A 172,146-nucleotide genomic window follows, 5' to 3' on the forward strand; every position below is an offset into this window, starting at 1 on the left:
CCGGTTCGGCTCGAAAGGCCGAGGTCAAGGGCTACTTCATCGGCGGCAAGACCGGTACGGCCGAAAAGGTCGTCGGTGGCCGCTATGCCAAGGATCTCAATCTGACATCCTTCATGGGCGTTGTGCCGGCAGATAACCCGCGCTACCTGCTGCTGACCATCCTGGACGAGCCCAAGGGCCTGCCGGAAACCCACGGCTTTCGCACCTCCGGCTGGAATGCGGCGCCGCTCGGCGGCGCGGTGTTCGAGCGCATTCTGCCGATGATGAACCTGATGCCGTCCTTCGAGGTTCGCGACGTTACGTTTCCGTCGATTGCGGCCCAGAATGCCTATGGCTCGGAGCTGTTCTCCGGCCCGAACCGGGGCGAACACTCAGACCCGGCAATGCCGCCGGGCACTCCTTTATAACGAGTGTAGATGGCCGGAGCGCCTAAAACGCAGAGACGCGAGCTGCGGCATGATATCCCGCGGTCGCGGCAATCGCGGTCAGGGCCGCGCCCCAGATCATGTCGACGATCGTCAGCGTCAGCGACCAATTGCGAAGCGTCGCCAGATTGCTGAGGTCATACGTGCCATAGGCGACGAGCCCGAGAATGGCCCCTGCCATCAGCGCAGTGGTCCAGCTCCCTGCTTGAAGTGCTGGAGATACGGCGAAGTAGACGATACCGGCCACGTAAATCACGTAGAAGGCGCCTGCGGCGCTCAAGTTGGGTTGATCAAGCAGCAGCCCGCCCAATCGCTCGCGATAGAACCCGGATGCGACACGCATGAGCCACAAAAAATCCAGAACCAGGAACACGAATGCGGTAGCGAGGTACGCGACGACATGCACCAGCATCAAGTCTGCTCCCTTCGGATGGGCCGATCGCTCATATTCCGAGCACCGGCTGGATGAGCCGGACCAACCAGCTCTTGAACTTCAAAGGCGCATCGGTGACTGCAAGGCATATGCAATCCTCACCTTCGCTTGCCAGAGGTTGATGCGTGAGGCCGGCATCCGCCTCCTCCAGATCGCCGCGCGCAAAGACATCGCTGCCATCGCGGAAACTTCCGGCGAGCACGAGGGTCAGTTCCTGCCCCGAGTGGCCATGCTCAGGAACGGGCTTGCCGGCCGGTATCCTCAGCAGCCTTGCAATGGTGCTGGTATCGGCCAAGCGGATCGGGATCTGGTAGGCCCCCATCCCGAGCGAGCGCCATTTGAGGCTGTCGATATCGCCGCCGAGATAAGAACGCAGCGGCTCCGGCAAGATTGGCTCGGCACGGGCCACCGACAGGCGGCCTTCCGTTGGATGCGAAACGCCCGTTGCCGCATTCTCGAGCCTGCTGCGCATGCGAGCCCAGGCATCATCGGGTGCCGTGCCAGTCGATATGTTTTCGAGAAGCGCTCCCCCGATCGTCTCCATCTTCGCCAGGCGTTGGCGACAGGACGGGCAAAGCGCAAGATGCGTGGCAACCGCAAGGCTCCAGCCTTCCGCCAGTTCGCCCGAAGCATAGCGCAACAGCAACTCGTCGCTGACGTGGTGGTTGATCGACATCATCGCTCCTCCAATGCTGCGCGCAGCTTGGCAAAGGCGAGACGGATACGCGACTTCACCGTGCCGAGCGGGATCGAGAGGGCCTCGGCAATGGCGCTGTGGGAGTCGTCCTCGTAGAAGGAACGCTTCAAAAGATCGAGCTGCTCGGCCGGCAATGTCGCCATCGCGCGGTGCAGCCGCTCGGCCTCCTGAAACGCCTCAAACGCCATGTCGGCAGGCGGCGCATCATCCTGAACGAAGGCGGGATCATTCAGGTCGAATTCTGGTCGCTTCGTCCGGCGGTAGACATCGATCCGCACGTTTCGAGCAATCGTATAGATCCAGGTCGAGACGGTGCCACGCGAAGGCTCAAACTGGGCTGCCTTGTTCCACACGACCATCATAGTTTCCTGCATCAGTTCTTCGGCGGCAGTCCCATCCCTGCAGAGACGCGCCATATAGGCCTTCACGCGCGGCGCGTAGTGGCGAAACAGCACCTCGAAGGCCTCGACATCCCGGTTCAACCCGACCGAAACAAGCAAGTCGGACATATCGTTCGTCGGTGGTTCCTGGTCGTTTTCATCCATGCGTACGCGCTTGCTCCCGCTTTTCGGCAAAACCCTGGCAAGACGATCCGGGCTTGGCTTCCGGTCGTTTTCGCATGGTGCCGCGAGGATGGGAACAGCGATTGTCATGGGGCTTGATACGGAACGCTGGAACGGGCGGATCACCGCGCCGAAAAATTATTCGGGCGATCGATCCAATCGCGACACGGCTTCGTACTGATGAGCAGGTAAAAACGTGAGAGGTTCGTGAATGGATGTCGGGGGCAGAGAAAAGCGGCAACAGCGGCGCGTTGCGGTCATCGGAACCGGCATTTCAGGCCTTTCCGCAGCGTGGCTGCTCAGCAAGAGCATGGATGTCGTTCTTTATGAAGAAGCCGACCGCCTCGGAGGGCATGCCAACACCGTGACCGCGCCTTCACCGATCGGCCCGGTGTCGGTCGATACCGGCTTTATCGTCTATAACGACCGTAACTATCCTAACCTCGTGGCGCTCTTCGACCACCTCGACGTCCCGACGCTTGCCTCCGACATGTCGTTCTCGGCATCGCTCGATGGCGGATCTTTCGAATACTCAGGCTCCGGATTGCGCGGACTTCTCGGCCAGAGGCGAAATGCGGTGCGTCCGCGCTTCTGGCGGATGCTGTCGGAAATCGTCCGGTTCTATCGCGAGGCGCCGCCCCTGCTTCGGCAACCGGAGTTCGAGGCGGTCTGCCTCGGCGACTATCTCGACCGCGGCGGCTACGCCCGCTCCTTCGTCGACGATCACCTGCTGCCGATGGGTGCAGCCATATGGTCGACAACGGCCAGCGAAATGCGCGCCTATCCGCTGCATGCCTTCATCCGCTTCTTCGAAAGCCATGGCCTGCTTTCCCTTTCGAACCGGCCGCGCTGGCGAACCGTGGACGGGGGCAGCCGCCAATATATTCAACGGCTGATGGCCGACTACTCGGGTTCCGTGAGGCTCGCGAGCGCCGTGCGCAGCGTCCGCCGTATCGGTGGTGAGGTCGAGGTCGTGGATCGGCGCGGTCATCTCGACCGTTTTTCGGATGTGGTCATCGCCACCCATGCGGACCAGGCACTTGCGATGCTGGACGATCCCGACGGCCAGGAGCGCCATCTGCTGTCGGCCTTCAAATACACGGCCAATGATGCGGTTCTCCATTGCGACGAGACCCTGATGCCCCGGCGCAAGCAAGTCTGGGCGAGCTGGAACTATATCGGCGACAGCGCGCACGAAGGCGTAAAGCCGCTCTGCGTGACATATTGGATGAACCGGCTGCAGGGCATCAATCCGTCGGCGCCCCTGTTCGTGACACTGAACCCCTGCCGCCCGGTTGCACCGGAGCGCACGCTTGGAACTTTCGCCTACACCCACCCACTCTTCGATCAGGCCGCCCTCGTGGCGCAACGTCAACTCTGGCAGTTGCAGGGACGCCGCAACACTTGGTTCTGTGGTGCCTATTTCGGCAGCGGCTTTCATGAGGACGGACTACAATCGGGCCTCGCCGTCGCGGAAGAACTCGGCGGCGTCGATCGACCCTGGGCGGTTCACGAGCCGTCAGGCAGAATTTTCCGCAGCGAAGCATTGTTGGCAGCCGAATGAGCTTGAAATCCGCGATATACACCGGGCACGTCGCCCATGCCCGCCATCGCCCCCGCTCACACCGGCTGCGTTACCGCGTGTTTTCGCTGCTGCTCGATCTCGACGAACTGCCCAGCCTCGGCACGCGCAGCCGATTGTTCGGCTACAACCGCGCGGCCATCTTCAGTTTTCGCGACGAGGATCACGGCGATGGCAGCAGAGGCGGTTTGAAAGGCTGGGTCGGCCGACAGCTGGAGGACGCCGGACTGCCGGCGGATGACCTGCGTGTGCGCGTGCTCTGCTATCCTCGAATTTTCGGTTACGTCTTCAACCCGCTGACCGTCTACTTCTGCTACCGGCCCGACGACAGCCTGTGCGCCGCGCTTTATGAAGTCTGCAACACCTTCCACGAGCGCCACACCTACGTCATTCCGGTCGGCGAACCATCCGGTGGCTCGATCAGGCAGCGTTGCGACAAGGCGCTCTACGTGTCGCCGTTCACCCCCATGGCAAGCCGCTACGACTTTCGCGTCGAGCCGCCAGTTGAGCGCGTTTTCGTGGGGATCAATCAGTCGGACAACGATGGTCCGCTTCTGGCGGCGAGCTTTGCCGGAAAACATGTCGCTTTCTCTGACAAGGCGCTGCTGAAGCTGCTTCTCGCCTATCCCCTGATGACCCTGAAGGTCATGGGCGCGATCCATGTGGAGGCGTTTCGGCTATGGCTGAAAGGCGTGCCCGTTCATCCGCATTCGGCAGCAAACCTGCCGCGCGCCACCACCATCGTCGTCGAGGAAAGCGTTTTGCGGCCGAGCGACGCGAAAGCACGGGCCAGTTAACAGCTCACCTCAATCGCGCAGCATTCGTCGCGTGATCGCAAATCTCAGGCGGGCGGGCATCAGCCTCAAGGCTTTCATTGCCACAGCCATCTGCCAGGGGAAGATGATCTCGTAGCGGCGCGCCTTCAGCCCGCGCGCTATTATTGCCGCCGCCTTGTCCGCCGGCACGAGGAACGGCATCGGAAAATCGTTCTTCTTCGTCAGAGGCGTATCGACGAAACCGGGATTGATCAGGCTGAGATCGATCCCCTGCTTGCGGAGGTCAGGATAGAGCGCCTCGCACATGGCAATCAGCGCCGCCTTGCTCGCGCCGTAGGCCGCCGCACCCGGCAAGCCGACGAGGCCGGCCGTGGAGGCGACGACGGCGATGTGCCCGCTGCCGCGCGCGAGCATCTGCGCCATGACCACTTCCAGGCAATGCACCGTGCCGAGAAGGTTCAGATTGACGATCGATGAGAAGCGGGCAGCATGGAAATCCCGCACACCATCGCGCGCGTATGTACCGGCCGAAAACACCGCGAGATCCACCGGCCCGAGGCGGTCCTCGATCAGGCCGAAGGTTTTGGCGACAGCCGCACCGTTGGTCACGTCGAGCGGAAATGTAAAGATCTGGCCGGGAACGGCATCCTCAAGCGCCAACAGATCCTCCTTGCTGCGCGCGCTGACGGCGACCTCCCAACCCTCGCGCGCCAGTTCCACCGCAAGCGCGCGCCCGATGCCGCTGCTGGCGCCAGTGATCCAGGCAATCCCGGCGGTTCCGGAAGTCTTGCGCCTCATTGTCTCAACAACCAATTTCATCACCCGAACGATATTTCGACATATGCAGATACGGTGTGCCACGGCAGATGGTTCACATCGCCTCGATCTTTTGCCTCAAGGCGCGCTGCTCGACCTCCCCGATCGGAAAACGCCACATCAGCGCAATCGCCGCGAGCTTGGCGGGGATCGGTAGCCAGGCGTAAAGCATCGAAAGCGCATTGAGCGCTTCGGCGGAATTGTTGCCCTCACCCGAAAACCCGGCAAGGGCAAGCAGCGGAAAGACGATACCGACTGCCGCGGCAAGCGACAGCTTGGTCGCAAGGCTCCAGGCCGCGAAATAGAGGCCGGACCGCTGTTCGCCCGAAGAGGCCGTATCCTGATCGATCACATCCGCCTGGATGGCAGGGGGCAGCACCAGATCGAAACCGAGCATCAAGCCCGTCGCGACGCAGATGGCAACGAACAGATAGACATCGCCCGGCCCAAGAAAGCCGGCCACGGCGAAGATGGCGCACGCCACGGCCATTGCGATGCACCAGGCCCGATGCTTGCCGAGGAAGCGGGCGGAGAAAAGCGCAAGCGGAACGCCCGCAAGTCCGCTGACGAAATAGGCAAGCAGCAACGGCCCGCTCCATTGCGGCGCCTCCAGCCGCTGGCCAACGAAATAAAGGAACAGCGTTGCCGGAACGGCATTTGCAAAACCGTTCAAGACAAAGGCAAGGATCAGCCGCCTGAAGGGCCTGTTGGCAGCAAGAAACCGCCCCGCATCTCCAAGCGAGAGACGATGCCTCGATCTGTCCTGTGGTTCGGGCACGCAAAGGAATGCGACGCAGGCCGCAAATGGCAGAAACACCGCGACAAAGACAGCGAGCGGTTGAAGGCCGACTGGGCTCGACAGTGCCCCATCGCCGACCGCGAATGGCAGACCAATAGCGCATACCGTGCCGATCAGCGTTGCGCCCTCTCTCCAGGCGGATACGCTCAGGCGACCCGAATAGTCGTTCGCCAGTTCCGCTCCCCAGGCGGAATAGGGCAGCAGCGTGCCCGTGTATCCGAGCGACAGAACGGTTCCCCAAAGAGCGAGATAGGCAAGCCCGGCATCGTCCGGCGGCCAAAACAGCATGAAGGCGCCAAGCGCGGTGGGGGCGGACGCGACCAGAAACAGCGTGCGCCGGCGGCCGGCCCTCGCGCTGATCCGGTCCGACAGCCAGCCGATGGCCGGATCGGCGATCGCATCGACAATTCGGATCGCGAGCAGCATAAAACCGACTGCGCCAAGCGGCAAACCGAGCGTGCTCACATAAAAGGTCGGAACGACGATGTAGAGTGGCAGGGCGAGCGCCGCCAGGACAACCGCGGGCAGCGCGTAGGCAAGCAACAAGCGGCTTGTCAGCGGGTGCTGGCCTGAGCGAAGCGTCATCGCCGGGACCGTCGGAATGTGACGTTCGTCCATGCAACGGGCAGGCCGTACTTCGTCACAAGCGCCGTGTTTCTGACCTCGCCGTCGTCGCCGAGCACCATGAGGTCGTGGAACCGGACTTTGTTCTTCCGGGCAGCGTCGAGATAGACGACATAGGAGAACCGCGCCTTGCGGCCTTCGATCCTGACTGGCACGCTGCCGACCACATCCTCACGCGAGCCGAGATATTCCCCCGGCCCCGTCTTGCGAAACCGCCAGGTCTTTGTATCCCGCGCACCATCATCGAATGTAAAGTCTTCGCGAAGCGTCAGCGTCTCTCCGTTCCAGCGCCCCAGCAAGGCGACCGAGAACCGTCGCGACACACCGTTGATCGCGGTGAAACTGCCGGTCGCCTGGGATTTGCCCACGAAGTAGCGTTCCAGCGAGAAGACGGGGTCTCGCGCCTGAGCAAAGATCGGGAATGCGAAGATTGAAACCAGGAAGGCAATGGCCACCATACGCATAAAGAACCTCCCGTGGTCGACGGTTGTCGCAAGAGTTGAAGTCGGTTTGGCTCGAACGGCGGTGCACCTTGTCATAGCGCCGGCCCGATGCGCGCGGTTCCCTTGTCGCCGTTGTTCTGGATCCAGCGGATGCGCGTTTCATCGAGGCGGTAAAGCTCGAAACAGAGCTGCGAACCGTCGTACCAGGTGCTGAACTTCTGGCAGAGCCGGTCACCGTCTATCCACCAAGTGCCGCTATCGCGTGGGCGGGTGAACTTTCCCAGCCCCAAAGCTTCGCCAGTACCATCGACGCGGCCGTCACGGCGGTAGTTCAACGGGAACTCTCCGCCGAACGGAACGGCAAGAAACACCGTCCTGCCGACGATCTGGTCGCGGATGTTTTCGGCCGACAGTCGGTCCGATGCCGCATGACTGGAATGGGCAACGAGCATGAACAACAATACGATCAGCAGACGCATACGCTCCTCCATATTGCATTGGGGGGACGGGTCAGGTTCTTCCCTGAGAGGTACGCGGCATCGCTCGCCTCGGATCACCGACGGCGGTCGAATTCCTGAATGATAGAAGGCATCGAAGTGCGGCTCCCGAGCGGAAACCAGAACAAGGGCGCGACAGCGGTGATCTCGCAATCATCTGCAGGGACGCAGAGTCGACCGAGCGCCCAGGCGCTGGAAATGTCGGTGATGAGGCGTGGTATTTGCCGCTTGCGGCGTTTCGGCCGGCTCGTCCGTTGCCACAGGCGAGCCGGCCGACTGACGTCAGGCCTGTTCGAACCGGCCTTCGGAAACGATCTCTGAGAGCGCCTTTCGCGGACTTGGGACTTCGCGCTCTCTCAGCCCTTCGGGCAATTGCGCCTTGTCGCCGATCCTGCCGATCGCGACCGCAGCCTCGACGCGGTAGTCGGAAGGAATTCTGAGCTCGGTCCGTGCCCGATCATAGTCCAGGCCTGCCATGCCATGCGCCTGCCAGCCGGAATAGGCGGCCTGCAGCGCCAGTGCGCCCCAGGCGGCGCCGGTATCGAACGAGTGCGTGTAGGAGGGCACTTCTTCGTTGGCGCCCGGCGCCAGCAGCGTTGTTTTCGACAACACGAAGATCAGCGCGGACGCGTCCTTCGCCCAGCTTTGGTTGAAGGCGTTGAGGATGCCGAACAGCTTGTCCCAATGCTCCGTGCCGCGGCGGGCATAAATGAAATGCCAGGGCTGGGCATTGTAGGCCGAAGGTGCCCAGCGCGCCGCCTCCAGAATGCCGAACAATTCGGCTTCAGCGATGTCCGCTCCGGCATAGGCGCGTGGCGACCAGCGTTCGAGAAAGAGCGGATTGATCGGGTGGCCGGCGATCCGCGAGTTGATTTCGATGGTCATGGTTTTCCTGTGTGTTGGCTTTGGTATCTGCTCTCAGCCGCAATCGCCGTCACCAGGCCTCGTAACGCTCCGGTCGGCGCTTGAGATTGGAAATCTCGTCCGAAAGTTCGGCGATGCGATCACGAAGGTCGTTCGTCGTTCCGTCCTCGAAATCGTCGATGCCGAAACAGTCCCTTGCTTCGTAGAGCTCAAGCTTGCCTTGCAAGACATCCCGGATCGCGCTCAAGCGTTCATATTGTCGCAGGACACTCATGACACACCTCGTCAAAAGCCACCGTTGTTTAGAAATGCCCAAACAACGAAAAAGGTTTCGTTCGATTGCTCGGCTTCAAGCATTCCGAAAATTATCGAGTTAAACAGTAGATTAAAGGAACCTCGGCCCAAAGATCGTGCCGGGTTTGGAAAAGTGATCCGGCGGCGTGCCGAGAGCATTCAATGCTAGCCTACGCCATAGCTACGGCCTTTCGCCTTTCAGGTGCTGCTCAAGGAACGGCAGGCTGTCCTGGCCCCAATAGATCTCGCCGTCGTAGCCGAAAGTCGGAAAGCCGAAGACGCCGCTCCGGACGGCTTGATCCCGATCGGAGGCCCATTTCCCGGCGACGTCTTCATCATTTTCCCGCGCGCGCAGGGCGCCGCCGTCGAAACCCGCTCGGATGGCCACCGCCTCGCGCACGTCAGGCTGGCCGATATCCTCCGCACCGACCCAGAAGGCTTCCTGCAGCACCTGCGTCAACGCGAGCCAGTCCTTGCCGTCGAGATAGGCGGCAATCACCAGCCGCGACGCAGGCGTCGGATCGGCGAGCTGTGGACGGCCATCGATAAGAAGGTCCTTCCCGCGGGCCCGGCTCCACCGCTTCAGGTCGCGCGTGCCGTATGCCCGGCGCGCCTCCGGCTTGTTGCGCGACAGGATGCCGCCATTCTCCTCGATCACGGTCGTAAGGTACGGCGTGATTTCCGCTTCGTGGCGGCGTGCGAGAGTGGCAAAGGCTTCGAGCCCGATGAACGACCAGGGGGAGCCGATCGAGAAGAAATAGTCGATGCTTTTCGTCACTGCGGAAATGCCTTCATGGAGTTGGGATCTGGGATTGCCCGCGAGGGCTTCAAGCCGCCGCCGGGTTCACGGATGGGGCTCGGGCGGCCTCGTCCTTCGTCTGCGACCAGCCAAGCGCCGGGGCGATGCGCGTGGCGACGTCATCGAGGATCTGGCGGTACTCCTCGTGTTCGAATTCGTAGGGCAGCTCGAGCCGGAGCTCGCGCACGTGCGGCAGGATCGGATCGGCGAGCAAGCCTTCGAGGATCTGTTCCGACGTACCCACGAGATCGCGGGCAAAGAGCGTGCGCCGCTCGCCCTGCGGCGTCAGCGTGCGCTCATGCCGACCGGCGGCGTAATCGAGATAGCGCCGCCTTGTGCTGGCGTCTGCGCCATCGAGCGGGACAATCACGCGGCCGAGTGCAACGCGTTTCCCCGCCCCGCCAGCCTGCCGGTAGGTTTCGAGCTGGCGTGCCTGGGCCTCGAAAAAATCATCCGTCTGCTCGCCCGTGGTGACGTTGCCGATCAGCAGATTGAAACCATTCTCGCCAGCCCATCGGGCCGAACGCAGGGAGCCGCCGCCGTACCAGAGACGGTCGGAAAGCCCCTTGGCATAGGGTTGCAACCGGGGCCGCTGCGGACCGAAAGGCGTCTTGATCACGGTGTGCGCATCGCCGAGGAAATCCGCACGCAGATTATCGGCAAAACGCAGAACGCGCTGATGCGAGAAATCGTACGCCGACCAGTCGCCGTCGAACGCCAATGGCCCGATCAGGTCGACATGCGGCGGGCGCCCCGCACTCAGGCCGATGTTCAGGCGGCCGCGCGACAACACGTCGACAGTCGAGAGGTCCTCGGCCAGCCGATAGGGATTTTCATATCCGATCGGGATCACCGCAGTGCCGAGCTGGATGCGGTCGGTCCGCTGCGTCGCCGCCGCCAGGAAAGCGGCCGCCGACGATATGCCAGGTTCCAGATGGCGCTGCCGCACCCAGGCGCTGGCGAAACCGAGCGTCTCACCATATTCGAGCAGGCGCAGCGTCTGCTCCAGCCCCGCCAAGGGATCATCGCCCGCATAGTTGCCGGGGGTCAGAAAGCCGAGATGATCGATCGCGATCTTGTAGTTCGTCATCGTTGCGCGTCCTCAGGATTTCGGCAGACCGGGAGGATTGGTCTCAGACTTAGGCAGTGCCTCTTCAGACAACTGCCAGCGATCTAGGATTTTGGCGTAGGTGCCACTTTCGATGAGGCCATTGGTGGCGACGGTCAGCGCATCGGCAAGGCCGCTGCCCTTGCGGGTGGTGATCGCCACATCGGAGCGCTCCGGCCACCCCGCGCTCAAGGTGCCGACGCGCTTGATGTTCTGGTCGCGGGCGGCGATGAAGACAAGCTGCGCATGCGGCTGCACGATAACGTCGGCGCGGCCCGAAGCCAGCGCCACAAGGCTCGTCGCCTCGTCGTCATAATATTGCAGCTCGAGTGGCTTCAGGCCGGCGGCGACGTTTTCGTCGTTCCATTTGAGAAGAATGCGCTCCTGATTGGTGCCGGCTCCAACGATGATCCGGAGGCCCGCCGCATTCTTCGGCTCCTTGATCGAGGTGACCGCACTGTCGGTCTTGACGAAGAAGCCGTGCAGACCCTGGCGGTAGCTCGAAAAATCGAACTTCTCCTTGCGTTGTTCCGTGACGCCGACATTGGAAATGACTGCATCGTATTTGCCCGACGTCAGCCCAAGCGGCCAATCGATCCAGGCGATCGGCACGAGTTCTAGCGTCAGCCCGAGACTGTCGGCGACCGCAAGCGCATAGTCCGGATCCGCACCGATCACGGTCTTCGCATCGGTCGCATAGGTCGCAAGCGGCGGTCCGCCGGGGCTGACGGCGACGGTGAATTTGCCCGGCGTCACGAACTTGAAGCCCGGCGATATCGCCGCGATGGCCGCATCGTTGCGCTCAGTACGGATGCGCCCCGGTTGTTCCGGGCTGAAATCGAAGCCGTCGGCTGCCTGAGCTGGACCGAGATGAAGAAGCGCCGTCGCAAAAGCGGCGAAAATTGCAAGGCGTAAAGCGGCTGGACCGAACATGTCTGTCGTCTCCGGATGGGAGGGGGAAGGAGCGGGCCGGCAACGAACCGACCCGCGATATCAGCGCGATTTATGAGCCGCTCTTCGGCAGGCCAGGAGGGTTGGTCTGCGACGCGTCGACGGCCTCGTCGGTCAGGCTCCAGCGCTTCAAGACCTCGCCGTATTTGCCGTTCTTGATCAGATCATTGATGGCAAGGGTGATCGCGTCGGCAAGCCCGCCACCCTTGCGGGTTGTCACGGCAATCTCGGCGGTCAGCGGCCAGCCGCCGCTGGCGATGCCGACGACCTTGGTATCGTTGCGGATCGAGGCGGCGTAGGCACGCGTCGCGTTCGGATTGAATTCGACATCGGCCCGGCCGGATTGCAGCGCCAGATCGCCGGCCGCGCGGTCGTCATAATACTGCACTTCGATCGGCTTCAGCCCGACGGCAACGTTCTGCCGGTCCCATTCCAGAATGATCTTTTCCTGGTTGGTGCCAGCGCCGGTGATCACCTTCAGGCCGGCCACGTCCTTGGGCTCCTTGATCGAGGTGATCGGGCTGTCGGACTTGACGAAGAAACCGAGCACGTCGCGTCGGTAGGTCGAGAAATCGAACTTCTCCTTGCGCTCCTCGGTGACGGTGACGTTGCTGATCACCGCGTCATACTTGCCCGAGGCAACGCCGAGCGGCCAGTCGGCCCAGGCAACCGCCACGAGATCCAGCTCAAGGCCGAGGGAATCGGCAATAAGCGAGGCGAGATCGGGATCGGCGCCAACGACGGTCTTCGAGTCAGACGCGTAGGTAGCGATCGGCGGATCCCACGGGTTGACGGCCACGGTAAACTTGCCGGGATTGACGAACTTGAAGTCGGGTGCGATCGCCTTGATCGCCGCTTCGTTGCGCTCAGTGCGCACGCGGTTGGACGTATCCGGGCTGAGATCGAACTTTTCCTGGGCCTGGACTGAGGCTGTACCGAGCGTCGCGATGGCGACCGCCCCTGCCAAAAGCAGCTTTGCTCTGTCGAAGAATGCCATGTGCTTAATCTCCATTTCACCTTAAGGTTGCAGTTGCTGTCGATCGGATCCGCGTGCCCATGCACGCGTGGAAATTTCAGAGGACCTTGGCGAGGAATTCGCGGGTGCGAGGATGTTCCGCGGCGGTGAAGATGCGGGACGGCGGCCCGGCTTCGAGGATACGTCCCGCCTCCATGAAGACGACGGTATCGGCGACCTCACGGGCGAAACCAACCTCGTGGGTGACGATCACCAGCGTCGTGCCGGTGCGGGCCAGCTCCTTGATGACATCGAGCACTTCGCCGACCAGTTCCGGATCGAGCGCCGAGGTCGGCTCGTCGAAGAGCAGTACCTTTGGCCGCAATGCCAGGGCACGGGCAATCGCCACGCGCTGCTGCTGGCCGCCCGAAAGCTGCCGGGGATAGGCGTTGATCTTGTCGCTCAAGCCCACTCGCGCCAAGAGATCCTGCGCCAGCCGCACGGCATCGTCGCGCTTCAGGCCGCGAACCTGGATCGGCGCCTCTATAAGGTTTTCCAGGACCGTCAGGTGTGGGAAGAGATTGAAGTTCTGGAACACCATGCCGATGTCGGCGCGGCGCTTCAAGATGTCTTTCTCCTTCAGTTCATAGAGCGTGCTGCCCTTCTGGCTGTAGCCGACGAGATCGCCGTCGATCGAGATGAAGCCGTCATCGACCCGCTCCAGATGATTGATGGCGCGCAGCAGCGTCGACTTGCCCGAGCCAGATGGCCCGAGGATCGCCGTAACGCTGCCTGCCGGCAGGCTTAGCTCGACATCATCAAGCACTTTCAGCGGACCAAAACTCTTGGAGATACCGTGGATGCGGACGGCACCGCCGGCGCGAAAGGCGGTTGCGTCATGAAAGCCGGCCTTGCGCACGACAGCGCCATTGCCCGCAATCTCGCTCAGCGGGCGACGGAAGCGCGCGAAGAAGGCCTGGAAGGGCAGCGGCACCGGATTGCGAACCGCACCCTTGGAAAAATGCCGCTCGATATAATACTGGGCGATCGACAGGCCGGTCATGATCACCAGGTACCAGACGGTCGCAACCATCAAGAGCGGGATGACTTCGAGATTGCGGCGGTAGATGACCTGAACGGTGTAGAAGAGTTCCGGCAGCGCCAGCACGTAGACCATCGACGTGCTCTTGGCGAGACCGATGATCTCGTTGAAGCCTGTCGGCAGGATCGACCGCATCGCCTGCGGCAGAACGATGCGAAAGGCCTGGCGATGACGCGGCAGGCCGAGTGCTGCGGCGGCCTCGTGCTGCCCGTGGTCGACCGAGAGAATGCCGCCGCGCACGATCTCGGCAAAGAAGGCCGACTGGTTGAGCGTGAGCCCGAGGAAGGCAGCCGCAAAAGGTGTCAGCAGCTGGGTGGTCGGATAGTTGAAGAACGTGGTGTCGGTGAAGGGAATGCCAACCGAGATCGTCTCGTAGAGATAGCCGAGATTGTTGAGGACGAGCAGCAGCACGATCAGCGGAATAGAGCGCAGCAGCCAGATGTAGCCGAAGGAAAGACCACCCAGCAGCGGCGACTTCGATACCCGGGCGAGTGCCAGCGCCGTTCCGAGCAGCGAGCCGGAAACCGTTGCCAGTGCCGTCAGCAGCAAGGTCCGTCCGAGGCCCGCGAGCACCGGCTCGGCGAAGAACCACTCGGCAAAGACCGGCCAGCCCCAGCGCGGATTGGTCAGCACCGAATAGAGGACGCCGGCAATCACGATTGCCGCAAACAGCGTGCCGAGCGCGCGGCCCGGATGGCGCGCAGGCACGACGCGATAGTGGGCATAAGCCGGATTGGGTTCGCTCGTTCGCGCGGCGCCGGCAACGCCGGCGTAATCGGTCAGAATGGCCATGATGCATCCTCTCTGGAAGTGGTTCGTGCGCCCGTGGGACGCTGGCGCTACGGGTGATGAGCTGCCTGCGGATGCGATGGATGCGGGTCTCCGAGAAGTGCCAGCGATGCGACGAGATGGGTGATGTCCTTCTCGAACGGCAGCGTCTTGTAGACTTCCGGATCGGCGTCGATGTCGAATAGCGCCGTGTAGCCGTTGACGAGATAGAGGCCGACGGCCTCCGGCTGCCGGAAACCGGTCGTCAGATAGATCCGGGAGTAACCCTGCCTTGCGGCCTGCGCTTCGAGCTCGAGCAGAACCTTGCGGGCCAGTCCCTGGCGGCGCAGGTCGGAGCGGGTCCAGATGCGTTTGAACTCGGCAGTGCGGTCGTCATAATGCTTGAAAGCGCCGCCGCCGATGGTCTCGCCGTTGCGCGTCAGCAGCACGAAGTTGCCGTGCGGCGGCGCAAATGCCTCCGGTGGGTAGCGGTTGAGTTCTGCCGCAGCACCCTCGTCGCTGAAGTAATTGCCGTAGCGGCTATCATATTCGAAGATCAATTCGTCGATCAGCGGCTTGGCACGCGGGTCGAGGGGGGTGGTGTAGAGAAACGTATCACTCATGGTTTCGCCAATCCCGTTGTCGTCATCATGCGAGGAAGGTTTCGACCAGCCGCACCCAGTAGCGGGCGGCAGGCGCAATGATTGCGTCGTTGAAGTCGTAGCTGGCGCTGTGGAGCGGCGCGCTGTCGCCATTGCCGACGAAGAGGTAGCTGCCGGCCTTCTCCTCGAGCATGAAGGCAAAGTCCTCGCTCGCCGTACGCGGCTTGAAGTCCGAGACGACCTGGCCCTCACCGAAGGCTTCCAGGGCGACGTTGCGGGCAAACTCCGTCTCGGCGCGATGATTGATCAGCGCAGGGAAGCCGCGGCGGTAATCCACCTGCGCGGTGGCTCCGAAGCTTTCCGCCTGCGCGCGAGCCAGTGCCGGAACGCGCTCGCCCAAAAGTCCACGGGTATTCTCGTTGAAGGCCCGCATGGTCAGCTTCAGCGCCACGCTTTCGGGAATGACGTTGGAGGCAGAACCGCCGTGTATGGAGCCGACGGTGACGACAGCCATTTCCTGCGGATCGACATTGCGCGACACCACGCTTTGCAGCGCCGTGATCAGCGAGGCCGTTGCCAGCACCGGGTCGACGGTCGATTGCGGTTCCGCACCATGGCCACCCTTGCCGACGATCTTGATATTGCACTGATCGACCGAAGCCATCGCAGGGCCGGCGACAAAGCCGAACTGCCCCGATGGAACGCCCGGCCAGTTGTGCAGGCCGAAGACGGCATCGACAGGAAAACGCTCGAACAACCCTTCCGACAGCATCTTGCGCGCGCCCGCGCCGATTTCCTCGGCCGGCTGGAAGATCAGGCTGAGCGTGCCGTCGAAACGGCCAGCCTCCGCCAGATAGCGAGCAGCGGCCAGCAGGATCGCCGTATGACCATCGTGACCGCAGGCATGCATGACGCCGCGATTGGTGCTGGCATGGGCAAGGCCCGTCGCCTCCTCGATCGGCAAGGCATCCATGTCGGCACGAATGCCGATGCGGCGCGCTCCCTCACCACGGCGCAAGGTCGCGACAACGCCGGTCCCGGCGATCCCGGTTTCCACCTCATACCCCCAGGACTTGAGCCGTGTGGCGACGATGTCGCTCGTGCGGTGTTCGTGAAACGACAGCTCCGGGTGGCGGTGCAGGTCATGCCTCAGCGCAACGATCTCATCGAGATAGGCGCCAATGCCTCGCTCGACTGCGTCCCTTGACTGTGCGTCCTTGACGATCATGTTCATGGGCGGCTCCCTCGACGCCTCAGGCGCCGACGGCCCTTCCCTGCTCGATGTCTTCGTCCTGCGCGGCATAGCGGCTTTCGCGGTAAGGCAGCCCCAGATGCTCACGCAGCGTCTCGCCCTTCAGGTGCGGGTCGAAGTAGCCGCGCTTTTCGAGGATTGGCAGCACGTGCGCGATAAAATCCTGAAGGCCTTCGGCAATAACGGGGAAACCGAGGATGAATCCGTCGGCCGCCTCGGTATCGACCCAGCGGATGATCTCGTCGGCAATGTGCTCGGCGGTGCCGATGAAGGCGGTTCGCGGCGTTGCGACATCGAGCGCGATCTCGCGCAGTGTCTGGCCGGTATCGCGCGCCGTCTTCTTGATGCGATCCGTCGTTGCGCGAAAGCTGTTCTTGCCGATATCGCCAATGTCGGGAAACGGTTCGTCCAGCGGGTAGACGCTGAAATCGTGGTGATCGAAGAACCGACCGAGATAGAGCAGCGCCTCCTCGACCGTGACCAGAGCACGGATCGCCTGGTATTTGGCTTCCGCCTCCTCGCTCGTCGCGCCGACGATCGGGGCGATACCGGGGAAGAGGCCGATATCGGCCGCCCTTCGCCCCTGCGCGATCGCGCTCTGCTTGATCTGCTTGTAGAAGGTTCGGGCGTCCTCGACCGGGCCGCCATTGGTAAAGACCGCATCGGCGTGCTTGCCGGCAAGACGAATGCCGGAATCGGAGGCTCCCGCCTGGAAAACGACCGGCTGTCCCTGGCGTGACCGGCTGATATTGAGCGGTCCTTCGATGCGGAAGAAGCGACCCTTGTGGTTCAACCGGTGCAATTTGGTCTTGTCGACGTAGACGCCCGCCTGGCGATCACGGACAAAGGCATCATCGTCCCAGGAGTCCCAAAGGCCCTTGGTCGCATCTAGATATTCGTCGGCGATCTCGTAGCGCAACTCGTGTTCTGGATGCTCGCGCCCGTAGTTGCGGCCGGAGCCCTCCAGCGGCGACGTCACCGCGTTCCACCCAGCCCGCCCGCCGCTGATGAGATCGAGCGAGGCGAACTGCCGGGCGATGGTGAAAGGGTCGCTGTAGGAGGTCGAAACGGTGCCGACCAACCCGATCTTCGAGGTCGACGCCGCAAGCGCCGACAGAATGGTCAGCGGCTCGAAGCGGTTGAGGAAATGCGGGATCGACTGTTCGTTGATATAGAGGCCGTCGGCGACGAAGGCGAAGGCGATACCGGCGGCTTCCGCCTTGCGCGCGGTGTCGACGAAGAAGCCGAAATTGACGCTGGCGTCGGCTGGACCGCTCGGATGCTTCCATGCATTCATGTGGCCGCCGGGGCCTTGCAGCATGATACCGAAGGTGACGCTTTTCTGGGGCATGGACGAGATCCTTCTGCGGATGTTCAGGCGACGAGCGAAAGCCGCTCTCTTGCGATGAGTTCGATCGATGCGAAGCGCTCGGCTGCGGGGAGCGCCGGCGTGTCGATCACGAATTCCTTGACGCCGTAGCGGCGATGAAGCGCATCGAGCTCCTGGCGGACCTGGCGCGGCGTTCCGTGCAGCACGCTCGGGCTCTTCTCTTCGACCCGGTAGTCGCTGACGCCGGCCTGGCGCGCGAATTCGGCCGCCTGCTCCTCGCTGCCGACATTGACGCTCTGACCGTTGCCGAGGAAAACCTTGAAAATACGAAGGCCTGCGACGCGCTCGCGTGCGCGCTCCTCGCTTTCGGCCGCCAGTGCTGCGACCGCCAGGATCGGCCGTCCGCCGCCCGTCGCACGCTCGTAAGCTGCAACCGTTCGCTCGAGGTTTTCCGGATCGCCGTTGAGATGCGCGGCAAACACCAGCTGCCAGCCTTTCGCTGCGGCAAGTTCGGCGCTTTCGACGCTCGCCCCAAGCAGAAACCGCTCCGGCGGATGCGTCGGCAAGGGCGTTGCCAGCAACGTAGCCTCGTCATTCTCGCCGGGCGCAAGGTAGCGGTTGATGTCACTCAGCTGTTCGGCAAAACCCGGTTTGTGCTCGGGATCGGTTCCGATCTGCAGCGCCCGCGTCGAGAGAGGAAAACCGCCGGGTGCCTTGCCGACGCCGAGATCGACCCGCCCTGGCGCTGGCGACGCCAGCAGGTTGAAAGTTTCGGCGACCTTGTAGGCGCTGTAGTGCTGCAGCATGACGCCGCCGGATCCGATGCGGATCTTGGATGTGCGCGCCAGGAGATAGGCGATCAGCGTTTCGGGGGCCGAGCTTGCGAGGCCGGTCATGTTGTGATGCTCGGCCAGCCAGAATCGGTGATAGCCCCACTCTTCGGCTTTCGTCGCCAGCCGGGCGGTCGCCTGCAGCGCGTCGGTGGCGGTATTGCCGGGGTCGATGGGGCTCTTGTCGAGAAGGCTGAGAAGATAGGACATGCCATGTGTTCCAGATTGTCTCGGCGCCGCCGTCGGTCGCCATTAATCTATAAAACACATAGACAATATGCATTATAAGAAATGCATTTCTATTTCGCACCGGTTTGAGAGAAAAACCCGCCCGCGCTTCAGACCGCGCCTTGCAATCGAAAACAACGAAACGCCACGCACGATCTGCGTCAACAAGCTCGAAGCTCGCGCGTAGTGCCGAGAGCGCGCAAATTGGGTAAGGGGGTGAGATGTCTTGGTATCCGGGAGGACCAGCGCTCAAGCACCGTCGCACGGGGGTGTTACCGTCAGACGCTTCAGCAGGGGACGCCGAACAAACATCGGCGCGCAGCAGAGCCGCGCGCCGATCAAAACAAGATCAGTTCACTGAGGTGAGCGTCATTGATGTGCCGGTGGCAGCAACATTGAGACCGAGCTGGCCCGTGACGCTGACCGTCTGCAGATGGATGGCACCGGCCGTGCCGCCGATGAGGATGTTGGCCCCGACGCCGGCGCCGAGCGTTGCTTCGGCCGTCGCCCCCTTGTAGATGCCGCTGAGCGCACCCTTGTGGTAGCCGGCCGTCGGCGCGAACACAGCCCAGATCAGCCGGCTACGGGTGGTGAAGCCGACATCCACGCCGAGCTTGCGGATCGCGCCAGCATACTGATCGGAAGCTTCGGCACCGACGGTCGAACGGAAGACGCACTCGACTTCCTTGGCAGATCCCAGCACATAGCCGGCACCGCCGGCTATGTTGCAATCGAGGTAACCGATCTTCACGCCGTTGCGGGCATCCGGCTCCCTGTAGGTTTCCTTGTAGGTCGGCAGGTCGGCAGCATTGACAGCCCACGCAACAGCAGACGCCAGGGAGGCGGCGGCAAGCGCCATCGCAAGAGTCTTTTTCATATGTTCGCTCCTTTTCGGGTCGTTATTGATCAACAGCACTCGCTCTTCCGGCAAACGAATCGAGCTGCAGAGACGCCACAGTTGGACGCCGATCGGACATTTCGAAGGCACCGCGCCGGACGCAGGGCCTAGCACGGAATTTTACAGTGGGCTGTTGCTCGGAGAGAACACCCGGCGCCGGTGGACACCTGCCCAAAGGAAGCCCGACAGAACAGACACAGGATTGCTGACGCAAAGGACCAGTGGGCCGAGTGGACCTCACCGCACGGTGGCCTGGAATTAGGAATCACCTGCTATTCTCCCCCGGTTCAAAAGCCCGGGCGCGAGGGCATCTTGCGGTCGAGGCCAGCCACCCACCCGATCGCCATCAACAGGACGATCGCGGCAAGGGCAACCAACCCGATGGCGTACATCATCAGGAGTTCGACGAGACGCGGCACGAACAGCACGGTCTTGGTCAATAGCGGCTGAGCGCCACCCCATGCGGACAACGCATCCCGATTGAAGGCCTCCAGTCGACGAACAAGGAAACGCATGCTCACCTCTTCCGGCCGACAGCAAGCCCATGCGGCGCGTCGGCAACTGTCGTTTGAACGTCGCACGCCAGTCGTTGCCGGCTGGCGGCCAATCCGTCGTGCCGCGCGGCATCAATGCAATGGCGTGGCGCTTTCCGGCTCACGCATCTGGAATCCGCCGATCGAAAGCTTTCCATCACCGAACGGCAGCGCACGGCGCAGGCGAAGCTCGTCGTCAATGACCGTCTGCATGCCGGCCTTGAATTTCCTGATGCTGAACTGCGCCGTGTGCGCCCTGATAACGTCGGGCCGGAACGCGTCTTCCCGCGCCTCGAAGGCGTAGATCGCCTTGATCAGCGCGTCGACGCTCTGCTGTTCGAAGAGCATGCCAGTCAGATTGGGCACGACGGTCTCGAGCGCGCCGCCAGCGCCAAAGGCGATGACCGGACGGCCGCTCGCCATGGCTTCGACCGGCACGATGCCGAAGTCTTCCTCGCCGGGAAAAACCAGGGCACGACAGCGGGCGAGCTTCTCCTTCAGCACCGCAAAGGGTGCGCGACCAAGGAACGTCACGGTCGGGCCGGCCATGCGCTTGAGCCTGGCGATATCCTGTTCCTTGCCGTCGCCTATCACGACCAGGTTCTTGCCCATTTTCGTGAAGGCTTCCACGGCCAGGTCGATCCGCTTGTAGGGAACGATCTGGCCGGCGCAGAGGTAAAAGTCCTCGATTTGGGTCGAAGGTGCGAAGTCCTCGGTGCTGACGGGGGGATAGACCACGGTTGCCGGGCGCCGATAGTATTTGCTGATGCGTGCTGCCACGTGATGCGAGTTGGCGACAAAGCGGTCCACCCGCATGCTGGTGTTGACGTCCCAGGTCCGCAGCATCGGCGCCAGCACCGGCATCATCATCCGCGACAGGAGGCCAGCACTCGACCGATAGGCGTGATAGTGATCCCAGAGGTAACGCATGGGCGAATGGCAATAGCAGATATGGGCCGCATGCGGCGGCGGAATGATCCCCTTCGCCGGTCCGGATTCGCTTGAGATGATCAGGTCGTAACCGCTGAGATCAAGACTTTCGAGCGCGAAGGGCATCAGCGGCAACAGCGACTGATAATGTCCGATGGCGCCGGGAATGCGCTGCAGGAACGACGAGGTGACCTTGTGCTTCTTGATCGTATCGGACACGCGGCCCGGATCATAAACCAAGGTGAAGATGTCGGCCTCGGGATAGAGATCGCATAGCGCCTCGATCACCTTCTCCCCACCCCGCATCGATACCAGCCAGTAATGAACGATTGCGACGCGCATGGCGCTCCCCTACTGCAACGATCCTGCCGCAGCATGGGACAGAGGGACCTCGCGTGCACAGCGCCAAGATCGGTCCGGCAGTGCATCCGAAGGAACGATCGTCCTACTCGAAAGGTTTAGGGGCCGGTGCCGGCCAACCGGGGTTTATCCATCGGCCGGGGCAATCCTATCCGATGGTGCCGCCGGTTTAGAAATTCTCCCCTAAAGGGATTAGCCGCGATTAGACCGCAGGGAATTTACCTCGAACGTTTTGGGCCGACAATCAATCCGACGCGCCACGCCAAGCTGAACTGTCCAGCACCGCGGCGCGCAGGAACATCTGCGAGGCCCCATGCCCCATGCCGATCACAGTCTTTCCTATCGCCTGTCGTGCCTTGGCCGTGCCTCGACCCTGTGTCTTGCGATCGGCCTGAGCGCGCTTGCTCCACTCCATCAGGCGCAAGCGGAGCCGGTGTTCCGCCTGCAGCCTCAAACGAGGGTCAAGGTCGCGATCGTCGAGTGGGTCGCCTCGACAGGAGAATACAAGGAGTGGACCGCGCTCAACGGCGAATATGTCGTCTCTCCCGCCGGCACGATCTCGGTTCCGCTGGTTGGCGAAGTCAAGGCCAGGGATAGAACGCCCGCGGAACTGGCGGCCACCATCGCCGATCTCCTGAAGGAGCGTACAGGACTCAGCAAGGCGCCGGAGACATCCGTCGAAGTTGTTCGTTACCCGATGATCTACGTCACGGGCCTGGTCGATCGGCCGAGCGAACTCGAATTCCGGCCCGGCATGACGGTGATGCAGGCGGTGGCGATGGCCGGCGGACGCGAACGCCGCACGAACCCTGCCGGCGGCTACTCGGACATGGAGCAGATTCGCTACACCGGCGAATTGAACCGGATGGAACTCGAGATGATGCAACTGGCCGCCCGTCGCGCCCGACTGAGGGCCGAGTTCACCGACAGCACCAAAATCGAATTTCCCCAGGCGCTCAAGGCGGCCACTGGCGCCGCCATACAGCAGATCGTGCGCGACGAGAGCACCCTCTTCGACGCCCGGGTCGAGGCCATGCGCCGCCAGCTTGATTCCCTTGCCGAACTCGGCACGCTTTTGAAGAACGAGATCGACGTGCTCGACGAAAAGACGGCGGTGCAGCAACGTCAGATCGAGATCGCCCAGGATGAGCTCAAGGGCATCTCGAAGCTGGTGAATGACCAGACCGTGACGAAGTCGCGGCAGACATCGCTGGAACGGATCGTCGCCGAACTGCAAAGCGATAAGCTCGACCTGCAGGTCGCCGCCATGCGCGCCAAGCAGAAGCTCAGCGAAACCGAACGCGATGCGGTGACCTTGCAGGGTCAGCGCCGCACAGAGGCCGGCCGCGATCTGCAGACGACGGAAGCCGCGATCGAGGATCTGAAGCTCAAGCGCAGCACGACGCTGCAACTGCTGCAGATCAACGGTGCGTCCCTCTCCCGCTTTGCCGACATGAAGGCGATGGACCTCGAGCCGCTTGAATACTGGATCACCCATGGCGGCGGCACCGAACCGGCCGTGAAGGTCACGGAGGCAACGTTGCTCGTGCCGGGCGACGTGCTCGACGTACGCTCGGCGCTGACGGCGGCGCTGGACAAAAAACTTCTGACGTCGGTCGGCATCGAACAGTCCCAGTAGCAGCGGCAAATCGGTTGAAGCGCAGTGAATTTCGTGGGGAACACAAATGGTCGTGCATGACATCTCAAAAATCGTGATGGATGAGAATTTCGAGGCCAAGCGTTCGGCCGGCCAGGAGAGCATATCCTTCCGCGATGTTTCCGACTTCCTGCGGCGCCATCTCGTTCGCATCGGGATCTGTGGCGTGATCGGGCTTGCGCTCGGCGCCTTCTACATCCTCAACACGGCACCGACCTTTACAGCGACCGTCCGTCTGGTGATCGACCCTGAACAGGGGCGCATCGCCTCGCAGGATGCCTCGACCGGAACAATCATCATCGAAGCGGCCGAGATCGCCAGCGAAGTCGAAATCGTCAAGTCCGAAGCGATCGCTCGTGCCGTCATCGAGCAGCTCGACCTGACCAATGACCCGGAGATTGTCGGCGGCGGCGTCTCGATCCGTGGCATGATCGGCTCGCTATTTTCCCCTGCCGCCAAGAACTCCGACAAAGATGCGGCCGACGACGAGTATCTGATGCGCCGCACCATGGCCGCGTTTCTCTCGCGCGTTACCGTGCGGCGCGTCGGCCAATCCTACGTGCTCGAGATCGGCTATTCTTCCACGGATCCCCAGAAAGCTGCGAAGACCGCCAACGCCATTGCCGGCGCCTACATCCGCACCGGCATGAACGAGAGATCCGACGCCGCAAGAAGCGGCGCCAAGTGGCTCGAAAGTCGCCTGATCGAAGTCGGCGCGCAGGCACGCGCAGCCGCCATGACCGTGGAAGAGTTTCGCGCCAAGAACGACATCACGACGGTCGGCACCGCGTCGACGCTCGACCAGCAGCAGCTTTCCGAACTCAGCAGCCAGATGCTCGCAGCGCGCGCTGCGACAGCGGCCGATACCGCTAAACTGATGACGCTGCAGCAGCTCATGTCGAACGACACGATGATCGGCAGTGTCAACGACAGCCTCGACAACCCGCAGATCCAGAAACTCAACGACGAAATGCGCCTGGCGAAAGCCAAGCTCGACAATCTCAAGACGCGATACGACAGCGGAAACCCTGCAATTGCCGCCGCCGAGGCCGACATCGCGCGGCTGGATGCTTCTCTTCGCAACGAATTCCTGCGCATCGAACAGTTCTACAAGTCCAATGTCGAGATCGCCAAGACCCGCGAAAAGTTGCTTGAGAGCGAGCTTGCCAATCTGACCGCGACGGGTGCCGGCAAGAACGTTGCGCGCGTCGAACTTTCCGAGATGGAAAGCCGCGCGACGACCTATCGCAACATGTACGAGGGTATTCTTCAGCAGCTCATCGGCGCGCTGCAAAAGCAATCCTTTCCTCTGGGCAAAGCACGCATCGTGACGGCGGCAACGGCGCCACTGGGAAAGACCTGGCCCAAACCTTCGACGATCTTGCCGTTCTCGCTGATGTTCGGATTGGCGACGGGGCTGATGCTCTCGGTGCTGCGTGACGGTCTCGACCGCCGCGTCAGCTCCAGCGAACGCCTGCGTGCCGAACTCGGCATTACCTCGCTCGGCCACGTGCCGATGTTCAGAAGCAGCCCCCGTCCCCATCAGCCTCCGATCGCCTCCACGATGCTGCCGCTCAGATCGGTCCTGGACATGCCCTATTCGCGGTTCTCCGAGGCGTTACGCGGCGTGAAGAACTCCGTCGATTCCGCGTTCCCCGCCAATGCATCGGCAGTGATCGGGGTGACCTCGGTCGGCCCGGGCGAAGGCAAGACCACGATCGCTGCCAATCTCGCCCAACTCTACATGAACGAAGGCACATCGGTCCTGCTCGTCGATGCGGATTTCATCGGCTCTCGCCTCAGCCGCGTCGCCACCGAGGACGGCGCGGGCTTCGGCATGGAGAGCCTGCGGATCCTGGGCATTCCCGGCCAATATTCGAGACGCAGGTCGAGTGAGGGACAACAGCATGTCGAGGAATTCGACGGCAAGGCGGTGCGCTGCGTTCCGGTTCTGACCGTCGAACAGACGCGCAAGGCCGCCGTCGGACATCAACGATACGGCCACCTGCCGGCGCTGAAATCGGAGCTGGAACTGCTGAGACAACGCTACAAGGTGATCATCGTTGACATGTCCGGCTTCGAAGATTCGGCCGACACGCGCGTGATCTGCACTTATCTCGACGGCATTGTCGTGGTTCTCGGACAATCCGACAAGATGACTGTCGAACGGCTCGGCGAGGCCCTGTCGACATTCGGCAAATCGCGTGTCGCGTTGCTCGGTGTGATTTCCAACAGAAGCGACGGCCCTCGCCGGACCAACATTCGCTGGGACCGAAAACAATGGCGCAAGTTCAAGAAATGATGCCGGCAACGGACAAGCATCCCGGCGGTCGCCCGGTAACGGTTGCCATCGGCATACCGAGTTGCGGGCGAAGAGACATTCTCTCCGCTGTCCTGCCGCTCATCGCCCGGCAGTCCCGGCAACCGGACGCGATCTATGTCTGCCTGTCGTCGCCCGAGGATATGGACCCTCGCTGTGTCGAGGGGCTCGCCTGCCCTGTCACCGTAATCCTGTCGGAACGTGGCCTGTGCCGCCAACGCAACCGGATACTGGCGGAAGTAAGCACCGATATCATTCTGTTCCTCGACGATGATTTCCTGATGGCGCCGTCCTATGTCGATGAACTCGTGGCGCTGTTCGTCAGCCAGCCCGACGTCGCCATGTGCACCGGCACCGTCATCGCCGACGGCATCATCGGTCCCGGCATCGCAATCGATGATGGGCTTGAGATGATAGAGGCCGGCTTGTCTCGGGCGGATCTTCCGACGACCTTCTCGCCGATTTACAGCGCCTACGGCTGCAACATGGCCGCAAGGACTGCCGCGATCCGGCGCTCAGGGTTACGCTTTGACGAAAATCTGCCGCTCTACGGCTGGCTCGAAGATGTCGATTTCAGCCGCCTGGTCGCCGAGCATGGGCGTGTCGTTCGGTCGAGCCGACTGCTGGGTGTCCACCTTGGAACGAAGAAGGCCCGCACCCCTGGCATCAAGTTCGGCTACTCGCAGATCGCCAACCCGATCTACCTGATGCGCAAACACACGATGAGCATCCGTCACGCCACCGTCCAGATGGCGCGAAACCTGATCGCGAACATGGTCAAGGTCTGGAACCCGGAGCCGTGGGTCGATCGGAAAGGGCGCCTGCGCGGCAATGCCCGCGCGGTGATGGATCTGCTGACCGGTCGGCTCGCACCGCAGAACGTCGAAAGGCTCGAGTAACATCATGGCTCCCCTGCCGCCCGACCGCGTCGTCGTCATAAACGATCGCTCCACCAAGGTCGGTGGCGCCACGAACCTCGCCATCCTGTCGGCAGAGCTGCTTCAGCAGCGCGGCATACCGGTGACGTTCTTTGCCGGCGACGGCGCGCCAACCAACAAACCGTCGGATGATACGATCAATCTCGACGCCGTTCCCCTGATGGAACGGCGGCGGAGCGACGCACTGCGTTTCGGCCTATACGATCCGCCCGTCTATGAGAGACTGAGCGGGTTGATCTCCAGTCGCGACACGCCGTCGACGATCTACCATGTCCATGGCTGGTCGAAGATCCTTTCGCCGGCGATCTTTCGGGCACTCGCGCCTGTGCGCGATCGCGTCGTTCTCCACGCTCACGATTACTTCCTCGCCTGCCCCAATGGTGGCTTCGTCAATTACCAGACCCATCGTGTCTGCGAGTTGAAGCCGATGTCGGGTCGTTGCCTCACAACGCAATGCGACAAACGCGGTCTGCACGAGAAGGCCTGGCGCACGGCGCGGCATATGCTGCGGGAGCAGCTCTTTCCAACCAAGCGAATGGCCGCAAACATCATCGTCGTGCACGAGAGGATGCGCGCTTACTTCGAGCGCGCCGGCATAGATGGCACCCAGATCGAAACGATCCGCAATCCAGTCCTTCCCTTTGTCGCCCCAGGGCTCCAGCCCTGGACAAACCGCAACTTCGTGTTCGTCGGCCGATTGGAACCCGAAAAGGGGTTCGAGGATGCGGCGAAGGCGGCCAAGCTTGCCGGGCTGCCCCTTCACTTCGTCGGCGACGGTGCCGGGCGCGCGCTCATCGAAACACGGTTTCCCGATGCCACGGTTCACGGTTGGAAGACCAAGGACGAGATGCGGGATATCATTCGCAGTGCACGCGCCGTCGTGGTTTCCTCGCGTGTGCCGGAACCGTTCGGGCTCGCCGCGCTCGAAGCCGTTTCATGCGGCATACCGGTCATCCTGCCTGACGCCGCCTTGCTCGCGGACGAAATCGTCGCCCTGGGCTGTGGGCTCAAGTTCCGGATTGCCGATGTCGAACATCTCGCAGCCGCGATGCGGTCCATCGCCGCAGACGACGCATGGGTGCATCGGATGAGCGACAACTGCCTGAGAGAGGCAGCCAGGCTTGCGCATTCGCCGGAAACCTGGGCGGACGAGTTGATCGCTCTCTATGGCCGCGTGCTGCAACGCGCCAACCGGGCCCCGAGCGATGTTGTGCCAACGCACATGGCCCCATCTGGGACCGCATACGATCTGCAAGATGGAGGTGTTCGATGAAACGGCATCGATCGCCGCTGCAAACCAACGGTGGGCAAGGGGCATGCCCACCTGGCGAAACCTGCGAGCAGACTGGCCCTTCGCGATTAGCAGGTTTACCCGGCTGCGCTTTAAACCTGCCTGGGGCGTACCTCCATTGGACTAGGCCCTGCCCATCAGGATCGATTGTAAATCCAGGCGCTCGCTGGCAGCCTGTTAAAGGCGAACGGTGTTGGGAGGGGTGAGAGATATGCTGTCTGTTTCTGATGGCGCTGCACGTCAAGGACACTCCGCGCGCGGAACCATCGCAGCACGACGCGGCAGCAGATCCAAGCGATTGGTCGACGTGACCGTATCCGTCATGGCGCTCGTCTTCCTTGCGCCGGCACTTGCGCTGATCGCGATAGCCCTTGTCATGGTCGATGGCGGACCGATCATCTTCCGACAAGCCCGCGTGGGTGCGCAGGGCAAGATGTTCGAGTGCCTCAAATTCAGGACCATGCGCCGCGATGCGGCGGAAAGGCTTGCCGAGCTTCTGGCCACCGACCCCGAGCGAAACCGGGAATGGATGGAAAAGCGCAAGCTCGTTGGCGACCCGCGCGTCCATTGGCTAGGCAAGATCCTCAGGATGACCTGTCTCGACGAGTTGCCGCAGTTCTACAACGTGCTGCGTGGCGACATGAGCCTTGTCGGGCCTCGCCCGATCTCGCTGGAAGAAACGGAAAAGTACGGCCCGAACCTGCACTACTACACGGCGCTGAAGCCCGGCATCACCGGCATGTGGCAGGTGCGAAGACGGCCGGAGACCACCTATGACGAGCGGGTTCAGTTCGACATCGACTACTATCAGTCCCGGTCGATCTACCTCGACATCGTGATCATCGTAAAAACGGTGGGCGTCGTCCTCTTTGCAACAAACGAGATCTGAAGGGTGGCGTTTTACCAGATGAAAAAGATCACGGCCGCCCAGAAGACAAGGCACAACACGACCACAAACCAGCGAATGGCCAGCTTCGTGTTCCATGAAGACCGATTGGTCACGGCGCCCTCTTTGTCCAACGAGATCCGTCTCAACATCGACTGCGAGTTCCCCTCTCCCGCGTGTATCCCCGACGTCTGCGTGTCAGCAACACGCCGTCGAATTATGGCGAACGGCGGGTACCAAAGTCCGTGCCATCGCGCACCCTACCGCAAGAACCGGGCAAGACCCGAATCACGGTTTCAACGCACACCATACCGTACGAGTTTCGAATTTTCAGCCGACCGGGGTTTTTTCCCGAAAGTCGGCAGGCAAACGTCCGCCGGCCCGATCGAACCGCTCCCGCCCCCGTCTCACCCTCAATGCCGCTTACCGCCAGTCGTGGTGCAATGATGCCCCACTGGTTCGAGACCGCAAAGCTCCCACTGCGACGGGTGTCTTCCGCCTTCCCCAGTTCATTGCGCTTACCGCATCTGATCGGTGACGGCTTTGCCGCTCTATCCGCCAAAGTCATCTCACAGGCCGCACAGCTGTCGATCTTCATCGTGGCGGCGCATGTGCTTGCGGCCGCCGAATTCGGCTTCTTTGCCTTCGCATCCTCCTTTGCCATTTTCGTTCTTGTCGTCGCCGAGGGGGGATGGGGCGAGTTCATCATGAAGGGCGGCGCCGACAAGACGGACGTCGATCAGCTTGCGACCCTGTCGATGCTATCAGGGCTTGTCGCCACGATCCTCGGCCTTTCCACCTCTGCAGCGATGTTCATGCTGGGGCACGGCTCGAACGCGCTGCTGGTCGCCCTCTTCAGTACCTGGTACCTGCCGGCCTCGCTATCGACCGTTTACGACGGTATTCTCATTTCGCAAGGGCGCTTGAAGAGCCAATCCTTCATCCGGATTGCGGCCGAAATCATCGGGCTGTTCGTGGCGATCGGCGGGCTTTGGCTGGGATGGAACATCGTGGCGCTCATCTGCGGACGATTAGCGCAACAACTGACGATCCTTGCCGCATCGATGATCATGCTGCGGTGGCTGCCACGCTTGCGTCTGCACCGCGCATATGCCTCACAAGTGCTGGAGTTTTCACGCCATATCGTCGCCAACCGGCTCGTGGTGTTCTTTCGTTCCTACGCCGGCACGCTGGTCGTCGGCAGCTTCCTCGGCCTGGCCGAGGCGGGCTACTACCGCGCCGCCGAACGGATCGTTGCCGCCTTCTCCGAGCTCATGGGCGAACCGGCCCGGATGCTCGCCTGGATCCTGTTTGGCCGCGCCGCGGGCAAAGACAAGGGCGATGTCGACCGGGCGGCGATCGGGGCGACAGCCACGACCTTCATGACGGTGCTGATGGCGATCTCGACGCCGATCTATCTCGGTCTCGCGCTGATCTCGGCAGAACTCATCGACGTCGTCCTGGGTGACAAATGGGCGCCTGCAGCGATCCTCGTTGCAATTCTCGCCGCAAAACAGACACTTCTGATCCCGGGCTATGTCACGGAGCCGTTGCTGTCGCTGAGCGGCAACATTCACAGGATGCCGAAAGCGGTGATGTTGAACGGCGCGATCTCCGTCGGGCTGATCATTCTGCTGACCCCGTTCGGCGCGGTTGCGACAGCGTTGGGTCAATGCGTCGCCGCGGTGTTCTCGTTCAACATTTCGATGCGGCTGCAGTCACGCGAGGGTGAACTTGCGTGGAACCGCGTCCTTCGCGACTGCGGCCTGGTGGCAATCGCCGTCTGCGCCATGGCGGCCGCCGTCTTTCTGTTCGGCCGGATAGCCGAAGCGTCGTCGCTGAGGCAGATGTCGACGATCGCCCTGCAGGTGGTCGCCGGCGCGGCGATCTATGTGGCGGCGCTCGCCATCCTGCAGCGATGGAGCGATGCCTTGCGGCCCATCTTCGCGTTCGGCCGTCACGGATGAGGGACAAACCAAACAACACAAGCGCGACAATCAGGGGAGATGCATCGTGCTGACCAGCGACATCAAGAACACTGCCTACCCGCTTTTGCGCAGCGCCGTGCGCGGCCTCAACCGTTCCCTGACGCCGTTGAAGGCGGCGAGCGGTCGGCTGCGCTACCTCTCGCCTTTCCCTCAACGCTTCACCGGCGCCTACGGGTCGTTCGAAGACGCCATCGCCGCTGCCCGCTCCAATGGCCTCGCCGGCTATGACCACGAGGAAATCGCTGAAGTCGCCTTCGACAAGATGTGCCAGGTGGCGCCCTGGGATTACCCCGTGCTCTTCTGGATGCGGCAGGTGATGGGTGAGGTTGACGGTCTCGTCGATGCCGGCGGACATATGGGCACGAAATACCGGGCATTCCGCGACCTTCTCTCCCTCGAAGGGTCCTTCCGCTGGGTGGTCTACGATCTGCCGGCCATCGTGCAAGCGGGCCGGCGCAGGGCCGAGCAGGACAAGCTCGACAATCTGCATTTCGTTGACCGTATCGCCGATGCCGGCCCTGTGCCGTTGTTTCTGGGCTCCGGACTGCTGCAATATCTCGATATTCAGTTGTCCGACCTGTTGGGGCGGATGCCCGCCCTGCCCCGCCACCTCCTGCTCAACAAGGTGGCGCTGCGAAAGGGCAGCCCCGTCGTGACGCTGGAGCGCATCGGCAAGGCGATCGTGCCCTACCAGATGCGCAACGAAGATGTCTTTTGCAGTGACGTCGAAAGACTCGGCTATCGCCTTGTCGACCGCTGGTCGATCCCGTCACTCGCACATGTGATCGAGACACATCCCGAGTTGGGGCCAAGCGAAAGCGCCGGCTTCTATTTCCGTCTGCCGTAAAGTTCCAGCGTCGACCGGCAATGGGACAGGGTGTCAAAGCCCGTCTACGGGTGCAGGCGCGGCTACCGCCTCCTGCGCCACCAGGCGAGGCGTCAGCGTCGCCACCGAACGCTTTTCCAGCAGCGTCTTCAGATGATCGGCGAGGCGTATCGCCAGGCCAAGCGTCATCAGCGTCGGATTGGCGTGACCGGGGGTAGGAAAGATCGAGCTGCCAGCGACAAAAAGCCCGTCCACCCCATGAACCATGGCATTCGCGTCGACTACGCTGGTCGCCGGATCGCTTCCCATTCGCGTCGTACAGGACGGGTGCGCCATGTCGGTGAACGCAGCCTTGCTATCATCATCCGCGGCGATCCAGTCGGCCAGATTCGGCCGTGGAAAGCCATTGCGCACGAACTCGGCGGACAGTGCCCGCGCCAGCCGCTTGACGCTCTGCACCTCTGTGGGGCCGATTCTCCAGGCGACGCGCGGCAGCGGCACGCCGTTCCGGTCTCTCTGATCCGACAGAGTGACACGGCTTTCCGCGTCGAGCTTCTGCTCGGCCATGACGTCGAAACGCAGCGTATCGGATCGATGCATCATTCCCCGCTTTTGGACCACCCTGCGAAAGGTGCCCTTCGCCAGGAACGCAGGCGATCCCACGGCGACAGCAAGATCGCTCGCAAGCCGCGTGCAATCTCCCCGCATCAGCCGCTTCAGCGCTGCCCAAGGATCGGCCGGCGAATGGATCTGCACGGGATAGGCGGCGCAGTTGACAAGCTCCTCGCGTCTCTGCACGTCCGGGCTGAGGCACAGGCCGTGCAGATAGAACCGCGTCACCCCCTCGTCGGACAGGCCGTAGAAATTGAAGTGCCTCGCCACGATGTCGATGTCCCTCCGATCAAACTGGAGAAGCGTCGAGCGCGGGTGATCGGCGAGGTAGCGACCAACGACATCTCTGCCATTGCCGATACCGCCCGTCATGACGGACGTCGAAGCCAGCAGCAGCCGTGCATTTTCGATGCCGCCCGCGCACAGAACGACTATCTCCGGCCGTACGCATGCACGGACCCCGTCAACGCTTCGCAGATCGAGCGACGCGACGCGCCTGCCGCTCTCGTCGAGATGGATCGCGGTAACGGTCGCATCGGTCAGAATATCGATGTTTGGGGCGACCAACTCGGCAGCCACACGGCCAAACCGCATGGGCTCGCCGCGCTGATCCCGTTCATGGCTGAACTGCCAGAAGAAGGGGCGAAGCAGATCACGGTCGAAGCCGAGTTCGTCCGGAGGCGAATGCAACCGGCCAAAGAGCCTCTCGTCGTAGAAATTGGGTCCGAGATTGAGCAGGCGTGCCGCGCGATCGAGCGCCGGCGTCAGGCTTTCGCGGGTCATCGGCCAACCGGACACCGGCAGCCAGGACCGGCGCTCAAAGTCGATTTCGTCGAAACTTGCGCATTTGCCGATCCAGGTATGCGTGCTGCCGCCGAGCCCGCGGTTGCGCAACTCGAAAGGCGCTATGTCATTCAGCCATGAGAGGCTGCCGTTATATCCCCGACCCGGACTTTCGACGCCATTACGGGCAATCGGCTCGCCGACATTCTCAACGGCATTCAAGCTCTGCTGCGCGGCCTCGAAGTCGGCACCGCCGCTTTCGATGATCAGCACCCGGCAACGGCTGTTGGCCAGCTCGCGCGCGATCGTCAGGCCGACGGGACCGCCGCCGACGATGGCCACATCAGGACGAAACTCGGTGCCTGTAGGGGCTGATCGGAGATCACGGATCGGCATGAAAAGGACTCCCGCGTGCTACATACCGGTCGTAGCATCAGCGCTTTCGCACCGAAATCTCCCAATATGCATAGGGGAGTAGGGCAACTACTGATTTCGGCTAGTTGCAGCCTGCACACTTTGTTCAGGCGCTGACCGGATGTCCATTTTGAAACGGTGCCGTGAGGCGACTAGGCTTGATCATTGGGGCCGGTACCCAGCAGGCGATTTGTCCTTATCCCTGGACGCCGATGGTCGGCGAACGCGGAGAGCCGGCAAAGATCGGAGACTAAGGCATGGCGCGTGTAGGTATCAGAGAATGGCTGGCACTTGCTCCTGTATTTGCGTCGGGAAAGCTGGCCCGCTTCAGCAGCGACGGCAACGGGCCTCTCACCCGTTTCGAAGCGGATTTCTCCGCCAAGTTCGGCGTCGAGCATGTCCTGACGGTCAGCAGTGGCACCGGCGCGCTGATAGCAGCCCTTGCGGCAGCCGGCGTCGGACCGGGCGATGAGGTGCTGGTGCCTGCCTACACCTGGATTGCAACGGCGGGCGCGGCACTTGCCGTCGGCGCGGTCCCCATCATCGTCGATATCGACGAGACCTTGACGATGGATCCGGCAGATATCCTGCGAAAGATAACCCCCTATACGCGCGCCATCGTTCCCGTGCACATGGCCAATATGGTGTGCGACATGGAGCGAATCATGCAGATCGCCCGCGACCACCGGCTCATCGTCGTCGAGGATGCCTGCCAGGCGGTCGGCCTGCCCTACAAGGGCGTGCGCGTCGGCACGATCGGCGATGCCGGCGCCTTCAGCTTCAACCAGTTCAAGAACATCAACATCGGCGAAGGCGGCGCAGTCGTGACCAACGATGCCAGGCTCTTCGCCAGGGCGCGCATGTACCACGATATCGGCGCGCTGTTTCGCGGCCACCTCGACAATGCCAACGAGCCGCCCATGCTCGGCATCAATCTCAAGGCCAGCCAGATCCAGGGCGCCATGCTCAACGTGCAGCTGAAGAAGCTGGATCCGATGATCCGCCGCTTGCGCCGTCGCTACGATGCGATCGCCGAAATCCTGTCGTCCAGCAACGCGATGCGCATCGGTCCGCACAACGATCCGGAGCATGCCGCCGGCCTGCATGTGATCTTCGATACGGCCGAGGAAGCGCAGGCCTTTGCCGCCGAAAACAAGCGCGGCGTCTACCGCCTCTACGATTCCAGCCGCCACGTCTACAGCAACTGGCTGCCGGTGCTCGAACAACGCACGGCAAATCCCAAGATGAACCCCTATGCCTGGACCTCCCGCAAGATCGAATACGCGCCGGACATGTGCCCGCGGTCGCTCGATATTCTCAAGAGGACATGCCGCATCGGGCTCGGCGAAAACTATCCGTTGCCGCTCATGACCTATTTCGCCCGACGCATGGCGCGCCAGCGACCCGCCCCCAAAGGGAACCTCGTCTATGCGACCTAGCCTCGACCGTATCGGTCCCAACTTCATCGATATCTGGCGCTGGAACCTCGACCAGGACGAACGCGAAATCGATCGCCTGTTCCCGTTATTGAGCGGCGAGGAAAGGGCGCGAGCCTCGCGTTTCGTCTATCCGGAACATCGACAACGCTTCATTGCCGGCCGCGCCGGCCTGCGCCTCGTGCTCGGCCACTACCTCCACCTTCCTCCGCACCGCATCGGTCTCGCCTGCAACGTCTTCGGCAAGCCGCGCATCGCCGGCGCGTCGGAGTTGCTGCAGTTCAATCTCAGCCACAGCGCCGACGTGGCGATGCTGGCGATTTCCGACCATTACCCCGTCGGCATCGACGTTGAAGCGATCAAGCCTCTGAAGGAGGATATTGCCGGGCATTTCTTCTCGAAGCGCGAGTGCGACGCTCTGGCCGCATTCGACGGCGATGACTACATGCGCGCGTTTTATCGCTGCTGGACGCGCAAGGAAGCCTTCGTGAAGGCTCATGGCGCCGGACTGTCGCTACCGCTCGCTTCCTTCGACGTCACCGTCGACGCGACATCCCGTCCGAAGCTCGAATCGCTGGATGGTGATCATGACGCGCCACTGAACTGGAGCCTGTTCGATCTCGCGACACCGCCTGGTTTCGCCGGCACGCTGGCGGCGCTCACCCTCGGCAACGCGGTGCATCTTCGTTATTGGAATGACGATGTGCTCGCGCTCAAAGCGTCAGTCGCGCATCCAGCACATAACGATCCCCGGCCGCGTCAAAGTGGTGGCAACCGAGCAAGCCCGGCTTGAAATCGGGCTTGATCGTCCTGATGCACCGTTCTCGGTAGTTCTCCAGGTCCAGTTGCTCGATCTCCATGATGTTCAGCCCATAGCCGTAGATCCCGTGCGCGTTGTGCTGCGACGGGCGGAAGACCCGTCCTTCCCGCGCGAAGATCCGGCCGGCATTGCGCGCAACCGTGCTGCCGAGAACCACCGGATTGCGTTTGTGCGGCGTGATGCGTGCCAGCCCCGGGCCATCGACTTCAAAGACATGAAGTTCGCTGCAATGATCCTCGTAGGCGTGAAACTCCGACAGGTTCGTAAACAGCCACCACCGCCCTTCGTGCCGTGTGAGTATGCTGTCGGCGGCGGACAAACCGTTCAGTGCCGTTGCATGCAGCTCCCACTTCAAGGGAAACTCGACGCAGCGCCAGATCTCGATGCGCTTGGATTGATGCGTCTCGGGCATCATGAAGATGTCGTCGCCGTCGCGAAAAACGAACGGATAGGACAGATGGTAGTCGCAGTTCAGCGCCACGCCCACCGGCTCGAGCCGGTCACCGTCAAAACGGCCGACCGCGATATGCGCCTTGCGGTCGCCATCCGCGTAGGCTTCGTAGAACAAATAGCATTCGTCCTCATGCTGGAGCAGAAACGGATCCGCCTTGATATCCGTCGCCGTCGGAGGGATCTCGACGGAGCCGCCCGGCTCGAAATCGTCGATCCGGCCGCTGCCGGTAAAGAGTGTCCAGACAGCAGCCCCTGTCCCGGCCTTGTGCTGCACGGCCTTCTTCACCCGTCCGACAAGGTGACCACTCAGGATGCCGAGATATCGAGTCAATTCGTCGATCGACGGCGGCGAGGCTTGGCTGCGCGCCGGAAGCGGCGTGGTGATCAGCTCGCCCGTATCGGCCAACCGCGAGAGTTCGCGCAAGAGAAGCGTGGCCGCCCGCTCCTTGACGAAGTTGATGTTCCTGACCGCGCTGAACTTGATGTTGAAGGACGACGAAGCAATCGCAACGGACGAGGCAGACACGCCGAGCCGAACATAGAGCGCCAGGTCCACGGACGGCGCGCCGGTTGCCACCTCGAGATAGCTGAACCACTCGCCTGCTCCGGATTTCTGATCGGAGAAGGACAGGGCCCATTCGCCATAGGACAGCTCGCGCACGGCGTCGTCAGGCAGGCCATTCGGCGTCATGCGGATCACCAGGTCGAGACCAAGCTCCGCCACTTGCGCCTGCGCCGCACCTGGTTCGGCCGATGCCAATGGCACGATGCGTTGCTTGTGCGCATCGAAGTTGCATGGATTGTACGGCGCCTGGCGGCCTAACGCCGTCTGCTCCAGCCGATGAGCAAGCTTGAAAAACACGGACCTTCGACCGGCCCCGTAGGGTGCCGGATGAACGAGCAAGGCAGTCAGGGCATATCTCGGATCCGCAACGATCCGGTCAAAGACCATCAGTTGCCAATTCTCGAAGCTCTCGTTCTGCTCGACCAGAATGCCGATGCGCAAGGGGAGGCTTGTGACACGCATGGATGTTGCCTTCGCACGCCGCGTTCAGCCCTCGTGATGAGAGCGGAATCTGTTGATGACAATCGTCGCCAGGGCCTGAATGCTGTTGCTGTTGAGGCTATCCTCATGCCAGCCCTCCAGGTCGAAGACCTCGGTGTCCGCCGCGATTGCTCCCCCCCAGCCGAAGAGCAGCTTGCGGGCGCGGCGATGGGTGGCTTCGCTTCGAAAAAGCAGAACGGACTTCTCGTTGGTCGCTGGAGGCCGGTAGCGACGCGCTGCGTTGACCAGCAGATCGGTAACATCGGCATTGACTTCTTCTTCCCGGGAATAGGTCCCAGCCCGCACGCCCAGGCGCTGGAGGAAGGCCAGCGTGAAGCTGAACTCTCTTAGATAGTCGACAAAACTGAGGCGGCCGGAAAAGAGCTTGCGGGTGAAGTAGCCGATGCGCTTCAGGCGGCGCTCACCGTTCCAACGCAGGCGCCGCAGCCGGGACTGCGACCTGACATAGCCCGGCGCCCAGGCATCGATGACCGCTGCGAACCGCAGATCTGCGCCGCGCTGGCGCAGCTGACGGGCAATTTCGACCGCCAGCACACCGTTGACGCAAAGCCCCATGACGCCAACCGGCCCTTTGAGAATGTCTGCGCCCATGCTGTCGACGGCATGCCCGGCGATCTCCTCAAGTGACATAGAGGCGAGATCGCCGGTGAGGTCCGCATGGAACATGTTGGCGTTGTAGACCGACACGGTATCACCGAGGTCGGTGGCAAGTTTGTAGTAGAGGAACGGATGGTTGAGGGTGTAGAGCGTATAGGGCGCATCGGTGCGCCCGCAAGCACTGACGGACCAGGGGCTTGCACTCGGGCCTTCCAGTTCCGTCCCTCTCGGTTCCGTTCCGCCGAACAGCGCCTTGGCAAAGCCGCCAAACGTCGGCTCCTTGAAGAGCAACTCCAGGTCGGCCTTCGCACCAAGCTTCGATCGGGCGCCGGAGAGCATGCGCAATGCCAGAAGCGAGTGGCCGCCCAGCGCGAAGAAGTTATCGTGCGGCGCGATCGTCGGGACACCGAGCACCTCTGCCCAGATCGCCGCAAGCGCCCTGGTCTGGTCGGGTTGCGCCGGGGCCGGCGCCGGAGTGTTCGCCGGCTCGAGGCGGTCGGCGACCACCTTGGCGACAGCGGTCGGCTGGACGGGAATGCGCAACGCGGTGCGATCGACGGTGCCGCTGGCATCGCGCGGCAAATTGAGGAGCACGCTGATGCCGCCGGGCATGGCGGATTGGGACAGTTGCCGGCCCAGATAGTCCATCAAATGCTCCGGCAGGCGATCGAGCGGTTCCGTGGTCGTCGGGGCCGGTGTGACGAAGGCATGGGCGCGTTTTCCATCTTCTTCGAGCAGGACCACAGCCGAACCGACGGATGGATGGGCGGCCAGCATCTGTTCGATCGCCGTCGCGCGCCCCGTCTCGACAGGCTGCGTCTTGATCTCCCGCGGTGGGATGGTCAATGCGGAGAGCGGAGCTGTGGGCTGCTCCAGCGCCATTTCGTAGGCTTCCTGCCAGAGCCGCAGCAGGGATTCGATCGTCGCCTTTTCGAACAGATCGGCATTGTATTCGATGGACATGCGCCATCCGCTCGGCCTGCCGATCATGATGAAGCTCAGATCGTAGATGACGCCAGGGGATTGCGACGGAGCGCTGAGCAACTCGAAACCACCGTACTGATGGTCTTCGAGGAAGGCCTTCTGAAGGTTGAAGTTCACTGAGATCAGCGGATTGCGCGAGGGGTCGCGGACCGGATTGACCAGTTCCACCAGCTTGTTGAACGGCATTCTGTGGTGATTGAGCGCAGCGGTCACCGTTGCGCTTGCCGAACGCACATGCTCGGCAAAGGTAATGTCGCGCCCCATGTCGAAGCGCAGAACGACATTGTTGATGAAGACCCCGATGAGGTTCTCCAGGTCCGTCTCGTCGCGCCCGGCGACCTGCGAGCCGAACATGACGGTATTCTTCCCGGTGTAGCGCTGCAGCAAGGCGCTAACGACGGCAGCTCCGAAACTGTAGAGCGACACCCGGTGAGCGCGTGCGGCAGCGTCGATCCGCTCGCTGAAATCGCCGGTATTGTTGACAGAGAGGATGTTGCCGCGGCTGGTTTTGACCGGCCCACGCGGTGTATCCGGAACAACCTCGAAATACGGTGCGCCGGTCAATTGCTCGCGCCAGAACGACTTCTCGGTCTCGAAGCCATAGCTGCCCAGATACTCCTGCTGCCACAGCGAAAAGTCACCGTATTGCAGCGGCAGTTCGGGTACGGCCGGCTGCCGCCCGGCATCCAGCGCCGAAGCGATCTCGCCGACCTCGCGGCCCAGCACGCGGATCGACCAGCCGTCAAAGCAGCTCTGGTGGGCCGTGATCAGCAGAAAGCCCCGTTCGTTCTCCACCATCAGCAGCGAGACGCGGAAGAGGTAGGGACTGCTGAGATCAAAAGGCGCGCGCGCAGTTTCCTCGCCGATCGACAGGATGCGCTGATCGCGCTGATCAGCGGGCACGTTGCGCAGGTCGATCACCGACATCCTGAAGTCGACCTGATCAACGACCTGCTGGCAGGGCCTGCCGCCCACCTCGACGAACCGGGTGCGCAGGATCTCATGGCGCTGGATCACCGTGCGAAACGCCGCCTCCAGCGTCGACGATCGGAAGGCGCCACGGATCTCCCAGCGGACCGCGACGTTGAGCGCCGGATTGCCCGGCTTCAATTGGTCGAGAATCCAGCAGCGCAACTGGGTCTGGGAACAGGGGAACTCCGCAATCACGGTGGCTTCGGCGGCAGGTGCAGTGTTGTTCGTCTCTTTCATGCTCGTGATACCTGCTCAAACCGGCGCCGCGCGCCATTGCGGAAATCTCTCAGCGAAGGAACTTGCGGCTGGGTGCCGCTCAGTTCGCCGTCGTCGCGGGTCTCGGCGAAGGTGGCGAGTTCAGCGATGGAGGGATGCATCATCAGGTGTTTGGCCTCCAGCTGCAGGCCACTGTCCAGCATGCGGGCAGCAATGCGGAAGATGATCAAAGAATCTGCACCAAGCGCGTAGAGATTGTCCTCGACGCCGATCTCCTGCGCGTTCAGCACGTCGCGCCAGATCTCGCAGAGCCGTGTTTCCATGGCAGTGCGCGGCGGCACCCGGATGGCCGCGACCTCCCGTTGCGGCAGGCCACGCTGTTCGAGGGTCTTGCGGTCCAGCTTGCCGTTGGCCGTCTGGGGAAGAGCCTCTTCCAGCACCCAGAAACTGGGGACCATATGCGCCGGCAGGTTGGCCTCAGCATGGGCCGCGAGCATGGATGTCGTCGGCTTGCTGTTCTCGTTTTCCGGGATCACGTAGCAGACGAGCTGTTTGTCGCCGTTGCTGTTTTCGGCAGCGACGACGGCACATTGGCGAACGCCTTCTGCGCTGGAGATCGCAGCCTCGATGTCGCCAAGCTCGATGCGGAAGCCACGCAGCTTGATCTGCTGATCGCGCCGGCCGAGCAATTGCAACGAACCATCCGCCAGCCGCCGGCCGACATCACCCGTCTTGTAGAGACGCTGAACAACTCCTGTGCCGATGTCGATATCGGTGAAGGCCTTCTCGGTAAGGTCGAGGCGGGCGAAGTAGCCGTTGGCGAGGCCCTCGCCACCGATATGCAATTCACCCGTGACGCCGATGGCGGCGACGCGGCCCGCCTTGTCGAGGATGAGAAGTTGCGTGTTGGCGATGGGATGGCCGATGGTGATCGGCTTTTCGCCATCCTCGATCCGCTGGACGGACGACCAGATCGTCGTCTCGGTCGGGCCGTACATGTTCCACAGCTCGCCCCCGAGGCCGAGCAACGAGGACGCGAGCGCCTTGGGAAGCGGCTCGCCACCGCACAGCATCTTGAGGCCCGGGCGGCTAAGACCTGCCTCAACCAACATCTGCCAGAGTGTCGGCGTCGCCTGAAGCACCGTCGCACCGCAGCTTTCGATGAGCCTGACGAGAGCGAAACCGTCGCGCACCGTGTGCCGGCCGGCAAGCACGACCTTCGCGCCTGTGACGAGCGGCAGGTAGAGTTCGAGGCCGGCGATGTCGAAGGAGATCGTCGTTACCGCGACGATGGTGTCGCGATCGGTGAGCCCCGGCTCCCGCGCCATCGACGTGAGGAAATTGACGAGCGCACGATGGGAAACCTCGACCCCCTTCGGTGCTCCGGTCGATCCCGAGGTGAAGATGATATAGGCGGGCGTCGCTGCGTCCGTCGGCAATTGCGGCAGCGCCGCGGCCGGGCTGGTCGCGCCTTGTTCACCGTCGACGCGGATGATCGCGATGTCCTTGCCGGCCAGAGCTTCTGCGCGGTCGCTGTCGCAGATCATTCCGGCAACACTCGCAACCGCCAGTGTCTGGGACAGACGCGTCTCCGGATGGGCTGGGTCGAGCGGCACGTAAGCGTGTCCCGATTTCATGATCGCCAGCAGCGCGACCACCATCTCAAGCGACCGTTCGACCAGAAGCGCGATGCGTTGCCCCGGCTTCGGCACGGCTTTCTGGATCCGGCAGGCCAATTGGTTGGATCGAGTTTCGAGCTCGGCATAGGTCATCGTCTGGCCGTCGAGTTCGACGGCGATGGCCGTCGGCCGCTCGGAAGCCTTGCGGGCAAACAGCGAGAAGACGAATGCGTCGCGATCGTAGGCGGCGGCGGTGTCGTTCAGCTCCTGTGCAAGCCAGGTCTGTTCGGCTTCAGACAGGAGCGGCAGGTCGGTGATCGGCCGGGCAATATCGACGGCCAACGCCGCAACCAGTGTCGCGAAGTGGCCAATCCAGCGTTCGATCGTGCTGCGTTCGAAGACCTCGGCATTGTAGTCGACGTCGATGCGAACGCCCCCGGGGCTTTCGGTCAGGTTGAAGAACATGTCGAAGTTTGAGAACGCCTTGGCGTTCGAGGAAATCTTGGTCTGCAGGCCGCCGAAATCCAGATTGTCCGGCACCCGCTCCAGGTTGAACTGGATCTCCGTCAGAGGCAGGCGATGCGTGTCGCGCTTGACGCCAAGTTTGCGCACCAGCGTGCCGTAGGTGTAGTCTTGGTGCTCGAACGCGCCGAGCACGAGCTGTTGTGTGGCTTTGAGATGTTCGTCGAAACGCCCGTCCGACATGACCGTCTGGCGAAGCGGCAGAAGATTGACGCAGTGGCCGACGAGCGTCTGGCCGTCGAGCAGGCTCTGCCCGGCCGAAGGTATGGCAACGACGATGTCCTCCTGGCCGGAGAGGCGGGATATCATGATCTGCAGCGCCGCCAGCAAGGTGGAGAACAGCGTCGCACCGGACTTTGCCCCCGCCTTCTTCAGCGCTTTGTGGGTTTCTGCCTCGATATGTCCGGTCACGGTCCCGCCGGCAAAGCTGCGGCGTTCCGACCGTGGCCGATCCAGCGGCATATCCGGCAGATCGGGAACGTTCTTGTACTGGTCGAGCCAGAACTGTTCGGTCGCGCCGGCTATCTCCGCATTGGGTGCCAGGTCAGTCGCGTAGGTGGCAAAGGACAGCGGCGGCGCAAGATCGGCTTCGGTGTTGTGGGCATAGGCCGAGTAGATCGCGGCGAGTTCTTCGATCACGACATTCACCGACCAGCCATCGCAGATGATGTGGTGCGCCGTGAAGACCAGGCGGTGACTGTCGGGAGCCATCCTGACGATGGAAGCCCTGACGAGCGGCCCGTTGGCAAGGTCGAAGGGGGTCCGGGCATCCTCATCGATCAGCTGCCGGAACAACACCTCGCCATCGCTCTCGCCAGCAAGGTCGATCTCGGCGACATCGAGCTCGAAATCGGGAATGAATTCGAAATGATCGCCCGCACGTGCGAACCGGATCTGCAGCGCGTCGTGCCTCGCAACGACGGCATCGAGTGCCCGGCCAAGGCGCTCCCGGTCGAGCGGCCCGTCCAAGACCATTGTGAAGGACTCGTTGAAGGAGCAGGAGGCTTCATCGCCGGCCTGGGCGGCAAGCCAGATTTCCTTTTGCGCTTCCGTCAGCGGCGCCGTCGACGGCCGGACAAATTTTACGCCGGCGGACGCTGGCACGATTTCCTCTGGCTGGCTTTGCGTGCCGAGAATTCCGACCGATTGAAGTGCATCGAGGCTGGTGCGGAAGGCGGCGGCGATCGCCTGGAAATCCGCTTCGCTGTGGGCGGTCGTCAGGAAGCAGGGATAGCCGTCCTGGATATGGATGCCTTGCATGCGCATCTTGGCATAGAGAAGCGAACCGAGCGGATCGTCGCTGCCAAACTCGGTGAAGAACCAGCTCTTGTAGCCGTTGACGGACCTGGCGATCCCGCGCCGGGCGAGATCCGCGTTGATCTCGGCGACCAGAGCCTGCGTGCGCTCGGCGACCGCACCATAGAGTGCCGCCCCCTCACCCTTGATGTGCTGGAGAACGGCGCGCGCCGCAGCCAGCACCAACGGATGGCGCACGAATGTCCCGGCAAAGAAGGTCGGCGCCGTCATCGGAACGCTGTCGTCGCCGTAGTTCCAGCAGCCGCCGTCGAGCGCATCCATGAAGCGGCTGTCGCCGACCAGGACGCCGATCGGCATGCCGCCGCCGATGACCTTGCCATAGGTGGCCATGTCGCCCTTGATGCCCCAGATCGCCTGCATACCGCCGGGATCGACACGAAAGCCTGTGACGACCTCGTCGAAGACCAGCGCGAACTCGGATTTCGTCGCGATATCGCGCAGTGCGCGCACGAACTCGACAGGCCGCAACTCCGGATGACGGCTCTGAACCGGCTCGATGATAACAGCGGCGATATCGCCGGCATTGGCTTTGATCCAGTCAAGGCTTTCGGGATCGCCGTAGCGAAGCACCGTCATGTTGGCGACGGAGGCGGCCGGGATACCGGCGGCGACCGGTATTGCGACCGGTGCGCCTGCCCGGTTCTTGCCCTTGACCAAAACTTCGTCGAACTGCCCGTGGTAGTCGTTGCCGAAAATCACGATCCGATCCCGGCCGGTGACCGTGCGCGCCACGCGCATAGCCGCCATCACCGCTTCCGAGCCGGTATTGCAGAAGGTCACGCGCTCGTGGCCGGTCATCTCCGCGATCATTTCCGCGACCTCGCCGGCAAGCGGCGTTTGCGGTCCGATGGCAAAGCCGGCGTCCGCCTGCGCCTTCACCGCCTCCACGACGAAGTCGGGCGCATGCCCGAAGGCCGTCTGGCCCATGCCATTGACGAGATCGATATACTCGTTGCCGTCGACATCCCAGATGCGCGACCCCTTCGACCGATCTGAGACGACAGGGAAGACGATCTCCTTCCAGTCCTGACGGAAGCCGGCAGCTGTGCGCGGATCGGCTAGCCACTTCCGGTTCTGGCCGGTGAAGCTCTTCGACTTTCCGTTCCGTGCCTCGTAGGCTGCAATCAGGTTGGCGACGAACGCCTGTTTTTCAGGGGTCATCTCTGGCGCGAGGCTCTTGGCACCCGGACGATAGAGCTTGATACGGCCCGCTCCGATTTCACCGTCGGCAGTGGGATCAACCAAATCCTTGGCCAGCGGCTGCGGCTCAGGCGTCGCAGCCGGATTGGCAATCGCTGCCGCCGCAACGGTCGCCGTCACCGGCGGGGCGGCGGCGGAGCCTGCTGCCTGTAGCACCTGGAGCTGCTGCGAAACGACCGCCTGCAACATCTGCAACTGCGACTGCAGGACGGCCTCGATGCCGGCAACTGGCGCAGCCATGGTGACAGGGGCAACCGGAAGAGGCGGGAGAACCGGTGCTGCGACTGGCGGGGCGGATGCGGCGGTAAGCGGCAGGGTGACTTCAGCTCCAGCGGCCACTGACGCCGGCGCCTGCTGCGGCTCGGGCGGCAGCTGCCGATCGAGATGCGCGGCCAGATCCTGGATGGTGGGAATGTTGCTCAACAGTTCCCGGAACGAGAGCTTGATCTTGTAATCCTTCTCGATCCTCTGGGCGAACTGGCCGATGAAGAGCGAGTCAAAACCGAGTTCAAGGAATGTCGCACCCGCTTCGCCGGGCCCAAGCGCCTCTCCCGACATGTCGCTGAGCAAAGTGATGAGCGAGGTTTGCAATGCAGGGATACGGCTTGCAACAACGGCCGGTGTAGCAACATTCATGATTTTCATCCCGTCAGACGATTGCACTTGAGTGTCGATGGAAGACGGCTCGGCGGCGAAGAGCTGCGCGACCGGTGATGCCGGCCGGCTTTCGCCGCGCCGCGTGGAGGCAGGCGCGTCGATCCAATGGCGCTGCCGCTGGAACGGATAGGTGGGTAGAATGAGGGGCGCGGTGCCGGCTGCCAGCGACGCCGGCCAGTTGAGGTCGCAGCCCGACATCCACAGCTTGCCATGGGCTTCGGCAAGCGTGTCGCCTGCGGCATGCGCACGATCATGCTCCGGCAGCGACTGGACGACGGCGCTGACCGCATCGCGGCCGAGCGTCTGTGCAGCGAAGACCGACAGGGTGCGACCCGGCCCAACCTCCAGCAAGACAGGTTTCCGCCCGTCGCAAAGGGTCGCCAGTCCGTCGGAAAACCGGACGGCGGCACGGCAATGTTTCGCCCAATAGTCGGGCGACATGCCTTGCTCGCCCGTCTGCCAGGCGCCGGTGACGCAGGAGATGTAAGGCGTAATCGCCGTGCCGTAGGTGACCTTTGCGGTCTCCTCGCGCAGGGCATCGGTGACGCCGTCCATCATTGCCGAATGAAATGCATGTGAGGTGTGAAGCCGGCTGAAGGCGACACCGGCGCGCTCCATCGCCGCGCACGCCGCATCGACCGCATCGAAAGTTCCGGAAATCACGCAGAGTTTCGGCGCGTTGACCGCGGCGACCTCGACCCCGTCGCCGAGATAGGCCGTGACCGTCTCCACATCGGCGCGCACGGAAACCATTGCGCCCTGAGGCTGCGACTGCATCAAGCGTCCGCGCGCAGCGACGAGCCGCACTCCGTCCTCGAAGGAGATGACATTGGCCAGTGTCGCGGCGACGAATTCGCCAACGCTGTGGCCGATCATCGCGTCGGGCTTCAAGCCGCGGCTCATCCAAAGGCGCGCCAGCGCGTATTCGACGAGATAGAGGCAAGGCTGGGCGATGCGGGTTTCGCGCTGCTCGTCGGCCATCGCCTGACTGACGGTGCCACTGTGGCAGATGAAATCGCGCAGGTCCGTCTTCAACGGCGCCCGGAGCAGATCGGCGCCCCGATCGATCCAACGGGTGAATTCCGGTTCGCGGCTGTAGAGTGCGGCTCCCATGCCGACATATTGCGAGCCCTGGCCGGGGAACATAAAAGCGAGCGGCGGACGGTCGGTCGCAACCGCGCTTGCCACCCTTTCATCGCCGAGGCGCTCGATCGCCTGCTCGATATCGTTGACGGCAATCGCGGTGCGATGGCTGAAGGCGCGCCGTCCGGTCTGCAGCGTGTTGGCAACCTGTGCCAGCGGCAATGCCGGGTTTGCCTGCAGATGATCGCGCAGGTTCGTCCGCATGGCTGCAAGCGCGGCCTCGTTGCGGGCGGACAACGGCAGGATAAACGGCCCCCGCGCCATAGCGTCGGTATCCCCCCGCGATGCCGGCGCCTGCTCCAGTACGAGGTGCACATTGGTACCTCCGACGCCGAACGAGCTGATGCCGGCGCGGCGCGGACCCTCGGTAACCGGCCAGTCGGTGGTGCTGGCGGGAATATAGAAGGGGGTCTCATCGAGATTGATGCGCGGGTTTGGCCTTTGATAGTTCGCCATTCCCGGGATCTTGGCGTGATAGAGCGCCAGCGTCGTCTTGATCAAGCCGCAGACACCGGCGGCGGCGTCGAGGTGACCGACATTGCCCTTGACGGAGCCCAATGCGCAATGCTGCCGCATGTCGCCAGCATCGGCGAAGGCGGCGCGCAATCCGCCGAACTCGATGGGGTCACCGAGCGGCGTCGCTGTGCCGTGGCATTCGACATAACCGATCGTCTGGGGATCGACACCGGCATTTGCCAGCGCCGACGAAATCGCATCCGCCTGCCCCTCGACGCTCGGTGCGGTAAACCCGATCTTGTCCGAACCGTCATTGTTGATGCCGTAGCCGCGAATGACCGCGAAGATCCGGTCTCCATCCTCAAGGGCGTCTTCCAACCGCTTCAAAAGCACGATGCCGGCGCCGCTGCCGAAAACCGTTCCGGCCGCCTGCGCGTCGAACGGCCGGCAGACGCCATCGGGAGAGACCATGCCGCCCTCCTGGTAGATGTAGCCACGCCGCTGTGGAATGGTGATCGACACCCCTCCGGCAAGCGCCATGTCGCAGCTATAGGTCAGAAGGTTCTGGCAGGCCTGGGACACCGCCAGAAGCGAGGTCGAGCAGGCCGACTGGATCGCGATTGCCGGCCCGCGCAGATTGAACTTATAGGCGATGCGGGTCGCCAGCACGTCCGTCAGCGAGCCGACGATCTGCTGAAAGCAGCCGATCTGATAGTTTGAGGTGAACTCCTCGGCCTTCGCCCGTTCGCCCAGCACATTGTTGATGAGATAGGTCGGCATCGACGCCCCGGCGAAAACGCCGATCAGACCGGGATAGCGATGGGGATCGTACCCGGCCCGCTCCAGCGCTTCCCAGCAGACTTCCAGGAAGACCCGGTGCTGCGGGTCGGTAACCGCGGCCTCGCGCGGGAACATGCCGAAGAACTCGGCGTCGAACATGTCGATATCAGGAAGCTGCGGTCGGGCCGGGACATAGTTCGCCGCAGCGCGTTCCTCGTCGGTAAAAGAGTCCTCGATCTCGTCCGGCCTCAGCTTCGAAAACGCGTGCCGCCCCTCGCAGACCAGGTCCCAGAGAGCCTCGACCGACGGAGCGCCCGGAAAGCGACCGGACATGCCGATGATCGCAATGCCAGTCACGTCCTGGTCGTTGCGATCGGAACCGCGCGCGTCGTCCGAACCATTGAAAACCGTCATGAGGCGCTCCTGCGGAAGTGGGACATGTTCTTTTTCTGGCGTGCCGCACGTTCGGCCGCCGTCATCGTGCGGGCACTGGCCGACGACTTTCCGTCAAGAAAACCAGCCAGTTCGCGAACGGTCGTATGCTTGAACAGCGCGACCACATCGATCGGTCGGGCGAGCTTTACCTCCAGCGCCGCATGCACCCGCATCAGCTGCAGCGATGTGCCGCCGAAATCGAAGAAGTTGCGATCGAGCTCTACGGCCTGAAGGCCGAGGACGCTGCACCAAAGTTCTTGCAAGACCGCCTCGGTTCGGCTGGCGACGGGCGCGTTTTCGGTGGGCAATGCGTCCACCGGCAGCGGTAGCCTGGCACGGTCGACCTTGCCCGACTGGTGCAGCGGCAACTGATCGAGCACGATCACTGCACTCGGGATCATGTAGGCGGGAAGACTGTTGCGCAGCCTTTCCATCACACCGCGGATCAGCTCTGCATCGTCTGTCCGCGTCCCCTCGTGCGGGCACAGATAGCCGACGATCCGCTTATGGGACTGGTCCAGATGCTGGCAGATAACGACGCCATCGGCGAGCCGCGGATCACGCCGCAAGGCGGCCTCGATCTCATCAAGCTCGATGCGTTTTCCGTTCAACTTGATCTGCCGGTCCCGCCGGCCCCGAAAGAGGAGGATGCCGTCGTTGCCGAGCACGGACAGATCGCCCGTCAGATAGCCGCGCACATCGCCCTCGTCGGTACGGATCGTGACGAACCGCTCCGCCGTCAGTTCGGGACGCCGGAAGTAACCGATGGCGACCCCTTCGCCGGTGAGAACCAGTTCCCCCTCCATGCCGCGCCCGACCGGGCGATGGTCCTCGTCGACAATCAGTATTCCGGTGTGACCGACGGCGCGGCCGATCGGCACATCCTTGCCGTCAAACCCGGCGGGGATGTCGAAGGCGGTGGCGATCACGGTGATTTCCGTCGGGCCGTAGCCGTTGGTCAGGCGGCACTCCGGATGCGCCTTCTGAAAACGTTTGACATGTTCGGCCGAGGCGACTTCGCCGCCGAACATCAGGTGTCGCAACGTCGGCAGTTCGCCGCAGGAGAAATCGGCGAGCAGATTGAACAGACCCGTAGTGATCAGGGAGACAGTGACGCCGTTGTCGCGGATGACGTCCCGCAGCCGGCCGATCGAGAAATTTCCGTCCGGCAAACCGGCGATGGTGCCGCCATTCGTCAACGTGCCCCAGACCTCGAAGGTGGCGATGTCGAACGCGATTGTGGCCGCGTGCAGCACGACGTCGCCGCTGCCGAGCTCGACATAGTTCTGATCGAGCGCGAGCCGGGTGATGCCGCGATGCGGAATGGCGACGCCCTTCGGGCGGCCGGTCGAACCCGACGTATACATGACGTAGGCCATATCGCCACCGGCGACAGCCACCTGTTCGAATGGCTTCGCCTGAGCGTGCGCGAGATCGCCAACGAGGGCGTGGAGGTTGGCGATCGTGCCCTTGACGCTCGGAACCTGGCGCATCGTAACAAGCGTGCAGGTATCGACAAAGACCACCTTCGGCTCGCAGTCGCCGATGACGTAGTCGAGGTGGTCGACGGGAAAGGTCGTGTCCAGGGGCAGATAGGCAGCGCCTGCCTTCAGGATGGCCAGCATGGCGACGATCGTCTCAAGGGACCGCGGAACGAAGAGGCAGACGATGTCGCCCTTTGTCACGCCCTGGTCCATCAGGTAGGCGGCGAGCGCATCGGAGAGCGTGTCAAGTTCGCCATAGGTGATCGAGTGATCGTCGAAGATGATTGCCGTCGCCTGCGGAGCCGCCTGAGCCTGCTGATGAACGATGGCATGAACCGAGCGCTCCGGATCGTAAGACACGGTTTCCTGCGAGCGACCCGTCGCGCGCGCCGGCATCACCGCCGAACCGTCCGCTCCGGAAAATCGGAACTCAGCCATACTTCGCCTCCTGTTCCTCTCGCTTCACTGCCTGGCGGAAAGACCCAGACGCCCTCCCGGCAACAGACGGCCGGCGAAATTTGCTGCAATGCCGTCGTCAGCCAGAATTCCATGGTGGCGAAAAATGAACAGCTGATCATTGGGATAGCCGCATCGATACCCGGCCATCAAAAGGGTTAGCTCCACTTAGTCCTTAGGGGGATGCGACCTGGGGAGATGCGCGGACAACCCCTCACGCCACGCAGGCAGAACCATTTGTTTTCGCTTTGTTTTCACGCGTTTCCAGATGTGCGCGCGGCAGTGGACCTTGAGGCGTGGGCGAGGCGAAAACGATCGACAGCGGCGCGCGTCCTGTCAGACGGACAAAGGCTGCTGCAGCACCGCGAATTGCGGGATGTTCTCACCCTTGAACTGGATGGACTTTGAGGAAACATGCAGTCCCCGCACGACCTATGGAAGGTCGTAGGCCCGGACATAATCGATGAACATGTGGGAGGGATCAGGCGCCTGGTCCGCCGTCTTTTCGACCAGAGCGAGGTTGAGCAGCACATACATCGGCTGCCGGTGCTCGGGCCGTGTCTCTGCCTTCCAGACGAGTTTCCGGTCGAAATACATCCGGATGAACTCGGAATCGATCTTCACCCCATAGGTGTGAAAGTCCTGGGGATCGGCATCGCGAAACACCTCGATCCGGCTGAATTGGGAATCGTTCTTGTCGTCTCGATGCCAGACATGGATGACCGAGGAGTAACCGTCCGGCTTGTCGCCGTAAAATTCCATCACGTCTATTTCCGCCGTCGACTTCGAGCGATCCTTGCCAATCAACCAGAAGGCGGGCCATACCCCGGGACCGACCGGCAGTTGGGCGCGCATTTCAAAATAGCCGTATTGCTGGGCAAAGCCGTTGCCCTTGGGATCGACCGACGCGAGCAGGCCGGACTGCCAGTCTCCCTCCGGATCACGCTTCGCCTCGATCCTCAGGATGCCGTTCTCGGTCTTGAAAGGCGTGCGTTCGCCGGGATTGGCGAAGCGGGCACCGCCGAAATCCCCGGACCACGGCGTGTGCGCGATCCAACGGGTGCCAGGCCCCCAGGCCGATACATCCAGCTCATCAAAGTTCTCATCGAAGGTCAGACGCATATCGTCGACCGGAAGCGCGTCGCCTGTGTCCCCGCCCGTGTATTCGTCAGCCGAGGCGCCGGACACGAGCATCAACATCCACAGACAACCGATGGCAGGTCGGACGAAGCGCCGAACTGACGGACGGCGGGTCAAGCAATGGCGCGGTTCGCGAACAGATGGGGTCATGGTGAGAAACTAACGCGGCAGCCCACCGGGGGTCCATTACCGATTCAGGCCGGGGCGCTATGCGAAAGGCTTAGCCGCAGGCGTAAATACGCGGCATGCCCCCTTTGATAGGATCGTTTCATGAACTGGAACGGGTGGCATGAGCTTTGAACTGATCGGCTTCGTTACCGTACTCGTGGGGTTGGGCGTGCTCATGGCGCCCATCCATTGGGCTTTGACGTTCATGGTCGTTTCCACCACGCTGGGCTCGGCGGCGGCGATCAACCTTCCAGCCCTTGGCGGCGCGTCCATCCTTGTTCCCAATGTCTTCCTGCTGTTTTTCGGTGTCAGGATCCTGATGGCTTATGGCGAAGGCCCGGTGCTGGCAGCCTTCGCGCCGGCCGGCTCCGGCTTCTGGCTGATGGTGCTCACGCTTTTTGGCGTGCTGACCGCGATCCTGTCGCCTCGCTTGTTCCAGGGGGCCGTCGATGTAATGACGGTCGAACGATCTGTCGGTGCGAGAAGTTTCATAGCGCTGTCGCCGCTCAGGTCTTCATCCAACAACATAACGCAGGCCGTCTACGCGCTTGGTGGGCTTGCCTGTTTCGGGTTCTGCCACGCCTATATGCGCCGCCCGGCGGCTCCCTCGCACCTCGTCAACGCCATCCTCATTACCGCAGCGGTCAATCTCGCCTTCGCGGCCGCCGACATCGTCACCTACTTCTCCGGCACAGAGTATCTGCTGAGCGTGGTGCGAACGGCCAACTACGCCCTTCTGACCGCGGCGGAAAAGGGCGGGCTGAAACGGATTTCCGGATCGTTCCCCGAGGCATCGGCCTTTGCCGACTACACTCTGGTGCTGTTTGCCGCGACAGCGAGCCTCTGGCTCGACCGGGTCCGCTCGCGGGTGACGGCAGCGTTGGCCCTTGCCTCGCTCGCGGGCCTTGTATTTTCGACGTCTGCGACCGCGCTGCTTGGGTTGGCCGTCGTCTTCCCGTTTCTCTGGATACGGTCGATCGTCACGGTCTTCCAAGGGAACAATTCCGGACGCCCCGTGTTTCTCGCCGCCCTTTTCCTCATCGTGCCGCTCGTCCTGCTCATGGTCGTCAACATGTTTCCGGAGATGGTGTCGACCGTTTACGACTTTCTCGATGAGATGCTCCTGTCAAAGGTCGACAGCCAGTCCGGCCGCGAGCGCGCCATGTGGAACGCGGCCGCCTATGAGGCGTTCGTCAACACTTTCGGCATGGGCGCGGGTCTGGGAAGCGCACGCGCCTCCAGCTATCTGCTGGTCCTCCTGTCGAATGTCGGTGTTCTCGGGCTGGTCATCTTCTGCATCTTCGTCGCAACCATCCTTTGCGCGCGCGTGCCGTCGGCGGCTCAGCGGCGTGTGGAAGGTCTTGCAGCGCTACGGGCAGCAAAAGCCGGAATTATCGCCGCTCTCAGCACGTCTCTCGTTTCCGGAACCGTCTATGACCTGGGCCTGCTGTTCTACATCCTCGCCGGCAGCGTGTCGGCGCTGACATGCCTGCAAATCGCCGAGACGGCAGCACCCCGACCACGACTGATCGCCGCGGCTGGCCCGCGCCGCATGGGAGGCTCCTGATGAAGGTGGTCGTCTTCAACGTCAAATACAGCGAAAACCTCGGTGACGGCGTTCTTGCTCAGTGCCTTGAGACCGCACTCGCTCGCGGCGCAAAAGGGCTGGAGGTCAAGACGATCGATCTCGCCGGCAGGACCGCTTTCGGCACCGGCGGTGGTGGGCGGCGCCGGCAATTGCTGAAGGTGCTGCAGGCACTGCCCGCATTTGCGCGCCGTCTGGTCGTCAGGCAGGCGCTTGCCCCGACACTGCGCCGATTGCAGGTCGAATGGCTCAAGGAGATCGAGGCTGCCGATGCCGTCGTGATCGGCGGGGGAAACCTGTTTCAGGACGATGACCTGAACTTCCCGCTGAAGGTGGGAGCGGCGCTCGACTGTGTCAAACGCAGCGGCAAGCCGCTCGCAATCTATGCCGTCGGCACCAGCCGGGATTGGTCGCCACAGGCAAGACAGCTCTTCGGCAGGATCGAGGAGAGCCAGCTGGTCCATGTCTCGGTCCGCGATACGATCGCCAGCCGCAACTGGTTCGGCCATTTTCCAGCCGGCCCGCACGCCCGGATACTGCCCGACCCCGGATTGCTCGTTCGGGAGATCGTCGCGAGCCACGCGCTCGAGCCGCTGAAGTCTGAGGACCGGGCGATCGGCATCTGCGTCACCGACCCGCTGATCCTGCGGCGTCACGCGGGCCACGGGTCGCACGGAATTCCGTTTAGGCATATCGAAGACTATCATCGGTTGCTGAGCATGCTACTCGAAGCCGGATATAGGATCTGTCTCTTCACCAATGGGGCGCAGGAAGACCAGATCTTTGCGCGGCGCATTCTCAGCGGTGACGGCCTCGCGGGGCAAATCGACAGCGGCAATCTCTATCTCGCCCCCCGCCCCAAAACGCCCGAGGAACTGGTCAACATTATCGCGTCGACGCAGGTTATCCTGGCGCATCGTCTGCACGCCTGCATCGCCGCCTATTCGCTCGGCGTGCCGCAGGTCGGTCTGGGTTGGGATCCGAAGGTCGACGGCTTCTTCCAGTTCGTCGGCCGGTCGGAGTATTTTGCCGGTGAAGCCGACGTCTCCGCACAACATGTCGCCGCCTTGCTTGAGGACGCAGCCCGCAGGGGCATCGATCCCGAGACCCACGCCTCCATCCTCAATCAGGCCCGCGACGGCATCTCGCTGCTGCGAGAATGCCTTGAGAAGCACCAGAACCGCGGCGCGAACCGGAAGACCCAGCCTGCGGTTGTGCCGAATGAACAAGGCTTGGCCGGCTACGCCTGGTCGAGCGGCCTCTGACCGTTGCGGGTTACCTGCTCCCCTCGTGAGGCGATTGGTACTACTCACAGCTAAAACCCAGGCGTTTCAGCTCCTTACCGCCCTGCCCACCCGGCCGGATTAAGCTGATATCGATGTGATTTCCCATCATTACTAACCATCTTGGGTAATATTCCTAACCACCGGTTGTTTGCTATATACTTAAGTACAATCGAGTAGACCGAAGAGAGAGTGCACCTTTATGGTGGGGCAACTTGGGGCATTTATAGGCTCGCAACAGCGCGGTGAAACGTCGAGTTTCGACACGAACCAACACAGGTCGGAACTCACTGTCGCGCGAAAGCGGGTGTTCCCGGCGGGCTCTATTCTGTTCGAGCCCGAGGGGAGGTCGTGCGTTCTGTTCTTCATCTCCGGCTGGAGTGTCAGTCGCAAGATTCTGGCGAACGGCACGCGGATCGTTGTCGAGTTCATGCTGCGCGGAGACATGGTTTGGACCTTGTCTTCCGAGCTGACGCAAGAGACCATCCAGGCCCTCTCGGACGTGACCGTCTATGAATTTGCCGTGCCACCCGGCACCGGTGGACCCAATCTTTCGACCAGGATCCAACAGAATTTCGTGCACGAGATGCTCAAACGTCAGGTGCGAATGACCGAGCGGCTGGCAAACATCGCGCGCCGCGACGCGCTGGAGCGCACCGGGCATCTGCTGCTCGAGCTGGCGGTGCGAGCCGGCAAGCCGAGCAGATCAGGCTTCGACGGTTTCGAATGCCCCCTGACGCAGTCCGACATCGGCGACGCTGTCGGGCTGTCGTCCGTACACATCAACCGCGTTTTGAAGGAGATGAGGTTGAAGGGGTTGTTATCTTTCAGGAATGGCATCGTCGAATTTCTCGATCGCCGACGACTGGCGGAATTGGTTGATTTCGACCCGGGCTATCTCCGCACGGACCTCGGTTGATTGATTGCGAATACGTTAACCTATGTTAATGCAGAGCAACAATATATGTGATCTGATTGGCAATATATAATAACAAAATCATGAGAGGAACCCGAAGGTATATTAGTACTTATACTTGTATCTAGAATTTTTACACCTGACAAAATAAGAATAAAAAGGAGAAATTTCAATGGATATTCGTACAGCGACAATTGCAAGAAATTCCACAACGCGACCGACATCCTTCCCAAGCGCACTGGAACAATCCCTCCCCCAAGGCTTGAGCGGTTCGGACATGACGGATCAGGAAGAGGATTTCGACTACATCCTGCTGATCGATCCTCGCGCCCTCGACCGGGAATGCCTGTCGAAAAGCCTGACTGGCTACGATCCGGGCCTAACGATCGTTACCGTCGGATCCTTTGACGAGTGGCGCACCCGAAAGTTGCAGACCGACCCCTCGGCGGTTCTTCTGATCGTCGGCGGCGGCAAAGTTGGCGACCTTGCCGTCTGCGAAAAAATCGAAGCACTGGTTGAAAAGTTCAAATACAGCCCGGTGATCGTGGTCGCCGAGACGGACGAACTCGGCCAGATTCTCAAAGCGCTGGAATGCGGTGCCCGTGGCTACATTCCAAGCAATGTCGGGATCAATGTCGCTGCCGAAGCGATCGCGCTTGCGCGCGCCGGCGGCGTCTTCGTTCCGGCGAGCAGCATCCTGACGATGAGGGAGGCAATCAACTCGGTCGTGAACGGCGCCCGATGCTCTGACAGCCTGTTCACGCCGCGGGAAATCGAGGTTGCCGAAGCCTTGCGCCGTGGAAAGGCCAACAAGATCATCGCCTACGAGATGGATCTGTGTGAAAGCACCGTGAAGGTCCACATCAGAAACATCATGAAAAAGCTAAACGCGACCAACCGTACCGAGGTCGCCTACAAGATCAGGGAGTTCATGAAGTAAGCCGGCCGAACAAACGAGCCGGAAGACGACGCGAACCACGAGAACCACGGCAGGCGCACCCGTTGACCACCGCCTGCTGACGGCGAATGCGAACGGCTGACATGTCACCTGTGCCCGGCAATGCTGCCGGCATGGGACGACATGTGGTTATCACCTTGCGCCTTTGCGGATGGCTTGTTTCAGCGCTTCTGTTGGCGATCAAATCGCCACGCCGATTGAACCGGAAATGCGAGGACAAGCATGCGCCTCTCAGCGGCTTCCGGTACCATTGACGAGAGCGAGGATCAGCCGGTGGATGTTGCCGCCGTCGCTCAGTTCGACCCGATCGAACTCCCGGCTTCTCTGACGCTGGGCAACAGATAGCTCTCCCAGACGTCTTGTCAGCTCCGTCCTGATTTTGCGGCAGTTGGGGTCAGCGTCTACCGAGAGCCCCACCGACGTACTCTCGATCGCCTTCACTAAATCCTTGATGAAGTCGCCGTGCACCAGTTCGTGGCTGCGAACGCCTGAGATGAAGGTTTCCCAATTCTGCGCCATGGCGCCCTGCAGCGGCTTTGACGGCTTGGGCAGCGTATAGGTGATGATGAGCTTCGGCTTTGCCGACACGAGCGTGCAGGCGTTGTTGCGTTGCGGCTCGTATTTCCTGGTCCAGGTCAGCTTGAAATCGGTGTGCGCGATGGCACGAACCAGCCCACCAACCTTTGGCCCACGCTCGCCGATCGACGCGTAAAGTTCAGCTCCGGTCTGACCCGAAATAGCATAGGTGTGGGTCTTTTCCACCGCCTGCCATTCCGCATGCGCCATCGACGGCACCCAGAGTTTGCAGACCATCATGCTGCAGAAGAGAACGCTTGGCTTCACCCGAATCCCCTGAAAGTCACCTGAACGCCGGCGACCCTACTGCATAATGCCCTGAGGAGCATCGGTTTGTGGCGAAAGCAGCGGCACCTTTTCACGGTCCCCCGCCCACCTCCGCCAACCACTCCTTCCGGGGCCGCCGCCGAGCTCGCAAGTAGCCATGACGGCGCCCCTTTCATGCAATCGTCCTTATCGCCTCCCGCCGGTATCGGATATCTGCCCGCCGGCTCAGCTATTCGGCTGCAACGGCTGGGGGATAGATGATCGCCGCTGCCGGTTCGGCATCGTCCGCTTCAATGGTTTCCGGCTCGGTTTCCTGCCGCTTCGGCTCTCGGCCGAAGAACAGCGCGTAGCCGGCCGGCAGCACCAGGATCGTCAGAACGGTGGCGACAAGGATGCCGCCCATCATCGCATAGGCCAAAGGCCCCCAGAAGACACCGCGCGAGATCGGGATCAGCGCCAGAACCGCGGTCAGCGCCGTCAGCATGATCGGACGGAACCGGCGCACGGCCGAGCCGATGATGGCTTCGGAGCGATCCATGCCAGCGGCAATGTCCTGGTCGATCTGGTCCACCAGGATGATCGAGTTGCGCATGATGATGCCGAGCAGCGCGATAACGCCGAGGATCGCGACGAAACCGAAGGGCGCCCCGCTGATCAACAGTGCTGCGGCAGCCCCGATAATCCCGAGCGGACCGGTTGCCAGAACCAGCATAGCCTTGCCGAAATGCTGGAGCTGGACCATCAGCAACACGACGATGACCGCCAGCATGATCGGCGCTTTGGCGGCGATCGAGCCCTGGCTTTCGGCCGCGTCTTCCGCCCCACCCTGGATGCTGACGCTATAGCCGGGGGCGAGGCTATCGCGCAGCGTCTGCATCTCGCCATACATCTTCAACGCCACGTCATTCGGCTGAACACCATCGGGCAAGGTGCCGCGAACGGTGATCGTCGGCAGGCGATCCCTGCGCCATTCGATGCCCTGCTCAAGCACGGGCACCACCTTGGCGACCTGCGAGAGCGGAACGAAGCTGCCGAAATCGGTCGGGATATAGATCGATTCCACCGATGACAGCAGCGCGCGGGTCGCATCTGGCTCGCGGGCGACGATCGAGACGGTTTCTTCGCCATCGCGGAAATTTTCGAGCGGCACCCCGGACATGGTCGCCTGCAGCATCTGCCGGACGCGTTGCGAGGTGACGCCGAGCGCGCGGGCGCGATCCTGGTCGATCACCAGCTTCATCGCCGTCACCGGCTCCAGCCAATCGTCATGCACCGCACCGAGTTGCGGGTTTTCCGCGAACTTCGCCTTCACCTGGTCGGCGATGCGGCGCACCTCCTGGCGATCCGGTCCCATGATGCGCATCTGCACAGGCCAGCCGGTCGGCGGGCCGAGGAAGAGACGATCGACCTTGGAGCGGATCGAGGGAAAATCCTCCGCAAGGATCTTGCGCAGTTTGACGATCAGCCGTTCGCGCGCCGGCTCGTCGTTGGCCATGATGAGAAGCTGGGCGAAGTTCGGATTGCGCAGCTGCTGGTCGAGCGGCAGGAAGAACCGCGGCGCACCTTCGCCGATGTAGGTCGCGATGAAACGCTTGTCCGCATCGTCCATCATCCGGGCTTCGAGCTCTTTTGCCTCACTCTCGACTTGCTTGATGCTGGTGCCTTCCGGCAGCCAGAGATCGACGAGGATTTCCGGGCGGGAGGACTGCGGGAAGAAGTTCTTCGGAATGAACTGGAACGCCCACAGGCTGACGAAGAAGGCGACGAGCGTCATCGACAGCACGATGACGCGGTGATGCACCGCCCAGGACACCGTCGAGCGCAGGCGGCGATAGAAGCGGGTATCGAAGACATCGTGATGGCCGCCGGCATGGGCGCGCTGCTTCAGGATCATGTTGCCGAGCCAGGGCGTGAAATAGACGGCGACGAACCACGACACCACCAGAGCGATACCGACCACATAAAACAGCGAGCGTACATATTCGCCCGCCGTCGAGGCGGCAAAGCCGACCGGAATGAACCCGGCGGTGGTGATGAGCGTGCCCGTCAGCATCGGGAAAGCCGTCGAGGTATAAGCAAAGCTGGCGGCCTCGACCTTGACGAGCCCTTCCTCCAGCTTGCGTTCCATCATCTCGACGACAATCATGGCGTCGTCGACCAGAAGCCCGAGCGCGATGATCAGCGCGCCAAGCGATATGCGCTGCAGGTCGATGCCAAGTTCGTACATGATGGCAAAAGTGGCAGCCAGCACCAGCGGGATGGTGATGGCGATCACCAGGCCCGAGCGCCAGCCGATCGACAGGAACGAAACGACGAGCACGATCACCAGCGCCTCGCCGAGCGCCTTCATGAATTCGCCAACGGCTTCGGTGACCACTTCCGGCTGGTTGGAGATCTGATCGACAACGACACCATAGGGCAGAGACGCCTCAAAACGCTTGTAGGTCTCCTCGACGGCGGCGCCGACATCGGTGACCTTGAAGCCCTTGGCCATCACCACGCCGATCTGCACGCTGTCCTGTCCGTTGAAACGGAACTTGCGCGAGTAGGGATCCTCCAGCCCTGAGGAGACTGTGGCGATATCGCCGAGACGGGTGACCTCCCCGCCGGCCCGCAGACTCAGGTTTCTGAGATCCTCGACCTTGTCGAGGCCACCCTCGACGGAAATGCGCACCGAGCGCGAGCTGGTGTCGACCGAACCTGCCGGATCGACATTGTTCTGACCGGCGATGGTGTTTCTGAGATCGTTGAGCGTCAGCCCACGCGCGGCCAGCACGTTCGAGGAGACGTCGATGTAGATCTTCTCGGGCTGGTCACCGAGAATGACCGCCTTCTCGACGCCGGGCGTCGTCAAGAGCATGTCGCGCGCCTGGATCGCGAACTTCTTCAGTTCGGGATAGCTGTAACCGTCGCCGCTCAGCGAATTGAGAGTTATGAAGGTGTCGCCGAACTCGTCGTTGAAATAGGGCCCAAGCAGCCCTTCCGGCAACTCGTTGGCGATATCGCCGACTTTCTTGCGGACCTGATAGAACGCGTCGGCCACCTCTTGGGCATTGGTGTCGCCCTCGACCTGCAGCGTGATGATCGCGCTTCCGGCGCGCGTGTAGGAGCGGACGAAATCAAGATGCGGGGTCTCCTGCAGCTTGCGCTCGATCTTGTTGACGACCTGGTCCTCCATCTCCTGAATCGAGGCGCCCGGCCAGAAAGCCTGCACCACCATGACGCGGAAGGTGAAGTCGGGGTCCTCCTTCTGACCCATGCGCATCAGACCGAGCGCACCGGTGATGATGATCAGGCCGAACAGGAACCGCGCGATGCTGGGATGGGCGATCGCCCAGCGCGAAAGATTGAAAGGCCGCTTTTCTTCGGTGGACTGGGACATCGGCATCATTCCGCGGTTGGGTTGGTTCAGCGCACGATTTCGGCGGCTGCAGTCTTGTCGGCGGCAGCAGACTGGCGGTCGACATCGCCCGAAATCGCGACCTTGAGGTTTTCGGTCATGAACTGCGTGCCGGCGGCCACCACCAGGTCGCCGTGCTTCAGCCCGTCGACCACGCGCACGCCCTCACCGGTAAAGTCGGCAACGGTGATCATCCGGCTCTTCACGGTCTGGCTGTCGCGATCGACAACCCATACCGTTGTCCCGCCGTCCTTTTGTGCCAGAGCGCTCAGGGGCACCGAGATGCGGCGTTCGGCGTTGTCAGCCGACGCCAGGATCGTTGCGGTCATGCCAAGCAGGACGCGGGGATCGTTGGGCAGGCTGACGCGCACCGCAAAGGTTCGCGACGGCTGTTCGGCACTGCCGGCCACCTCGCGCACCTTGCCATCGAGCATCAGTCCCTGATCCGACCAGAAGCCGGCCTTGACCGCCATGCCCGGCTTGAAATTGGCAACATCGACCTCCGGGACGGCGATCAGCACTTCCTTTTCGCCATCGACGGCGACGGTGGCGACAGGGGTGCCGGAGCCGACGACCTGACCGACATCGGCGGAGATTGCCGCGACGATGCCGCCGCGGTCGGCCACCAGCTGGGTGTAGGTCACCTGGTTTTTCGCCTGCGAGAGCGCCGAGCTTGCGGCGTCGCGCGTGGCAACCGCCTGGTTATGGCCGAGTGTCGCCTGATCCAGTTGTGCCTTGGAGGCGACTTTCCTGGCAAAGAGCTGTTCGGCGCGCGCGCGCACCAATGCAGTCGTCTCGACCTGACGCTCGGCGGCCTCGAGGTTTGCGGCCGCACTCTTGACCGATAGCTCATAGTCCGTCGCGTCAATGCGGGCGAGCGGATCACCTGATTTCACCCGATCGCCGACATTGACCAGCCGCTCGGTGATCTTGCCGTTGACGCGAAAGCCGAGATTCATCTCCGTACGAGCGCGCACAATGCCGGAGTAGCTCATCTGACGTGCTTGGCCGACATCGCCGATTTCGACCACCTTGACCGGACGCACGACCGGCTTGGCTTCCTCGGCTTCCTCGGAGCAGGCTGCAAGCACGAGAGAGATCGCGGCAAGAAAGACGATCCTTCCGCTCCGTGCGAAGCGAAGACGGGTTTGAACGGGCAAGGGCATTTCCGCACTCCTAGGGTGGCAGCAGCCATACGGCTCACATGAGGGCCGCAGTTTGGTCAGTTTTTCAGGGCCTTGATCGCAAACTCGATCAATTGCTCGGGTGTCGCCCGATTGGCCTTCGAGAGGCATTGCGCCACCATCTGCGGATGACAGAGGGTCACTGTGGCTGCCCCGAAACATCGGGAGGCGATGTCGACGTCCTGCTCGGGGAATTCCCCCGCTTCAATCCCCTCGCGGATCACGTCGGCGAAAAGGGCATGCAGACGGTCGATGTGCATGTCGATCACGTGCCAGTCCCGCTCCATGGCGATCACCACCATTTCATGGACCTTCTGGTCGTCGAGCATGACCTCGACGGTCAGTTGGTACTGTGCGTGCAAATATCGCCGCAAGCGCTCGACGGCGCTTACAGGAAGCCGACAGATCTCGGCCGCCTGCTGGTAGCTCGCATCCAGCAGGCGACCGCAGATCGCTTGATGGATCTCAGCCTTGGAGGCGAAGAAGCGGTAGATGTTGGCCGGCGACATGCCGAGATCGCGGGCGATATCGGCGACATTGGTCTTCGAATAGCCGAAATGTCGAAACAGTCGCTCGGCAGATTCCAGAATCCGAAAAACGTTTTCCTGATGCGCGGCATTCAGCTGGTCGATGCTGTCGTCCATAGAGTTTTGCCTTCGATTTACGACTGACGATTTTCGTATTTCATCAGTCGTAAATCGAAATTCGTCAAACGTCAATGAAGGAGATGCCCTTTTCGCCTCACGAAGTGGTGTTCGAAACCGCAGGTCTTGGCATGTCGTTGACTCGACACGCCACGGTGGTTACTGCCGAAGCCTTGAGGAGCAACCGCTCGAACCGAATTCCAGCACAAAGGCTTAGCGTTCAATGGCTACTGGTCTCATCGCCCTGCTCGACGATATCGCGGCCATCGCCAAAATGGCGGCTGCCTCGCTCGACGACGTCGCCGCGCAGACCGCAAAGGCTGGCGCCAAGGCGGCGGGTGTGGTCATCGACGACGCGGCTGTGACGCCGCGCTACGTCGTCGGCTTGACGCCTGAACGCGAACTGCCGATCATCGGCCGCATTGCGCTCGGCTCGCTGAAGAACAAGCTCCTGTTCCTTTTGCCCGGTGCGCTGCTGCTCGGCTATTTCGCCCCTTGGGCGATCACGCCCCTGTTGATGCTGGGCGGCATCTACCTGTGCTACGAGGGCGCCGAGAAGCTCTATGGGGTCTTCTTTCCGCACGCGGCCCACGAACACGAAACTGCCGTGCTCGGGCACAAGACCGACCCGGTCGCGCTTGAAAACGAGAAGGTCGCCGGCGCCGTGCGCACAGATTTCATCCTGTCGGCGGAGATCATGGCGCTCACCCTGTCAACCGTCGCCGATGCCAGCATCTACATGCAGGGTGCCGTGCTTGCCGCGGTCGGCATTGCCATCACGCTTGCCGTCTATGGCGTCGTCGGCCTGATCGTCAAAGCCGACGATGCCGGCGTCGCGCTGGCCAAAACCTCCGTTTCAGCGCTGCGGGCCATCGGTCGCGGTCTGGTCATCGGCATGCCGGTCTTTCTGAAATTTCTCGCGGCCATCGGCACTGCGGCAATGCTCTGGGTCGGGGGCAGCATTCTCGTCCATGGCCTTGCCCAGATGGGATATGCCGGCCCAGAACATATCATCCACGACATTTCCGAAGTCGTGACCCACGCGGTGGCTTTTGCCCCGGGCCTTGTCGGCTGGATCGCCACGTCCGCGCAACAGGCACTGCTCGCGATCGTCGTCGGTGCCGTGACCATTGCCGTCATGGGCAACATCGTCGGCCCGATCTGGAGCCGCCTGAGACCCGCAAGCCACTGATCGCGCCAGGTGCCAGCGCGTCCAAACTCTGGCCCCGAATGGGCCAGAGACGGTTAAGTTCGCCGGACGGTCGACCGTCGCTGGCGCGCCAAGCCGCAATCAGCTCTTGGCGAGATGCGCTTTCGACGGGTCGGGGATGACGACAATCGGGCTGCCGTCGCGGACCTGATCGTGCAGATAGACCACATCCTGATTGAGCATGCGAATACAGCCGGACGAGACGGCCTTGCCGATCGAGCGCGCTTCGGGGCTCCCATGGATACGGTAAAGCGTATCCTTGCCGTCCTTGTGGATATAGAGCGCCCGTGCGCCGAGCGGGTTCTTCAGGCCCGGCCCCATACCGCCGTTCTTGATGCTGTAGGGTTCGAGCTTCGGCTGCCGCGCCACCATTTCGTCCGGCGGCGTCCAGCGCGGCCACTTGCGTTTGTAAGCGACGACCGCCCGCCCGGACCAGGCGAAACCCTCTCGACCGACGCCGATGCCGTAGCGCATGGCGCGCTGCCCGGGCAGCACGTGGTAGAGATACTTCGCCGGCGTATCGACGATGATCGTGCCGGGGCGCTCCTGCGTCGGATAATCGACTTCCTGGCGCCAGAACTTCGGATCGACCTCGGAGACGTTGACCTCGGGAATGGGAAACGGCTCGTTCGGCATCGCTTGATACATTGCCGGAACGCTGCCCTTGACCGGAGGCGGCGGCTCGACCACCACTGGCTTCGGTGTTGGGCGCGCCGTTGCCGCGCAACCCGACAGCAGGATGGCGGTTGCGCCGACGAAAAGGCTGCGGCGCGTCAGCGTGCCGCCGACGCTCATATGGGTTGTCGCTGACGGCAATGGGTTCGGCTGGTCTTTATCGGACATTCATCGACTCGAAGGGGTTGTTACGATGACCCCCAAAGGAATGCGCTACCTTAAGGCTGCCTTAAGGGACGTGCTAAACAACCCTGGCCGATTATGTCGTGGAGATCTTGAGTGCGGGTACTGATTGTCGAAGACGATGACATTTTGCGGGATGGGCTGAAGGTCGGGCTGGCGCTTGCCGGTTTCACCACCGATGCCGTCGCCACCCGCGAGAGTGCCGAAGCAGCACTTGCGGCAGGCAGCTTCGACGCTGTCGTCCTTGATCTCATGCTGCCTGATGGTTCCGGCACCGACGTCCTGAAAAAGCTGCGCGATGCGCGCAACGACACGCCCGTGCTTTTGCTGACGGCCCGCGACACGGTCGCCGATCGCGTCAGCGGGCTCGACATGGGCGCAGACGACTATCTCGGCAAGCCCTTCGATCTCGATGAGGTGGCCGCACGGCTGCGCGCGCTCGCGCGCCGCTCCGCCGGCCGCTCGACCGCCCTTATCGAATGGGCGACGATCCGGCTTGATCCGGCCCGGCAATCGGTGGAGAAGGCCGGCACCCCGGTGCGGCTTTCGCGCCGGGAATACGCGGTCCTGCATGCGTTGATGTCGCAACCCGGCGCGATCTTTTCCAAGGCGACGCTGGAGGACAAGCTCTACGGCTGGCAGGAAGAGGTCGAAAGCAACGCCGTCGAGGTGCATATCCATCACCTGCGCAACAAGCTCGGCCCCGGCCTGATCGAAACCGTCAGAGGCATCGGCTACCGTCTCGGCGGCGACAGCTGATGCGATCGATCCGCGCCCGCCTCTTCTTCATCCTGCTCGTCACCACCGGGCTCATGTGGTTGTCAGCCACTCTCTGGATCTTCTTCAGCACCCGCGCCGAGGTCGAACAGGTGCTCGACGCCCGGCTGATGGAAGCGGCGAAGATGGTGAGTTCGCTCGTGGTCAACCAGGAAATCGACCCGGACAGGCCGGCGCAGACGAAGGCGAAGATACCGGTGCTCGACCATCCGCATTACGACCGCCAACTCTCCTGCCAGATCTGGTCGCTGGACGGCACACTGATCGGCAAGTCGGAAAGCGCACCGGACACGACCCTGTCGGCGCATGCGACCGGCCTTTCCGAAACGGTGATCAATGGCGAGACATGGCGGGTCTACGCGGTCGAAAACGCCGAGCTTGGTGTGCGCGTGCTCGTCGGCGACAACCTTCGTATTCGCGACAGGCTGGTCAACGACGTCGTAAAGGGCCTGCTCTTTCCGGCCCTCCTGATCATACCGCTGCTTGCGACGCTCATCTGGCTAAGCGTCGGGCGTGGACTGGCGCCGCTCAGAAAGCTGGCAGGCGATCTTTCCGCGCGCGATGCTTCGGACCTGCACCCCATCAAGGAAACAGCGACGCCGAGCGAGATCAGCCCGGTGCTTGGCGCACTCAACGGTCTCTTCGGCCGCGTCGCCGGCGCGCGTCAGCGCGAACAGAATTTTATCGCCTTTGCCGCCCATGAGCTCAGAACGCCGCTTGCCGGGCTGAAGACCCAGGCCCAGGTGGCGCTTGCCAGCAACGATGCCGAAATCCGCGAAAAGGCGCTTGGCCAAATCGTCGCCGGCGTCGACCGAACGGGACGGCTTGTCCGGCAATTGCTCGACATCGCCTCGGTCGAAGCGTCGGTAGCGACGCGAGCAACGGGCGACGTCAATCCGGGCGAGATGCTGATTTCGCTCCGGAACGAACTGCTCGGCCACACCGGCAGCGCGGCCACAGTCGCAATCGATCCCTGCCTCGTCCATCTGCGGGTGAGCATCAATGCGGATCTGCTGCGGCTTGCCGCGCGCAATCTGATGGAAAACGCACTGCATCATTCGCCGGCCGGCGGTGCGATCCATTGCTCGCTGGAAACCGATGAGGGCACCGTGGCGATCACGATCAATGATGACGGCCCCGGCATCCCGGCGGAAGAAATGCCGCACGTCACTGAGCGCTTCTTCCGCGGCCGCTTCAAGGCGGCAATCGGCAGCGGTCTCGGTCTCAGCATCGCCGAACTCGCACTCGATCACGCCGGCGCGACGTTGGAACTGCAAAATCGGGTTACAGGCGGGCTATCCGCCAGGATCGTCCTGCCCGTTGGCCTCATCGCATGAGCTGACGTGACGCCGAATCATTGCAACAGCGCTGGGCCGACGCCATCGCGCCGCGCGACCAGCCAGGTTCAGATACCTTTATATCCACCCTCTTAACGTGTATCGAAGCGCTGCGACCGCGGACGGCTTTCGCCGGGTTCCGGAGCGACGCGGTTGCCCCGCACTCGGCTGGTCACCCGGGCGAGAAGGTGGGAAAACTCTGACTTTGGCTTTCGAATGACGGCATCTCTTCGCTACACCGAACTCCCCGCACTTGCCGACCATGAGAGCGGGTTCGAGGCCGTCTGGGTTTCGACCAGCGATCGCAACGGGACGTACCGTGTCTTGCCGGACGGGCGTTGCGACATCATCCTGCGGTTTGACGCACGGCTGACGCCGCTCAAGGCCATCACGGTTGTGGTGACGGGACCGACGACACGGTTCTACGACGTTGCGCTGGAGCCGGGCATGGGATTTGTCGGTATTCGCATGCGCCCCGGCTTCTTCGAGAGAATTCTTGGATTTGCTCCTGCAACATTGGCTGATGACAACCTTGTTGGCGACGACGCGTTCGCTGCTCTGCCCGTTTTGAAGGACCTCTGCAGCCCAGCCCTCAACCATGCCGAACTGGCCGCACGTCTGACTGCCTTCGTCCGTCAGCGCAGCATTGGCAGCCGCCTCGAGCCCGCACCGATTAGTGCGAGCGTGATCAGCGCCTTCCATGCGGCCGGCGGTCGTCTCCGCGTCGGGGACGTCGCTGCCATGCACAAGATCAGCGAACGCACTGTCCAGCGTATCTTCCTCAAGGCGATCGGTTTGAAGCCGAAGGCTTTTGCGGCCATCCTGCAGTTCCACCGCGCCCTGCGCCTCCTTCGGGACCACCGGCTGAGCCCGACCGAGGCAGCGCTGGAGGCCGGCTACGCCGATCAGGCGCACATGAACCGCGCCTTTCGCCGAATGGGCGGCTTCTCACCGGCCCGTCTCCCCGACGTCACGCTCGTTACACTCGGCGAGTAATGTCCGATTTGTTCAAGATTGCGCCGCCGACAACAGCTATCTAGACCGACGAAAGCGCGCAGTAGACAACACGCGAAACCATGCAGAACAGGACGTGACGGCAACCCTTGGCTATTCCATTCTTTACGTTGCCGATGTGGTGGCGACCGTTTCCTTCTACGAGGCCGCCTTCGGTCTCAAGCGCAAGTTCGTCCACGAAAGCAATCTCTATGCCGAAATGGAGACGGGCCAGACGACGCTTGCCTTTGCCGGCGAAGCGATGGCCGAGATGAACGGCTTTGCCATCCGCGCCAACCGCAGGACCGATCTGGCGGCGGGATTCGAGCTGGTTCTGATCTTCGCCGATCCTCATGAGGCCTATCGCAATGCCGTCGCTGCGGGTGCGAGCCCCTTGAAGCCGCCAGAGGAAAAGCCCTGGGGCCAGATCGTCGGCTATGTCCGCGACATCAATGGCTGCCTGGTCGAGATCGCCTCGGTCATGCCCTCCTGAGCCGTTTGCTGAAATGCAGACGCTTCATGAGCCACGCCGAATTGGAGAAACGAATGCGACCCATGACCGCCTCCCCCTGCATCACCACGCAGCGGATCGACAAAACAAGAGACTTCTACACAAACCACCTCGGCGCAAAGGTTGTCTTTGATTGCGGCTGGTACATCAGTCTTGAATTCGAGGGCGGGCAATCGCTGCAGTTCATGGAGCCGCAGGCGGGGCAGGCTTTGTGCAACCCTGCCGGCCTGACCTACAATTTTTGCGTTTCCGATGTCGACGCGGACTACGCTCAGATCACCGCATCGAGCCTGGAACCGAGTGCTGCGATCGAAGATCATCCGTGGGGCGACCGCGGCTTTGCGATCAAGGATCCGAACGGCATCATCCTTTACATCTATTCCGACCGGGAACCGGCGCCGGAATTCAAGCCGTTTTTCAAGGCGTAAACCAAGCATGATGGAAAAGCGTGTCGAAGCGTTTCTGGCCGATATCCGCGACCGTGGCGATAATCAGTTCGCGATCGTTTCAGCGCTGCGCGAGATCGTGCTGGCATCCGGGTCCGATATTTCGGAAGAGATCAAATATGGCGGCCTGCTGTTTTCGGCCGCGCGGCCGTTCTGCGGCATCTTTCCCTATTCCGCGCATGTCACTCTGGAGTTCAGCGAAGGCGCCGCACTGCCCGACGCCCATCGCGTGCTGATCGGTAAAGGCAAGGGGCGTCGGCACATCAAGATGCAATCCGTCTCCGACATCGCAGAAAAGCAAGTCGCAACCTATGTCGACCTGGCTTTCGACGCCGCCCGCTGATTAGGATGGGGCGGCACGTCAGCGCCCCACCGCGCTCGGCATACTGACCTTCTCGACATAATAACGCGGGATGCCTGTGCGCTCGCGATCGCGATAAAAGTCGATGCAGAATTCGACGAAAGCCTTGAAGCGCTTCGACACGTGCCGCCGGCGCGAATAGATGAGGTTGATCGCCGTTTTCGGCGAGCGCCACTCCGCCAGCACCGGCTGAAGCAATCCCGCCTGTCGCTCCGTTTCCACGAAGAATTCCGGCAGGTAGGCGATCCCCTCACCGGCAACCGCGAAGTATTTGATCGTCCAGTAATCGTTGGTCGTGCAGGTGGCCGTCGGCAGCAGATCGATCTCTGTGTCGCCATCCCTTGTCAGATACCAGGACTGCAGCCGCGTCGGCTGGCGAAAGACGAGGCCGCGGTGACCGGCGAGCTCGTCGGGCGTCGACGGCTGGCCATGCCGGGCAATATAGTCGGCGCTGGCAAACAGGCCGTAGGACGAGACCGAGAGCCGCCGACTGATGTAGTCGACATCAGAAGGCTCGCCCCAGTGGAAAATGCCGTCGAGCGCCTGTTCGGTGACATCGGAGAACGGCTGCCGCGAGCTCAGGAAAACGACGTCGAGATTGACCTGCGGATATTGTTGCCGAAACGCATAGAGCAGTTCGGATGTGATCGTCGTGCCGAACTCGCCGGTCGAGCCGACGCGCAGGGTGCCCGCCACCTCCTGGCGCATCTCGGCCATTGCCGTCGCCGCATCCTCGCAGTTCGACTGGATCAGGCGGGCATAGCGCAGGAACTCGGCGCCAGCGTCGGTCACATGCAGTTGATGCCCCTCGCGCACGAAGAGTTCGATCCCGAACTCATCCTCCAACTGGCGGATCTTGTGGCTGAGGGTCGATTTCGGTAGTCGATGCAGGCGCGAAGCCGCTGAAATCGAACGGGAATCGGCAACTTTTACGAAGCAGTCGAGAAGCGAGAGATCCATGTTTCGTCCAAAATATTGGATGATATGTCCGAGAAATACGCCATTTCGGCCCATTGTACAAACGAAACCAAACTGGGAAACTTCATCAACGCTAAGGGAGTGGTTTCAGTGAGCAATATCAGAGAATTCATCCGGGCAGCCTCCGGCACCGGCAACAAGGCCACATTGGCGGTCCGCGGCGGCCGGCTGGTCAACGTCGTTTCAGAAGAGATCTATCAGGCCGATGTCGCGATCTATGGCGAGCGGATCATCGCCGTCGGCGACATCTCCGACTATGTCGGGCCGGAGACGAAGATCATCGACGCCACCGGCAAATACCTCGTCCCCGGGATGATCGACGGCCATCTGCATGTCGAATGCTCGAAGATGTCGCTGACGAGCTTTGCCAAGGCGGTCGTTCCGCTCGGTACCACGTCGATCGTCACCGGCCTCGACCAGATCATCGTCGTCGGCGGGCCGGCGGCTGCGCGCGAATTCCTCGACGAGGCCAGGGATACGCCGCTCAAGGTGTTCTGGGGCGCGCCGTGCAAGACCCCCTACACCATGCCGCGCTCGACCGTCGGCCATTACTTCAGCCCGGCCGATCACCAGGCGACCCACCACTGGCCGGAATGCGTCGGCATCTGGGAAACCGTGCGCGAATTCATCCAGGAGGAAGACCCCGACGTGCTGGCAGCACTGGAACTGGCGGAAAAGAGCCGGCTGCCGGTGCTCGGTTGCTGCCCGATGACGCGCGGCGCACGGCTGAACGGCTACCAACAGTCGGGCGTACGCGCCGACCACGAAAGCTATTCGCCGGAGGAAATGCTGGAGAAGCTCCGGGCCGGCATGCACGTCGTCGTGCGCGAATCCTCGATCTCCCACTTCCTCTCCGACAATCTGCGCATCGTCACAGAGATGGGCGTGAAGGCCCTGCGCCGCATCAGCTTCTGCACCGACGACGTCGTTGCCAGCGATATTCTGAAGCGCGGCCACCTCGACAACATGGTGCGCATGGCGATCGCCATGGGCATCTCGCCGATGGCGGCCATCCAGATGGCGACGATCAACGGCGCCGATGCCCTTCGCATCGACGACAAGGTCGGCTCGATTTCGCCGGGCCGCGCCGCGGACATCCTGCTCGTCAACGATCTGCGCGAGTTTCGCATCGACGCGGTCATCGCCAAGGGTGAGGAAGTCGCGCGTGACGGCCGCATGGCAGTCGACCTGGTGCCGCCGCCGCGCAGCGCCGAGCTGCTTACCTCGATGAAGGTCGCACCGCTCGAACTCGATGATTTGAAGCTGCGCTATGACGGCCAAGGCGACAGCGCTGCAGCGATGGCGATTGCCGTGACCCCCGAAAAGATCTTCGTGCGCACGCGCCGCGACGTCACCCTGCCGGTCAAGGACGGCTGCGTGCTCGCCGACCCGGCACAGGACATCCAGTATGTCACCGTGGTCGAGCGCTACGGCAAGACGAAGAACCGCCCGGTTGCCTTCACCTCAGGCTTCGGACTGCGCGAAGGTGCTATCGCCAGCTCGACCGCGCCCGACGACAACAACATCATCTGCATCGGCGCAAACCCGGAAGACATGCAGGTCGCCATCAACCACCTGATTGCCAACCACGGCGGCCAGGTCGTGGTCAGGGACGGCAAGGTCGTCTCCTTCCTGCATCTGCCGATCGGCGGCATCGTCTCCGATATCGAGCCATCGGAGATGGCGGCGCTGGAAGACGAGCTGGATGACGCAGCGCGAGCGCTCGGCTGCACCCTGCCCTGGCCGTTCATGTACATGTTCGTGCTTCAAATCACGGCGATCCCGGAATATGCCATCACCGATCTCGGGGTCGTCGATTGCGTCCAGCTGAAAGTCATCTCGCCGCTTCGTGGGAACGGTGGCGAGGGCGAACGCGCCGCAGCAGCGGAGTAAAGCCTTGGAAGGGGCCGGCATCGCCGGCCCCTTCCTCACTTCAAAAAAAGGGGAACAAAATGAACTACCAACCCAAGGCCGTGGAGCCGGTCTCTGGCAAGGCCCAAGCCTCCTGGCTCGCAAACTTGCTCGACCGCTACTTCCAGATTTCCAAATTCGGCTCGACCATCCGCACCGAAATCCTCGCCGGACTGACCACCTTCCTAGCCGCCTCCTATGTGATCGTCGTCAACCCATCGATCCTGTCCCATGCCGGCATTCCGTTTTCGGCGGGCGTCACGGCGACCGTGCTCGTCAGCTTCATCGGCAGTTGCGCCATGGGGCTTTATGCCCGAAGCCCGATCCTGGTCGCGCCGGGCATGGGCATCAATGCGCTCTTTGCCTACACGATGGTCGTCGGCGCAAACGTGCCGCTCGAAATTGCGCTCGGCTGCGTCTTCTGGGCCGGCGTGCTCTTCACCGTCATGGCCTTCTTCAACCTGCGCCAGACGATCATCGAGGCGATCCCGGTCGATCTGCGCTATGGCATTGCCTGCGGCATCGGCCTGTTCATCGCGCTGATCGGCTTTGAAAACGCCAAGTTCATCGTCGCCAATCCCGACACCATCGTCGGGCTGACGACGTTCAACCCGGTCACCCTCACCTTCATCGCCGGCTTTATCCTCACCGTCGCGCTCGTCGTGCGCAGGGTGCCGGGCGCCATGATGGCCGGCATGATCCTAACCACCATCCTCTCGATCCCGATCGGCCGCTGGTGGGGTGACGGCAGCGCGTTTTCGCCGGAGACGCCTGATGTGCATACGCTGGTCAACTGGAGCGGCTTTTCCGCGGCACCCGACTTCAGCTTCGTCGGCCAGATCGATCTTGTCGGCGCCCTGAGCCTAATCTACGTGCCGTTCATCTTCGTCTTCCTGTTCACCAACTTCATCGAGGCGCTTTCGACCTTCCTCGGCCTGGCCGAAGCGGCCGACCTCAAGGACGAACAGGGACTGCCGCGCAACATCAAGCAGTCCATGCATGTCGACGCCGTCGCCGCCTTGATCTCGGCACCGCTCGGCACCAGCCCCGCCACCGTCTACCTGGAATCGGGCGCCGGCATCGCCCAGGGTGGTCGAACCGGGCTCGTCGCCCTCGTCGCCGGGCTGCTGTTCGTGCCGTTCCTGTTCCTGTCGCCGCTCCTGTCGCTGGTGCCGGCCGTTGCCACCGCGCCGGTGCTGATCCTCACCGGCCTCTTCATGTCCGAGCCTATGAGCAAGATCCGTTGGACCGACCTAGACGAGGCGATCCCTGCCTTCCTCGCCATCGTGCTGATCCCGCTGACGTTCTCGATCACGCTCGGGCTGTCGCTGGCCATCATCGCCTATGTGCTGATCAAGCTGGTCTGCGGCCGGGCGGGTGATGTAAAGCCGGTCATGTGGTTCGTCGCCCTGCTTGCGGCAGCGCTCGTCGCTCAGACCCAGTAACGCCTCTCGGCGCCCTTTTTCTCCAGACGGAAAAAGGGCGCCGGCATCGTCTCCATTCGAAGGAACCTGTCATGCTTCAATCCTGGTCGAGGACCGCACCCGAGCTTGTCGACGTCGCCATGGGCCGGACGCCTGCCGACCTCGTGATCCGCAACGGCAAATGGGTCAACGTCTATTCCGGCGAGATCATTCCGCACACCGACATCGCCGTCAAAGCCGGTCGCTTCGCCTATGTCGGCGCCGACGCCAGCCATACGATCGGCGAAGGCACGAAGGTGGTCGATGCTGGCGGCCGCTATCTCGTGCCGGGGCTCTGCGACGCGCATATGCATGTCGAAAGCGGCCTCGTCACCGTCACCGAATTTGCCCGCGCCGTCATCCCGCACGGCACGACGACGATGTTCATCGACCCGCACGAGATCGCCAACGTGCTGGGCCTTGCCGGCGTCAAGCTGATGAACGACGAGGCGCAGAGCCTGCCGATCAACGTCTATGTCCAGGTGCCGAGTTGTGTGCCGAGCGCGCCCGGGCTCGAAACCGCCGGCGCCGAGCTTTCGGCCAAGGATGTGGCCGAAGCCCTGAGCTGGCCGAATATCATCGGCCTCGGCGAGATGATGAACTTCCCCGGTGTCGCCTTCAATGATGCGAAGATGGTGGCCGAGATCGCGGCCACCCAGGACGCGGGGCTGACTGTCGGCGGACACTACGCCTCGCCGCATCTCGGTCGCGAGTTTCACGCTTACGCCGCCGGCGGCCCGGCCGACGACCATGAGGGAACGACCGTCGAGGATGCAATCGCCCGCGTCCGCCAAGGCATGCGCGCCATGCTTCGGCTCGGTTCCGCCTGGTTCGATGTTGCAGCCCAGGTCAAGGCGATCACCGAGGCTGGCGTCGATCCGCGCAACTTCCTGCTCTGCACCGACGACAGCCACTCCGGCACGCTCGTGCATGACGGCCACATGAACCGTGTGGTGCGCCACGCCATCGCGCAAGGGCTGAAGCCGATCACCGCCATCCAGATGGCGACACTCAACACCGCCCAGCACTTCGGCGTCGAGCGCGAACTCGGCTCGATCGCGCCCGGAAGGCGCGCCGACTTGATCATCACATCGGACCTTGCAGCCCTGCCGATCGAGATGGTGTTTGCGCGCGGTGAATTGCTGGCGGATTCCGGCGCTTTGGTGCGCGACATCCCGCCCTTCATCTATCCCGCGAGTGCCCGCGATACGGTACATCTCGGCAAGACGCTGAAAACAGGCGACTTCGACATCGGCCTCAACTCCACCGAAAATCGCGCGCGCGTCCGGGTGATCGGCGTCGTCGAAAACCAGGCGCCGACGCGGGCGCTCGAGGCAGAGCTTTCGGCCGCAGGCGGCATCATCGAGATGGACCGTGCAAACGATGTCTGCCAGATCGCATTGGTGGAGCGCCATCGCGGCACCGGCGACGTCGTCAACGCCTTTGTTTCGGGCTTCGGCTACGACAGCGACTGCGCCGTTGCCAGCACCGTTGCCCATGACAGCCACCACATGATCGTCGTCGGCACCAACAAGGCAGACATGGCCAAGGCCGCCAACCGCCTGCACGAAGTCGGTGGCGGCATCGTCGTGATCAAGGACGGCGAGGAGCTTGCCCTGGTCGAGCTGCCGGTCGCAGGGTTGATGTCGGACCAGCGCGCCGAGATCGTGGCCGACAAGGCCGCGGCACTGGTCGAGGCGATGCGCGTCTGCGGCTGCCGCCTGAACAATGCCTACATGCAGCACTCGCTGCTGGCGCTCGTCGTCATCCCCGAACTGCGCATCTCCGACAAGGGCCTGATCGACGTCAGGACCTTCGAAAAGGTCGACGTCGTCATTTCGTAAACCTGCCCAAAGCAATCGACCGCCCTTATGGGGCGGTCGATATCTGATTTCGGCAGCGTCAGGGGATGTACGGCAGCCTAGCCGTCCAGGATGATGCCGATTGCCCGATCGAGCACCTGGTGCAGACCGCTCGCGTAGAAGGACATCCGGTAGCCCGAACCGACATTGCTGGTCATCGCGATCGTCAGGCCCGAATTCGGCTCGTGCTGCATGACGGTGACGTAGCCGGGAATGCTGCCCTGATGGCCATAGACGAGCCGATCCGCGTAGCTGCTCTGAAACAGCCCCGCCCCGGTCTCGCGCATCCGCGTGCCGGGAAAGCTGACGCTGACGCGGCTTTCGCTCATCTCCCGGAATATGTCGTCCGTCAACAATTGGCCGCCAAAGAGCGCGCGCATGAAGGCGACCATGTCGCTGGGCGTCGAAACCATGTCTCCACAGGCATAGGCGGCCGTGAACGGGAAGGAATCCGAGGAATCCTGCAGCGCGTCGGAATAGGGAAGCACGCCGTCCATGCGCCACATCTCGGCACCGGCCGCGATACCCGCCCCTGCTGCCGCCACAGGCGGCGGCCGGTGGTAGTAGCCGCGCACCATGCGTTCCCCAGGGAAGCTTTCGGTCGCGGGCGACCAGGTGTTTTCGAGCCCGAGCGGCTCGAGCACCTGTTGACGGACATAGGCGCCGAGCGACTGACCGGTGACCGCTTCGATCAGCATGCCGGCCAGCACGTAGCCGGTGTTGTTATAGACGGCCGGGCCGCCGGGCGCAGTCTGTCCGCCGACCTGAAAGGCGAGATCCACGAGTTCCGCCGGCGTCCAGATGCGATCCGGCGTCATCGGGATGTCGTACTCGAATTCCGGCAGCCCACCGCGATGGTTGACGAGTTGACGCACGGAAATCGTCGACGCCCCCGGCAGATCCGGAAACCAGCGCGAGATCGGGCTCCCAAGATCGACCGCACCGCTTTCGGCCAGCCGCATCAGGGCGGCAACGATGAACGTCTTCGTGCAACTGCCGATCTTGAACAGTTGTGTCGGCGAAACCGAAATGCCCCGCGCCCGATCGGAAAGCCCCGACGTCAAGGTCACGGTTTCGCCATCGCTCTTCGAGAAGGCCAGGGAAACCCCGACTGCACCCTCGTTGGTGTAGCCTCCAAGCAGTCGGCTCAGGTCAGCAAGCCTGGCGCTGTCACTGACTGTCATCTCGTCCATTCTACTTACTCCGTGATATCGACGTTGGCGAAATTCTGGCGGCCAAGGGCGTCGAGCGGGATTGCCGATGCGGCGCGGTGCGCGGCATCAGCCGGGCGGACGTCAGAGCAAACGCTCCTGCTCGCCCTGGTGTCGATGCCGCCGCGGGTGTCTCCTCACCGCATCGGCGACGTTTCTGGTCTCCTAATCTGCCTAGTCATTGCCCGACCGTGGAAAGCGTTGATGTGTGGGCCGCCTCGAGAAATCGACCGGGCGCCAGCGCGTCGAACACGACGCCGAGGGCAGCGATATCCTCAGGCATCGCGGCATCGCGAAGCAGCACAGAGGCGATCCGCGCGAGCGTGAGCGAAACTTGAAAACCATAACCGCCCTGACCGCCGAGCCAGAAAAACCCGGGAAGGCGCGGGTCGAAGCCGACGACAGGGGTGCGGTCCGGCGCGAAAGTGCGCAATCCGGCCCACGGCCTTTGCGGGCGACCTATGTGAAGGTCCGTCGCCTGCTCGATCCGGTCGACGGCAGTCGCAACGTCGATATCCTCAGGGTAGGCATCGCAGGGCGGCGTGTCCGTTTCGTCGGCCAGCGAGCCGATCAGCTTTCCGGCATCCGGCTTGAAGTAGAAACGCTCATGCAGGTCGACGGCCAAAGGCCATCGGCGCGCGTCGAGCCCCGGAGGCGGATCGAACATAAAGGCAGTGCGTCGCTTGGGCGCAAAGCCGAGCCCGGCCAGCCCCGCCCGCTCACCGATCACATCGACCCAGGCGCCGGCCGCGTTGACGACCATGTCGGCCTCATGGGAGCCAGCCGTGGTCACCACCTGAAAGCGGCCGGACGTGCGGGAAATCTCCAGCACTTCCTCTCCGGAGAGGACAGTTCCGCCACGTGTCTTCAACGACGCGGCACAGGCATACACCATCTTGCCGGTGTCGATATCGAGAGCACCGGGCTCATAGACGCCGCCGCAGGTCGTGTCGGTGCGGATGACCGGAATGAGGGCATTGACTTCCTCTCCCGAAATTCGGCGAACGCTCGGCACCAGCGCCCGGTACTTCTGCGCCAGTTCGTCGACGATCTCATCGTCATCGCGACCGCCGAAATGCACCGCGCCACGCACATGCTCGGCAAAGCCGCCATCGACGATGGCTGGTCGGCTGGCAACAGACAGCGCCCGCACGATCGCGTTGCCGTAGGTCTCGGTAAACAAAGCCGCTGAGCGACCGCTCGAATGATAGCCGAGATGGGCCTCGCGCTCGATCAGCGTCACCGATGCCCATTGCTGGACGGCAGCGGCGACCGAAAGCCCGGCGATACCGCCGCCAATGACAATCACTTTGGGAGAAGAGGATCCTGAACGCATAGGTGTTGGTAAAATCATTTTCTGATACGGTCAATATTTAGCGTATCGGAAAATTATTCGCACTTGTTGCGGGACGGCCCGCGAGGGCGCGGCAGACGTGCTGCACACCTGCTCGGGCGTCGACCCCACATTGGAAAGACGCTGCTCAACATCACCGAGCGCCGGGGCGGACCGGCCAGTTGCGCTCGGCGCTTCCTCCCTTTCCGTGCAGACATTGGCCGGAGAGCCCCGCATTCAGTTCGTGGCCGATTTGATGCGCAATCCGTCCTAAATCATCCTATAAGCACTATTCATGCCAAAACAGGTTTCCCTTATATTCTCCGGTAACGACACCCGAAGCGGAGAATGTCATGTCGAACACCGGAATACTCGACGACGCCCCGGTCACGCCCGCACGCCGTCACACGATTGCCAACCTGCCGATCAATCTCTTTGCCTCGGTCATGGGACTAACGGGCCTCAGCCTGGCTTGGCGCGAAGCCGTGAAAGTCATCGCCATTCCCGCCATTCCCGGAGAACTCATCGGCTGGTTCGCCGCAGTCACCTTCATCATGCTCGCCATCGGCTACGCCACGAAATGGGCTCGCCACCCCGATGTGGTTGCCACGGAATTCCACCATCCCGTCCAAGGCAACTTTTTCGCCACCGTCGCCGTCGGACTGTTGCTTCTGTCGGCTTTCTTCGACCGCTATAGCGCGGCAGTCAGCCAGGCCGTCTGGATCATCGGGCTCATCCTGACCTTTGCGCTCGCCTATCTGGTTGCCACGCGGTTTCTGATCTTACGTGAGAACGCCGAACACACGCTGCCACCACTGCTAATCCCGGGGGTTGCCACGCTCGACATCGCCGTAACCGGCAAGGCCATGCCCTTTGCCTGGGCCCATGAGATCAACCTGTTCGCCTTCGCCGTCGGCAGCGTCATCGCCGGCATCTTCGTCACTCTGATCTTTGCCCGGTTACGGCACCACGATCCCCTGCCGCTGGCTGCCCGGCCGTCGATGATGGTGCTCGTCGCTCCGTTTGCCGTCGGCTTCCTCGCCTATACCAATCTCACCGGCGCCGTGGACATGCTGGCCAGTGTGCTCTTCTATTTCGCCTTCTTCCTGATGCTGGTGTTGTCACCGATCGTGTTTCGTAGCCATGTTCCCTTCAGCGTCGCCTGGTGGGCTATCAGTTTTCCGCTCGCAGCCTTCTCGATCGCCTTTTTCCGCTATGCCGACGCCGCCGGAACGGAATTGCTTCGCGCCCTCGCCATCGCCATGTTCGCCTTTCTCACGGGGGCTATCGGTGTTGTTTTCGCGAGGACAGTGATCGAGGTTTTGTCGGGGAAGCTGTTTCGGGTGCCATGATGTCAAAGATCAATGTTGCGATTCTGGCGATGCCGGGCGTCCAGCTCTTGGATGTCGTCGGGCCATCGGATGTCTTTGCGGAGGCGAACCGCCAGAGCGGCACCGACTTCTATTCGGTGGCCGTCGTTGGGCTGGACGAACACCCGATCCGCGGTACGTCGGGCGTTCGGCTGTTGCCGGACCGCACGATCGACTGTTCACCCGATGATTTTCACACCCTGCTTGTCGCCGGTGATCCACTGATCCAGACACGCCCGATCCCCGAACGGGTACTCGCTTGGGTGAAGGCTGCATCGGAGGGGCCGGAGCGGCTTGGCTCCGTCTGCTCCGGTGCGTTTGTCCTCGGCGAAGCCGGACTGCTGAACGGGCGCCGGGCGACGACGCACTGGTCGCAGGCAGCCGAGTTTGCCCGGCGGTTTCCCGACGTGAAGCTGGAGCCCAACCGCATCTTTACCCGTGACGGCAACATCTGGACCTCAGCCGGAGTGACGGCTGGCATCGATCTCGCGCTTGCCATCGTCGAAAAGGATCTTGGCCCTGATATCGCACTGAAAGTGGCGCGCGAGCTCGTGGTCTTTCTCAAGAGGCCCGGCGGACAGTCGCAGTTCAGCACCCATTTGGCGACGCAGATCGCCCAGCGCACGCCGATCCGGTCCGCCCAGGAATACATCGCCGACAATCTGGCGGCCGACCTGTCGGTGGCATCGGTAGCAAGGCGGGCCGGCATGAGCGCACGCAACTTTGCCCGGCAGTTCAAGCAGGAAGTGGGCATCACGCCCGGCGACTACGTGGAATCGATGCGACTGGAGGCGGGCCGGCGCCTGGCCGAGGAAACTGAAACGCCGATGAAGAAGATCGCCCGCGATCTTGGTTTCAACGACGACGTGGCGTTCCGCCGAGCGTTCGCCCGCAAGTACGGCGTGTCGCCCGTCGCCTACCGCAGATCCTTCGGCGGCGGTATGGGGTGAGAAAAGCTGGCGCAATTGTGCAATACCGGGGGTGGTTGACGGCAGTGAATTACAAGCATATTGATCAAATCATCCGATGACTTGATGAGTTTATGATGCAACCCGTCAACCGTACCAATCTTGCAGACAGCGCCGCCGAAAACCTGCGCGCCGAAATCGTCAGTGGCCGCTGGGGCGTGGGCGACCGCATCCCGAACGAAACGGTGCTGACGGAGCTGTTGTCCGTCAGCCGTGGCACCGTACGCGAAGCCGTGCGCGTTCTGGTGTCCCAGGGTCTGCTCGACACCCGCCAGGGCTCCGGCACCTATGTTCGCTCGACGGTCGATCCGGCAGGCGCGCTCGACCGCGTCAAACGCGCCGGATTGCGCGACCAATGGGAGGCGCGCGCCGCCCTTGATGTCGAGGCGGCAAGACTTGCGGCTATCCGCCATACGCCGGCCGACCTCAAGCGCATGACCTTGTTACTTCAGGCGCGCGGTACAGTTGCCGATGGCGGCTACGAGGCTTTCGGCCAACGCGACATCGCCTTCCACAAGTCGATCGTCGAAGCTTCGGGCAACCGCGCCATTGTCGGCCTCTACGACTTTTTCACCGCGTCCATCCTCGAAACCATTCATTCGACGCTCCAGGGCGACGTGCCGGAGCCGGATGACGAGGCACACGCGGCCATCGTCACCGCAATCGCCACCGGCGACCCGGACCGAGCCGCAGCCGCGGTCCGCGCCTTCATGGCGCCGGTGCTGCGCGAACTCGACAGGCTTCTTTCGCAATGAACCAGACTTTCCGCGACCCTAATCCGCCTGCCCATCAGATCGCCGCCATCAATGCCCTCGAAGATCAGCTCATCGACGCTGAAGCCGATAGCGTTCCCGAGCCTCAGCCGCCAGTCATGCCTCGCGGTGTGGCGCGCTTCGTGCTCGGCGCCAGCCTCGTGCTGATCGCCTTCAACCTGCGCCCATTGTTTTCCAGCTTGTCGGTGTTGCTGCCGGAGGTGATGCGCGACACCGACCTTTCGACATCCGGCGCCAGCCTGCTGACAACACTGCCCGTGCTCTGCCTCGGCCTGTTTGCACCGCTCGCCCCAAAGCTGGCCCAACGCTTCGGCGCCGAACGCACCCTGCTCGGCGCCCTGGCTTTGCTCGTGCTCGGGACAGCCTTGCGCGGTTTCGGAGCTGTGCCGCTGCTCTTCCTGTCGACTTTCGCCGCTGGCGCCGCCATCGCGATCGGCAACGTCCTGCTTCCCGGCCTCGTCAAACGCGACTTTGCCGACAAGGCGGCGATCATGACCGGGCTTTACACCATGGCGCTTTGCGCAGGCGCTGCCGGTGCCGCCGGCCTGACCCTGCCGCTCGAACATGGGCTGACCGGCTCGTGGTCCGGTGCGCTCGCCATCTGGGCGCTTCCCGCCTTCATCGTCCTGTTGATCTGGACACCGCAGGCGCTCGGCAGCAAGGCGCAGGTCAGGCACACTGGCTTTCGTGTCACCGGCCTCTGGCGCGATCGTCTCGCCTGGCAGGTCACCCTTTTCATGGGTCTGCAGTCGGCGCTCGCCTATTGCATCTTCGGCTGGCTCGCACCCATTCTGAGGGAACGCGGCTTTGACCCCGCGACGGCAGGCGCCATTGTCTCGGTCTCGATCATGACACAGGTCGTCACCTGCCTGCTGGTTCCGTCCTTCGCCATCAGACGCAAGGACCAGCGCGGCATCAACGTCGCGCTCGTCCTTGCCGCAGTCATCGCGCTGCTCGGCATCCTCTTCGCGCCGCCATCGACGGTGATCTTCTGGGCCATTCTGCAGGGCTTTGGCCAGGGCGGGCTGATTGCGGTGGCGATGACGCTGATCGTGTTGCGCTCGCCGGATTCCCACGTCGCCGCCCATCTCTCGGGCATGGCGCAGGGGGTTGGGTATGTGCTCGCCGCCATCGGCCCGCTGCTCGTTGGGCTCATCCGCGACTGGACCGGTAGTTTCGATGCCGCCGCCATCCTGTTCGTGGCGCTCGGCCTCGGCGCTGCGACCATGGGCCTTGGCGCCGGGCGCGCGCTGCATGTCGGCGCGCGAACGATCAGGATCGACGGCTGAACCTCATCGTTCAGCCGTCGCTTCTGAAGTCTGTTCAGGAAGCTCGCTCCATTTCCGGCAGGGCTTCGAAGAGGTCGGCAACGAGGCCGTAGTCGGCGACCTGGAAGATCGGTGCCTCCTCGTCCTTGTTGATGGCGACGATGACCTTCGAATCCTTCATGCCCGCCAGGTGCTGGATCGCACCGGAGATGCCGCAGGCGATGTAGAGATCGGGCGCGACCACCTTGCCGGTCTGGCCGACCTGCCAGTCGTTCGGGGCGTAGCCGGCGTCGACCGCAGCGCGCGATGCGCCGACGGCAGCACCGAGCTTGTCGGCAACCGGCAGGATAACTTCCTTGAACTTTTCCGCCGAACCGAGCGCCCGACCACCAGAGATGATGATCTTGGCCGAGGTCAGTTCCGGGCGATCCGACGACGACAGCGCGTCGGCAACGAAGGTCGACAGACCCGGATTGGCAACAGCCGCAATCGTTTCGACCGAGGCAGAGCCGCCTTCGGAGGCCGAGGCGAACGAGGCGGTGCGCACGGTGATGACCTTCTTGGCTTCGCTCGTCTGCACCGTCTGGATGGCGTTGCCGGCATAGATCGGCCGTTTGAAGGTGTCGGAAGAGACAACTTCGGTGATTTCCGAGACCTGGACGACATCCAGAAGCGCTGCAACCCGCGGCAGCACGTTCTTGCCGACCGAGGTGGCGGCGGCAAGGATGGTGTCGTAGCTGCCGGCCAGCGAAACGATGAGGGCTGCCAAGGGCTCGGCCAGATTGTTGGCAAGGCTTGTGTCCTCGGCCACCAGCACCTTGGCAACGCCGGAAAGCTTGGCGGCCTGGTCGGCGGCCGCCTTGGCGCCGGCACCGGCGACCAGCACATGCACGTCGCCGCCAATCTTGGTGGCCGCCGTCAGCGTCTTTGCGGTCTGGTCGGAAAGGTGGCTGCCGTCGTGATCAGCCAGAAGCAGAATAGCCATGATGAAATCTCCCTTTCCTGAACTTACAATACGCCGGCTTCGACTTTGAGCTTCTCGACCAGCTCGGCCACCGACTTGACCTTGATGCCGGCCTTGCGGCCTTCCGGCTCCTCGGTCTTCAGCACCTTCAGCCGTGCCGTGGTGTCGACGCCGAAATCGGCCGGGCTCTTCTTGTCGAGCGGCTTCTTCTTCGCCTTCATGATGTTGGGCAGCGAGGCATAACGCGGCTCGTTGAGGCGCAGGTCGGTGGTGACCACGGCCGGCAGCTTGATGTCGATTGTCTGCAGGCCGCCATCGACCTCACGTGTCACCCTTGCTGTGCTTTCTGGCGCCTTGCCATCGCCGATCTCGACCTTGGAGGCAAAGGTGCCCTGGGCCCAGCCAAGCAAGGCCGACAACATCTGGCCGGTCTGGTTCGAATCGTCGTCGATCGCCTGCTTGCCGACGATGATCAGGCCGGGCTGTTCGACTTCTGCCACACCCTTGACGATCTTGGCGACAGCCAGCGGCTCGACCTGGTCTTCGGTCTCGACCAGGATCGCCCGGTCGGCGCCCATGGCAAGTGCGGTGCGCAACGTCTCTTCGGCCTTGGCCGGACCCACCGATACGACCACGACCTCGTCGGCCTTGCCGGCTTCCTTCAGCCGCAGCGCCTCTTCCACCGAGATCTCGTCGAACGGGTTCATCGACATCTTCACATTCGCCAGCTCGACGCCCGAGCCATCCGCCTTCACCCGGATCTTGACGTTGTAGTCAACCACCCGCTTAACCGTCACAAGTATTTTCATGACCAACCCTTTCCGGCAATTTTCGTTGTCTGCTGATAACCGTTACATGCGACCGCGCTTGGCTTCGGGATCGTAAGGCGATTCCTCGATGACGCGGGCCTTGCGCCGCTCGCCGAGGATCGGGACTTCCAGTTCCGTGCCCGGCACCCCAAGCTCGACCGGCAGCAGGGCGAAGGCGACATCGTGGCCGAGCGTATAGGCATAACCGCCCGAGGTGATGCGCCCGACCAACTTGCCCTGGTGATAGACGCCTTCATAAATCAGCGAGCTTGCGCCATCGGTGTCGATCGCAAGGGTGAAGGAGCGACGGGGAACGCCCTCCTCCTTTGCCTTGGCCAGCGCATCGCGGCCGATGAAATCGCCCTTGTCGAGACGCACGAAACGATCGAGGCTGCTCTCCCAGGCGTTCAGTTCCGGATTCATGTCGCGATACATCGCCCGGTAGGACTTTTCGAGACGCAGCGATTCCAGTGCCTGCAGACCGATCAATCGGAGGCCATGCGCCTCGCCGGCGGCAAGCAGCGCATCGAGCAAGTGGCGCTGGTAGCAGAGCGGGTGATAAAGCTCCCAGCCAAGCTCGCCTTCGTAATTGACCCGCAGAAGCCGGACGTCGCTGGCGAGCCCCACGGTGCCCGATTGCACGCCGAACCAGGGGAAAGCCTCGTTGGAGAGATCGATCTCGGTCAGCGATTGCAGCACGTCGCGCGCCTTCGGCCCGACGATAGTGAAGCAGCCGCGATCATTGGTGACGTTGCGAAGCTGCACGCTGCCGTCCTTTGGCAGAAGCTTCGATAGATCGTCGAAATTCCAGCGCTCCGCGCGCGGCGTCGAGATCAGGTAGAACAATCCGTCTTCCAGACGGGCGACGACATATTCGGCCTGCACGCCGCCCTTCTTCGTCAGATGATGGCTGAGGTTGACGCGGCCGGTCTTCGGCAAACGGTTGGCAAGGATGCCGTCGAGCCAAGCTTCCGCACCCGGGCCGCTCACTTCGAACTTGGTCATCGGCGTCATCTCGACGAGGCCGACGGCGTTTCGGACGGCGTGGACTTCTTCGCCGACATATTTGCCCTTTTCGGTCCAGCGCCAGCTGTACTGGTCCTTCGCCTCCACGCCCTCGGGCGCAAACCAATTAGGCATTTCCCAGCCGTTGAGAACGCTCCAGACGGCACCCTTCTGCGTCAGGCGGTCATAGGAGGGAGCCGTCTTCTGCGGCCGGGCGGCCGGCATGTCCTGGCCGGGATAGTGCTGCTCGGCATGGGTGCCCCAGGCCTCGAGCACCTTCTCACGCGTCCAGTTCTTGTTGGCGTAGTCTCCGAAGCGGCGCGGGTCGAGTTCGGAGGTGTCGAGGCTGTTGCCGCCTTCGACGATGCGTTCGGAAAGGTAGTAGCCGATGGCTCCGCCCCAGAGGATGCCGCCGGGCACGCCCTCGGCGATCCAGACATTGTCGAGCCCCCACGCCGGACCGACCAGCGGCAGCTCGTCCGCCGTCATCTGGAAAGGTCCGCGGACATTGGCCTTGATGCCGACGCGGCCGAGTGCCGGCACGAGATCCATCGCCCGCTCCCAGTTCCAGGAAACGGAATCGAAATCCTCTTCGAGCAGGTCGGCGCCGAACCATTCCGGCACGCCGTTTTCGGCAAACAGCTTCAGGTGCTCGGTCTTCTCGTAAGGGCCGAACATCAGGCCGTCGCCCTCTTCGCGCAGATAGCCCTCGAAACCTTCGTCGCGCAGGATCGGCATCTCGGGCAGGCCCTGGCGCTTGCGCTCGATCACCTCGGGAACGGCATCGGTGATCCAGTATTGGTGGACGATCGGGATCGCCGGGATGTCGAGGCCGAGCATGGCGCCGGTCTGGCGGGCATAGTTGCCGGTCGCCGAAATGATGTGCTCGCAGATGATCTCGCCCTGATTGGTCTTGATCTTCCACTCGCCGCTCGGCATGCGCTCGAAACCGTGCACCTCGGTATTGAGATAGATCTTGGCGCCGCGATCGCGGGCACCCTTTGCCATGGCCTGCGTCACGTCGGCCGGCGCGATGTGGCCGTCGTCGGGATGATAGAGAGCGCCCAGCATCTCCTTGTTGTTTTCAAGCAGCGGCCAAAGTTGACGGGCCTCGGCCGGCGATATCAGCTCGGCGCGGATGCCCTGAACCTCGGCGACGCTCATGTAGCTCTTGTACTCGTCGAAACGGTCGCGGGTATTGGCGATGCGCAGCTGGCCGCATTTGTGCCAGCCGACATGCTGGCCGGTTTCGGCCTCAAGACCCTCGTAGATCTCGATGGTCTTGGCGATCATCCGGCCGATATTGATCGAGCGGGCGTAGGACGGGATGAGGCCAGCGGCATGCCAGGTCGAGCCGGCCGTCAGTTGCGTACGCTCCAAGAGCGCGACGTCTATCCAGCCGCGCTTCGTCAGACCGTAGAGAATGGCTGCACCGACGCAACCGCCGCCGATGACAACGGCCCGAGCATGAGTTTGCATGAAGAGGTTCCCTTATGTGGAATTTTCAGCAACTTACAAACGGCCGGCGCGCTTGTAATCTTGCTAAAAACTATCCGGGGGCATAACCTCAGTTTATGCATAGGCTCCGCTCGCTCGTCCCATCCGCCAACTATCTCTTCGTCTTCGAGGCCGCCGCCCGGCGGCAGAGCTTTACCGGCGCGGCGGAGGAACTGAATGTCAGCCAGCCGGCCGTCAGCAAGACGATCCGGCTGTTGGAAGAGGCGACCGGCCTCAAGCTCTTCCGCCGCGAGCATGCCCGGCTGGAACTGACAGCCGAGGGCAAGCGGCTCTACAAGGAAACCCAGGAAGCCTTCGATCACCTGCACATGGTGATATCGTCGCTCAGGCAAAAGCACTCGCGCGACATTGTGCGCGTATCGTTCTCCGCATCCTTCGTGCAATTGTGGCTGCTGCCGCGGCTGAAAGCCTTCAAGGCGCAGCATCCGGATATCGCCCTGCGCATTGCCGAAAGCAGCCGCGACGACCAGGACCTGCTGGAGGAGGACATCGATCTTTCCGCCCGGCTCGGGACCGGCAAATGGCCGGGTATCCACGCCTGGCATTTCGTCACCGAGGAGGTTTGGCCGGTCTGCAGCCCCGCCTATCTGAAAGAGCACGGGCCGATCGATACCCCGGCCGACCTGCTCAATCACACACTCCTGCATTTCGAGGAGCGACATCGCTCACGCGTCGGCTGGCGGGAATATCTCGAGCGCAACGACGTCTCAGCCGCCAAGCTGACGCAGGATTTCGTCTTTACCGACGCGCTGAACTCGATCGAGGCGGCCGTGCTCGGCCAAGGGGTCGCGCTCGGCTGGAAGCATCTGGTGCACGACCACCTGAAGGCCGGCAAACTCGTCTGCCCGATCCGGGCGAGTTATCTCACCGGACAGAGCATCCACATCGTCATGCCAGCGCAGCGCCCGCCGAAGCGCGGCACCGAGATCTTCCGCGACTGGCTGATGGAGCAGAACGCTGACGCCGATATCTTCGCGGGCGCGGCTGGTTAGAAGCGCTCGCCGACGAAGTGGGCAACCTGGGCTCCGGCCTCGTAGTAAGCCTCCTTCAAACGCCGCATCGGCGGATCGCTGGGGTCGCTGAGCGGCAACGGCAGCTCGACCTCGGCAATCTCTCCGAGGATATGCCGCGCCAGCACCCGGCCGAACACCGTTCCCGGCGCGATGCCGCGACCGTTATAGCCGGAGAAGCCGACGACATTCGGTGCAAACCGATGGAAGCGTGGCAGCGCATTGGTGGTCATGCCGATCTGGCCATACCACTCACACTCGAAATCGACCTTGCCCAGCTGCGGGAAGAGCCGGGCAAGCGAGCGCCGCGCCCAGGCCTTGTGGACGGAGGCACCGCCGTTGCGCAGAGCGCCGACGCTGCCAAACACCAGCCGGCCGGCCTTGTCCATGCGGAAGGAGGAAAGGATCTCCTTGGTGTCCCAGACGCCCTCGCGTTTGGGCAGAATGGTCGCGAGCAGTTCCGGTGCGAGCGGCCTGGTCGCCAGATTGAAATAGGGCAGATAGACCTGTTCGGTCCGCACCTGCTCCCATGGGCCGGTACTGTAAGCATCGGTCGCGACGATGATCCAGTCCGCCGTCACGGATGCCCTGTCCGTCGCCACCTTCCAGCGGCTGCCGATACGCTCGGTCGAAACGACCCGGCTCGATGTATGCACGGTAACGCCGGCACGTGTCGCCGCGTGGGCCAGGCCGCGAACATAGGCGAGCGGCTGCAGGGTCCCTGCCCGCCTGTCGAGCAGTGCGCCGGCATAGGCCGTCGTGCCGACCCGAGCGGCCGTCTGGGCAGCCGTCAGAAGCTCGACGGGTGCTCCGCGCTTTTGCCATTGCGACGCGCGATCCTCGATCTCCTTCAGGCCGCTTTCGCCGACGGCGCAGTGCAGCGTGCCGTTGCGTTCGAGTTCGCAGGCGATGGCGTGTTTGTCGATCAGCTCCATCACCACGCGCGGCCCGTTGCCGAGCAGATCGAGAAGTCGTTCGCCATGCACTTCGCCGAGTTCGCCCGGCAGGTCGTCCGGCATCACCCACATGCCGGCATTGATCAGCCCGACATTGCGACCCGCGCCGCCAAAGCCGATCTCCGTGCCCTCAAGCAGAATGACCCTGCGGCCGGCTTCCGCCAGATGCAGCGCCGCCGAAATACCGGTGAAACCACCACCCACGACGACCACATCGGCGGATGTGTCCGTTGCAAGCGGGCCGGTGACCGGCGGCTGCGGGGCGGTTTTTTCCCAAAGGCCATGGGAGCAGGGGTCGTTCAGCATCGGTCCGGTCCTTCATGCGGGGTGTCGCTTCGTCTCTGCCCGCATTCTATCGTTCATGACAATGATAATGTCGCCGTCACTGTGTAAAGACCACCGTCCTGTGGCCGTTGAGCATGACGCGGTTTTCCAGATGCATCTTCACCGCACGGGCGAGAACACGGCTCTCGATATCGCGGCCGGTGGCGACGAAATCGTCGGCGCTCATCGCGTGCGTCACCCGCTCGGTCTCCTGCTCGATGATCGGACCCTCGTCGAGATCAGGCGTCACGTAGTGAGCCGTGGCTCCGATCAGCTTGACGCCGCGCGCATGTGCCTGGTGGTAAGGTTTGGCGCCTTTGAACGACGGCAGGAAGGAGTGGTGGATATTGATGATCCGGCCGTAGAGCCGCTTCGACAGTGTGTCCGAAAGCACCTGCATATAGCGGGCAAGGATGACGAGGTCGGCCCCAGTGTCGCGCACCAGATCGATCAGCCGCTGCTCCTGTTCGGCCTTGTTGTCCTTCATCACTTTCCAGTGGTGATAGTCAATACCTCCGAGTTCGGCGGTCCCCGCGCTGTCGTCGTGGTTGGAAACGATGGCGACCACCTCGGCATTCAGCCAGCCGACGCGGATCTGGTAGAGCAGATGCAACAGCGCATGGTCGAACCTTGAGACCATGACGATGATTTTCGGCCGTCTCGCAGCATCCGCAATCGCAGCCCTCATGCCGAAGCGATCGATCGCCGGCTTCAGCGCCCGCTCGACGCCGTCTCGCGCCATGCCGGCGGGTCCGGTAAAGGCGATGCGCATGAAAAAGCAGTTGGTCTCCACATCGCGAAACTGATTGCTTTCGACGATGTTGCTGCCGATCGCAGCAAGCTCGGTCGTCACGGCGGCAACGATGCCGGGCTGGTCGTCGCAGGCAAGCGTCAGAACGAAGGCGGCGGCGGTGCCTGTGGATGTCAGGTTGGCGGGCATCACGGTCATGCCTCTTCCTTTCGTGATCGCGGTGGCCGGAATGGCGCGCTGTTGCGGGTCAGTTCTTGGATTTCGGCTGGCCGAAGACATAGTCGGTGACCTTGGGCAAAAAGGTCCCGCTATAGTAGCCCGGCGGCTTTTCGCCGACCGCGACCCCGGCATTAAGGATGCCGGCCTGATAATCGTCGGCAAACAGCGAGTAGGGGTAAACCGGCTCGACCGCGCTTGCCGCTTGCAATTGCTGCCGCAATTCGGAAGGCATCGAAAAATCCAAGGCGGCGAGGTTGTCGTCGAGCTGCTCGATCCGGCTGGCGCCGATGATGGCGGCGCCGACCCCGGGCTGCGTCACCACCCAGTTCAAGGCGACCTGCGCCATGCTGCGGCCGGTCTCGGCGGCGACCGCCTCCAGTGCCGCTACAATGCGCATGTTGCGCTCGGTAAAGAGGCCGAGCCCGCTGCCGGATGTATCGAGCGAAAGCCGCCCCGAAGCCTGCTTGCCGGCGCGATACTTGCCGGAGAGCAACCCCATGGCGAGCGGGCTCCAGGCGGTGATGCCGAGACCAAGCGTCTGGGCGAGCGGCACGAATTCGTTCTCGATGCTGCGCTCGGCCAGCGAATAGGGAAGCTGCAGGCAGATCGGCGGCGTCAGGGCATGGGCTTCAGCCCACGTCTGGGCGCGTGCCGCATACCATCCCGGCACGTCGGAAAGTCCCGCATAGCGAATCTTGCCGGCGCGCACGAGATCGTCGAACGTCCGCATGACCTCCTCGACGGGTGTGATCCGATCCCAGGTGTGCAGCAGATAGAGGTCGATGTAGTCCGTCTTCAGCCGCCGCAGCGAGGCGTCGACGGCGCGCATCAGGTTCTTGCGGCCGTTGCCACCGGCATTCGGGTTGCCGGGCTCCAGGCTGTTGGAAAATTTGGTGGAGATCACCACTCGGTCACGGATGCCCGCCTCGGCGACGAATTTTCCGATCAGCTCCTCGCTGACCCCGACCGCATAGGAATCGGCAGTATCGATGAAATTGCCGCCGACCTCGATGTAGCGATTGAAAATCGCACGCGCCGCATCCTCGTCCGATCCCCAGGAGCCGCCGATACCGCGAATGCCGCCATTGCCGAAGGTCATCGTGCCGAGCGCAAGCCGACTGACCCTGAGGCCCGAGCGGCCGAGAAGGTAGTAGTGGTCCATGGACATGATTGGGTTCCTGTTTGCCGCCCGATTTAACCGTCGGCCGCCATCACATGTGGCCGCGATAGCTTCTGCGGGCGACGCTTTGCTGGACGTGGTTGATCATCGTGATGAAATCGAAGACCGGCCGGCCGGTCGCCGCCTGCACCGCGTGAGCATAAGGCGGCAGATCGCTGCATTCGAGCAGAATGGAGCGAACATCAGGGTTATCCTCGACGAGCTTGCGGGCGACCTCGGTAACCTCGCGCTCGATCTGAGCACTGTCCAGCGTGCCCTTTTCTTCCAGTATGGCCTCACGGAACTCCGTCTGCCCCTCCATGCCGGCGATGGCCAGCGGAATATGCCCCGGCACGTTGCTCGCCTCGAAGTGGCGCGGCGTCAGTCGGCTGGCATTGGCCGTGATGATGCCAACCGTGCCGCCGGCCGCCGCATGCATGAACGGGATCTGCATCAGGCTCGACAGGAACACCGGGATATCGACCGCGGCTGAAACCTCTTCCTGGAAATAGGCCATGAAACCACAGGCCCCGGTGATCGCCTTGACGCCACGGTTCTGCAGCTCGACCGCCGCTTCGATGAAGACGTCGCGAAGGGCCGGATCGCGCTGGTTGAGCAGCCGGTCGATCGAGGCGCCGCGCACTTCCTGGAAACGGACGGGATAATCATAGGTGGTGGCATTTCCGACATTGCCGGGCACGCAAGGATATGCCGCATCGAGGATGAGGATGCCGATCTGCTCCCCGTACCACGACTGCGTCCTCCGCGTGACTGTGTGGACAGTCATCGTCTTGTCTCCGATATCAGATTGTTGGCAAACCGGCCTAACCGCCGAGGGAAACGGGAGCCTATAGCGGCTCCCGCAGGTGATGTTACTGAACCAGGCGCGGCGCGCCGGTTTCGGCCGCCGTCCCATCAAGGCCGTAAGACTTCAGGACGTTGACGATGGTGCCGTCGGCGTGCATCGCTTCGATCTGGGCATCCAGTGCGACACCGAGTTCCTTGGCATTGAACGAATAGGGGAACGCTGCCTGAGCGGCCTCCTTGGTCGCCCTCACCCGATCGTCGGAGGCTGCGACCTTGACCTTGACGTCCTTGAGAGCGCCGCTCTTTTCAGCAACGACGCCCGTCGAATAGCCGTCCACCGCCACGTCGATACGGCCGGCGAAGAGGTCCTGCTGCATGTTGACCGAGTTCGGATAGAGCTTCAGCTTGGAACCGAGCATGGTCTTCAGGTCAGTCACCCAGAGATAGCCCTGAACCGTGCCGACCTGCTTGCCGTCGAGGTCGCCGACGGTGGCAAAACCATCCTTGGAATAGATCGCCATCTGGTCGGTGTAGAGCGGCGCCGAGAGGTTCATGACCTTGGCGCGCTCGGCCGTGCGGTACCAGTCGCCGGTCGCAATATCGGCCTGACCCGAAAGCACGTACTGGATGGCAGCGGCCGGATCGACGGCAACGGCCTTCACCTTCAGGCATTCGCGCTTGGCGAATTCAGCGGCGAGATCGCCGTCGATGCCTTTCATGTTGCCGGCGTCATCGAGATAGGAATGGGGGACGTAGGTTGTCACGGCAACCGTGAGCGTGCCCTCTTCGATGGTGGCGAAGGTGTGCTTCGGAGTGCAGTCCTGCGCGAACGCCAGCTGGCTCGATACGAGGACGCCGGCGATGCCGGTCAGCAGAAGGCGGGTTTTGGTCGCAAATGTGGTCATGCCTGAATGCCCTTTCGTGGTGTTGGTTCAGCGTTGCGCATAGGATCCGGCGCGTTTTTCGACATGGCTGACGAGCAGCGCGGCGGGGATGGAGATCGAGGCGTAGAGAACGCCGGCAGCAAGCAGCGCCGGGAAGTAACGGAAGGTGTTCGAGCCGATTTCATAGGCGCGGCTGACAAGTTCCGGCAGCGCGATGGTGAAGCAGAGCGACGTGCCCTGGAAGATCAGGATCGAGAAGGCGAGCAGCGCCGGGAGAGCAACGCGCAACCCCTGCGGCAAGAGGACATAACGCAAAGCATCCAGCCGGTTGAGACCGATCGCAACCGCTGCCTCGCGCTGGCCATGCGGGATCGACTGCAGGCTGGCGCGAATGATCTCGCTGGAATAGGCGCCGGTGTTCCAGGCGAGCGCGATGACGGCTGCCGTGAAAGACCCGAGCGTCAGGCCTGTGGTCGGCAGGCCGAAATAGATGAACTGCAACAGCACCAGCGCCGGAGCGCCACGGCCAACCTCGACCAGGAACAAGGCAAGTATCTTCGTCAACCGGCTCTTGGCAAGGACGCCAAGGGCCAGCAACAGACCGAACGGAATGCCGATCAAGAGGCTGAGCGCCGTCACCTGCAAGCTGATCGAGAGACCCGACAGCAGATCGGGCAGCCAGGCGGAGAGTTCTTCGTAGCTCGGCAACATCAGCGCGCCACCTTTGCTTGCAGATAACTGTCGGCGACGCGCGACAGCCAGGCGACCGGCAGGCTGAGCAGGATGTAGAACATGCCGACCAGTGCGAAGACTTCGAGACCGCGAAACGTCAACTGCGACAGCTGGTTTCCCTGGAAGGCGAGCTCGCTGACCCCGATGGTCGAGGCCACCGCCGTTTCCTTCATCAGGCCGATGAGGTAGCTCGCGGCCGATGGCAGAGCGACGCGAAACGCCTGCGGCGCGACAACGTCCGTCAGGGTGGACCAGCGGCCGAGGTTCAGCGCCAACGACGCCTCCCATTGCCCGAAGTGGATGGAGGCGAGTGCGCCGCGGTAGATTTCAGCCATGTTGGCTGCCGCGATCAGTCCCAGCCCGGCGATAGCCGCATTGAAGGGGCTGATCGGAAAGACGCTCATTCCAAGGCCGAAGAAGATGATGAACAGCCAGAGGATCGGCGGAATACCGCGTACGATCTGGATGAAGATCATGGCCACGAACCGCACCGGCAGGATGCGGCTTTGCCTGGCCGCCACCAGCGGCACCCCGAGCACGGCACCGGCGAGGAACGCGCCGAGCGTCAAGGCGACCGTCCAGGGGAGCCCGCGCAGGATGGCGAAGAGATCGGCTGTGCTCATCGGTCGTGCACCGCGCGAAGGAAGCGTTTGGTGCGTTCCTGCTGCGGATTGCGCATGACGTCCTGCGATGGGCCTTTCTCGATAATCTTGCCATCGGCCATGATCATCACCGTGTCGGAGACATTCTCGGCAAAGCTCATTTCATGGGTGACGACGATCATCGTCATGCCGGTTTCGGCCAGCTCCCGCATGACGGCGAGGACTTCGAGGCCGAGTTCCGGATCAAGGGCCGACGTGGGTTCGTCGAAGAGCATGACGTCAGGATCGAGCGCCAGCGCCCTGGCGATTGCGATGCGTTGCTGCTGGCCACCGGAACAGCGGCCGGGAAATTGCTCCGCCTTGTCGGCCAGGCCGACGCGGCTCAGCAGTTGCATCGACCGTTCGTCGGCATTTTTGCGGCTGCGGCCGAGGGCACGTTCCTGTGCCAGGCTGACATTGCGCAGCACCGTCATGTGCGGAAAGAGATTGAAGGACTGGAAGACCATGCCGACGCTGCGACGCAACGTCGAAAGCTCCGACCGGCCGGCGGCTGCGGCGGCATTCAGCGAGATGTCGCCGATGGTGACATGGCCGCCATCCGGCGGCTCCAGATAGTTGATGCAGCGCAGCAGCGTGCTCTTGCCCGAGCCGCTCGGACCGATGATCGCCAGCACCTCTCCCGGCATCACCTCCAGGTCGATACCGTCGAGCACCGTGTGGTTGCCGTAGTGTTTGCTCAGCTTGTCCAGCTTGATGAGGGGCTTTCGCGCCTGACCCTTTTCGGAAGGCGCTCCTTTGGCGGCCAGAGCATCGTCCTCAGTCATTGTCGGTTTGCCACTCCCCAAATGCAAGACAGCGCCATCCATGACGATTTCGCTCCATTGCAGGCACGGCACGGCTCGGCTCCACGCCGGGCAAGCCGCGTCCTGTCGCTGAATTTGTTTGATGTATGCCGTGCGCCCCAAGGCGAACGACTGTCGTTCCCGTTGTTTTGTTGTGGATCACCATAACGATTCGATGCGGCCTCGGCAGACGACAAAAATTGCAGGGCAGCATAACTTGGAGTTATGATCTCGACGGGTGGGTCCCGCCAATTGCCACGGAAGCCGGACGAATGTGTGAGGTTTGAAACACCTGCCGAATGCCACGGGTGATAAAGGCAACCCGTTCATGCAACCAAAAAAGGTTAATGCCGGCGGTCGGCGCTGTTGGCAAGATAACACTATTTTAGCCATGACCGATGAGCAAAGCCATGAGATCGCTAGATATCGCTATGCTTACCGAGTCGCTCAAAAATTGCCTGCCTCGCCGGCAAGTGATAGAAAGAGCTATAAAATTGCAACCGAACAGAGAAGGTGCCTGTGCTCGTACACTCGGTTCGAACTGTCGGCTTTGATGGTCGGCCGCACCACCTGCGGGCAGTATTGACGGTAACACTTTGTCCGATAGCCATGCGTGAGAACAGACTGAAATAGAGGGCGGTGCCATGCTTGCAGTTCAAGCGGTTCGGGCACAGCAATGTTCGCAAGCGGTCCGAACCAAACCGCAACGGAAAGGGAAAGGCTAGGATGTCAAGCACTGACTCGACGTTGTCTGCTGCATCTCCCGTGGACGATACCGTCCTTGGCAATACTGAAGAGGTCATCTCGGTTTACGACGAGGCCCTGCATCTGGTCGCTTCCTCGGTCGCTCTTCAACGGGCCTACGAGGTGGCTGGGCTGGTCGATGCAACACTCTGGCATGTCTATCCCGAACTGCTAGAGCCGGCCTCGAAGGCGATGGCCGAGTCCGTTCTTGCCAATGGCGTTCCCCGCAGCATCGAAATCTTCGACGCGCCCAACCGGTCACGGCGAACACTGCTGGTCTTTCGCGCCGGCCAGGGCGTCGGCGTTATCGAGACCGATGGAGCATCGGTGAGGCGGGAAGTTGCAAGTCAGGGCGAGAACGAACGCGCACTGCTGCTTCATCAGGCGACCCACGATGCCCTGACCGGATTGCCCAATCGTCGGCAATTCAGCGACGACCTGCGAAACGTGCTGCCGGCCGTTCATGAGAAGAAGCCGGCGCTGATGCAGATCGACCTCGACGATTTCAAGCCGATCAATGACACGCTTGGTCACGGGGCCGGAGACGCGGTGCTTCGCATGGCGGCCGAACGCATACGCGGCGTTTTGCAAGACGGCGAAGTTGCCTACCGGCTGGCGGGCGACGAATTCGCGATCATCCAGCGGGACGCCGAGCAGCCGGCCGAAGCCGAGCGGCTCGCCAATGCGGTGGTCAACGCCTTCAAGGAGCCGTTCACGGTCGATGGCATATCGGCATTCGTCGGCGCAAGCATCGGCATTGCCATCGCACCGCCGGACGGAAACGAGGGCGAGCAACTGATGAAGGCGGCCGACATCGCTCTTTATGCCGCCAAAAAAGAAGGCAGAGGCCGCGCCAAAACCTTCAGCCGATCTATGCTGATCGTGCTGGAACAACGGGAAATGCTGCGCCGAAGCCTGCGAACCGCGCTCAGGGAGAACCAGTTTTCCATCGAGTATCAGCCGCTGGTGAAGCCCCCCTTCACCATTGTCGGCTTCGAGGCACTGGTGCGCTGGCGTCATCCGCTGGTTGGCATCATTCCGCCCAATGTCTTCGTGCCGATGGCAGAATCCGATGGTCTGATGAGCGAGATCGGCCAATGGGTGCTGGAGCAGGCCTGCCGCCAGGCGACCACATGGCCCTCCCACTTCACCGTGGCCGTCAACCTGTCTCCGGCGCAGTTCCTTCACGACGGTTTCACCGACCGCGTATCACAGACGCTCGATATGGTCGGCTTGCGGGCAGACCGGCTCGAACTGGAAGTCACCGAATCGGTTCTGCTCGAGAAGACCACCAACAATCTCGACACGCTCAATACGCTGAACGTGCTCGGCATTCAGATCTCGCTCGACGATTTCGGCACCTACTATTCGTCGCTGAGTTATCTGAAGAACTTCCCGTTCGACACGATCAAGATCGACCGCTATTTCATCAAGGATCTCGAGAATGACGAGAAGAGCCAGGTGATCGTTCGCTCGATCATCGCGCTCGCGCACGGGCTGGGGATGGCGGTGACGGCGGAAGGCGTCGAGACGCGGGCCCAGGCCCTGTGGCTGGAACGCGAAGGCTGCGATCGCTTGCAGGGCTATTTCCTCGGCGTTCCGATGCCGCCCAACGCCATCGACGCCTATTTGCGTCAATCATCGTCAATGGAAGTTTCGTAAAAAAGCCGGAGTGAGGCTGTGGGGTCGGCCGCCGGGTCAAGGTGCGCCGGTCTCTGACCAGTTTGCGTGCCTGATAAATCAGCCTAGAAAGTGCCTGTGGGCCGTGGCAAAGTTCCACAGATGGAGGACGAAGCAAGTATGGACGTCGGTAACAGTGTGCCAGCGGAAGCGGCCTTCGAGCCCTTGCTCCAATTTGAAATGGAGATGGGGACGTTTCTTTCGGAGTGGCAGCATTGCGACCATGTCTCCACCTATCTCGCCCGCATGATCAGCCACAACAGGACTGATCCGGTCCGGCATTCGAATTTTTTCTCGTCGGCGCTCAACGAGCTGCTCGAAGTGTCCTTTCGCGGGGGAACCTCCAGCGGTCAAATCGGTCTTTCGATCTACCGCCATGGACCGATCGAGCGGGTTCAGATCACATTTCCATGCCCGGCCGAACAGGTACCGTTCTACCGCGAGGCCGTGCAGAAGATCGATCGCAGCGATGCGCATGCCCGCTATCTCGATTCCATCTCGACCGACATGGCACCCAGTCGCGAATCCGTCCTGCTCGACCTCGCCATCAATTTCGACGCGAGCATCCGTATCGAGGAAAGCACGTCGCCCGCGGTCACGCTGATCGTCGACTTGCCGCTGGAAGGGCTCGTGAGTTGAGCGTCGCAGGACTTTCCCCCAACTTCAAGGTGGCGTTCGACGCCAACAGCCAGGTGTTTTCGCTCGCCGGCGTCATCCGGCCGCGGTCCGTTGACGAGATCGCCGACAGCATCGCCATGCTCAGGCAGGCGATCGACGACGTTCGCGGCGTGCTTTACGTCGACGTGAAACGCCTGATCCAGATGAACAACACCGCATTCCATGCCTTCGTGCGGGTAGCCCTCGACGCCTGCCGGGCGCGCGCGGACCTGCGCATGGTGATCGTGACGTCGAGCGTCGTCGGCTGGACCACGCGGATGTTCGGACACCTCAACCAGATCGAACCGCAGATTACGGTCGAGGTCTACGATTCGACCTTCTATCCCGGGCAGAGCTTCGTCGAGGACACAAGCTTCATCCCGATACTGAGAACGCAGACGAAGATGACCTGGCGCCACGAGCGTTCGATCCTGCCGCGACACGGGCTGCGCCCGGGCATCGCAATGGCCGACGTCTGTTGCGGAATCGGCGACTTTGCCGTTCTCGTCCAGAAGGAGTTTCAGCCGGCGCGAATCGTCGCTCTCGATCATTCCAAGGCGAGCCTCGCCTATGCTCGGGAGGTGGCGACCAATTTCGGCATCACCGATATCGAGTACACCTACGGCGATGCGTCGGAAATGCTTTTGGAGGACAACCAGTTCGACTTTGTCAGCTGCCGCCACTCGCTGCAGATCTTCAACGAACGCGAGCTTCTCCTGAAGGAACTTTACCGGATCTGCAAACCGGGCGGACGTGTCTACATCACCAATGAAAAGAACTCGCACTGCCTCGGTGAGCCGCGCGCCCAGAGCATCCAGTGGACCTATAACGAGGTCGCCAAGCTGTTCAGCCATTTCGACATGGACGTCGAACTCGGGCCAAAAAGCCGACGCTACCTCGCAGACGCGGGTTTCGACGACATCCTGGTGGAATCCTTCATGGTGACGAACCTCGACGGCGACCCGCAGGACTTCGCCGATGTGATCACCGCCTGGGAAAACGTCTATGCCGGCGAAATGGCGGTGCGGCGCGGCGACACGCCCGAGTTCATCGAACGTTTCCGACAGGGCTTCCGAGACCATATATTTGCCGCCCTTCATCCGAAGGGCTACGCGGGCTGGCCGATCTGGGTCGCATCGGGGCGCAAGCCGACATGAATGAACCGAGTGCATCAAGCTCCCGTCTCGGGTTGAGGTCTTTCCGCGCCAAATTCGTGCTCGTTGTCGGCGGCGCCGTGCTGTTCGATCTGCTGGTCACAGGCGGCCTTGCGCTTTGGAATGTGCAAAGACTGTCGCGGGATGCCGCAACGGAAGTCGGCCAAGGCCTGCAGAAAGCCAACCAGGACTATATGCAGTCCTACGCAGAATCGACCGCCGCACGGGTCAACCTGCTTCTTGGCCAGGTCCACACCGACGTCGGAACGCTCGCAGGCGTTTTGCAGTCGCAGATTGATCGGCCGGTGCGCAAGTTCCAGGTCGGCGAGGCTCTTGCCCGCGGCGCGCCAGGTTCTGTCACTGTCGTCTACGATGAGAAAGGCGGATGGGCGCAGAACCTGCCCGGCCCGCCTTCGGTCGTCAGCGTCTGGGGATATCTTCTCGGACCGGACCGTCGCCCGCTTCCCGACGTCCAGACCGAGATCGAGAACAGCGCGGTGCTCGACCTCGTTGCCCCGAGCCTGCTGGAGAGTGGCCGGTCCAAGCTGCAGATGTATTACATCGGCCCCAAGGAGCGGCCGATTTTCAGGACCGCACCCTATACCGATCAGGCCCAGACCTTCGATCGGCTTTATCCCGGCCATAACGAGGCGGAATTCTGGACGTTCTTCTTCCCTGGCATCTACGAATCCTGGGAGCAATGGGCCAAAGACCCGAGCCTCAGGCCGGTGCCGAACGATGTGACGCAGACGGCGCCCTACACCGATGCGATCACCGGCAAGCTCATTGTCAGCTTCTTCCAGCCGCTGTGGTCGCGCGACCGAAAGGCCGTGGCAGGGGCTGCCGGCGCCGATATCACGCTCGACCAGCTGGCGGAGGTGGTACAGAACGTCAAGGTCGCCGAGAGCGGATTCGGTTTCCTGGCAATGTCCGATGGCAATGTGCTGGCCATCAACCCGGCCGGCGAAAAGACGATCGGTCTGCAGACATCAAGTGACACGAGCACGCAAGGCGTGACGGGTGCCGACCGTTCGCTGCGCAAGAGCGCCCAGGTCGCCATCGCGCAATTGCCGCTCGGGCAGGACGGGGTGATCCAGCGCGTCATGCTCGACGAGGCCGGGGAGAAGGTTCCCTATCTCGTTCTTCTGAAGCAGCTGCAGCCGGAGAATTTCTGGATGTCTGGCCCGGTGCGCAAGGAAACGATGTCGCTTGGTATCGTGGTTCCGGAACGCGAAATCTATGCGTCGCTGTTTGCCGCGCAAGCCGGCATCTCACAGGCGACGAACCGCATCCTCGCCTACCAGATCCTGGCCCTGCTTGCGTCGTTGCTGTTTGTGACAGCGGCGGTGTTCGGCATCTCCAAGCGCGTGACCGCCGGCATCAGTGCGCTTGCCGGCGCCGCCAAGCGCATCCAGGCCAAGGACTATTCGGTCCGCGTGCCGATCTCAACGCGCGACGAAGTGGGCGAAGCCGGCACGGCCTTCAACCGCATGGCCGAGGAGATCAGCTTCCACACAGAAAACCTCGAGCACCTCGTCGAAGAGCGCACCAAGCAGATCGAGGAAGCCAACCAGCAGATCTCTGCCCTCAACACGCAGCTGCGCAGCGAAAACCTGCGGCTCGGCGCCGAGCTGGCGGTCGCCCGGCAGATCCAGATGATGGTATTGCCGAAGGCTGGCGAGCTCGACGAGATCGCAAACCTGGAGATCGCCGCCTATATGAGGCCCGCCGACGAAGTGGGCGGGGACTACTACGATGTGCTGAGTGACGGCACGCGGTTGAAGATCGGAATCGGCGACGTCACCGGGCACGGCCTTGAGAGCGGCGTCCTGATGCTGATGGTGCAATCGGTCGCGCGCGCCTTGCAGGAAGCCGGCGACATGGATCCCAATCAGTTCCTCAACCGCCTCAACCGTGCAATCTACAAAAATATCGTGCGTACCAATACCGACAAGCACCTTTCCCTGGCATTTCTCGACTATGATGGCGGCCGCCTGACGCTTTCGGGGCAGCACGAGGAACTGATTGTCGTTCGCAACGCCCAAGAGGTGGAGCGCATCGACACGATGGATCTCGGTCTGCCGATCGGCCTGGAGCCCGATATCTCGCGGTTTGTCGCCACGCGCGAAGTCGCTTTTGCCCAGGGTGATATGATCATCCTACACACGGACGGGGTAACGGAAGCCGAGAACGCGGCTGGCGAACTGTTCGGCATCCAGCGGCTCTGCGACAGTGCGCGGCAGTTTTATGGACGCAGCGCCGAAGAAGCGAAATCAGGGATTCTCGAGGACCTGATGGCGCATATCGGCAAGCAGAAAATTCACGACGACATTACCCTCGTGGTCATGAGACACAGGTGAGCAGATGACGACTTTGTACGGACCGGCGGACCTGACCAGGGGCGCCAATGAAAGCGTGACGAGGCTCCGTCTTTACGACGGCCAGCTCAACCTCAGCTGGAAACATTGCGCTATCGCCTCGGACTTTGTCGCCGAGCTGATCGCCATGCGCTACCGCGGCTCGCGCAACGCCTACAAGGAAGTCCGGCACAATATCGGCTACCTGACCAACGAACTGGTCGAAAACGCGGTGAAGTTCCGCGCCGCCGGCGGCATCGTGGTCGAGGCTTCGATCGACGACAGCAATTTCCGTGCAAAGGTGTCGAACTTCGTCGATGGCGAGACGGCGGCACGCTTCCAGAATCTGCTGTCCGAGATCACCACGAGTGACCCGGGCGACCTTCTGATCGAACGCATCGAAGCCAATGCAATCGGCACCGGCAAAAGCGGATCGGGACTTGGTCTTTTAACACTGATGAGCGATTATGGCGTCCGTTTCGCATGGGTTTTCGGACCCAACAGCGACAGCGGAGACGTCGCGCTTGAGACTTATGCCTCGATCCCCGTCCCCGATATCTCGAACTGATGAGCAGGTGAATATGGAAATCAAGGACGAGGACTACCGCGTTTGGTCAGAGGGCAACGACATCCACTTTGAGGGAACCATGCGGCTTCCCGGCACGGAAGCCTATGCCCCGATCTTCACCCTGGCCATGGGCGTGCTTGAGGCCGAGCCCGACCGCATGACGATCGACCTGGGGGAACTGCAGTTCCTGAACTCGTCGGGGATCAACTTGCTCGCCAAGCTGACGATCGAGGCCCGCAACCGACCGAACGTGCAATTGACGGTGCGTGGAACCTCCGAGATTCCGTGGCAGTCAAAGTCGTTGCCCAACCTCAAGAAGCTCCATCCCGGCATTGACCTCAGGCTGAACTGAGGCGACATCGGCGACTGCAGCCGCGCAAAAGTCTTCGCCGGTTTTGCGCGCCATGCGCCAGACCGAGCGCTTGAAGCGCATCTGACAGATTGCGACACACCTTACACGTTTCATGCCTCGCGCGGCGCTACAGCATATTGAAACGCTTGCAAGATTTCGTCCCTGGACCGGAACCGGTTCAAGGACGAAATTGTATGGCGGCGCGCCTTTCGCCCCTCTTGCTTCAAGTCATCCGGACGATCGGCTCGACGCTTTCCGAACCCAACCACCTTCCTGAACCAGGCTTTCCGCGTCAACCGCTGAAGCCGACAACGTCGGAAGGTTTCACGCCGAACCTGCGACCGATGGCGAACGCGGCTTACCCGCGGATCACAAGATTTCGATTTTACTCCTGTTCGGGCTGCCCCTAGGCTTCAGCCGGTTCAAACCATACCGGGAGGAAATGCCATGAAACGCAGGCTTTTACTTGTCGCGGCCGCTCTGGCCTGCTCTGCTGTCGGGGCCTACGCCCAGGACACGTCGATGAGCTTCTTCGTCACCAGTGCAAATCCGGGCAAGGGCGGCGATCTTGGCGGCCTTGCTGGCGCCGACACCTACTGCACCACGCTGGCCTCGGCGAGCGGCTCCACGGGCAAGACCTGGAAGGCCTACCTCTCCACCGATACGGAAAACGCCAAGGACCGTATCGGGGCCGGCCCCTGGTACAATGCCAAGGGCGAGAAGATCGCCGACGATGTCGCCTCGCTGCACAGCGACAAGAACAACCTGACGAAGCAGACGGCACTCAACGAGAGGGGTGAGGTCATCAACGGCCGCGGCGATAAGCCGAACCGGCACGACATCCTCACCGGCTCCAAAGCCGACGGCACGGCCGCGCCGGAAACCTGCGGCAACTGGACGCTCAGCGGAACGGATGGTGCGGCGATCGTCGGCCACAGCGACCGAACCGGCCTCAACGACAGCGCCGAGGCCAAATCGTGGAACGCATCGCACGCGACACGCGGCGGCTGCACCCAGGAAGCCTTCAAGGGCACGGGTGGCGACGGGTTGTTTTATTGCTTCGCCGCGAATTGACGGCAACACCCAAAGCGAGCCGTCGCCTCTAGGTGGCCAGCGACAGTCTTGGCTGGCTCCGGGTGGGCCGCTCGCGCTTTCTCGCGAGCAGGAGCCGCAGGACATATAGCTGCTGCCCGGGCGGTCGTCAGGCCGGACGATCGCAGCATCTTGTGCGGCAGCCACATGGCCCCGTCCGCCGCGCCTGTTGGCTTGCCAAAGGCGGCAGCGCACGCCCGTTTGCTCGATCTCTCAAGCTTCAGCCATCCAGTGTCTCCCCCATCGGTTGAAACGTCTTGATAATGGAATGAATGTTTGATTAATTCCAAAATCAGAACATACGTTCTCCGAGCTGTACTGGGCTCGGATCATGGGAGAGGATTGAGATGAAAAGATTTCTGATTTCCGCAGCTGTTTGCGCCTTGGCGGCAACGACAGCGCATGCCGAAAACATCGGCATCGCGATTGCCCGTTCCGACAGCGCCTTTCTGACCATCCTGCGCAGCGGCATGGAGAGCCGCGCGGCCGAACTCGACAAGGTTACGGTGCAGGTCGAAGACGCCCAGAACGATCCGAGCCGGCAACTCGATCAGGTGCAGAACCTGATCTCCGCTGGCGTCGATGCCATCGTCGTCGTCGCGGTCGACGGCGACGGCACGCCGGCCATCACCAAGCTGGCAACCGAGGCCAAGATCCCGGTCGTCTATGCGAACCACCCGCCCGCCGATGTCGACAGCCTGCCGGAAACCGCCGCCTTCGTCGGCTCGAACGAACTGGACTCCGGCACGATCCAGACCAAGGAGGTCTGCAAGCTGCTCGGCGGCAAGGGCGACCTCTTCGTGCTGATGGGCCCGTTGAACAACCACTCCTCGCTGACCCGCACCAAAGACATCCACGACGTCATCGCCAGCGACGATTGCAAGGGCATGAAGGTCATCGAAGAACAGAGCGCCAACTGGGACCGCCTCGAGGCTACCAACATCATGACGAACTGGCTCTCGGCGGGCACCAAGTTCGACGCCGTCATCGCCAACAACGACGAGATGGCTATCGGCGCCATCCAGGCAATGAAGTCCACGGGCGTCGACATGTCGAAGGTCGTCGTCGCCGGAATCGATGCGACGCCGGATGGCCTTGCCTCGATGGCGCAGGGCGATCTCGACGTGACGGTGTTTCAGAATGCCGTCGCTCAAGGCGCGGCCGCCATGGATGCGGCGGTGGCGTTGGCACGCGGCGAAAAGACCGAGCGCCACATCTGGGTGCCCTTCGAACTGGTGACGCCTGAGAACATGCAGGAGTACGCCAAGGCCAATCAGTAAGCCTGCCGGGTTCGCCTGACGCGTTGAAAAAATCGAGGGCCATGGATGGCAACGTCCGTGGCCCTTCTGCGTTGGTCAATCCCGCAGCATCGTGCGCGCGGATCAGACTGCTTGTCCCGGCGCGGGGCGCCAACCGTGAGCGATATCAGCTTGGCGCGTCATCCTGTGCGTTCACCGCCACACGTCGCTCGTCACCGCCAAGCATCTGCATCAGCGCAAGCTCGCTGCGGACACCGCGCTGATAAATCTGGATAAGCGAGGCACCGAGCGTATCCGCCTCGTCGCTCTCCAGCTCCAAGTCATTGCTGGAGCAGGCGTGTCGGAACACGCGCTGGAGCATTTTCAGTTGGTCTTCATCGATTGCAAGGTCTCGAAAATACCGATCCATCTGCCTCTGATCCTCCAACATCAAAGCAGGTTGAGATGATTTTTCTGATATTGGGAAAGATCGTGAATTTTTCCAGAGGCGGGTGCATTTCACCTTCGCAAATGCCGCGCGATGCGAGAAAAATGGCGCACTCCTGAGGGCTTGGTGACAGGACGAGCGCGCCAGTTTCAGGTGCAATTCGCAGCGCGCATCCCTGCCCGATGCAGGTCGTTGCCGATATCCTGACCGGCTCAGCCAACACACTCCTTGACACTGACGTAATGTCCATTAATCTGGATATATGGATAATATACAAGCGATAGCGGCGCTCGCCGCCCTGGCCCAGTCGACCCGCCTCGATGTCTTTAGACTGCTGGTCAAAAACGAACCCAACGGCTTGCCAGCCGGTGAACTCGCCCAGGCGATCGACGTGCCGCAGAACACGATGTCGGCGCACCTGGCAACGCTCTTTCGCGCCGGCCTGGTCACCAGCGAACGCCAGAGCAGATCGATCATCTACCGCGCCAATCTCGACACATTGCGGGAGCTTACGGTGTTCCTGGTCAAGGATTGTTGCGGCGGCAACGCCGATCTCTGCGCACCGCTGATCGCCGATCTCGCGCCATGCTGCAGCAGCGGAGCCGCCCGATGATGCCGGCATTTTTCCTCGCCCGTCTCCAGGCGGATCTCAGCACCAGGGGCGCCTGACCATGTCCCTGTTCGAACGCACTCTGACCCTATGGGTCTTTGCCTGTATTGTCGTCGGCATAGCGCTCGGCCATCTCCTGCCGGACGTCTTCCAGGCGATCGGCGCGATGGAAATTGCCAAGGTCAACATCCCTGTCGCCCTGCTCATCTGGCTGATGGTCATCCCGATGCTGCTGAAGATCGACTTCCGCTCGCTTGCGAAGGTCGGCACCTATTGGCGCGGCATCGGCATTACCCTGTTCATCAACTGGGCAGTGAAACCATTTTCCATGGCGTTGCTCGGCTGGCTGTTCGTCGGATGGTGGTTCCGCCCGCTGCTCCCGGCCGATCAGATCGACGCCTATATTGCCGGCCTGATCATCCTTGCCGCTGCGCCCTGCACGGCCATGGTCTTTGTCTGGTCCAACCTGACGAAAGGCGAACCACACTTCACGCTGAGCCAGGTGGCACTCAACGATGCGATCATGATCGTTGCCTTTGCGCCTGTTGTCGCGCTGTTGCTCGGGCTCTCGGCAATCACCGTGCCCTGGGACACCTTGATGATCTCCGTTGCCCTCTATATCCTGATCCCTGTGGCCGTGGCCCAGATTCTGCGGCGGCGACTGACAGCCGGAGGAACGACAGAAAGACTCGACTGGCTGCAGAGCAAGCTCCAGCCGCTGTCACTGGTCGCGCTGCTTTCAACACTGGTCCTGCTGTTCGGCTTCCAGGGCGAACAGATCATTGCGCAACCTGCTATCATCGCGTTGCTGGCGGTACCGATCCTCATCCAGGTCTACTTCAATTCGGGGCTTGCCTACCTTCTGAACCGAGCGGTGGGGGAAAAGCATTGTATTGCCGGCCCCTCGGCGCTGATCGGTGCCTCCAATTTCTTCGAACTGGCGGTTGCGGCGGCCATCTCGCTCTTCGGCTTCCACTCCGGAGCGGCGCTCGCAACAGTGGTCGGTGTCCTCATCGAGGTTCCCGTCATGCTGTCGGTCGTCTGGATCGTCAACCGCAGCAAGGACTGGTACGAGGCAAGCCCAGCCGTCGCCCGAAACACCAACCCTGAAAGGGCCTGATCATGGATGTCACCATCTACCACAACCCCATGTGCGGCACGTCGCGCAATACACTGGCGATAATCCGCCACGCCGGCATCGAACCGACCGTCGTCGACTATTTGCAGACACCTCCGTCCAGGGAAACGCTCGAGCGGCTGATCGCCGCCGCCGGTCTATCCGTGCGAGAAGCGGTCCGCGAGAAGGGCACACCCTATGGCGAACTCGGGCTCGGCGATCTCTCACTGTCGGACGAGCAACTGATCGACGCAATGATCGCGCATCCTATCCTGATCAATCGCCCATTCGTTGTCAGCCCGAAGGGTACCCGCCTCTGCCGCCCCTCCGAAGCCGTGCTCGACATTCTGCCCAACACGTTCACGAGCGCCTTTGCCAAGGAGGACGGAGAGAAGGTGCTGGATGCGGAGGGAAGGCGAGTTGTCTGATCTGCCGGCCGCAAACCTCGACCATCTCCGCATGCCCGATATCGCAGCGCTCCGCCCGTCCCTTTCGACGCACAAGCCGCGCATCCTGATCCTCTACGGTTCACTGCGGCCGATCTCCTACAGCCGGCTGCTTGCGCACGAAGCCCGCCGCCTGCTCGAACATTTCGGCGCCGAGGTCCGCATCTTCGACCCAGAAGGACTTCCGCTTCCCGATGCCGCCCCGGTCAGCCACGAAAAGGTCCAGGAACTGCGCCGTCTGTCGGAATGGTCCGAAGGCCATGTCTGGGTCAGCCCGGAGCGGCATGGCGCCATGACCGGCATCCTGAAGGCACAGATCGATTGGATACCCCTGTCGCTCGGCTCGGTGCGGCCGACACAGGGCAAGACCCTTGCCGTCATGGAAGTCTCCGGCGGCAGCCAGTCCTTCAATGCCGTCAACCAGATGCGCATTCTCGGACGATGGATGCGCATGGTCACCATCCCGAACCAGTCTTCGGTCGCAAAAGCCTGGCAGGAATTCGACGCCGACGGCCGAATGAAACCCTCCTCCTATTACGACCGGGTCGTCGATGTCTGCGAAGAGCTTGTCAAGTTCACGCTTTTGACCCGCGACGCTTCGGCCTATCTGACGGACCGGTACAGCGAACGCAAGGAAGACGCCGACAAGCTGGAGCAAAGGGTCTCGCTCAAGGCGATTTGAGATCAAGCGTGCCGGACGGCTGAGCAGCGCTCTGAGCGTCTTGCTGAGATGCAGGCGCATTCCCATATTTTTTGGACCAATCATTCTGTTTGGTACAGGTGTTGGCCCTGATTGATCCGGGCCAACACCACCATCTTTTCCCGGCCCGGCCCGGGCCACCAACCGAGCCACGGCGCCATCCCATGACCAGCACGAGAACGACGACGCAACACGACAAGCCGGCCGACCCGACGGACGAGATCCGGGCTGCGCCACGACTGCTGGAGCGCTGGGGCCTTGCCGACCCGCAATTGCTGGCCGATACCTTTTCCAGCCGCTTATGGAAGGTTTGCCTGCCCGACGGCACGCCGGCGGTGATCAAGGACCTGAAGCCGATCGACGACATTGCCGACGAACTCAGAGGTGGCGATTACCTCGCCTGGCGGCAGGGTGTCGCGGCCGTTCGCCTGCTCGACCGGGATGGGTACAGCATGTTGCTCGAACACGCGGGGGAGCGGATGCTTGCGCACGAAGTTTCGGAAACCGGCGACGATCACGCGACACTGATCGCGGCCGAACTCATGGCAGAGCTCTATTCGCCTTCGGCGACGCCCTTCCCGTCCGAACTCCAGCCGATCAGGCAGCGTTTCGCGGCCCTCTTCGAACGCGCCGACAGCGACCGAGCGACCGGCATATGCAGTGCTTACGTCGAGGCCGCCGTCCTTGCCGATCGCCTCTTTGACGACACCAGGCGCATACGGGGGCTGCACGGTGACCTGCATCACGAAAACATCATGCTCTCGCCACGCGGCTGGCTCGTCATCGATCCTGTCGGAATTGTCGGCGATATCGGCTTCGGCGCGGCCAACATGTTCTACGACCCCGCAGACCGCGACGATCTCTGCCTTGATCCCCGGCGCACCGCTTTCATGGCCGAAGCTTTCAGGAAAACGCTTCAGGAGGATCCACGCAGGCTGCTGGACCAAGCCTACGCCTATGGCTGCCTTTCGGCAGCCTGGAATGCCGGCGCCGACGATCGCGAGGGGGAAGAGCGCGACCTGGCGATAGCGGCTGTCATAGGGCAGGTGCGTGACGACGACTTCTGAGGTCGTCGTTGCACGACGGTCTCCAGATGTGCACAGTCGCGTCATGTTGCCCATGACCGACATCAGTCTTCGTCTTCTTGAAGACCGCATCGATACGCTCTACCGCACCGACGGCAAAGGCAGGCTCGTTTCCACCAACGAATGGGATACCCGTCCGCCGCCTCGATTTCACCTCATGCGAACGCGCCAGGGAGCGATCTTTCGCTGGCGTGCCGATCTTCCGCAACAGATAGTCGAAGACCTCTCGCAGCTTGGCCGCGAGGAGAAGTGCGAGGCGTCATTCGACCGCTTGCCAGCGCTCGATGAGCTTTATCTGGAACTGCTGAGCCGGCACCAGCCGATCGAAAGGATCTGGTCCGGACCCGCCTACGCTGCCATTGACGTGGGCCCGCCGCCGGCAGAGTTGACGCCCATAACCGCGCGCAACGCCGAACTGCTTCATCCGCATTTTCAGGAGTGGGTACCCGACGTGCCGCACAGGCAACCGTTCTTCGCCAAGGTTCTGGACGGGGCGGCTGTTTCGGTCTGCTGCAGCGTTCGCAAATCAAAAACGGTGCATTGCGCTGGCGTCGAAACGCATCCGGATTTTCGTGGGCACGGCTACGCGCTTGAGGTCGTCCAGGGATGGGCGGCACACGTCCGGGCTCAGGGCGTCATGCCGTTCTACAGCACTCCATGGAGCAACATTGCATCCCAGGGGGTCGCCGCGCAGCTCGGATTTCGCTTGGTCGGAGCCGACTTTCACGTGACGTGAACGCGAAGCCCAGGCGTGTCGCGCTTTTTCGCAAAGGGCGACTTGCTGGCCATATCCGGAGCAAAACCTCGCAAATATCTCCGTCAATCGCCGCAAGTGAATCGACACAGGCCTGATTGAAGGCGCATACAGCAAATTGGTGACTGCCAGCAGGCCACCTTGTTTTCTCTCGCCGATGCGCACCGAAGGTGCGTGCCGGTGAAACCACGCCCCGTTTCGAAGCATCCGATGATTTCATACCCCATTGCAATCGAGCTTTCTTCTTTCCTTCCAGCTCACATCCGCGCTCCTGCCTGCAGGGGAGGCCGAGGGTGAGCGTATGACAGCCATCCCAACAGGTACACCGGCCGAAGACGCCTCTTCCACCCGCAATTCCCGTGTCGTCGCGCTGGTCGTTGCCATCGCCTTCTTCATGCAGATGCTCGACGGCACGATCGTCATTACATCCTTGCCGCAGATGGCCGCGTCCTTCGGTGTGCAGCCGGTCGCCATGAGTATCGGCATCACTGTCTACATGCTGACGATGGCGGCCTTCATTCCGCTCTCCGGCTGGCTCGGCGATCGTTTTGGCGCGCGCAACGTCTTCCTGGTGGCAATCGGCATCTTCACACTCGCCTCGCTGTTTTGCGGACTGTCAGGCAGCCTCGGCGAGTTCATCGCGGCACGCGCCGTGCAGGGCATCGGCGGCGCGCTGATGACGCCGGTCGGCCGGATCATCGTCCTGAAGAATGCCCGCAAATCGGAACTTGTCGGTGCGGTCGCACTCATCACCTGGCCGGCGCTGATCGCCCCGGTCGTCGGCCCGATCCTCGGCAGCATGATCACAACGTGGTTCAGTTGGCACTGGAACTTTCTCATCAACATCCCGATCGGCCTCGTCGGCCTGGCGCTCGTGCTGCGCTTCGTGCCCGATCAGCGCGAGGAAGAAGCGCGCCGTCTCGACATCAAGGGCTTCGTCCTATCGTCAACCAGCCTCACTTTGGTGCTCGCCGGGCTCGAAGCCTTCGTGCACGGAACAGTCAATGCACCTGCAATCGGCCTGTTGCTGGCAGCGGGCACGATCACCGGCATCATGGCCACGCATCACTTCAGGGTGACCGCCGATCCGCTTCTCGATCTCTCTGCTCTGAAAATCCAGACCTTTGCGATGTCGACGCTGTCGGCCGGCACCGCCTGCCGCATTGCCATCAACGCGACGCCGTTTCTGATCCCCCTCATGTTCCAGGTCGGCTTCGGCCTCGATCCGATCGAGACCGGGATTTATGTGCTCGCCTATTTCGCCGGAAATCTGGCGATGAAAACAGCGACCACGCCGTTGCTGCGCCGCTTCGGCTTCCGCACCATCCTCGTCGGCAACGGCCTGCTCGCCTCGCTGGCGATTGGTGCCTGTGCAGCGGTATCAACAGATACGCCGCAGTTGCTGACGCTCCTGCTGCTGTTTGCCGCCGGGCTGTTCCGCTCGATGCAGTTTACGGCACTCAACACGCTCGGCTTTGCCGACATCAATGCAAGCCAGCGCAGTTCAGCATCGACGCTGTCGAGCATGTTGCAGCAGGTGGCGATGCTGATGGGCGTCGCCGTTGCCGCAGCCGTTCTCAATCTGTCGCAGGCGCTTCGCGGCGCCGAAACCGCGGCGCTCACGGACTTTCGCTGGGCGTTCCTCGCGGTCGCGACGATCGGCATCCTCTCGGCCTTGCGTTTTCTGAGCCTGCGACGCGACGCAGGCGTCGAAGTTTCAGGACACAAATTCGAGCCGCGGAAATAACCGTTTCCAAGCGGCATCGGCAGCCGCGGGGGATGACCCCGTCGATGATTTCGGCAACGTCAAGCCGGACTGACGGGTGACGGCCCACTCGCCAGCCACCCAGCAATGCACCGCAAGCGTCGGCACGCCCGGATCAGTAGCCTCTCGCCGCGCCAGCGCCGATGCGGCTGTCGACGGCGCCGTTGTAGCGGGCGCCACCGCCTTCAGAAATTTCGGCGAGGCTTTCACCGCCGACGAGAATGCCGGTCGCCTGGCCCCAGATGCTCCAGCTCTTGTCGATCTGCACGTCATGGCCCATCGCCGAGAGAAGCTTGCGCGTATCGGGCGACAGTGCGTAGGGCTCCATGAACACCTTGTCGGGCAGCCATTGGTGGTGGATGCGCGGCGCGTCGACCGCTTCCTGAATGTTCATGCCGTGATCGATGACATTGAGGATCGCTTCCAGCGTGATCGTAATGATGCGTGCACCGCCGGGGCTGCCGATCACCATGAAGGGCTTGCCGTCCTTGGAGACGATGGTCGGGCTCATCGATGACAGCGGCGTCTTGCCGGGCGCGATCGCGTTCGCCTCCCCCTGGACGAGCCCGTAGAGATTGGGCGCGCCCGGCTTGGCGGTGAAATCGTCCATCTCGTTGTTGAGCAGAATGCCGGTTCCGGGTGCCACGACACCGGCACCGAAGGAGCCGTTCAGCGTATAGGTGACGGCGACCGCGTTGCCCTCGTCGTCGATGATCGAATAGTGGGTCGTCTCCTTGCTCTCGGCGAAACCCTCCGGCATCAGCGCCTGCGACACGCCGGCCTTGAACGGATCGATCTTGCCGCGGATTTCGGCCGCATAGGCCTTGTCGAGCAGCTTGGCGATCGGGTTCTCCACGAAGGAAGGATCGCCGAGCGTCGTGTTGCGGTCGACATAGGCATGGCGCATCGCCTCGATCATCGCATGCACGGTCTCGGCCGAGCCGTAACCGAGATAGGAGAGCGGATAGCCCTCGAGAACGTTGAGGATTTCGCAGATGATCACGCCGCCGGAAGACGGCGGCGGCGAGGAGACGATGTCATAGCCGCGATAGTTGCATTTGACCGGCTCCAGTTCGCGCACGGCGTACTTCTCGAAATCCGTCTTGGCGAGGATGCCGCCCTTGTCGGCGCTTGCCTTGACGATGGCGTCGGCAATCGGCCCCTTGTAGAAGGCATCCGTTCCCTTCTCGGAAATGCGCGAAAGCGAGGCGGCGAGATCCGCCTGCACCAGTGTCTCACCGACGGCGAAGGGTTTGCCGTCGGGCTTCAGGAAGATCGCGGCGGCTGCCGGGTCCTTGCCCAGCCTCTCGGTTTCGCCGTCGAAGGAATCGATATCGCCCTGTTCCAGCCGGAAACCGTCCTTGGCAAGCGCAATGGCCGGCGCGATCAGCTCTTGCAGCGGACGCGTGCCATAGCGGCTGCGCGCGACCTCGAAGCCGAGCACTGGGCCCGGCACGCCGACGGCAAGATAGCCCTCAGTGCTCAGGCCATCGACCAGTTGCCCCTTGTCGTCGAGATACATCGCCTTGGTCGCCGCAGCAGGCGCCCGCTCGCGAAAATCGAGGAAGGTGGTCTTGCCGTCCTTGAAGCGAATGGTCATGAAGCCGCCGCCGCCGATATTGCCGGCGGTCGGATAGACGACCGCAAGCGCATAACCGACCGCAACGGCGGCATCCACGGCATTGCCGCCCTTTTTCAGGACCTCGACGCCGATATCCGACGCCAGATGCTGAGCGGTGACGACCATGCCGTTCTCGGCCTTGACCGGCTCCGGCGACGCGGCCCTGACGGCCGATGACGATACCGAACTGAGTGCGGCCACCAGGGTGAAGGTGAGGACATTCAGGCAGGATGTGCGCATGCTTTTCTCCCGCGACAAGAGGTTTTGCTGGCAAACGACGCCCTCGGTCGACGACGGCGGCATCGGAGTTCGCGAAGGCACCTCGCACCAACGGGCGGGTAAGGGTCCAGCCATCGGGCGGGCGCAGGCTCGCTTAGAAATTGAAGCCTTGGGCGAAGTATAGGCACGCGCGACCGGCACGGGCAACCGCCACCTGACACTCTTGGGCAGCGAACAAGCCGAATACGAATACGGTGGCCGGGAAGGTGGCAGCAATGGTCACTGATCTGTTGTCGCTCGGCACCGGATCGCAGCGCCCTCTCGCCCCGCGCGATTTTTGCCATTGCCACGACCGGCCATCGCTGTGACAGTTTCGTCCGGAGCGTGGCAACATCCACTGCCTGATGTCCAACGCGGAATGCCAACGGGAGGAGTGGCGAATGATCGAAGGCCATTGCCACTGCAAGTCGGTTCGTCTTTCCGTCCGCGTGCGGCCGGAAACGCTCGGTAGCTGCAACTGTTCTCTATGCGCAAGATTGGGCGCGCTCTGGGGATATTACAGCGCCGAGGAGGTGTCGATCAGCGACCCACAAGGCAGGCTGGTCGGCTACGTACAAGGCGACGCCACCTTGACCACACACCATTGCAGCACCTGCGGCTGCACCACCCATTGGTCGCCGATCGCTGCCGACGCGACGCGCATGGCCGTGAACATGCGGCTGTTCGATCGCACCGTCTGGCAAGACATTCCCCATCGACTGATTGATGGCGCCAGCTGGTAGGCCGGCAGACACAGCTTTCCCAGATGACGCCTTGTTGCCGACGTCCTTCGGAGACGCCGGCTGCGCTTTGCTGAGTACTTCGGGTCACGGGTGGTCCCTGAGGCCAGCTTGTCTCGTGACCTGAAAAAGGCTATATTGAATGAACGTTCAGCAAAAATGGAGACATTGAATGAACGAAATGATCCGCGACATATCCGTCCCCAATGATTGGGACCGCCGTGGATTGCCCGGCTGGTGCTACCATAGCGACGCGCTGCTCGAACTGGAGCGCGAACACATTTTCCGTCGTCACTGGCAGATCGCCTGTCATATCTCCGACGTGCCGGAAGCGGGCGACTACATAACCATGGATGTGGTCGGCGAGCGTGCGCTTATCCTGCGCGACCAGCAGGGGACGATCCGCGGCTTTCACAACATCTGCCGCCATCGCGGCTCAAGGGTGGTTGTCGACGACAAGGGCAAGTGCCGCAACGCGCTCGTCTGTCCGTTTCACGGTTGGGTCTACAATCTCGACGGCACGCTCCGTGGGGCGGCGCGTCCGCGCTCGTTTCCGCCGCTCGACAAGCAGGAGTTCGGGCTCGTGCCGCTCGAACTGGAAGTCTGGATGGGCTTCGTCTTCATCCGCTTCCGGCCAGGGCCACAGCCTTCGGTCGCCGAGCTGATGCAACCCTTCGCCGAAGAGTTCGGCCACTACGGTTCGGAGCGCATGCTGCCGACCGAAGGTGTGTGGACGCAGGAAAGTGCGGTCAACTGGAAATCGGTGCGCGACGTCGACAACGAAGGCTATCATGTGGCCATGGCCCATCCGGCGCTGCAGGATCTCTATGGCTCGACCTACTACGACGAGCCTTTCGTCAATGGCCTCTGCCGATCCTTCGCGACCTATAACCCGCATGCGGGCCGCCGTTGGAGCGTCCGGCAATATGTCGGCATTGCACCCGAGGCGACCCATCTGCCCGAGCGCCTGCGCAAGGCCTGGATCTATTTCGGGCTGTTCCCCAACGCCGTCATTGCGGTGACGCCGGAGACTGTCCAGTTCTATCAGGAATTCCCGTTGTCGACCGGCAAGACGCTGTTGCGCGGTGCGATCTATCGCTACCCCGAGGAAACGCGCCAGCAACGGCTTGCCCGCTACCTCACCTTCCGCATCGACCGGGACACCCAGGCCGAGGATGTACAACTGACGATCTGGTCGAACGAATCCATGACATCAAAGGCATTTAACGGCTTCTATCTGTCGGATCTCGAATACGGTGTGCGCACGCATCACGATCACATTCGAGCCGTGCTGCCCGTCGTCACCCTCGACGTGGCCCCGCCGGAGGATCAGATGGCGGCAGTCAACGACGAACTCTCCAAACGATAGGCGCAAAAAGAGGGGCCGGCGTAAAACCGGCCCCTTCGAAAACGGCCCCGCCGGGGAATGCTGGCGGGGCCGAGGCGTTTTCAGGCTCGGTCACGTGATCAGGTCAGCCTTTCCACAGGCCCTCGCGCACGAGTTCGTCCATGGCGCGGCGGATGCTGGCGTCGAGAATTGCGACCATATCGCCGATCTGGGCGGTGCTGATCGTCAGCGGTGGCGACATCACGCACATGTTGATCAGCGGGCGCACGAGCAGGCCAAGCTCCTGGCAATGGCGGTCGATCCGCTTACCGACCTCCAGATCGAGCGTCAGCGGATTGTTGCTGACGCGGTCGGCGACGCATTCGATGCAGGCCATCAGGCCCATACCGCGCACTTCGCCAACCAATGGCAAGCTCTCCAGGCTCTTCAGCCTTTTCTGGAAATAGCCCGAGATCGCCTTCACGTGATCGAGCAGCCCATCCTCGAGAATGTCGAGATTGCGCAAAGCGACGGCGCAGCCGATCGGATGGCTGGAATAGGTCAGCCCATGGGCGAACATCGCATCGGAATGGTTGGATTGCCGCAGGCTCTCCAGCAGGCGTGACGAGATCATCACGCCGCCGAGCGGGAAATAGCCCGACGTCACCCCCTTGGCGAAGGTGATCATGTCGGGCTCCAGCCCGAACACCGCCTTCGATGCGAAGACCTCGCCGAGCCGCCCGAAGGCGGTTACCACCTCGTCGGCAATGAACAGGATGTCATGCTCGCTGCAGAGGGTCCGCATGCGGCGCAGATAACCCTCCGGCGGCACGATGACGCCGCCCGAAGCCATGATCGGCTCGGCGATGAACGCACCGATGCGCTCCGGGCCCCTCTCCTCGATCAAGGCGCGGAACTCCTCGACCAGCCTATCGCAGAACTCGGCCTCGGATTGTCCCGCGGGCCGCCGGAAAGGGTTGGGACAGGCAAGCTTTGCCACCTGGTCGGTGGCGCTGTCCATCCAGTCGTGGTCGCGCGGACGGCCGTTCAAAGACGCCGAGAGATAGGTGGAGCCGTGGTAGCCGCCCTGGCGTGAGACGATCAGCTTCTTCTCCGGCCGACCGCGCACATTGTTGAGGAACTGCATGAAGCGCAGCGCCGTCTCGACCGCGGACGAGCCGCCGGTGGTGTAGAAGACATGGGAGAGGTCGCCGGGGGCATGGGCAGCGAGCCGCTCTGCCAGCGCCGCCGAGGGCTGATTGGTGGTGTACCATGGCGAATTGTAGGACAGCGCCATCGCCTGATCGTGCAAGACCTCGGCGAGTTCGGCACGGCGATGGCCGACGTTGACGCACCACATGCCGGCTGGTCCGTCGATCAGCCGGCGCCCCTCGCCGTCGACAACATAGATACCGTCGCCGCTCTCGATGGCCCCACGCGCTTCAGCGCCGATACTGCCTGCCACGGGCCACGGCTGAACGAGATGTTTTTCAGCAAGCGCAGACGTTTCACCAGCACCGTTTTGCGGCGCATTTGCAATATCGAGCTTAGCGGCCATGACAAATCCCTCCAACCGTATCAAACCGTAATTCACAACCAACCATCTGATAAAATTACGAAAGACATCATTTTATTGAATGGCTGTTCAATCAATATTACAGAAATAGCACTTGCGTTCAATGCCGAATTGAGTTTTGCTAATTCAAGGGAAGCAAACGGCGAAAAATCGCCATGGGATGGATCGAATGAAGCGTTCGCTGCATTTCCACTGTCGACGCAATCGACATGAGCCAGCGCATCATTGGCGCGAACCGGGGCATCCTTTGCATGAGCCGGGGTATCGCTGATGGCGGTGCTGTCGGGCATCGAGGTGGAGCAAAGGCCCGCGCATCCACGAAAAAACCGGGTTCGCTGGACGGCCAGCGATGAAGCAAGCGGGCTGGCACTGATCTCTCCGACGCTGCTCTATGCCGTCGCCCTGCTGTTCCTGCCGATCCTGATTGTCGTCGCCTACAGCTTCTGGACCCAGGATTACCTGACGATCGACCGCACCTTCACGCTTCAGAACTACCAAACAGCGCTTGGCGAACCGATCTACCAGGACTTGCTTGTGCGCTCGCTTGTCATTTCCCTCGTTGTCAGCGTGGTCACCGTCACCGTTTCCTATCCGATCGCCTGGTTCATTTCCTTCCATGGCGGCGCTCACAAGAACCTCTGGCTGTTCCTGATCACCGTGCCCTGCTGGACCAGCTATCTGCTGCGGGTGATGTCCTGGAAGGTGATCCTCGGCTATGGCGGCGTCATGAACACCGGCCTCTTGTCGATCGGTATCATCGACAAACCGCTGACGTCGCTGCTCTATAATTCGAACGCCGTCGTCATCACCCTTGTCCATAGCTGGGCGGCCTTCGCCATCCTGCCGATTTTTGTTTCCCTCGAAAAAGTCGACCGCTCGCTGATCGAGGCGGCGCACGATCTGGGCGACAACAAGCTGATGAGCTTCCTGCGCGTCACCCTGCCGCTCTCCCTTCCCGGGGTCATATCGGCCTTTCTCATTGTAATGATCCCGACGGTCGGCGACTACGTCACGCCCAAACTCGTCGGCGGCAAGGATGGTGTGATGATCGCCACCGCAATCCAGGCTCAGTTCGGCAAGGGCGCCAACTGGCCGCTCGGTGCCGCCCTGTCGGTGACGACGATGGTCATCGTCTCGGCGGCGGCCGGCATCGCCGTCCTTGCGCTGAAACTGCTGGTGAGGATGGCGAAATGAGCGGACGTCACGGCATTCCGAAGTCCCGCTGGCTGCCGGCCTATGTCACGGTGTATCTGGCTTTTCTCTATCTTCCGATCCTGCTTTTGCCGATATTCTCGTTCAACAACGCGGCGACGACGACCTTCCCGCTCGCCGGTTTCACCACCAAATGGTACGCGTCGCTCTGGCACAATACCGCGCTGCTCGAAGCGGCGCGCAACAGCATGATCGTCGGCATCTCCGTTGCCATTCTCTCCACCGTGCTCGGCATTTGTGCGGCCCGCGCCATCACCCGCTATCGCTTCCGCGGTCAGCGCGCGGCGACCGGGCTGATCATGGCGCCGTTGTTCTTGCCGGAAATCATCTTTGCCGTTTCGCTGCTGATGATCATCCTGCAGCTCGGGGTCGAGCTGTCGCTCGTGACCGTCATTCTCGGCCAGGTGATCTTCTGCCTGCCCTATGCCATGTCGGTGCTGATCTCCGGTTTTGGCGGTTTCGACCGGTCGCTGGAGGAGGCTTCGCTCGATCTCGGCGAAACCGCGATCGGCACGTTCCGGAGGGTGACGCTGCCCGTCGTCGCCCCCGCGCTCGTTTCCAGTCTGCTGGTCTCGTTCACCGTTTCGCTCGACGAGTTCATCCTCGCCTTCTTTCTCTCCGGCACCGAGCCGACCTTGCCGGTTTATATCTGGGGCCAGCTGCGCTTTGCCGCCAAGCTGCCCGGCGTCCTTGCGCTCGGCAGCGTGATGATCCTGATATCGATCCTGCTTCTCACCCTTTCGGAAATCATTCGCCGTCGGGCCGAACACCGGCTGAGGGCGCAGGGAGCGCTCAATGCCTGAAACACCGATGATCACGATCGAGGCGGTCAACAAGTTCTACGGCATCTACAAGGCGCTCGACGACGTCTCGCTCGACATTGCCGCCGGTGAATTCTTCTCACTGCTCGGACCATCCGGCTGCGGCAAGACCACGCTTCTGCGCTCGATTGCCGGCTTCGACACGCCGAGCACCGGCGATATCCGCATCGACGGGCAATCGGTGATCGGCACGCCGCCGAACCGCCGGCCGACCAACATGGTCTTCCAGAGCTACGCGATCTTCCCGCATCTCGATGTGGAGGAAAATGTCGCCTATGGTCTGAAACGCTTGAAGCTTGATGCGAGCGAAGAGCGCCGGCGCGTGGGCGCCGCCCTCGACCAGGTCCGGCTCGGCCATCTCGGCAAGCGCCGCGCGCACGAGCTTTCCGGCGGCCAGCGCCAGCGTGTCGCCCTTGCCCGCGCGCTGGTGATGCGGCCAAAAGTCCTGCTGCTCGACGAACCGCTTTCGGCGCTCGACAAGAAACTGCGGGAGGAAATGCAGGTCGAGTTGCGCTCGCTGCAAAAGGCTGTCGGCATCACCTTCATTCTCGTCACGCACGATCAGTACGAGGCGCTCGCTTTGTCCGATCGGATCGCGGTGATGTTCGGCGGGCGCATCGCGCAGGTCGCAACGCCAAAAGAGATCTACCAACGCCCGACCACGCGACAGGTCGCCGACTTCCTCGGCGGCATGAACTTCATGAAGGCGAGGATCACCGGCGAGACGGCGACGCGGCTATCCGTGGAGACACCGCGCTTCGGCGGCGTCACCCTCGACAAACCGCTCGGGTTCAGCGCCCGCAACGGCACGGCGACGATCGGCATCCGGCCGGAGCGGCTGCGCGTGCTTTGGGACGATGCAAGATCCGATTTCGAGGTCGCCGGTCGGGTCGTCGACCGCCATTATTTCGGCGAGATCACCCATCTGATCGTCGATATCCCAGGGATGGAACAGCCGCTTTCCGTATCGGAAACCAACAATTTCGGCGCAGATGACATTCCCGTCGGTGACGCGGTTCGCCTCGCCTATGACCCGGACGCGCTCGTAGCGCTTTCGGATTGACGATCAGGGGGCAGCCGCAACAAGCGACTGCCCGTGTTCCCGGTCAGTACCCAGCCTTGATCTTCTCGAATTCGGCAATCATCTTCTGGCGCAGCTCCATCGGCATCGGCGCCTGGAACAGCGTGTTGTCGAGGAATTTGCTGACGTCGGCATAGCCCTTGTCAGCCAGGATCTTCGGATCGACCTGCGCCATGCCGCGCGCATTGGCGTGGCCATAGCCCCAGGATTCCACCATGTAGGACGTGATCGCCGGATCGGTGATCGCGTTCAGGAAATCATATTGCTGATCTTCCGATGCCGCAGCCCCCTTGAGCCGGACATAGCCGCACACCCAGGTCGACAGGCCCTCGACCGTGTCCTTCTTGATGGCCGCCGGCACACCGTCCGTCTGCAGCGTCGTCGCCGTTTCGTTCCACGCCCAGGCGAGATCGACCTCGCCGCTGGCAATCGCCTGGCTGAGATCGGTGTTGTCGGTCCAGTAGAGACGGACGTTCTTGTGCACTTCGCGCAGGAAATCGGAGGCCTGCTTGAACTGCTCGTCGGTCATCGTCGTCCAGTCCTTGACGCCGGTCGCAAGGCTTGCCAGCGCATAGGCGTCATCGACATTGTCGCCGATCGAGACCCGATCCTTGAACTTCGGATCGGCGAAGGCTTTCAGCGAGGAAATCTCCTCGGGCTTCACCGTGTCGGTGCGATAGGTTAGCACCGTATTGCCCCATTCGAACGGCAACAGCCAGGCCTTGCCATCAGGCGTGGTCATCAGCCCCTTCATCGCAACGATGCCCGGATCGGTGTCGTTCCAGTAGGTCAGCTTCGATGTATCGAGCGGCTCGATCAGGCCGGCCTCCCGCCATTTCGCCACGCTTTGCGAACAGGGATGGGCGAGATCGGCCTTGAAGCCGGAGCGCAGCTTCTGGAACGCTTCTTCCTCGTCGCCGAAGAAACTGAAGTCAGGCTCGGTTCCATGCTTGGCGGTATAGGCGGGGTGGAAGGCCGGATCCTCGTAGCCGGACCAGTCGAAGATCGTGAGATTGTCTGCGGCAAGCGCCGGCAGGGCGGTGCTCGAGACAAGCGAGGCAATGAAGACGCCCCCCAGGATTTGCCTGCACACGTTCACCAATATCATGCCAACCTCCTCTATCCGGCCGTTCCGGCGTTGTTGTTCCCTATTTCGGCCCTTCCCGGGTGAAATGCCTGGGGAAGGCGACGAGCAGATATTCGACGGCCGCCGCATGCGCCTTCTCGCGCGTCAGTCCGTCGCCCATCATCAGTCGCAGCCACAGCCCTTCCATCGACGCGCAGAGCGCCAGCGTCATGCCCTCGGGCTCGTACGCATAGCCGCCCTCGTCCTTCAGCTTCTGGCAAAGCGCCAGAAAGATCTCCTGGTACCGGACGTCGCGTGCGCCGCAGAGCGCCTGGTAGGTCGGTCGCGACTTTGCCTCACCCCAGAAAGCGCACCAGGCGGCAAGCTTGCGCTTGGTGCAGATCTTTCGATCGAAATCGCAGGCAACAAGCGCCCAGAGCTGTGCCGCCGCCTTGTCGCCGGCCTTATCCAGCGCCGCACCCCAATTGGCAGCATATTCGTCCGCCATGTATTGCAGCGTGGCGATCAGCAGCTTTTCCTTGCTTTCGAAATGGAAGTTGACGATGCCGCGCGACAGGCCGGCGCCGTCGGCGACGTCGGCCAGCGTCGTCTCGGAGTAGCCGCGCTTGGCGAGCGAATCGATCGTCGCCTCGATCAGCTGCTGTCGCCTGGTTTCCTTGGACGCCTTGCGCCCGCGCTTCTCGGTGTCCGTTGCGTCCTGTGCCGCAGAGGTGAGTTTCATCCGTACCGCCGTGCTGTTCTTCTTGAGGCGCAGGTGCATATCATGCTCCGCGCGGCATCGGCTTGATGCCACGCAGATGAGTGGGACAATGCTCACCACTGTCAAGCACCTTCTGCATCGCAGTCCAGGTCCGGATATTCTTCACCACAAAGGCTTCGCCGACGGCGGCGACAGCATCGGCGCGCAACGATCCTTCAAGCCTTGAAAGCTCGATCCGGGCAACATCCCGGTACCACGCGTTCCGACTGACAGAACGTGCATCGACAAAGCCGGCCGCCGTCATGGCTGCAATATAGGTCTGCGCCGGCGCCATACCGAAGCTCAGACCTTCGGCGGCGAGATAGGCCTGCATGTCGGCGGAAGGCTCGCCATTATGGGAGATCAGCCAGTCGGAGTCGGCAAAGACGCCGCCTGGCGCAAGCACACGAAAGATCTCGCGGAAGATCGCGGCCTTGTCCGGCACATGCACCAGCGCATCCTTGGAAAAGACCATATCGAAACGGCCATCTGGGAACGGCAGGCGACCGGGCGCCGACTGGATGAAGGAGACGTTGGCCAATCCCGAACGGGCGGCCGCAACCCGTGCGCGCTCGATCACCGGCACCTCGACATCGAAACCTGTCACCTGGGCCGGGCCATGGGCCTTGGCAATGTGCAGCGTCGCGCCGCCGGCCCCGCAGCCGAGATCGAGCACGCGCTTGCCGCCGAGATCCAGCCCTTCGAGAACGCGATCGACCTCCTCTGCTCCTCCAGGCGAAAGATAACCCTCCCCCCAGAGCACAGCGAGAAAGCGGATGGCCACATCGTCGTATTCCGCCAGCGGCCGCACCTCTCCATCGATCGACGACATCGGACCTCCGATCCAGCCTTGAACCTCGACAGAAATCCTATCGCGTTATCAGAGGATTGCAAGATATTTGCTGAACACTCATTCAAAATATCTGGACAACATTCTGCTTTCCATGTCATTTTTTGATCAACAACAAGGGGAGCCACATGAAAAAATACGACGTGGTGATGATCGGAGGCGGCCATAACGGGCTGGTAACGGCCTGTTATCTCCAACGGGCAGGACTGGATGTCATCGTCCTTGAAAAGAACGCCTGGGTCGGCGGTGCCGCCACCAGCCGGGAGCTGACACCCGGCTTCCTCTACTCCAACTGTTCCTACGTCTGCTCGCTGTTCCGGCCCGAGATCATGCGCGACCTCGAGCTGCCGAAACACGGGCTTCAGGTCATCTCCTACGAGGGTGGCGCGGTCTTCACGCGGGATGGCGACTACCTCGCCTCCTACCGCGATCATGACTCCCACCGCCGCGAGTTCGCCCGCTTTTCCAAGCGCGACGCCGAAGCCTATGATCGCTACGCCCGCGACGTGACGCGGCAATGCCGGTTCATCCAGCCGCTACTGATGCGAACGGCGCCCGATCCGTTCAGCTTCAAGCCGCGCGACCTTCAGGAGATGCTCTATCTCGCCCGGAAGTTCGGCGACTTCTCACCATCAGAGATGGCCGCGACGTTGCGCTTCTGGACGATGTCGATTTCGGACTTCCTCGACGAGTATTTCGAGACCGACGTGGTCAAGGCCTATCTGGCGCTTTCGGGCATCATCGGCACGGCGCTCGGGCCGATGTCACCGGGGACGGCCTATGTGCTGTTGCATCACTATATGGGCGAGGTCGACGGGTCGGTCGGCGCCTGGGGCTACGCCCGCGGCGGCATGGGGGCCGTCACCTCGGCGCTTGCCTCCTCCTTCAAGGCATCGGGCGGCACGATCCGCACCGGCGCCGATGTCGCCAAGATCATGACCCATCGCGGCAAGGCGACCGGGGCGGTGCTTGCCGATGGCGAAGAAGTTCTCGGCAAGCTCGTCGTCTCCAATGCCGACGTGAAGCGGACCTTCCTGAAGCTCGTCGACGAGAGCGCGCTGCCGGAGCGCTTCGTCCATCGCGTCCGCCACTTCAAGATGCGCGGCTCCTCCGGCAAGCTCAACATCGCCCTCGACAGCCTGCCGGAGTTCCCGGCGTTGCCATCGGGATCCTCCTGCATTCGCGGCGACCTGCACTTCACCGACACGATCGAGCGCATGGAAAAGGGCTACGACGACTGGAAGGCCGGACGCTGGTCAGCCGATCCCTTCGTCGACATGATGATCCCGACGACGCTCGACCCGACAATGGCGCCGCCGGGCAAGCATTTCGTCTCGTGCTTCGTGCAATACTGTCCGCCGAAGGTGGAAGGCAACGAATGGACCGATGCCGATCGCGACGCCTTCGCCGAGACCGTGATTAGGCAGATCTCCGACTATTCCCCCGGCTTCCGCGAACGCATTCTGCACATGGAGGTGCGCACGCCGCGCGAGATCGAGCAGGAAGTCGGCCTCACCGAAGGCAACATCTTCCAGGGCGAACTGACCTTCGACCAGTTGCTGTTCAACCGCCCGGTGCCTGGCTACGCGCAATACCGCAGCCCGGTTCGCGGCCTCTACATCTGCGGCTCCTCGACCCATCCTGGCGGAGGCGTCATGGGCGCACCCGGTCGCAACGCCGCCGCCGAGATCCTCCGCGATCTGCGGCACGCTCCCTCGCACATGAGTTCAGCCCATGACGTCATTTGATGCCATTGTCATCGGCGGCGGCCACAACGGCCTGACCGCCGCCACCCTTCTCGCCCGATCGGGGCGCAAGGTCGTGGTGATCGAAGCCGACGACGCGCTCGGTGGGGCTGCCCGCAGCTTCGAATTCCACGCGGGATTTGTCAGCCCGGGCCTCGCCCACGTCATCAATCGCCTTGATCCCGACGTATTGTCTGCGCTTGCGATTGAACATGCGACGGCGCGCACCGCGGCCCCGACAGTCGCGCTTTCCCTGAGCGGTGCGCACGCGGTACTGCGCGGCGCTTACGGTGAAACGATCGACGGCGTCTCTCGCGACGAGGCGGCGCGTTTTAGGGAGTTGCGCAGCAAGCTCCTCTTCCAGGCCGGCATCTTCAAGCGTTTCCTCAAGCGGCGCCCGCCCGAGGTCGGTGAGATCGCGTTTACCGATCTCAAGTCGTTTGCAACCGCCGGCCTTCATCTCCTGAGCAAGGGGCGCGAGGAAGGTCGTGATTTCCTGCGCATGCTCCTGATGAACGTGGCCGATGTCGCCGACGAATATCTGACCGACGACCGCCTGAAGGGTGTTGCCGCCTTCGACGCAACGCTCGGCATTCACCTCGGGCCGCGGTCGCCGACCTCGCTACTCGGCCTCTATTACCGCCTGACCGGCGAAGTTGCTGGCGCCACCGGCGCGCAGGTGGTGGCGAAGGGCAACGGCCACTCGATCGCCGCCCTGTTCGATGCCGCGGCGACGAAAGCCGGTGTCTCAATCCGCACCGGCACGCGCGTCGAGAAAATCATCGCTGATCGCGGTCGCGCTTCGGCTGTGGTGCTGTCGACGGGCGAAACGCTGGAAGCCGCGGCCATCATCTCCGCCATCCATCCGCAGGCGACGTTCATGGCCCTGACCGATGCTGCCGAAATCGGCACCGGCTTTCGTCGCGCGGTTGGCAACATCCGCACCAAAGGCAATGTCGCCAAGCTCGATCTCGCGCTCGACGGCATCCCCGATTTCCCGGGCGTGGCCCGTGACGATCTTGCCGGCAGGCTGGTTATCGCCCGATCGATCGACCACGTCGAGCAGGCCTTCAACCCCGCCAAATATGGACAGTTCTCGACCGACCCGGTGATGGAGATAACGCTTCCGAGCCTGACGGACCCGACACTTGCACCCGACGGCGCGTGCACGCTTTCCGCCCTCGTCGAGTTTGCGCCCTATGCGCTTGCGGATGGCTGGGAGAAGGGCAAACCCGCCTTCCTGAAGATCGTGCTCGAAACGCTCGAACGCTATTGCCCGGGGATTGGCGCCAGCATCGTTGCTACGCATTTCCTGACGCCTGCCGATATGGAAGAGCGCTACAACCTGCCTGGCGGTCACTGGCACCACGGCGAACTCCAGGCCGACCAGCTCTTGATCAACCGCCCGGTCAGCGCAGCCTCCGGTTATACGACGCCGCTCGAAGGCCTTTATCTCGCCAGCGCCGGTTCACACCCGGGTGGCGGCATCTCTGGCCTGCCCGGCCTGCTGGCAGCCCGCCAGATCCTTTCGGAGAAACGCGCATGAAGCACCTCACCGCCTTCAACCGCGCTGAACAAGGGCACATCCTGACGCCGCGCCTCGAAACGCCTTTCCATGACAGGCTGGCAGCACTCAGCGAAACCAACGACTGGTATAGCTGGGCGGGCTACAAGGCGCCGCATTCCATCTTCGACACCGAACTTGAATATTTCGCCATCCGCTCGACATCAGCCCTCTTCGACATCTCCCCGATGGTAAAGTATCGCATTCGCGGCACGGACGCCGCGCGCTATCTGAATCGCTTGACTGTGCGTGATGTCGTCAAGCTCGGCGTCAACAGGGTTCACTACACCGCCTGGTGCGATGACCACGGCCATGTGCTTGACGACGGCACGCTCTTTCGGTTGGGTGAAGAAGACTTTCGCCTCTGTTGCCAGGAACGACATCTGCCCTGGCTGCTCGACAGCGCCGGCGGGTTCTCCGTCGAAATCGACGAGGAAACTGCCGAGATTGCCGCCGTCGCGTTGCAGGGACCGACCGCCTTTGCCGTGCTCGAAGCCGCCGGCTTTGCCGGTATCGAGCCCCTGAAGCCGTTTCAGCTGGCGGAGTTCCCGCATGCCGACGGCAGTGTGATGATTTCGCGCACCGGTTTTACCGGAGACCTCGGTTACGAGCTTTTTGCCCCCGCAAATGCGGCGCTTGGCCTCTGGGATCGGCTCTGGACGGCCGGCAGCGGCTTCGGGTTGAAGGCGATCGGCTACGACGCGCTCAACCGCGCCCGCATCGAGGCGGGCTTCATCGTCGCCAATGCCGATTTCATCACGGCCGAGACTGCCCTTCGGGCGGACCGCGAACGGTTGCCCGACGAGATCGGCCTCGACTGGCTCGTCGATCCTGAGAAGCCGTATTTCAACGGGCGCGACGCGATCCTGCGGGCACGGGCCAAGGGCACGCTCAAGCATGTGCTCGTTGGCCTTGAAATCGAGGGAAACATTCCAGCCGAAGGCGCGATCGTCTATCACCGCGGCAAGAAGGAAGTGGGACTGGTGACCGCCGCGATCTGGTCTCCGCTCGCCAAGCGCAACATCGCGATCGCCACGCTTTCCCGGCCCTTTGGGGCGAGCGTCACCGACAATCTCTGGGTGGAAATCTATGCCATGCGAGAGCTGCGATACCAGAAGCTGATGAAGCGCGCCCGCGTGGTGCCGCGGCCGTTCGTCAAGCTCGACCGCCGCGCGGCCACTCCACCGGGGCGTTTCTAGGGTGTCGCGATGGACGACGAAACGAAACGACACTGGGCGCTGATCCGGACCCCGCCGGGGATAGAATGGTCCGGCCGCACGCGCTACGCGGCTGCGATGTTCTTCTACCAGCGCGGCGAGATGAATGCGGAAACGCTGGAGATCTACCGTATCTGTTCGCGGCTGGACGCGGAGGATCCGCTCTCCGTGCTCAGAAGCCACCATCTCGGATCCGAGTGGATCTCCAGGATGGAGGCGATACCGGACCGGCCCTAACGCGGCGGTTCGCTCAGTCCATCAAGTATCGCGCAATCGCCTCATAGGCGGGTAGCGAAATCGGATCATTGACCGTGTTGCGTCGAAAGGGGGCCCGCAAGCGTGCTCGCCAGGATCATCGCGCCGAGGATCGTAGATCCTCCAACGCGAGATCCGGGTACCGCATCGGCTTCAGAAATTGAACGACATTGCCAAACGCTCCTGTCCAATTGCGACGGCTCCCTTCACCGCCCCGATCAGGCAATGGGGTCTGCGCGATGGAGCGTCTTTTCGTGCAGAACCGCGCCCGGATCCGCCAACGGATCTGGGTCCTGATCCTAGGCCGCCGATGCGGCGCTGCCACGACCTTCGACGACCTTGCCGCCCTGGGCGTCACGGCTCTCCTGTGCGGCGTAACGCGCCCGCTTCTGTTCGTACATGCTGAGGTCCGCGCGCTTGACCAGCGCCTCCATCGTTTCGCCGGCTTCACTGGTCGAAACGCCCAGCGATATGCTGAGCGGCGCATTGGAGTAGAACTGATTGTTTATCTTCAACAGTTCGTTGATCGTCTCAACCATCGTGGCCGCCGCTTGCCGGTCGGCGCCGGGCATCAGGATGGCAAACTCGTCGCCGCCGATGCGGGCGGCGTGGTTGGGCTGCGACACCGCCCCGTTCAGCACTTCGCCGAGCCGGCGCAGTAGCGCATCGCCGGCATCATGGCCGAGCTGGTCGTTGGCGGCTTTGAGGCCATCCAGGTCGAGAACAATGGCCGAAACCGGTCGAAGCGACTTGCGCTCCAGCCTGTTCAACTCGTCCATGTAAAAGGCACGGTTGTGCAGCTTGGTCAGCACGTCGTGCTTGCCGAGATATTCGAGATAGGCCTCGGCTTTCTTGCGCGCGGTGATATCGGTCAGCGCCACCTGCACCAACGACCAGTCGCCTTCGTGGCCGGGAAGCACTGAGAACTGCAGCAGCACGTGGCGCTCCGACCCATCGAGCGCATAGTTCACCACCTCACGGTGGTGCAGAAGGTTGCCGTTCCAAAGCTCGATCAGCTGCTCGCGGAAGTGCTTCTCCATTTCGTTGCGAAAGATATCGCCGAGATGCTGGAGCAGCGTGTTCCGGTCCGGCGCACAGAACAGGTCGAGCGTCGCCTGGTTGATGTCGATAACCCGGATTTCGCTCATGCATTGGCGCACGAACTCCGGATGCACGTCGGTGAAGACGCGAAAATCGACGATCCCGCGTTCACGGACGTCCTCGAGCAGCAGCTTGATGCGGCTGAAGTCCTCCACCCACAGCGACACGGGCGAATGTTCGAAGATGCCTTCGGCATACTGCCGGTTGGCGCGCTCGTTGCGCCGCGCCTCTTCCCGCGCCGTGACGTCTTCCGTCGTCAGCAGCAGCCGCCCCAGCGTGTTCTCGTATCCTGGCAGCACAGAGCCGCGCAGCTGGATATCGAGCCGGCGGCCCGATAGCGTGTAGTTGACAGCGCTGCTGCTGAACTCGGTCTTGCCGTCCCACAATTCGGCAAGCTCATTGACATGGCTTTCGAGCATTTCGTCGCGAAAGACTTTCGACAGGTTCGCCGACAGATGATCGAGATCGCGCGCTTCGAACAGCTCCAGTGTCCGGCGGTTGACCTGCAGGACACGAATTTGGCTGGAGCACGCGGCGACACGCGTCAGATCCTCCCTAAGATAGGCGCGGATATCCGTGACACCCCCGGCCCGCCAGCGATCGAACTGCGCCTTGACCCCACTGAAATCCTCGATCCACATCGCGATCGGCGCCAGATCAAAAATGTTGGTGTCGGAAGAACCTGTCATACCTGTTCCATCTCGGTTGGCGGGGAGAGGGGTGCGTGCAAGGCGCGTCGCCTTTAGAGGCAACCTAGCGCTTTTTAAGTAAAGATACGTAAATCCTCAACAGCGGATCACCGTTGAGCGGAACGATCCGTGCAACATCTGAAGCGGACGATGATCCGACATCTGCGTGCTGCGCGACGAAACCTGGGCCGGGCCGCTGACATCGCTGCGTCTCCCACGATCAGGACTGCCGGTGCGCGTTCGCCTCAAGGACATACACAGCCACAGGCGCAACCCGCGCGCCGATGGCGCCGAGGTTTTGCCTGCCGTCGCCATCGACCCATTTGGCCGGCATCGGAATGGCGAAACACGCCCCTTGCGGCAATCGCGGCGGCCGCTATCTCATTGCGCTCATCGGGTTCGGAAAAGGAAGTGCTATGCTGTTTCGCGACGATGATCTGACCCACCTCGAAAGCCACGGCATCCCGCCGCTTCCGGAACCTGCCGAACAGGGCTTCGTCGAAACCCAGGGCGTCCGCATCTGGTATGCAAGCCATGGCTCGGGGCCGGCAGTGATCCTCTTGCATGGCGGCATGGGAAACAGCGGCAACTGGGGCTATCAGGTGCCGGCGATCATCGATGCCGGCTATCGCGCCGTGGTTATCGACAGCCGAGGCCATGGCCGCAGCACACGGGATGCACGTGACTACAGCTATCAACTGATGGCAGCAGACACCCGCGCCGTCATGGATCGGCTGCAGATCCACAAGGCTGCGATCATCGGTTGGAGCGACGGTGCCGATACTGGCCTCATCCTTGCGCAGGAAACGCCTGAGCGTGTCGCGGGCCTCTTCTTCTTCGCCTGCAACGTCGACAGTTCTGGCACCAGGCCATTCGAGTTCACGCCCGTGATCGGCCGCATCTGGCAGCAGCATCAGAACGACTATGCAACGCTCTCGGCGACACCAGAAGACTTCGATGCGCTCTCGCAAGCCATCGAAATCATGCAGGAAGAGCAGCCTAACCTGTCAGCTGCCGAGCTTGCGGCAATCTCCGTGCCCGTGACCGTCGTCCTCGGTGAACACGATGAATTCATCAGGCCGGAGCACATGGCCTATCTCGCCGCCACCCTGCCCGACGCGACTCATCAGGTGCTTCCCGGTCTCAGCCACTTCGCGCCGCTGCAAGCTCCCCATCTATTCAACGACGCCGTTCTCACCTTCTTGAGACGGGTCTTGGCCTAGCGCCGGCTGCCAGATTGCTCCGATCGGCGAGGGAAAATTGCCCTCCCATGTCGGTTTCCGGAAAGCGAACAGCAGATCGGCGAAAACGGTGGTTTGTGTCTATCGCGAGCGATACAACCGGGGAGCGATCAGGAGGAAAGCATGCAGAAGTTTGATTACCCAAGGGGCACGGTTTCCCGTCTCAGCATCGACAGCGATGTTCTGAAAAGCAATCGGCTCGGGGACCCGACCCGCCGCGACGTCGATGTCTATGTCCCCGCAAACCACGAGGGTGCCGGCCTGCCGCTGCTCGTCGACCTCGTCGGCTTTACCGCTGGCGGACCGCTGCATACCGCGTGGAAACCCTTCTTCGAGAACGTGCCGGAACGCCTGGACAGGCTGATCGCGACCGGGCAGATGCCGCCGGTGGCCGTCGCCTTTCCCGATTGCTTCACGTCGCTCGGCGGCAACCAATATGTCAACAGTTCGGTCGTCGGCCGCTGGGAGGATTTCCTCATCGACGAGATGCTTCCGGCAGTCGAGGCCCGCTTCGGCTGCGGTGGCACCGGGCGGCGCGGCGTTTTCGGCAAAAGTTCAGGCGGTTACGGCGCCTTCTCCCATGCCTTCCGGCGGCCGGATATCTGGGCTGCGGCCGCAAGCCATTCGGGTGACGCCGGCTTCGACCTGATGGCAGCCGATTTCCCGATGATCCTACGCGTCCTTGCGCGGCATGATCTCTCGATCGAAAGCTGGTTTCGATCCTATGAAGCGCGGGAGAAACATAAAGATGAGGACATACCGGTCCTACTCGTTCTCGCCCAGGCCGCAAGCTACGACCCAGATCCCAGCCTCGACGTGTTCAAGGGTCTGCGGCTTCCGGTCGACCTGGAAACCTGCGAGTTCATCGAGGACCGCTGGAAGAACTGGATGGCCTGCGATCCCGTCGAGCTGGCGAAGGCCCATGGACACAACATCGGCAAGCTCAAGGCCTTCTACATGGATTGCGGCACGGTGGATCAGTACAATCTGCTCTACGGCAATCGCCGGATCCACCGGACGCTGAAGGAACTCGGTATCACCCATACCTATGAGGAGTTCGAGGACAACCACAATTCGGTCGATTACCGCATGGATGTCAGCCTGCCCTTCCTCGCCAAGGCGCTGCAATAATCTCCATCAACCGCGCCCGGCCGGCCGAAGTTTCGACCGGCCGCAGTGTGTTAGTAGCTGCGATCAGAGATGCGTGACGCGGTTGCCACAGCCTCCCGGCCTCAAGCGGCACGCCGGTCGTGGCGTCCCTCTTCGATCTCCTCGACGATCTTGGCAACGAAGGCGTCGAGATCGTCGGGGGAGCGGGAGGTGATGATGCCGTGGTCGTTGACGACCTTGGCATCGACCCACTGCGCGCCGGCATTTTCGACATCCTTGCGGATCGAGGCATAGGATGTTGCCTTGCGCCCCTTCAAAGCGTCGGCCTCTACCAGCAGCCAGGGCGCGTGGCAGATAGCCGCCACCACCTTGCCCGATTGCACGAAATCGCTGACGACCCGCATGGCGTCAGCATCTTTCCGCAAGAGATCAGGATTGATCTGGCCACCGGGCAGCACAAGCGCATCGAAGTCGCGAACGAACACGTCCTTCGCCGTGAGGTCGACTTCGACTGTATCGCCCCAATCTCCCTTGTCCCAACTCTTGATCGCGCGTTTTTCGGGCGACGCGATGGTCACTTTGGCACCGCGCTTCGACAGTTCGTCGCGCGGCACACGCAACTCCGAACGCTCATAGCCGTCGGTTGCAAGAATGAGAATTCTGGCGGTGTCGATCGATGGCATAACCAAGTCCTTTCCCGGTTTGTGAACCAACTGGAAGAACCGGCTGCAGGCGGAATGGTTCCCTCGTAACGCTTGCGCCGCCGTAAAGCGCATCATGCGCCGGTAACCAGCAACGCCGTCTTGAAGGTCCAACCTTCGATAAACGCCTTCATGGCGTTAGCAACCAGAACACCGATCCGGCAAGAAGGATGAATAGGGCAACAAGCTTGCCGAAGCGCTGCATGCCGTGAGATGTGTCGTCTCCCAGAATGGAGTTCCAAAACGCTCCGCCGGTGGCATCGACGTCGGCGGTTGCCGCCAACGCGGTCGGCGGGTTCGCGGATGTCGCCGCACTGTAATCATGAGGGCGCGGCTGCCGGTTCGCCTTGGCGGTTTCGTCGTCATAGATGCTGGCGCTGACAACCCTGCCATCGCCCGCATCGGCTACCTGAGCTTCGCGCGACACGCGATCTTCCGGCTCCGGTCGCCCCATGAGCACATCCAGCCACGCGCGGCGCGCCTGCGCCGCGGCCGCATGTCGGGGCCATTGCGCGGATGCTGAAAGGATCGCCGAAGAGCGGCTGGTTTTGGGATGACGGAGTGACATCGCGGGCCTCCTTTAACTCGGAATGCCGCTGAAGCGCGTTTGTTCCATCACCTTCATCGAACGCGCAAATAAAAAGGGCGCTCAACCCTTGACGAGGAGCGCCCTTTTTGACCCGGACAGCTTCGAACGCGCGGCTGTAGCCGCTGCAGGAAGCCATCGATACGGGTAGTGATGCCTAAATAGTTGAGCCCGTCCGGATTTCAAGGCCTCTTTCCACGTCTCCTGTTGATTGTTCTGAGAACCGGCACGGCCTTCGTCTGCGCGCGCGAATCCCTTCCGCATCTGATCGAGAGCAAAGGCAATATCGTCGTTCTCGCGTCGATTGCCGGATTGTTCGCAGGACCGGATGCCGCCGGCTACGTCACGATGAAACACGGCTGCATCGGCCTGGCGAAGTCGCTGGCGCGCGACTACGGGCGCCGCGGCGTCCGCACCAACACGGTCTGCCCCGGCTGGGTCACGACCGCGATGGCCGACGAGCAGATGGAATTCATCGTCGATAAGTTCAAGCTGAAGAGCATCGAGGAAGCCTACGCGCTTATCACCAAGGACGTGCCGCTCGGCCGACCGGCAATGGCCGATGACGTCGCCAATGCCGTCTGCTTCCTGGCGTCCGCCGAAGCCTCGATGATCAATGGCGCTGTCCTGACGGTGATGGCGGTGCCGGCACCGTCGATCTGCCTACACTTGCATTTGCCGAATAGGAGGAGGAAACGACGTGAATCCGAATCCGAAAGACTGGAAAACCTACGATCAGTTTGCCTATGGCATCGACACAAACCGGCTGCCGGCGAGCGATGCCCTTGCCGGATCGACCCAGACGCTCGCCTTTGACGACGGCCGGAGGGTGGAACTGACTTTTGCCAAAGGCAGCGTCGATTGGTCTGATGGGAAGGATAGCGGCACCGACAAGGCCGAAGTTGTCGAGGTCGCCGCAAGCACCTACTTCGTCGAAATCATCTTCAAGAACCTTCCCAAGGAAGCCGAAACGACGCCGCTCAACATCATCGACCTGCTCGACCTGATGTCGACCTCCGGCTGGCTCGCCAACATCGAGCGCGGGCCCGGTCGCCACGGCATCTCTAATGCCTTCTTCCTTTATGTCCGCGTCCCGGATGGTCATCGCATCGAGATCTATTGCTCGGATTACCAGACGGTCGATCCGGATCTGGAGCCAATCAAATGGGATCTCAAGGACCCACAGCGCCAGACGCTTTGGGGGGGGGCGCCTGCTCCGCGCTCCTGGTTCGAGGAAGGCAGCCAGTTTGCCGGCGCCGAGACGGTGGAATCGGCATTGAAGGCGCAACCTATCATCCCCCCGTAATTCGGGGCATGAAAGACTCGCGGCCGGCACAAGACGACTGGCAGCTATCGGCGCAAGGGGAGGAACGGAATGGACGAGAAGACTTTCGGTGAGTGGTCGCAGAAGGCTGCGGAGTGGGGATCGGCCTATAGGGCGTCGTTGCGCGACCGTCCCGTTCGTGCTCAAACGGCACCGGGCGCAATCGCCGCCCAGATCCCGACGAAGCCACCGCAGACCGGCGAGGACATGCAGGCGATCTTCGAGGATTTCGAGAAGATCATCCTGCCCGGAATGACCCACTGGCAGCACCCGCGTTTCTTCGCCTATTTCCCCGCCAACGCTGCACCCGTCTCCGTCATCGCCGAGTATCTGGTGACGGCGATGGCCGCCCAATGCATGCTGTGGCAGACCTCCCCTGCGGCAACAGAGCTTGAAACCAGGGTTCTCGACTGGCTGCGCCAGGCAATCGGCCTGCCCGACGGCTTTTCCGGTGTCATCCAGGACTCCGCCTCCTCCGCCACGCTGTCCGCCGTGCTCGTCATGCGCGAGCGCGCCCTGAACTGGAAGGGCAACAAGCAGGGGCTCAGCGCGCACGCTCCCTTGCGCATCTACTCCTCGGATCAGGTCCATACTTCGATCGACAGGGCCATCTGGGTTTCCGGCATCGGCGAGGAAAACCTCGTGCGCATCCCGGTGACCGGACCTCTGCAGAGCATGGACATCGAAGCACTCGAAGCGGCAATTCTGCGGGACAAGGCGGCAGGGTTTCTGCCGGCCGGGGTCATCGCCTGTACCGGCGGCACCAGCACCGGCGCCTGCGACGATATCGCCGAAGTCGTGCGTGTCGCCCACAGACACGGCCTCTATGTCCATGTCGATGCGGCATGGGCAGGCTCCGCGATGATCTGCGAGGAATTCCGGTCGCTCTGGGCCGGTGTCGAAGAGGCGGATTCGGTCGTCTTCAACCCGCACAAATGGCTGGGTGCCCAGTTCGACTGCTCCGCGCACTTCATCCGCAATCCGGATGACCTCGTCCGTACGCTGGCGATCCAGCCGGAATATTTGAAGACACACGGTCGCGACGGCATCATCAACTATTCCGAATGGACGATCCCGCTCGGCCGGCGCTTCCGCGCGTTGAAACTGTGGTTCCTGCTGCGCTTCCACGGGCTGGACGGCTTGAAGGCGATGATCCGCAACCATGTCGCCTGGGCGAGCCGCTTTGCAGAGCGTCTTGGAGCGATTGACGACTTCGAAATCGTCACTGCACCGCGTTTCTCGCTGTTCTCGTTCCGCCATCGCGGTGGCGACGACAGCGACGCCCACAACATCGCCCTCGTCAACGCCATCAACGACGATGGCCGCATCTACCTTACCCAGACGCGGGTCGACGGCCGCGTCGCCATCCGCTTCCAGGCCGGCCAGTTCGACATGACCGAGGCGGATGCCGATGTCGCGTTTGATGTCATCACCGAGATCGCGGCAAGGATGGCGAACCAATAATCTCAGAGATCGAACATGCCTGCCCGTCGGCACCGCCTGACCAGGCCGGAGGATTGAAATGACCATTGCGAAATTCGCCACCTTCGCCGCCGCTGGCGGCCAGGGATACGGCCTTGTCACCCAAGACGGCATCATCGATCTATCCCGGCGCTACGGCTCGAAGTGGCCGACGCTGCGAGAAGTCATAGCCGACGGCGCCCTGACGAAACTGGCGGACGAGGCCTCCGCCCTCGCCCCCTAGTTTGTCGCTCGCCGATATTCGCTTCGAAATCCCGTCCCTGCGCCCGAAAAGATCATTTGCGTCGGCGTCAATTTTCCCGACCGCAACGAAGAGTATCGGGAAGGGCAGGCAGCTCCCTCCAATCCGTCGCTGTTCATTCGCTTCCCGCGCTCGTTCACCGGGCATGAGCAGCCGCGGATCCGTCCGCCCGAAAGCCTGCAGCTCGACTACGAGGGCGAGATCGTCATTGTCATCGGCAAGGGCGGCCGGCGTATTCCCGAGGCCTCTGCGCTCGATCACATCACCGCACTCTCGCTCTGCAACGAAGGCACGATCCGCGACTGGGTGCGGCACGCCAAATTCAACGTGACGCAGGGCAAGAACTTCGACCGCACCGGGTCGATCGGGCCCTGGATGGTGCCCTTCATCCGGGAGGAGCAGATCGCCGACATCAAGCTGGAAACCCGCGTCAACGGCGAGGTCTGATCCATGCTGAAGACGACCGAAATCGCCGATGCCGCGAAAGCGCTCGATGACGCCGAGACGAACCGCATCCAGACCGGCATTCTCTCCCTGAAGCATCCCGAAATGACCATGGACGACGCCTACGCCGTGCAAGCGGCGTGGGTGAAACAGAAGATCGCGAGGGGTCGCCGGGTCATCGGCTGGAAGATCCGGCTGACGTCGAAGGCGATGCAATATGCGCTCAACATCGACATCCCCGATTCCGGTGTGCTGTTCGACGACATGATGTTCCAGGACGGCGCGACGATACCAAAAAACCGTTTCATCCAGCCGCACATCGAGGCGGAGATCGCCATCGTGATGAAGGCACCGCTTGCGAGCCAAACGTCAGCGTCTTCGACGTGCTCAACGCCACCGACTACGTCACACCGGCGCTTGAAATCCTCGATACGCGCATCCTGCGTGTCGATCCGGAAACGAAGAAGGCACGCACCATCGTCGACACCATTTCCGACAATGCCGCCAATGCCGGCATCGTCATCGGCGGGCGGGCCATGCGGCCGCAGGATGTCGACATGCGCTGGATGGGGGCCATCGTCTCGCGCAATGCCGAGGTCGAGGAGACCGGGCTTGGTGCGGGCGTGCTCAACCACCCCGCACGCGGCATCGCCTGGCTCGCCAATCGGCTTGCCAGCTACGGCGAGCGCATCGACGCCCGGCAGATCGTGCTTGCCGGCTCCTTCATCCGCCCCGTCGAGGCCCGCCACGGCGACACCATCGTCGCCGATTTCGGGCCGCAGGGCACCGTCAGCTGCTTCTTTGAATAGGGTGCGCCCATGCCTGCTCCACGCAATATGTTCAAGTTGGCACTTGCCGAAGGACGGCCTCAGATCGGCCTCTGGTTGGCGCTCGCCAATCCTTACACCGCAGAGATCTGCGGTGGCGCCGGTTTCGACTGGCTGCTGATCGACGGCGAACATGCGCCCAATGACGTTCCGCTGATGATGGCACAGCTCCAGGCGCTTGCCGATTCGCAGAGCCATGCGATCATCCGTCCGCCGATCGGCGAAGCTTGGTTGATCAAGCAGCTCCTCGATATCGGCGCGCAGACGCTGCTGGTGCCGATGGTCGAAACCGATGACCAGGCCCGCGCGCTGGTCCGGGCCGTGCGCTATCCACCGCACGGCATGCGCGGGGTCGGTGCAGCGCTCGCCCGTGCCTCCGCCTTCAACCGTATCGAAGATTATCTCCCGACTGCGAATGCCGAGGTCTGCCTGCTGCTGCAGGTGGAAAGCCGGGCGGGTCTGGCGGCCATCGACGATATAGCCTCGACCGAAGGCGTCGATGGCGTCTTTATCGGCCCGGCAGATCTGGCTACCGACATGGGCTTTCTTGGCCGGCCCGGTGCGCCGGAAGTGCAGGAGGCAGTCGAGGCCGCACTGGCGCGCATCCAGTCGCACGGCAAGGCTGCCGGCATCCTGACCTCGGACACTGCCCTTACGAAACGCTACCTCGAACTCGGCGCGCTTTTTGTTGCGGTCGGAAACGACGTCAGCCTGCTGGTGGCGGCGACCAGCCGCCTGCGGGCAAGCTTTGCCGAGCATGCTTGCGCACCGGTCGCCGGAGCCAGCACACCGGCCTCCGGATACTGAAAGGCAACGGCGGCCACGGTTAGTGCACTCTCGATCGCAGATGGTCGAGCGTCAGCGCCACGCCGGCCTTAAGATCGACGCGCGGGGAAAGGCCATAGGAGGCCTGCAACGCCGTATCGCCGCAACGATAGAACACGCCCTCTGGCTTGTCTGACAGGCCGCTTATTTTCGGCTCCCAGCCGATGCCGCGGCTGACCAGCCCGGCGAGCTCTATGAACGAAGTCGCTACGCCGGTGGAGATGTTGAGACAGGCGCCGTTCTGCAGTCGGGTAAAGGTTCTCCAGACGAAGTCGATGCAGTCGGAGATATGGATGAAGTCGCGACACTGTCGGCCGGAGCCCCAGACGAAGACTTCCTGCGCGCCGCGCTCGTCCAGAAGTCGCCGGCAGATCGCCGGGAAAGGATAGCTCAGGTCCTGGTCTTCGCCATAGCCGCTGAACGGGCGATAGGCGACCGCACGACCGCCATAATTCTCGACATACAGCTTCATCAGATATTCGCCGCTGAGTTTCGCCCAGCCGTAGCTCAGATCCGGAACGCCTATGCTGGCCTCGAAACCGATCATGTCTTCGCTGAGCTTGCGATAGGCTTCCGGTCGTTGAAGGCTCACGGGATAGGCGGCGCTGGAGCTGAAATAGACGACCGATCCCGGGCGCGTGCGCGCCGCCCAGCGCCACATATCGGTGTCAACCGCGAGATCCTCGGCAACCAGAAGCGTCTGCGTTTCCAGCATGACGCGACCGCCGACCATGGCAGCCAGATGAAACACCATGTCGAACCGGTCGTCGGCGCGATCGAAATAGCGGCGGCAATCCTCCTCGATAAGCGAGAAGCTGCCCTTTGGCGGGTTCGGCCATTCCGCGGGACGCATCGCGCCGGTTCCGCGCGCGAGCTTATCGACGCAAACGACATCGACACCCTCCGATATCAGCTTGCCGCAGAGATGGCGTCCCACAAATCCGGCTCCGCCGGTCACCAATGCACGCGCCATCCCCCTGCCTTTCAGATCCGACCGGCCATTTCAAACTCTTGTCGGGCGGGCCGCCCCATTGTCTCTTTCAGCTTGTCGCGCGTCACGAACTTGAGCCGGCCGGAGTAAATATCGACGATCTGCTGGCGCCATTCGTCTCTTGAGGGCGCAACGTTCTTGCCATAGGCGAAAGCCCCCCTGCTCAGATGCCGGACCAGAGCGTCGCTTTCCATCAGTGCCATGATATCGGCAAGAGATCGTGCGTTGCCGCTCTCGAACACCAGCCCTGCCTGGTGCTGCTCGATCTCCGTGGCAATCAACGCATTGCTGCTGGCGATCACCGGTATCCCGCACATCAGTGCCTCGGCGGCCACCAGACCATAGGGTTCCGGCATCCTTGACGGCATGAAGAAATAGCGCGCCCGAGATGCGACAGCGGCAACCTCGTCGTCATCGAGCCAGCCTGGAACATGACAGTGCGGAAGCGCGCGCTGGATTTCCTTAAGCAACGGCCCCCTTCCGATCAAGGTCGCGGCCTTGCCCGTGACGTTGAGCGCCTCGGCGAGGGTTCGAACGCCCTTTTCCACCGACATGCGCCCCAGAAACATGGGGCGGCTGTTCTTCCAGGCCTCGACAGCGGATTGCGTGAGCGGCGTCGACGGCGTGCGCAATGTCAGAAAGTTTCGAAGCGGGCCCTCGCTCAGATAGGGCTCCATGCCCTCATGGGCGAGAATGACGCCGACGCGGCTCCAAAATGCCTCGCCCGCGGCCGTCTGGGTCATTGCCCGGGCGAAGCGCCACAGTTTGTGAAGGTGATTGCGCTTGTCGCAGGCACTGACGAGACAACCGGCCGATAGCGGTTTCTCAGTGCAGACCTCGCCCTTGCCGTAGTGGACGTAGGCGCCGTTCGGACAGGACAGAAAGAAGTCGTGGGCGGTGACGATGACCTTGGCCTTGCTGCGCGCAAGTGCGTGAAAGATCGAGGGCGAAAGGATCTGCGACCAACCGTGGACATGAACGACCGTTGCGTCGCTCCGGGTCTCTAGCAATCGCCGCAAGGCGCGGTAGGCGCGGAGGTTGAAATTCCTGTCGAACAGGTTCGGGAAACTGACACCGTCACGCAAGGGGCGCTCGCCCAAAGCCTCCACCTTGACACCCGGAAAACGCGAGCGAATGCCGGCACCGTCGTCACCGACCAGAACGGCACAATCGAACTCCGCCGCAACGCCAGCCTCGATGCATTGGAGCGCAACCTTCGTTGCACCCCCGAGAGCCTCCGATACGTCGTTGACAACGATAAGCCGCATGAACACTCGCCTCTCGGAGACTTTAACTGCGCGACCTGGGTTCCCTTCATTTCGCCGCCTGTTGCAGCCAATTTGCAAGCCATCAATTTGCAGTAGACGCTGCGCGCGAATGGCCGGATCGGCATCGCGCGAACCGCTCGAGAGGACCGCCGCTGCTACTTTGCCAGGACGTACAGGCCGTAAAGCACAATGAGCGCTGCAGCACCGATGGCCGCGATCAAGCCCAGGCGCTTCTCGATGAAATGCCGAACCGTTTCGCCGTGCCGGCGAAGCACCGCCGCGAGAATGAAAAACCGCGCGCCGCGGGTGATGACCGCCGATGCGATAAACATGCCAAGGCTGACATTGGCGGCACCGGACAGGATAGTGACCACCTTCATCGGGGGAACATGCGCGAGCCCCGATGTCACGAGCAGAAGCACGACCGCTTCCATGTCGACGGAAGCGCGCATGGATTCGAACGCATCAATCTTGCCGTAGAACTGCAGGATCGGACGGGCGATGGCGTCGAAGGCGTAGTGCCCGAGGAACCAGCCGGCGATGCCGCCAAGCACCGAGAACAGGGTGGCAAGGAAGGCATAACGATAGGCTCTATGCGGTTTTGCCAAAACCATCGGCAGAAACAGGACGTCGGCCGGAACCACGAAAACCGAGCTTTCGACGAAGGCGACAAGCGCCAGCCACCAGGCCGCCGACTTTCGGCCAGCGAGGTCCATCGTCCAATTATACAAACTGCGAAGCATGGCAAATCCGGTCGTTCATTGGCGTCCCCAATGGGACCCTTGCGGGAAGCGTTCCAATCCTGCGGGGCAGAAGACAGAGACTCGGCCCGCATCGATATGGTGCAGTCGGTTAGCAAAGGGGCGGATTTTTGTCTGTCGGGAAATCGCGCTGCGCAACTCCCATCATGCCGGCTACCTCGCCTCAACGCAGCGGTTCGCGCGCACGACCGAGAAGGGTCAGTCTCGCTGCCGCCGTATCGTCGACCGCACTCACGTAACTTTTATTGGGTCATGATATTGAAACTCACCGCTCATGTAACATAATAAGATACGATATTCATCGAATGAGGCTCGATATGACGCATGACGTACTCATCCTCGGCGGCAGCTACGCCGGGCTTTCCGCCGGTCTTCAACTCGCGCGCGCACGCCGCAAGGTGTTGGTCATCGACAACGGATTGCGGCGGAACCGTTTCGCTGGCACATCGCACGGCTTCCTCACCCAGGATGGCAACACGCCTGCAGACATTGCCGCCAAGGCCCGCGCACAGTTGATGGAATACCGGACGGTCGAGTGGCTGCAGGCTGAAGCCACCCATGCCGAACGCGCGCAGGATGGCTTCAAGGTCACCCTGCAGCAGGGCCCGGACGTTACCGGAAAGCGGCTTGTCCTCGCCACGGGTGTCACCGACGTCCTGCCGGAGCTTGAAGGCATTGCCGAACGCTGGGGCAAAAGCGTCTTCCACTGCCCCTATTGCCACGGTTACGAACTCGACGAGGGCAACATCGGCGTCCTCGCGACATCGCCCCTGTCGATGCATCAGGCCTTGATGTTGCCGGACTGGGGTCCAACGACGTTCTTTCTCAACGGTGCATTCGAACCCGATGCGGACCAGTTGCAGCAGCTCGCACGGCGGAATGTGACGGTGGAGCATGGCCTCGTTCACAGGCTTGGTGGTGAACGGGCGAACGTTGTCATGCGGGACGGACGGGTACTGCCAATGGACGGCCTGTTCACCACCACCAGGACGGTGGTCTCGGCGCCATTTGCCGAACAGCTCGGCTGCGCCTTCGATGACGGCCCGCTCGGACGCTACATCCGAACCGATGCCACGAAGGCCACGACCGTTGCCGGCGTCTTTGCCTGCGGCGATGCGGCAAGGCCGACGGGATCGGTCGCGCTGGCTGTCGGAGATGGGGCGATGGCGGGTGCTGCCACCCACCGATCCCTGATGTTCGACTGAGCGACCGATCGCGGCAGGTCCCGGCAGCACCCTGCTGAACACCGGGACTGCGGGCTCCCCTGGCCCGCGCGATCCGTGTTATCAGAGGAAAACAGGGAAGATTGACATTGCGACAGGACGGACGACTCTCACGCTTGCTGCATGTATTGCTGCACATGGAAAAACATGCGGACCCAATGACATCCGAGACGATCGCCCGGATGCTCGGCACGAATTCCGTCGTCGTGCGCCGCACAATGGCCGGACTTCGCGACGCCGGTTACGTATCGTCCGAAAAGGGCCATGGCGGCGGCTGGACATTGTCGCGGCCGCTTTCCGATTTCACCCTCCTGGATGTCTATCGAACGATCGGCAGTCCAGGTTTCTTCGCCATGGGTGTGGCCACCGACGAACCGAAATGCCTGGTCGAACAGGCCGTCAATTCGGCACTGGAGCGAACGCTCGATGAGGCCGAGGCCCTGCTGCTGGCGCGGCTCGGCGAAGTCGCCGTTTCCGATATCGCCGCCGACTTCGAGAGGCGCTATGGCGCTGCCATGGGCAACGGGTTGCCCTCATGTGCAGGCCGCTCGCACAGCTCAGATTGAGCGCACCGGCAGCGCAATTGCGCCATCCGTTGCACCGAGACATCCCCCAAGCGGTGGGCGGTCGTAAAGATTGTATTTAGTCTTTTCCGGTAAGTTTCCGTTAGCAATTTCACATCAATGGGGTCCCGGCGGCACTGTCCCTCGCCGCCGACTAGTTTTGCGTACGGGTGCTCATGCGTTTCTCAGCTGTGCCAGCAATGTTCCTTGCCTGCCTGGTCTTGGCAGGCTGCACGTCCAGTTCGGCGCTGGACACGATCGTTCCGCAGCAGCCGTCGCGCGAAACGACGAGCTCGGTCATACCGACATCTCCCGTGCCTTCGGCCAGTGTCGGCGTCGCTCAAGCGCAAGCAGCACCGCCGCAGGAGATGCTCGCCTGGGCAGGCCCCGTGCCGGAACCCGAAGCCTTCCGACCAGCGGCAAGGGCAGCAGCAACACCAATGCCGCTAGAGCGTCCCGTTGCCGCGATCGTGCCGGCGACACCTGCTGTTCTGACGACGCCGGGAACGCGCACGCGTGTCTACGGACACCGCTTCCGCGACGCCAAGCCGATCAATTTCGGCCGCGCATCACCGCGCAAGATGGCCGTTCATGGCGTCGACGTGTCGCGCTGGCAGGGCGAGATCGACTGGCCCAAGCTGCGCACACAGGGTGCCAACTTCGCCTATATCAAGGCAACCGATGGAGGCGACCACCTCGATCCGATGTTCAAGAAGAACTGGCGCAAGGCAAAGGAAGCCGGGCTGAAGCGCGGCGCCTACCATTTCTTCTACTGGTGCCGCACTGCCGGCGAGCAAGCCGACTGGTTCATTCGCAACGTTCCGCGTGAAGCCGGCGCGCTGCCGCCGGTGATCGACGTCGAATACAATGGCGAGTCCAGCTGCAAGCGGCGGCTGTCGCGTGCCCGTGTGCTTGAAAAGATGCAGGTCTTCATGGACAAGCTCGAAGCGCATTACGGCCAGCGCCCGATCATCTATACCGCCCCGGATTTCTATGCCGACAACCTGTCGGGTGAACTGCTCAACTACCCGTTCTGGCTGCGCTCGGTGGCCGCTCATCCCTCCAAGAGGTACCCGGGCCGCAAGTGGGTCTTCTGGCAGTATTCGGGATCGGGCCTCTCGCACGGCGTCGAAGGCAAGATCGACCTCAATGTCTTCCACGGCGACGAGAACGAATGGCAGAACTGGCTCGCCCGGCGCGCAAGCTAAGGCACGTCGCGCATAAATGTGCTGCGGTTTTGCGATATCGACATGCATAAGAACGAGAACTTAAAGCGCGGCAAGCGAATCTGGATGATCGCGGCGCGCTTTGGGCCATCGTGATAGACCGGGCGCCTGGCGCAAACCCGGATCGACCAATTCCGGCTTGAAAGACGCGTCAGCCCCGGACGAAATCCCCTGCGGTAGCGTTTCAATGCGGCACGCGCCACCCGCCTCTCGTTCGGGATGCAGCAATCACGCGCTCCGGCCAAAATCCAGATTTTCCCTGAATACCACCAGTCTTGCGGATAGGCCGTGCCTAAAAAGAAAAAGCCTGCCGCGGGAGGAGGTGCGGCAGGCTTTTAAAGGGATTGAATGGCAACCGGGAGGAGGAGTGTCGCCATTCCGGCAAGCGCTCGTTGGGAGGAGTAGAAAGCGCCTGCACTTAATCGAAGCTTTGCGGGAGGAGGTGCATCGCTTCGATGAGTTGACTATACAAGAAAGCGTCTGATTTCGTAGAGCTGACTTCGCAGACCAGCCATGCGCTCAGCGCCGGTCGGATGGCTCGCAACATCGGGCCAACGACAGAAAGTTCGGCCGGATCGAGCCTGAACCTGCCCTTCGCAAGGACGAGCGATCATCCCCCGCCACCGGCAAAATTTAATGATCTCAGCGACTTGCGTTGCAAGCAGCACCCGCGGTCGCGGCCGTCACGCCCATGTCACGGGAACGGTCCCACAAACCGTGTTATAGAATGCCGTCATCGCGTGTCTCAGACATCCCCCCGCCTGCGGTTGTGGATGCGAGAAGCATTGAAAGCCCATGCAAAACGGAAAGGAGCGGCGTGCCATGCCCCGCTACATGTACCATATCCATGCGGCCGGCGTGACGAGCCGCGATCAGGCCGGCAAACAGCATCCCAATGACGGCCGTGCAGTCGCTTACGGACAGCTCATCGCCGACGAGCTCGCCGAGGAATACGAATATCGTGGCGCGATCGTTGACGTCCTGGCGCCAAGCGGACGCCTGATCGCGCGTCTGGTTTCAAGCCGGGCTCTCCCGCCGTGGCTGCAATCCACGCCACCAGCGCAACGCGCGCTTCACTGATGCTCACGGATTAGAGAAAGCGAAGGCCGCGGCCATCGCCTCTGCGACAACAGTACCGGCGGACGGGCAGCATGCCGAACCACGTTTGGCCCCGCCCGCCGGGATCTTCCACAAGAGCCGGGAGCGCACGCGTTCCATCCTAGCCACACGACCGAGCTATCTCCGCCTTGAGCGTGACGCAAGGACGTTCCGGATCGAAAAGCTGGAATGGATCCGCAGGACGCCGGGGAGCTTTGCAAGGATCTCCTTGTGGATGCGCTCGAAGTCGCCGGCATTTTCGACCTCCACCCGCAACAGATAATCGGAACCGCCGGTCATCAGGTAGCATTCCTGGATTTCCGGATGCTTTCTCACCGCCGCCTCGAAGCGATTGAGGTGCTCCTCCGTCTGGCGTTCCAGCGTGATGTTGATGATCACTGCTATGGCATTGTCGCCATCGACGTTTCCCACCAGCGCGGTGTATCCTCGGATCACGCCGCCCTGCTCCAGCAGATTGATGCGCCTCAGGCACGCCGATGGCGACAGCCCCACTTCTGCCGCGAGCTTGGTGTTGCTCATGCGCGCATCAAGGCGCAGCAGGCGAATGATGTTGCGATCGATCGCATCAAGACCAGACATGCAGATTCTTTCGTTTTTCCGCCGATCATTCCTAAAATCAGCGAATGCTCGAATTTTCAAGCGCTACTTCGCATGATCGTGCTCAATTATTTCACTATGCTCTGAGGCAACTTCTGCCGGAGTTGGGGGACTTGGAGGTGGGCTGGCAAAAGCAAGCACCTCGTGGGGACCTCAGCCTGTTGGACGATCGATCTGTTATCCTGAGGATGCGATGAAGATTACCATATTGGGCGCCGGCGTGATCGGTGTGACCTCTGCATACTATCTCGCCAAGGCCGGCCACGAAGTGACCGTCCTCGATCGCCAACCGGGCCCGGCGCTGGAAACGAGCTTTGCCAATGCCGGCGAAATCTCACCCGGCTACGCCTCTCCCTGGGCAGCGCCCGGTATCCCGCAAAAGGCACTCAAGTGGCTGTTCATGAAGCACGCGCCCTTGATCATCCGCCCGATGGTGGACGCCGCCACCTGGCGCTGGATGACCGCAATGCTGCGCAATTGCACCTCGACCCGCTACGCCATCAACAAGGGCCGGATGGTCCGCCTGGCCGAATACAGCCGCGATTGCCTGATCGCGCTGCGTGAGGAAACCGGCATCGCCTATGATCACCGGACGCAAGGCACGCTGCAACTTTTCCGCACCGCCAAACAGCTTGATGGCATCGGCAAGGATATCGAAGTACTGAAGGCCGATGGCGTGCCGTTCGAAGTGCTGGACCCGGCCGGCTGCGTGGCCGCGGAACCCGGCCTGCAGCCGGTTCGCGACAAGATCGTCGGCGGCCTTCGGCTGCCGAATGACGAAACCGGCGACTGCTTCAAGTTCACCAACGAATTGCAGAAGCGCGCCGAGGCTATCGGCGTCCGGTTCCGGTTCGGCGTCGACATCCGCCGGCTTCGGCAGGACGGCAACCGCATCGTCGCCGTCGAAACGGCGGAGGGCGAAATCCGCTCCGACATCTTCGTCGCCGCACTCGGCAGCTACACACCGGCGCTCCTGATGCCGCTTGGCCTGCGCCTGCCCGTCTATCCCGTGAAGGGCTACTCCATCACCGTGCCGATCGTCGACGAGACGCGCGCGCCGGTATCGACGATCATGGACGAGACCTACAAGATCGCCATCACGCGGCTCGGCGATCGCATTCGTGTCGGCGGCATGGCGGAGATCGCCGGTTTCAGCAACGACCTTCCCCAGACGCGTCGAGCGACGCTCGAGCATTCTGTCGAAGACCTGTTCGGCGGCGCGGGCGACCAGAGACAAGCAACCTTCTGGTCCGGGCTGCGGCCAATGACGCCGGATGGAACGCCTGTCATTGGTGCAACGCACTTTACCAACCTGTTCCTCAACTCCGGTCACGGCACGCTTGGCTGGACCATGGCCTGCGGCTCAGGCCGCGTCTTGAGCGATCTCATCAGTGGCGCCAAACCCGAGATCGAAACCGCAGACCTGGCAATCAGTCGATATCACTGACGGAGCATGCAACGGGCCGGCACCGAGCGGCAATGGGCGCGCGACTTCCTCCCGCTGGTTCGCGTGGGGTCACGGATGTGGCGAAAACGTTGGGAACGCTGCGCTACGCGAGTTAAACAGTGACGGGGCCGCCGGCTCCGTCACCCGTTTGCGGTCGCCGTGGCAGGTCAGTCCATTTTCTTTCGCCAGCGCCGAAAGCACTCGCACTCTCCTGCGCGACGTATGAACGAAGAGCAGTCGGCAAAGCACCCGACCGAGTACGGAGCCGGCTCAACACTGGACAAATCCGGCCGTCATCGCCTGTGCCCGTTCAGCCTCAATGGGATCTTGCCCTTTTGAGCTCGGTTTGCTTTCGTCCGTCATCAAGGTTCAAGCTCAGCTGTATTCCACGGCTCAATTTCGGCAAGGGTGCACTCATGTCGATACGGCCAAAAATCTGCTTGCGGCGCTCGCTGTCGCGCTCTCGCTTCAGGCGGGAGTCGGCGACGGCCGCCAGTGCGCGATTGATGATTTCAGTGCGGGTCATCGTTCATCTCCACATCTGTTCTCTTTTTGTTCTATTTTTAGAGAAATGTCAAGTGAACGCCTCGCCGACGAGCCGGTGTTGCCGCCTCCCATGCCATCATGGACGGCGAGGCATCACACTTCTCCGCGACAAATGCCGCTAGAACGTGATCTTCACCGAACTGGTGCTGCGGCTGGCGGCGCCGTGGTACACGGCTTCGATGTTGTTGCCATCGGGATCGAGCAGGAACGCGGCGTAGTAGCCTGGATGATAGGGACGTTCGCCGGGTCGCCCGTTGTCCTTGCCGCCATTTTCCAAGCCGACTTTGTAAAAGGCGTCGACCATGGCGCGGTCCCTCGCCTGGAACGCCAGATGGTGGCGGCCGGTGAGTTTACCCTGGGCCGCTTCGCTGTCGGCCGTAGAGACGAACAGTTCGTCGGCCCAAAAATAGTCTTCGCCCTCGCCTCCCAACGGCACCTCCAGAGCACGGAGTACCGCTTCGTAGAACCGCCGACTGGCGCCGAGATTCTTGGTCACCAGCTGGATATGGTCGATCAAGCGGCCACGATGCAGTTCCATCGTCGAATCCTCCGTTCGCAATCGACAGGGATTTAGGTCCGGCCCAAGGCCCGTCAATGGCCGTAAGGCGCGGACTTGGTCGCCGTCTCGCGCTCATGACCTGATGCAGCAATATAGACGATGTTGTTCCAGGGCTTGAAATAGCCGCAATCGCTCGCCATATGGGGCATAATGAATTGATCGTTGAGCATAGACAGTCTCGGTGAGACGGATGTGTTCCGGTCAGAGTTCGCGCTAAACCGCTGACCACGGATGTACTGGCAGGGCAAGGCAGCGAACGGGAAAAGGTCGGCATTGCCGGCCTTTTTTGTTTTCGAGCGTTCCCGCTGTCCCATCAAAATCCGAACAGATCTGTTGCGCTCGACTGCCATTGTCTGGCAGAAGACCCGAGAACGCGATCGCCATCAGTTTTAGGATGGGGTCGGGCGGGCGATTGACGTCTACCTCGCTGCCACGAGACCACGTGGCCGTTCACTCCAGCGCCGCGCGTCTTATCAAACGGGCAAAGGTCGCTGCAGCACTTAGAATTGCCGCACGGTCTTATCCTAAACCGGCTACGATCTAAGGAAACATCCAGTAGGCCGTCCGCGGCACGTGCCCCCGGATTGGCAGTAGTCGGACCGCTAATCGAACTCTTCAGATATGCGAAAGAACCATGATCTCATTCAGGCCGATGCTTGAGAGCGAGTATGCTGGATATCTCGCCTATTTCATTCCCGACTATGCTGCGGAGATCGCCACCAATTACAGGCTCCCGCATGCAGTCGCCCTGGCGCAGGCCAGGAGTGAAATCGCCGAGGACCTGCCGCAGGGCGTCGATACGCCAGGCAACGTCCTGCTGTGCCTGATCGAAAGCGCAAGTGACGCGCATGTCGGCTATCTCTGGTATCGACCGGACGCAAAAGGCCGCTCCGCGTTCATCAGCGACTTCCACATTCTGCCCGACCATCAGGGGAAAGGCCTTGGAAAGCTCGCCATGGCGGCGCTTGAGATCGAACTCTCTGCAAAAGGGTTCGAGCAGATCAAGTTGCGTGTCGCCGAGAATAACCCGCGTGCCCGGCATGTCTATGAGGCAACGGGATTTCGCGTGACCGGCACCAATATGAGCAAGACACTCTAGCCATACGAAGCGCAGCACCTGCCTGAACACTGCACCGTCGGCCGCCTCGTTTGTGATCCCGCGCGGAACTTAAGCCGCCTGTCTTCGTTGCTACATTGCTAGAACAAACGAGGTGCAAAAATGGCCAATGACATTCAGCGATCCGTCGAAGACCAGATCTCCGAACTGCGGGCACAGGTTGCCGATCTGACACGCTCGATTACCGCACGTGCTGGCGAGGCTGCCGGGAGCGCCGCCGATCTGGCGGAGGATGCGAGAGGGCGGGTTCGCTCCGCCGCGCGTGTCGTGCGCGCACAGGGACAGAGCGTCGTTGAAGCGGCAAAGGACAATCCGGGCACGGCAACGACGGTTGTTAGCACCGCCGGACTGATCGGCTTTGCCATCGGCGTTCTCGTCGGTGTGTCCTGCCAAAGCAGCGCGCGTTGGAGATAGCTGCAAAAGCCAACGCCGTTGACCGGGAGGGGCAAGCCAGTCCCCGGGGACCACCTCAATTGATGCTTTTCTATTGAGCTGGCATGTTCACCAGCAACGTGCCGGCGAGCCCAAGCCCGACTAGGATGAAGTGCGTGATCTGCATGGTCTCCTGACGGATATAATAGGCAAACCAGGCACCACCGAGCAGCATGACAAGGCTGAGGGCTATGAAGGCTGCGAAAGCGAGATTTGCCCAGATGGCAGCGGCGGCACCGTCCGAGACACCGAGGAGCGTGCCGAAAAATAGAAACGCTGCCCCGGCCAGAAGCAGCATGCTCGCCACCTCCAGGATCAGAACGAAGCTGAAGACCACGCGATGCCACAAGGCATTCTTGACGCATCGCGACAACAGCGGCGTGCGGATAACTGGCTCCTGATCGAAGAGCTGCATGCCCATCAACAGACCAATCGAAAAGACACCGTTGCGAAACGCGACGACGTTGTTGAGGACGATAATGGCAAGCCAGGCCGCGAGCCCGGAAAGCAGGATGGCTTTGATCAGAAAGAGCGAAGTCAGCTGGGTCATTTTTCGTTATCACCATGGGTTGAGAAGGACGCGTTTGACCGCGATACCCAGATGACGACCTGCAGCAGGCATATGTGACGCCGGCGTCGTTGTTTTTTCGACGTCGCATCTTTCCGTCGGAAAAATCACTCTCGACATTCTCGGGAATAAGTTGGGGATCAACTGGCCATTGGCTGCATCGCCGTACGCGACAGGGCTGTACGCCTTATTGAGGCCACGAAATCGGTGGCACCATCGGCTTCGGCGGACCTTGGGTCTATTGCCTTGCGCAGGGATCGAACGAGGGCCTGCGCAAGGCATGGTCGGCAAAGCGGCTGTCGCCCGTGCCCATCAGCAAACCGCACCCTTTAGCAACAATGACGACGGAGGCGGCGGTGGTTATCCATTGACGCGGCGATAGCGTTTGCCTGCGCCCGTCGCCTGTTCAACGGCGTCGCTGGGTCAGCGCCATACCAGCAAGGATCAGGGCGACGCCGAGCACGCTGGCAAGAAGCCCTGCAGAAACACCCTGCAACAAATCAAGCGCCACGCCCGAGACCATCTGCCCTCCGATCACCAGCAGCGCGGTATTGACGGCACCGATGCGCGCGATGAGCCAGCTGCCGGCAGCGACGAAGACCACACCGATCGAGCCGCCGAGATAGGCATGCCATGGGGCATCTGCGGCCCCCGTGGGAATGAGGCCGCCGATCGATAGGCCGAGAATGCTCAAGGCGCCGAAGCCGACGAGATGGTTCCAGAAAGACGCGATCAGCGGCGAAGTCGAGAGGCTGAGCCGGCCATTGACCTGTCGGCTGACACCGACCAGAACGCCGGCGAGGCAGGCAAAAAGGATCGGAAGGGTCATCCGTTGCCCCTGCCGAAGAGGATGATGAGCGCGCTGCCGGCAAGGATCAGGACCATGGCCGCCAGATCGCGGCGATCCGGACGACGCATCGGCAGGCCGAAGAGTCCCCAGCGATCCGCCACGATACTGAAGATCACCTGGCCTGCCAGCCCCAGGGCAAGCGTGCCGGACAATGCAAGCGGCGAATTGACTGCAAACGACGTCAGCATGACGGTGATGGCGCCGGAAATCCCGCCAAGATAGGCCCACAGCGGCGCATTCGGTTTCGCCCCCACCTTTCGCGCGCGCCAGGGATAGAGGACAGCGAGCAACAGAAGGGCCGCCACTGTCCCCGTGCCATGCGCCGCCCAGGACGAGAACAATGCGTTGCCGTAGCGCGCCAATTCACCGTTGAAATGAACCATCAGCGTCAGGAGCCCGCCCGTGCCGAAGGCGGCCAGCAGGTGCAACGGATTCAGCCGAGGTGCGGAGGGAGTGGTCATGAATGGGTGCTCGCAACAGAATCGATCATTCGGCAGTCATCAATCGCCGTTCGCATTTCCTAGAGGTTCGGGAGCGCGATTGACAGCTTTCGATTGCTTTTGCCCGCCACTTTCGCCGGCGACAAGACCATCGACAGCGCAAGCTTCGACCTGTCGATCGACAACGTGACTGGCGTCAACGCGCTGACATTGGGCGTGATGCCGTCGCCGGGCGGAACCGTCCGGGCGACGGTGACGGCGAAATTCTAGTGTGACAGTCGCTGCCAGGACTGATCGACAGAGGCACCCGGACCTGCCCCACGCAGCGTCACCGCCCGGGAATCCAGGTGATGAAGCGAACAAGCTTGTCCGTCAGCCCCTTGTAGGGTGGTGAGATCAGGTCACTCGGGGCGGGATCATATTTCCTCAGCACCGGCATCGACTTGGAGAATGTCAGGAACCCTTCCCGACCGTGATAATGGCCCATGCCGCTCGCGCCGACACCGCCGAACGGCATGTCGTTGCAGGCAAACTGGTAGAGCGTGTCGTTGATGCAGACGCCGCCCGCGACGATGCGGGCGAGGACCGCCTCGATCTCGGCCTCATCCGCGCTGAAGCAATAGAGCGCCAGCGGCCGGTCGCGGCCGAGCACAAAGCCGATCGCCTCGTCCCAGGTGCGATAGCTGATCACCGGCAGGATCGGCCCGAAGATCTCCTCGCGCATGACCGCGCTGTCTTGAGGGGGATCTAGGACCACGGTCGGTTCCATCAGGCGAACGCGCGACGGCGAAGTCTGTTTCATTTCCAGAAGCGGAATGAGCGCGTGCCCGCGTGCCCGGGCATCGCTTACGAGGCCGGCGAGACGGTCGTGCTGGGCGTCGTTGATGATCGAGGTATAATCCTGATAACCGTTGCCTGACCCGTAGCGCTCACCGAGCTGCTGCTTCAGCAGGCTGACAAACGCATCGCGCTTGCTTTCATGGATCAGGACATAGTCCGGCGCGATGCAGGTTTGGCCGGCGTTGAAGAACTTGCCTGTCGCGATGCGGTCCGCCGCCCGCTGCAATTCCGCGGTCTCGCCGACGATGGCGGGGGATTTCCCGCCAAGCTCCAGTGTGACCGGGGTCAGATTTTGCGCGGCAGCCGCCATCACCTTGCGACCAACGGCGGTCGAGCCGGTGAAGAACAGGTGGTCGAGCGGCAGGGCCGAAAACGCGGCGGAGAGGTCGGCATCGCCGAGCACCACCGTCGCGCGCGTATCGGGGAAAACATCGGCGATCAGCCTGCGCAAGAATTCCGACGTGCGCGGCGTATGTTCCGACGGCTTGAGCAACACATGGTTGCCGGCACCGATCGCCGCGACCAAGGGCGCCAGCGCCAGATTGACCGGATAGTTCCACGGCGAAATGATGCCGACGACACCGAGCGGTACGAACCGGATGTGCGCCTTTGCCGGCCAGAGCTTCCACCCAGCCGCCCGGCGCTCGGGCTTCATCCAGGCCTTGAGCCTTGCTAGCGTATGATCGATCTCCGAAAGCACGACGCTGCCCTCGCCAAGCAGCGTCTCATGGACGGAACGATGGCCGAAATCGGCGCTGACCGCCTTCGACATCTCATCCAGGCGTTCGCGGAAGAGACGGCGCAGGCGCTTCAGATCGTCCCGGCGCTGCTCGTAAGGTGGGCGTTGATCAAGCCAGGCAGCGCGCAGGCGCTCGAAGCTCTGCTTCAGCTGAGGCGGATGGCTATCGTGCATGCGTTTTGCCTTCGGTCGAACGGGCGAAGAGCCATTGTGCGGTGTAATAGGTGCCGAGTACCCAGATGGCATTATAGGGGATGTTCCAGCGGAACCGGCCGTAGGCGAGCAGCGTATCGCTGACCATGAAGAAGAGGCCGCCAAGCGCCGCTGCTCGAGTAGCGGATTTCCGCGGCGCGCCGACAGCAACCTGCCTGTCACGGGAAATTGCCTGTGCGGCCATCGCCGCCAGCGCCAGCGCGTAGATCACGACGGGAACGCGCATGCCCGCCGGCAAGGACGACCACAATCCGGCAATGACGACAAAGCCGATGACGGCGAAGAGGGCGAATACTCCCTTATCCGCAGCAAAGCGGCTGTCCCGGGTGAGCGCCCAGATATAGGCGCAGTGGGTCAGGAGAAAGCAGACGAGGCCGCCGAGAAAATAGTCGCCCGGCAACATCAGAAAGAAATCGCCGGCCGCCGCAAAGGCCAGCCCGATGACGACCGCCATGCCATAGGCACCAGACGATGAGCCGATGTTGCGGAGGACGGCGACGAGTAAAAGAAGCGTCGCCATCGGCTTCGTGAGGTAGTGCAGCCATCGCCAGCCTGAATCATCGCTACCAGCCATAAGACTGCCGCCAATTGCGAGAACCGCGCAAACGGCAAACAGAGCATAGAGCCATGCGTTGTTTCGCGCGCCCAAACTGATGCTTTGTTCCATGCCTGCCCCTCGTTGTCAGCGAGACATGCCCGCCCCGATTGCTCGCCAACGACCGCCATCGCCAATCCACAACCGCTCATTCGGAGGACTGTAATCAAGCACGAAAGATTGTCCATAGCTGAACAAATAAAGACCAGACATGCGCCCTCACATGAAGTCCGAGCAGCCGCCACCCGTCTGCCTCGATGACGAAATGCGATTGCGAGTAGGATTTCGTCTCGAACTTCGCCGGGTCTTTACGCTGATCGCGCGATTGCTCGATGCGTGTGACGCGCGCATCGAGGACGTTGTCGAGCTCCAGATGTTTCATGTGTTCGGGAGCGGCCGCTTAGCCCTGGACAAGGCCGGCCAACTGGCCACCATCGCCGCGGTGCGGGACGAGTTCTTTGCCGCGCCCTATCGGGCTGCCGTCGAACTTGCCGTTGCCGAACTCAACCCCGATGGTGGCCTCCTCGAGATCAAGGCGACGGCATTCGCGCCTCTGGCTATGTCCGGTTGACGGGCTTCCCGGCCCGCCAATGACTATCGGCAATCGCCGATGACATGTGCGCGTTCGGTCATCTTTCTGCCAGCGGCGCCGGTCGCCCATGCGACCGTCTCGCCAATGCCGCCGAAGGGGTAGAGATGCAGCAGGACCGTGCCGAGATCGCGCCCCCTCATCCCGTCTTCGAGCCGGGTCATGAAGCGATCCGGCCCTACTTTGTTGACGAGATTGGCCAGGGAGAACCCATACTTCCCGACGATCCCCGCTGACGAGGCCACACCGAATTGTGCGGCAAACCGCAACAGCCGCTTGACGTCGGCAGGCCCAGGCACTCCGATGCGGATCGGCACATCGATACCGCGCGCCCTGACCTGCGCGATCCAATCGACGATTGCGTCCGCGTCGAAGCCGAATTGCGTCGTGATCTCCATGGTGCAGCCATGGGCTTTCAAAAGCCCGATCTTCTGCTCCAGGGCTTCCCAAAGGCGCGCGCGCTCGATCCGCGGATGTCCTTCTGGGTAGCCGGCGATCACGACATGGACAATGCCATGGTCTGCGATGATGCCGCCGGCAATCAGATCGAGTGAATCCTTGTAGGGACCGGCGGGCGACGACGGATCGCCGCCTACGAACATGAAACGGGTGGGACGCGCAGCACCGATCAGGCCGGCGAGCAGCTCGTCCCGGTCCTCGACCGATCTCAGCCGCCGGGACGAAATGATAGGGACGGGTTCGAACCCCCATTGCCGGATACGTGCCGCTGCCTCGATGCGCTGCGCATGGGTCTCGTTTCCGAGGAAGGCGATGTTGATGGGCGTGCCGGCAGGAATCGCGGATCTCGCAGCTTCGATTTGTCCGATATCCTTGCCGGTAATCTCCAGCGAATAGTTGCGAAACAGCGCAGTCTCCAAATCGTGTCTTGCAAACGCAGTCATGGACATCCTTTGCCGGCGCGGCGGCACACGAGTTGCCCAGAGCCGGACGGCGCATTTCTTTCGCCCGGGCGCCAATCCCTCAGGCATGCGCCGACGAACTTTACATCGAGCCGTGACGATTGAACGACTGTCATGCGGTCGGCAGAGATCTATCCGATGGCGGCTGCAGCGTCGACGCGCCAAGCGTCGCAGGCTCTCCGAACCTCGACAGCAAGAACGGCAAGTCGGAATCAAAGCGCCCGCTCGTTTCCAAGCAGGCGCATCATGAAATTTTCAATGGTCTCAGGCGCGATTAGCGGCCGTAGGCGCCCCGGGCGATCGCCGGGATGTCGGCGCGCTCGATGCCGAGGTCGCGCAATTCGCGCGTGGACATGCGGCCCAGTTCGGAGACCGTCTGCCGGTACTTGCGCCAGTTGTTGAAAGAGCGTGCTACGTTCATGATGATCCCCTTTCCTTGGGCTTTCGAAGCCTAGCTGCCAGTCCTTGGCGCTTCGTTCGCTTCGATGAGGGGAATATAGTCGACGGCCCTCGCGAGCAGTAGCGCCAAGACCTCAGCCCACCCCTGCAACCCGCGCATGGATCATTGTTCCCCAGGGTACTGCAGCGGTCGGAAAGCTGAGCCAGACAGAACGACCATGGTGATCGACCGCCCGTTGCGAGCGGATTTTACCCAGCCCGGCAAGGTTGGACCTACCGGGCTGGGCGCTGTCATGCTTGGTCGAATGTCCGATGCCTTGAACTCAGCGCATCATTGCGCCGACATTGCCGCCGTCGACGGTCAGGACCGCGCCGGTGCTGGTGCGCGCCTTGGCCAGGTGGACGAAAGCGGCAGCAACGTCACGGGCCGTCACCTCCCGTCGGACCAGGTTTCCGCGCATGTAGCTTTCCGGCGAAATGCCGCGGGCTTGGCTGCGTTCCTCGATCATCTGATCCGTCATCAGGCCGGTGCGGATGCGGTCCGCATTGACCGCGTTCGACGTGATGCCGTCGGCACCGTGTTCGACCGCGTACTGGCGCATCAGAGCCATCAGCGCGGCCTTCGACGTTCCATAAGGACCGAAGTCGGGGCCGGGATTGACCGCCTGCTTCGAGACGTTGAACACCAGCGCACCGCCGGTCTTCTGCGCTTTCATAATCCGGACCGCGGCGCGGGCGATATAATGATGCCCCCAGAAATTGAGCGCGAAGGCCTTCTGGAAGACCTCCTCCGATACGTCTAGAAGAGCGCCCTGGAAGGCGGCACCGGCATTCGAGATGACGATATCGATGCCGCCGAAATGCCTTGCCACGTCGGCGAGGGCCGCGTCGACTGCCTCCGGCTTGGTCACGTCGCAGACAAGGCCGATACCGCCGAGCCGTGCGGATTCCTTCTTCAGCGCATCCTCCGCAAGATCGAGCAGCGCGATCTCGGCGCCCTCGGCGTGCAGCGCCTCGGCAATCGCCAGCCCGAGACCACCGGCACCGCCGGTGATCACAGCAACCTGCCGGCTCAGCGGCTTCTCCGCCTGCTTCGTCAGCTTCACCTGTTCCAGCGACCAGTATTCGATGTCGAAGAGATCCTCCTCCGACAGCGCCTCGAAGCTCTCGATACCCTCGGCATTGCGGATGACGGCGATCGTCGCCTCGGCAACGTCGGCACCGACGCGGGCGGCTTTCTTCGTCGGGCCGGCGGCAAAGAGGCCGACGCCCGCGACATAGAAGACACGCGGCATCGGATCGAGCATGCGCTTGATGCCGCCGACGCGGGCGTTGTTGCGCTCGAAATAGACGCGATACTCTTCATTGTAGGCGGCGACGGCTTCCCGCACCTTGTCGGCCCAAGCCGTCATGTCGCCAGCGACAGGTGCTGGCAGCGCCACGCCGAAGCGCTTGATATGGATGACATGCTCGGGGGTCGCATTGCCGCGATGGACCAGATCGGCAACATTCTCGGTATTGCAGAAGTCGAGAACCTCGGGGCCGGAGCGATGCTCAAGCACGAAGCGGCGCGGGCTGCCTTCGACGCCGCTGTCGATCGCGATAGCGCCACGCAGAACCGGCGCAATCTGGGCTGCCGTCGCCAGCGAACCCGTCTGCTCGACTGTTTTGAACGGTCGGGGGTTGCCACGGGCGATGCGACGCTCGGCCTTGTCGATGGCGGCGATCATCTTTTCGTAGGACTCACGCGGATCTTCCGACCAGGTGAAGATCCCGTGCTTCAGGAGGATCATGCCGTCGGCGCCCGGATTGGCGCGGAATGCCTCGTCGCAGGCCTTGGCGAGATCGAAGCCGGGCATGACGTAGGGAACGATGATGGAATAGGGGAACAGTTCGCGCACCAGATCCTCGCCATGCGGCTGGTTGGTCAGCGACACGATGGCGTTGGCGTGCGTGTGGTCGATGTGCCGGAACGGCAGATTGGCGTGCAGGATCGCTTCGACCGAAGGGTTCGGTGCTGCGGGATCGAGCAGCAGCCGGCGCTGCAGCATTACCATGTCGTCGTCGCTGAGCGTCGGAAACTTGACCATGGCCTGAAGCGGCTCCAGCCTGACGGCAGGCAGGCCCGCGGGCTCGATCGTACCCATGTCCCAGCCGCTACCCTTGACGCACAGAACGGCGACCTCAGAACCGTCCATCTCGGTAAACGTGGTCTTGACCGAGGTGTTGCCGCCGCCGTGCAGCACCAGTTCCGGGTCCGAGCCGAGCAGGCGGGTCGTGTAGGTGCGGATCGCAAGGTCCCGATTGATGCCGGCGTTGACATAGGTGTCGACCACACGGGCGAATTCGGTTTCTGACCATCTGGATTTCATCAAAGGCTCCTGTCTTCCCGCGCTTTTCAGCGTTTCCTGTTGGGTTTGAAAATCAAGTCCTGTCACCGGCTGCACTCGATCGGACTGCGCGCAAGTCGAACGACCGTTCTGCGCGTGCCGCGATGCGCCTGGGCGGCCTATCCGCCAGCGGCCCTTAGGCGAAGCTTCGCTTCTGCGTCACCCGTCCGGGGCTGAACGCACCGGAGACTGCAATCGACGCCGCTAGTGAGCTGCAGCGGGTTTGCGGAAGCGAAAAAGGCTGGACGCAGCGCTCTGCCGACTGGTTCGTTTCCAACCCGCTTGTGCGCGCCTATAGTCGTCCATTGCATCTCGGCGTCTCCCAAAACCTTCGCTGAGACAATTGCCACCATGTGGTGTCATCTGTCAACACGCATGGCAAATTTGTTTGACGGCGGACACTTTTTCCGCTTCAGGAGAAACCATGACATTCCAGGGGAGCAGGCGATGATGGATACGGCACGGGGAAACCGGGCAGTCGGCGACGGCATAGTGTTGCCCGCTGAATTCGACGACGGCGTCGTCTGGGCCGCCTGGCTCTATTATGTCGACCAGCTCACCCAGAGCGAAATCGCCAAGATGCTCGGCGTGTCGCGGGCCACAATCGTCAACTATCTTCAGGAGGCCCGCGAGCGCGGGCTGGTCAATATTCGGCTCAACACCGAAGTCGGCTTCCGCACCGGCATTGCGCGACGCCTGAAGGACAAGTTTGGCCTCGAGGGGGCATTGGTCATTCCGGCCGTCGACAACAGCGACCTGGTGCAGCGTCTCGGTGAAGCCGGAGCGCGCCTGCTTGCCGATATGGTGCAGCCGGGCGACACGATCGGCGTTGCTTGGGGGCGCACGGTGCTGGCGGTTGCCGACAGCATCTCGCTGCCCGAGCCGGTGGAGGGATTGACGGTCGTGCAGGTCTCCGGAAGTTCGATCGCCAATCCGGACTTCGCGCCGGAATTCTGCACCTCGCTGATGTCGCGCCGCATCCACGCCCGCTGTATCAACCTGCTTGCTCCGGCCCTGCTGTCGACACCTGAGCTGAAGCAGGCGCTTCTGGCCGAACAGGTGCTGGTCAAGCAGTTCGAGCTCATCCATTCCTCGAACATCATCCTGTTCGGCGTCGGCGACATCGGGCCCGAGACCCTGATCCGTTCGGCCAACATCACCGGCCAGGAAGACATCGATGCCTACCAGGCCGGCGGCGCAGTCGGGGTACTGATCTGCCGCTTCATCGACGCCGAAGGACGGCCGGTGCGCGGCGATCTCGACAACCGCATGGTCGGCATCGAGCTCAACGAACTGAGCCAGGTGCCGCGGCGCCTGTGTGTTGCCGGTGGCGCCAGCAAGCTGACGGCGATCCGGGCGACGCTGAAAGGCGGCTATGCCACGCACCTGGTCACCGACATCGCCACGGCAGAGTTGCTGCTCCAGTAACAGCGCCGCAGCCCGGATCAAGCCGGGCATCGGCTGAGGTTTCTTCAGCACAAGCCGCGTGTCAGCTGGCCTTCACGCGCGCATTGTTCATGAAGTCCCAGGTCGCCTCGAACGAGGTGATCCCGGCATCCGAACCGAGGCCAGTCGCGACAAGTGCCGCCGACGCCTGGGCAAACTTCAATGCGGTCTCCGTCTCCATGCGGTGGTGCAGCCCGGCGATGAAGCCGGCGTTGAAGGCATCGCCGCAGCCGGTGGTGTCGACCACGTCGATCTCGAAAGCCGGCAGACGCAGGCTCTTGCCATCGGCATCGAGGAAGCAGACGCCGTCGCCGCCGAGCGTGAAGATGCAATGCTTGACGCCGAGATCGGCAAAGAAGCGGCCGGCATCTTCGGCGGTCTTCTGACCGGAGATCAGCATGGCTTCTTCAACCGAAGGCATGAAGTAGTCGATAAAGGGGAAGAGCGGCCGGATCAAAGACAGCGTGTTCTCGTTGGCCCCCAGCAGGTCGAAGGTCGTGGTCCGACCGAAGCGCTTGGCCTCCTCCAGCAGAACGCGGCTCGGTTCGCCGTCGAGGCGATCGAGCAACCCCGTGCCGCCAAGATGGACGATCGGCGGCGCCAGAACGCGCTCACGCGCGTCGGCCGGGATTTCAAAGTATCCAGAGGCGCCTCGCACGTGCAGCGCTGGACGCTCGCCGTTGCGACGGATGTTGAGAATGCTCGCGGATGTCGGGACGCCGGCAATGCGCTGCATCTCCGAGCGGTCGACCCCAAAACGGTCTAGCGTGGCGAGCACGAAGTCCGCCTTCTCGTCATCCCCGACCGCGCCGACAGCCAGGCAGTTCAGCCCGAGCTTGGCCAGGTCGACCACCGTGCCGCCAGCCGTGCCGGCAACGGTCAGGCGGATCTCGTCGATGAATTCGACATTGCCGCCGGACGGGATCCGGTCCACCGGCCGGCCGAGAATATCAAGAATATACAAACCGATTACAGATACATCGTGCGCCATGCACTTAAACCTTCCCTACTGAATTCGTGACCGCAGCTAGCAGTCTTTGTTTAGCCTCTTGCACGAAGCGAAAAGACCGTGCCGGCGAGAACGATGAAGACGCCGATAATGGCGAGCTGCCAGGTGCTCGGAATGCCGACGAGGATGAGAACGTTGCTGACCAGCGTGATCAGCACGACGCCGAGCAGCGTCCCGATCACACTGCCCGAGCCGCCGGTGATGCGCGCACCGCCGAGAACGACCGCGGCAATGATCTCGAGCTCGGTACCGGCAAGATCGAACGGATTGGCAAGTCGGTTGCTGGCGACATGCATGATCCCGGCAATGCCGGCGAGCAGGCCCGCATAGGCAAAGACAAAGATATGCACTGTGCGCAGATTGTAGCCGAGACGTTCGGCGATGCCGGGATTGCCGCCGACGGCATAAACAGCACGTCCGATCAGCGTCCGCTCGAGGATCCACCAGGTCACCACGGCCGCGACCGCCAGCACCAGCACGAAGGCCGGCAGCACCGAGATCGAACCGTTGGCGCCCTGATGGGTGAAAAGCGCCAGCTTGCCGAACGCCTCCATCGAGCTCGGAATGTTCATGAACAAGGCGGTGCCGACGAAGGTGAGCAGGAAGCTGCGGATGACATATTGCGTGCCGATCGTCACGATCAGCGACGGCGCGCGCAACGTGTGCACAAGCAGACCGTTGAGTGCGCCGAAGCAGGCTCCGCCCGCAGCCGCCACCAGCAGGATCACCGGCATCGGCAGTCCCGGCAGCAGGTTGGTGACCAGCATCGTCACCGTGTACATGACGAAGGCGGCAATGGCGGTGAAGGAAACGTCGATACCGCCCGACGCCAGCACCACCAGAACCCCGAGCGCAAAGAGCCCGCGCACGACGGAAGCGCGCAGGATATCGAACAGGTTCGACACCTGCCAGAAGTCGGTATTGATTGTCCCAACCACCAGGCAGACGAGCACGATCAGCGAGAAGGTGACGACCGGCGGATGGCGCAGCAGCCAGCGCCAGGCCGAGCCCGGCGAAACCTTGCCGTTGTCATCGGGAGTGGCCCCGTTGAATGTCGTGTCTGTCATTGCGGGGTCCTCGCAGTCGTCTCTTCTACCAGGGCGCGGTAGAGCGCCTCTTCCTTGAGCGTTTCGGCCTCGAAGGTTTCGACCACCTCGCCCTTGCGCATCACCATGATCCGGTCGCAGTTCTGCAGCAGTTCGAGCAGGTCGTCGCTGATAATGATGACGCCCATGCCCTCGTCCGCGAGGCGCTGGATAATCCGGTAGATCGTATCCTTGGATCCGACATCGACGCCAACGGTCGGGCCGTGCAGCACCAGAAGCTTCGGATTGATGGTCAGCCAACGGCCGATGAGAACGCGCTGCTGGTTGCCGCCCGAGAGCGATTGCACCGGGTTGGCGACATCGGGTGTGACCACCTGCAGGTCTGCGACCGAGCGTTTTGCCAGCTCGCGACTGCGACGACCATCGAGGATGCCGAAGGCGCCGCGCAGGCGGTCGAGCACCGGCACGACAATGTTCTCCTCGATCGGCTTTTCAAGAAAAAGACCTTCGGAAAGCCGATCCTCGGGCACATAGCCTATGCCGGCATCAATGGCGTCCGCGGGTTTGCGCGGTGTCACATCCTTGCCATCGAGGCGGATGCGGCCCGCATCGGCTGGCACGACGCCGGCGATGGCGCGCGCAAGCTCGTTGCGGCCGGAATCCAGAAGGCCGGTGATGCCGACGATCTCGCCGCGACGCATGGAGAAGGAGACGTTGGCAAAGGCACCCTTCAGCGACAGGGCATCAACGGACAGCAGATCGTCACCGAACTTCGGCGCTGAGCGATAGCGCGCCTCATCCAGCACCTTGCCGGTCATCCAGAAGCCGAGTTCGGCCTTGGTGTGATCGGCGATATCGCACTCGGCGACCTTCTGGCCGTCGCGCATGATGACGGCACGGCCGCCGATCTCCTTGCACTCGTCAAGCTTGTGGGTGACGAACAACACGGCGACGCCCTTGGCGCGCAACCGCGTGACGATGCCGATCAGGTTGTCGACCTCGTGTTTCGTCAGCGCCGTCGTGGGCTCATCCATGATGACGAGGCGCGCGTCGGAGGCGATGGCGCGCGCGATGGCGATGAGCTGGCGCGTCGCCATGGGCAATTCGTCGGTGCGCGTCGAAAGAAAGGCGCGGCTCGTCGGCAGGTTTACGGCGGCAAGCGCCCGCTCCGCCGTCTGGCGCATCTGCGTGAGATCAAGCCGCCGGGCAAGCTTGCCGGAGGCGGCGACCAGTTGCTGCGTCAGGCCGACATTTTCGGCGACGGACAGGTTGGGCAGCAGCGAAAAATCCTGGTAGACGGTCTCGATGCCGGCCGCGAGCGCTGCAACTGGTGTCAAGTGGCCGACCGGCTTGCCGTCGATGAGCAGTTCGCCGCCATCGGCAGGCTGCGCACCGGAAATGATCTTGATGAGCGTGCTCTTGCCGCAGCCGTTCTCGCCCATCAGGTGATAGATCTGCCCGGGCTCGATCGACAGGCTGACGCCCTTCAGCGCGCGAACGCCACCGAAGCTTTTCTGGATGTTGCGAATTTCCAGATAGGGAATTGTGGCTGTCGCGATCTCGCCGCCTTGAGGCGGCGCGCCGGCTTCGTGCTTGAGCTGCATGGCACTGTCCTGACCAAAAAGAACGAGGCCTGCGGCACCATCTCCTCGCATCGCAATCGACCGATCGAGAATATAGGCAGCAGGTTTGAAGCGTTACAGCGCCCAGGCGCATCCGATTTGACGCATGGCGCTATAGCGGCATTCGACTGGACATGCCGGGCTCACGATCGAGCCCGGCATCGCTATCATCTCGACCCGATCAGAACGGGTACTTGGCGTAGTTCGACTTGTCGACGTCGACCCAGGCCTGGCCAACGACGATCACGCCTTCGCCAGCGCCCTTCTTGACGGTGACCTTCTCGTAGCCGGGAACGCCGAGATCCATGCCGTCCTTGAGCTCTTCGCCCTTCAGAACCATGTCAGCGACCTTGTTCATGACGTAGCCGGCATCCTTCGGATCCCAGAAGCTGATGCCGTCGACGGCGTCCGATTCCAGATAGGAGCCGGTGTCCTTCGGCAGGCCGATGCCGAAGACGCAGGTCTTGTCCTGCAGGCCGGCTTCTTCGACGGCACGGCCGATGCCGATGACGTCGATCGCAGAGCCGCCCTGGAAACCCTTGATGTCGGGGTATTTGCGCAGAATCTCACGGGCCTTTTCATAGGCGCGGTTGGCATCGTTGAAGGATTCGTTCTTCTCCGAGACCAGTTCCATCTCCGGGTACTTCTTGGCGTTTTCCGAACCGCCATCGGCCCACTGCACGTGCGTCAGGCTGCCGAGCGAACCGACGAAGGAGGTCCACTTGCCGGACTTGCCCATGCACTCGGCAATCTTTTCATTGAACCGTGCGCCAAACACCTTGTTGTCGAAGGCTTCGATGTCGACGAGCGTGTTCTTCATGTTGTCGGCTTCATGGGTGATGACCTTGATGCCGCGCTGGCTGGCGCGCTTAAGCACGCCCTCGAGAGCGGACGCGTCCATCGGTACGACGGCGATCGCGGCGACCTTCTTCGCCACCAGATCCTCGATCAGGCGCCCCTGCTGGGCAGCGTCCGCCTTGCCCGGGCCAACCTGGCTGGTGGCGACACCAGGGTTTTCCTTGCCATAGGCGTCGACGCCCTCATTCATGCGGGTGAACCAGTTTTCGCCCGTGACCTTCACCACCGTGACGATGCTGGGCTTTTCCTCGGCAATGGCGGCCGTGGTTGCAGTCAGTGCTGCAAGCGCGACGGCGCAGGCAGCGAATTTACGAATGGCAAGCATGCATTCCTCCCAAAGAACCTTCGAATTTTGACAGATCGACCGGCGTGCGAAGGGGTCTCGCCGGCCCTGGAACTTGAGGTCAGCCGCGCAACGCCCTGATCCAAGCCTTGGCGTCGAAACCGGATGCCGCGAGAAAGACGAGCAGCAGCACGCCCCAGGCGAGGTCGCGGAAGAAGTTGGAGATGTCCATGAAGTTGAACAGGCTCGACAGGATCTGCAGCGACGTCGCCGAAAGAACGACGCAGATCACCCGGCCATAACCACCCTCCGGGCGAACACCCGCCATAACAGCGATGAGGATGGCGATCAGCACGTAGGAATTGCCGTAGTCCCACTTCACGCTCGAGGTCCGCGCGGCAATCACGATACCGGCGACCGAAGCGAGTACGCCACAGGCGGTATAGGTCAGAAACAGGATGCGCTTTTCCGCAATGCCGGCGTAACGCGCGGCCTTGGCATTGTTGCCGAGCAGCAGCAGCCTCAGACCGAACGGGCTGTAGCGCAGCACGCCGCCGAGGATAAGCGCAATCAGCAGGAAGAGCGCGAAACACAGCGGCACGCCCAGAACCGGCGTGTTGCCGAAGGCATCGAGCGGTTCGATGTAGCCGAGACCGAGTGCGGAGCCGTTGGTGAAGGCGATCGCAAGGCCGGTAAAGAACAGCTGCGTGCCGAGCGTCGCGATGATCGGCGTCAATCCGGCGCTGGAGATCAGGAAGCCGTTCAGCATTCCGCCGGCGAGACCGACCAGCAGCGCAATGCCGGCAAAGCTCCAGCTGAACAGGAGTGGCGCATCGTCAGGCGAAACCGTGTCGCGCAACACGAGATAGGCGACGACACCCGACAGGTTGGCAAGCGCGATGCCGGAGAGATCGATGCCGCCATTGCCGGAGATCATCGCCAGCATCACGCCGAGTGCCAGAAGGCCGAGCTCGGGGACTTGGCCGGCCATAGATTGCAGATTGTAGATATCGAGGAAGCTGGCACCGACCAAAACGCCGCCCGCCACCATCACGGCGACGTTGACGACGGCCAAAAATGCCAACTGACGATCAACCCGAAATTCCAAAGCGCGCCCTCCGTCGTGGTCGTTCGCAAGCCAGCGCGACCACGGCTCCCAGCGCGCTTCAGGGCACGCTCCGTGACCGCGCCCCGGGACCTCTTTCGAGTTCGGATGCCGCGACGGCCGACCCAACACGGTCGGCGATGACATTTGCCAAAGACTGTTGTGTATTGTCAACAGCAATCTGGCGCCACCTCCCTATTTGTCTGAAAAGTTTGGAATTTCCCCAACAGAAACACTGCTTCCATATCGCCATTTCTGAACGAAGCGGGAGTTTGGACCGACTTGGAACCGGTCCCGGCCCTTTCCGAAGGGCAAGTCTTCAAGCGTTGCCGAACGACCGACAACCTGGGCGATCCGTCCGGCGGCAGTGCTGCGTCACGGCTGCCGACGAGGAAATCCCTGCATGTGAAGTGATGCGCCCTTGTCGCCGACGGACAGGTGATAGAGAAATCCTGTTTGCAGCGTGCAGGCTCTGGTCGTGCAGCACGATAATTATGTCGTAGACAGGCTCTAGTCGCAGCGCCGCAAATCCTAAAATCCGGCTTCAGTTTCAATCAGGGTCGCAATCAATGGCAGAGTTTCCGCAAAAGGCGAAGGTCGTAATCATCGGGCTGGGTGGCATCGTTGGTGCCTCGATCGCGCATCACCTGATCGAGCGCGGCTGGGACGACATCGTCGGCATCGACAAATCCGGCATCCCGACCGATATCGGCTCGACGGCGCACGCGTCGGACTTCTGCTACACCACCAGCCACGATTATCTTTCGGTCTGGACGACGCAGTATTCGATCGATTTCTTCGAGAAGATGGGGCACTACGCCCGCATCGGCGGCCTGGAAGTCGTACGCACCGGCGACGATGTCTGGATGGAAGAAATCAAGCGCAAGCTTTCCTCGGCCAAAGCCTTCGGGACCCGCGCACACTATGTCTCACCGGCTGAAATCAAGGCGATGTTCCCGCTGATCGAGGAAGATCAGGTCATGGGCGGCATGTTCGACCCGGATGCCGGCCTCGTCATCCCGCGCTCGCAGACGGTTGCAGGCAAGCTGGTCGATGCGGCGGAGAAATCCGGCAAGCTGCAGATCTTCGGCAACACACCGGCAACGTCACTCATCGTCGAGAACGGCCGCATCAAGGGCGTCGTAACCCATCGCGGAACGATCATGGCCGACCATGTTGTCGTCTGCGCCGGTATCTGGGGCCGTCTGATCGCCGAAATGGTGGGAGAGGATCTGCCGGTCATGCCGGTCGACCATCCGCTCACCTTCTTCGGCCCGTACAACGAATTCGAAGGCACCGGCAAGGAAATCGGCTTCCCGCTGCTGCGCGACCAGGGCAACTCCGCCTATATGCGCGACACCGGCGACCCGAAGACCACCGAAGGCGGCCAGATCGAGTGGGGCTATTACGAGACCACCAACCCGCGTCTCTGCCATCCCCGCAACATTCTTGAAAAGCACGAGGCGCGCCTGTCGCCCTCGCAGCGCGACCTCGATATGGAACAGATCATCGAGCCGCTCGAGCGCGCCATGGAACTCACACCGATCCTCGGCGAACTCGGCTACAATGAAGGCCATTCCTTCAACGGACTCCTGCAGGTGTCGGCCGCCGGCGGCCCGTCCTGCGGCGAGAGCCAGAAAGTGCGCGGCCTCTGGTACTGCGTCGCCATCTGGGTGAAGGACGGCCCCGGTTACGGCAAGCTGATCGCCGACTGGATGACCGACGGGCGCACCGAGATCGACCACGCCTCGATCGACTATTCCCGCTTCTACCCGCACCAGCTCGAGGAAAAGTTCATCGAGGGACGGTGCTTCGAGGCGGCGCAGAAGATCTACTATCCCGCTGTGCACACGCGCGAGCCCTATGCCAGCGGCCGGAACGTCAAGCGCTCGCCCTTCTATGAGCGTGAGAAGGAGCTCGGCGGCTACTTCATGGAACTCGGCGGCTGGGAGCGCGCGCACGGCTACGCTGCCAACGAGCACCTGCTAGAAAAATACGGCGACCGCGTTCCCGTGCGCGAGAACGAGTGGGACAGCCGCCATTTCTGGCGCGTTTCCAACGCCGAACATCTGGCGATGAGCGAGGATTGCGGCATCGTCAACCTCTCGCACTTCCACATGGTCGACATTGCCGGGCCTGACCATGTCGAGCTTCTCGAGTGGCTTTGCGCCGCCAAGATCGGCGGCGACGGCAATATCGGCAAGGGCATCTACACCCACTTCCTCGATGACGAAGGCATGGTGCGGGCCGACTTCACCGTCTTCCGCATGGCCGATCGCTGCCGTCTCGTGAACGGCGCCGATGCCGGCCCGCGCGACTTCCAGTACATGCGCCGCGTCGCCGAAGACCGCGGCCTTAACGTTACCATCACCGACGTTTCGGAGAAATTCATCACCATCGGCATCTGGGGGCCCAATGCCCGCGAAACGCTGAAGAAGGTGGTTGCCGATCCGGCGGGCCTCGATATCGAGAACTTCGCTTTCGCCGCGATCAAGCCGATCGAGATCGCCGGAAGACAAGTCACCGCCTTCCGCATCTCCTATGTCGGCGAGCAGGGCTGGGAGTTGCACATGAAGTATGAGGACGGCCTTGCCGTCTGGGATGCGCTGCGCTCAACCGGCGTCATGGCCTTCGGCGTCGAAACCTATGCCAACTCGCGCCGCATGGAAAAGAGCCTGCGGCTGCAGAACGCCGATCTTCTCACCCAGTACAACCTCATCGAGGCGGACCTGGCGCGTCCGAAGGTGAAGGACGTGGACTTCCGCGGCAAGGCCAAGCATCTTGAATACAAGGCCCGCGAGCACCAGCCGGCCATGCTCTGCACGCTCATCCTCACGGAGAACACCGACAAGAACGGCGTACAACGCTACCCGGTTGGCAGCCTGCCGGTCATGGACCCGGAAACCGGCGCGGTGCTGGTCGACGAACTCGGCCGCCGCTCCTACACCACCTCGATCGCCTTTGGGCCGACGATCGGCAAGAACATCGCGCTTGCCTATCTGCCCTGGTCCCACTGCCAGGTCGGCCGCAAGCTGAACGTCGAATACTTCGCCGAAACCTATCCGGTCGAAGTCGCCAGCGTCGGCTACAAGCCGCTCTACGATCCGGAGAACTTGAAGCCCCGCAGCTGATCGACTGCGCGCGACGCGAAGCATCAAAAGCAAAAGGCCGGCTCACATCGAGCGGGCCTTTTGTCTTTGTGGCTACGTCGAAGCAGAAATCAGGGCAGCACATGCCCCGCCGAGGTGAAGAGGCGGTACCAATCCTCGCGCGACAGCGTGATATCCGCGCCGGGGGCGATGTCGGCCAGTCGCTCGGGGCTGGTCGTTCCGAGCACCACCTGAATGTTGGCCGGATGACGGGCAATCCAGGCATAGGCGATCGCCGATGGCGACACCGCGTACTTGCCGGAGAGTTCGTCGAGCACCCGGTTGAGGTCCGCGAAGTTCTCATCGTCACCGAGGAAGACGCCGCCAAAGAAGCCCTGCTGGAAGGGCGACCAGGCCTGCAAGGTCATACGGTTGATGCGCGAATAGACAACGACCTCGCCGTCGCGGTCGATCGACTGCTCCAGCCCAGCCATGTTGGCGGCAATGCCGAAGGCAACCGACGGGGCGTGCGCAATGCTGAGCTGGATCTGGTTGGCGACGAGCGGCTGACGAATGGCGGTCTTCAGCAGATCGATCTGCCGCGGCGTATGGTTCGAAACGCCGAAATGCCGGACCTTACCCGCAGCCTGCAGCCGGTTGAAAGCGTCGGCGACTTCCTCCGGCTCCACCAGCGCATCCGGACGATGTAGCAGAAGGACGTCGAGATAGTCAGTCTTCAGCGCTGTAAGCGAGTGATCGACGGACTGGAGGATATGATCACGGGAGAAGTCGAAATAACCGCGCCGGATCCCGCATTTGCTCTGGATGACGATCTGTTCGCGCTCAGCAGGCTTCAACTGGAGAGCATCGCCGAAGCGGCGCTCGCAGGCATGCAACTCGCCGCCGTAGATATCGGCGTGATCGAAGACGTTGATACCCACGTCGCGCGCCTTGCCATAGAGCCGGGAAATGGCGTCATCACTGAGGTCAGCGATCCGCATCAGGCCGAGAACCGCAGATGAAACCGAGAGATCGGTTGTTCCCAGGCTGAATGTTCTCATCGGTCTACGCTAGCCTCATCAATGTCGTTTCGAAGGAGGATTTTCGCCCGCAGTCGCAAACAGCCTGCGATAGCGAATCTTGATCCTCAATTTCTACCAGCCCGAAGGCGCTTGGCAAACGTCGATCCATTGTCGACGTTCGCAAAGCGGATCATGATGTCGAGCAACGCGCCGGTTAGCCCGCCAGCTTTGCTGCCCCATCGTCGTGGGAGTCGACGGGGTTTTTCCGCTCCCACCTCTTCCGACCCAAGAAGACAGCAAGCCGATAGCGCTCTGCGGTGCAATCTGTGTTGCGCGTTTTGCCTGGTTGCGGGCCGTATGGATATCGACGTCTTCGCCGCACCTTGAGGCGCATAGCCGCAGCGACGAAGTGGGCGGTGATCGGCGTGTAGCACATGAGCAGGAGGTCGGCGTCAGCCACCTCGCGCATCAGCCTCGACGCCGCGCGCCTGAAGCCCGGCATCGATTTCCGGGCATTTGATTTCAAGATCCGTCCGGCCGGCTTTCACGCCTGCCGAGCCAGCCTTCAATCCCGGATGTGCTGCAAGACGGCGGACGGCGTGACATTCGGCTTGGCCCCGGCTCCGGCAAAACTGCCGAGCCGCGCGGCGGCTTCAAAGGCCCGAAGCCGGTTCAGCGGCAGGTGAGCGGAAACCATGACACCCTTAGTTTTTCAGCGAAGGGCCGCTAGTCCTTTTGATCGGGTGACGAGCAAAATTCATCATACTTTTGGCGAAGTTGTCCTGCGGATAGTGAAACACTAGCGTGCTGCGACAAGTTGGCGCCTCCATCTTCTATCCGCTAGCGATCGCGCCAAGACTGATCCGCAGTGCCACAAGAGGACGGAAGGGTGATTGCGACGGCGGCCAAGAGGGCGCTGTTCAAAAGCGGGGGGGCAGATGTTTGCGGACTTCGAGATCTTTCAACAGGCGTTCGACGTGTGTGTCGGGGGCGCTGGCCCGGTCGGTATTGCCGCCGCGCTGGAATTGAGCAGGCGCGGCATGCGAACGCTGCTTATCGAAGCCGGGTCGAAGCGATCGAAACGACCCCAACGAAACGATACAGGCTTCGACATAGAAGACGATATCTATCACGCTGCGGACCGACATACTTCGGCCACCGGACTTGGCGGCACGTCCGAACGATGGGGTGGGCAATGCGTTGAGCTGGATGATATAGACTTCGAAGCAAGAGATTATGTAGCACACTCCGGTTGGCCTATTGCTCACGAAAAGATTTCGCCTTTTTATCAGCGGGCGCGGGCTCTTTTGAGCAGCAATGTCGCCGGCGAGCGATCGGAGCCGGAACCGGAACCGGAGACTGATTTCCCATCATCCCGTGAAAGCTGGACACGTATACGCAACACAGCGAAGGCCAACAGCGCCGAGCTCGCTTCTTCGAAGAACCTCTTCGTGGCCCTGGACGCGAGGATCAAAGCTCTGGCTTTCGATCCGGTTGAGGCGCGAGTACATTCCATGTCGATTGCCTGCCGCGGTGGTTCGTACAAGGTGTGCGCCGACCAATATGTGCTGGCCTGTGGCGGCAGAGGTAATACCCGGCTCCTGCTGAACCTCCAGCTGGCGTTTCCGCAATTGTTCGGCGGAACCGATGGGCCGCTCGGGCGCTTCTACATGGGACATCTCGCTGGACAGATCGCGCAGATCGAATTCGCCACCAAAGAGCATGCAGAAAGGTATCTTTTTAAGCGCACATCCACCGGAACCTTCGTGTGTAACCGGTTTCAACCCGCCCCCCAGTTGCAACGGGCACTCGAACTGCCGAACATCGCTTTTTGGCCGACGAACCGGAGGGCCGCTGTCGGCGAGGCCGACGCGGCGCTCTCGCTGCTATATCTCTGGAACAGTCGGAAGTCCTTCGTCCACAAGGCGACATGGGGCGAAGCCGACCGATTCCGTTACAATAATGCGCTGCATAATGTATTGCGCAATCCCCTTAGCGCGACCTCTTCGGCGCTGGGGCTGCTTCGCCAAAAATTCAGCTTGGCCGAACCATATGTTCTGCTGCGCAGGCCGGACATGAAATACGGCCTTCGCTACCATGGCGAGCAACTTCCAAGCAGTTCAAGCCGCGCCTTCCTCAAGCCAGAGCAAGATGCGGACGGCCAGTTCAAGCTCGACGTCTCATTCCGATATCTGCCTCAGGATTTTCGCGGGACGCTCCAAGCACATTTCGCCTTGGATCGCTGGCTCAAGGAGCGCAAGATAGGCAAGCTGATATTCGACGCAGCCCCCGAAAACCTCGAAGAGCATATCGCCGCGCAAGCCAAAGACGGCTACCATCAGATCGGGTTGACCAGGATGGGCGTGGACCGCAACCACGCCATCGTCAACCACAACTGTCGCGTCATCGACATCGCTAACCTCCATATCGCCGGTAGCTCCGTTTTCGCTACGTCCGGACAAGCGAACCCCACGCTTCCCGCCGTCGCCTTGGCCATCAGACTCGCCGAACATCTCGCCAGCGAGGCCCGCCATCAAATCTGAGTCAGCACGCAAGGTTCGTGTTTTCCTGGCCTTTGTTTCGGGCACACATTCGGGTTAGCGTTGTCTGATTAAGCCCGAACGCGAAAAAGCCCGCCGACGTTATGGTCTGGCGGGCTATTTTTATGATTTGGTTGCGGGGGCAGGATTTGAACCTGCGGCCTTCAGGTTATGAGCCTGACG

The 172,146-nt window shown here is 62.2% G+C and carries 149 protein-coding genes and 4 pseudogenes (1 of these 153 running past the window's edge); 75 read left to right on the top strand and 78 right to left on the bottom strand.

Annotation, left to right across the window (positions count from 1 at the left end; translation table 11 throughout):
• Positions 1–407 carry the 3' portion of a peptidoglycan D,D-transpeptidase FtsI family protein gene (locus tag HT585_RS25250; protein WP_176355554.1) on the top strand. The gene continues 1,333 nt to the left of window position 1, outside the view, so 407 of the gene's 1,740 nt are visible here — the last part of the coding sequence; its start codon lies off the left edge, out of view; the stop codon is at positions 405–407.
• A 22-nt stretch (positions 408–429) separates the two neighbouring features.
• Here the strand turns inward: HT585_RS25250 and HT585_RS25255 are convergent, their stop codons facing one another.
• From HT585_RS25255 to HT585_RS25265, 3 genes are read right to left on the bottom strand one after another with little or no spacing between them, the layout of a single operon-like run.
• On the bottom strand, positions 430–834 hold the full coding sequence (locus HT585_RS25255) for a DUF2177 family protein (RefSeq protein WP_176355690.1): 405 nt from the start codon (positions 832–834) through the stop codon (positions 430–432).
• Between the two features lie 34 nt (positions 835–868).
• Positions 869–1,534, bottom strand: a complete 666-nt coding sequence (locus HT585_RS25260; RefSeq protein WP_176355691.1) for a ChrR family anti-sigma-E factor — start codon at positions 1,532–1,534, stop codon at positions 869–871.
• The gene (locus HT585_RS25265; protein ID WP_246707926.1) at positions 1,534–2,064 is read right to left on the bottom strand and encodes a sigma-70 family RNA polymerase sigma factor; all 531 of its coding nucleotides are present in this window, start codon (positions 2,062–2,064) and stop codon (positions 1,534–1,536) included. The genes HT585_RS25260 and HT585_RS25265 overlap by 1 nt, the downstream gene beginning before the upstream one ends.
• A gap of 265 nt (positions 2,065–2,329) precedes the next feature.
• Here HT585_RS25265 and HT585_RS25270 point away from each other — a divergent pair, with 265 nt between their 5' ends.
• Entirely contained in the window at positions 2,330–3,682 is a 1,353-nt protein-coding gene (locus HT585_RS25270; RefSeq protein WP_176355556.1) for an NAD(P)/FAD-dependent oxidoreductase, read from the top strand.
• Complete coding sequence (locus HT585_RS25275) at positions 3,679–4,497, top strand: DUF1365 domain-containing protein (protein ID WP_176355557.1); 819 nt, start codon at positions 3,679–3,681, stop codon at positions 4,495–4,497. Before HT585_RS25270 ends, HT585_RS25275 begins: the two co-directional genes overlap by 4 nt.
• A gap of 9 nt (positions 4,498–4,506) precedes the next feature.
• Here HT585_RS25275 and HT585_RS25280 read toward each other — a convergent pair whose 3' ends face one another.
• The 18 genes from HT585_RS25280 to HT585_RS25365 form a co-directional block, all read right to left on the bottom strand.
• A complete protein-coding gene (locus HT585_RS25280) occupies positions 4,507–5,274 on the bottom strand; it encodes an SDR family NAD(P)-dependent oxidoreductase (protein WP_246707929.1) in 768 nt (255 codons plus the stop codon).
• A 73-nt stretch (positions 5,275–5,347) separates the two neighbouring features.
• Positions 5,348–6,676, bottom strand: a complete 1,329-nt coding sequence (locus tag HT585_RS25285) for an MFS transporter (RefSeq protein WP_176355559.1) — start codon at positions 6,674–6,676, stop codon at positions 5,348–5,350.
• On the bottom strand, positions 6,673–7,179 hold the full coding sequence (locus tag HT585_RS25290; protein WP_176355560.1) for a DUF3833 family protein: 507 nt from the start codon (positions 7,177–7,179) through the stop codon (positions 6,673–6,675). Before HT585_RS25290 ends, HT585_RS25285 begins: the two co-directional genes overlap by 4 nt.
• 71 nt (positions 7,180–7,250) lie before the next feature.
• Positions 7,251–7,637, bottom strand: a complete 387-nt coding sequence (locus HT585_RS25295; protein ID WP_246707931.1) for a hypothetical protein — start codon at positions 7,635–7,637, stop codon at positions 7,251–7,253.
• Between the two features lie 300 nt (positions 7,638–7,937).
• Positions 7,938–8,540 carry a nitroreductase family protein gene (locus tag HT585_RS25300; RefSeq protein WP_210270558.1) on the bottom strand — a complete coding sequence of 201 codons (603 nt, stop codon included), beginning with the start codon at positions 8,538–8,540 and terminating at the stop codon, positions 7,938–7,940.
• Between the two features lie 49 nt (positions 8,541–8,589).
• Positions 8,590–8,793, bottom strand: a complete 204-nt coding sequence (locus tag HT585_RS25305; protein WP_176355562.1) for a hypothetical protein — start codon at positions 8,791–8,793, stop codon at positions 8,590–8,592.
• Between the two features lie 201 nt (positions 8,794–8,994).
• Complete coding sequence (locus HT585_RS25310; protein WP_176355563.1) at positions 8,995–9,591, bottom strand: DsbA family protein; 597 nt, start codon at positions 9,589–9,591, stop codon at positions 8,995–8,997.
• A 49-nt stretch (positions 9,592–9,640) separates the two neighbouring features.
• A complete protein-coding gene (locus HT585_RS25315) occupies positions 9,641–10,702 on the bottom strand; it encodes an LLM class flavin-dependent oxidoreductase (protein ID WP_176355564.1) in 1,062 nt (353 codons plus the stop codon).
• A gap of 12 nt (positions 10,703–10,714) precedes the next feature.
• On the bottom strand, positions 10,715–11,653 hold the full coding sequence (locus HT585_RS25320; RefSeq protein WP_176355565.1) for an ABC transporter substrate-binding protein: 939 nt from the start codon (positions 11,651–11,653) through the stop codon (positions 10,715–10,717).
• A gap of 70 nt (positions 11,654–11,723) precedes the next feature.
• Positions 11,724–12,668: an ABC transporter substrate-binding protein gene (locus HT585_RS25325; protein ID WP_176355566.1), complete on the bottom strand. Its 945-nt coding sequence runs from the start codon at positions 12,666–12,668 to the stop codon at positions 11,724–11,726.
• Between the two features lie 76 nt (positions 12,669–12,744).
• Positions 12,745–14,520 carry an amino acid ABC transporter permease/ATP-binding protein gene (locus tag HT585_RS32145; RefSeq protein ID WP_176355567.1) on the bottom strand — a complete coding sequence of 592 codons (1,776 nt, stop codon included), beginning with the start codon at positions 14,518–14,520 and terminating at the stop codon, positions 12,745–12,747.
• A 47-nt stretch (positions 14,521–14,567) separates the two neighbouring features.
• On the bottom strand, positions 14,568–15,119 hold the full coding sequence (locus tag HT585_RS25335) for a GNAT family N-acetyltransferase (RefSeq protein WP_176355568.1): 552 nt from the start codon (positions 15,117–15,119) through the stop codon (positions 14,568–14,570).
• A 25-nt stretch (positions 15,120–15,144) separates the two neighbouring features.
• On the bottom strand, positions 15,145–16,332 hold the full coding sequence (locus tag HT585_RS25340; protein ID WP_176355569.1) for a M20 aminoacylase family protein: 1,188 nt from the start codon (positions 16,330–16,332) through the stop codon (positions 15,145–15,147).
• 19 nt (positions 16,333–16,351) lie between these two features.
• On the bottom strand, positions 16,352–17,701 hold the full coding sequence (locus HT585_RS25345) for an LLM class flavin-dependent oxidoreductase (RefSeq protein WP_176355570.1): 1,350 nt from the start codon (positions 17,699–17,701) through the stop codon (positions 16,352–16,354).
• A gap of 23 nt (positions 17,702–17,724) precedes the next feature.
• Positions 17,725–18,720, bottom strand: coding sequence for an LLM class flavin-dependent oxidoreductase (locus HT585_RS25350; RefSeq protein WP_176355571.1), 996 nt, complete (start codon positions 18,718–18,720; stop codon positions 17,725–17,727).
• A 367-nt stretch (positions 18,721–19,087) separates the two neighbouring features.
• Positions 19,088–19,615 (bottom strand): DUF992 domain-containing protein, encoded by a 528-nt coding sequence (locus HT585_RS25355; RefSeq protein ID WP_176355572.1) that lies wholly within the window; start codon positions 19,613–19,615, stop codon positions 19,088–19,090.
• 308 nt (positions 19,616–19,923) lie between these two features.
• Positions 19,924–20,151 (bottom strand): hypothetical protein, encoded by a 228-nt coding sequence (locus HT585_RS25360; protein ID WP_176355573.1) that lies wholly within the window; start codon positions 20,149–20,151, stop codon positions 19,924–19,926.
• A 111-nt stretch (positions 20,152–20,262) separates the two neighbouring features.
• Positions 20,263–21,441: a glycosyltransferase gene (locus tag HT585_RS25365; protein ID WP_176355574.1), complete on the bottom strand. Its 1,179-nt coding sequence runs from the start codon at positions 21,439–21,441 to the stop codon at positions 20,263–20,265.
• A 331-nt stretch (positions 21,442–21,772) separates the two neighbouring features.
• On the opposite strand from HT585_RS25365, the gene HT585_RS25370 reads away from it, so the two are divergent.
• The 7 genes from HT585_RS25370 to HT585_RS25400 all read left to right on the top strand — a co-directional run bounded on the left by HT585_RS25370 (position 21,773) and on the right by HT585_RS25400 (position 31,386).
• The gene (locus tag HT585_RS25370; RefSeq protein WP_176355575.1) at positions 21,773–23,098 is read left to right on the top strand and encodes a polysaccharide biosynthesis/export family protein; all 1,326 of its coding nucleotides are present in this window, start codon (positions 21,773–21,775) and stop codon (positions 23,096–23,098) included.
• 46 nt (positions 23,099–23,144) lie between these two features.
• Entirely contained in the window at positions 23,145–25,418 is a 2,274-nt protein-coding gene (locus HT585_RS25375) for a GumC family protein (RefSeq protein WP_176355576.1), read from the top strand.
• Positions 25,397–26,335 carry a glycosyltransferase family 2 protein gene (locus HT585_RS25380; protein WP_246707932.1) on the top strand — a complete coding sequence of 313 codons (939 nt, stop codon included), beginning with the start codon at positions 25,397–25,399 and terminating at the stop codon, positions 26,333–26,335. The genes HT585_RS25375 and HT585_RS25380 overlap by 22 nt, the downstream gene beginning before the upstream one ends.
• A 4-nt stretch (positions 26,336–26,339) precedes the next feature.
• Entirely contained in the window at positions 26,340–27,647 is a 1,308-nt protein-coding gene (locus tag HT585_RS25385; protein ID WP_176355577.1) for a glycosyltransferase family 4 protein, read from the top strand.
• Between the two features lie 229 nt (positions 27,648–27,876).
• The gene (locus HT585_RS25390) at positions 27,877–28,554 is read left to right on the top strand and encodes a sugar transferase (protein WP_176355578.1); all 678 of its coding nucleotides are present in this window, start codon (positions 27,877–27,879) and stop codon (positions 28,552–28,554) included.
• A gap of 443 nt (positions 28,555–28,997) precedes the next feature.
• Positions 28,998–30,518 carry an oligosaccharide flippase family protein gene (locus HT585_RS25395; protein ID WP_176355579.1) on the top strand — a complete coding sequence of 507 codons (1,521 nt, stop codon included), beginning with the start codon at positions 28,998–29,000 and terminating at the stop codon, positions 30,516–30,518.
• A 46-nt stretch (positions 30,519–30,564) separates the two neighbouring features.
• Positions 30,565–31,386: a methyltransferase, TIGR04325 family gene (locus HT585_RS25400; protein ID WP_343214081.1), complete on the top strand. Its 822-nt coding sequence runs from the start codon at positions 30,565–30,567 to the stop codon at positions 31,384–31,386.
• 33 nt (positions 31,387–31,419) lie between these two features.
• On the opposite strand, the gene HT585_RS25405 is transcribed toward HT585_RS25400, so the two are convergent.
• Positions 31,420–33,156 (bottom strand): FAD-dependent oxidoreductase, encoded by a 1,737-nt coding sequence (locus HT585_RS25405; RefSeq protein ID WP_176355581.1) that lies wholly within the window; start codon positions 33,154–33,156, stop codon positions 31,420–31,422.
• Positions 33,157–33,431: 275 nt separating this feature from the next.
• On the opposite strand from HT585_RS25405, the gene HT585_RS25410 reads away from it, so the two are divergent.
• Positions 33,432–34,613 (top strand): DegT/DnrJ/EryC1/StrS family aminotransferase, encoded by a 1,182-nt coding sequence (locus HT585_RS25410; RefSeq protein WP_176355582.1) that lies wholly within the window; start codon positions 33,432–33,434, stop codon positions 34,611–34,613.
• Positions 34,603–35,403 (top strand): 4'-phosphopantetheinyl transferase family protein, encoded by an 801-nt coding sequence (locus HT585_RS25415; protein ID WP_176355583.1) that lies wholly within the window; start codon positions 34,603–34,605, stop codon positions 35,401–35,403. The genes HT585_RS25410 and HT585_RS25415 overlap by 11 nt, the downstream gene beginning before the upstream one ends.
• Here the strand turns inward: HT585_RS25415 and HT585_RS25420 are convergent.
• The 5 genes from HT585_RS25420 to HT585_RS25440 form a co-directional block, all read right to left on the bottom strand.
• Entirely contained in the window at positions 35,324–36,910 is a 1,587-nt protein-coding gene (locus HT585_RS25420) for a glucosamine inositolphosphorylceramide transferase family protein (protein ID WP_176355584.1), read from the bottom strand. The genes HT585_RS25415 and HT585_RS25420 overlap by 80 nt on opposite strands.
• A 24-nt stretch (positions 36,911–36,934) precedes the next feature.
• On the bottom strand, positions 36,935–39,739 hold the full coding sequence (locus HT585_RS25425; protein ID WP_176355585.1) for a condensation domain-containing protein: 2,805 nt from the start codon (positions 39,737–39,739) through the stop codon (positions 36,935–36,937).
• The gene (locus HT585_RS25430; RefSeq protein WP_176355586.1) at positions 39,736–47,826 is read right to left on the bottom strand and encodes a non-ribosomal peptide synthetase/type I polyketide synthase; all 8,091 of its coding nucleotides are present in this window, start codon (positions 47,824–47,826) and stop codon (positions 39,736–39,738) included. Before HT585_RS25430 ends, HT585_RS25425 begins: the two co-directional genes overlap by 4 nt.
• A complete protein-coding gene (locus tag HT585_RS25435) occupies positions 47,823–49,769 on the bottom strand; it encodes a non-ribosomal peptide synthetase (RefSeq protein WP_176355587.1) in 1,947 nt (648 codons plus the stop codon). The genes HT585_RS25430 and HT585_RS25435 overlap by 4 nt, the downstream gene beginning before the upstream one ends.
• Before the next feature lie 450 nt (positions 49,770–50,219).
• Positions 50,220–50,987 carry a glycoside hydrolase family 16 protein gene (locus HT585_RS25440; RefSeq protein ID WP_176355588.1) on the bottom strand — a complete coding sequence of 256 codons (768 nt, stop codon included), beginning with the start codon at positions 50,985–50,987 and terminating at the stop codon, positions 50,220–50,222.
• A gap of 229 nt (positions 50,988–51,216) precedes the next feature.
• Here HT585_RS25440 and HT585_RS25445 point away from each other — a divergent pair, with 229 nt between their 5' ends.
• From HT585_RS25445 to HT585_RS25460, 4 genes are all read left to right on the top strand, one after another.
• Positions 51,217–52,662, top strand: coding sequence for a hypothetical protein (locus tag HT585_RS25445; protein ID WP_246707934.1), 1,446 nt, complete (start codon positions 51,217–51,219; stop codon positions 52,660–52,662).
• Positions 52,662–53,945: a polysaccharide pyruvyl transferase family protein gene (locus tag HT585_RS25450; RefSeq protein WP_176355589.1), complete on the top strand. Its 1,284-nt coding sequence runs from the start codon at positions 52,662–52,664 to the stop codon at positions 53,943–53,945. The genes HT585_RS25445 and HT585_RS25450 overlap by 1 nt, the downstream gene beginning before the upstream one ends.
• 463 nt (positions 53,946–54,408) lie before the next feature.
• Positions 54,409–54,882: a Crp/Fnr family transcriptional regulator gene (locus HT585_RS25455; RefSeq protein ID WP_246707936.1), complete on the top strand. Its 474-nt coding sequence runs from the start codon at positions 54,409–54,411 to the stop codon at positions 54,880–54,882.
• Positions 54,883–55,156: 274 nt separating this feature from the next.
• Entirely contained in the window at positions 55,157–55,819 is a 663-nt protein-coding gene (locus HT585_RS25460) for a response regulator transcription factor (protein WP_176355591.1), read from the top strand.
• A gap of 249 nt (positions 55,820–56,068) precedes the next feature.
• Here HT585_RS25460 and HT585_RS25465 read toward each other — a convergent pair whose 3' ends face one another.
• The 4 genes from HT585_RS25465 to HT585_RS25480 all read right to left on the bottom strand — a co-directional run bounded on the left by HT585_RS25465 (position 56,069) and on the right by HT585_RS25480 (position 61,908).
• Positions 56,069–56,653, bottom strand: a complete 585-nt coding sequence (locus tag HT585_RS25465) for a DUF922 domain-containing Zn-dependent protease (RefSeq protein WP_176355695.1) — start codon at positions 56,651–56,653, stop codon at positions 56,069–56,071.
• Between the two features lie 256 nt (positions 56,654–56,909).
• A complete protein-coding gene (locus HT585_RS25470) occupies positions 56,910–60,062 on the bottom strand; it encodes an efflux RND transporter permease subunit (protein ID WP_176355592.1) in 3,153 nt (1,050 codons plus the stop codon).
• A 26-nt stretch (positions 60,063–60,088) separates the two neighbouring features.
• Positions 60,089–61,246: an efflux RND transporter periplasmic adaptor subunit gene (locus HT585_RS25475; RefSeq protein ID WP_176355593.1), complete on the bottom strand. Its 1,158-nt coding sequence runs from the start codon at positions 61,244–61,246 to the stop codon at positions 60,089–60,091.
• Positions 61,247–61,302: 56 nt separating this feature from the next.
• Complete coding sequence (locus tag HT585_RS25480) at positions 61,303–61,908, bottom strand: TetR/AcrR family transcriptional regulator (RefSeq protein ID WP_176355594.1); 606 nt, start codon at positions 61,906–61,908, stop codon at positions 61,303–61,305.
• Positions 61,909–62,131: 223 nt separating this feature from the next.
• Here HT585_RS25480 and HT585_RS25485 point away from each other — a divergent pair, with 223 nt between their 5' ends.
• A complete protein-coding gene (locus HT585_RS25485) occupies positions 62,132–63,100 on the top strand; it encodes a DUF808 domain-containing protein (RefSeq protein ID WP_176355595.1) in 969 nt (322 codons plus the stop codon).
• Between the two features lie 99 nt (positions 63,101–63,199).
• On the opposite strand, the gene HT585_RS25490 is transcribed toward HT585_RS25485, so the two are convergent.
• The gene (locus HT585_RS25490; protein WP_425513787.1) at positions 63,200–63,961 is read right to left on the bottom strand and encodes a L,D-transpeptidase; all 762 of its coding nucleotides are present in this window, start codon (positions 63,959–63,961) and stop codon (positions 63,200–63,202) included.
• A 111-nt stretch (positions 63,962–64,072) separates the two neighbouring features.
• Between HT585_RS25490 and HT585_RS25495 the strand changes: the two genes are divergently transcribed.
• From HT585_RS25495 to HT585_RS25520, 6 genes are all read left to right on the top strand, one after another.
• Positions 64,073–64,735 carry a response regulator gene (locus HT585_RS25495; RefSeq protein WP_176355596.1) on the top strand — a complete coding sequence of 221 codons (663 nt, stop codon included), beginning with the start codon at positions 64,073–64,075 and terminating at the stop codon, positions 64,733–64,735.
• Positions 64,735–66,090: an ATP-binding protein gene (locus HT585_RS25500; protein WP_176355597.1), complete on the top strand. Its 1,356-nt coding sequence runs from the start codon at positions 64,735–64,737 to the stop codon at positions 66,088–66,090. Before HT585_RS25495 ends, HT585_RS25500 begins: the two co-directional genes overlap by 1 nt.
• Before the next feature lie 216 nt (positions 66,091–66,306).
• Positions 66,307–67,086 carry a helix-turn-helix transcriptional regulator gene (locus tag HT585_RS25505; RefSeq protein ID WP_176355598.1) on the top strand — a complete coding sequence of 260 codons (780 nt, stop codon included), beginning with the start codon at positions 66,307–66,309 and terminating at the stop codon, positions 67,084–67,086.
• Positions 67,087–67,180: 94 nt separating this feature from the next.
• Positions 67,181–67,576, top strand: coding sequence for a VOC family protein (locus HT585_RS25510; RefSeq protein ID WP_176355599.1), 396 nt, complete (start codon positions 67,181–67,183; stop codon positions 67,574–67,576).
• A 53-nt stretch (positions 67,577–67,629) separates the two neighbouring features.
• A complete protein-coding gene (locus HT585_RS25515; protein ID WP_176355600.1) occupies positions 67,630–68,022 on the top strand; it encodes a VOC family protein in 393 nt (130 codons plus the stop codon).
• A gap of 7 nt (positions 68,023–68,029) precedes the next feature.
• Positions 68,030–68,383 (top strand): DUF1801 domain-containing protein, encoded by a 354-nt coding sequence (locus HT585_RS25520; RefSeq protein WP_176355601.1) that lies wholly within the window; start codon positions 68,030–68,032, stop codon positions 68,381–68,383.
• Between the two features lie 18 nt (positions 68,384–68,401).
• On the opposite strand, the gene HT585_RS25525 is transcribed toward HT585_RS25520, so the two are convergent.
• Positions 68,402–69,361 (bottom strand): LysR family transcriptional regulator, encoded by a 960-nt coding sequence (locus tag HT585_RS25525; protein ID WP_176355602.1) that lies wholly within the window; start codon positions 69,359–69,361, stop codon positions 68,402–68,404.
• A gap of 108 nt (positions 69,362–69,469) precedes the next feature.
• On the opposite strand from HT585_RS25525, the gene HT585_RS25530 reads away from it, so the two are divergent.
• From HT585_RS25530 to ade, 3 genes are all read left to right on the top strand, one after another.
• Positions 69,470–71,272, top strand: coding sequence for an adenine deaminase C-terminal domain-containing protein (locus HT585_RS25530; protein WP_176355603.1), 1,803 nt, complete (start codon positions 69,470–69,472; stop codon positions 71,270–71,272).
• Positions 71,273–71,331: 59 nt separating this feature from the next.
• Complete coding sequence (locus HT585_RS25535; protein WP_176355604.1) at positions 71,332–72,735, top strand: NCS2 family permease; 1,404 nt, start codon at positions 71,332–71,334, stop codon at positions 72,733–72,735.
• Positions 72,736–72,806: 71 nt separating this feature from the next.
• Entirely contained in the window at positions 72,807–74,597 is a 1,791-nt protein-coding gene (ade, locus tag HT585_RS25540) for an adenine deaminase (protein WP_176355605.1), read from the top strand.
• A gap of 77 nt (positions 74,598–74,674) precedes the next feature.
• Here the strand turns inward: ade and HT585_RS25545 are convergent, their stop codons facing one another.
• Both HT585_RS25545 and HT585_RS25550 read right to left on the bottom strand, forming a co-directional pair.
• Entirely contained in the window at positions 74,675–75,808 is a 1,134-nt protein-coding gene (locus HT585_RS25545; RefSeq protein ID WP_246707937.1) for a serine hydrolase domain-containing protein, read from the bottom strand.
• Between the two features lie 196 nt (positions 75,809–76,004).
• On the bottom strand, positions 76,005–77,135 hold the full coding sequence (locus HT585_RS25550; RefSeq protein WP_343214086.1) for an NAD(P)/FAD-dependent oxidoreductase: 1,131 nt from the start codon (positions 77,133–77,135) through the stop codon (positions 76,005–76,007).
• Between the two features lie 377 nt (positions 77,136–77,512).
• Here HT585_RS25550 and HT585_RS25555 point away from each other — a divergent pair, with 377 nt between their 5' ends.
• The 4 genes from HT585_RS25555 to HT585_RS25570 all read left to right on the top strand — a co-directional run bounded on the left by HT585_RS25555 (position 77,513) and on the right by HT585_RS25570 (position 81,559).
• Positions 77,513–78,511 carry an SLAC1 anion channel family protein gene (locus HT585_RS25555; protein WP_176355607.1) on the top strand — a complete coding sequence of 333 codons (999 nt, stop codon included), beginning with the start codon at positions 77,513–77,515 and terminating at the stop codon, positions 78,509–78,511.
• Entirely contained in the window at positions 78,511–79,479 is a 969-nt protein-coding gene (locus HT585_RS25560; protein ID WP_176355608.1) for a GlxA family transcriptional regulator, read from the top strand. The genes HT585_RS25555 and HT585_RS25560 overlap by 1 nt, the downstream gene beginning before the upstream one ends.
• A gap of 95 nt (positions 79,480–79,574) precedes the next feature.
• Positions 79,575–80,252 (top strand): FadR/GntR family transcriptional regulator, encoded by a 678-nt coding sequence (locus HT585_RS25565; RefSeq protein ID WP_176355609.1) that lies wholly within the window; start codon positions 79,575–79,577, stop codon positions 80,250–80,252.
• The gene (locus tag HT585_RS25570; protein ID WP_176355610.1) at positions 80,249–81,559 is read left to right on the top strand and encodes a CynX/NimT family MFS transporter; all 1,311 of its coding nucleotides are present in this window, start codon (positions 80,249–80,251) and stop codon (positions 81,557–81,559) included. Before HT585_RS25565 ends, HT585_RS25570 begins: the two co-directional genes overlap by 4 nt.
• 34 nt (positions 81,560–81,593) lie before the next feature.
• Here the strand turns inward: HT585_RS25570 and HT585_RS25575 are convergent, their stop codons facing one another.
• Genes HT585_RS25575 through HT585_RS25585 form a run of 3 tightly spaced genes read right to left on the bottom strand, consistent with a single transcriptional unit; the run spans position 81,594 to position 85,795 of the window.
• Positions 81,594–82,523 carry an electron transfer flavoprotein subunit alpha/FixB family protein gene (locus HT585_RS25575; protein WP_176355611.1) on the bottom strand — a complete coding sequence of 310 codons (930 nt, stop codon included), beginning with the start codon at positions 82,521–82,523 and terminating at the stop codon, positions 81,594–81,596.
• A gap of 23 nt (positions 82,524–82,546) precedes the next feature.
• Positions 82,547–83,311: an electron transfer flavoprotein subunit beta/FixA family protein gene (locus HT585_RS25580; protein ID WP_176355612.1), complete on the bottom strand. Its 765-nt coding sequence runs from the start codon at positions 83,309–83,311 to the stop codon at positions 82,547–82,549.
• A gap of 42 nt (positions 83,312–83,353) precedes the next feature.
• A complete protein-coding gene (locus HT585_RS25585; RefSeq protein ID WP_176355613.1) occupies positions 83,354–85,795 on the bottom strand; it encodes a GcvT family protein in 2,442 nt (813 codons plus the stop codon).
• 95 nt (positions 85,796–85,890) lie between these two features.
• On the opposite strand from HT585_RS25585, the gene HT585_RS25590 reads away from it, so the two are divergent.
• On the top strand, positions 85,891–86,826 hold the full coding sequence (locus tag HT585_RS25590) for a LysR substrate-binding domain-containing protein (RefSeq protein ID WP_176355614.1): 936 nt from the start codon (positions 85,891–85,893) through the stop codon (positions 86,824–86,826).
• Here the strand turns inward: HT585_RS25590 and HT585_RS25595 are convergent.
• The 8 genes from HT585_RS25595 to HT585_RS25630 form a co-directional block, all read right to left on the bottom strand.
• Entirely contained in the window at positions 86,823–88,106 is a 1,284-nt protein-coding gene (locus tag HT585_RS25595) for an NAD(P)/FAD-dependent oxidoreductase (RefSeq protein WP_176355615.1), read from the bottom strand. The genes HT585_RS25590 and HT585_RS25595 overlap by 4 nt on opposite strands.
• A 76-nt stretch (positions 88,107–88,182) precedes the next feature.
• Entirely contained in the window at positions 88,183–89,073 is an 891-nt protein-coding gene (gene purU / locus HT585_RS25600) for a formyltetrahydrofolate deformylase (protein WP_246707939.1), read from the bottom strand.
• A gap of 49 nt (positions 89,074–89,122) precedes the next feature.
• Complete coding sequence (locus HT585_RS25605) at positions 89,123–90,262, bottom strand: aldo/keto reductase (RefSeq protein ID WP_176355616.1); 1,140 nt, start codon at positions 90,260–90,262, stop codon at positions 89,123–89,125.
• A 43-nt stretch (positions 90,263–90,305) separates the two neighbouring features.
• Positions 90,306–91,040, bottom strand: a complete 735-nt coding sequence (locus tag HT585_RS25610; protein ID WP_176355617.1) for an aspartate/glutamate racemase family protein — start codon at positions 91,038–91,040, stop codon at positions 90,306–90,308.
• 85 nt (positions 91,041–91,125) lie between these two features.
• Positions 91,126–91,965: an ABC transporter substrate-binding protein gene (locus tag HT585_RS25615; protein WP_176355618.1), complete on the bottom strand. Its 840-nt coding sequence runs from the start codon at positions 91,963–91,965 to the stop codon at positions 91,126–91,128.
• A gap of 27 nt (positions 91,966–91,992) precedes the next feature.
• A complete protein-coding gene (locus HT585_RS25620) occupies positions 91,993–92,655 on the bottom strand; it encodes an amino acid ABC transporter permease (RefSeq protein ID WP_176355619.1) in 663 nt (220 codons plus the stop codon).
• The gene (locus tag HT585_RS25625) at positions 92,655–93,299 is read right to left on the bottom strand and encodes an amino acid ABC transporter permease (RefSeq protein WP_176355620.1); all 645 of its coding nucleotides are present in this window, start codon (positions 93,297–93,299) and stop codon (positions 92,655–92,657) included. Before HT585_RS25625 ends, HT585_RS25620 begins: the two co-directional genes overlap by 1 nt.
• Positions 93,296–94,102, bottom strand: a complete 807-nt coding sequence (locus HT585_RS25630; protein WP_176355621.1) for an amino acid ABC transporter ATP-binding protein — start codon at positions 94,100–94,102, stop codon at positions 93,296–93,298. The genes HT585_RS25625 and HT585_RS25630 overlap by 4 nt, the downstream gene beginning before the upstream one ends.
• A 744-nt stretch (positions 94,103–94,846) precedes the next feature.
• Between HT585_RS25630 and HT585_RS25635 the strand changes: the two genes are divergently transcribed.
• The 8 genes from HT585_RS25635 to HT585_RS25670 all read left to right on the top strand — a co-directional run bounded on the left by HT585_RS25635 (position 94,847) and on the right by HT585_RS25670 (position 104,004).
• The gene (locus tag HT585_RS25635; RefSeq protein WP_176355622.1) at positions 94,847–96,526 is read left to right on the top strand and encodes a putative bifunctional diguanylate cyclase/phosphodiesterase; all 1,680 of its coding nucleotides are present in this window, start codon (positions 94,847–94,849) and stop codon (positions 96,524–96,526) included.
• A 138-nt stretch (positions 96,527–96,664) separates the two neighbouring features.
• Positions 96,665–97,183, top strand: coding sequence for a ubiquinone biosynthesis methyltransferase UbiE (locus tag HT585_RS25640; RefSeq protein WP_176355623.1), 519 nt, complete (start codon positions 96,665–96,667; stop codon positions 97,181–97,183).
• Entirely contained in the window at positions 97,180–98,358 is a 1,179-nt protein-coding gene (locus HT585_RS25645) for a class I SAM-dependent methyltransferase (RefSeq protein ID WP_176355624.1), read from the top strand. The genes HT585_RS25640 and HT585_RS25645 overlap by 4 nt, the downstream gene beginning before the upstream one ends.
• Positions 98,355–100,715 carry a SpoIIE family protein phosphatase gene (locus HT585_RS25650; protein WP_176355625.1) on the top strand — a complete coding sequence of 787 codons (2,361 nt, stop codon included), beginning with the start codon at positions 98,355–98,357 and terminating at the stop codon, positions 100,713–100,715. The genes HT585_RS25645 and HT585_RS25650 overlap by 4 nt, the downstream gene beginning before the upstream one ends.
• A gap of 4 nt (positions 100,716–100,719) precedes the next feature.
• Positions 100,720–101,280, top strand: coding sequence for a slr1658 superfamily regulator (locus tag HT585_RS25655; protein WP_176355626.1), 561 nt, complete (start codon positions 100,720–100,722; stop codon positions 101,278–101,280).
• Positions 101,281–101,293: 13 nt separating this feature from the next.
• Entirely contained in the window at positions 101,294–101,632 is a 339-nt protein-coding gene (locus tag HT585_RS25660; RefSeq protein ID WP_077502623.1) for a slr1659 superfamily regulator, read from the top strand.
• Positions 101,633–102,079: 447 nt separating this feature from the next.
• A complete protein-coding gene (locus tag HT585_RS25665) occupies positions 102,080–102,706 on the top strand; it encodes a hypothetical protein (RefSeq protein WP_176355627.1) in 627 nt (208 codons plus the stop codon).
• A gap of 365 nt (positions 102,707–103,071) precedes the next feature.
• Positions 103,072–104,004 (top strand): substrate-binding domain-containing protein, encoded by a 933-nt coding sequence (locus tag HT585_RS25670; RefSeq protein WP_176355628.1) that lies wholly within the window; start codon positions 103,072–103,074, stop codon positions 104,002–104,004.
• A gap of 145 nt (positions 104,005–104,149) precedes the next feature.
• On the opposite strand, the gene HT585_RS31890 is transcribed toward HT585_RS25670, so the two are convergent.
• Positions 104,150–104,569, bottom strand: coding sequence for a hypothetical protein (locus HT585_RS31890; RefSeq protein WP_246707941.1), 420 nt, complete (start codon positions 104,567–104,569; stop codon positions 104,150–104,152).
• A 103-nt stretch (positions 104,570–104,672) separates the two neighbouring features.
• Here HT585_RS31890 and HT585_RS25680 point away from each other — a divergent pair, with 103 nt between their 5' ends.
• The 7 genes from HT585_RS25680 (at position 104,673) to HT585_RS25710 (ending at position 110,869) form a co-directional block, all read left to right on the top strand.
• Positions 104,673–105,023, top strand: coding sequence for an ArsR/SmtB family transcription factor (locus HT585_RS25680; protein ID WP_176355629.1), 351 nt, complete (start codon positions 104,673–104,675; stop codon positions 105,021–105,023).
• A 58-nt stretch (positions 105,024–105,081) separates the two neighbouring features.
• Positions 105,082–106,140, top strand: a complete 1,059-nt coding sequence (gene arsB, locus HT585_RS25685; RefSeq protein WP_176355630.1) for an ACR3 family arsenite efflux transporter — start codon at positions 105,082–105,084, stop codon at positions 106,138–106,140.
• A gap of 2 nt (positions 106,141–106,142) precedes the next feature.
• Positions 106,143–106,565, top strand: a complete 423-nt coding sequence (gene arsC / locus HT585_RS25690; protein ID WP_176355631.1) for an arsenate reductase (glutaredoxin) — start codon at positions 106,143–106,145, stop codon at positions 106,563–106,565.
• Complete coding sequence (gene arsH / locus HT585_RS25695) at positions 106,540–107,265, top strand: arsenical resistance protein ArsH (RefSeq protein ID WP_176355632.1); 726 nt, start codon at positions 106,540–106,542, stop codon at positions 107,263–107,265. The genes arsC and arsH overlap by 26 nt, the downstream gene beginning before the upstream one ends.
• Positions 107,266–107,447: 182 nt before the next feature.
• A complete protein-coding gene (locus HT585_RS25700; protein ID WP_176355633.1) occupies positions 107,448–108,350 on the top strand; it encodes an aminoglycoside phosphotransferase family protein in 903 nt (300 codons plus the stop codon).
• Positions 108,334–109,104: a GNAT family N-acetyltransferase gene (locus tag HT585_RS25705; RefSeq protein ID WP_176355634.1), complete on the top strand. Its 771-nt coding sequence runs from the start codon at positions 108,334–108,336 to the stop codon at positions 109,102–109,104. The genes HT585_RS25700 and HT585_RS25705 overlap by 17 nt, the downstream gene beginning before the upstream one ends.
• A gap of 319 nt (positions 109,105–109,423) precedes the next feature.
• Complete coding sequence (locus HT585_RS25710; protein WP_176355635.1) at positions 109,424–110,869, top strand: MFS transporter; 1,446 nt, start codon at positions 109,424–109,426, stop codon at positions 110,867–110,869.
• A gap of 133 nt (positions 110,870–111,002) precedes the next feature.
• Here HT585_RS25710 and ggt read toward each other — a convergent pair whose 3' ends face one another.
• Entirely contained in the window at positions 111,003–112,748 is a 1,746-nt protein-coding gene (gene ggt / locus HT585_RS25715) for a gamma-glutamyltransferase (RefSeq protein WP_176355636.1), read from the bottom strand.
• Between the two features lie 419 nt (positions 112,749–113,167).
• Between ggt and HT585_RS25720 the strand changes: the two genes are divergently transcribed.
• The gene (locus HT585_RS25720; RefSeq protein ID WP_176355637.1) at positions 113,168–113,509 is read left to right on the top strand and encodes a GFA family protein; all 342 of its coding nucleotides are present in this window, start codon (positions 113,168–113,170) and stop codon (positions 113,507–113,509) included.
• Positions 113,510–113,678: 169 nt separating this feature from the next.
• A complete protein-coding gene (locus tag HT585_RS25725; RefSeq protein ID WP_176355638.1) occupies positions 113,679–114,875 on the top strand; it encodes an aromatic ring-hydroxylating oxygenase subunit alpha in 1,197 nt (398 codons plus the stop codon).
• 103 nt (positions 114,876–114,978) lie between these two features.
• On the opposite strand, the gene HT585_RS25730 is transcribed toward HT585_RS25725, so the two are convergent.
• Together HT585_RS25730 and HT585_RS25735 are read right to left on the bottom strand one after the other, a co-directional pair.
• The gene (locus tag HT585_RS25730) at positions 114,979–116,391 is read right to left on the bottom strand and encodes an aminotransferase (RefSeq protein ID WP_176355639.1); all 1,413 of its coding nucleotides are present in this window, start codon (positions 116,389–116,391) and stop codon (positions 114,979–114,981) included.
• Positions 116,392–116,423: 32 nt separating this feature from the next.
• Positions 116,424–116,699 carry a hypothetical protein gene (locus tag HT585_RS25735; protein ID WP_176355640.1) on the bottom strand — a complete coding sequence of 92 codons (276 nt, stop codon included), beginning with the start codon at positions 116,697–116,699 and terminating at the stop codon, positions 116,424–116,426.
• On the opposite strand from HT585_RS25735, the gene HT585_RS25740 reads away from it, so the two are divergent.
• Genes HT585_RS25740 through HT585_RS25750 form a run of 3 tightly spaced genes read left to right on the top strand, consistent with a single transcriptional unit; the run spans position 116,680 to position 119,505 of the window.
• The gene (locus tag HT585_RS25740; RefSeq protein WP_176355641.1) at positions 116,680–117,603 is read left to right on the top strand and encodes an ABC transporter permease; all 924 of its coding nucleotides are present in this window, start codon (positions 116,680–116,682) and stop codon (positions 117,601–117,603) included. The genes HT585_RS25735 and HT585_RS25740 overlap by 20 nt on opposite strands.
• Positions 117,600–118,424 (top strand): ABC transporter permease, encoded by an 825-nt coding sequence (locus HT585_RS25745; protein ID WP_176355642.1) that lies wholly within the window; start codon positions 117,600–117,602, stop codon positions 118,422–118,424. Before HT585_RS25740 ends, HT585_RS25745 begins: the two co-directional genes overlap by 4 nt.
• Positions 118,425–118,431: 7 nt before the next feature.
• Complete coding sequence (locus HT585_RS25750) at positions 118,432–119,505, top strand: ABC transporter ATP-binding protein (RefSeq protein WP_176355700.1); 1,074 nt, start codon at positions 118,432–118,434, stop codon at positions 119,503–119,505.
• Between the two features lie 43 nt (positions 119,506–119,548).
• Here HT585_RS25750 and HT585_RS25755 read toward each other — a convergent pair whose 3' ends face one another.
• Genes HT585_RS25755 through HT585_RS25765 form a run of 3 tightly spaced genes read right to left on the bottom strand, consistent with a single transcriptional unit; the run spans position 119,549 to position 122,181 of the window.
• Positions 119,549–120,631 (bottom strand): extracellular solute-binding protein, encoded by a 1,083-nt coding sequence (locus HT585_RS25755; RefSeq protein ID WP_176355643.1) that lies wholly within the window; start codon positions 120,629–120,631, stop codon positions 119,549–119,551.
• 40 nt (positions 120,632–120,671) lie between these two features.
• Positions 120,672–121,331 (bottom strand): TetR family transcriptional regulator C-terminal domain-containing protein, encoded by a 660-nt coding sequence (locus HT585_RS25760; protein ID WP_176355701.1) that lies wholly within the window; start codon positions 121,329–121,331, stop codon positions 120,672–120,674.
• A gap of 40 nt (positions 121,332–121,371) precedes the next feature.
• Positions 121,372–122,181, bottom strand: coding sequence for a class I SAM-dependent methyltransferase (locus tag HT585_RS25765; protein WP_176355644.1), 810 nt, complete (start codon positions 122,179–122,181; stop codon positions 121,372–121,374).
• Positions 122,182–122,327: 146 nt separating this feature from the next.
• On the opposite strand from HT585_RS25765, the gene HT585_RS25770 reads away from it, so the two are divergent.
• Genes HT585_RS25770 through HT585_RS25785 form a run of 4 tightly spaced genes read left to right on the top strand, consistent with a single transcriptional unit; the run spans position 122,328 to position 126,962 of the window.
• Complete coding sequence (locus HT585_RS25770; protein ID WP_176355645.1) at positions 122,328–123,947, top strand: phytoene desaturase family protein; 1,620 nt, start codon at positions 122,328–122,330, stop codon at positions 123,945–123,947.
• Complete coding sequence (locus tag HT585_RS25775) at positions 123,934–125,490, top strand: phytoene desaturase family protein (protein ID WP_176355646.1); 1,557 nt, start codon at positions 123,934–123,936, stop codon at positions 125,488–125,490. Before HT585_RS25770 ends, HT585_RS25775 begins: the two co-directional genes overlap by 14 nt.
• A complete protein-coding gene (locus tag HT585_RS25780; protein WP_176355647.1) occupies positions 125,487–126,707 on the top strand; it encodes an aminomethyl transferase family protein in 1,221 nt (406 codons plus the stop codon). The genes HT585_RS25775 and HT585_RS25780 overlap by 4 nt, the downstream gene beginning before the upstream one ends.
• A 9-nt stretch (positions 126,708–126,716) precedes the next feature.
• Positions 126,717–126,962 (top strand): hypothetical protein, encoded by a 246-nt coding sequence (locus HT585_RS25785; protein WP_176355648.1) that lies wholly within the window; start codon positions 126,717–126,719, stop codon positions 126,960–126,962.
• A 317-nt stretch (positions 126,963–127,279) separates the two neighbouring features.
• On the opposite strand, the gene HT585_RS25790 is transcribed toward HT585_RS25785, so the two are convergent.
• Positions 127,280–128,770, bottom strand: a complete 1,491-nt coding sequence (locus HT585_RS25790; RefSeq protein ID WP_176355649.1) for a sensor domain-containing diguanylate cyclase — start codon at positions 128,768–128,770, stop codon at positions 127,280–127,282.
• 416 nt (positions 128,771–129,186) lie between these two features.
• On the opposite strand from HT585_RS25790, the gene HT585_RS25795 reads away from it, so the two are divergent.
• Together HT585_RS25795 and HT585_RS25800 are read left to right on the top strand one after the other, a co-directional pair.
• Positions 129,187–129,993, top strand: coding sequence for an alpha/beta fold hydrolase (locus HT585_RS25795; protein ID WP_176355702.1), 807 nt, complete (start codon positions 129,187–129,189; stop codon positions 129,991–129,993).
• A gap of 141 nt (positions 129,994–130,134) precedes the next feature.
• Positions 130,135–131,142: an alpha/beta hydrolase gene (locus HT585_RS25800; RefSeq protein ID WP_176355650.1), complete on the top strand. Its 1,008-nt coding sequence runs from the start codon at positions 130,135–130,137 to the stop codon at positions 131,140–131,142.
• Positions 131,143–131,243: 101 nt separating this feature from the next.
• Here HT585_RS25800 and HT585_RS25805 read toward each other — a convergent pair whose 3' ends face one another.
• Together HT585_RS25805 and HT585_RS25810 are read right to left on the bottom strand one after the other, a co-directional pair.
• Complete coding sequence (locus tag HT585_RS25805; RefSeq protein WP_176355651.1) at positions 131,244–131,804, bottom strand: type 1 glutamine amidotransferase domain-containing protein; 561 nt, start codon at positions 131,802–131,804, stop codon at positions 131,244–131,246.
• 148 nt (positions 131,805–131,952) lie between these two features.
• On the bottom strand, positions 131,953–132,390 hold the full coding sequence (locus HT585_RS25810) for a hypothetical protein (protein WP_176355652.1): 438 nt from the start codon (positions 132,388–132,390) through the stop codon (positions 131,953–131,955).
• Between the two features lie 234 nt (positions 132,391–132,624).
• On the opposite strand from HT585_RS25810, the pseudogene HT585_RS25815 reads away from it, so the two are divergent.
• From HT585_RS25815 to hpaI, 6 genes and pseudogenes are all read left to right on the top strand, one after another.
• A pseudogene (locus HT585_RS25815) lies at positions 132,625–133,094 on the top strand (SDR family NAD(P)-dependent oxidoreductase); the annotation flags it as partial.
• A 14-nt stretch (positions 133,095–133,108) separates the two neighbouring features.
• The gene (locus tag HT585_RS25820; protein WP_176355653.1) at positions 133,109–133,714 is read left to right on the top strand and encodes a MoaF N-terminal domain-containing protein; all 606 of its coding nucleotides are present in this window, start codon (positions 133,109–133,111) and stop codon (positions 133,712–133,714) included.
• Positions 133,715–133,783: 69 nt separating this feature from the next.
• Entirely contained in the window at positions 133,784–135,196 is a 1,413-nt protein-coding gene (locus tag HT585_RS25825) for a pyridoxal phosphate-dependent decarboxylase family protein (protein WP_176355654.1), read from the top strand.
• A 64-nt stretch (positions 135,197–135,260) separates the two neighbouring features.
• Positions 135,261–135,899: pseudogene (locus tag HT585_RS25830) on the top strand (fumarylacetoacetate hydrolase family protein); the annotation flags it as partial.
• Positions 135,900–135,905: 6 nt separating this feature from the next.
• A pseudogene (gene hpaH / locus HT585_RS25835) lies at positions 135,906–136,708 on the top strand (2-oxo-hept-4-ene-1,7-dioate hydratase).
• A 9-nt stretch (positions 136,709–136,717) separates the two neighbouring features.
• Positions 136,718–137,533, top strand: a complete 816-nt coding sequence (gene hpaI, locus HT585_RS25840) for a 4-hydroxy-2-oxoheptanedioate aldolase (protein WP_176355655.1) — start codon at positions 136,718–136,720, stop codon at positions 137,531–137,533.
• A gap of 19 nt (positions 137,534–137,552) precedes the next feature.
• On the opposite strand, the gene HT585_RS25845 is transcribed toward hpaI, so the two are convergent.
• The 3 genes from HT585_RS25845 to HT585_RS25855 all read right to left on the bottom strand — a co-directional run bounded on the left by HT585_RS25845 (position 137,553) and on the right by HT585_RS25855 (position 140,553).
• Positions 137,553–138,524 carry an NAD-dependent epimerase/dehydratase family protein gene (locus HT585_RS25845; protein WP_176355656.1) on the bottom strand — a complete coding sequence of 324 codons (972 nt, stop codon included), beginning with the start codon at positions 138,522–138,524 and terminating at the stop codon, positions 137,553–137,555.
• 11 nt (positions 138,525–138,535) lie between these two features.
• Complete coding sequence (locus tag HT585_RS25850) at positions 138,536–139,810, bottom strand: glycosyltransferase family 4 protein (protein ID WP_176355657.1); 1,275 nt, start codon at positions 139,808–139,810, stop codon at positions 138,536–138,538.
• A gap of 155 nt (positions 139,811–139,965) precedes the next feature.
• Positions 139,966–140,553 (bottom strand): YqaA family protein, encoded by a 588-nt coding sequence (locus tag HT585_RS25855; RefSeq protein ID WP_176355658.1) that lies wholly within the window; start codon positions 140,551–140,553, stop codon positions 139,966–139,968.
• Positions 140,554–140,888: 335 nt separating this feature from the next.
• Between HT585_RS25855 and HT585_RS25860 the strand changes: the two genes are divergently transcribed.
• From HT585_RS25860 to HT585_RS25875, 4 genes are all read left to right on the top strand, one after another.
• Positions 140,889–141,776, top strand: a complete 888-nt coding sequence (locus HT585_RS25860) for an NAD(P)/FAD-dependent oxidoreductase (RefSeq protein ID WP_176355659.1) — start codon at positions 140,889–140,891, stop codon at positions 141,774–141,776.
• Positions 141,777–141,883: 107 nt separating this feature from the next.
• The gene (locus HT585_RS25865; RefSeq protein WP_176355703.1) at positions 141,884–142,360 is read left to right on the top strand and encodes an Rrf2 family transcriptional regulator; all 477 of its coding nucleotides are present in this window, start codon (positions 141,884–141,886) and stop codon (positions 142,358–142,360) included.
• Between the two features lie 173 nt (positions 142,361–142,533).
• A complete protein-coding gene (locus tag HT585_RS25870) occupies positions 142,534–143,565 on the top strand; it encodes a GH25 family lysozyme (protein ID WP_176355660.1) in 1,032 nt (343 codons plus the stop codon).
• Positions 143,566–144,405: 840 nt separating this feature from the next.
• Positions 144,406–144,663, top strand: a complete 258-nt coding sequence (locus HT585_RS25875; protein ID WP_176355661.1) for a hypothetical protein — start codon at positions 144,406–144,408, stop codon at positions 144,661–144,663.
• Between the two features lie 156 nt (positions 144,664–144,819).
• Here HT585_RS25875 and HT585_RS25880 read toward each other — a convergent pair whose 3' ends face one another.
• The gene (locus tag HT585_RS25880) at positions 144,820–145,281 is read right to left on the bottom strand and encodes an Lrp/AsnC family transcriptional regulator (protein ID WP_077502660.1); all 462 of its coding nucleotides are present in this window, start codon (positions 145,279–145,281) and stop codon (positions 144,820–144,822) included.
• 211 nt (positions 145,282–145,492) lie between these two features.
• On the opposite strand from HT585_RS25880, the gene HT585_RS25885 reads away from it, so the two are divergent.
• Positions 145,493–146,746 (top strand): D-amino acid dehydrogenase, encoded by a 1,254-nt coding sequence (locus HT585_RS25885; protein WP_176355662.1) that lies wholly within the window; start codon positions 145,493–145,495, stop codon positions 146,744–146,746.
• Positions 146,747–147,062: 316 nt separating this feature from the next.
• Here the strand turns inward: HT585_RS25885 and HT585_RS25890 are convergent, their stop codons facing one another.
• The 3 genes from HT585_RS25890 to HT585_RS25900 form a co-directional block, all read right to left on the bottom strand.
• The gene (locus HT585_RS25890) at positions 147,063–147,272 is read right to left on the bottom strand and encodes a hypothetical protein (RefSeq protein WP_176355663.1); all 210 of its coding nucleotides are present in this window, start codon (positions 147,270–147,272) and stop codon (positions 147,063–147,065) included.
• A gap of 138 nt (positions 147,273–147,410) precedes the next feature.
• Complete coding sequence (locus HT585_RS25895; RefSeq protein ID WP_176355664.1) at positions 147,411–147,830, bottom strand: VOC family protein; 420 nt, start codon at positions 147,828–147,830, stop codon at positions 147,411–147,413.
• Between the two features lie 53 nt (positions 147,831–147,883).
• Positions 147,884–148,021, bottom strand: coding sequence for a hypothetical protein (locus HT585_RS25900; protein WP_176355665.1), 138 nt, complete (start codon positions 148,019–148,021; stop codon positions 147,884–147,886).
• Between the two features lie 464 nt (positions 148,022–148,485).
• On the opposite strand from HT585_RS25900, the gene HT585_RS25905 reads away from it, so the two are divergent.
• Positions 148,486–148,950, top strand: coding sequence for a GNAT family N-acetyltransferase (locus tag HT585_RS25905; RefSeq protein WP_176355666.1), 465 nt, complete (start codon positions 148,486–148,488; stop codon positions 148,948–148,950).
• 120 nt (positions 148,951–149,070) lie between these two features.
• Positions 149,071–149,382: a hypothetical protein gene (locus HT585_RS25910; RefSeq protein WP_176355667.1), complete on the top strand. Its 312-nt coding sequence runs from the start codon at positions 149,071–149,073 to the stop codon at positions 149,380–149,382.
• A 70-nt stretch (positions 149,383–149,452) separates the two neighbouring features.
• Here the strand turns inward: HT585_RS25910 and HT585_RS25915 are convergent, their stop codons facing one another.
• From HT585_RS25915 to HT585_RS25925, 3 genes are all read right to left on the bottom strand, one after another.
• Positions 149,453–149,950: a DUF2165 family protein gene (locus tag HT585_RS25915; protein ID WP_176355668.1), complete on the bottom strand. Its 498-nt coding sequence runs from the start codon at positions 149,948–149,950 to the stop codon at positions 149,453–149,455.
• Positions 149,951–150,374: 424 nt separating this feature from the next.
• Positions 150,375–150,797, bottom strand: coding sequence for a DMT family transporter (locus tag HT585_RS25920; RefSeq protein ID WP_176355669.1), 423 nt, complete (start codon positions 150,795–150,797; stop codon positions 150,375–150,377).
• Positions 150,794–151,279 (bottom strand): DMT family transporter, encoded by a 486-nt coding sequence (locus tag HT585_RS25925; protein ID WP_176355670.1) that lies wholly within the window; start codon positions 151,277–151,279, stop codon positions 150,794–150,796. Before HT585_RS25925 ends, HT585_RS25920 begins: the two co-directional genes overlap by 4 nt.
• A 99-nt stretch (positions 151,280–151,378) precedes the next feature.
• On the opposite strand from HT585_RS25925, the gene HT585_RS25930 reads away from it, so the two are divergent.
• Positions 151,379–151,528, top strand: a complete 150-nt coding sequence (locus HT585_RS25930) for a hypothetical protein (RefSeq protein WP_176355671.1) — start codon at positions 151,379–151,381, stop codon at positions 151,526–151,528.
• Between the two features lie 58 nt (positions 151,529–151,586).
• Here the strand turns inward: HT585_RS25930 and HT585_RS25935 are convergent, their stop codons facing one another.
• Positions 151,587–153,011: a coniferyl aldehyde dehydrogenase gene (locus HT585_RS25935; RefSeq protein ID WP_176355672.1), complete on the bottom strand. Its 1,425-nt coding sequence runs from the start codon at positions 153,009–153,011 to the stop codon at positions 151,587–151,589.
• Positions 153,001–153,717, bottom strand: a complete 717-nt coding sequence (locus tag HT585_RS25940; protein WP_176355673.1) for a lysoplasmalogenase — start codon at positions 153,715–153,717, stop codon at positions 153,001–153,003. The genes HT585_RS25935 and HT585_RS25940 overlap by 11 nt, the downstream gene beginning before the upstream one ends.
• Positions 153,718–153,856: 139 nt before the next feature.
• Here HT585_RS25940 and HT585_RS25945 point away from each other — a divergent pair, with 139 nt between their 5' ends.
• Positions 153,857–154,216: a Rid family hydrolase gene (locus tag HT585_RS25945; protein ID WP_210270561.1), complete on the top strand. Its 360-nt coding sequence runs from the start codon at positions 153,857–153,859 to the stop codon at positions 154,214–154,216.
• Positions 154,217–154,239: 23 nt separating this feature from the next.
• Here the strand turns inward: HT585_RS25945 and HT585_RS25950 are convergent, their stop codons facing one another.
• The 3 genes from HT585_RS25950 to HT585_RS25960 all read right to left on the bottom strand — a co-directional run bounded on the left by HT585_RS25950 (position 154,240) and on the right by HT585_RS25960 (position 157,925).
• Entirely contained in the window at positions 154,240–155,136 is an 897-nt protein-coding gene (locus tag HT585_RS25950; protein WP_210270562.1) for a methylenetetrahydrofolate reductase, read from the bottom strand.
• Between the two features lie 292 nt (positions 155,137–155,428).
• Positions 155,429–155,575: a DUF1127 domain-containing protein gene (locus tag HT585_RS25955; RefSeq protein ID WP_176355675.1), complete on the bottom strand. Its 147-nt coding sequence runs from the start codon at positions 155,573–155,575 to the stop codon at positions 155,429–155,431.
• 301 nt (positions 155,576–155,876) lie between these two features.
• Positions 155,877–157,925, bottom strand: a complete 2,049-nt coding sequence (locus HT585_RS25960) for a bifunctional aldolase/short-chain dehydrogenase (RefSeq protein WP_176355676.1) — start codon at positions 157,923–157,925, stop codon at positions 155,877–155,879.
• Positions 157,926–158,390: 465 nt separating this feature from the next.
• Here HT585_RS25960 and HT585_RS25965 point away from each other — a divergent pair, with 465 nt between their 5' ends.
• Entirely contained in the window at positions 158,391–159,371 is a 981-nt protein-coding gene (locus tag HT585_RS25965) for a sugar-binding transcriptional regulator (protein ID WP_246707943.1), read from the top strand.
• Positions 159,372–159,432: 61 nt separating this feature from the next.
• On the opposite strand, the gene HT585_RS25970 is transcribed toward HT585_RS25965, so the two are convergent.
• The 5 genes from HT585_RS25970 to HT585_RS25990 all read right to left on the bottom strand — a co-directional run bounded on the left by HT585_RS25970 (position 159,433) and on the right by HT585_RS25990 (position 165,258).
• The gene (locus HT585_RS25970) at positions 159,433–160,380 is read right to left on the bottom strand and encodes a carbohydrate kinase family protein (RefSeq protein WP_176355677.1); all 948 of its coding nucleotides are present in this window, start codon (positions 160,378–160,380) and stop codon (positions 159,433–159,435) included.
• 50 nt (positions 160,381–160,430) lie between these two features.
• On the bottom strand, positions 160,431–161,465 hold the full coding sequence (locus HT585_RS25975; protein ID WP_176355678.1) for an ABC transporter permease: 1,035 nt from the start codon (positions 161,463–161,465) through the stop codon (positions 160,431–160,433).
• Positions 161,462–163,048, bottom strand: coding sequence for a sugar ABC transporter ATP-binding protein (locus tag HT585_RS25980; RefSeq protein WP_176355679.1), 1,587 nt, complete (start codon positions 163,046–163,048; stop codon positions 161,462–161,464). Before HT585_RS25980 ends, HT585_RS25975 begins: the two co-directional genes overlap by 4 nt.
• Positions 163,049–163,247: 199 nt before the next feature.
• A complete protein-coding gene (locus HT585_RS25985; protein WP_176355680.1) occupies positions 163,248–164,249 on the bottom strand; it encodes a substrate-binding domain-containing protein in 1,002 nt (333 codons plus the stop codon).
• Between the two features lie 79 nt (positions 164,250–164,328).
• Positions 164,329–165,258: an ABC transporter permease gene (locus tag HT585_RS25990; protein WP_246707953.1), complete on the bottom strand. Its 930-nt coding sequence runs from the start codon at positions 165,256–165,258 to the stop codon at positions 164,329–164,331.
• 623 nt (positions 165,259–165,881) lie between these two features.
• Between HT585_RS25990 and HT585_RS25995 the strand changes: the two genes are divergently transcribed.
• Entirely contained in the window at positions 165,882–168,443 is a 2,562-nt protein-coding gene (locus tag HT585_RS25995) for a GcvT family protein (protein WP_176355682.1), read from the top strand.
• A gap of 89 nt (positions 168,444–168,532) precedes the next feature.
• Here HT585_RS25995 and HT585_RS26000 read toward each other — a convergent pair whose 3' ends face one another.
• Positions 168,533–169,462 carry an aldo/keto reductase gene (locus tag HT585_RS26000; protein ID WP_176355683.1) on the bottom strand — a complete coding sequence of 310 codons (930 nt, stop codon included), beginning with the start codon at positions 169,460–169,462 and terminating at the stop codon, positions 168,533–168,535.
• Positions 169,463–169,994: 532 nt separating this feature from the next.
• A pseudogene (locus tag HT585_RS26005) lies at positions 169,995–170,120 on the bottom strand (LysR family transcriptional regulator); the annotation flags it as partial.
• Between the two features lie 241 nt (positions 170,121–170,361).
• Between HT585_RS26005 and HT585_RS26010 the strand changes: the two are divergent.
• The gene (locus tag HT585_RS26010; protein WP_176355685.1) at positions 170,362–171,966 is read left to right on the top strand and encodes a GMC family oxidoreductase; all 1,605 of its coding nucleotides are present in this window, start codon (positions 170,362–170,364) and stop codon (positions 171,964–171,966) included.
• Positions 171,967–172,146: the final 180 nt, after the last annotated feature.

Origin of the sequence: Ensifer oleiphilus (genome assembly GCF_013371465.1) — a bacterium.
In the GTDB taxonomy this organism is placed as follows: Bacteria; Pseudomonadota; Alphaproteobacteria; order Rhizobiales; family Rhizobiaceae; genus Ensifer; species Ensifer oleiphilus.

Coding starts and splice junctions, on each gene's coding strand:
- HT585_RS25995 (WP_176355682.1), top strand. CDS start 165,882: ATGGCAGAGTTTCCGCAAAAGGCGAAGGTCGTAATCATCGGGCTGGGT.
- HT585_RS25875 (WP_176355661.1), top strand. CDS start 144,406: ATGCCCCGCTACATGTACCATATCCATGCGGCCGGCGTGACGAGCCGC.
- HT585_RS25480 (WP_176355594.1), bottom strand. CDS start 61,908: ATGGACGACAGCATCGACCAGCTGAATGCCGCGCATCAGGAAAACGTT.
- HT585_RS25925 (WP_176355670.1), bottom strand. CDS start 151,279: ATGACCACTCCCTCCGCACCTCGGCTGAATCCGTTGCACCTGCTGGCC.
- HT585_RS25610 (WP_176355617.1), bottom strand. CDS start 91,040: ATGACTGTCCACACAGTCACGCGGAGGACGCAGTCGTGGTACGGGGAG.
- ggt (WP_176355636.1), bottom strand. CDS start 112,748: ATGCGCACATCCTGCCTGAATGTCCTCACCTTCACCCTGGTGGCCGCA.
- HT585_RS25870 (WP_176355660.1), top strand. CDS start 142,534: ATGCGTTTCTCAGCTGTGCCAGCAATGTTCCTTGCCTGCCTGGTCTTG.
- HT585_RS25755 (WP_176355643.1), bottom strand. CDS start 120,631: ATGATATTGGTGAACGTGTGCAGGCAAATCCTGGGGGGCGTCTTCATT.
- HT585_RS25590 (WP_176355614.1), top strand. CDS start 85,891: ATGCATAGGCTCCGCTCGCTCGTCCCATCCGCCAACTATCTCTTCGTC.
- HT585_RS25640 (WP_176355623.1), top strand. CDS start 96,665: ATGGACGTCGGTAACAGTGTGCCAGCGGAAGCGGCCTTCGAGCCCTTG.
- HT585_RS25625 (WP_176355620.1), bottom strand. CDS start 93,299: ATGAGCACAGCCGATCTCTTCGCCATCCTGCGCGGGCTCCCCTGGACG.
- HT585_RS25425 (WP_176355585.1), bottom strand. CDS start 39,739: ATGAAAGAGACGAACAACACTGCACCTGCCGCCGAAGCCACCGTGATT.
- HT585_RS25285 (WP_176355559.1), bottom strand. CDS start 6,676: ATGACGCTTCGCTCAGGCCAGCACCCGCTGACAAGCCGCTTGTTGCTT.
- HT585_RS25455 (WP_246707936.1), top strand. CDS start 54,409: ATGGTTTGGACCTTGTCTTCCGAGCTGACGCAAGAGACCATCCAGGCC.
- HT585_RS25985 (WP_176355680.1), bottom strand. CDS start 164,249: ATGCTTGCCATTCGTAAATTCGCTGCCTGCGCCGTCGCGCTTGCAGCA.
- HT585_RS25855 (WP_176355658.1), bottom strand. CDS start 140,553: ATGCTTCGCAGTTTGTATAATTGGACGATGGACCTCGCTGGCCGAAAG.
- HT585_RS25515 (WP_176355600.1), top strand. CDS start 67,630: ATGCGACCCATGACCGCCTCCCCCTGCATCACCACGCAGCGGATCGAC.
- HT585_RS25730 (WP_176355639.1), bottom strand. CDS start 116,391: ATGGCCGCTAAGCTCGATATTGCAAATGCGCCGCAAAACGGTGCTGGT.
- HT585_RS25750 (WP_176355700.1), top strand. CDS start 118,432: ATGATCACGATCGAGGCGGTCAACAAGTTCTACGGCATCTACAAGGCG.
- HT585_RS25980 (WP_176355679.1), bottom strand. CDS start 163,048: ATGCAGCTCAAGCACGAAGCCGGCGCGCCGCCTCAAGGCGGCGAGATC.
- HT585_RS25525 (WP_176355602.1), bottom strand. CDS start 69,361: ATGGATCTCTCGCTTCTCGACTGCTTCGTAAAAGTTGCCGATTCCCGT.
- HT585_RS25375 (WP_176355576.1), top strand. CDS start 23,145: ATGGTCGTGCATGACATCTCAAAAATCGTGATGGATGAGAATTTCGAG.
- HT585_RS25665 (WP_176355627.1), top strand. CDS start 102,080: ATGAAACGCAGGCTTTTACTTGTCGCGGCCGCTCTGGCCTGCTCTGCT.
- HT585_RS25340 (WP_176355569.1), bottom strand. CDS start 16,332: ATGAACATGATCGTCAAGGACGCACAGTCAAGGGACGCAGTCGAGCGA.
- HT585_RS25845 (WP_176355656.1), bottom strand. CDS start 138,524: ATGGCGCGTGCATTGGTGACCGGCGGAGCCGGATTTGTGGGACGCCAT.
- HT585_RS25555 (WP_176355607.1), top strand. CDS start 77,513: ATGTCGAACACCGGAATACTCGACGACGCCCCGGTCACGCCCGCACGC.
- HT585_RS25955 (WP_176355675.1), bottom strand. CDS start 155,575: ATGAACGTAGCACGCTCTTTCAACAACTGGCGCAAGTACCGGCAGACG.
- arsB (WP_176355630.1), top strand. CDS start 105,082: ATGTCCCTGTTCGAACGCACTCTGACCCTATGGGTCTTTGCCTGTATT.
- HT585_RS25960 (WP_176355676.1), bottom strand. CDS start 157,925: ATGAAATCCAGATGGTCAGAAACCGAATTCGCCCGTGTGGTCGACACC.
- HT585_RS25580 (WP_176355612.1), bottom strand. CDS start 83,311: ATGAAAATACTTGTGACGGTTAAGCGGGTGGTTGACTACAACGTCAAG.
- HT585_RS25395 (WP_176355579.1), top strand. CDS start 28,998: ATGCCCCACTGGTTCGAGACCGCAAAGCTCCCACTGCGACGGGTGTCT.
- HT585_RS26000 (WP_176355683.1), bottom strand. CDS start 169,462: ATGAGAACATTCAGCCTGGGAACAACCGATCTCTCGGTTTCATCTGCG.
- HT585_RS25390 (WP_176355578.1), top strand. CDS start 27,877: ATGCTGTCTGTTTCTGATGGCGCTGCACGTCAAGGACACTCCGCGCGC.
- HT585_RS26010 (WP_176355685.1), top strand. CDS start 170,362: ATGTTTGCGGACTTCGAGATCTTTCAACAGGCGTTCGACGTGTGTGTC.
- HT585_RS25785 (WP_176355648.1), top strand. CDS start 126,717: ATGGACGACGAAACGAAACGACACTGGGCGCTGATCCGGACCCCGCCG.
- HT585_RS25280 (WP_246707929.1), bottom strand. CDS start 5,274: ATGAGGCGCAAGACTTCCGGAACCGCCGGGATTGCCTGGATCACTGGC.
- HT585_RS25365 (WP_176355574.1), bottom strand. CDS start 21,441: ATGCGCGTCGCAATCGTTCATTACTGGCTGGTATCGATGCGGGGTGGG.
- HT585_RS25440 (WP_176355588.1), bottom strand. CDS start 50,987: ATGTTGATGCTCGTGTCCGGCGCCTCGGCTGACGAATACACGGGCGGG.
- HT585_RS25975 (WP_176355678.1), bottom strand. CDS start 161,465: ATGACAGACACGACATTCAACGGGGCCACTCCCGATGACAACGGCAAG.
- HT585_RS25915 (WP_176355668.1), bottom strand. CDS start 149,950: ATGACCCAGCTGACTTCGCTCTTTCTGATCAAAGCCATCCTGCTTTCC.
- HT585_RS25920 (WP_176355669.1), bottom strand. CDS start 150,797: ATGACCCTTCCGATCCTTTTTGCCTGCCTCGCCGGCGTTCTGGTCGGT.
- HT585_RS25320 (WP_176355565.1), bottom strand. CDS start 11,653: ATGTTCGGTCCAGCCGCTTTACGCCTTGCAATTTTCGCCGCTTTTGCG.
- HT585_RS25490 (WP_425513787.1), bottom strand. CDS start 63,961: ATGTCCGATAAAGACCAGCCGAACCCATTGCCGTCAGCGACAACCCAT.
- HT585_RS25300 (WP_210270558.1), bottom strand. CDS start 8,540: ATGACCATCGAAATCAACTCGCGGATCGCCGGCCACCCGATCAATCCG.
- HT585_RS25520 (WP_176355601.1), top strand. CDS start 68,030: ATGATGGAAAAGCGTGTCGAAGCGTTTCTGGCCGATATCCGCGACCGT.
- HT585_RS25735 (WP_176355640.1), bottom strand. CDS start 116,699: ATGCCCGACAGCACCGCCATCAGCGATACCCCGGCTCATGCAAAGGAT.
- HT585_RS25585 (WP_176355613.1), bottom strand. CDS start 85,795: ATGCAAACTCATGCTCGGGCCGTTGTCATCGGCGGCGGTTGCGTCGGT.
- HT585_RS25720 (WP_176355637.1), top strand. CDS start 113,168: ATGATCGAAGGCCATTGCCACTGCAAGTCGGTTCGTCTTTCCGTCCGC.
- HT585_RS25655 (WP_176355626.1), top strand. CDS start 100,720: ATGACGACTTTGTACGGACCGGCGGACCTGACCAGGGGCGCCAATGAA.
- HT585_RS25850 (WP_176355657.1), bottom strand. CDS start 139,810: ATGCGGCTTATCGTTGTCAACGACGTATCGGAGGCTCTCGGGGGTGCA.
- HT585_RS25450 (WP_176355589.1), top strand. CDS start 52,662: ATGAAGGTGGTCGTCTTCAACGTCAAATACAGCGAAAACCTCGGTGAC.
- HT585_RS25890 (WP_176355663.1), bottom strand. CDS start 147,272: ATGACCCGCACTGAAATCATCAATCGCGCACTGGCGGCCGTCGCCGAC.
- HT585_RS25740 (WP_176355641.1), top strand. CDS start 116,680: ATGGCGGTGCTGTCGGGCATCGAGGTGGAGCAAAGGCCCGCGCATCCA.
- HT585_RS25710 (WP_176355635.1), top strand. CDS start 109,424: ATGACAGCCATCCCAACAGGTACACCGGCCGAAGACGCCTCTTCCACC.
- HT585_RS25630 (WP_176355621.1), bottom strand. CDS start 94,102: ATGACTGAGGACGATGCTCTGGCCGCCAAAGGAGCGCCTTCCGAAAAG.
- HT585_RS25780 (WP_176355647.1), top strand. CDS start 125,487: ATGAAGCACCTCACCGCCTTCAACCGCGCTGAACAAGGGCACATCCTG.
- HT585_RS25445 (WP_246707934.1), top strand. CDS start 51,217: ATGAGCTTTGAACTGATCGGCTTCGTTACCGTACTCGTGGGGTTGGGC.
- HT585_RS25795 (WP_176355702.1), top strand. CDS start 129,187: ATGCTGTTTCGCGACGATGATCTGACCCACCTCGAAAGCCACGGCATC.
- HT585_RS25345 (WP_176355570.1), bottom strand. CDS start 17,701: ATGCCCCAGAAAAGCGTCACCTTCGGTATCATGCTGCAAGGCCCCGGC.
- HT585_RS25415 (WP_176355583.1), top strand. CDS start 34,603: ATGCGACCTAGCCTCGACCGTATCGGTCCCAACTTCATCGATATCTGG.
- HT585_RS25595 (WP_176355615.1), bottom strand. CDS start 88,106: ATGCTGAACGACCCCTGCTCCCATGGCCTTTGGGAAAAAACCGCCCCG.
- HT585_RS25410 (WP_176355582.1), top strand. CDS start 33,432: ATGGCGCGTGTAGGTATCAGAGAATGGCTGGCACTTGCTCCTGTATTT.
- HT585_RS25660 (WP_077502623.1), top strand. CDS start 101,294: ATGGAAATCAAGGACGAGGACTACCGCGTTTGGTCAGAGGGCAACGAC.
- HT585_RS25650 (WP_176355625.1), top strand. CDS start 98,355: ATGAATGAACCGAGTGCATCAAGCTCCCGTCTCGGGTTGAGGTCTTTC.
- HT585_RS25605 (WP_176355616.1), bottom strand. CDS start 90,262: ATGTCCATGGACCACTACTACCTTCTCGGCCGCTCGGGCCTCAGGGTC.
- HT585_RS25635 (WP_176355622.1), top strand. CDS start 94,847: ATGTCAAGCACTGACTCGACGTTGTCTGCTGCATCTCCCGTGGACGAT.
- HT585_RS25545 (WP_246707937.1), bottom strand. CDS start 75,808: ATGGACGAGATGACAGTCAGTGACAGCGCCAGGCTTGCTGACCTGAGC.
- arsH (WP_176355632.1), top strand. CDS start 106,540: ATGCGGAGGGAAGGCGAGTTGTCTGATCTGCCGGCCGCAAACCTCGAC.
- HT585_RS25965 (WP_246707943.1), top strand. CDS start 158,391: ATGATGGATACGGCACGGGGAAACCGGGCAGTCGGCGACGGCATAGTG.
- HT585_RS32145 (WP_176355567.1), bottom strand. CDS start 14,520: ATGGCCATTCTGACCGATTACGCCGGCGTTGCCGGCGCCGCGCGAACG.
- HT585_RS25465 (WP_176355695.1), bottom strand. CDS start 56,653: ATGATGGTCTGCAAACTCTGGGTGCCGTCGATGGCGCATGCGGAATGG.
- HT585_RS25775 (WP_176355646.1), top strand. CDS start 123,934: ATGACGTCATTTGATGCCATTGTCATCGGCGGCGGCCACAACGGCCTG.
- HT585_RS25680 (WP_176355629.1), top strand. CDS start 104,673: ATGGATAATATACAAGCGATAGCGGCGCTCGCCGCCCTGGCCCAGTCG.
- ade (WP_176355605.1), top strand. CDS start 72,807: ATGCTTCAATCCTGGTCGAGGACCGCACCCGAGCTTGTCGACGTCGCC.
- HT585_RS25790 (WP_176355649.1), bottom strand. CDS start 128,770: ATGACAGGTTCTTCCGACACCAACATTTTTGATCTGGCGCCGATCGCG.
- HT585_RS25355 (WP_176355572.1), bottom strand. CDS start 19,615: ATGAAAAAGACTCTTGCGATGGCGCTTGCCGCCGCCTCCCTGGCGTCT.
- HT585_RS25325 (WP_176355566.1), bottom strand. CDS start 12,668: ATGGCATTCTTCGACAGAGCAAAGCTGCTTTTGGCAGGGGCGGTCGCC.
- HT585_RS25575 (WP_176355611.1), bottom strand. CDS start 82,523: ATGGCTATTCTGCTTCTGGCTGATCACGACGGCAGCCACCTTTCCGAC.
- HT585_RS25430 (WP_176355586.1), bottom strand. CDS start 47,826: ATGACGGTTTTCAATGGTTCGGACGACGCGCGCGGTTCCGATCGCAAC.
- HT585_RS25315 (WP_176355564.1), bottom strand. CDS start 10,702: ATGACGAACTACAAGATCGCGATCGATCATCTCGGCTTTCTGACCCCC.
- HT585_RS25945 (WP_210270561.1), top strand. CDS start 153,857: ATGCGCCCTCACATGAAGTCCGAGCAGCCGCCACCCGTCTGCCTCGAT.
- HT585_RS25500 (WP_176355597.1), top strand. CDS start 64,735: ATGCGATCGATCCGCGCCCGCCTCTTCTTCATCCTGCTCGTCACCACC.
- HT585_RS25745 (WP_176355642.1), top strand. CDS start 117,600: ATGAGCGGACGTCACGGCATTCCGAAGTCCCGCTGGCTGCCGGCCTAT.
- HT585_RS25460 (WP_176355591.1), top strand. CDS start 55,157: ATGACGGATCAGGAAGAGGATTTCGACTACATCCTGCTGATCGATCCT.
- HT585_RS25260 (WP_176355691.1), bottom strand. CDS start 1,534: ATGTCGATCAACCACCACGTCAGCGACGAGTTGCTGTTGCGCTATGCT.
- HT585_RS25470 (WP_176355592.1), bottom strand. CDS start 60,062: ATGTCCCAGTCCACCGAAGAAAAGCGGCCTTTCAATCTTTCGCGCTGG.
- HT585_RS25765 (WP_176355644.1), bottom strand. CDS start 122,181: ATGTCGTCGATCGATGGAGAGGTGCGGCCGCTGGCGGAATACGACGAT.
- HT585_RS25800 (WP_176355650.1), top strand. CDS start 130,135: ATGCAGAAGTTTGATTACCCAAGGGGCACGGTTTCCCGTCTCAGCATC.
- HT585_RS25990 (WP_246707953.1), bottom strand. CDS start 165,258: ATGGTGGCGGGCGGCGTTTTGGTCGGTGCCAGCTTCCTCGATATCTAC.
- HT585_RS25270 (WP_176355556.1), top strand. CDS start 2,330: ATGGATGTCGGGGGCAGAGAAAAGCGGCAACAGCGGCGCGTTGCGGTC.
- HT585_RS25380 (WP_246707932.1), top strand. CDS start 25,397: ATGGCGCAAGTTCAAGAAATGATGCCGGCAACGGACAAGCATCCCGGC.
- HT585_RS25385 (WP_176355577.1), top strand. CDS start 26,340: ATGGCTCCCCTGCCGCCCGACCGCGTCGTCGTCATAAACGATCGCTCC.
- HT585_RS25505 (WP_176355598.1), top strand. CDS start 66,307: ATGACGGCATCTCTTCGCTACACCGAACTCCCCGCACTTGCCGACCAT.
- HT585_RS25535 (WP_176355604.1), top strand. CDS start 71,332: ATGAACTACCAACCCAAGGCCGTGGAGCCGGTCTCTGGCAAGGCCCAA.
- HT585_RS25485 (WP_176355595.1), top strand. CDS start 62,132: ATGGCTACTGGTCTCATCGCCCTGCTCGACGATATCGCGGCCATCGCC.
- HT585_RS25435 (WP_176355587.1), bottom strand. CDS start 49,769: ATGGCTGAGTTCCGATTTTCCGGAGCGGACGGTTCGGCGGTGATGCCG.
- HT585_RS25615 (WP_176355618.1), bottom strand. CDS start 91,965: ATGACCACATTTGCGACCAAAACCCGCCTTCTGCTGACCGGCATCGCC.
- HT585_RS25700 (WP_176355633.1), top strand. CDS start 107,448: ATGACCAGCACGAGAACGACGACGCAACACGACAAGCCGGCCGACCCG.
- HT585_RS25570 (WP_176355610.1), top strand. CDS start 80,249: ATGAACCAGACTTTCCGCGACCCTAATCCGCCTGCCCATCAGATCGCC.
- HT585_RS25970 (WP_176355677.1), bottom strand. CDS start 160,380: ATGGCGCACGATGTATCTGTAATCGGTTTGTATATTCTTGATATTCTC.
- HT585_RS25900 (WP_176355665.1), bottom strand. CDS start 148,021: ATGCTCAACGATCAATTCATTATGCCCCATATGGCGAGCGATTGCGGC.
- HT585_RS25885 (WP_176355662.1), top strand. CDS start 145,493: ATGAAGATTACCATATTGGGCGCCGGCGTGATCGGTGTGACCTCTGCA.
- HT585_RS25825 (WP_176355654.1), top strand. CDS start 133,784: ATGGACGAGAAGACTTTCGGTGAGTGGTCGCAGAAGGCTGCGGAGTGG.
- HT585_RS25350 (WP_176355571.1), bottom strand. CDS start 18,720: ATGTCCTATCTTCTCAGCCTTCTCGACAAGAGCCCCATCGACCCCGGC.
- HT585_RS25905 (WP_176355666.1), top strand. CDS start 148,486: ATGATCTCATTCAGGCCGATGCTTGAGAGCGAGTATGCTGGATATCTC.
- HT585_RS25880 (WP_077502660.1), bottom strand. CDS start 145,281: ATGTCTGGTCTTGATGCGATCGATCGCAACATCATTCGCCTGCTGCGC.
- HT585_RS25295 (WP_246707931.1), bottom strand. CDS start 7,637: ATGCGTCTGCTGATCGTATTGTTGTTCATGCTCGTTGCCCATTCCAGT.
- HT585_RS25860 (WP_176355659.1), top strand. CDS start 140,889: ATGACGCATGACGTACTCATCCTCGGCGGCAGCTACGCCGGGCTTTCC.
- HT585_RS25360 (WP_176355573.1), bottom strand. CDS start 20,151: ATGCGTTTCCTTGTTCGTCGACTGGAGGCCTTCAATCGGGATGCGTTG.
- HT585_RS25725 (WP_176355638.1), top strand. CDS start 113,679: ATGAACGAAATGATCCGCGACATATCCGTCCCCAATGATTGGGACCGC.
- HT585_RS25895 (WP_176355664.1), bottom strand. CDS start 147,830: ATGGAACTGCATCGTGGCCGCTTGATCGACCATATCCAGCTGGTGACC.
- HT585_RS25565 (WP_176355609.1), top strand. CDS start 79,575: ATGCAACCCGTCAACCGTACCAATCTTGCAGACAGCGCCGCCGAAAAC.
- HT585_RS25760 (WP_176355701.1), bottom strand. CDS start 121,331: ATGAAACTCACCTCTGCGGCACAGGACGCAACGGACACCGAGAAGCGC.
- HT585_RS25940 (WP_176355673.1), bottom strand. CDS start 153,717: ATGGAACAAAGCATCAGTTTGGGCGCGCGAAACAACGCATGGCTCTAT.
- arsC (WP_176355631.1), top strand. CDS start 106,143: ATGGATGTCACCATCTACCACAACCCCATGTGCGGCACGTCGCGCAAT.
- HT585_RS25305 (WP_176355562.1), bottom strand. CDS start 8,793: ATGAGTGTCCTGCGACAATATGAACGCTTGAGCGCGATCCGGGATGTC.
- HT585_RS25420 (WP_176355584.1), bottom strand. CDS start 36,910: ATGCGTGTCACAAGCCTCCCCTTGCGCATCGGCATTCTGGTCGAGCAG.
- HT585_RS25670 (WP_176355628.1), top strand. CDS start 103,072: ATGAAAAGATTTCTGATTTCCGCAGCTGTTTGCGCCTTGGCGGCAACG.
- HT585_RS25405 (WP_176355581.1), bottom strand. CDS start 33,156: ATGCCGATCCGTGATCTCCGATCAGCCCCTACAGGCACCGAGTTTCGT.
- HT585_RS25950 (WP_210270562.1), bottom strand. CDS start 155,136: ATGACTGCGTTTGCAAGACACGATTTGGAGACTGCGCTGTTTCGCAAC.
- purU (WP_246707939.1), bottom strand. CDS start 89,073: ATGACCGTGATGCCCGCCAACCTGACATCCACAGGCACCGCCGCCGCC.
- HT585_RS25620 (WP_176355619.1), bottom strand. CDS start 92,655: ATGTTGCCGAGCTACGAAGAACTCTCCGCCTGGCTGCCCGATCTGCTG.
- HT585_RS25560 (WP_176355608.1), top strand. CDS start 78,511: ATGTCAAAGATCAATGTTGCGATTCTGGCGATGCCGGGCGTCCAGCTC.
- HT585_RS25335 (WP_176355568.1), bottom strand. CDS start 15,119: ATGAGTGATACGTTTCTCTACACCACCCCCCTCGACCCGCGTGCCAAG.
- hpaI (WP_176355655.1), top strand. CDS start 136,718: ATGCCTGCTCCACGCAATATGTTCAAGTTGGCACTTGCCGAAGGACGG.
- HT585_RS25805 (WP_176355651.1), bottom strand. CDS start 131,804: ATGCCATCGATCGACACCGCCAGAATTCTCATTCTTGCAACCGACGGC.
- HT585_RS25770 (WP_176355645.1), top strand. CDS start 122,328: ATGAAAAAATACGACGTGGTGATGATCGGAGGCGGCCATAACGGGCTG.
- HT585_RS25265 (WP_246707926.1), bottom strand. CDS start 2,064: ATGTCCGACTTGCTTGTTTCGGTCGGGTTGAACCGGGATGTCGAGGCC.
- HT585_RS25290 (WP_176355560.1), bottom strand. CDS start 7,179: ATGCGTATGGTGGCCATTGCCTTCCTGGTTTCAATCTTCGCATTCCCG.
- HT585_RS25810 (WP_176355652.1), bottom strand. CDS start 132,390: ATGTCACTCCGTCATCCCAAAACCAGCCGCTCTTCGGCGATCCTTTCA.
- HT585_RS25370 (WP_176355575.1), top strand. CDS start 21,773: ATGCCCCATGCCGATCACAGTCTTTCCTATCGCCTGTCGTGCCTTGGC.
- HT585_RS25475 (WP_176355593.1), bottom strand. CDS start 61,246: ATGCCCTTGCCCGTTCAAACCCGTCTTCGCTTCGCACGGAGCGGAAGG.
- HT585_RS25275 (WP_176355557.1), top strand. CDS start 3,679: ATGAGCTTGAAATCCGCGATATACACCGGGCACGTCGCCCATGCCCGC.
- HT585_RS25910 (WP_176355667.1), top strand. CDS start 149,071: ATGGCCAATGACATTCAGCGATCCGTCGAAGACCAGATCTCCGAACTG.
- HT585_RS25935 (WP_176355672.1), bottom strand. CDS start 153,011: ATGCACGATAGCCATCCGCCTCAGCTGAAGCAGAGCTTCGAGCGCCTG.